The sequence below is a fragment of the Mesorhizobium sp. M0659 genome, assembly GCF_040320605.1.
Taxonomy (GTDB): domain Bacteria; phylum Pseudomonadota; class Alphaproteobacteria; order Rhizobiales; family Rhizobiaceae; genus Mesorhizobium.
On sequence record NZ_JAMYPY010000006.1, the window covers coordinates 112610 to 318731 of the forward strand.

Annotated in this window: 177 protein-coding genes, 3 tRNA genes and 7 pseudogenes (1 of these 187 only partly in view); 76 read left to right on the top strand and 111 right to left on the bottom strand. The window is 61.0% G+C overall.

Annotated features, from left to right (window positions below):
* Positions 1-187: the final stretch of an amino acid ABC transporter permease gene (locus tag NKI31_RS12190; RefSeq protein ID WP_352651638.1), read on the top strand. The gene continues 491 nt to the left of window position 1, outside the view; the window shows 187 of its 678 coding nt (coding positions 492-678); its start codon lies off the left edge, out of view; the stop codon is at positions 185-187.
* 515 nt (positions 188-702) lie between these two features.
* Here NKI31_RS12190 and NKI31_RS12195 read toward each other — a convergent pair.
* The 4 genes from NKI31_RS12195 to NKI31_RS12210 form a co-directional block, all read right to left on the bottom strand.
* Positions 703-2517 (bottom strand): ABC transporter ATP-binding protein, encoded by a 1815-nt coding sequence (locus NKI31_RS12195; protein WP_352651639.1) that lies wholly within the window; start codon positions 2515-2517, stop codon positions 703-705.
* An 11-nt stretch (positions 2518-2528) separates the two neighbouring features.
* Positions 2529-3341 (bottom strand): ABC transporter permease, encoded by an 813-nt coding sequence (locus NKI31_RS12200; protein WP_352651640.1) that lies wholly within the window; start codon positions 3339-3341, stop codon positions 2529-2531.
* Between the two features lie 92 nt (positions 3342-3433).
* Positions 3434-4450: an ABC transporter permease gene (locus NKI31_RS12205; RefSeq protein ID WP_352651641.1), complete on the bottom strand. Its 1017-nt coding sequence runs from the start codon at positions 4448-4450 to the stop codon at positions 3434-3436.
* A gap of 28 nt (positions 4451-4478) precedes the next feature.
* On the bottom strand, positions 4479-6002 hold the full coding sequence (locus tag NKI31_RS12210; RefSeq protein ID WP_352651642.1) for an ABC transporter substrate-binding protein: 1524 nt from the start codon (positions 6000-6002) through the stop codon (positions 4479-4481).
* 198 nt (positions 6003-6200) lie between these two features.
* On the opposite strand from NKI31_RS12210, the gene NKI31_RS12215 reads away from it, so the two are divergent.
* Genes NKI31_RS12215 through NKI31_RS12250 form a run of 8 tightly spaced genes read left to right on the top strand, consistent with a single transcriptional unit; the run spans position 6201 to position 11816 of the window.
* Complete coding sequence (locus tag NKI31_RS12215) at positions 6201-6383, top strand: hypothetical protein (protein ID WP_352651643.1); 183 nt, start codon at positions 6201-6203, stop codon at positions 6381-6383.
* Positions 6380-7855, top strand: coding sequence for an amidase (locus NKI31_RS12220; RefSeq protein WP_352651644.1), 1476 nt, complete (start codon positions 6380-6382; stop codon positions 7853-7855). The genes NKI31_RS12215 and NKI31_RS12220 overlap by 4 nt, the downstream gene beginning before the upstream one ends.
* Positions 7852-8025, top strand: coding sequence for a hypothetical protein (locus tag NKI31_RS12225; RefSeq protein ID WP_352651645.1), 174 nt, complete (start codon positions 7852-7854; stop codon positions 8023-8025). The genes NKI31_RS12220 and NKI31_RS12225 overlap by 4 nt, the downstream gene beginning before the upstream one ends.
* Positions 8026-8034: 9 nt before the next feature.
* Positions 8035-8253, top strand: coding sequence for a hypothetical protein (locus NKI31_RS12230; RefSeq protein WP_352651646.1), 219 nt, complete (start codon positions 8035-8037; stop codon positions 8251-8253).
* Entirely contained in the window at positions 8243-8668 is a 426-nt protein-coding gene (locus NKI31_RS12235; protein WP_352651647.1) for an organic hydroperoxide resistance protein, read from the top strand. The genes NKI31_RS12230 and NKI31_RS12235 overlap by 11 nt, the downstream gene beginning before the upstream one ends.
* Before the next feature lie 60 nt (positions 8669-8728).
* Entirely contained in the window at positions 8729-10381 is a 1653-nt protein-coding gene (locus NKI31_RS12240; RefSeq protein WP_352651648.1) for an ATP-dependent acyl-CoA ligase, read from the top strand.
* Complete coding sequence (locus tag NKI31_RS12245; RefSeq protein ID WP_352651649.1) at positions 10378-11523, top strand: thiolase family protein; 1146 nt, start codon at positions 10378-10380, stop codon at positions 11521-11523. Before NKI31_RS12240 ends, NKI31_RS12245 begins: the two co-directional genes overlap by 4 nt.
* Entirely contained in the window at positions 11520-11816 is a 297-nt protein-coding gene (locus NKI31_RS12250) for a hypothetical protein (protein WP_352651650.1), read from the top strand. Before NKI31_RS12245 ends, NKI31_RS12250 begins: the two co-directional genes overlap by 4 nt.
* Before the next feature lie 10 nt (positions 11817-11826).
* On the opposite strand, the gene NKI31_RS12255 is transcribed toward NKI31_RS12250, so the two are convergent.
* Positions 11827-12504, bottom strand: coding sequence for an NAD(P)H-dependent oxidoreductase (locus tag NKI31_RS12255; RefSeq protein WP_352651651.1), 678 nt, complete (start codon positions 12502-12504; stop codon positions 11827-11829).
* Positions 12505-12944: 440 nt separating this feature from the next.
* Between NKI31_RS12255 and NKI31_RS12260 the strand changes: the two genes are divergently transcribed.
* The 4 genes from NKI31_RS12260 to NKI31_RS12275 all read left to right on the top strand — a co-directional run bounded on the left by NKI31_RS12260 (position 12945) and on the right by NKI31_RS12275 (position 16879).
* Positions 12945-13748 carry an aspartate/glutamate racemase family protein gene (locus NKI31_RS12260; protein WP_352651652.1) on the top strand — a complete coding sequence of 268 codons (804 nt, stop codon included), beginning with the start codon at positions 12945-12947 and terminating at the stop codon, positions 13746-13748.
* 377 nt (positions 13749-14125) lie between these two features.
* On the top strand, positions 14126-14878 hold the full coding sequence (locus tag NKI31_RS12265; RefSeq protein WP_352651782.1) for a GntR family transcriptional regulator: 753 nt from the start codon (positions 14126-14128) through the stop codon (positions 14876-14878).
* 425 nt (positions 14879-15303) lie between these two features.
* Positions 15304-15639, top strand: a complete 336-nt coding sequence (locus NKI31_RS12270; RefSeq protein ID WP_352651653.1) for a helix-turn-helix domain-containing protein — start codon at positions 15304-15306, stop codon at positions 15637-15639.
* Entirely contained in the window at positions 15632-16879 is a 1248-nt protein-coding gene (locus NKI31_RS12275; protein WP_352651654.1) for a type II toxin-antitoxin system HipA family toxin, read from the top strand. The genes NKI31_RS12270 and NKI31_RS12275 overlap by 8 nt, the downstream gene beginning before the upstream one ends.
* On the opposite strand, the gene NKI31_RS12280 is transcribed toward NKI31_RS12275, so the two are convergent.
* Both NKI31_RS12280 and NKI31_RS12285 read right to left on the bottom strand, forming a co-directional pair.
* Entirely contained in the window at positions 16857-17816 is a 960-nt protein-coding gene (locus NKI31_RS12280; protein WP_352651655.1) for a LysR family transcriptional regulator, read from the bottom strand. The two genes, NKI31_RS12275 and NKI31_RS12280, sit on opposite strands and share 23 nt — an antisense overlap.
* A gap of 114 nt (positions 17817-17930) precedes the next feature.
* On the bottom strand, positions 17931-18926 hold the full coding sequence (locus NKI31_RS12285; RefSeq protein WP_352651656.1) for a class I SAM-dependent methyltransferase: 996 nt from the start codon (positions 18924-18926) through the stop codon (positions 17931-17933).
* A gap of 279 nt (positions 18927-19205) precedes the next feature.
* Between NKI31_RS12285 and NKI31_RS12290 the strand changes: the two genes are divergently transcribed.
* From NKI31_RS12290 to NKI31_RS12300, 3 genes are all read left to right on the top strand, one after another.
* A complete protein-coding gene (locus tag NKI31_RS12290; RefSeq protein WP_352651657.1) occupies positions 19206-20093 on the top strand; it encodes a helix-turn-helix transcriptional regulator in 888 nt (295 codons plus the stop codon).
* 78 nt (positions 20094-20171) lie between these two features.
* Positions 20172-21401, top strand: a complete 1230-nt coding sequence (locus tag NKI31_RS12295) for an MFS transporter (RefSeq protein ID WP_352651658.1) — start codon at positions 20172-20174, stop codon at positions 21399-21401.
* A gap of 217 nt (positions 21402-21618) precedes the next feature.
* On the top strand, positions 21619-22803 hold the full coding sequence (locus NKI31_RS12300) for a hypothetical protein (protein ID WP_352651659.1): 1185 nt from the start codon (positions 21619-21621) through the stop codon (positions 22801-22803).
* A 149-nt stretch (positions 22804-22952) separates the two neighbouring features.
* Here NKI31_RS12300 and NKI31_RS12305 read toward each other — a convergent pair whose 3' ends face one another.
* Positions 22953-27509, bottom strand: a complete 4557-nt coding sequence (locus tag NKI31_RS12305; RefSeq protein ID WP_352651660.1) for a hypothetical protein — start codon at positions 27507-27509, stop codon at positions 22953-22955.
* Positions 27510-27702: 193 nt separating this feature from the next.
* On the opposite strand from NKI31_RS12305, the gene NKI31_RS12310 reads away from it, so the two are divergent.
* Positions 27703-28959 carry a hypothetical protein gene (locus NKI31_RS12310; RefSeq protein WP_352651661.1) on the top strand — a complete coding sequence of 419 codons (1257 nt, stop codon included), beginning with the start codon at positions 27703-27705 and terminating at the stop codon, positions 28957-28959.
* A gap of 343 nt (positions 28960-29302) precedes the next feature.
* Here NKI31_RS12310 and NKI31_RS12315 read toward each other — a convergent pair whose 3' ends face one another.
* The 11 genes from NKI31_RS12315 to NKI31_RS12365 form a co-directional block, all read right to left on the bottom strand.
* Positions 29303-29557, bottom strand: coding sequence for a hypothetical protein (locus NKI31_RS12315; protein ID WP_352651662.1), 255 nt, complete (start codon positions 29555-29557; stop codon positions 29303-29305).
* Between the two features lie 19 nt (positions 29558-29576).
* Positions 29577-31190, bottom strand: coding sequence for a GMC family oxidoreductase (locus NKI31_RS12320; RefSeq protein ID WP_023692727.1), 1614 nt, complete (start codon positions 31188-31190; stop codon positions 29577-29579).
* A gap of 78 nt (positions 31191-31268) precedes the next feature.
* Positions 31269-32045, bottom strand: a complete 777-nt coding sequence (locus NKI31_RS12325) for an enoyl-CoA hydratase-related protein (protein ID WP_023692726.1) — start codon at positions 32043-32045, stop codon at positions 31269-31271.
* A gap of 3 nt (positions 32046-32048) precedes the next feature.
* Positions 32049-33014: a dihydrodipicolinate synthase family protein gene (locus NKI31_RS12330; RefSeq protein WP_352651663.1), complete on the bottom strand. Its 966-nt coding sequence runs from the start codon at positions 33012-33014 to the stop codon at positions 32049-32051.
* 63 nt (positions 33015-33077) lie between these two features.
* On the bottom strand, positions 33078-34025 hold the full coding sequence (locus tag NKI31_RS12335) for a substrate-binding domain-containing protein (RefSeq protein WP_023692724.1): 948 nt from the start codon (positions 34023-34025) through the stop codon (positions 33078-33080).
* Positions 34026-34108: 83 nt separating this feature from the next.
* Positions 34109-35104, bottom strand: coding sequence for an ABC transporter permease (locus tag NKI31_RS12340; protein ID WP_352651664.1), 996 nt, complete (start codon positions 35102-35104; stop codon positions 34109-34111).
* Entirely contained in the window at positions 35097-35939 is an 843-nt protein-coding gene (locus NKI31_RS12345) for a Cof-type HAD-IIB family hydrolase (protein ID WP_352651665.1), read from the bottom strand. Before NKI31_RS12345 ends, NKI31_RS12340 begins: the two co-directional genes overlap by 8 nt.
* An 8-nt stretch (positions 35940-35947) precedes the next feature.
* A complete protein-coding gene (locus NKI31_RS12350; RefSeq protein WP_352651666.1) occupies positions 35948-37417 on the bottom strand; it encodes an aldehyde dehydrogenase family protein in 1470 nt (489 codons plus the stop codon).
* 8 nt (positions 37418-37425) lie between these two features.
* Entirely contained in the window at positions 37426-38919 is a 1494-nt protein-coding gene (locus NKI31_RS12355) for a sugar ABC transporter ATP-binding protein (RefSeq protein WP_352651667.1), read from the bottom strand.
* Positions 38920-38970: 51 nt separating this feature from the next.
* On the bottom strand, positions 38971-39801 hold the full coding sequence (locus NKI31_RS12360) for a 3-ketoacyl-ACP reductase (protein ID WP_352651668.1): 831 nt from the start codon (positions 39799-39801) through the stop codon (positions 38971-38973).
* The gene (locus NKI31_RS12365; protein WP_023692718.1) at positions 39801-41018 is read right to left on the bottom strand and encodes a CaiB/BaiF CoA transferase family protein; all 1218 of its coding nucleotides are present in this window, start codon (positions 41016-41018) and stop codon (positions 39801-39803) included. Before NKI31_RS12365 ends, NKI31_RS12360 begins: the two co-directional genes overlap by 1 nt.
* Here NKI31_RS12365 and NKI31_RS12370 point away from each other — a divergent pair.
* Positions 41005-42219, top strand: a complete 1215-nt coding sequence (locus NKI31_RS12370; RefSeq protein WP_352651669.1) for a LacI family DNA-binding transcriptional regulator — start codon at positions 41005-41007, stop codon at positions 42217-42219. The two genes, NKI31_RS12365 and NKI31_RS12370, sit on opposite strands and share 14 nt — an antisense overlap.
* A 225-nt stretch (positions 42220-42444) precedes the next feature.
* Here the strand turns inward: NKI31_RS12370 and NKI31_RS12375 are convergent, their stop codons facing one another.
* The 8 genes from NKI31_RS12375 to NKI31_RS12410 all read right to left on the bottom strand — a co-directional run bounded on the left by NKI31_RS12375 (position 42445) and on the right by NKI31_RS12410 (position 49335).
* Entirely contained in the window at positions 42445-44184 is a 1740-nt protein-coding gene (locus tag NKI31_RS12375) for an adenylate/guanylate cyclase domain-containing protein (protein WP_352651670.1), read from the bottom strand.
* Between the two features lie 350 nt (positions 44185-44534).
* Positions 44535-45065 carry a helix-turn-helix domain-containing protein gene (locus NKI31_RS12380; RefSeq protein ID WP_352651671.1) on the bottom strand — a complete coding sequence of 177 codons (531 nt, stop codon included), beginning with the start codon at positions 45063-45065 and terminating at the stop codon, positions 44535-44537.
* A 41-nt stretch (positions 45066-45106) separates the two neighbouring features.
* Positions 45107-46360 (bottom strand): CapA family protein, encoded by a 1254-nt coding sequence (locus NKI31_RS12385; RefSeq protein ID WP_352651672.1) that lies wholly within the window; start codon positions 46358-46360, stop codon positions 45107-45109.
* A 76-nt stretch (positions 46361-46436) separates the two neighbouring features.
* Positions 46437-47243, bottom strand: a complete 807-nt coding sequence (locus NKI31_RS12390; protein WP_352651673.1) for a transporter substrate-binding domain-containing protein — start codon at positions 47241-47243, stop codon at positions 46437-46439.
* 92 nt (positions 47244-47335) lie between these two features.
* Positions 47336-48085: an ABC transporter permease gene (locus tag NKI31_RS12395; RefSeq protein WP_352651674.1), complete on the bottom strand. Its 750-nt coding sequence runs from the start codon at positions 48083-48085 to the stop codon at positions 47336-47338.
* Between the two features lie 10 nt (positions 48086-48095).
* Positions 48096-48335 (bottom strand): ABC transporter permease family protein, encoded by a 240-nt coding sequence (locus tag NKI31_RS12400; RefSeq protein WP_352651675.1) that lies wholly within the window; start codon positions 48333-48335, stop codon positions 48096-48098.
* A 38-nt stretch (positions 48336-48373) separates the two neighbouring features.
* Positions 48374-48754, bottom strand: coding sequence for an ABC transporter permease subunit (locus NKI31_RS12405; protein ID WP_352651676.1), 381 nt, complete (start codon positions 48752-48754; stop codon positions 48374-48376).
* A 359-nt stretch (positions 48755-49113) separates the two neighbouring features.
* The gene (locus tag NKI31_RS12410; RefSeq protein ID WP_352651677.1) at positions 49114-49335 is read right to left on the bottom strand and encodes a helix-turn-helix domain-containing protein; all 222 of its coding nucleotides are present in this window, start codon (positions 49333-49335) and stop codon (positions 49114-49116) included.
* Between the two features lie 183 nt (positions 49336-49518).
* On the opposite strand from NKI31_RS12410, the gene NKI31_RS12415 reads away from it, so the two are divergent.
* Positions 49519-50436 carry a LysR family transcriptional regulator gene (locus NKI31_RS12415; RefSeq protein WP_352651678.1) on the top strand — a complete coding sequence of 306 codons (918 nt, stop codon included), beginning with the start codon at positions 49519-49521 and terminating at the stop codon, positions 50434-50436.
* A gap of 61 nt (positions 50437-50497) precedes the next feature.
* Here the strand turns inward: NKI31_RS12415 and NKI31_RS12420 are convergent, their stop codons facing one another.
* The 11 genes from NKI31_RS12420 to trbB are packed head-to-tail and all read right to left on the bottom strand — an operon-like array spanning position 50498 to position 60016.
* Positions 50498-50722, bottom strand: coding sequence for a DUF2274 domain-containing protein (locus tag NKI31_RS12420; RefSeq protein ID WP_352651679.1), 225 nt, complete (start codon positions 50720-50722; stop codon positions 50498-50500).
* 1 nt (position 50723) lies between these two features.
* The gene (locus tag NKI31_RS12425; RefSeq protein WP_352651680.1) at positions 50724-51878 is read right to left on the bottom strand and encodes a TraB/TrbI/VirB10 family type IV secretion system protein; all 1155 of its coding nucleotides are present in this window, start codon (positions 51876-51878) and stop codon (positions 50724-50726) included.
* The gene (trbG, locus tag NKI31_RS12430; protein WP_502899121.1) at positions 51875-52930 is read right to left on the bottom strand and encodes a P-type conjugative transfer protein TrbG; all 1056 of its coding nucleotides are present in this window, start codon (positions 52928-52930) and stop codon (positions 51875-51877) included. The genes NKI31_RS12425 and trbG overlap by 4 nt, the downstream gene beginning before the upstream one ends.
* Entirely contained in the window at positions 52927-53616 is a 690-nt protein-coding gene (gene trbF, locus NKI31_RS12435; protein ID WP_352651681.1) for a conjugal transfer protein TrbF, read from the bottom strand. Before trbF ends, trbG begins: the two co-directional genes overlap by 4 nt.
* Before the next feature lie 3 nt (positions 53617-53619).
* Entirely contained in the window at positions 53620-54882 is a 1263-nt protein-coding gene (gene trbL / locus NKI31_RS12440) for a P-type conjugative transfer protein TrbL (protein WP_352651682.1), read from the bottom strand.
* Position 54883: 1 nt separating this feature from the next.
* Entirely contained in the window at positions 54884-55195 is a 312-nt protein-coding gene (gene trbK-alt, locus NKI31_RS12445) for a putative entry exclusion protein TrbK-alt (protein ID WP_352651683.1), read from the bottom strand.
* 11 nt (positions 55196-55206) lie between these two features.
* On the bottom strand, positions 55207-55965 hold the full coding sequence (trbJ, locus tag NKI31_RS12450) for a P-type conjugative transfer protein TrbJ (protein ID WP_352651684.1): 759 nt from the start codon (positions 55963-55965) through the stop codon (positions 55207-55209).
* A complete protein-coding gene (trbE, locus tag NKI31_RS12455; protein WP_352651685.1) occupies positions 55962-58409 on the bottom strand; it encodes a conjugal transfer protein TrbE in 2448 nt (815 codons plus the stop codon). The genes trbJ and trbE overlap by 4 nt, the downstream gene beginning before the upstream one ends.
* 10 nt (positions 58410-58419) lie before the next feature.
* Positions 58420-58701 (bottom strand): VirB3 family type IV secretion system protein, encoded by a 282-nt coding sequence (locus tag NKI31_RS12460; protein WP_352651686.1) that lies wholly within the window; start codon positions 58699-58701, stop codon positions 58420-58422.
* Positions 58701-59033, bottom strand: coding sequence for a TrbC/VirB2 family type IV secretion system protein (locus NKI31_RS12465; protein WP_352651687.1), 333 nt, complete (start codon positions 59031-59033; stop codon positions 58701-58703). Before NKI31_RS12465 ends, NKI31_RS12460 begins: the two co-directional genes overlap by 1 nt.
* Complete coding sequence (gene trbB / locus NKI31_RS12470) at positions 59030-60016, bottom strand: P-type conjugative transfer ATPase TrbB (RefSeq protein ID WP_352651688.1); 987 nt, start codon at positions 60014-60016, stop codon at positions 59030-59032. The genes NKI31_RS12465 and trbB overlap by 4 nt, the downstream gene beginning before the upstream one ends.
* 379 nt (positions 60017-60395) lie before the next feature.
* Here trbB and NKI31_RS12475 point away from each other — a divergent pair, with 379 nt between their 5' ends.
* Together NKI31_RS12475 and NKI31_RS12480 are read left to right on the top strand one after the other, a co-directional pair.
* Positions 60396-61127 (top strand): DUF6088 family protein, encoded by a 732-nt coding sequence (locus NKI31_RS12475; protein WP_352651689.1) that lies wholly within the window; start codon positions 60396-60398, stop codon positions 61125-61127.
* Positions 61108-62263 (top strand): annotated as a pseudogene (locus tag NKI31_RS12480) (nucleotidyl transferase AbiEii/AbiGii toxin family protein). Before NKI31_RS12475 ends, NKI31_RS12480 begins: the two are co-directional and overlap by 20 nt.
* A gap of 369 nt (positions 62264-62632) precedes the next feature.
* Here NKI31_RS12480 and NKI31_RS12485 read toward each other — a convergent pair.
* From NKI31_RS12485 to NKI31_RS12540, 12 genes are all read right to left on the bottom strand, one after another.
* The gene (locus NKI31_RS12485) at positions 62633-63076 is read right to left on the bottom strand and encodes a CopG family transcriptional regulator (protein WP_352651690.1); all 444 of its coding nucleotides are present in this window, start codon (positions 63074-63076) and stop codon (positions 62633-62635) included.
* Positions 63077-63081: 5 nt separating this feature from the next.
* Complete coding sequence (locus tag NKI31_RS12490; protein WP_352651691.1) at positions 63082-65070, bottom strand: conjugal transfer protein TraG; 1989 nt, start codon at positions 65068-65070, stop codon at positions 63082-63084.
* A gap of 21 nt (positions 65071-65091) precedes the next feature.
* Positions 65092-66834, bottom strand: a complete 1743-nt coding sequence (locus NKI31_RS12495; RefSeq protein WP_352651692.1) for a relaxase/mobilization nuclease domain-containing protein — start codon at positions 66832-66834, stop codon at positions 65092-65094.
* A gap of 243 nt (positions 66835-67077) precedes the next feature.
* Positions 67078-67824 (bottom strand): lytic transglycosylase domain-containing protein, encoded by a 747-nt coding sequence (locus NKI31_RS12500; RefSeq protein WP_352651693.1) that lies wholly within the window; start codon positions 67822-67824, stop codon positions 67078-67080.
* A 3-nt stretch (positions 67825-67827) separates the two neighbouring features.
* Positions 67828-68163: a DUF736 domain-containing protein gene (locus NKI31_RS12505; protein ID WP_352651694.1), complete on the bottom strand. Its 336-nt coding sequence runs from the start codon at positions 68161-68163 to the stop codon at positions 67828-67830.
* A gap of 68 nt (positions 68164-68231) precedes the next feature.
* Positions 68232-68750 carry a S26 family signal peptidase gene (locus tag NKI31_RS12510; RefSeq protein WP_502899122.1) on the bottom strand — a complete coding sequence of 173 codons (519 nt, stop codon included), beginning with the start codon at positions 68748-68750 and terminating at the stop codon, positions 68232-68234.
* 23 nt (positions 68751-68773) lie between these two features.
* Complete coding sequence (locus tag NKI31_RS12515; RefSeq protein WP_352651696.1) at positions 68774-69289, bottom strand: DUF2840 domain-containing protein; 516 nt, start codon at positions 69287-69289, stop codon at positions 68774-68776.
* Between the two features lie 91 nt (positions 69290-69380).
* Positions 69381-69662 (bottom strand): helix-turn-helix transcriptional regulator, encoded by a 282-nt coding sequence (locus NKI31_RS12520; RefSeq protein WP_352651697.1) that lies wholly within the window; start codon positions 69660-69662, stop codon positions 69381-69383.
* A 124-nt stretch (positions 69663-69786) separates the two neighbouring features.
* Positions 69787-70338 carry a DUF2285 domain-containing protein gene (locus tag NKI31_RS12525; RefSeq protein ID WP_352651698.1) on the bottom strand — a complete coding sequence of 184 codons (552 nt, stop codon included), beginning with the start codon at positions 70336-70338 and terminating at the stop codon, positions 69787-69789.
* Positions 70262-70549, bottom strand: a complete 288-nt coding sequence (locus NKI31_RS12530; RefSeq protein ID WP_352651699.1) for a transcriptional regulator domain-containing protein — start codon at positions 70547-70549, stop codon at positions 70262-70264. Before NKI31_RS12530 ends, NKI31_RS12525 begins: the two co-directional genes overlap by 77 nt.
* 124 nt (positions 70550-70673) lie before the next feature.
* A complete protein-coding gene (locus tag NKI31_RS12535; protein ID WP_352651700.1) occupies positions 70674-70928 on the bottom strand; it encodes a DNA -binding domain-containing protein in 255 nt (84 codons plus the stop codon).
* A gap of 197 nt (positions 70929-71125) precedes the next feature.
* Positions 71126-71452, bottom strand: a complete 327-nt coding sequence (locus NKI31_RS12540; protein WP_352651701.1) for a DUF736 domain-containing protein — start codon at positions 71450-71452, stop codon at positions 71126-71128.
* A 455-nt stretch (positions 71453-71907) separates the two neighbouring features.
* Between NKI31_RS12540 and NKI31_RS12545 the strand changes: the two are divergent.
* Positions 71908-72102, top strand: a pseudogene (locus NKI31_RS12545) (branched-chain amino acid ABC transporter substrate-binding protein); the annotation flags it as partial.
* Between the two features lie 44 nt (positions 72103-72146).
* Here the strand turns inward: NKI31_RS12545 and NKI31_RS12550 are convergent.
* The 5 genes from NKI31_RS12550 to NKI31_RS12570 form a co-directional block, all read right to left on the bottom strand.
* Positions 72147-72392: a cyclic nucleotide-binding protein gene (locus NKI31_RS12550; RefSeq protein ID WP_352651702.1), complete on the bottom strand. Its 246-nt coding sequence runs from the start codon at positions 72390-72392 to the stop codon at positions 72147-72149.
* Between the two features lie 231 nt (positions 72393-72623).
* A complete protein-coding gene (locus NKI31_RS12555) occupies positions 72624-73337 on the bottom strand; it encodes an N-acetylmuramoyl-L-alanine amidase (protein WP_352651703.1) in 714 nt (237 codons plus the stop codon).
* Positions 73338-73418: 81 nt separating this feature from the next.
* The gene (locus NKI31_RS12560) at positions 73419-73655 is read right to left on the bottom strand and encodes a hypothetical protein (RefSeq protein ID WP_352651704.1); all 237 of its coding nucleotides are present in this window, start codon (positions 73653-73655) and stop codon (positions 73419-73421) included.
* A gap of 137 nt (positions 73656-73792) precedes the next feature.
* Entirely contained in the window at positions 73793-75400 is a 1608-nt protein-coding gene (locus NKI31_RS12565; RefSeq protein WP_352651705.1) for a S8 family serine peptidase, read from the bottom strand.
* Between the two features lie 116 nt (positions 75401-75516).
* On the bottom strand, positions 75517-77580 hold the full coding sequence (locus tag NKI31_RS12570) for an N-acetylmuramoyl-L-alanine amidase (RefSeq protein ID WP_352651706.1): 2064 nt from the start codon (positions 77578-77580) through the stop codon (positions 75517-75519).
* Between the two features lie 311 nt (positions 77581-77891).
* Here NKI31_RS12570 and NKI31_RS12575 point away from each other — a divergent pair, with 311 nt between their 5' ends.
* From NKI31_RS12575 to NKI31_RS12590, 4 genes are all read left to right on the top strand, one after another.
* Positions 77892-79511 (top strand): hypothetical protein, encoded by a 1620-nt coding sequence (locus NKI31_RS12575; RefSeq protein ID WP_352651707.1) that lies wholly within the window; start codon positions 77892-77894, stop codon positions 79509-79511.
* Between the two features lie 234 nt (positions 79512-79745).
* Complete coding sequence (locus NKI31_RS12580; RefSeq protein WP_352651708.1) at positions 79746-80963, top strand: DegT/DnrJ/EryC1/StrS family aminotransferase; 1218 nt, start codon at positions 79746-79748, stop codon at positions 80961-80963.
* Positions 80964-80987: 24 nt separating this feature from the next.
* The gene (locus NKI31_RS12585) at positions 80988-82361 is read left to right on the top strand and encodes a hypothetical protein (RefSeq protein ID WP_352651709.1); all 1374 of its coding nucleotides are present in this window, start codon (positions 80988-80990) and stop codon (positions 82359-82361) included.
* A gap of 117 nt (positions 82362-82478) precedes the next feature.
* Complete coding sequence (locus NKI31_RS12590) at positions 82479-82757, top strand: hypothetical protein (protein ID WP_352651710.1); 279 nt, start codon at positions 82479-82481, stop codon at positions 82755-82757.
* Positions 82758-82803: 46 nt separating this feature from the next.
* Here the strand turns inward: NKI31_RS12590 and NKI31_RS12595 are convergent, their stop codons facing one another.
* The 6 genes from NKI31_RS12595 to NKI31_RS12620 all read right to left on the bottom strand — a co-directional run bounded on the left by NKI31_RS12595 (position 82804) and on the right by NKI31_RS12620 (position 89599).
* Positions 82804-82968 (bottom strand): hypothetical protein, encoded by a 165-nt coding sequence (locus NKI31_RS12595; RefSeq protein WP_352651711.1) that lies wholly within the window; start codon positions 82966-82968, stop codon positions 82804-82806.
* Positions 82969-83470: 502 nt separating this feature from the next.
* Positions 83471-84406 (bottom strand): DUF2493 domain-containing protein, encoded by a 936-nt coding sequence (locus NKI31_RS12600; protein WP_352651712.1) that lies wholly within the window; start codon positions 84404-84406, stop codon positions 83471-83473.
* Positions 84407-84724: 318 nt separating this feature from the next.
* Positions 84725-85765: a DUF7146 domain-containing protein gene (locus NKI31_RS12605; protein WP_352651713.1), complete on the bottom strand. Its 1041-nt coding sequence runs from the start codon at positions 85763-85765 to the stop codon at positions 84725-84727.
* 70 nt (positions 85766-85835) lie between these two features.
* Positions 85836-87953: a ParB/RepB/Spo0J family partition protein gene (locus NKI31_RS12610; protein ID WP_352651714.1), complete on the bottom strand. Its 2118-nt coding sequence runs from the start codon at positions 87951-87953 to the stop codon at positions 85836-85838.
* Between the two features lie 147 nt (positions 87954-88100).
* Positions 88101-89297 carry a DUF932 domain-containing protein gene (locus tag NKI31_RS12615; RefSeq protein ID WP_352651715.1) on the bottom strand — a complete coding sequence of 399 codons (1197 nt, stop codon included), beginning with the start codon at positions 89295-89297 and terminating at the stop codon, positions 88101-88103.
* Between the two features lie 44 nt (positions 89298-89341).
* Positions 89342-89599: a hypothetical protein gene (locus NKI31_RS12620; RefSeq protein ID WP_352651716.1), complete on the bottom strand. Its 258-nt coding sequence runs from the start codon at positions 89597-89599 to the stop codon at positions 89342-89344.
* Positions 89600-90456: 857 nt separating this feature from the next.
* Here NKI31_RS12620 and NKI31_RS12625 point away from each other — a divergent pair.
* A complete protein-coding gene (locus tag NKI31_RS12625; protein WP_352651717.1) occupies positions 90457-90903 on the top strand; it encodes a Ros/MucR family transcriptional regulator in 447 nt (148 codons plus the stop codon).
* Between the two features lie 158 nt (positions 90904-91061).
* On the opposite strand, the gene NKI31_RS31855 is transcribed toward NKI31_RS12625, so the two are convergent.
* Positions 91062-91241, bottom strand: a complete 180-nt coding sequence (locus NKI31_RS31855; RefSeq protein WP_502899126.1) for a YdcA family protein — start codon at positions 91239-91241, stop codon at positions 91062-91064.
* Positions 91242-91313: 72 nt separating this feature from the next.
* On the opposite strand from NKI31_RS31855, the gene NKI31_RS12630 reads away from it, so the two are divergent.
* The gene (locus NKI31_RS12630; protein WP_352651718.1) at positions 91314-91802 is read left to right on the top strand and encodes a thermonuclease family protein; all 489 of its coding nucleotides are present in this window, start codon (positions 91314-91316) and stop codon (positions 91800-91802) included.
* A 10-nt stretch (positions 91803-91812) separates the two neighbouring features.
* On the opposite strand, the gene NKI31_RS12635 is transcribed toward NKI31_RS12630, so the two are convergent.
* Positions 91813-92349 carry a hypothetical protein gene (locus tag NKI31_RS12635; RefSeq protein ID WP_352651719.1) on the bottom strand — a complete coding sequence of 179 codons (537 nt, stop codon included), beginning with the start codon at positions 92347-92349 and terminating at the stop codon, positions 91813-91815.
* Positions 92350-92429: 80 nt separating this feature from the next.
* Between NKI31_RS12635 and NKI31_RS12640 the strand changes: the two genes are divergently transcribed.
* From NKI31_RS12640 to NKI31_RS12665, 6 genes and pseudogenes are all read left to right on the top strand, one after another.
* Positions 92430-93083 (top strand): hypothetical protein, encoded by a 654-nt coding sequence (locus NKI31_RS12640; RefSeq protein ID WP_352651720.1) that lies wholly within the window; start codon positions 92430-92432, stop codon positions 93081-93083.
* Between the two features lie 79 nt (positions 93084-93162).
* The gene (locus NKI31_RS12645; RefSeq protein ID WP_352651721.1) at positions 93163-93543 is read left to right on the top strand and encodes a hypothetical protein; all 381 of its coding nucleotides are present in this window, start codon (positions 93163-93165) and stop codon (positions 93541-93543) included.
* 9 nt (positions 93544-93552) lie between these two features.
* Positions 93553-94398 (top strand): annotated as a pseudogene (locus NKI31_RS12650) (SOS response-associated peptidase).
* A gap of 28 nt (positions 94399-94426) precedes the next feature.
* The gene (locus NKI31_RS12655) at positions 94427-94690 is read left to right on the top strand and encodes a hypothetical protein (protein ID WP_352651722.1); all 264 of its coding nucleotides are present in this window, start codon (positions 94427-94429) and stop codon (positions 94688-94690) included.
* Positions 94691-94761: 71 nt separating this feature from the next.
* The gene (locus NKI31_RS12660; RefSeq protein ID WP_352651723.1) at positions 94762-94896 is read left to right on the top strand and encodes a YHYH domain-containing protein; all 135 of its coding nucleotides are present in this window, start codon (positions 94762-94764) and stop codon (positions 94894-94896) included.
* Positions 94897-95000: 104 nt separating this feature from the next.
* On the top strand, positions 95001-95402 hold the full coding sequence (locus tag NKI31_RS12665; protein WP_352651724.1) for a sunset domain-containing protein: 402 nt from the start codon (positions 95001-95003) through the stop codon (positions 95400-95402).
* Positions 95403-96284: 882 nt separating this feature from the next.
* On the opposite strand, the gene NKI31_RS12670 is transcribed toward NKI31_RS12665, so the two are convergent.
* The 3 genes from NKI31_RS12670 to NKI31_RS12680 are packed head-to-tail and all read right to left on the bottom strand — an operon-like array spanning position 96285 to position 98785.
* On the bottom strand, positions 96285-96476 hold the full coding sequence (locus tag NKI31_RS12670) for a hypothetical protein (RefSeq protein ID WP_352651725.1): 192 nt from the start codon (positions 96474-96476) through the stop codon (positions 96285-96287).
* On the bottom strand, positions 96473-97249 hold the full coding sequence (locus NKI31_RS12675; RefSeq protein ID WP_352651726.1) for a hypothetical protein: 777 nt from the start codon (positions 97247-97249) through the stop codon (positions 96473-96475). The genes NKI31_RS12670 and NKI31_RS12675 overlap by 4 nt, the downstream gene beginning before the upstream one ends.
* A 57-nt stretch (positions 97250-97306) precedes the next feature.
* Positions 97307-98785 (bottom strand): hypothetical protein, encoded by a 1479-nt coding sequence (locus NKI31_RS12680; protein WP_352651727.1) that lies wholly within the window; start codon positions 98783-98785, stop codon positions 97307-97309.
* A gap of 711 nt (positions 98786-99496) precedes the next feature.
* Here NKI31_RS12680 and NKI31_RS12685 point away from each other — a divergent pair.
* Positions 99497-100447: a S1/P1 nuclease gene (locus tag NKI31_RS12685; RefSeq protein WP_352651784.1), complete on the top strand. Its 951-nt coding sequence runs from the start codon at positions 99497-99499 to the stop codon at positions 100445-100447.
* Positions 100448-100767: 320 nt separating this feature from the next.
* Here NKI31_RS12685 and NKI31_RS12690 read toward each other — a convergent pair whose 3' ends face one another.
* Genes NKI31_RS12690 through NKI31_RS12705 form a run of 4 tightly spaced genes read right to left on the bottom strand, consistent with a single transcriptional unit; the run spans position 100768 to position 105582 of the window.
* Complete coding sequence (locus NKI31_RS12690) at positions 100768-102393, bottom strand: ankyrin repeat domain-containing protein (protein WP_352651728.1); 1626 nt, start codon at positions 102391-102393, stop codon at positions 100768-100770.
* Complete coding sequence (locus tag NKI31_RS12695; RefSeq protein ID WP_352651729.1) at positions 102390-103778, bottom strand: Lcl C-terminal domain-containing protein; 1389 nt, start codon at positions 103776-103778, stop codon at positions 102390-102392. The genes NKI31_RS12690 and NKI31_RS12695 overlap by 4 nt, the downstream gene beginning before the upstream one ends.
* 9 nt (positions 103779-103787) lie before the next feature.
* Positions 103788-104774 (bottom strand): hypothetical protein, encoded by a 987-nt coding sequence (locus NKI31_RS12700; protein ID WP_352651730.1) that lies wholly within the window; start codon positions 104772-104774, stop codon positions 103788-103790.
* A 28-nt stretch (positions 104775-104802) separates the two neighbouring features.
* Positions 104803-105582, bottom strand: a complete 780-nt coding sequence (locus NKI31_RS12705; RefSeq protein ID WP_352651731.1) for a hypothetical protein — start codon at positions 105580-105582, stop codon at positions 104803-104805.
* A 338-nt stretch (positions 105583-105920) separates the two neighbouring features.
* On the opposite strand from NKI31_RS12705, the gene NKI31_RS12710 reads away from it, so the two are divergent.
* The 3 genes from NKI31_RS12710 to NKI31_RS12720 all read left to right on the top strand — a co-directional run bounded on the left by NKI31_RS12710 (position 105921) and on the right by NKI31_RS12720 (position 107479).
* A complete protein-coding gene (locus tag NKI31_RS12710) occupies positions 105921-106157 on the top strand; it encodes a helix-turn-helix domain-containing protein (protein ID WP_352651732.1) in 237 nt (78 codons plus the stop codon).
* Between the two features lie 282 nt (positions 106158-106439).
* The gene (locus NKI31_RS12715) at positions 106440-107030 is read left to right on the top strand and encodes a DUF433 domain-containing protein (protein ID WP_352651733.1); all 591 of its coding nucleotides are present in this window, start codon (positions 106440-106442) and stop codon (positions 107028-107030) included.
* Positions 107031-107032: 2 nt separating this feature from the next.
* The gene (locus NKI31_RS12720; RefSeq protein WP_352651734.1) at positions 107033-107479 is read left to right on the top strand and encodes a type II toxin-antitoxin system VapC family toxin; all 447 of its coding nucleotides are present in this window, start codon (positions 107033-107035) and stop codon (positions 107477-107479) included.
* A 31-nt stretch (positions 107480-107510) separates the two neighbouring features.
* Here the strand turns inward: NKI31_RS12720 and NKI31_RS12725 are convergent, their stop codons facing one another.
* Positions 107511-110489 carry a CHAT domain-containing protein gene (locus NKI31_RS12725; RefSeq protein ID WP_352651735.1) on the bottom strand — a complete coding sequence of 993 codons (2979 nt, stop codon included), beginning with the start codon at positions 110487-110489 and terminating at the stop codon, positions 107511-107513.
* A gap of 147 nt (positions 110490-110636) precedes the next feature.
* Positions 110637-111110, bottom strand: coding sequence for a hypothetical protein (locus NKI31_RS12730; protein ID WP_352651736.1), 474 nt, complete (start codon positions 111108-111110; stop codon positions 110637-110639).
* Between the two features lie 118 nt (positions 111111-111228).
* Here NKI31_RS12730 and NKI31_RS12735 point away from each other — a divergent pair.
* From NKI31_RS12735 to NKI31_RS12745, 3 genes and pseudogenes are all read left to right on the top strand, one after another.
* Positions 111229-111471: pseudogene (locus NKI31_RS12735) on the top strand (conjugal transfer protein TraD); the annotation flags it as partial.
* Position 111472: 1 nt separating this feature from the next.
* On the top strand, positions 111473-111775 hold the full coding sequence (locus NKI31_RS12740) for a conjugal transfer protein TraD (protein ID WP_352651737.1): 303 nt from the start codon (positions 111473-111475) through the stop codon (positions 111773-111775).
* A gap of 139 nt (positions 111776-111914) precedes the next feature.
* Positions 111915-112314 (top strand): annotated as a pseudogene (locus tag NKI31_RS12745) (Ros/MucR family transcriptional regulator); the annotation flags it as partial.
* Between the two features lie 404 nt (positions 112315-112718).
* Here NKI31_RS12745 and NKI31_RS12750 read toward each other — a convergent pair.
* A pseudogene (locus tag NKI31_RS12750) lies at positions 112719-112959 on the bottom strand (chromosome partitioning protein ParB); the annotation flags it as partial.
* Positions 112960-113071: 112 nt separating this feature from the next.
* Here NKI31_RS12750 and NKI31_RS12755 point away from each other — a divergent pair.
* The gene (locus tag NKI31_RS12755) at positions 113072-114472 is read left to right on the top strand and encodes a DUF6035 family protein (RefSeq protein WP_352651738.1); all 1401 of its coding nucleotides are present in this window, start codon (positions 113072-113074) and stop codon (positions 114470-114472) included.
* Positions 114473-114832: 360 nt separating this feature from the next.
* Here NKI31_RS12755 and NKI31_RS12760 read toward each other — a convergent pair whose 3' ends face one another.
* Positions 114833-114958, bottom strand: coding sequence for a hypothetical protein (locus NKI31_RS12760; RefSeq protein WP_352651739.1), 126 nt, complete (start codon positions 114956-114958; stop codon positions 114833-114835).
* Between the two features lie 368 nt (positions 114959-115326).
* On the opposite strand from NKI31_RS12760, the gene NKI31_RS12765 reads away from it, so the two are divergent.
* The 5 genes from NKI31_RS12765 to NKI31_RS12785 all read left to right on the top strand — a co-directional run bounded on the left by NKI31_RS12765 (position 115327) and on the right by NKI31_RS12785 (position 120452).
* Positions 115327-116475, top strand: a complete 1149-nt coding sequence (locus tag NKI31_RS12765; RefSeq protein WP_352651740.1) for a DNA-methyltransferase — start codon at positions 115327-115329, stop codon at positions 116473-116475.
* Positions 116450-117085, top strand: coding sequence for a hypothetical protein (locus NKI31_RS12770; RefSeq protein WP_352651741.1), 636 nt, complete (start codon positions 116450-116452; stop codon positions 117083-117085). Before NKI31_RS12765 ends, NKI31_RS12770 begins: the two co-directional genes overlap by 26 nt.
* Before the next feature lie 5 nt (positions 117086-117090).
* On the top strand, positions 117091-118119 hold the full coding sequence (locus NKI31_RS12775; RefSeq protein WP_352651742.1) for an McrB family protein: 1029 nt from the start codon (positions 117091-117093) through the stop codon (positions 118117-118119).
* Between the two features lie 5 nt (positions 118120-118124).
* Positions 118125-119492: a 5-methylcytosine restriction system specificity protein McrC gene (locus tag NKI31_RS12780; RefSeq protein WP_352651743.1), complete on the top strand. Its 1368-nt coding sequence runs from the start codon at positions 118125-118127 to the stop codon at positions 119490-119492.
* 195 nt (positions 119493-119687) lie between these two features.
* Positions 119688-120452, top strand: coding sequence for a hypothetical protein (locus NKI31_RS12785; protein ID WP_352651787.1), 765 nt, complete (start codon positions 119688-119690; stop codon positions 120450-120452).
* Here the strand turns inward: NKI31_RS12785 and NKI31_RS12790 are convergent.
* Positions 120370-120819, bottom strand: a complete 450-nt coding sequence (locus NKI31_RS12790; protein ID WP_352651744.1) for a DUF1937 family protein — start codon at positions 120817-120819, stop codon at positions 120370-120372. The two genes, NKI31_RS12785 and NKI31_RS12790, sit on opposite strands and share 83 nt — an antisense overlap.
* A 388-nt stretch (positions 120820-121207) precedes the next feature.
* On the opposite strand from NKI31_RS12790, the gene NKI31_RS12795 reads away from it, so the two are divergent.
* The 3 genes from NKI31_RS12795 (at position 121208) to NKI31_RS12805 (ending at position 128986) form a co-directional block, all read left to right on the top strand.
* Positions 121208-125428, top strand: coding sequence for a protein NO VEIN domain-containing protein (locus NKI31_RS12795; protein ID WP_352651745.1), 4221 nt, complete (start codon positions 121208-121210; stop codon positions 125426-125428).
* A gap of 346 nt (positions 125429-125774) precedes the next feature.
* Complete coding sequence (locus NKI31_RS12800) at positions 125775-127439, top strand: DUF262 domain-containing protein (protein ID WP_352651746.1); 1665 nt, start codon at positions 125775-125777, stop codon at positions 127437-127439.
* A gap of 407 nt (positions 127440-127846) precedes the next feature.
* The gene (locus tag NKI31_RS12805) at positions 127847-128986 is read left to right on the top strand and encodes a hypothetical protein (RefSeq protein ID WP_352651747.1); all 1140 of its coding nucleotides are present in this window, start codon (positions 127847-127849) and stop codon (positions 128984-128986) included.
* Positions 128987-129794: 808 nt separating this feature from the next.
* Here the strand turns inward: NKI31_RS12805 and NKI31_RS12810 are convergent.
* The 10 genes from NKI31_RS12810 to NKI31_RS12855 all read right to left on the bottom strand — a co-directional run bounded on the left by NKI31_RS12810 (position 129795) and on the right by NKI31_RS12855 (position 143102).
* On the bottom strand, positions 129795-132155 hold the full coding sequence (locus NKI31_RS12810) for a hypothetical protein (RefSeq protein WP_352651748.1): 2361 nt from the start codon (positions 132153-132155) through the stop codon (positions 129795-129797).
* A gap of 500 nt (positions 132156-132655) precedes the next feature.
* Positions 132656-133123 carry a ubiquitination-like system serine protease family protein gene (locus tag NKI31_RS12815; RefSeq protein ID WP_352651749.1) on the bottom strand — a complete coding sequence of 156 codons (468 nt, stop codon included), beginning with the start codon at positions 133121-133123 and terminating at the stop codon, positions 132656-132658.
* Positions 133120-134304, bottom strand: coding sequence for a ThiF family adenylyltransferase (locus NKI31_RS12820; RefSeq protein ID WP_352651750.1), 1185 nt, complete (start codon positions 134302-134304; stop codon positions 133120-133122). Before NKI31_RS12820 ends, NKI31_RS12815 begins: the two co-directional genes overlap by 4 nt.
* The gene (locus tag NKI31_RS12825) at positions 134279-135025 is read right to left on the bottom strand and encodes a multiubiquitin domain-containing protein (RefSeq protein ID WP_352651751.1); all 747 of its coding nucleotides are present in this window, start codon (positions 135023-135025) and stop codon (positions 134279-134281) included. Before NKI31_RS12825 ends, NKI31_RS12820 begins: the two co-directional genes overlap by 26 nt.
* 60 nt (positions 135026-135085) lie before the next feature.
* Positions 135086-138499, bottom strand: coding sequence for a UvrD-helicase domain-containing protein (locus NKI31_RS12830; protein WP_352651752.1), 3414 nt, complete (start codon positions 138497-138499; stop codon positions 135086-135088).
* Position 138500: 1 nt separating this feature from the next.
* Positions 138501-139088, bottom strand: coding sequence for a hypothetical protein (locus NKI31_RS12835; RefSeq protein WP_352651753.1), 588 nt, complete (start codon positions 139086-139088; stop codon positions 138501-138503).
* Positions 139085-139864, bottom strand: coding sequence for a DNA-binding response regulator (locus NKI31_RS12840; RefSeq protein WP_352651754.1), 780 nt, complete (start codon positions 139862-139864; stop codon positions 139085-139087). Before NKI31_RS12840 ends, NKI31_RS12835 begins: the two co-directional genes overlap by 4 nt.
* Before the next feature lie 865 nt (positions 139865-140729).
* The gene (locus NKI31_RS12845; protein WP_352651755.1) at positions 140730-142091 is read right to left on the bottom strand and encodes an integrase; all 1362 of its coding nucleotides are present in this window, start codon (positions 142089-142091) and stop codon (positions 140730-140732) included.
* Positions 142092-142220: 129 nt separating this feature from the next.
* Positions 142221-142297: transfer RNA gene (locus tag NKI31_RS12850), tRNA-His, on the bottom strand.
* A gap of 346 nt (positions 142298-142643) precedes the next feature.
* The gene (locus tag NKI31_RS12855) at positions 142644-143102 is read right to left on the bottom strand and encodes a phasin (RefSeq protein ID WP_023669330.1); all 459 of its coding nucleotides are present in this window, start codon (positions 143100-143102) and stop codon (positions 142644-142646) included.
* Positions 143103-143426: 324 nt separating this feature from the next.
* On the opposite strand from NKI31_RS12855, the gene NKI31_RS12860 reads away from it, so the two are divergent.
* Entirely contained in the window at positions 143427-147431 is a 4005-nt protein-coding gene (locus NKI31_RS12860; RefSeq protein ID WP_352651756.1) for a PAS domain S-box protein, read from the top strand.
* Positions 147432-147695: 264 nt separating this feature from the next.
* Here NKI31_RS12860 and NKI31_RS12865 read toward each other — a convergent pair whose 3' ends face one another.
* The gene (locus tag NKI31_RS12865; protein WP_352651757.1) at positions 147696-149666 is read right to left on the bottom strand and encodes an acetoacetate--CoA ligase; all 1971 of its coding nucleotides are present in this window, start codon (positions 149664-149666) and stop codon (positions 147696-147698) included.
* 366 nt (positions 149667-150032) lie between these two features.
* Between NKI31_RS12865 and NKI31_RS12870 the strand changes: the two genes are divergently transcribed.
* Complete coding sequence (locus NKI31_RS12870) at positions 150033-151886, top strand: AsmA family protein (protein ID WP_352651758.1); 1854 nt, start codon at positions 150033-150035, stop codon at positions 151884-151886.
* A 42-nt stretch (positions 151887-151928) separates the two neighbouring features.
* Here the strand turns inward: NKI31_RS12870 and NKI31_RS12875 are convergent, their stop codons facing one another.
* The 7 genes from NKI31_RS12875 to NKI31_RS12905 all read right to left on the bottom strand — a co-directional run bounded on the left by NKI31_RS12875 (position 151929) and on the right by NKI31_RS12905 (position 160055).
* Complete coding sequence (locus NKI31_RS12875; RefSeq protein WP_023669326.1) at positions 151929-152747, bottom strand: ABC transporter permease; 819 nt, start codon at positions 152745-152747, stop codon at positions 151929-151931.
* Complete coding sequence (locus tag NKI31_RS12880) at positions 152744-153709, bottom strand: ABC transporter permease subunit (RefSeq protein WP_027049422.1); 966 nt, start codon at positions 153707-153709, stop codon at positions 152744-152746. The genes NKI31_RS12875 and NKI31_RS12880 overlap by 4 nt, the downstream gene beginning before the upstream one ends.
* A gap of 9 nt (positions 153710-153718) precedes the next feature.
* Positions 153719-154858, bottom strand: coding sequence for an ABC transporter ATP-binding protein (locus NKI31_RS12885; protein ID WP_023689322.1), 1140 nt, complete (start codon positions 154856-154858; stop codon positions 153719-153721).
* A gap of 83 nt (positions 154859-154941) precedes the next feature.
* Complete coding sequence (locus tag NKI31_RS12890) at positions 154942-156039, bottom strand: polyamine ABC transporter substrate-binding protein (RefSeq protein ID WP_023669323.1); 1098 nt, start codon at positions 156037-156039, stop codon at positions 154942-154944.
* Between the two features lie 425 nt (positions 156040-156464).
* Positions 156465-157418: a DMT family transporter gene (locus NKI31_RS12895; protein WP_023689324.1), complete on the bottom strand. Its 954-nt coding sequence runs from the start codon at positions 157416-157418 to the stop codon at positions 156465-156467.
* A gap of 161 nt (positions 157419-157579) precedes the next feature.
* The gene (locus tag NKI31_RS12900) at positions 157580-158479 is read right to left on the bottom strand and encodes a DUF2167 domain-containing protein (RefSeq protein WP_031193251.1); all 900 of its coding nucleotides are present in this window, start codon (positions 158477-158479) and stop codon (positions 157580-157582) included.
* A gap of 148 nt (positions 158480-158627) precedes the next feature.
* Positions 158628-160055 carry a helix-turn-helix domain-containing protein gene (locus NKI31_RS12905; RefSeq protein ID WP_023727761.1) on the bottom strand — a complete coding sequence of 476 codons (1428 nt, stop codon included), beginning with the start codon at positions 160053-160055 and terminating at the stop codon, positions 158628-158630.
* Between the two features lie 249 nt (positions 160056-160304).
* On the opposite strand from NKI31_RS12905, the gene aceA reads away from it, so the two are divergent.
* The 3 genes from aceA to NKI31_RS12920 all read left to right on the top strand — a co-directional run bounded on the left by aceA (position 160305) and on the right by NKI31_RS12920 (position 162626).
* Entirely contained in the window at positions 160305-161594 is a 1290-nt protein-coding gene (gene aceA / locus NKI31_RS12910) for an isocitrate lyase (protein ID WP_023751978.1), read from the top strand.
* A 51-nt stretch (positions 161595-161645) separates the two neighbouring features.
* Complete coding sequence (locus tag NKI31_RS12915; RefSeq protein ID WP_023669318.1) at positions 161646-161888, top strand: SMc00767 family acetate metabolism repressor; 243 nt, start codon at positions 161646-161648, stop codon at positions 161886-161888.
* Between the two features lie 276 nt (positions 161889-162164).
* The gene (locus NKI31_RS12920; RefSeq protein ID WP_023751977.1) at positions 162165-162626 is read left to right on the top strand and encodes a response regulator; all 462 of its coding nucleotides are present in this window, start codon (positions 162165-162167) and stop codon (positions 162624-162626) included.
* Positions 162627-162655: 29 nt separating this feature from the next.
* Here NKI31_RS12920 and NKI31_RS12925 read toward each other — a convergent pair whose 3' ends face one another.
* Positions 162656-163363 (bottom strand): HAD family hydrolase, encoded by a 708-nt coding sequence (locus NKI31_RS12925; RefSeq protein ID WP_023729066.1) that lies wholly within the window; start codon positions 163361-163363, stop codon positions 162656-162658.
* 147 nt (positions 163364-163510) lie between these two features.
* On the opposite strand from NKI31_RS12925, the gene NKI31_RS12930 reads away from it, so the two are divergent.
* The 3 genes from NKI31_RS12930 to NKI31_RS12940 all read left to right on the top strand — a co-directional run bounded on the left by NKI31_RS12930 (position 163511) and on the right by NKI31_RS12940 (position 167482).
* Entirely contained in the window at positions 163511-164947 is a 1437-nt protein-coding gene (locus NKI31_RS12930) for a glutamine synthetase family protein (RefSeq protein WP_023669313.1), read from the top strand.
* A 127-nt stretch (positions 164948-165074) separates the two neighbouring features.
* Positions 165075-166361, top strand: coding sequence for an NAD(P)/FAD-dependent oxidoreductase (locus NKI31_RS12935; RefSeq protein WP_352651759.1), 1287 nt, complete (start codon positions 165075-165077; stop codon positions 166359-166361).
* A 275-nt stretch (positions 166362-166636) separates the two neighbouring features.
* The gene (locus tag NKI31_RS12940) at positions 166637-167482 is read left to right on the top strand and encodes an SH3 domain-containing protein (protein WP_352651760.1); all 846 of its coding nucleotides are present in this window, start codon (positions 166637-166639) and stop codon (positions 167480-167482) included.
* 26 nt (positions 167483-167508) lie between these two features.
* Here the strand turns inward: NKI31_RS12940 and NKI31_RS12945 are convergent, their stop codons facing one another.
* Together NKI31_RS12945 and NKI31_RS12950 are read right to left on the bottom strand one after the other, a co-directional pair.
* Positions 167509-168804 carry a Mur ligase family protein gene (locus NKI31_RS12945; protein ID WP_031193252.1) on the bottom strand — a complete coding sequence of 432 codons (1296 nt, stop codon included), beginning with the start codon at positions 168802-168804 and terminating at the stop codon, positions 167509-167511.
* A gap of 180 nt (positions 168805-168984) precedes the next feature.
* Positions 168985-169731 carry an SDR family oxidoreductase gene (locus tag NKI31_RS12950; RefSeq protein ID WP_027049416.1) on the bottom strand — a complete coding sequence of 249 codons (747 nt, stop codon included), beginning with the start codon at positions 169729-169731 and terminating at the stop codon, positions 168985-168987.
* Between the two features lie 322 nt (positions 169732-170053).
* Here NKI31_RS12950 and zwf point away from each other — a divergent pair, with 322 nt between their 5' ends.
* The 3 genes from zwf to edd all read left to right on the top strand — a co-directional run bounded on the left by zwf (position 170054) and on the right by edd (position 174109).
* On the top strand, positions 170054-171523 hold the full coding sequence (gene zwf / locus NKI31_RS12955) for a glucose-6-phosphate dehydrogenase (protein WP_023701815.1): 1470 nt from the start codon (positions 170054-170056) through the stop codon (positions 171521-171523).
* Positions 171505-172221, top strand: coding sequence for a 6-phosphogluconolactonase (gene pgl / locus NKI31_RS12960; RefSeq protein ID WP_023669306.1), 717 nt, complete (start codon positions 171505-171507; stop codon positions 172219-172221). Before zwf ends, pgl begins: the two co-directional genes overlap by 19 nt.
* Before the next feature lie 64 nt (positions 172222-172285).
* Positions 172286-174109: a phosphogluconate dehydratase gene (edd, locus tag NKI31_RS12965; protein ID WP_352651761.1), complete on the top strand. Its 1824-nt coding sequence runs from the start codon at positions 172286-172288 to the stop codon at positions 174107-174109.
* Positions 174110-174176: 67 nt separating this feature from the next.
* Here edd and NKI31_RS12970 read toward each other — a convergent pair whose 3' ends face one another.
* The 4 genes from NKI31_RS12970 to NKI31_RS12985 form a co-directional block, all read right to left on the bottom strand.
* Positions 174177-175835 (bottom strand): vWA domain-containing protein, encoded by a 1659-nt coding sequence (locus tag NKI31_RS12970; protein WP_352651762.1) that lies wholly within the window; start codon positions 175833-175835, stop codon positions 174177-174179.
* 149 nt (positions 175836-175984) lie between these two features.
* Complete coding sequence (locus NKI31_RS12975; RefSeq protein ID WP_032888631.1) at positions 175985-176983, bottom strand: GlxA family transcriptional regulator; 999 nt, start codon at positions 176981-176983, stop codon at positions 175985-175987.
* A 17-nt stretch (positions 176984-177000) separates the two neighbouring features.
* A complete protein-coding gene (folD, locus tag NKI31_RS12980; protein WP_023669302.1) occupies positions 177001-177900 on the bottom strand; it encodes a bifunctional methylenetetrahydrofolate dehydrogenase/methenyltetrahydrofolate cyclohydrolase FolD in 900 nt (299 codons plus the stop codon).
* A gap of 355 nt (positions 177901-178255) precedes the next feature.
* Positions 178256-180544, bottom strand: a complete 2289-nt coding sequence (locus tag NKI31_RS12985; protein WP_352651763.1) for a GumC family protein — start codon at positions 180542-180544, stop codon at positions 178256-178258.
* Positions 180545-180742: 198 nt separating this feature from the next.
* On the opposite strand from NKI31_RS12985, the gene NKI31_RS12990 reads away from it, so the two are divergent.
* Complete coding sequence (locus NKI31_RS12990; RefSeq protein ID WP_352651764.1) at positions 180743-182038, top strand: lipopolysaccharide biosynthesis protein; 1296 nt, start codon at positions 180743-180745, stop codon at positions 182036-182038.
* On the opposite strand, the gene NKI31_RS12995 is transcribed toward NKI31_RS12990, so the two are convergent.
* The 3 genes from NKI31_RS12995 to NKI31_RS13005 are packed head-to-tail and all read right to left on the bottom strand — an operon-like array spanning position 182035 to position 184918.
* Positions 182035-182958: a DUF6492 family protein gene (locus NKI31_RS12995; RefSeq protein WP_352651765.1), complete on the bottom strand. Its 924-nt coding sequence runs from the start codon at positions 182956-182958 to the stop codon at positions 182035-182037. The genes NKI31_RS12990 and NKI31_RS12995 overlap by 4 nt on opposite strands.
* A complete protein-coding gene (locus NKI31_RS13000) occupies positions 182955-183749 on the bottom strand; it encodes a WecB/TagA/CpsF family glycosyltransferase (RefSeq protein ID WP_023669298.1) in 795 nt (264 codons plus the stop codon). The genes NKI31_RS12995 and NKI31_RS13000 overlap by 4 nt, the downstream gene beginning before the upstream one ends.
* Entirely contained in the window at positions 183746-184918 is a 1173-nt protein-coding gene (locus tag NKI31_RS13005) for a glycosyltransferase (protein ID WP_352651766.1), read from the bottom strand. Before NKI31_RS13005 ends, NKI31_RS13000 begins: the two co-directional genes overlap by 4 nt.
* A gap of 172 nt (positions 184919-185090) precedes the next feature.
* On the opposite strand from NKI31_RS13005, the gene NKI31_RS13010 reads away from it, so the two are divergent.
* The 3 genes from NKI31_RS13010 (at position 185091) to proC (ending at position 188280) form a co-directional block, all read left to right on the top strand.
* Positions 185091-186089: a glycosyltransferase family 2 protein gene (locus NKI31_RS13010; protein ID WP_023692395.1), complete on the top strand. Its 999-nt coding sequence runs from the start codon at positions 185091-185093 to the stop codon at positions 186087-186089.
* Positions 186058-187377: an O-antigen ligase family protein gene (locus NKI31_RS13015; RefSeq protein WP_352651767.1), complete on the top strand. Its 1320-nt coding sequence runs from the start codon at positions 186058-186060 to the stop codon at positions 187375-187377. The genes NKI31_RS13010 and NKI31_RS13015 overlap by 32 nt, the downstream gene beginning before the upstream one ends.
* 87 nt (positions 187378-187464) lie before the next feature.
* Positions 187465-188280, top strand: coding sequence for a pyrroline-5-carboxylate reductase (gene proC / locus NKI31_RS13020; RefSeq protein ID WP_023669294.1), 816 nt, complete (start codon positions 187465-187467; stop codon positions 188278-188280).
* A 22-nt stretch (positions 188281-188302) separates the two neighbouring features.
* Here proC and NKI31_RS13025 read toward each other — a convergent pair whose 3' ends face one another.
* From NKI31_RS13025 to NKI31_RS13055, 7 genes are all read right to left on the bottom strand, one after another.
* Positions 188303-189205 (bottom strand): MBL fold metallo-hydrolase, encoded by a 903-nt coding sequence (locus NKI31_RS13025; protein ID WP_352651785.1) that lies wholly within the window; start codon positions 189203-189205, stop codon positions 188303-188305.
* Between the two features lie 272 nt (positions 189206-189477).
* A complete protein-coding gene (locus NKI31_RS13030) occupies positions 189478-189870 on the bottom strand; it encodes a type II toxin-antitoxin system VapC family toxin (RefSeq protein ID WP_352651768.1) in 393 nt (130 codons plus the stop codon).
* Positions 189870-190112: a type II toxin-antitoxin system VapB family antitoxin gene (locus tag NKI31_RS13035; RefSeq protein ID WP_352651769.1), complete on the bottom strand. Its 243-nt coding sequence runs from the start codon at positions 190110-190112 to the stop codon at positions 189870-189872. Before NKI31_RS13035 ends, NKI31_RS13030 begins: the two co-directional genes overlap by 1 nt.
* Before the next feature lie 71 nt (positions 190113-190183).
* Positions 190184-191506 (bottom strand): NAD(P)H-dependent oxidoreductase, encoded by a 1323-nt coding sequence (locus NKI31_RS13040; RefSeq protein ID WP_352651770.1) that lies wholly within the window; start codon positions 191504-191506, stop codon positions 190184-190186.
* 152 nt (positions 191507-191658) lie between these two features.
* Complete coding sequence (locus NKI31_RS13045) at positions 191659-193053, bottom strand: multicopper oxidase family protein (RefSeq protein WP_352651771.1); 1395 nt, start codon at positions 193051-193053, stop codon at positions 191659-191661.
* Positions 193054-193235: 182 nt separating this feature from the next.
* A complete protein-coding gene (locus NKI31_RS13050; protein ID WP_352651772.1) occupies positions 193236-197069 on the bottom strand; it encodes a caspase family protein in 3834 nt (1277 codons plus the stop codon).
* 401 nt (positions 197070-197470) lie between these two features.
* Positions 197471-197545: transfer RNA gene (locus NKI31_RS13055), tRNA-Thr, on the bottom strand.
* A gap of 150 nt (positions 197546-197695) precedes the next feature.
* On the opposite strand from NKI31_RS13055, the gene NKI31_RS13060 reads away from it, so the two are divergent.
* The 11 genes from NKI31_RS13060 to NKI31_RS13110 all read left to right on the top strand — a co-directional run bounded on the left by NKI31_RS13060 (position 197696) and on the right by NKI31_RS13110 (position 205347).
* Complete coding sequence (locus NKI31_RS13060; protein WP_023669287.1) at positions 197696-197890, top strand: hypothetical protein; 195 nt, start codon at positions 197696-197698, stop codon at positions 197888-197890.
* Between the two features lie 142 nt (positions 197891-198032).
* On the top strand, positions 198033-199325 hold the full coding sequence (gene murA / locus NKI31_RS13065; protein ID WP_352651773.1) for a UDP-N-acetylglucosamine 1-carboxyvinyltransferase: 1293 nt from the start codon (positions 198033-198035) through the stop codon (positions 199323-199325).
* Between the two features lie 167 nt (positions 199326-199492).
* Positions 199493-199927 (top strand): DUF2948 family protein, encoded by a 435-nt coding sequence (locus tag NKI31_RS13070; RefSeq protein WP_352651774.1) that lies wholly within the window; start codon positions 199493-199495, stop codon positions 199925-199927.
* Positions 199928-200061: 134 nt separating this feature from the next.
* Positions 200062-201354, top strand: a complete 1293-nt coding sequence (hisD, locus tag NKI31_RS13075) for a histidinol dehydrogenase (RefSeq protein WP_023740451.1) — start codon at positions 200062-200064, stop codon at positions 201352-201354.
* Between the two features lie 6 nt (positions 201355-201360).
* Positions 201361-201846 carry a UPF0262 family protein gene (locus NKI31_RS13080; protein ID WP_023669283.1) on the top strand — a complete coding sequence of 162 codons (486 nt, stop codon included), beginning with the start codon at positions 201361-201363 and terminating at the stop codon, positions 201844-201846.
* On the top strand, positions 201834-202298 hold the full coding sequence (locus tag NKI31_RS13085) for an arsenate-mycothiol transferase ArsC (RefSeq protein WP_081725519.1): 465 nt from the start codon (positions 201834-201836) through the stop codon (positions 202296-202298). Before NKI31_RS13080 ends, NKI31_RS13085 begins: the two co-directional genes overlap by 13 nt.
* 183 nt (positions 202299-202481) lie before the next feature.
* Positions 202482-202700, top strand: a complete 219-nt coding sequence (gene infA / locus NKI31_RS13090) for a translation initiation factor IF-1 (RefSeq protein WP_006200926.1) — start codon at positions 202482-202484, stop codon at positions 202698-202700.
* A gap of 19 nt (positions 202701-202719) precedes the next feature.
* A complete protein-coding gene (locus NKI31_RS13095) occupies positions 202720-203346 on the top strand; it encodes a Maf-like protein (RefSeq protein ID WP_023681911.1) in 627 nt (208 codons plus the stop codon).
* Positions 203343-203534, top strand: coding sequence for a DNA gyrase inhibitor YacG (gene yacG / locus NKI31_RS13100; protein WP_023669280.1), 192 nt, complete (start codon positions 203343-203345; stop codon positions 203532-203534). Before NKI31_RS13095 ends, yacG begins: the two co-directional genes overlap by 4 nt.
* 214 nt (positions 203535-203748) lie before the next feature.
* A tRNA-Phe gene (locus NKI31_RS13105) sits at positions 203749-203824 on the top strand.
* A gap of 212 nt (positions 203825-204036) precedes the next feature.
* Positions 204037-205347: a tyrosine-type recombinase/integrase gene (locus NKI31_RS13110; RefSeq protein WP_352651775.1), complete on the top strand. Its 1311-nt coding sequence runs from the start codon at positions 204037-204039 to the stop codon at positions 205345-205347.
* Positions 205348-205933: 586 nt separating this feature from the next.
* Here NKI31_RS13110 and NKI31_RS13115 read toward each other — a convergent pair.
* Positions 205934-206122 (bottom strand): annotated as a pseudogene (locus tag NKI31_RS13115) (IS481 family transposase); the annotation flags it as partial.

The window sequence follows — 206122 nt, forward strand, 5'->3', positions numbered from 1 at the left end:
GGAAACCTCCATTGCCTCGGTGGTGGCGACCCCTGACCTGTTAAAGATGGCGCTCGATACCCAAGCGCAGAACGCAAACCCTACGCCTTTGATGAGCGCGGCACTGATCTATCTGATCGTGCTCTGGCCGCTGGTCAAATTCGGCAGTCGCATTGAGCTTGCCTCCAAACGCATGAAGACGAGCTGACACAGGCGACAATTACCATGTCGCGCCACAACCTTGCATTTCCGGGCAAAGGCGGGTGACAAGACCATGGCCATGTCGGGAATTGACGTCCTTCGCATCGAGGCCGGCAAAATCCGGGAGGTGTGGCTGTTCTCGGAAGATCAAGCTCAAGAAGACGCCTTCTGGGGCTGACATCTCGGCCCAGCAGGTCGCTCCAAGCTGAAATATGCGCGGCCGAACCAGCCTGGCGATAGCCAACTCCCACGGAGGGCTCTATCGACAGGCTGTGTCGGCCACATGGCACTTTTCCTGGCTTTGTCCAGGCTAAGTGGCTTCGGTGCCGCGCGGTATGGAACATCGGCCCGGCGCGCTTGCGCGGGCAGGGCTGCTGCGACCGCCCGGTTCTCACCGCGCTTATACCTGGGCACCATCGGGACGCACTGAACTCGTCTTGTTTGCTTCTGCCTGCAGATGCCGTGGAGGTGCGGCCGGTTCGAACGCCGGTCGATAGCCTTCAGACCGCAGGCCCCTTGGGTTCATCTTGCCCGCGCCGAACGTCCAAGGCTTCGAGGGACCGAGGCCGCGACCAAAGCTTGCGTGTATTCGTGCGACGGCGCATTTAGCACGTCCTCGATGTTGCCCTGCTCGACGATGCGGCCTTCCTTCATCACCAGAACGTTTTCGCACAGGTACCGAGCCGCAAGCAGGTCATGCGAGATGAAGATGATCGTCGTCCCCCACCGAGCATTCAATTCCAGCAGCAGGTTGAGAATATTGGCCTGGACCGAAACGTCCAGTCCCGACACGATCTCGTCAGCGACGAGAATCGAGGGGCGCAGCGCCAGGGCGCGCCCTATGTTGACACGTTGCCTTTGCCCGCCCGAAAGCTGATGCGGGTATCGGTCAAGCAATGTTGGCGCCAGGTTGACATCGCGCGCCGCCTCCGCCGCCGTCGCTGGCGGCGAGGCGTTGGTCTGCGGCCTGACCTCCAGACCTTGCGTGAGCAGGCTGGCGACGGTGCGCCTGGGATTGAGCGCGGAATGCGGATCCTGGAAGATCATCTGGATTTCGCGGGCTTTTTCCCGGGACCAGCCCGCAATGATTTCTCCGTTGCCAAGAGCGATGCTGCCGTCCGTCGGCGCGCGCAATCCAACCAGAAGCTGCGCGATGCTGCTCTTGCCGCTACCGCTTTCGCCAATGATCGCCAGCCGCTCGGCACGCCTGACCGTGAACGAGACGTCCCGGACTGCGATGGTTGTCCTGCCGCCGAAAACCGGCAAAGGCCCTCCGCGGTAGGCAAGCGTGATCGATTGGCATCGAATCGCATCAGGTGCGTCCACGGGCGATGCCACCGCAGGATGCGGTCGTGCGGCATCCGCGTCGCGCCGCTCGGGATTGATGCAACGCAAGAGGCTGGTGCCGTCAACGTCTTCGACCAAAGGTATGCGCTCGGCGCGACATTGAGGAAGGACATTGGAGCAGCGCTCTGCAAACCGACAGCCGCGAATGGCCGGCAATTCCGGGACTTGCGGCATGCGGCCGTGCAGGCCCTCGACCTTGCACAGTTGGCCGCCGGCGCGCGGCGCCGCGTTCTGAAGGGCGCGCGCATAGGGATGCAGCGGCAGCCGGTCGCGTCCTCCTGCTGGCTGGATCTCGCAGATTTCGCCCGCGTAAAGGACAGCGATCTTGTTACAGATGGCGGCCGCGAGTTCGAGATCGTGTGAGATCAGCAATGCGGCGATACCGCTTCGCTCCTGCATGTCGCGCAGCAGCCCCATGATGTGTGTCTGGGTCACGACGTCAAGCGCCGTCGTCGGCTCATCTGCGATAATGATCTTGGGGCGGCAGCTAAACGCCATCGCGATCAGGACCCGCTGGCACTGCCCGCCGGAGAGCTGATGCGGGTAGCGGTGCTGCAGGCGCCCAACGTCGGGAAGCATCGTCGCGTTGAGGCTGTCTTCAATCATTGCCCTGCGACGCGCGCCCCCCGCAATGCCGCGATGCGAGAGATATTCATCGAACTGATTGTGGATCGTGCGTGCCGGATTGAGAGCACTCAAGGGCTCCTGCGGGACGAAGGCCACGTTTTGCGCCACCCATGCTCGACGCGCCTTGGGGGCAAGATCAAAGAGGTTGGCGCCGGCGACGCGGATGTCGCCGGTGCCAACCCTGAAACCGAGCGGCAGGCGGCCTGAAAGCGCCCGCGTCAACATGCTTTTGCCAGCGCCGGACTCGCCGACCAGGCCGGCCATCTCGCCTTGCGATATCGATAGGTTGATGTCGCGCAGAACGTCCGCGCTTCGGCTGTCGGCGAGATCGCAGACGATCGTCAGTCCATCGAACTGCAGCACCCGAGAATTCGTCATGCGGTTCGAGCCGGCGTGGCGAACCAATCCTTGAGTCCATCGCCCAGCAGATTGAATCCCATCACCGACACGATGATCGCCATGACCGGGAAGATCATCGCGGTCGGAGACTGGTAAAGGTAGGAGCGCGCGTCGGCGATCAAAACGCCCCAGGATGCAGTTCCGGCAGGCACGCTCAAGCCGACGAAGCCGAGGATCGCCTCCACGACGATCGCAGTTCCCATCTCCAATGCCGTCAGGGTCAACACCATTGGAAGAAGCGCCGGCAACACTTCCCTGAAGATGGTTCTGAGGTGGGAAAACCCCAATAGACGCGCCGCGCTGACATAGTCCTGGCTGCGGATCCGGATCACCTCGGCGCGGCCGACGCGACAGAAGCGGGTCCAGTCGACAAGCAGGATTGCCAGTATGACGTTGATCACACCGGTCCCAAGCCCGACCATCAGGGTCAGCGCGAGAACAACCGGCGGGAACGACATCCAGAGATCGACCACCTGGGTGAGAATCCGGTCCGTCCGCCCGCCGAAATAGCCCGACACGACAGCGATCGTGACACCGATCAGGGCGGCGCCAATGGACGCCACCACGGCAACCGTCAAGGCGAGACGCGCGCCATAGATCAGCTGTGACAGGATGCAGCGTCCCAGACTGTCGGTTCCAAGTGGAAAGGCCGGATCCCCGCCAGCCATCCAGCTCGGCGGCAGCAACGTGTTGATCAGGTCCATCGCATTGACGTCATGGGGGGCAATCATCGGCGCGGACAGCGCGACCATGACAAGGCAGGTCACGATCGCCGCGCCGGCGACCAACTTCGCCGGCACGCGTTTGCGGTGCGATCCTGTCCCGGCGGGTGGCGCTCCCGGGTTGGTACCGACTGCCAGACCGTCGACATGTCCAATGCTCATTGCGTCCGGGCCTTCGGATTGAAGATGACAAGCGCGACATCGGCCAGCACGTTGATCACCAACGTGAAGGCGCAGAAGACAATGGCCAGCCCCTGGACCAGTGGCAGATCATTGTTCTTCACCGCCTGCACCATGAGGTTCCCCAGGCCCGGCAATGAGAACAGACTTTCAACCAGGACGGTGGCTCCCAACAGGAAGCCAAACTGGGTGCCGATGATGGCGATCGTGGCTGGGGCCGCGTTGGGAAGCAGATGACGCCAGATCACCCGGCTTTCGGAATACCCCCTTTGGCGTGCCGTCTCGGCAAAGGGCGCGGTATCAACCTCGATGAGCGCACCGCGGATGACGCGCACTACAAGCGGCGTGAAGCCGAGCGCCAGTGCAGAGGCCGGGAGAACCAGATGCGACATTGCATCGCGCAGCCCGGGCCAGTCGGCGTGCACGAGAAAGTCGAGCAGGACCAACCCGGTCGGGCCGGGTGCGGTAAATTCCGAGCCATACCGGCCTGCGGTTGGCAACAGGTTGAAGAAGACACCAAAGATGAGGATCAATGCGATCGCCCAGAGGAAGGCCGGAACCGACATCATGAAATCGAACAGGACGTCCAGGCTCAACGCGATCGCGCGCCATGCGCGGGCCCTGAAATACAAGACAGCCAGCGGCAGACTGATCGCAATCGACAAAACCAGCGCCGTCAGGGCCAGTTCGACTGTCGCGGGCAAGGCGTTCAGGGCAAGCTGCGACACCCCTGCCTTCAAGGCTATCGACTGACCGAGATCGCCATGAAGGGCGGCCTGGAGCCAGGTCAGATACTGCACGGGGATAGGCCGGTTGAAGCCAAGGGCGGTGCGGATGTTTTCCACATCGGCCGCGGTCGCCGTCGGTGGTATCATCATGCTCAGCGGGTCGGACGGCAACAGCCGCAGGACCACGAACACGCACACCGACAAAAGCAGCATCGTGAATGGCAGACCGATCAGCCTGAGGATGAAGGTCCTGATTATTCCTTGCACCGCGCCGACCCTTGGCTGCGTTTTCGTGTCAGGACATTTCCGCCGGCAAAACGTAGCTGGCCGGATGCGGTGTGAACTTGATGTCGGATTTGTAGGCGACGGTCATCACCGCCTGCAGCAGCGGAATGCACCAGTTGTTCTCTGATGCCTTGCGGTTGAGGGCCCGGTAGCCGGCGATGCGCTTGGCCTCGTCCGGTTCGCGCAGCAGCGCCTCGACTTCGGCGGTTACGGCGTCGTCCTTCCATGCCGAGAACGGCAGCCGCGGATCCAGAAGCCGACCCGCATAATTTTCAGGATCCTGTGTCGCATTGCCCCAGCTGTAGAGTGTTACGCCCGGCAGTTTGTGGTTGTGGTTGAGCTCGAAATACTTCGCCACGGTGATTTCATCGATCGTCGCCTCGATGCCAACGGCCCGCCACATCGCGCTGATGGCGCGCGCAACTTCGTAGTCTCCGGGGAATGTGCCGTTTGTTGTCAGCAATCTGATCTTTGCAGGCTTTTCCGGGCTGTAGCCCGATTTTGCGAGCGCTTCGCTGGCGGCGGCCGGATCGTGGGGGACGACGAAATCCGGCACGTCGCCGAGCGTTCCGGGCGGCGACAGCACCGAGATCGCCGGCGCCACCCCGGCGTAGAACGCCTTGGAGAGGGCCTTTTTGTCGATCGCCAGATGCATGGCGCGCCGGACGTTGTCGTCCTTGTAGATGTCGACGTGACTCGGGATCTGCAGGATGTAGAGTTCCGCAATCGGGAAGATATCGACCTTGAATTTCGATCCGCTCTGCAAGCGCGTCGCCTCACGGATGGGCACCTGCAGCGCCATATCGACCTCGCCTGACTCAAGCGCAGCGACGCGCGTGGCAGGCTCGGAGAGAATCTGGAAAAACACTGAAGGAATAGCCGGCGTGCCATCCCAGAACTCGTTCATCGCCTCAAGCAGAAGCCGCGATCCGCGCTGGTAGTCCTTGATCCTGTAAGGTCCGGCTCCGATCGGCTTGGCCAGGAAGCTTTCAAGCCCGTCGCGCTCTATCACCACCTTGGGCAGGATATAGGCACCCAGGAACGCGAAGTATGGCACCACCGTCGGCGCCGGCTTGCGAAAATTCACGATGCAATCGGTGGCGGAAGAGATGTCGACGGTCGTCAGGTCGGGGATCATGCCACGCAGCACGATGGTCTTGTTTTGAGCGAGCCGCGTTTCGAAGGAATATTTGAAATCGGCCGTCGTCAGCGGGGTGTCGTCATGGAACTTGAGACCTTCGCGAAGCTTCACCTTCAACTGGGTCATGTCGTCATTTGCCCATTCCCACGATAGGAACTGACGCGGCGCGATCTTGCCGTCGCGGTCGACGATCATCGGGCTGTCGAAAACGGTCTTGTAGATCGACTGCAACGCGGGGCTGGTGACCGATGTCGGATCCCAGGACTGGACGTCGATCGGATACGCGATGCCCAGGCTCGCGCGCTTGTCCTGGGCCCAAATATTGGTGGTGACGCCGCCAAGCGTCAGGACTGCCACCGAACCCAGCAGAAAATCCCTGCGTTGAACTGACATCGCACGCTCCTGCCAAAAGACCAAATCCCGAAGCCTCTGCTGTGCGGCAGCTCCCATTGCCTGTTTTCCGCATGCCCCACACACGCAAAGGCTCTTGTTGAGCCCAACAAACACCACCGGCTCTTGCTGTGTCAACTAAAATATTACAAAATATATCTCTGTGCGGGCAAGGCGTCTTTTGGGACCAGGAGATGGGTGATGGACGAGCGGTGGCAGGGGGAAGTCGAGCATCTGCTCGCGGCAATCGGAGCCAATCTCGATCCGACGGAGATGGATGCATTCCGACATGCCTTGGCGGACCTCGACCGCATGCGGGCAGACGTGCGGGACGCGTTGCGTCAACTGGATGCAGAGGCGCATTGCGGAGGAAAAAACCCATGAGCAAAGCAACGAGGACACTGTTGAATCAGGCCGCCACGGGGGCGATGCCGGTGCGAGAGATGGCGGCAGCTTTCCGGCGTGGCGACTTCACCGCCCGTGAGTTGACGGCGGCGACCCTGGAGAACATCGCCCGCTCGAACCCCGCAATTCGTGCCTTCACCTGCCTGTCGCCAACGGCGTTGGCTGACGCCGCACGCGCGGACGACGAGCTTGCACGCGGGCTCGACCTCGGTCCTTTCCACGGGATTCCAATCGCCCTGAAGGATATCTACGACGTGAAGGGAATGACCACCACCTGCTCTTCCTTTCACCGCCTCGATCATGTCGCATTGCTCGACAGCACGATCGCCGAACGCCTGCGCGACGGTGGCGCCATCATCGTCGGCAAGCTCGCCACCTATGAGTTCGCGTTTGGCGATCCGCAGAACGACCTGCCTTTCCCGGCGGCACGAAATCCCTGGGATCTGGGCTACGATACGGGTGGCTCCTCCTCCGGATCCGGCGCAGCCGTTGCAGCGGGGCTGTTGCGGGTCGCCTTCGGTACGGATACTGGCGGCTCCATTCGTTGTCCGGCCGCCTGGTGCGGTGTCACAGGCCTCAAGCCTACTGCTGGACGCCTAAGCGCCGCGGGCGTGTTCCCGCTGTCTCCGACGCTCGATACATGCGGACCGCTGGCGAAGAGCGTGGACGACGCGGCGCTCGCATTGTGGGCGGTTCACGGCCTGGATCAACGTGACGGCAAGACGGTCGCAAGGCCAATGCCGATTTTCCGTCACCCGATATCGGGTGACGTTGCGGGCTTGAAGATAGCAGTGGCGGCCAACTACCTCCACGACCCTTCCGTGGAAGAACAGACGCGGCGAGGCATCATGGCCGCGCTTGATGCTCTCGCGCGCGCAGGCGCCGAGATCGCGCATGTCGAGTTGCCCGAATACAGCACCTTTTCCGCTTGCGCTCATCTCATTTTGCTTTCGGAGGCCTTCGCACTCCATCGCGCTCGAATTGCCTCTGACTTCCGGAAATTCGGCGCGACCCTTCGCCAGCGCCTGCCGCTCGGGGCCTTTGTCACACAGGACGATCTGGCCGTCGCCAGGCAATTGCGCGAACGGCTGACGGACAAGCTCAACGACGTGCTTGTCCGCCACGACGCCATCGTGACCACCTGCTCGCTGGGAACGGCTGGCCGACCCTATGCGCCCGATGGGGTCAATCCAGGCGACTGGCCGATGCGCACAATTCCCTTCAACCTCACCGGCCACCCAGCGCTGGCGGTGCCATCGGGCGTGGCGGCCAATGGCCTGCCGATATCGCTCCAGATCGTGGGACGGTTTTTCGACGAGGCGACAATCCTGGGCATCGGCCGCGCCATCGAGGATGTGACCGGTTCCGACAGATGGAGGATATGGCCGACACCCGACAAGACCCTGCAAGCCGCCGGCATTAAAGCGGCTTGGAACCCCTCAATGTTTTGACCGGTTCGGCGTGCCCGGATTCCACCCGCACCGGCATGGCCGAAACCGCCACTGCCGCGGCCATTTGGCTGATGAATGCCGACCGATCGATCATTGGACGGCAGCAATTGGGTATCGGAAGTGCATTGCCAAAGAACCTTGGAAGCGAGACGCGCATTGAAGTCGCCTGAAGTGACGCGATGACGTTCGAAACAGGCCCGGCATTTAACACGGCGAGCGCGATTTCAACTCAAAAAGTTTCAGTTGAAATATCACAATATTTATCTATGGTCGACAAAGGTGCATTGGTGATCGTCGATAGTGGGATGCTGCCGACGGTCTCGGCTTGCGGCCTGAGTTTCGTCGGCATGGCTTCCCGCGGACAGGAGACCGAATCCAGGAGGACAGATGAAGCCTGAGAAGATTCTCTACGAGATCGGCATGACCGCAACCGGCGGCCGCGAAGGATACGTCACTGGCCCTGGCCTTGATGAGCCGATGAAGCTGTCCTTGCCAAAATCCATGGGCGGCTCAGGTGGAGATGGAACCAATCCTGAAAAGCTGTTCGCCTCTGGATATGCGGCTTGCTTTCTCGGTGCGGTCAGGTTCGTCGCCCGCAGCATGAAGACTGCGCTGCCGGAGACTGTATCGGTAACCGCGACGATCGGCATTGGACCCATCGAGATCGGCTATGCCCTCGCCGCCAGGCTTGAAGTTGCCATGCCGGGCGTCGATCGTGACCTCGCGGTGGAGATCGTCGAGGCGGCACATCAACGCTGTCCCTATTCCAACGCGACGCGCGGCAACATCGATGTCGAACTCGTGGTCATGTAGCCAAGCTGCGGCTGGCCAAATGGACCGACGACAAATTTCGACTTGCATGAAGGCTAGAGCATGATTCCTGCCGACCGATTTCCGGAGGGGGCAGAAGCCTATTGCGGCGCCGCGAGGGCGCGCCAGACCTGGCTCGTGGACCATTTTGGCCCCCGGTTGCGCACCCTGCCGGCGCTGCTTGAGCATCAGGCCAAACGGTTCGGAGGCAGGACGCTGTTCATCGCCGACGGGCGCACGATAACCTTTCAGCAGGCCCCTGACCTGGCCGCCTGTTGGGCTGGCATGCTTGCCGCAAACGGGCTCTCAAGGGGCGATCGGCTGGGCGTGCTTTGCGGCAACCGGCCGGAATTCATGGAATTGACGTGGGGCGCAGCCTGGCTTGGCGCCACACTTATCCCCATCAACATCGCGTCGCGCGGCTTCCAGCTCCGGCACATCCTCAGCAATTCGGGCGCCAAGATGCTGTGCATCGAGGCCGAATTGCTCGGGTCGCTGGACACGATCGACAGGCAAGCCCTGGCTTTGGAGCGCGTGTTCGCGATTGGCGCCACAGGCTCCCGCGATTTGCCACCAGGCGTCGATCCGCTGCCGCCAGCGGCCGGACCGATCAAGGCGGCTGACGTGCGCATGTCGGACCTGCTGGCGATCCTCTATACATCTGGAACGACGGGGCTGTCGAAAGGTGTTTGCTGCCCTCATGGCCAGTACTTTTGGTGGGCCATCCATACCGGACGGCAGCTCGGCATCCGCGAAGGCGATGTCCTCCACACCAGTCTGCCGCTTTTTCACACCAACGCCTTAAACTGCTTTTTCCAGGCGCTTCTCAATGGCGCTACCCAGGTCACTGACACCCGGTTTTCGGTGTCGCGGTTCTGGACCAGGCTACGGGCCTCGAACGCCACAGTCACCTATCTGTTGGGCGCAATGGTGCCGATGCTGATGTCCCAGCCGCGTCGCCCGGAGGAACGGGATCACGATGTCCGGGTTGCGCTCACGCCAGGCGTGCCAGGCACTTTTCACACGGAGTTCACGCAACGGACCGGCATCGTACCGCTGGACGGCTTCGGTTCGACGGAAAGCAATGCAGTGATCGGAACCACGCTGGAAACGCTCAGACCAGGGTGCATGGGCCGCTTGTCGGACGGCTTTGAGGCTCGCGTCGTCGACGAGTACGACCACGAGCTTGCCGATGGGATGCCGGGCGAACTCATCCTGCGCGCCGACCAGCCCTATGCGTTCGCGTCCGGCTACTTCGCGATGCCCGACAAGACTCTGGAGGCCTGGCAAAATCTGTGGCTGCACACTGGCGACCGTGTCGTGCGAGAGCCAGATGGCTACTACCGCTTCGTCGATCGCATAAAGGACACCATACGCCGGCGCGGTGAGAATATTTCCTCCTATGAGGTCGAGCAGGCCGTGCTGTCGCATCCCGCCGTATCGATGGTCGCGGCGTTTCCCGTTTCATCGGAACTTGCCGAGGACGAAGTCATGGTGGCTATCATAGCCAGGAGCGGTCTTGTCCTCGATCCGGTGGATCTCATCCGCCACTGCGAGGTCCAGTTGCCTTACTTCGCCGTTCCGCGCTTCATCGACATCGTTGCCGACCTGCCGCGAACCGAAAACGGCAAGGTGCAGAAATTCAAGCTTCGCGAGACAGGGATAACGTCCACCACCTGGGACCGGGAACAGGCCGGTGTGACGGTCAAACGATGAGGCAGAAAGCCGTGATCTCGGGCGCGACCGGACTGCCCTATCAACGTCGCCCCGAGGGCGTGACTACGGGTCTTTTGCTGCGTGATGTCCTTCTGGCGCTTCTGGGGCAGACCGGGCTCATCCGCGACCAGATTGACGGTCTGGCGATCAGTTCGTTCACGCTGCGACCCGACAAGGCAATCGACATAGCCTGGCGGTTTGGTCTGCGGCCGCGCTGGATCATGGACGACCAGAATGGTGGCGCCAGCGGTCTCAACATGCTCCAGCACGCAATTCGTGCAGTGGAGAGCGGCGATGCGAACGCGATCGCAATCCTGGCCGCCGATCACTTCAGTGGCGCGGACTTCGTCGACCTCAACAACAATTACAGCAGGACGGTGCGCGACCATCTCTCGCCGCTCCAGTTCAGTGGCCCCAACAGCCTGTTTGCGATCCTGACGTCGCAGATGATGGATCGCGATGGGCTCGAACGGTCCGATTTCGGTACACTCTGCATCGCGCAACGCCAATGGGCAGCAGGAAATCCCCGTGCTGCCTATCGCCAGCCCCTTGCAATGGATGTCTATCGCTCGGCCAAGCGTGTGGCCGGTCCCTTGAGCGTGTTCGATTGTGTCCCCGTTGTCTCGGGTGCCGAGGCTATCCTAGTCAGCCGCGAAGGCCTGCTGCGTGGTATACCGTCCGTCAAAGTGCGTTCGCTGAAGGCATTGCACAATTTCGATCGGCACGAAGGCAACGGATTGACCACTGGTCTCTCGGTCATAGCGCCTGAACTCTGGGCCGAATCCGGCCTTGAGCCGTCCGACATTGACGTTGTGCAATGCTATGACGACTACCCGGTAATGGTGATGGTGCAGCTGCGCGATCTCGGCTTCGTGCGCGACGTGCCATTGCGCGACTTCATCAAAGATCGGATCGCGACGCACGCATTGCCGGTGAACACGTCAGGTGGCCAACTCTCCGCCGGACAGCCAGGCGCGGCGGGCGGATTACACGGCCTCGTCGAGGCCGTGACCCAACTCGCCGGCCGCGGTGGCGATCGCCAGGTGGCAGGAGCGCGGCGAGCGCTCGTTTCCGGCTACGGCATGATGGAATACCGATACTGTCTTTGCGCCAATGCAGTGATTTTGGAAAGCGGGGCATGAGTGTTCAGATCCAAATCTGCGTCGCCTGCGGCCACGCACACTTTCCCGACATGTTGCTATGTGCCAGTTGCGCGGGGGCCAGCTTCTCACATGCCTGTGTGGAGGGCGGAAAACTCATCGCGGCGACCGACATCTGTTATCGCGTCGGCGGCCGCACTGGTGACGCCAAGCTGCTCGGTTTGCTGGAGACCGATCCCAAGACCCTCGTCCTAGCGCGCATGGAGATCAAGGCGCGGCCCGGTCAGTGGCTTCGCCTGAGCCTTGTCGGCGACGCGGTCTGGGCTTGCGTCTGACGATCGGTAATCAGTCTATCGCGCGAAAGAACTGCTCCTTGGGTGTGCGGACCTTCTTCAAGTCAACAAGCCAGTCGTCATCAGCGTTGCGGTAACCAAGGCACATGACGACAGCCGAACGAAGCCCAAGCGCGGCAAGCCCGAGAATGGTGTCGTACTCGCTCGGGTCAAAGCCCTCAATCGGCGTACTGTCCACCCCCTCCAGTGCTGCCGCCACAAGTCCGAAGCCAAGCGCGACATAGCTTTGCCGTGCGGCATGCTCGAAGTTCACTTGCGGGTTGCGCGGCGGATACCTCTCCAAAAGGCCATTGCGGTAGGCAAGGAACCCTTCGCTAGGCTCCACGGCCCTGACCTTCAGCATATGGTCATAGACTTTGTTGATGCGCTCGGGCGTATACGTATCCCAGGCAGCGAACACCAGAAGATGGGAACATTCCTCGATCTGGCGCTGGTCCCTCGTCGCCGGCCTCAGTTTCGCGCGCAACTCGCGATTGTTGATGATGAGCACCTCGAACTGTTGCAGGCCGCTTGATGAGGGCGCCATCCAGATCGCGTCGAGGATGCACTGTAGTTTGTCGGCCGGAATCTGTCTTTGCGGGTTGTAGGCTTTGGTGGCATAGCGCCATGCGAGAGCGGCGCGCAGGGCGGTCGACGCCTTGAATGATACCTCTGTCGGTTCAAAGAGCATGATGGGCTTCCAGTCGTTGGCGATTGTGCATCCACGCCCTCACGGGGTGGGTCTCGACAGTGACCCGGACGCAGGCACGGTCATCTTGAGTTGAATCACATGATATTTCAGATGATTTTTAAATCAAGTGCGATCGGCTAAGGCACCCGCGACTGTTGCAGGGCTGTTGTCCGGGAAGCCAGCAATGCAAGTGCTTGAATATAGGATCACAAGATATATCATGTGATCGATCAGTTCGTTTGAGCTGCACGCTCAATGCCAGTTAGTTGCGGGGTTGGGAGAGCCCGGCCGGCGCTTCGGCGCGACCCAGGAGGTCGGCAAGAAACTTTGAGGCGCGCAACCCGTGGCATGACGTCAACAGACTCGGCGAGCCGAAGGCAGTCCATTCAGCCAAGCCTCTCGCCAATCATTTCCATGGCTGAGCCTGTTTGGAGCCCGGTGTGCGAATCTTCTGGCAGAGCTTTCTCGACGAGACCACAAGCGCCGCTTATCTCGCCCGGCTCGCGACCTATCTCAATGACATTGCGTCACCGGGGGTGACGGTCGATGTGCAGGGTATCAGTCCACCCGACCGGGATTTTGGCCGGTTGAGTGAGTTTCGTTGCGCCATCATGGCGGTCGACAACGGGCTTGAGGCGGAAGCAGCCGGCTACGACGCCTACGTATTGGGTCATTTCCAGGACCCTGGGCTCTACGAGCTTCGTTCGGCTGTGCGCATTCCTGTCATAGGCGTCGGAGAAGCAACCATGCTGGTTGCGTCACAGCTGGGCAGACGCATCGGCCTCGTTACCTTGCACGCGCATTTCACCAACTGGCACTATGAACAGGCCGAGCGCTATGGGCTTGGGTTACGCATAGCCGATGTTGTCGGAATGGACTGTCGGCCGCAAGATTTTGCCGCGGCGTTCGAGGGCGACGCCGAGGCCAAGGAGCGGATGCTGCGCGATTTCCATGCCTGCGCAAAGCCCATGGTCGAACGCGGCGCCGATGTCATTTTACCCGCAGGCGTTCTGCCCGGACTGCTGCTCAGCAGCGAGCATGGCTACACTGTCGCGAATGCGCCGGTCGTTAACTGCGCAGCGGTGGCACTTAAGAGCGCCGAGATGTGGATTCAGCTTCGGCGACTCAACGGGCTCGAACCGAACCGCGGGCCGAGCTTCGCCTTGGCGACGGAGACTGCCAAGGCCGACTTCCAGTCTTTTGTCGCGAATGGGCGGTCGAAGCCGGCCAAAGCCAGAGTCTGACATCGCCTATCGTTCCCATGTTTGCTGGCAATAGCTCCGGGTATTCTTGGCGGCTTGCACGGCCGCGCGGACTCATCGGAAGCCGCCACCAGACGCCAGCACCGCGGCAGATGGCAAGGGGTGGCCGAGCCGCCAAGGAGCCGACAAGGCTGCGGCAATGTCGATCGGAACATGGCGCGAAGCGTTCCGTAGGCGAGGAATGAAAAGCAGGTGCTCGCGAAAGGGCCGATCTGTTGTCCGGTACAACGTCCCCAACGACTTGCGGAAAGGCAATATGCCAGATATTTCATCAGAGATTTTCGCGAACGAACGCATCGCTGGTGGCGCAAGGTAGCAACAGAGCCTCTGGCGTCCTTTAGGAACGATCAAACTTGGCCATGCCAAAAAAACCCATCCAAAAGAAGAGTCGCGATACGGCGAATTCGTCCAAAATTGCGGCTCCCAAGACAGTGCCTCTCGTCACGCAGGCCTATGAGAGGATCAAAGAAAAGATTATTACACTTCACTTCCTGCCGGGCCAGTATCTGAATGAGGCTGCCATCTGCGGGCAGCTCGCACTGGGTCGCACGCCGGTCCATCAGGCACTGCAGCGCCTCCATCTTGAAGGCATGGTGGAGATATTGCCGCGCAAGGGGATAATTGTTCAGCCCGACAGTTTGAGCGAGATCATCAAGATTCTCGACTCCCGCCTTACGGTTGAACCTGACATCGCGCGCGGGGCTGCCTATCGGGTCAAGGCCGGCGAGGTTGAGGCTTCGGCATTGGAAGAGCTCCGCGCGGTCGCCGTCGCCACCGACCCGAACCAGGTCCCGCCAGACATCGCTGCTTTTACCACCAACGATCGGCGATTTCACCGTCAGCTTGCAGAGCTTTCCGGCAATGATGTGCTCAGCGATTTTGCGCGGCGGTTGCATGAGCGATCGACGCGATTTTGGTACCTCAATCTCTGGCAGACGATAGATGTACCGGCATCAAACAAGCAGCATGCCAGCATTGCCAAGGCCGTCATTGCGGGCGATGGGGACAAAGCTGCCCAGAGGATGCATGAGCACATACTGGCGCTGCGTGAGCGGCTGGAGCATGTCCAGAAGATGTCGCCGGGTGCCTTTCGGGGCACCGTTACTCCCTAGGTGGTTTGCCTTGTTTTTCTCACCGTGCGAAAGGCTCGGGCAGTGTCTGCTTGGTCAGCCTTGGTCAACAAAGTCGAAGTAACCTGCGCGGTCGCTCCCTTGGGCGGCTCGCGCAGCAAACTTTTTCATACCAAGCCCACTCTCGGATCATTGTGTACAAGGGATGGGCCCGGCGCGCCGAGAATCATGCACAGGCGGATGAGCTCCTCGTAGGTCTTCGGCGGTTCGGCAACATTCATATTCAAGCTGCTGGTCATGCCGATCGCGAGGCTGGTCGACCGACCTGGGACGACGGGTGTTCCGGCTGGCGCCGATGACCAAGGCCGTCGTCTGCGTTGCCGCGCGCGCGCGTTATGGCATTCTGTCTAGAACATTTGTCATCTTCGTGCTACATAATGGCTTGATCTGTATCACGAAGGTGACAAATGCCTACTCCTCACAATCCGCCGGCCGCCGTAAGACGCGCCCTGCGCAAGCTCGGCGCCGATATCCATGACGCCCGGCGCCGGCGCCGGCTTCCGATGGCGGTGATGGCCGAGCGCGCCTTCACCTCCCGCTCGACCTTGCAGCGGGTCGAGGCTGGCGACACGAGCGTCAGCATCGGGATATACGCCGCCGTCCTGCAAGCACTTGGCCTGCTCGAAGGGTTGGGACAGATCGCAGATATCGGCAAAGACCATGTTGGACAGACGCTGGCCACCGCCGAATTGCCCAGGCATGTCCACCTCAGGCGGTCGACGCGGACGCCTCGCGATGGCTGACTTCGAGGTCCATATTGATCTTGGTGGCCGCACACGCCTCGTCGGACTGGCGATGAGCAATCGCGTTCGCGGTGCGGAGACAATCCTGTTTGAGTATGACAACGCATGGCTGCAGGATCCGAACCGGTTCTCTCTGGAGCCGGCTCTGGCACTGACGCGAGGCCCCTTTGCTCCTGCTGCCGGGCTCGCCACGTTCGGCTCCATCGGCGACTCCGCGCCTGACACCTGGGGTCGACGCCTCATGCAGCGCTCCGAGCGGCGTCTGGCCGAACGCGAGAAACGCGCGGTTCGCACCTTGGTCGAGAGCGATTACCTTCTCGGCGTGGCGGATCAGACAAGGCTTGGCGCCCTGCGGTTCCGCCTGGTCGGTGGCGAGGTCTATCAGGCGCCGATCCGAGACGGCGTCCCTGCCCTCATCGCGCTCGGCCGGCTGCTGCAGATCACGGAACGCATTCTGCGCGACGAGGAAACGGACGAGGATCTGCAGATGATCTTCGCACCGGGCTCCTCTTTGGGTGGCGCGCGGCCGAAAGCGTCAGTCATTGACCAGCATGGCCAGCTTGCAATCGCCAAGTTCCCCAAGGAGACGGACGAATACAGCATCGAGACCTGGGAGGAGATCGCGTTAAGCCTGGCCGGCCGGGCCGGCATCGCCACGCCGCGGCACGAACTGATCGAAGTCGCCGGCAAGCCGGTGATCCTGTCGACACGTTTCGATCGCGACGGCGCGACCCGCATCCCGTTCCTATCCGCGATGGCGATGATGGGCGCAAGGGACGGTGAGCGCGGCAGCTATCCGGAAATGGTCGACACGCTCACGCAGCACGGCGCGCAGGCAAAGACAGACGCGCACGCGCTTTATCGTCGTGTCGTCTTCAGCGTGCTGATTTCCAATGTCGATGACCACCTGCGCAACCATGGCTTTCTCTGGCTGGGACAGGCAGGATGGTCGCTTTCGCCTGCCTATGACCTTAATCCGGTACCGACCGATCTCAAGCCGCGGGTTCTGACGACCAGCATCGATCTCGATGAAGGCACCTGTTCGCTTGATCTGCTGGAGGCAGCCTCCGAATTCTTTGCGCTGACGCTCGCGCAGGCGCGGGCGATCATCAAGGAGGTCGCCACCGTGACGTCCAGCTGGCGCGACGTTGCCAGAGCGGCAGGCGCCCGGCCGGCCGAGATCGGCCGCATGGCGAGCGCCTTCGAGCATGATGACCTCAACAGGGCGCTGGTGCTCTAAGGAGCCCATCCCTGGCCGCCTTAGCGTGCCCGATCGCTTGGCCTGCGGCCGCCATGTTCTTGGCGAGCCCGACGAGACGCAGGACCGCTCGCTTTGGATTCGATCCGAGCCACAGGCCCCGGATTGAGCTGACGCTGTGCTGACCTTCGAGCGGCTTCCAGATGGCAGATTCGGTGGCGACTGTCCGGGCATAGCTCTCTTCTGCCAGAGCGACACCCTGGCCGAGCTGCACCTTGAAGATGACGGTTGCCTGGTTGGCACAAGACGTTTGAAAGGACGGGCCGCCATCTGCCGCGATCCGTTCGAGCAGCCACAGATCCAATGGCGGCCCATCCAGCCCGACCGGAACGAGCAGGCACATATCCGCAAGGTCGGGCCAACCGAGAGCTGGCTTGTCAACCAGTGCGTGGTTAGCCGGCAGAAGCACGAAAAGACGCTCCTGCCAAAACAGTTCGCTGCTGCAGGTGTTGTCGGCGCCGATGTCGTGCGTGAACACGATGTCGAAACGCCGGCGACGTATGGCAGCCAGGCGCTGTCTGGCTGGAACATCCTCGATGGTCACCCTGACGCCCGGATAGAGTTTATTGAACCGGTCGATGAGACGCTTGAGGAACTCGCCTCCTGTTACCCAGCATAAGCCAATCCTCAGCGTCTTGGCATCCTTGTTGTCGCGCACGTGTTCGGCAAACGCATCCAGCAGGCCTTCGTAATGAGCCCGCACGATTTCGATCCAGACGCGGCCAGTCTCGGTCAGGCAAACGCCGCGCACGCTTCGCTCGAACAACTGCATGTCCAGGAGCTGTTCGAGCTTGACCACATTGCGACTGACCGAGGACTCCTGGACCCTGAGCGCTCTTGCCGCCTGACGCAGGCTGCCGTGATCCATGGCCGCAAAGGCGTAGGTCAGTAACTGGATTGCGTTGCCATTGCGCGTCATGTCGTTTGAGCTTTGGGGCCTTCGTGACGGACACACCCTGCTCCCCACAGTTCGATCGGAGCATCATCGAAAATGAGGCGGCGCCAGGCCGGATCTCTACATTCCATCGAAGCGTCAAACCGGACCTTCTGTCACCGTGCTCGTCGCGCCGGGAGACAGGCCTGGCTCGTAGACATATTCGTGCGGAATGGCCGGCCCCGGCATCTGCGACACGTAGAGCTCGAGATTTTCCCTGCTGTTGCTCGCTGCAAGGCTGCAGAAATTGCCGCTGTTCCAGGTCATGACGCAATGGGTGAAATGCGTGCCTACCGCACGGGCCATGTCTTCCAGCGTCACCTCGTTGATGAACATGGTCCCGAGGACGGCTGCCTTCTTCCTTTCGATCTCGTCGTGCGGGAAGTAGCGCGCCTTGAAGCCGTAGTCCTTCTGTTCCTCGCGACGCTGGTAGTCGTCTTCGTCGACGGCGCGAAATTTTTCGACAAAGACGAAGATACCTCCCTCCTTGAGGTTCTGGGTGACGAACTCGATCTGTTTGGGTCTGTTTGGCGAGTACATCTGGAAGGTCGTATCCTCCAGGATCAGATCGAAACCCTGGGTGAACTTTGCCAGCCGACGATCAGAAGCGAGCACATCCCTGGTCAACCAGTGGAACGGGCCGATAAAGAACTCGGCATGTGTTGGCTCACCGTACGCCATGAACGATTTGTAGTTCTCGGGGTTCGGGCTGCACGACAGCGACAGGATCTGCCCGGCCGAGAATTCCGCCAGAGTCCTGGCCATCGTGCCTTCCGCCGTCCCAAGGCTGTATAGCGATAGCGGCGTGTTGCGCAGCCGGGCATATTTCAGCACTGCGTACGCCATCCGGCACTCCTCTTCCAATCTGTAGGGAATGCTGCCGTGATAGTGCTGGTCGAAAAAGCCCTGCCGGCTGGCGTGAAGGGCAACGAGATCGCGCAGGAGCTCATCGCCCGGCAACAGACGGGCGTCGGCCAAAGGCCGACGGAGCGGCATACCGCTCTTGCCGGCTGCCGTCGCCGCGAAGAAGCCGGCGAGTTCGTTGATGCGCGGGCCATGATTGCATTCGGCCAGAAAATCGTTGAGACCACGCATCGGACTATGCCTCCCGCACCATTGGCTTTTGGTGAGATGCGAAGAGCCCGATGCCGGCACGCCACTGCTTTAGGCGTGTCCAGATTTTCAAGTCGTCTACGAGTCTTCGCGAGGCACTGGTAGGCTGACCCGAGACGGGCGGCTTTCATTCGGTTGCCGTTTTTTTACTAAAGTGACATCTTCTACCAATCATGAGTTATATGTGATTTGTCCAACAACCCATGGTTCTGCACAACACGGGAGGGGCGGGCTGCTTTTGATATAAAGGTTGCTCATTGCGTGGATACTGAATTTCTCGACCCCAAGACGTTGCGCCGCTCACAGCATCAGACGTTTACGCATCAACACGAGAGTTGGGGAAACGTCCGGGCAGACCTGATCAAGAGGACTGGTCTGGCGCGACAGGAAACGGCCATCTCCTTTAGCGGCCATATATTCCTGATGAACCTGCGGGGCGTGGCGAGCCGCGGAGAAGATTTCGTCGACGGGCGCCGCATTTCCTTCTCGCCGCGCAGCGCTGGTTCGGTAATACACATACCCGCTGGCAGCGATTGGACGGGGTGGGATGAGGGAGATCCGACCGCCGCCTACCTTTTGGTATCCATTGAAAAAGCGTTCGCTGAGGAAGCGTTTGGGGGCGTGATGCGCCATCGCTCGGGCGACTTGGCCGCGGCGATCGGATTTCGCGACACAACGGTTGAGATGGCCTTGCGGCGGATCGGCATTGAACTCGAGCAGCCCGACCCGATCAGCGTGACCATGGTTGAGAGCCAGGCCATGCAGATGCTTGCACAAATGATCCGGCTGAGTGACAGCCAAAATGAGCCGGCGAAAGGCGGCCTGTCATCTTTCGATCTCAAACGCGTGGTCGCTATGATCGAATCGTCGCCAGACGAAATGCCCACATTGACAGACCTGGCAAAAGAGGTCGGCGTGAGCCGTTTCCATTTCGGCAGGGCCTTCAAGCAGTCGACGGGCATGACGCCGTATGCATTTATCGCACGACGTCGACTGGAACGTTCAGCCGAAATGCTGCGATCGACCAAACGGTCCGCGACGGAGATCGCGCTCGAATGCGGTTTCGGTAGCTCGAGCCATTTCACGATTGCTTTCAAGCGGGCTTTCGGCGTCAGTCCGACCGAGTTTCGCCGCCGGTGCACGATTTGACGGGCACAGCGGCCCAGTATTTCAGCACGTAAGTGAAAACCCAGGCACGAATGTTAAGACGGAATCCCCAAAGCAGGTATGAAGAGCGGCCATTGGATATGCCCGCCCGTGTCAAACACAATCCGGATTTGTTGCCATAAGAGACCGGCCGCCCAACCGCAATTCTTCCGCTTGTTTCTGGCCAGCACCTTTTCGGCGTCTGTCGGGCGAAATGGCTATTACGTCGGCTGCGCCTGGACGCTTGTCCAAGCAGGTTGTGGCAGCGCTGGCGTGGCGACGTTGCTCGCCCTCGTCAGTGTCGTCGAGTTCATTGCGAGCCCACTGGCCGGCATAGCGGCAGATCGTTTTGATCGACGACAGCTGAACATCGCGGCAGACATCGGTCGCCTTGGCGTCATGCTCGCGACGGCGCTGTCGCTCCTCTATCTGGCGGTATTTCCGACCCTGTGCCTGTCGGCGGTCCTGTTCGCGATCTGCGATCGTGTTGCCCTCACGGCCTCGCAAGCAATGATCCCGCTGGTGGTGCGCGGTGCCGATCCTGCGACGTCAAATTCGAGCGTCTTCTTCGTCATGCAGTTTGGCAGTCTCGCCGCAGCATTGCTTGCCGGACCGTTGCTGAGTGGGCACTCCCCTGCCCTTGCATTCGCCGTGCTCGCGCTGTTCTTCCTGGTCTCAGCGGGTTCGCTCTGCTCGATGCGGCTCGGCCTGGTCCTGCGAAGCGCCGATAGAGCCAACGGCTCGGCGCCCACCTTGGATCGGCACCTTTTTCGCCTCTTTGCCGCATACGCGATGCTCTATGGAAGCGCGGTGCTGGTCACGGTCATGGGGTCAAGTTTTGTCTTCGAGGAACAACAAGGCACGGCGGTGGATTTCGGCCGCCTTGAGGCCGCGTGGTCGGCAGGTTCGCTGATCGGAGCGGTTCTTTTCGTAAGGCTGACACGAAGCGTCAGCGCTCCTACACTTCATCTTATGCTTCTGGGCTCAACTGCGCTCGCGCTGGTGTCATTGATCGCTTTGCGCGCGCCCTGGACGCTGATTGTCTTTGCCGCGCTCGGATGCCTCTATAATCTGGGCCGGGTGAGCATTGAGATCACACTGCAGTCGCGTGTCCGCGATGGTGCGTTGGGCAGGGCCAAAGGCGTCATGCACAGCCTCGCGGTCGCGCTGGGACTGGTCATTTTCAGTCTCACATTCTTTCTGGGCGCCCGTGTCCTCCCGTCAACTGTCTTCTTCTGTTTCGGCATGGTGCTGCTTGCCACCATTCCTCTGTTGAGCCTCGGCAACGCCCAGCGACAGGGTGAGTCGTGAGGTGGGCGCGCTAACGTCAGACGCAGAAGCCAGACAGGCGGTCCTTGGATCGCTGGCGACGCTCTACCCCTGGATGCGGCCCTACTACTCCCGCGCCCTCCGAGACTATGCGTCGCGCCTCTTCGAGGCGCCGGTCCGAACGGCCGAGCCCGAGATTCGCCGTCACGCTCTTACAAAACTGCTTCAGACGATCAGGAACGCGGGAAAACGAAACGGCTTGTCCGTCAAGGACGTTTCACAAATCTGCTCGGAGTTCGAAACGCGCCGTGTGATGCAGACCGGCCCACACCTGTTTCTGCTGTTGGAGCCGGAAGCCTACTATACGCATGTACTGAGCCTGCTCGGCCTTTCGATGCATGGCTGCTCGTCCTACGTCTCCTATGCCGTATCGACAGTGAGCCTTGTTGAAAGGCCACGCAGGGGACCCGGCTGGTTCACGGTTGACGGGAAGCCTGTCAACGTCTTTGGCCTCAGCCGAAGCCGGATGATCGGCTACAGCCTTCTGACCGGGCCGGGATCCTATCGGTTTGAGCTGGTGCCGACAGATCCAGGCGCGGAAGCAGACGCGCTCGCCCTGCTCCGCAGCCTTCTGCCGACGACATCGTTCGATCGGCCGGCGCATGCCATCAAGGCAGCCAATCTCATGCTTTGGCCCAAACTGTTTGGATGCAGCTTTGCCTTCCTGCAGATCGACGATGAGGACATTGCCGACCTGGTTGCCGAGCATCTGTCCGATGATGACTCCTGGCTGCGGACGCGGCTGCTTGGGGACCCGAAGCTCGCCTCCAGGATCGTTGCCGGCCTCGACAGGCTGGCCGATGGCCCCTGGAGCGGCTGGCTCGCCCGCGGCACCGACTTCTTCTGGATGTATGAGAATGGCAGACGCATGCCGCTGCGCTTGATTGCCCGACATCTCGTCCATCCGGTGACCGGCGCAAAGGTAGTCCGCTTCACCGCCAGCGCCATAATCGAGCGCCTGCAAAACCGAAGCCTGATCCCCAACCTGCTTTTGATGTTTCTGGTGCTGTCGATCCTGCCTGGCGTGCGCGCGCTGGGAGGCAGTCATCAGCCGGTCTATTATCCCCTGATGCGGTATGTCGTCTGCCAGGCTCTTGAGACAGCTGGCGTGGATGAGGATCTTCGCCAGGCTTTGGCAACTGACGACATACCGGGTGCGTGGGGACATCGCGTACTCGAGCGTGATGAAGACCCCTACAGGCAATTTCTGGATGGTGGGACCGTTGAGATAAGCGGCCTCGTTGACCGCTTCGGCGATGTTCCTTTCACCGAGGCATGTGGCAGCATGAGAAGCTTCGTGACGGACCCATCGTGGCGGGAACTTCACAGTCGGCTGAGCGAGAGGTTCATCGCCCCGACCGATGGAGAATGGGCCTTTTCCTAAGCAGAAGCATGCTCCGCCCAGGGCGGCAGGCTCTGGCCGCATGCTGACTGCCGGATTTCAGCGCCATCATCATGCGGCCGACACATCTCTACCGCATGACCTAATGTCCGACATGAGGCGCATTGTGGTCCGGCGACCTGGGCGGCGCGTCAACGATCCTTGTCCGCCCTGGACGCCGCGTTCTCCCGGTCCTTGAGAAGTCGCGAACGAAGCTGGCGGGCCTCGACGACAAACTCACACGGGAGCACTTCAAACACGTCCTTGAGGCTGACCGGATCGTTGCGCGCCCAGAGATAATAAGGATCGACGATTTCCATGATTTTTACCAAGCGAGCCCATTGGATCGGCTTCGGCGAATCGAGCAGCCGATCGCGATGCAATAGTGCAGCCGTTTCAAGGCGACGTTGACGGAGCGCCAAACGAGCGGCATCGCATACGGCCGGCAGAGTTTCGGCTGCGAGCTGGTCAAGCCAAGGTACAACCACAGCCGAAGGGACGACCGCGGCTACCTGAGCCGCCAAGGCTCGGTCCTTTGAGCGCTGCGAGCTCGCCAGCGGAGCGAGCAGCGCTGCCAGTCTATCGCCCCCCAGATGCACGCGAAGACGCCGCTCGAGCTGCAGGCGAAGGGAAGGCTTTGCATCTCCGTAGCGGCCGAGAAGTTCCTGGCCGGCGCGATCCGGGTCTATCTCAAGCATCAGATCGGCCGCAGCTGGTACGTTGTGGCGAGTGAGCAAGCGCTGCGCGGCGAAATAGGCTTCCTCCGGATCCTCGTTCCGCAAATAGCGAATGGCCGCGATCGCGTTCCCGCGATCAAAACCCGAGTGGCGGTAGGCCGCGCGCAGCAGCTCGTCTCGAGCCCGGCTGTCGCCCGCCTCGGCGAGCAGTCGCAACAGCCCTCCGTCAACGATCAGGTGCCCGTTGGTCCGCGAGCGCCGCAGGAAGCTGACGACCGCAGCCCTGCCCTCGGGATGGTCGATGAGCGGACGCAGGTAACCTTGGCGCGACCATGATGAACTCCCTATGTCTTGCTCCGAGAGCCAGTCAATAACGGCCCGACGAGCATCTTCATCTCCGTGTTCGCCGAGGTAAACAGCGACGAGGTGCGCTTCCTGGTGGATTTGTCCGGCAATCATCTCGCGCGCCAGCGGAAGCAGTGCGGGCGTGTAGAAGCCCAGCGCGCGAAATGAGGCCAGTATCCTGAGCCTGATTTGGCGGGAGGTCCCTGGTTCCAGGAAGGTCGCGACCAGGCGGGACGCATCCTCTGCGGCTCGGAGGAAGCCCGTCAGAGCTGCGGCAGTGTCGAGAGATTGTGCGTCGCCAGTTGTGAGTAGATCCGTGATACGCAGGCGGAGCGCCGAGGTGTCCCGGCCGTTCGACGAGCGCATCTCGGCAGCGTTCAAATAGATGGGGGAGCCGCTACGAACCATGCTTTCAATGTGCGAGTCGCAACCGTGGACGGCGAGCGCTTCCATATACAGGACCTGGCCAACGGACTGGGCGTTGGGGTCGCCCGAAGCCTCGGACAGCGACCTCACGACCGCGTGGGCCTCAGACCAGCGGGCGGCGACATATCCATCCTGGCGACCAAAGGGATTCGGTCTTGCGAGCTCGGCCACGACCAAGTCATCGAACCCCACTCCGGCGATCATCGCCAGAATGCGTTCGCAATGGCCGCCGGTGACATCGCGCGTCATATCTATGCGGCTGCGGCGCCGTGCAGCGAACGTCAGCAGTTCGACCTCGACCGCCGTGCCAGCACGACTTCTCAGTCTGTCGAATTGCCAAGGTTCGCTGAGGCGAGGAAGGAATTCCAACGGGTGATGCAGCCGACCCTCCTCCCGGCTGGGATTTCCTGTTCCATTGAAAACACGGAGCTGTTCGGCAAAGGCGTCTAGTACCTCGTGGAGCGTTTCGGAATTCATCGCCTCGGGTCTGCTGTGGTAATAGAAGATGAGCTCGGTCGGTGGATCGTCGCTCCTGCTCGCACGGATGCGGATCGCGTCAGCGAGGCCTTTCGGATCGGCCGCCGCCAGTTCGTCGAACCACCAACTGGAGGCTTTCCAGCCGTAGAGGTGGCTCCCCTGCGCTAGCTGCCGGATGGCATCGCCTGGTGCGAGCCGTGCACGGCTTCGCAAGACGCGCTCTGGCATCCACTCCCGCGTGTCGGTCGTCGCAGCGTCGAGCACCGTACTCAAGGATGTCTCCCGGAAATGGCCAATTGCCTCTATGAGCGCGGCGCTCGAGGACGGCACCAGCGCCACCAGCCGATCGCGATGCCTGTTCCAGATCGCCGAAGCCGTGTCACCGTCAACCGATTTCTGATCCTTGAGCCGCCACAACAGCTGATCAAGCGCCGTGATGTCCGTTTCGGCGGCGAGCTTCCTGTCCAGCCACCCTGGGGCCGCTGCAACAGCTATGCCCAGCCCATCGGAACTCAACTCAAGGCGCAAAATCGCCAGGGATCGTGCCTCGACATCAGATGTGGTCGCGGCCTGATCGTAAGCGGCCGTGCGCTCAAGGTGCTCGCCCCAGATAGCGTCAAGCGCCCTCGGAGCGGGCACCACACGGGCCGCGCGCAGTCCAATGTCGACACAGCGCTCGACGCCCGACGTGATCAGGCGCTCGATCAGGTCCTCGACGGGCTGGGCATCCGCGACCGCCATGGCGGCGAGGGCGAATGGAAGATTCCTCAGGATTTCCGTATCACCCTCGTCACCGAGCTCGTGGGCGGCGAGATATTCCAGGGCGGGAAGGATGCGGGGGCCTAGGCTGCCGAAGCCGTTTGTCCACTGATCCTCGGCACGGTCTTCCGGGTGCATCCGCGCGACATGCTCACTGATGAGCATGGCAACGAACTCGGGCTCGCCCTGGCCAGCGAGCAGCCACAATGCGTCGAAGTAGACATAGCTAAGACGCGTGCCAATCGCTTCGCCACTCTTGGTTCGCAGAACGTCGATCGAGGCAAAACGGGTCTCGGCTTCCGTCGGCGACAATCCATCCTCCAGTATTGTGTCGACCAAAGATTCCGCGACTGCCCAGTTGAGCATCCGGTCCGCGGCGAAAGCGACGCGGTCGGGAACCACGCGCCGCAAAAGCCCGACCTGCTCAAGGCGCAGGATTGCGGGATCGTCGAGCCCCGCGGCGCGCATCTCGCCGATACGCCAAGGATAGTGGCTTTGCCCTGTCAGGAGTCGGCCGGCCAGCGACCTCAGGCAGTGTCGGTCGCTGGGATGGTCGAATTGCTCGCGGGCATCCAGGCTCGCGTAGTCCCAATAGGCGTTGAACAGCTGATACTCGGACACGCCCGCCCAGGCATTGCGTTTGGGTAACTGAACGAAAATGCTCGCGTGCACCGGCTTCAAGAGCAGTTCGAAGACATCGTCGGGCGTCGTCTCAAGCGCCGTGTCACGCCCATGTATGGCTAGGAAGCGGCGCAGTTCCGCACTCCGGAAATTGCCGATCTCAATGATCTGCAAATCCTGGCGAACCGAGCGGATCGCCTCGGTAATGCGCGGCTGGGCCGAGATGACGATGCGCACACCATGTTCGTGCCACCTGGCTCGCGCGAGCCGCTCCGCGAAGGTCCGATCCTGCACGTCATCGACATAGAGAGTGAGCCACGTCCCGTCGGCGCGACGGAGCGCCTCGCGCAGGCTTTTGGCCATGACAGCGATTGGCGCGCGATCGGGATGCGCCGGTTGCCAGATCCGCTCCGCGATGAAGTCGAAAGCCTCCTCGATTGTCGCGGGCGCGCGCATGAGGATAGCCAACTCGCCGCGATCGATCTGCTCGAAGGCGAGTTGCGCGAGTGACCAAGTCTTACCCTGTCCGGACTCGCCCGAGAGGACGGCGAGATCGGACAGGACATCGGGCAGAGCTCGATGCACCTGCAGTTCAACGGCGTAGCCGATGAGGCGGGCGTCCTCTTGCAGATGATGGGCGAGCAGCCTCGGCAGGGATTGGATATGGGCGAGCAGCCGATACGCCCGCGGACTAACCAGGGCGAGCAGGTCCGCGGGCTCCAGCTTTGCTCCCGTCGTTGCGAGCATCATCAATTGGCCAATCAACTGGTGGCGCTTGTCACTCACACGCTCGCCGGGTTCGACGAGCGGGGTAAGCACCTTGTCGATCTCGTCCTGGGCAGCCGCTGGATCGAATACGCAGATTTCAAGCCGATCGAGCAGATGGCGCAACTCGGCAGTAACATGGTCTAGGCCAGCAAATCTCGCGAGGCGTTGCTCAAACTCGGCCGTCGTCAGGCGTTCAGAGCCCCATCGATGTGGTTTGCCGGTGGCCCGCCCGCGTGACGCGATGTAGCCCTGAAGTGTGGCAAGGCCGGCCCCGTTGTTGGTGACGAAGCGAAATGTCTGGTCGGCAGCGATATGAACCGCACGCAGCAAGTCGGGAAACACCTTTGAGGCGACCTCACCGCTGGACCATTTGCCCCGGTCGGTGCGCATCTTCACCTGTTCGACGATGTCACGTGGTCCGCCAAGAAGCCTGTGGTCCCCGCCGTCGGCGGGTTCGAGATGCAAAATCATCTGGGCGCTTCCGTCCACAGGCGAAAGCGCGATACTCGTCTCGAGGCCGAGGTGAACGCTCCGCAAGATCTGAACCAGAAAGCCGGCGATCGCGCGCCGACCCGGCGTTCCCGCGTCAAGGTCGATAGCAAGCGAGGCCGCGATCTGAGACGCCGCGTCGTTCATTGTGTTGGCTTCCGCAGGCCCAATCCATGATCGAGCGATGATTCGCTCTCCCGAAGCAGCCTAATCATCGGTGCGGCAAAGGCGAGGCGTAAGAAGGGACCTGGCGGTTGAGGCGGGCGAAAGCATCTGTCTACTTTGCGCAGGCCCTACAGCCAAATTGATGATAGGGTGCCGATGCAAAGAGGGTGCGGGCTTGGATGAAGACCAGAAAAGCTTCCTGACACATTTGCGAAGCACGCACTTTTCGCTTGTCGTGCTTTGTCTCGTCGCCGTTTTCGCCATTTCACAGGTGGCGACGGCCGATATAACAAAAGCCAAGAACCAACTGGTCGGAATTATCGCCGCAACTAACAAACTTCAGTCGAATTCACTATTGAAAAATGACGAAAATTCAAATTTGTTTTCTTTGCTTTGGTACCAGGCGGGAAAGACGAGTGAATTCGACTACCATGGACAATCCCCTGAAAGCTCCCTGAAGGATGAGGATCAAATATACGTAATACTTCCCAGACATAGAATAAAGTCCGATTATTGGAGTTGTAAGGGATCGTTGGTGGAGGATATTAATTCATCCACCAATGACCCGCACCTAGTTTCTGTTGAAGCGAATCTCTCCCTACTCCGATTCAGTCAGATATGGAATGATTTGGGTGACGTCTTGTTGCTGAACGCCAATTCGCTTCCCGATCAGCTGGATCTGCAACCCCGGGACGGGGGAGCGACGGTCACCGGTCACCGACAAAATGGGATGACCTATTTATCCGGCGTTCCAGTTCTCTTGGCCTGCCTCGACGACGCTGGGAAAATCGGCCTTTTCCTGACAGCTGGCGAGGTCGAGCAGAATGGCGCCCAAGGTTGGCATGCCAATGTTCGCGCACCCATCCGACCAGTGAAATTCTCGGGCGAAATCGTATCCACCTCCGTCAACTGGCGTTCAAGACTAGCAGAGGGAATTGAATATCTTCCCCAGAGTGGCGGCCCAGCCTCGTTCAAAGAGTCGTTCCCTGAACTCGAGGAGCTAACAAGGGATTCTCAGTCCGAAACGCTGGATGCAAACTTGAAGATTCTTCAGGTTGTAGAGAAGATCAGTCCCGCGTCATTGAGTCTCTTTGGGCTAGACGTTCCTCTAAAATTTGTGGTTACTTGGGGCGCAGCGGCCATTACAATCATTCAGTTATATTTTTTTATCAGCATCGCGGCCTACTTTAATAGATATCCATTCCCACTTGAAGGAACCTCATTTCCGTGGGCGCCGGCCTTTAGCTCCTGGTTGCCACGCCTTACATCGTGGATGACAATCGTCATCGTACCGGCGGCAATCGTTCTGTATCTGATTTATTTTGGATTCGACAAAATCAGTGTTCTTGAAATTGGCCCACTGTCCATTGCGGCGACAAGTTCGATCATCAGCGTTTGCACCGCTCGCACTATGTTATTTCGAAAGCCTTAGAGGGAACCTGGCAGCTGGTAACAGTTGAGGGGTAGTCTCACGGGTCGGTGTCATTTCTGCGTCACTCGATCGCCAAGCTTGAGCATCAAAGGCTACATTGCTTCCCGCACGTCTCCTGACGATGTCTGGTTTTTGGGTGAAGACATGCGTCACCTCGATGACCAAGCTGAGGCGCATCACAGCCATGTCACCTTTGGGGCCGAAAGCAGACGGTCCGGTTCCAGAATTTACTAGCGGGAAAGGCGCCATTTCGCTGGCAACCCCATCTCAGCCGCAACGACGTTGCTGACGCGTCGCGCCATAATCGGACCTCGGTGCGACTGCATAGGGACAACAGTGGGCCTCATGGCAGATTGAAACCAGCGTAGGGTTTCAGCGGGACGATTTCGAAGTCAAGCATCCCCGCCCTCGCCAGCGGCAACGTCGCCAGCTTCTCGTGAACCTCGATCTCGTCCCTCGCCTCGACGATCTGGCACTGGCGCGTGAAGCCGATGCTATAGAGATGGCGGGCCTGTGCCCCCTCGCTGGGTACCAGCTGTTCGAAATCCGCTTCGCTGAATTGGTCGGTCCGGCGCCGAGACAAGACGAGGAATTGCATCGGTCCGGTCTCCAGAAACTTACGCGACTGCCGCGATCGCTTGTGCGGAGCGACCAGACCGGACGCCCTTCACCAGATCGGCGCCTTTTTCGCCGATCATCATCGTCGGTCCATTGGTGTTGCCGCTGATCAGCACCGGCATGATCGATGAGTCGATCACCCGCAGTCCGTCGACTCCCCGCACACGCAGTTCGGGATCGACGACTGCGGTCTCGTCGACGCCCATCTTGCAGGTGCCAACAGGGTGATAGTCGCAGCAGGCATATTGCCTGATGTAGGCCATCAATTCCTCGTCGGTCTTCGCAGCCGGCCCAGGCAGCCGCTCGACCTTGACGAACTTGCCGATTTCGCTTTGCGCCAGCACGTCCCGGATGATCCGTACTGATTTCAATGCCATGCCGCGATCGTATGGGTCAGAAAGATAGTTGGGGTCAACCAGCGGCTCGTCGGCGGGGTTCGACGAGCGGAGCTTCACCGAGCCGATGCTACGTGGTCGAAGGAATGTCGAGTTGATGGTGAAACCATGCCCATCCAGTCGCGTCTGGCCGCCGCGCACCACCAACGCTGGCGCGATGTGAATCTGAAGGTCGGGCCGCTTAGCTCCCTCACTTTGGAAAAAGCCACCGCCCTCGACAATGACCGAGGCGGCAGGGCCATTGCGATAGAGCAGCCAGCGAATGCCGTGCAGGAGCGCCTTGGGATAGCGATCTTGGCCGTCATAGCTGATCGGGTCCTTGAGCGTCAGATGGACGTTGGTGCAGAGATGGTCCTGGAGATTCCGACCCACACCGCTGAGATCGGCGATCGGCGCGATCCCTAGAGCTTTCAACTCGTCGGCCGGTCCGATACCGGACAGCATCAGCAGGCGCGGCGAGTTGATGGCTCCTGCCGATACGATCACCTCGCTTTCGGCCCGCAGCACCTTCCGCGTTTTGCCCTCGGAAAGCTCGACGCCGACGGCGCGGCCGTTCTCGACAACGATCCTTGTAACCCGGGCATGGGTCCTGACCGTCAAATTGGGCCGTCTGCTGACGGGATGCAGATAGGAGACGGCGGACGAGCGGCGGCGGCCATCGCGACAGGTGACCTGGTAGAAGCCGGCGCCATACATGGTGTCGCCGTTGAAGTCGGGATTGAACGGCAGGCCATATTGTTGCACGGCGCGGATAAAGGCCCGGGTCAATGGGTGCGGGCCGACCTGATCCGAAACTGCGAGCGGACCGCCCTGCCCGTGATAGCGATTGGCGAGCCGATCATTGTCCTCGGATTTACGGAAATAGGGCAAGACATCCTCATAAGCCCAGCCGTCGTTTCCGAGTGCTGCCCAATTGTCGTAGTCCTCCTTTTGGCATCTGATGTAGATCATCGCGTTGATCGAGCTCGAGCCACCAAGCGTCTTGCCTTGCGGATACCAGATGGAGCGGTTGTCGAGGTTCTTCTGCGGCACCGTGTGGAACCGCCAGTTTACGCCTGGCCCGAACAGCTTGCCGATGCCGCCAGGAATATGGATCATCGGATTCCAATCCCGGCTGCCAGCCTCCAGCAGCAGGACCTTGACGTCAGGATCCTCGGACAGGCGGTTTGCAAGCACGCAACCGGCCGAGCCCGCGCCGACAATGATGTAATCCCACATAATTCTGCCTCCACTCGCGCCCGAAGGCACCTTCCCGTCGGCGCGACGAAACCCGGCCGCCGACCTTGCGCCTCAGTCCTATTTGCCCCTGAAGGCCGGCGCCCGTTTCTCGGCAAAGGATCGCAGCCCTTCGATCCGGTCCTCCTTGCCGAACGCCTCGACGGTCAGCCGGTGCTCAATCTCTAGCCCGCTTTGCAGTTCGGTTTCGAATGCCGCCAGAACGGCCTTCTTGGCATAGGGCGTGATGGCAACCGACTTGGCGGCGATCGCAGCGGCGATCTCCAGCGCCCTCGACAGGAGCCTGTCGGCCGCCACGACTTCACTGACCAGTCCTTTGCGCTCGGCGAGCGTCGCATCGACCATGTCGCCGGTCAGAACCATCTGCATGGCAAAGGATTTGCCGACGAGGCGTGGCAGACGCTGCGTGCCGCCATCGCCGGGAAACGAGCCGATCTTGATTTCAGGCGTCGCGAATTGAGCTGCCTGCGAGGCAATGATGATGTCGCACAGCAGCGCAAGCTCCAGCCCGCCGCCCAGCGCATAGCCGTTCACGGCGGCGATAATCGGCTTGGAGAAGCCCTCAATGGCGCGCCAGCATGCCAGCCGCTCTGGATCGGTATAGGAGGCGACGCCGCGTTCCAGCATGTCAGAAATGTCGGCGCCCGCCGCAAAGGCGCGACCGGCACCCGTTAGCACCACGCAGCCGACCTCTGGATCGGCGTCATAGCCAGCCAGCAGTTGGCTCAATTCGGCTAGCAGCGCTTTGGACAAGGCGTTCAACTTGTCCGGCCGGTTGAGCGTCAGCAGTCGGATGCCGGGCGCCGGTTCCACTGCCTGAACTAGGCGGTCCATCATCGATCAGGCGACCTTCCTGTAAAGCGTCTCCGCGCTCAATCCGGCAGCAGCCAGCAGTCCCCGGATCTTCTCGATCTCGGCGGGGTTTGGCTTCATCAATGGAGGCCGGACATGAGCTTCGTCCAGTCGCCCGAGCAGCACCAGCGCCTCTTTCATGCGATTGTGCATATCGAGAAGCGGCGCGTCATAAAAGGCCCGTACCGTGGGATAGATGCGGTCACCGATCGCCTTGGCAGTCTTGAGATCGTTCGCCTGCACGGCGCGAAACAGCGCAACCTGAAGGCTGGCGATGACGCTGCCGGCGCCCGACAAGAGCCCGTCGCAGCCAAGCGCCAGAGAGCCGAGTAGCCAGGCGCTGTGGGTGGTGAGGGTGTTGACCGGACGGTCGAGAGCTTTCAATTCGCGGATCTGTCGTTCATGCAAATTGCCATCGCCGCACTGGTCCTTGATCGCGACGATCGAGGGAGAACGACGGCAGAGGTCGAGCAATGTCTGTAGCGGGTAGGCAAGGTTCGATGCCAGCGGATACTGGAACAGGATGATGGGAAGGTCGGACGCATCGGTGATGCGCTTCAGATGCTCGACGATCATCTCTGGTCGCAGGTGCCCACCGAGCGTCATGAAGTCTGGTGGGAAAACCAGGAGCGCGTCGGCGCCCTCCCGCTGAGCATAAGCAGCGATGCGCGCGGCCTCGAGGCTGGAGTTTGTATACACTCCGACAATGGTCGGAACCTGATCCTGCAACACATCCTTGGTTACCACGATCGCGTGGTATTGCTCGTCGATGGTGAGCGCGTGCACTTCGGCCGCATGACCATTGATGGTGATGCCGGAAATGCCTTCGACCGAGGAGACGTCAGCGAGGTGCTTGCGGTAGGCCCTCTCATCGACAGCCAGATCGGCGGTGAACGGCATCAGGCAGGCGGGAATGACGCCATTGGCAGCAAACGGTTTCTTGTCGCTCATCATCCAGTTCCTATTTGACATTTCGGGACGCCGCGCCAGTGCGGCGTCCCGTTGCGCAGGGAGGACTTAGAAGCCCTTGCCGATCATGTCGGCGATATTGTCCGGGGTCACTGAGACCGTTGGCAAGGTGATCGTCTCCGGGACCTCTTCACCCTTGGCCACCTTGTAGGCGGTCTCGATCCCTTCCGGCGCCACGAACGGATAAACGAAGGTTGCGGCGAGCTTGCCCTGTTTGACTGCCTCGAAAGCAGTCTCCTGGCCGTCGATACCGACCACCGCCACTTCATTGAGCCGGCCGGCGGCCTCCAGCACCTGGATCGCGCCGAGTGCCATCTCGTCATTGTGCGCGTACACCGCCTGGATCTGGCCGGGACCAAACCGCTGCACCATGTCTTCCATGAACTTCACCGCCTTGTCGCGGGTGTAGTCACAGTTCTGCGATGCGACCACCTTCATGTCCGGGTGCTTTGCGATCGCTTCCGCAAACCCCTTGTTGCGATCGATGGTGGCCGATGCCCCCGCCGTCCCCTGCAACTCGATGATGTTGCCTTTGCCATTCAATTTCTTCGCAAGGAACTCGCCCGCGCCGACGCCGAGCGGCAGGTTCTCGCCGCCGACATGGACGGTGACGGGCGTGTTGACCTTGCGGTCGAGAGTCACAACCTTGATCCCGGCGTCCATTGCTTCCTTGACGACTGGCGTCAGTGCCTGCTCCGTCAGCGGCGAGATCATCAGCACTTTGATGCCTTGCGCGATCAGGCTTTCGACGTCTGCCACCTGCTTGGAAGCATCGTTGTTGCCGTCAGTGACGATAAGATCGATATCCGGATAATGCTCGGCCGCGTACTTCTTGTTGCCCTCCACCATGGCGACGCGCCAAGGATGATTCATGGTGCCTTGGCTGAAGCCGATCTTGATCTTGTCCTGAGCCAAGACCGCGCCCGGCATCATGGCGCCCAGTACCAGGGTGGCGGCAAGGGCCGTGGTGCGTAGGAAATGTCTGCGACTGGTCATTTTTTCACTCCTCCATTGTTTTTCATTTCAGGCTCCAAAGCGCGACGGCCAGCCCGTCTGGCAAGTGCCGCCGCGCATGGATGTCAGGACCGTCTTTTGTGACGGTAGACCTCGAACATCACCGCAGCGATGATGATGGCGCCCTTCACGATCTGTTGCGTGAATGGCGATATTCCAAGCAAATTCAATATATTAGCCATGACGGCAATGATTGCGGCGCCGATCACGGTGCCAATGACGCCGCCTTCGCCGCCAAACAGGCTGGTGCCGCCGATGACGACGATCGAGATCGCCTCGAGTTCGAGATTGGTGCCGGCGGTGGGCTCACCAACGGTCAGCCGCGAGACGAAAACCAGGGCGGTCAGCGCCGACAGCACGCCTGAGATGGCATAGACCGACATCAGCACGCGCGGCACGTTGATGCCGGCAAGCCGCGCTGCCTCGGTGTTTGAACCGACCGCGTAGATCTGGCGACCGAAAGGCGTATGTCGCAGGACGACGAAAGCCGCGGCGGCTATGGCAACGAAGATCCAGATCGGTACGGGAATGCCGAAGAGAAAACCGCTGCCCAGATAGGAGAAAGCGTCCGAAGCATCGCCAAGCGTCTTCGGCTCGCCGTTGGCTATAGTCATGGCAATGCCGCGCCCCATCACCAGCGTGCCGAGGGTCATGATGAAGGGCGGCATGCCGAAGAAAACGACGCCAGCTCCATTGATGGCGCCGAACACGGCTCCCATCCCCAGCGCCGCGATCATCGCCAACGGGATTGGAACGCCAGATGAGAGCATCAGCGCGGTTGCAACCGCGACGACGCCGACGATGGAACCCACAGAAAGATCGATGCCGCGGGTCAGAATGACGAAGGTCATGCCGACGCTGACGATGCCAAACAGCGCCATCTGGCGGCCGACATTCAACATGTTGCCGGTCTGGATGAAGCTCGGCGACAGATACACCGCGAAGGCGCACAACACGATCAGGACCCAGAGCAGGCCAAGGCTTTGCGCCCAGCCTCGCAACCGACCCACCGACCCCGGCCGGATCGACGCCAATCCTTGTCCCGTTGTCATCTCAGCCATTCCTTCCTCCCGTTTCGTCTGCCGTTGCGAGGGTCGATTGCCGATGCAGCAGCCAGGCCACCGCATCGGCCAGCCCGCCCTCGTCGCAAGACGGTCCAACGAAATGCGCGACCCGCTTGGCTTCCGGCACAGCGTTGCCGACCGTCACCGCCGTTCCTGCCCAGGCCAGCATGTCGAGATCATTCTCGGCGTCGCCGGCGGCCGCGCAGTCCTGCGCCGCCATTCCGAGCTCGGCCGCAACGGTCGCGATGGCGGTCTTCTTGGAGATACCGGGCGGACCGATCTCGAGCAGACGTGGATGCGATCCCGATACCGAAAGGCACGCGCCGAGTTGCACGCGGAGAGCTCCAAAGGCTTCACGGTCGGAGGGCTGCGCGGCGACACACATGATCTTGCCGGGTTCGCCCGGCAGGTCTTCCAGCGTCTTCGCCACGATCAAAGGCTCTTTGGTCACGCCGGCTTCGCGTGCGATGGTCGGGTCTTGGGCAAGTGCGTGAATGTCGTGGCCGGTGAACCACATCGGTCGAACGCCCGCCGCTTGCGCCGTGGCCATGGTGTGCAGCGCATCGGTGCGACCGATCCGCTGATCGGACAGCGCAACGCCGGTCGAAACGTCGCCGATCCAGCCGCCGTTGAAGCAGATGGCGAGGCCTGCAATCCCAAGCTTCTCCGCATAGGGCTTCACCCCGAGCGGCGAGCGCGCCGTTGCCAGAATGATCGTGATGCCCGCCTCTCGCGCCCCGCGCAGAGCGTCCGCCACACGCTGCGGCAACGCATGGTCGTGCGTCAGCAAGGTGCGGTCGACATCGGTGACGATAAGGCGCGGAATGGTCATCGCCCGCCTCAGACTGGAAAGACCGGAGCGCGCGGCCCGGTCTGGATGAGCAGCGTCTTGAGCTGAGTGAACTCTTCAAAGCCGGCCTGGCCCATCTCGTAGCCGAATCCGGATCCCTTTACGCCGGTGAGAGGTAGCTGCGGGGCGCCGTCGATGATTGTGTTGGCCTGCACCCAGCCGCTTTTCAGGCGCTTGGCGACGGTCAGAACCGTGTCGATATTCTTCGACCAGATGTAGTTCGACAGGCCATAGGCAGTGTCGTTGGCCAATCGCACCGCGTCATCCACCGCATCGAACCGGGTGACGCTGAGCACCGGGCCGAAGATCTCTTCGCGAAAAATGGTCATATGCGGCTCGACCCGGTCGAAAATGGTCGCTTCGTGAAAATGACCGGCCGCCTTTGTCGTGACGCTGCCACCGAGCACCAGTTCGGCGCCGTCCTCGACCCCGCTTTTGACGAAGCCGGCCACCTTGGCCAGATGGTTGTGATCGATCAGCGCGCCGATATCCGTGTCGTCGTCAAACGGATCGCCAACCTTCATCTTGCGGGAGCGCGCGATCACCTTGGCGATGAAATCGTCAGCGATGGACGACTGCACGAACAGCCGCGAACCCGAAACGCAGCACTCGCCATTGTTGAAGAACACGCCCATCAGCGCGCCGTCCGCCGCGGCTTCCAGATCCGCATCGGCAAAGACGATATTGGCCGACTTTCCGCCGAGTTCGACCGAAGATTTGACCAAGTGACGGGACGTGTTGCCGACGACACGGCTGCCGGTGCGCGTCGAACCGGTGAAGGAAACGAAGTCGATGCCCGGATGCCCGGTCAGGTGGTCGCCAGCGGTTGCGCCATAGCCACTGACGACGTTGAAGGCGCCGGCCGGGACGCCGGCTTCCGCCGCAAGCGCGGCGATCTCGAAGGCTGATCCGGAAGTGAACTCCGATGGTTTCAGCACCACAGTGCAGCCGGCGGCGAGCGCAAACGGGACTTTCTGCGACAGGATCAGCGCCGGGAAATTCCATGGTGTGACCAGGGCCACGACGCCCACCGCTTCGCGGCTGATCAGCGCCGTCTTGCCATCGCCAATGTTCGTATAGGTCAGGCCAGCCATCTGCATGGCCAGCGAAGCTGCATAGCGTGTCAGGCCGGCTGCACCATCAATATCGCCGCGCGCAAAACGAATTGGCTTGCCGACCTCCTCGACCTCAATCCTGACCAGCCGGTCGCGGTTGGTGCGGATCAGATCGGCAAGACGGTTCAGGACCTCGGCGCGCTCCATGCCGCTCATACGCGGCCACGGCCCTTCCTCAAATGCGATGCGCGCCGCCTCGACGGCAAGATCGACATCCTCGGGCGTGCCATCGCAATAGCGGGCGACCAGGTCACCTGTGGCCGGCGACCGGCGCTCGATTGAGCCGGAGCCTGAACCGTCGACAAACCGCCCGCCGATGAATTGTTGGTAGCTGCGCGTAGCCATATCGTTCCTCACTGCCAAACCGCATGGGCCATGATCGCTTCCTCGGTCGCGCCCTCGCCATCGAGAATCGCCGAAATGGCGCCCTCGCGCATGACGATAATGCGATTGCAGAGGCCAAGGATTTCCGGCAATTCGGACGAGACCATCACGACGCTTGCGCCGCGCTTTGATGTCAGTTCGGCGAGCAGGTCGTAGATTTCTCGCTTCGCCGCCACGTCGACGCCGCGCGTCGGTTCGTCGACCAGCAGAATTTCCGTCCCCGCATGCAGTTGCCGGGCGATGCCACATTTCTGCTGATTGCCGCCCGACAACGTGCGGACCTTGGTGCTGGGGCTCGGCGTCTTGATGCGCATCTGCTGGATGAACAGGGAGACAGCCTCGTGCTCGCGACGGCCACTGATCAGGCCACTGCGGGTCAACGGCGTCATCTGGGAAACGGTGACGTTAAATGCCACCGACTGGTCGAGGAACAGCCCCTCTGTCTTGCGATCCTCGGGCAGCAGGCCGACGCCATGCGCAAGTGCCCGACGCGGCCCGTCGATAGCGACCACTTGGCCGTCGATCCTGATCTCGCCGCCGTCGATCGGATCGGCGCCGGCGATAGCGCGCAGCACCTCGGACCGGCCCGCTCCGGCAAGACCGCAGATGCCGAGGATTTCGCCGCGCCTGACATTGAAGGAGATATCCTTCAGCACGCCGTTCCGCGATAGGTTGCGTACGTCTAAGCGGATCTCGTCGCCGGGCCGCGAGCGCGGTGGAAATACGTCCTTGAGTTCGCGCCCGACCATATGGCGGATGAGATCGGCCGTGGTCGTCTGGCCAAGCGGCATCGAGGCAACGACCTGTCCATCCCGAAGCACGGTGACCTCGTCGCAAATCTCATAGAGCTCCTTGAGGCGATGGGTGATGTAGATGAACGAGACGCCGTGCTCGCTGCTCAGCCGCCGGATCGTCTTGAAAAGATGTTCAAGCTCGGAGTCGCCGAGAACAGCGGACGGCTCATCGAGCACCACGATGCGAGCCTCGCGGGCAATCGCCTTGGCTATCTCGACCATCTGGCGCTGCGCGACACTGATCGTGTCGATGCGCGCTGCCGGATCGACACGGAAGCCAAGCCTGTCGAGCACATCTTGAGCTGCGCCTTTCGCCCGACGCCAGTCGATCGTACCCAGACGCGTTTTCGGCAGGCGGCCGAGAAAGATGTTTTCAGCCACTGTGAGATGCGGAGCCTGGGCGAGCTCTTGATAGATGACCGCGATTCCGAGCTCAAGCATCCGCTCAGGCGTCGGCGCCGCCACCACATCTCCGTCGATGGTCACTTCACCCTCGTTGGCCAGGAACGCGCCAGACAGGACGCGCATCAATGTCGACTTGCCGGCGCCGTTTTCACCGATGACGCCATGCACGCTTCCCTTGCGCACGGCGAAGCTGACATTGTTCAGCGCATACACACCCGGAAAGCGCTTGTGGATGCCGCGCATTTCGAGAACTGCGTCCTTCATCACGTGGTCTCCCAAACCGAGAAATCGTTTTCACGGTTCCTCAAAAAAAGCTCACAGGCGGTGCATCTGCATGCCGCCGCCGATGTGGTAGATGTCCCCGGTGCTGAATGGCATGCCGCCGACCGCCAGCGTCGCCACCCCGCGGGCAATGTCTTCAGGCTGCCCCCACCGTCTGATTGCCGAGAGTTGTCCGGCTTCGACCTGCGCGGAATATTTCTCATAGACGTCAGCGGTCATGTCGGTCTGGATCAGGCCTGGGCGAATCTCGTGCACCCGGATGCCTGCATCCGCCAGGCGAATGGCAAATTGCTGGGAAGCCATCGACAGTCCGGCCTTGGATATACAGTACGGCCCCTTTTCCGGCGAGACCAAGCCCGCGTTAGCAGAGGTGATCGTCACCACCGACCGTTCGAGCCGGGCCTGCGGCCGGGAAATCATCGCCCGCGCTACGGCCTGGGTGAAGAAGAACGTGCCGCGCAAGTTGATGCCGACCAGCCGGTCGAAGCTCTCCTCGGTAACATCGAGAAGATCACCGCGCACGGAAACCTGGACGCCGGCGTTGTTGACCAGGCAGGTGGTTCCCCCCAGATCGGCTTCAATACGCTCTATGAACGCCGCATTGTCCGAGGTCTCGGATATGTCCTTGCGATAAAAGGCACCATTTCGCCCGTGTGTGCGGACAAGATCGACGGTCTCGCTGGCATTCTCATCGTCCACGATGTCGATGACAGCGACGTCGAAACCTGCCTGCGCGAGTTCACAACAGATGGCTCGGCCGATGCCGCGACGGCCACCCGTCACAATGGCAAGTCCGCGGTTGATGGAGGCTGCGTGCTCGGGCATAGCAACGCCGATTGCAGCCGGGGAAACCTGTTCCAGCATCACGAAGCCTTCCTTGCCACTGCGTCGTCCTTTTCGCGGGATGCGACCACGGCCTTTGACGCCAGCAGGCGCTGGACCTCAACATCGGCATAGCCAAGCTCGTCCAGGATCTCGTGCGTGTGCTCGCCGATCTCCAAAGCGAGGTATCGCAACGCGGGCACCTCGCCGTCGTAGCGGTTGGGATGGTTGACCAGGTGGATCGTTCGGCCACGCACGTTCACCTGCCGAAACACTTGCGCGTGGCTGAGTTGCGCGTCGGCCAGCAGATCGTCATAGTAATTGATGGGCGCCCACCAGATGCCATGGCGGTCAAAGCGCTCGGCGAGGTCGGCCACCGCGAACCGGGCCGTGGCACTGGCCAGCCGGCGAGCATAGTCGTCGCGTTCGACGTAGCGGTCGACACCGACTACCTCGCGCAGACCGTCGCTGTCGAGCGCTTCGGCCAACACGGAAGCATCGCACAGCGACACCACCACATGGCCGTCGGAGGCAGGATAGACACCGTAGGGCGCGGCATGGAACCATGTCGCCAGATTCGCCTCGCGGTTGAGCACCTCGCGGCTGAAGCCGCCGGCGAAGTAATTGACCAGCGCCTCGCCCTGCAGGTCGATTGCCGAGTTGATCAGGCTTGCCTCGACGCGCGTCCCCTTGCCATCCCGCAAGCGGCGCACCAATGCACCCAGAATGCCGATCGCCAGAAGTGCCCCGCCATGTTGGTCGACGATCGCCGCACCGACCGGCGTGGGGCCACGTTCCGGCGTTCCGGTGACAGTCATCAGACCGGAGCGCGCCTGGGCGAGAAGATCCTGGCCGGGTTTCATCGCCATCGGGCCAGTTGCGCCAAAACCGCTCGCTGACGCGAAAATCAAATTGGGATTGATGTCCCGGAGCGCATCATCGTCAAAGCCGAGCTTGGCGAATACGCCGGGCCGGAAATTCTCCATCACCACATCGGCGCCGGCGATCAGGCGCCGGGCGACTTGCTTGCCTTCGGTGCTCTTCAGATCAATGCCGATGGAGCGCTTGTTGCGGTTGGCGCAGAGATAGAAGCCGCTGATCCCTTCCACATAGACGTCCGCCCCCGACCAGCGACGTTCATGAGCTCCGTCGATGGGTTCAACCTTGATGACATCCGCACCCATGTCTGCGAGATATTGGGCGCCTGCAGGACCCTGCAGAAAATGGCAGAAGCTGACGACTTTGATGCCGCTGAGCATTTCTCATCCCTTGGTTCTGCGCTATGAGTTGCGCATTTGTGAAATCGTTTTCACGCCTTTTCTCATAGCTGTCAAGCCCAATTTGAAAGGCTTTCTGAAAGAAGGATGGTGTAGCCTTCAGAAAAGAAATGTGTCATCTGGAAAACGGTTTCTCGAAAACCGTCGGATTCGAGGCTCAATGGATATCGAGGATGGCGGCGCAAAGTTGATTGACGTGGCCAAGCTTGCGAACTGTTCGCCGGCCACCGTCTCCCGCGTGCTCAACGGCAATCCCAACGTGAACGAGGTCGTGCGGGATCGTGTTGTCCGGGCGGCGCGCGATCTCGGCTATGTGCCCAATGGTTCCGCCAGGGCGCTGCGGTCGACCCGGACAAGGTTGGTCGGCGCGATCATCCCCACATTGGACCACGCTATCTATGCCACGATGGTCGATGGACTTCAGGCGCGGCTTTCCGAAAAAGACGTTTCGCTCATCATCAACACCTCGGGCTACGATATCGAACTTGAATACGAGCAGGCACGTCTGCTGGTCGAGCGCGGGGTCGAATCAGTGGTGCTTGTCGGGTCAACGCACCGGCCAGCCACTCTGGCCATGTTCGAACAGAAGCGCATCAACTATGTCTACACCTACACGGCGACGGCGACGGCGGCAGGTGCGGCCGTGGGGTTCGACAACGAAAAGGCAGGGCGAACCGCCGCCCGTTACTTGCTCGACCTCGGGCACACCAAATTCGCAATGATCGCCGGCATCACCCAGGACAATGATCGCGCGGCAGGCCGCCGCGACGGTTTCTTGAACGAACTCGAACGATCCGGCATCGATCAAGGCATGGTTCCGGTCGTCGAGGGAGCCTACAGGCTGGATGACGGCCGCACCTGCATGCGGCGGCTGATGGAAGACCCCCGAAGACCAACCGCGGTATTTTGCGGCAGTGATATCCTTGCCGCCGGCGCCATCAAGTACTGCCACGCCGAAGGCATCGCAGTCCCGCAGGAGGTTTCGGTCGTCGGATTCGACAATCTGGAGATTGCAGAATTGACCTCGCCCGAACTGACCACACTGGAGGTGCCCGCGCGCGACATGGGCCGGATTGCCGCCGACTACATCCTGGCCTCACCATCGCAGCGACTGCATCTCAGACAACGGGAACTGGCCATCAGGCTGATTGTCAGGGGAAGCACGGCTGTCGTGAGACGCTAAAAACATGTCGGTCGCGTGAGCCATACCTATCCTGAGGCGATTGGACCGAATGACCGCTAGGGGGCCGGAAGCGGAAAGTCCACTTTCCGCATGACTGGCACAAAGGCCGACGTTGCCATCCTTCCGGCCAAGCCAGTCGAATAGGGCCAATGATACGGATGTCTGCCTAAAGGCGGGAGTTGGCCGACAGCTGCGACGTCATAAATCCACCCGGGAACAGAGCAGCTACTCCGGTAATCCAGCCTTGGAGAGTCCTTCGAGTAAAAGCTGCTCGTCGGTCGGGCTCTGGAAACCTTCTTTGGCAACAAACCGAATGGATGAAAAATTTGGGGCTTTGCGTAGCACATTTGATGCGCACTCTCGGGCGAGTTCAGGCTTGCCCATAAGGGCGTAGCAAGCAGATCGGTAGGCTTCCACCCAATATGGCATTTGGGGTGATCTGCTGAGATTTGCGATGGCTTCGTCGAACTTATGATGGGAGAAGTAAAAACATCCGAGCTGTGGCCAATACCATGTCGGTTCAAAGTACGGATCCACCACTCGTGCTTCAATGAAGAAACCAATCGCTTCTGCCGGCTTCCCTAGCGCGTGGTGCAAGAACCCAAGGCCGGTCAAGGCAACGGGCCTATTTGGGGCTAATTCGTGCGCCTTTCGGAAGTGATGTCCTGACAAATCGAAAGACTGGCGATACAGATGTGCCCACCCCAAAGCCAGCTGGCAGATGGGATCAGTCGGATCGAGGGCCACGGCCGTCCTGCTCAGTTCAAAAGCTTCAGAGAGCTTTTCATCATCACCCTCTAAGTCCCGCGACCAACGGTTCAAATACAGGTTTGCGAGAAGTCCGTATGCTCGGCCGTAGTGTGGGTCGAGTTCTATGGCTCGTTCATAGAGCTTTACGGCCTCTGTCTCGGTTTCCAAATTGTCGAATGGCAGTGCATCTGCGCGAAGAACACATTCATAAGCCTCTAAGCTCGCTGGCGGTTTTCGAAGTGCCCGCTCAACGCCAACGGCTTTGAGCCGGCCAATCAGCGTCCCGACTATGGTCCTTATGACTTGGTCCTGCACAGCGAAGATTTCGTCCTGATTTCGATCAAAACGCTCAGCCCAGAGATGATTGCCGGAGCTTGTTTCAACAAGCTGAGCGGTAATCCGTATGCGGTCACCCAGCCGGCGGACACTACCCTCAAGAATGTACTGCACGCCAAGTTCGCGGCCGACCCGGACTATGTCGATGTCACCTCCCCGATAACGGAAGGACGAGTTGCGTGCGATCACATGCAGGTCACGGAACCGCGCCAATTCTGTAATGATGTCTTCAGTAAGCCCATCACTGAAATATCGCTGTTCGAGATCGCTGCTCATGTTCGTGAACGGAAGAACTGCGAGCGAGGGGGGCGTGTGCAACGATCGAAGCGTACGCGGTTGCTGCGCAGGTGATGACTGTGGAGGATCCGCGTCCATTAAGCGGAAGGCTCGTACGGGCGTCGAGATGTTCTTCAGTTTCTGCTCGCCCATGTCCTCGAATTGACAGGCGACCTTATTGCGCACCTCGTCATGAATTTTGCCGGAAACGCAGATACCGCCAGGGTCGGCTAAGGCCTCTAGCCGCGCAGCTATGTTGACACCTTCGCCAAAGACGTCAGTTCCCTGGCCAATCACGTCACCAAGATTGATGCCGATCCGCAAATCGATGCGTTGTTTCTCCGACGCCAATGCATTCGCGGCCGCCATTTTTCGCTGCACGTCTACTGCCGCTGCAACGGCGTTTATGGCACTGCCGAACTCGATCAGCATTCCATCGCCCATAAGTTTCACGACACGCCCGCCATGAGCGATGACGGTCGGCGCGAGAATAGAAGCGCGCCGTTCTGTCAATGCAGCAAGCGTCCCAGATTCATCTTCTTCCATGAGCCTGCTGTAACCGACGACGTCAGCCATCAGCAGGGCGGCGAGGCGACGTTCCATGGACCCTTTCCGAGAGAGGGAGCTAGTACCAAATCCTTACACGAATACTGCCTGGCGAGCGAACGCGCTTTCAGTTTGCATCTCCGGTTTCGGCACTGGAGGCTCTTCATCAGTCGTGTTTTCGCGCAGCCGGATCGCATACAGCGTCCCCGTGCTCCAACCACTGATGGCCAGTCGCACGCTCTCTAATCTTGGGAAGGCGCGCCAGTTGCATAGCGCACCCATCACCAAAAGCTCCCCGCAAGTCATGTCCGCTATCGGGCAACAGCGAATTGGCTCCGAATGACCAAGATGAGGCGCGAAGCAGCCGATGCTCTACCTATGAACGCTCACCCTGCCCCGGCTACGGGCTATTGGGAGGTCTGCGGTTCGACCGCCGCAAATTCGCCGGTCATCTGGCCGCGCTTATCCGCGCCCAGGACTGGCAATTCCTCACCTAGGACGGCGACGAGTGCCGAGATTCGGCCGCGAACCAGTGGATGCAGCTGCATCAGCCCCTCAATCAGACGTCGGCCTTCGGCCTTGGCAATGAAATCGATGCACTCATCGACTGGAACCCTTGGAGCGTCAGGCCTGGTCTGATTGCCAGGGATGCCTTCGAAGAATCGGCTGGCGGGAACTCCTAGCGAGCTGGCAATCTCGTGGAGCATGGACGCACTGACGCGGTTCTTCGCGTGCTCGTATTTCTGGAGCTGATGAACGCTGATGCCCACCGATCGGGCAAGCTGGGCCTGCGATACGTTCGACTGCACACGAACCACTGCGATCTGTCGGCCGACGTGAAGGTCGGCGGGATGAGGACCGGTTTCGGCTCCCAGCTTTTCCGATGCTTGGAGGACATGGCCTCGTTTCGGTTCCGACAAGGTATTTCGATGCTGCATTTGCCAGCCCAGGGATAGAGGGGGTTGTGGCGTAGCGCGCGTCAGCCGAATTTCCTGGCGGCGGGGACAGCGATGCGGCCAAAGGACGAGGATATGTCGATTTCGGCGCCGAAGGCACGCGAACGGATCGCGAAGCCCTCCAGGATATCTCGTGCGACATTTCCGGCAGCCGCCACTGGGACCAATCTGCCCGTTACCGATCCAATTGATTGGGCGTGCGCGCCGATGACGACAGGCAAAAGATCTACCCTCTCAAGTCTTCCGCCCCCATCATAGCGGCATGCCGCGACGATACTTTGCCAGACCTCTGGCGGGTTCCATTCGTTTTCGTCTGGATGGACATGGAAAAGGAAGTTTCCGAGGCCGTAGAAGATCGGGGAGCCATTGTAGATTTCGAGCGCCTGAAGCACAGGAGCACCATGGCTGACGAAGAGGTCCGCGCCGGCGTCGATGCACGATCGGGCAAAGCTCTGCACCCAGCGCGGCACGTCCTGCCAACCTGGTTCCCAATGATGGTGATGGAGATAAGCGACGACGAAATCCCCTTGCGATGCCGCCTGGCGGATTGCGGACAACTGCACGCTCGCGCTCTGAGCATCGACCTCGATCGTGCACTCAAAGCTGGGGGCTTGGGAAAACACCGTACCGTAGAAATTGATCTCTCTTCCGCTCGTTACGTGTGGCGGATCTTCCGGTTGCGCATAGTTGGCGAGTTCAAAGGGGGAACTTTGCAAATGGTCGCCAAGCCTCGCCAGCCTGCGGAAATGTCCGTCCGGCACCCCGAGCTTTCGAATGGTCTTCAGCCGGTTGACGCCAGGGCGAGCCGGACGAAATGATGTAGGATTCCCGGCATACATGTTGGCGGGGCCAGGGCCCGCATCGACGGCGACAAGCGCCACGTCGCGCGCCCCGAGCCGGCGACGGCCCGGCCGCGAGGCATCAGCTTCGTCAGCACCTATCCCGGCATGAAGAAAACCGCGAGCTTTCACCTCCTCCAGCGTACTAAGCACACCGTTGGGGCCGAGATCGAAAGCATGGTTGTTTGCCAGCGCAAGCGCGTTGAAGCCAATTGCCTGCAGCGCGTCCAGTACTTCGGCCTTGGAGTAACCGAAGTACTTGCCCTTGGTGGGCCAGCCGCCATGCTTGCCAAGAATCGTAGACTCGAAGTTGGTGAAGACGAGGTCGCCCTGCCCCAGGAAGTGGACAATTTCGGCGAACCGTTCGTCCTGGACATTGCGGATGTCGTGCGTGATCAGGGATTGGCCGGTTACGACCGCGCAGAAATGGTCTTTCATGGAGCTTGCCTCTTTGTAGGGATGTCGGGCGCCGGCATGCGGCCAACGCCACGCGATGTCGAAGCCTGTGGCGCGGCTATTTCGATGCCGCCGGTGCGATGTCCGTCTTGAACCATTTGATGCTCAGCGCCTTGAGCGTCCCATCCTTGGTGGCCGCGTCGATGGCCGCGTTGAACTTGGCAAGCAACTCGGTGTCGGCTTTGCGCACGCCGGCGCCGACGCCCGGACCCCATAAGCCGCCCTTCAGTTCCGGTCCGAAAAACTCCGCGATCGACCCAGCCGGCGTCTCCAGAAAGTCCCGCCACGTGAAGAAGTCTGCAAGCCCGCCGTCGACGCGGCCTGCGGCAAGGTCGAGCTTCAGATTGTCTAGGCTGTCATAGCTGCGGATGGTCACGACATCGCCGAAGAGATCCTTCAGAACAGCCTCCGAATTTGACGAACGCAAGACCCCGATGGCCTTGCCGCTCAGCGTGGTTCTGACGTGCTCGATGGCCGCCTTTTCCTTCTCCCCGACCGTCGAAAGGTTGATCCGCTGCTTGATGTCTCCGGCGTCGAGTCTCAGTTCCTTGCGCATGACGAACTGGTTGAAACCGCCGGCATAGGGGACCGTGAACGCAATCGACTGCTTGCGCTTCTCGGTGATCGCCATGCCCGACATGATGACGTCGAACTTGCCGACAACCAGGGCGGGAATGATCCCATCCCAGTCCTGGGCGACAAAGGTGCATTTGATGTCGATGCGACGGCACAGCTCGCGTCCGACATCGACGTCGTAGCCGTAGAGTTCGCCATTTGCATCGGTGCCGTCCCAAGGCGGCGACGCGCCTTCGGTCGCGATCGACAACGCGCGCTCGTTCTCAGCACGGCCAGGAACGACAGACATGAATAATGCGACCAAAACGGCCATGGCAAAGGGTATGCGCATAAGGCACCTCGTTCGTTGGGTTGGTGGGAATGCAGCCTGAGGCTGCTGCATCACGGCGCGGGTGTCGTGATCTCGGTTTCGCACAGCACTGGTTTTGGTCGCAGCCTTCGTCGTGCGCGGGGAGGACCGTCGGTCGAAAGACGCCGTTCCAGGACCTGAGTTGCTTTCACGGCAACCGAGGTGAGCGCTAGGTAGATCGCGCCGGCGACGATGAAGATTTCGAAAGGGGCGAAGGTGGCCGACACCATCTGCCTTGCCATGCCGGTAATCTCGAGAAGCGTCACGGTGCTTGCCAGGGACGAGCCCTTGATCATCCCCACGACTTCATTCCCGTAGGCCGGAAGGGAAATTCTGAACGCGATCGGAAAGGTGACAAGGCGAGCAGTTTGCAGGCGTTTCAGACCGAGAGCAGCTGCGGCTTCGGTGAGGCCTTTCGGCACCGACTGCAGGCCGCGACACAGGATCTCGGTCGTGTGCGCGGCGCTGTTCAGCGAGAATGTCAGCAATGCGCACCAGAAAGGGTCCCGCAGGATCGGCCAAAAGACGCTCGCCCGCACAGCCTCGATCTGGCTTAGGCCGTAATAGAGGAGGAAGAGTTGCACGAGCATTGGTGTGCCGCGAAAGACATAGGTGTAGCCCAACACCGCATGGGAAAAACTGGCGCGCGCGAAGGCGCGAACAAACGCCAGCGGCACGGACAGAAGAAATCCCGCGATCAGCGACAGCGCGGTCAGCGTCAAGGTGAGCCCCACGCCTGAGGCGAGCACCACCACCGCATCGAGCATCAACTGGAGGTTCACATCAGTTCTCCTATCGATCGAAAGCGGGGTAACGGCGCTCCGCGAACCGGATCGACACCAGAGTCACTGTTGTGAGGGTGAGATAGAGTGCTGACGCCGCGAGATAGAAGGTCAGTGGCGCACGCAGCGATCCAGCGCCGACAAAGGCAACGCGCATGATGTCGGTCAGACCGACGATCGACACCAGAGCGGTATCCTTGAAGAGCGAAATCCAGAGATTGCCATAGGCCGGCAGCGCCAGCCGCAGCATCTGCGGACCGATGATGAACGCCCAACGCTGCCAGCCGTTCAGCCAAGCGACTTCGCCGCTTCCGTTTGCCCCGCGGGCACGGCCGCAATCGCACCCCGGAACACTTCGGTCGCATATCCGCTGAACACGACCGAGAGCGCGATCACCCCTGCGGTGAACGCATTCACCTCCACATAGCGGCCGGCGACCATGCTGGCGAACGTGGTGCCTCCGAAGTAGATGAGCAGGATAATGACAAGTTCTGGCACACCGCGAACCAAAGTCGTGTAGGCCGTCAAAACCCCGCTTAGCCGCGATGCCGTCGCGCCTTTGGCAATGGCCAGCAGCAACCCGATTACTGTACCGATTGACCCGCTGACAAGTCCAAGGCTCAGCGTAATTATGAAGGCGGCAAGAAACTGAGCAACAAAACCGTTCATGGCACACCTTTTGGGCCGCAACTCCAGTGGCGCACGGCTTAGGCAGCGTTGCCAACTTGAATATCGAACTAGGTATTCGCACTATTTTCTCAGAGGCTTTCAAACCATTTGCGATGTTGACCAGGTTAAACTTCATAGATCGCTGATCAATCTATAACTTTTATGATTTTCGCTATAACCAGTCGTTATACGATCAAGTTTGCGTTCGAAGCTGTGGCCGGCAGGCGACGCGTGAACGTTCCGGCACAAGCGGATTGACACCAAGGCGGGCGTCACAACGCGAGGGTGGCCGGATGGTGGGCAGAAATGGCTGCTCCTCCGCCTAGTGACCAATTCGCCACGCTAGAGCTAATGGCAGGCTACGTGACTGACGAAGTTGAGCTGAACAACGTCACTGGATCGCTGTCCAACGCCTTTGCGATCCTCTCGGCCACATCGAGGCTCGGGTTCCGTTGTCCCCGCTCTATGCCGCCCATATAACTGTAAGCGAGGCCTGCTTCGGTAGCCAAAGATTCCAGGGTCATTCCGCGTCTCAAGCGGACCCTGCGAACGTTCGCTCCAAAAATCTCCGCCAGTCGCATGGGCGCATAGCGATAAGCAAACGTTCAGCTTTACCAGTCACTATAGTGACTATATTATGGTAGATTCAGACCTTGCGTGTTGAGCGGGATTTAAGAGCGCGCATGGACGCGGCTCCCCGCTCCATCCGCCGAGACAGTCGTCTCCAGTTGCCTCGGGACGTATTCGGAAAGGAATGCAAAAGAATGGAGTTGCTGCAAAGCGGCTTGAAGCTCCGACAACTGCAGGTTTTTCGCGAGGTGCTGCGAACCGGCTCCACGAGGAAGGCAGCGCGGGCGCTGGGGATCAGTCAACCGGCGATCAGCCAAACTGTAAAGCAGCTCGAGGCAACGCTTGGCATCACACTCTTCAAAAGGTCATCGAACCGCATCGTTCCGTTGCAGGAAGCCTGGGAGCTGCTGCGAAACGTCGAGCTCGCCATAACGTCGCTGGATCGGCTGGAATCGTCGATCTTCGCGATGAAGAACGAAGAAAAGCAAAGGGTCGGCATTGCCGCGCCTTCAGTCTTCGGCTTCGTGACTTTGCCCAGGGTTGTGGCGATCATCCATTCAAAAACTGCCTCGAATGTTCGATCGATTTCAGGAAGCTACGACCATATCGGAGAACACATCCTGGCCGGGCGGGCGGATCTGGGGATCTCAAGGCTGCCTCTTGATCCCCAGTTGTTTGAATGGGCGCCGCTGGGTACGGCACGCAATGTATGCATCTTTCATCCTGATCATCGCTTCTCAAAACAATCGTGCATCGAGGCTCATGATCTCGCGGGCGAAACGATTGTCGACATTGATCCTCAATTCGCCGCCCACCAAATGAATTTTAACGCCCTGCGATTCGGGGGCGTTGAGCCAAATATACTTGTGGAATTCGACTGTAACGGTCATGAGGCGGGTTACGTTTCGGCTGGGCTTGGCATCTCGATCACGAACGAGATTATAGCGCGTGAATATGCGGTGTTTCACCTCGGGATAAGACCCGTGGAACCCTCGGCACTCTATCACTACGTGGCGATCTGGCAGAAGGGCAGAACCTTTACCAACGCCTTGAATGTCTCGCTCGAAGCTATCGTGACCGCCTTCGCTCCGACCATCTCTGCGGCTGCGTAACGTTCAAAGAACGCCTGCGGCGCAACGGCATTGGTCGTCGTTGCTTCGCAGCCTCGAAATCTCAGGACTTCCGCTCCTGCTTGGCCTTGGCAAAGCCGCGATCCGTCGCAATGAAGCGCTCCAGCATCGGCACGATCAGGCGAAGCGGATCGGTGGACGGCTGACCCGCGTCGCGTCCGAGGATCTCAGCATATCTGGACAGATCGCGGTGCAGTGCAGCCGGCAGTTCCACCGTGACCTTTACAGGCTTGTCGTCTGCAATCGGACCGAGTTTCAGCTTGGCCATTTCAGGCTCCGTAGGGTTCGAACACGAGGTCGCGCGTAACGACGACGCGCACGCTGAAGCCCGGCCGTATCGTCAGCGTCGGCGCGATGTTCAGTTGGCGCTGGACGATCTGCTGGCCGACCTGGCTGGCGCTTTCGGAGGCGCCGGCACGCAATGCACGCATGACGTCACTCTCCTCGCCCGACGAGCCGGCCTCCGCGCCGATGCTTAGAATGGTGGTGAGTGCTGCCGCCTTGAACAACTCGGCCCAGTGATAGTCGACGCCATCCTCGAGGCCGGCATAACCTTGGGCATCGGCGCCAGGCTGGCGCTCAAGAACAATGGAACGGCCGTTGGGAAAGACCAGCCTGCTCCAGACCAGCAGCACGCGCCGCTGGCCGAAGCCAATCCCGTTATCGTACTGACCGATGACCCTTGTCCCTTGCGGGATCAACAGCGAGCGACCTGTCGGACTGTCATAGACATTTTCGGTGACCTGCGCGGTGATCTGGCCCGGCAGATCGGAACGGATGCCGGTGATGAGTGCTGCCGGAATGACGGCTCCGGCCTGGAGGACGTAGGGCGACGCCGGCGGCGTGACGCGATCCGGCGCCACGGTGCGCCGATCAGCGGCCGCGTTCAGGAAGCCCAGCTGGCGGTCTTGCGTGCCCGACTGACCGGCCTGCCCGCCTTGTTCAGCGGCGGCGAGGTTGAATGGAAGCCTTCCTTCGGGCTCGTCGGCCCTCGCCGCGCTTGCCTGCTCCGTCTGAAAGAAAACACGCGAGGTTCGCGCCGCCTCCACTTCGGCTCGCCTGCGCTGTTCAGCCTCATCAACCGTTGGTGTCGCGATCACTGGCGCCACAACGGGCTGCCCCCTGTTCTGGGCGTCAAGAATGGGCCGGCCAAGATCGCCAGGCAGCGGCGGTCCAAGAACTGGGCCGGCATAGTCGCGCGGCAGGCCCGCCAGCCCATCCGCGGGCTGCCTGTTGGACGTCGAGTAGAGCTCGTCGCCATGCGGGCCTGTTTCACTCGTCTGAAGTGCGTAGATGAGCGCGCCCCCAACGCCGAGCGCTGCAACCAGGCTAACGCCGGCGAGCACCTTGCGCGACAGGCGGGTGACACGCGGCGGCTCGGGGCGAAGCTGCATCGGGGCAGCAGCGATTTCATTTTCGTTCATAACTCCTCCCCTCCTCGTTGATGGGGTGCGTTCGTGAAATTCGGCGCCGCACCGAAGCCTGCCCCACGAGCGGCGCTCCGCGTCCCGTCGGTTCGCACGATCCTGACGCTCTTCTGCCGCTTGCCGTTGCCAAGACGTAATTCGGCCGCGCCGAACAGGCGGTCGACGATCAGTATGTTCAGGTAGACGCGGCTGTTGGCGATCTCAGTCTCGCCGTCGGGGCCGATGACGAAGAGGGGCGGCATTTCGCCTTGCACGATTCCGAGCGGGAACTCGACATAGACGCGCCTGCCGTCGTCATAGACACTGACAGGCCTCCAGGGCGGGGTGTCCCCGATCAGACCATAGCGGTAGTTGCGTGCGGTGAGCGCGGGCAACGCCGGCGTCGCGGGCATGCTGCGCGCCTGTCTAGTCGGGGGCGCGGGGTAGGCCCACGCCACGGCGGGCATATACGGCTTTTCGCCAGACTGCAGCTCGATCATGTAGCTGCGCCGGTCGGTGGTGATGACGAGATTTGTGGTGATGTCGGCGCGCGAAGGCTTGACCAGCACGTGGACGCGCCGGGTGACGCCAGACCCACTTTCGGTGTCGCCGATGATCCAGCGCGCGGTGTCGCCAGCCGCGATCGGACCTTCGCCGGTCAGGCTTTCGCCAGGCTCAAGCGCGATGTCCGTTATCTGACCGGGGGCGGCATAGACCTGATAGAGCGCCCCTTCACTCCAGGGATATATCTGAATGGCATTGTAATAGCCCTCACGACGCGGCTGGACACGCGCGGCGGCGTTGGCGTTTTCAACGCGTGTCGCCGGCGTGTCCCCAACCGCGCCGCCGCGGGCCACCACCCACCCTGGCGGACGATGCAACGGTTTTGGCCTCTCATCGGCAGCGGCTACCGGCGAGACTGGCAGAGGCGGCACGTAGGCATCGTAGGCAATCTGCGGCGGTTTGCGGGGCGTGGCGCAGCCGGCGAGCACGGAACCTGACAGCATCACCGCTGCAAAGGCGGACCAGCCCAAACGAGAAGCTGCCTCCCTGTGCGAAAGCATTTTCATTGGTTCATCTCCCGCGACCAGTTGAGGGCGTTGACGTAGATGCCAAGCGGATTGGCCCGAAGCCGGTCGGCGTCACGCGGCGGCTGGATCACGGTTGTCAGGATGGCGGTCCATCGCTCGGTGGTAGAGAGCTGGCCGTTTTCGTAGTGACGCTCGGTCCAGGCGATGCGAAAGGAATCGGCAGAGGCGCGAATGACAGACGAGACGTCCACCGAGACCTGCTGCTTGCCGACCTTCGAGAAGGGGTCATTGACGCGAGCATAGTCGTTGAGCGCCGCGGCGCCCTCGTCGGTGGTCCACTCATAGGCGCGCAGCCAGTTCTGACGCACGACGATCGGATCGGCTGGGATTGATCGGACCTGTTCGATGAAGCGGGCGAGATGCCAGGCAATTTGTGGATCGGTCGGCTTGTAGTCCGTTGTCGCGGGCGCCAGCGCCTGCGGCTGTCCGAGTGTGTCGACCTGCACCACCCAAGGGACCACGGTTCCCTGCGCCGTCTGCGACACAAGCGCGGCAACCAGGCCTGCCGAGAGGATCAGAGATCCGAAGGCCATGTAGCGCCAGTTCCTGGCCTGCACGCGCGCAGAGCCAATGCGATCGTCCCAGACCTGCGCGGCCTTCTGGTACGGGGTCTCGGGCTGCGGGGTCTTGCCGTAGTGGACAGCGGGTCGTCGAAAAATGTTCATGTGTCAGTTGCCTTCGGAGAGAGAAACGGAACTGCCGCTGCCATGGGCATCGCCGGCTCGCACCGCATGCGCAGCTGTCTGGACGCCGTGTGACAGGCGCTGGGAGCGCTGCATGCGTTTGGCCCAGTCGGGGGTATTTTGTGCCGCCGGCGCGGTTTCACCGATCCCCGCAGGCACGGACGCCGGACCAGCGGCCGACGTCGATTTCACGGATTCAGCGGCTGGTGCAGCGGCGCGCCGGAGCGGCGAGGCATTCTGCGAACCGCCGGTGTCTGCAACGCCGCCAAGGCCGGAAGCACCAGCCTGGCCAGACGAGCCTGCAGGTGTGCCGCCACGCGCAAGGGAGTTGCCTGCGGAAAAAGCCGCCGACCCGCCACGCGCTGCGAGGCCTGCGACGCCACCTGCCGCAAGCACCATGCCGCCTGCGGCGAGGCCTGCGCCGACGGCGGCGCCCGCACCCAACTGCGGCCCGCCGGAGACGATGCCGTTGGCAATGCCCGGGCCGAAGATGCCGAGACCGAGGAGCGACAGCGCTGCCAGCACGATCGCCATGGCCTGATCGATACTGGGGTTCTCGCCGCCGAATCCAGCAGTGAAGTCGCCGAACAGCGTCGAGCCGATGCCGATGACAACGGCAAGCACCAGCACCTTGATGCCCGATGAGATGACGTTGCCAAGCACACGTTCGGCCATGAAGGCCGTTTTGCCGAAGAGGCCGAAGGGGATCAGCACAAAACCGGCGAGCGTCGACAGCTTGAATTCGATCAGCGTGACGAACAGCTGCACGGCAAGAATGAAGAAGGCGAGCAGAACCAGCGCCCAGGCGAACAGCAGGCAGACGATCTGGATGAAATTTTCGAAGAAGGACACCCAACCCATCAGGCCGGAGATGGATTCGAGCAGCGGTCGTCCGGCATCGAGGCCGGTTTGCGCCACCTTTCCGGGGCGCAGCAGGTCTTGCGCCGAAAACCCTGTGCCGCTGGCTTTCAGGCCGAGGCCTGAAAAGCTTTCAAAGACGATACGGGACAGACTGTTCCAGTTGGAGATCAGATAGGCGAAGACGCCAACGAACAGGGTCTTCCTGACGAGGCGCGCCAGGATGTCGTCATCGGCGCCCCAACTCCAGAACAGCGCGGCGAGCGTCACGTCGATAACGATCAGTGTGGTGGCGATGAAGGCGACCTCGCCGCCAAGCAGGCCGAAGCCGCTGTCGATATAGCGGGTGAAGGTGCCAAGGAATTGGTCGATGACGCCGGTGCCGCCCATACTATCGGACCTCCGGCCTGGCCGGGTCTGGCGACTGCGGCGCGAGCGGCTCGGATAACGCCTTGATGCCGAGGAAGCGATCACGCTCGTCTGCCCACAAGCGCAAACAACCGCGATCACGCAACGCAGCCTCGCCGAGCTCCTGGCAGCGGCGAAGGCTCTCGCGGCGTGGATCGCGCGGCGACGGTGCCGACACTGAAGCTGCCGTTTCGGCCGGCAATTCTTGCTTGCGCGTCATCTCGATCGCGGCCGCCGTGACGGCGACCGCGATGAAGGTGACGGCAGCGATGCGGGCGAAGGTCTTGGCGTCCATTGTCTCAAGCCTCAGCGGTTGAACATCCGGGCGTTGCCAGCCTGGTAGCCGGAGCCCGGAGTGAGGAAGCGGCGGCGCTGCTCGCGCCCCTGTTCGGCGGCCGCCGAACGTTCCGCTTCGGTCAATGCCTGGGCGCGGCCGTTGGCGGCGACGACGGCCGTGAGGTCGGCGAGCTGCTGGGCCTGCAGCGCCAGAAGCTGGTTGCCAGCTTGCGTCGCCTGGAGCCCGCCCGTCGCGGACTGGCTAGAACTGACCAACGCCGACATTTGGGAGCGGTTGGTCTCGATGTTGCCGACGACGCCGGCCTGCACGCGCATGGCGTCCTGCAGGCCGCCAACCGTGTTGCGCCAGCGCAAGCGCGCGTCGGCAACGAGCGCCTCATCCGATGCGGAGAGCGAGACGTTGCCATATGTCTGCTGGAACATCTGGTCGACCTGCTCGACATCGAAGGCGATGTTCTGCGCCTGGCTGAGCAACTGTTGTGTCCGTTGCACTGACTGCTGCAATTGCTGGAGCGAGGAGAAAGGCAAACTCGCCAGATTGCGCGCCTGGTTGATCAGCATCTGCGCCTGGTTCTGCAACGAGGTGATCTGGTTGGTGATCTGCTGGAGGGATCGCGCGGCCGTCAGCACATTTTGGGTATAGTTCGATGGATCAAACACGATGAAGGCGTGCGCCGGCGTTGCCACCATCGGCGAGACCATGAGCGGCGGCGCAAGCATGGCTGCGGCGAGCAAGAGAGCACGCGAGGGGATCCGACGAGTGTTCATGATTGAGGCTCCTTTTCGACTTGGGGGGTGAGGCTGGGGATGAGGTCGGCGGCCCAGCCAACGCCGCGCGCGCGCAGCCAGGCAGCAAGGAAGCCGTCGCGGCCGTGCTCGGCCACGACGCTGGCGATCATCGCCTGGTCCGTCCTGGAGGATGCGGCGCAGAGCGCCAGGCCGACTTCCGACAGGCCAAGCTCAAAGAGCCGATTGCCACGCCGGGACTGGCAATAGTAGTCGCGCTTGGGTGTTGCGCGCGCCACGATCTCTATCTGGCGATCATTGAGACCGAAGCGGCGATAGATAGCCGTGATCTGCGGCTCGATCGCGCGCTCGTTGGGCAAAAGCAGCCGCGTCGGGCAGCTTTCGATGATCGCTGGTGCGATCTTGGAGCCGTCAATGTCGGACAGGGACTGGGTGGCGAAGATGACACTGGCGTTCTTCTTGCGCAGCGTCTTCAGCCATTCGCGCAATTGGCCCGCGAAGCCGTCATCGTCGAGCGCAAGCCAGCCTTCGTCGATTATCAGCAGCGTCGGTCGTCCGTCGAGCCGGTCACCGAGGCGATGGAACAGGTAGGACAGGACAGCTGGTGCGGCCCCGGTGCCAACAAGGCCCTCGATTTCGAACGCCTGGATGGGTGCCGAGCCAAGGTGTTCGGTCTCGGCATCAAGCAGTCGACCATGCGCGCCGCCGATACAGTAAGACCGCAGAGCCTGCTTTAACGCGTTCGCCTGCAACAGCACGCTCAGGCCGGTGATGGTGCGCTCCGCAACGGGTGCCGAGGCCAGCGATGTCAGCGCGGTCCAGATATGCTCCTTGACGTCAGGGCTGATGTGGATGCCCTCGCGGGCAAGGATCGCTACGATCCAGTCCGCTGCCCAGGCACGCTCAAAGGTGTTGTGGACGCGGGCAAGCGGCTGGAGGGACACGGAGGCGAGCGCACCTTCGGTGAGTTCGCCGCCGAGATCGTGCCAGTCACCGCCCATGGAAAGCGTTGCAGCGCGTATCGAGCCGCCGAAGTCGAAGGCGAAGACCTGCGCGCGCGGGTAGCGACGGAACTGCAAGGCCATCAGAGCCAGCAGCACCGACTTGCCCGCCCCGGTGGGGCCAACGACGAGGGTGTGGCCGACGTCGCCGACATGCAGAGACAACCGGAACGGGGTCGAGCCTTCGGACTTGCCGTAAAGCAAGGGGGGGCTACCGAAATGCTCGTCCCGTTCCGGCCCCGCCCACATGGCAGAGAGGGGAATCATGTGGGCGAGATTGAGCGTCGACAGCGGCGGTTGGCGGACATTGGCGTAGGCGTGTCCAGGCAATGACCCTAACCAGGCATCCACGGCGTTGACGGTTTCGACCATGGCCGTGAAGTCGCGACCCTGGATGACTTTTTCGGCAAGGCGCAGTTTCTCGTCTGCGAGCCGCGGATCGGCATCCCAGACCGCGATCGTCGCGGTGACATAGGCCATGCCCGACATGTCGGCGCCGAGTTCCTGCAAGGCCATGTCGGCGTCGGCCGCCTTGTTGGAGGCGTCCGTGTCCATCAGCACGGACGCCTCGTTGGTCATGACCTCCTTCAGGATCACTGCGAGGCTCTTGCGCTTGGCAAACCACTGACGCCGGATCTTCGTCAACAGCTTCGTGGCGTCGACCTTGTCGAGCAGGATCGCACGCGTCGACCAACGGTAAGGGAAGGCAAGCCGGTTCAGTTCGTCGAGCAGACCCGGCGTCGTCGTGGTCGGAAAGCCGATTATGGTGAGCACACGCAGATGCCGGTTGCCCAGGCGTGGCGCGAGCCCACCGATCAGCGGCTCGTCAGCCACCAGCGCATCGAGATAAACCGGCGTCTCAGGAACGCGTACGCGATGACGCTTCGTCGATACAGTGGAATGCAGGTAGGTCAGCGTCTCGCCATCATCGAGCCAACGGCATTCCGGCATGAAGCCGTCAAGCAGAGAGAGCACGCGCTCGGTGCGGTCGATAAATGCGCGCAGAATTTGATGCGGATCGACGCCGGATCGCTCGCGCCCCTCGTAGAGCCACCCTTCCGTGCGCCTCGTCTCCTCTGGTGGCGGCAGACAGAGGAAGGTGAGGAAGTAACTCGACACAAAATGGGCACCTTCCTGCTCGAAGTCGGCTTTGCGTTCGGCGTCGATGAGACTGGAGGCCGCATCGGGAAACTGGCTGTCGGGATAGGTCGACGCCTCGTGGCGCTGTGCCTCGACGAAGATGCTCCAGCCCGACCCTAGACGACGGAAGGCGTTGTTGATGCGTGAGGCGACCGCGACGAGCTCGGCCGCGACGGCTGAATCGAGATCAGGACCGCGAAACCTGGCGGTGCGCTGCAGGCTGCCATCCTTGTTCAAAACCACACCTGGCGCGACCAGAGCAGCCCAGGGCAGGTAGTCGGCAAGGCAGCTGGCGGTGCGGCGGAATTCGGCAAGCTTCATCATGGCCACGTCCTCAAACCGATAGATGCCCGGGGAGGCGCAGATGCCTGCGACCCACCTCGAAAAAGAGCGGATCGCGTCTCGCCGCCCATACCGCGCAAGCATGTCCAAGCGCCCAGATGATGAGACCGACCAGCCAAAGCCGCAGGCCAAGGCCGACCGCGCCGGCAAGAGTGCCGTTCAGGATTGCGATGGAGCGCGGCGCGCCGCCCAGCAGGATGTGCTCGGTCAGCGCCTTGTGAACGGGGACAGCCCAGCCCGGCACCGCATCGAGCTGTTCGAGAGCGGTTGCCATCAGATGAGCGCTCCGCCGCCGAACGAGAAGAATGACAGGAAGAAGCTGGACGCTGCGAAGGCGATCGACAGGCCAAAGACGATCTGTATCAAGCGCCGGAAGCCGCCCGACGTATCGCCAAAGGCAAGCGTGAGGCCTGTCACAATGATGATGATGACGGCAATGATCTTGGAGACGGGCCCCTCGATTGACTGCAGGACCCTTTCGAGTGGCTGTTCCCACGGCATCGATGAGCCGGCCGCGTGCGCGGCTGGGACAATGGCGAGGCTGACGACAAAGGTCGTGGCCGCGGCAACGGCGGTGCGGTAGCGGCGTAAAAGGACGGCGATCATGAGTTCTCTCCTGTGTCGACGGGTTTTGCCTGGATGATGCGATAGTCGCCGTCCGGACCGAGCCCTTCGACGCGCGAGAGTTCGGCAAGCCGCCGCGCTGAGCCGCGCCCGGCGAGCACCGCGACGAGGTCGATAGTCTCTGCAATCAGCGCGCGCGGAACGGTGACGACCGCTTCCTGGATGAGCTGCTCGAGCCGGCGCAGCGCGCCGATACCGGAGCCGGCATGAATGGTACCGATCCCACCGGGATGTCCCGTCCCCCATGCTTTGAGCAGGTCTAGAGCCTCCGGGCCGCGAACCTCGCCGATCGGGATGCGATCGGGCCGCAGGCGCAGCGACGAGCGAACCAGGTCCGAGAGCGTCGCGACGCCGTCCTTGGTCCGCATGGCAACAAGGTTTGGCGCCGCGCATTGCAGTTCGCGTATGTCCTCGATGATGACCACGCGATCAGATGCTCTGGCGACTTCCGCCAGCAGCGCGTTGGTCAGCGTCGTCTTGCCGGTGGATGTGCCGCCGGCCACGAGTATGTTGGCGCGGGTGGCGACGGCGGCGCGCAAGATCGCGGCCTGTTGTGGGGTCATGGTGCCTGCCGCGACGTAGTCTTTGAGCGTGAAGACGGCGACCGCAGGTTTTCGGATTGCGAAGGCTGGCGCCGCAACGATAGGCGGCAGCAGACCTTCGAAACGTTCTCCGGTGTCTGGCAGCTCCGCCGAAACGCGCGGCGAGCGGCCATGCACTTCGGCGCCGACATGATGAGCGACCAGACGCACGATGCGCTCACCGTCGGCGGCTGAGATCAGCTCGTCCGTCCCGGACAGGCCTTCAGCAAGCCGGTCGACCCAAATTCGGCCATCCGGGTTCAGCATCACTTCGGCGATGGTCGGGTCGTCGAGGAACCGGCTGATGGCGGGCCCGAGGGCCGTGCGCAGCATGCGTGAGCTGCGCGCTCGTCCTTCTTCGGCATTGTCGTGCGAAGCAACCATTTTGTCCCCTGTTTCGGTCGGGGACAGCCATCCGGTCCCCGGTTGGGGATGATCAAAAGAGCCAGAAAGCAGGACGATTCAACAAGTTTCAGTCGTCGTCGTAGCGTAGCGTACAAATACAGGATGACGGCGGCGCGCCGATGACCTCAGCTTTGCAGCGCCGGGGCTTCAAATCGTGACAGCATCAATGGCGATGTTGACCCCGCCGCTTGATTCTTGCTGTGGTGACCTTGAAGTCGACGCGAAGCAGTCGGCCATCCTTGCCGGTCTGCGGCGCAGATGGCTCGCCATATGTGCCAGCTGAGCCATCTCCCCATTCGTCGACACCGCTTTCTGACCAGAATTTACATATAATCTTCGGACAACAAATGGTGACCTGATGCCAGATCCGACGTCCGACACTCTTGATCGCATCCATGACAGAATTGCCAAGGCCGCGCCTTCAGGTGTCTGGTCGCGCGCCGATTTTCTCGACATTGGAACGCCGTACGCCGTCGAGAAAGCGCTGCAGAGACTGACCCGACGAGGCGACATCCGCCGGCCTTGTCGCGGTTTCTATGACAAGCCGAGCATCAGCAAGTTGACAGGCAAGATGGTGTTTCCTCCACGTGCGTCTTTCATTGACGCAATTGCCCGGCGCGACAAGCTGCGCGTGCTGGTCGACGGAATGACGGCCGCGAACGACCTCGGCCTGACCACAGCCGTCCCGGCTCGTTCGACGATCTATGCCGATACTTATCCGCGGACAATCGAGATCGAGGCCAGCGTCGGCGATCCAAAGGCGACGAAGCCGGTCATCTACAAACTCGACTTCAAGCGCATTTCAGCCAAGACGGCGTTCTGGGCCGGCCGGCCTGCCATGCGCGTGATTCAGGCTTTGACTTGGTTTCGCGACGAGCGATCCAGCCTCGATGCGGCCGTGAACGGTATCATGCGACATCTGTCGCGTGATCCGAAACGGCAGATCGTCGCGCAAGATCTGCGCGACAACATTCATGCCGTTCCCGCATGGATGTACCCACTGATCGAGACGATCGCCGCAAAGCTCCTTACCGAAAGCGAAACAGACATCAGGCGAGCGAAAGAGGAGCATGCAACAGACGTTCATTGAAATCCTTCGCTCCAGTGCCGACGACCGCCGAGCGCTCTTCTCGACGGTGGCCGGCTATGGAGACACGAGCGGAAAACATCGAGAAGGATCTCTACGTCTGCTGGGTGCTCGACTTCCTGTTCAACCGGCGCCCGAACGATCCGATCGGTCTCTATTTCAAAGGCGGCACCAGCCTGAGCAAAGCCTACGGGCTGATCCGCCGCTTTTCCGAGGACATCGACATCGGAATCTACAAGGCCGATCTGCACTTCCCTCTGGAGGCAGACATCGCCGCTCTCCCCTCCGTCAATCAGCAACAGCGTGCTCTCGCCGAGAGGGTTGACGAGGCAGCACGGCAGTATATTTCGGGTCCGCTCAAGGAGCTGCTGGCTAAGGGGATCGCGGCCGTCGAAGAAGCGGCCGGGCAGCTTGGACATTTCTCGCTCAGCTTCGGTTTCGACGCCTATCGGAACAGGGATGCGCTCGATGTTCTGGTGGTCGGCTACAAGAGCGTGTTCGACACCGGCGCCGGATACGTCCAGGCGGCGGTCCGCATCGAAGGCGGCGCGCGTCCTAATCCCGAGCCGGCCGAGCCTCGCGAGATTGTGCCGTACATCGCCTCGGAAATGCCGGCGGGAACCGACCTCGCGGTTCGCAATGTGACGACGGTCAGACCGGAGCGGACCTTTTGGGAAAAGGTGCTGATCCTTCATGCGATGACCGAAACGACTGAGAAGCGAAGTGCGGAAGGTAACCCTGACCGTCCAGTGCCTGACCTCAATCGCTATTCGCGTCACTACTACGATGTTCATCAGATTTGGACGCATCCGGACTACGGGGTCGCTACGGCATCGATGCGCGAACTCGCCGAAGCATGCCGGCGACATAAGGAACTCATGTATCGAGCGCCGGATCATCGGTATGATCGTGCACAGCCAGGGAGCTATCGCCTTGTCCCGACTGCCGACATGCAAACCAGGCTTGCGGCCGATTTCGAGCGCATGTCGGCGATGATCTTTGGGACGCCCCCTGCCTTTGCCGATGTCATGGCCAGCATCGAAGCGCTCGAGCACCATCTCAACGCCGCGCCGGTCGACGCGCCTGGCGCCGGCGGCAATCCATCGGAGACAGAAAAGGACCAGAAGGCGCCGAACTGACAGCATTGTTCGATGGCGGTGATGTCCGCGAATGCTCCCAGTGAAGGCTCCTACAAGGCGGATACGAGCTACGGGCCCAGGCCCTTCCACCTGGACAGGGCCGGGTCCGCTGGTAGGCGGCCGCCGGCACAAGACTCCAGATCCGATCTCGCTACGGCCGAGGTCAACGCATACTGATCGCGTATCCATCGTTCTAGCGCGACCTGATCCTCCCTATGCTGCTGCTGATCATCATCGGCATCATCGTTTTCATGGGCCGCCATCGTCATCGTGGCGTCAACGACAGCAGTTCCGATCATCGCCATCATCAAGATGACGATGGCTAACCTCTTCTACAAACCAGGTTCTGCTTGTCGACCTGCAGCCCTGCTAAGATGCCATTCCATCGCCTCCGGCCGGATTGATGTCCTCGGAAATCTCCTGCCGCAGTTTCGGCCCCTTCGCCAGGCGCCTGCCCAAGGCGGTGACAAAGGCCTCGTAGCGTTCTGCCGCCTTGGCGCGCGCGGCTTGGGCCGCGGGCTCAGGCAAGGCCGGCGTGGTCGCAAGCCAAAAGCGGACAAACACCGCCAGGGTCTCGACGGCGATACCGATATCGCGCTCCTGCCGGGCCAGGCGCCGATCGATCTGATCGAGACGCTTGACGATTGCCGCCTCGCGACGTTCTTCCGCGTCCGGCGACAGGAACGAAGCTATCGCGGCTTCAGCAATCATGGATTGGGATCGATCGCGCCGAGCCGCGTAGTCCGAAAGCATCATCATGATGGTCTGATCGAGATAGACGGAAATCTGCACCTTCTTTTTACGGCCGGTCATAGCGACTACAACCCCATGCCGTCATCCGGATCCAGCGAAACCTGCCGTGCCACGCCCTGCACGAGGCGAGCCATGCGACGACCGCGAATGGCCTCGTCGTCATCGCCATCATCGGCCCGATCCATCTCGAACTCGTTTTCGATCGGGGTAGCTTTCTCAACCAGTTGCGCGCGACTGAGTTCGGGTTGCAGGCGTCGCTCCGATTCTGTCGGGTCGCCATGGTCTCCCGGGATCGCTGCTGCAGCACCGGGCACCTCAGGTCGAGCCACGAATGGCAGACTGTGCCAATCGTCAGGATTTGCCGCCTCCGATTGCACCAACAAAGGCGGCGGTAGGACACGCTCCCGGAAGCGGACATCCTCGTAGTAGCGTGCCTTCTTCGCCCTGATCGGTGATGTCCCCGACACCATGACGATCTCGTCGGTCGGTGGAAGCTGCATGATCTCGCCAGGGGTCAGCAGTTGGCGGGCTGTTTCCTGCCGCGACACCATGAGATGCCCAAGCCAGGGGGAGAGCCGATGGCCGGCATAATTCTTCATCGCCCGCATCTCGGTGGCGGTGCCCAGCGCATCAGATACGCGTTTGGCGGTCCTTTCGTCGTTGGTCGCGAAGCTGACACGAACGTGGCAGTTGTCGAGGATCGAGTTGTTGGGGCCGTAAGCCTTCTCGATCTGATTGAGCGACTGCGCAATGAGAAAACTCTTCAGCCCATAGCCGGCCATGAAGGCAAGCGCACTTTCGAAAAAGTCGAGGCGACCGAGAGCCGGAAACTCGTCCAGCATCAGCAGCAGCCGGTGGCGGCTGGTCTTGGCATGCAGATCCTCGGTGAGGCGGCGTCCGATCTGATTGAGGATAAGCCGAATGAGCGGTTTGGTCCGATTGATGTCTGAGGGCGGTACAACAAGATAGAGGGTTGCCGGTCGTTTCCCACCAACGATGTCGGTGATCCGCCAGTCGCAATACCGGGTCACCTCGGCGACAACGGGATCGCGGTAGAGACCGAGGAAGGACATCGCGGTGGAGAGCACGCCTGAGCGTTCGTTGTCGGATTTGTTGAGCAGCTCGCGCGCCGCACTGGCGATGACCGGATGGGGGCCAGCGTCGCCGAGATGCGCGGTCCTCATCATTGCGGCCAGCGTCGACTCGATCGGGCGCTTCGGATCGGAGAGAAAGGCGGCGACGCCGGCCAGCGTCTTGTCCCGCTCTGCATAAAGAACATGCAGGATCGCGCCGACCAGCAGCGCATGGCTGGTCTTCTCCCAATGATTGCGCTTCTCCAGGCTCCCTTCCGGGTCGACCAGAATGTCGGCGATGTTCTGGACGTCGCGCACCTCCCATTCGCCGCGGCGGACTTCCAGCAGGGGATTGTAGGCGGACGATCTCGAATTGGTCGGATCAAAGAGCAGAACGCGACCGTGCAGAGCGCGGAAGCCGGCCGTGAGTTGCCAGTTTTCGCCCTTGATATCGTGGACGATCGCGGAGCCCGGCCAGGTAAGCAGCGAAGGCACCACCAGGCCGACGCCCTTGCCTGATCGCGTCGGGGCGAAGCACAAAACATGCTCGGGGCCGTTGTGGCGGAGATAATGGCGATCATAGCGCCCCAGCACCACACCGTCGGCGCCGAGAAGTCCAGCGGCCTCGACCTCCCTCCTCTCGGCCCAGCGCGCTGAACCGTAGGTGTGGACGTTCTTGACTTCGCGCGCCCGCCACACCGACATGCCGATCGCGACAATGATAGAGAGGAAACCACCGGACACAGCGATCAATCCGCCTTCCACAAAGATAGCGGGGGCGTATGCGTCGTAGAAGTACCACCACCAGAACAGTGCGGGTGGATAGTAGACGGGCAACCCGGCAACCTCGAACCACGGATGACCCAGGCCGACCTGGAAACCGAGCCTCCATGCGGTCCATTGTGTCGCCCCCCAGGTCGTCAACAGGACGATCAGGAAGACGGTGAGGATCTGACCCCAGAGGATTTTCGTGGCGGACATCGCAGGCTCCTGTCTTGCGTTTCAGAGGCCGAGCCCTCTCTTGCGGCCAAAGCTCCAATCGACACCTCCACCATCACCCCGAGAGACACCGGAGATGTGCTGGCCGAGATGTTTTTCGAGAGAGGGCGTCCAGGGAACGAGCTGGAAACCGAGGCCGTCGTCGATCATGGCGAAGCGGCCGGATGCCAGCGCCAAGCGCTGACGATAGATGCCAGCGACATAGCCTCCGCTAGCGACGCGGTTGAAGGGCCGTTCGGTGTCGCCCGCAAGCTTGTCGCCAATCATCTCCAGTTCTCGGCGGCGCAGCGTATCGAGAAGGTTGCGGGCGAAGACGACCCGCCTTCCCTGCCGCTCTGCGAGTCCCTGATTGACAAGGTGTTCGGCCCGCCCGTTCAAGGCATCGCGGACCTCGGCGCCGAACCCACCTTCGGAGAGGGCGGCAGGCTCGCGAGCAATCGCCTGGCGGTCGAGCCAGGTCGCACCCGAGGCCGCAACCTGTTCATCGACACCAAGATCGGAGCGCACTGCCAGCGCTACGCGGCGTTGGCCGCGCGCATCATCGAATGCGCGCAGCTCCACGATCGATCCCGGTACGCTGTCGCCAGCCGCCTCCAGATCGGGAAACTTGATGTGATGGATGCGTCCGTCGACGCCGTCGACCATGGCATAGGCCGCGCCGCTCAGCTCGTCGTCGAGCCCGCGTTCGATCAGCCTCCCGATAATGTGCGCATCGAGGCTTTCCGCCGCCAGAACAAAACTGGCTGAACCGCGATCGATGCCTTGCTCCGTCAGCGCGCGGTGCATGCGCTTGATGATGTCGCCACGCTCGCCGAGCTCGCGCAGTGTCGTCTCGGCCTTGTCGTCAATCACCCATTGGCCGGACCCAATCTGATTGGCAAGACCAAGGGCTTCGAGCTTGCGCAAGCGGCCGACCTTAAGCGCATGATACTCATCCGGTTGCCTATCAGGATATGGAGCGAGATCGACGATGCCGGAGTTCCGACTGTCGCGAAGCAGCTGGCGATCAAGCTGCGTCCAACGTTCGGACCGGATCTGCCTGTCGAGCCAGCGGCGGATGTCGAGATCGCTGCGTGGCCCCAGTTCCCGGGTGATCAGGTCGCGGGCTCGGTCGCGCATACCCTCCTTGATGTAGTCGCGCGAGATGACCAAATCCTGGCCGTCGTCCCGAACCCCACGGACGATCAGATGGATATGCGGATGCTCGGTGTTCCAGTGTTCTACCGCCACCCAGTCGAGCCGAGTTCCGAGATCCTTCTCCATCTGCTCGGCCATATCTCGGGTGAAGGATTTCAGGTCCGCAATTTCGAGGGCGTCATCGGGCGAGACGATAAAGCGGAAGTGATGCCGATCGTCCTGGGTACGTGCGGCGAAGGCCTTGACATCGGCGTTCTCCGTTCCCGACCCGAATAGACGTGCCTTCTCTCCGTCCCGGGTCACACCGTCGCGCCGCAGGTACATCAGATGCGCACCAAGCGGGGTCGCGCGCACAGAATGACGAACGACGCGGGCCTTGATGACGGCGCCGCGCGAGCGTGAGGTGATGAAGCGGTTGGCCTGGATGCTGGCGCTCTGGCCGTGTCCAAAGCGGGAGCGATTGCCAGCAACAGTCCGGCCCGAGCGCGCGATCCCCCCGCCAGCTTTTTTCGCTGCGGCCAGCGCCTGGGCGATGAAGGGGCGAGCCTGCTGGGCGCGGGTCGATCGGATGCGGCCGGGCCGAATGCGAAACTCGTGCTCATCGGCCATGGCGCGTTCCAGCAATGTGGAAAAGGCGATGCAAATACAAAGGCCTGGGCGTTCCACGTACATTGCGCCGGTGTCTTGCAATGTGCGGAAGGCGCCAGAAAATCGAGCAAGAACAAGCACACAACCGACGCGCAATGTGCGCCCTTTTATCCTGCCATCCCTCGGTGGTGTTTACTGCCTCCGCCTCTTGCACCCGCCATCGCGCGCAAGAGCCAGCGTTGGTACGAAAAGCACCGAACCGGCTCATGGCTCGGTCCTGTCGTGCGCTTTGGCCACGAACAGCCCGGCCGACTGAGGTGCGAGGTTGTACAGTTCGCGCACAGCCTGCGCCTCCACCTGCGAGGAATCGACCGCGGGCTTGCCTTCCGATGGTGTGACGAACAGCGGCGCCTTCCTCAATCCGCATGACGCGGGGCGTGCCTGGCTGGGAGCTTTGGTCTCTGCGCCACTGCCAATGGCGGACGCAATGGCGGCGACATAGGCGCGCGTTTCCCGAGGCAGCCGCCGCCCCTGCAACGAGGCCTCGTAGCGCCCTGGGCCTGCATTGTAGGCTGCAATCCAGCCGGGCGATCCGTAGCGATCCAGCAGTTCGCGAATATAGGCCGAGCCCGCGATGATGTTGTCGCGCGGATCGTAGGGGTCGCTGCCGAGCCGGTATCGGGCACGCAGTTCGGCCCAGGTTTCCGGCACGATCTGCATCAGGCCCATGGCGCCTTTTGTCGAGGTGGCGCTTCGGTCGCCGGCACTTTCCGAGACAAGGACGGCACGGATCCAGGCGAGCGGAAGCCGGAACCGCTTCGCGGCTTCCGCGATATGGACCTCGTAGTTGCACGCCGACGGTGCGTCGATGATCGGGTTCTGCGCCGGCGCAATGGCGGGAATGGCGCATACGAGGCAGAGCCCGGCGAACAGAACGAGGCGCTTGCTCCGGCCCACGCGAAGCAACGCGGGCGGAGCCAGATGGTTCGTCGGCCGGCGGCGCGCGAACATCACTCAACCTTTCTCGGCGCGGTCGCGTGGACGCGACCACTGCAGCGACCAGGACGTCTTGTCGTCGCCGTTCTGGAACAGATTGGCGCGGATGGGCCGCGCGAAGGTCGGGTCGTCTATCTGAAGCGATACGAACTCGCCGGCCTTCTCACCGGAGCGTTTCCATCCAGCCCCTATCTCGGGCCCGTCTTCGCTGCTGGCGTGCACGCGAAAGTCGGGGGCGTTTTCGGTGCTGCCCGCATCGGCCAGGACGATTGCGATGTCGAGGTCGAGGCTGAGTGTCCTGATGCGCCCGAAATAGCCGGTTTGATTGCGGTTGAATTGTCCAATATGTGGCATGTCCTGTCTCCTTTCGCGGATGGTCGGCGGTGATGGTGGGACGGCATGAGCGGCCGCCGATGGCACGCTCACCGCGCTCGCGCGTGCCATTGAAAGCGGCCGTCGCCATGCTCGTCGGTCCACAGCGGGACGGCGCGGCCGATGATGTGATCGGTTGAGACGATGCCGAAGTAGCGGCCATCGAGGCTGTCCCGGGCCAGCCTGTTCATGAGGAAAACGGCCCCGACAGGAACACGTCGACAGCCCTGCCAGCTCGGCAGATCGCGGCCGGCGCGATCTCGCTCAAGCGCAGCGCCAACGTCCTGGCCATCGACCGAGATGGAGAGCTCGTTGCGGCATACCGTCTGACCTGAAACCGCAATGATGCGCTTGAGCAGCAACACGCCTTTCGGCAGATAGGCCCGCTGGGCAAGAAATGTTGCCAGCGGTGCGGGCGACCGAATGGCGACAAGGTCGCCCGCCGAAAACGTGCCGTCGCCGTCGATCCCGTAGAAGCCGATCGCAACACTGGCCGAAGCGTTCCAGACCAACTTCGGCGGCAGGGCCGTGAGACCTGGAAGGAGCACACCCGTGCTGGCCAGTGCCATTAACAGGACGATTGCCGACCGCTTCATGGCTGCACCCGCCGCCGCAACAGGTAGGCGCAATGCAGATCAAGGGTATAGGCGCGTGGCTCCTGATTAGCCTTCATCCAGTGGTGGACGTGCCGCCAGTGGTCGGGCGAGACTGCCTCGGGATCAATTCCGAGACGTTCGATGGCGTCGATTGTCTGCAAAACACGCTCGACGCTCTGCCAACCTTGCACTGTCAGCAGGATCTCGCCACCGGGCCGCACGAAAGGCAACGTCTGATAGGGTTGTGGCGAGGCGACGGCGAGCACGACATCAAGGCGCGACATGATCGTGCCGAAGTCGTTCGCGGCCCAGCGCACGAAGGCAAAGACGGCGCCCGGCCGAAACCAAAGGACACGTCGGCGTCGATCGAGAATCTCCTCTCGATGGAACGAGCCGAAGCGAATCCAGAACTCGATCTTCTTCGCCAGCCATGTCAGGTCGACACGGGTGAGGCCGTTGCTCTGCCACGCGCGCGCAGATCCAGTTGAACCCAATGCAGCGGTATCGGTCATTATCTGTTTCCTGATCCTGTCAGCATTCAGCCGGATCGAAGGGCAAGAGGCGGCCATTGCGCGACCGGCCCTCAGCGCTGGGCGTCGCGGCTCAGCGTCCATGCCTGCCGGCCTGGATCGGAGGCCCCGGCAGCTGACGCTTGGCGGGAAGGACGGAACCTCGAGGATCCGACGTTGAGGTCACTGCTCCGCGCTCGGCCCAGGCCTGCAGATCATCGATGGCGTAGACGACACGGCCGCCGAGTTTGCGATAGGCGGGACCGGTGCCATAGGTGCGATGCTTCTCGAGCGTACGCGATGACAGGCTCAGGAAATGGGCGGCCTCCTTGGTGCGAAGGAAGCGCGGTGGCAAAACGGCAAGATCTGGTCTCATGGATCGGGCCTCCGAGTGGCTGCGGGGACCGCTGGGGATCAGCGGCGGACGGCGATCACGGTGGCGGAAAGCTGGCGTCGAGGGGGATGGGAAAGATTGGGGGGCGTGATATTTCCACCCCGAGCTAGGATCGTGTGCGGTGGCGAAGGAGGCCCAGATAGCCGCCGCCGATCATGGCGCCGCCGCCCCTGACGAGGCCAATCACCGTGTCGCGAAGCGACGACGTTTTCCACGGCGTGGCGCCAACACGCTCTATCCCGTAACAGACGGTCGCGATGTCGCGGTAGGTCGCGCCGTTCATGCGCCCGTCGGCAGCCCGGAGCATCAGGCGCAGGCGGCGGCGCTGCTGGACCGTCATTCGGGTGTCCGGCGGTACAGGACGCTTGCTTTGCCCACGCCAGAAACGGACGAGAGCCTCGACACGTCCGAGCATCTGGGAATCCAGCGGGATCACAGCGGCAATCGAGCTGCTTCCTTCGCTGCCGGGAAGGAAGAGAAGCTGCGTTGCGGTCCCGTTGTCATGAATGGCGTGAGATCCTTGCGGACTCCCGCGAAGCTCGCTTACGCCACCGAGCGGCGCGGGTTCTTGAGACAGGTAGTCAGGTGACGCGGTGAGAGCCAGCACAGCCGGATCGGCAAAAGGCGACCACAAAACGTTTTGCGTCAGGGCGGACATGTCCGGTCGGGCCGGGAAATCGTAACCCCCAGCGCCGCTGATCTTCGACCGGCAGTGGTTCGTTTTCAAGTCCGGCAAGGACAAGGCGTTGAAAGCGCCGACCATAGGACTGTGAGCGACGCAAGCACTCCCAGGCGAGACCTTCGATTGGCAAGCGATCGAAGAAGTCGTAGCTGTTGTTGTCCCGCCAGCCCGACGTGTTCGGCTTCATCGTGCATCTCCTCGCGAAAACGGCAGAGTCGTGCTCGAATCGATTCCGGACTGCGCCAATCGGCGAAACGTCCGGAGGAGGCATCGCGTGATGCGTTTTGCGCATCACCTGCCGGCGATGGCCGCTATGTGTCGCGCAGCAGCTGGCGGTATCCTGTGCGTGTCATCCAGCGCGCCCGGGCGAGATGGCTATCGTGGACGGCTCTAGCGCGCTTTGGCTCCCTGGTCGGATCGATCCCAAACAGGATCCTGACCACCTCGCGCCAATCGGCGCCGTCCGCGTCAGCGTCAAACAAACGCATGTAGAGCTTGACGTGGCTACGATCATAGTCGGTCAGTTCGTCCCCGGTAGGCGCGGTTTCGTCAAACGGTTCAATCATGGCGGCCTTCCACCCATTGCCGGGCGAGACGTAAGGCAGGGAGTTTACGGGTCTAGCGTTGCCGACGCAGCCGGCTCGAAGAGCATCACGCGATGCGGTGCCGGCATCGCCCCGACGGTCGGATCGGCCCTGAGGTACCATTGAACGCATTGACGAAAGAAGCTCGCCCGACGGGTCGGGCGAGCTTCTCCGGTGCCTTATTCGGCGCTGCGGCGGCTCGGGCGGGACCAGATCAGCGAGAAGCCATCGCCTTCTTCGTCGTTGAAGAGGTTGGCGTAGATCGGAGCGTTGAAGCTCGGATCATCAAGCTTGAGACCCAGATAATCGCGGCCCTCATTGGAGCGCTTGGACCAGGCGGCGCCAATCTCGGCGCGGCCGACCACGACCCGGTGGCTGGGAGCGTTGTCGCCGGTGGCGCGGGTGTCTGGGACGATGCGCACGTTCTTGGCCTGGACGCTGAGGGTGACGATTTCGCCGGTGAATTCGTTCGAGGCGGTCTTCTTGAAGGTGCCGATGGTAGCCATTGTAAGTCTCCGTTCTCTGTTCCCGAGCCCGCACCATGCGGTCTCGATGGCGATCAATTGGCCGGAGGCGACCGACGACGCATCGCTTGCGACCGCAGCAGCGCGGAGGACGACGCAGGAACGGATTTCTTGTTTCGCGAGGAATGGCGGCGCTCGGGGTCCTCGTGCGGCTTGCCGCATGGGGTGGGCGTCGCAGGGGAAGAAAGCCGGGACGCGGCGTTGCGGCTTAGGCGGTCGAGGTGTCAGCCGCCCTTCGGGCAGATCAGGCCATTCAAGAGGCCGTTTGGAGCGCTCCTGGGACAGATCGGTCCGGAGACGGTGGTACCCATAGGCACGCCAGCACACCGCCAAGAGCTTCAACGGCGACGCGCCAAGCCACTCGGTCATCAGATTTGCCCGCAGCTCCCACGCCACGTCTTCGGCGGCAACGTTGCCGCCCGGCCGACCAGTTGGAACTGAAGGCGACGATGAATGCCGGAGCCTCAAGGAAGTCGACTGCGAAGGCATCAATGCCGGTGAGAAGGACAATTCGGCGCTCGTCACCAAGCTGAAGGACCTCAAGGCCGACGTCGTTCTATTTCGGCGGCTATAACCCTGAAGCCGGGCTGATCCTGCGCCAGTTGGCCGAGCAGCGCGTCAAGTTCCAGCTCAAGCGGAACCGATATCCGTCGAACAGATCCTGAAATGGCCGCGGTCACAAACTGTCCAGTCCACCGGGTTCTCGTGGAACGCTTATCAGTTCGAGCAAGCGGTATCCGTTGATCGGCAGAAGGATCATCTCCATGACGATCAGAGGGCCAGCGCCGGTAAAGCTGGCATAGGTGAGAAGGGCCACGCTGCTTGACACCGCCGCGATGTGAAGCGGCAGCATGCGGCGCATGGAATAAGACAGGACGGTAAGGCCGGTCCCGGCGTAGCCGATGACATCGATACAGTCCATGCTGCCTCCTTGGAATTGCCCCAAGCAAATCACAACCAACCAGTCGCCCGCGCAGAGTCTAAGTACCTGTTTTATGGAGTTATTTTAGCTTTTCACGGATGAGTGATTGTTGTTGTCTCGGTGAAAGTCGAAAACAACGGGCACGCAGCAATGCCAACCCCCCGCTGACATCGCCACGTGCCGCCGGCGCCTTGGCGCGTTGAGCCGAAGTCGTGACGCGCCGATGGCGCATCACGCGACGCCGAGTTGGGCGGCCGCTGTGCGTGCGATAGCCTCCGCCAGGTCATCCTTGTTGTTGTGGCCCTTCTGAGCATCGACTGGGTTGTCGCCAAAGAACGGCTCGATCAACGCCGAAGGAATATTCAATGCCGAGACGCTTCCATACCCGCGATCGCCGGGATCACATTCCTTCAGGCCACGGTCTTGCGTGCCCAAAGTCGCCAGCATCGCCTCCTGCAAGCGCGTGGCCCAGGCGGCCGATCCCGCGTGCCTGTCCTTGTCATACAGCGTTTCGGTGCCACGGGCCGATCCGTTGAACGCGTTGAAATGCAACTCGACAACGCAGGACGCCCCCCACGCGGAAACCTGCTGATAGGCGCCGCTGATGCCGATGCCGTCACGGTAGAATATTTTGGCTGGAACACCGAGCCCTGCGCATATGGTTTTGATCTTCGAAGCCAGATCCTTGTTCCAGGGATATTCGCTCTGGTTGATCGGCGGCCCTCCATATGCGCCGGCACTGGTCTGGGTATGGCCGACCACGATGGCGAAGCCGCCTGCCGATCGTGGGACCAATCTGTCGGCGTGGGCAGTGTTGGCGTTTCCCCGCATCATTTCCAAAAGGTCGTCCAGCTGTTCTTGCTGGGCAAGAATTCGCTGGTACTCATCGTAGGAGAGTTCGCCGCCCTGTCTCAAACGGCCCTGAAGTTCCCGCAGTTCGCTCATGCCGGTCTACCTCCTGTTTCATTGAGAGTGACGGCAGATCCCGGCGCCAGTCGACGGGATCTGCCTGACAATCGCCGATGGTCAGTGACAAATCTCCTGGGCGATCTTGTCGCCAACGACGATCAGGCCCTTCAAGACGGCGCCTGCCGTCGCCCCCACCCCCGGAATCAGGATGGCGATGCCGGCAAGCAGTTCCAATATCGGCTTTGCTTTGGTCCATATGGAGCAGAAATCGTCTCCTGCTCCGGCACTCCTGACCGCGCCGGGCGCCTGGTTCACTTCCCGCATGATCAGGTCAGATGCTTCCTGGGTATTCATGATGTTCTTCCTTATGCTTTGGTCAAACGATGCCAGCCTCCGCCGTTATGGCCGAGCGCCTGGTTGTCTAGTTCCTGAAGTCCATCGCCTCGCTAGGCGTAGAATGACCAGTCCGTCATACTCATGCCGGGCTCGTCTTACGCTACAGGACGGCTTGCGGCTTTCGTGCCGGTGTCCGTCTTCTTCTTGTTCTTGCGCGGGCCTGGCGCAGCACCCGCGTATGCGACCTGAGGTATCGCCGCCCGAACGGCCGCGAGAACGTTGAGCCGGCCGTGGCCGAAATAGTCGTTTCGTCCGCTCGCGCCGTAGGGAAATGTGCCGATCTTGTCGGCGGCCTGCTGGATGATCGTTCGAACCTCATCCTCGCGCAGGTCGGGGTTGACAGACAGCACAAGCCCGCACGCACCCGCGACAATGGGCGTTGCCGATGACGTTCCGTTAAATGTCGGAAAGTAGTCGCCGCCGGCGTAGCCGGAAGTGCCTGAGATGTCGGTTGTCAGATTGTGCACGCCTGGCGCTGCAACGCCAATCTCCGGACCGAAACAGGTGCCCCACCAGCTCTCCCCGTCCATGCTGGTCGTTGTCTTCAGTTCGTCGAACTCATTCGTCGCAGAAACGGTCAGCACATTCGGCAAAGTGCCGGGGAACTGTACCGCAGTCGAATAGTTGCCGGCAGCGATGACGACCACGCAGCCCAGCCCCGCACGACCTCTCGTGCGCGCTTTTTCAAATTCCTCCGCAATGGCGCTGGAAGGAAGGCCGCCGCCCCAGCTGTTGCTGAGCACGTCGGCGCCGTTTTTCCAACTCCATTCGATGGCGTTTGCGATCTTGGAGTTGCTGGTGATCCATGGACCGTCCTTGAAGGCCGAGTAGGCGATCCTCACTCCTAGCAGCGAGCACCCGGTGCCCGCTCCTTGAACTCCAATACCCGCCGCGCCGGCAGCGGCCGCAAGTCCAGCGCAAGCCGTTCCGTGACCGTCCCAGGGATTGGGATCTTGATAGGTATCGTCGTCACCAGCATCGAATGTGCCCGCGATCGCACCAGCAAAATCCGGGTGCCTGGTGTCGACACCTTCGTCCAGAATAGCGATACGGATGCTCGGATTCCCTATGGATATGGCCCAAGCTTCATTGGCGCGCGTGATACGCATTGCGTACTGATCCGTTACGATCGGGTTCAGCAGCGGCTGCGCCTGGCCGACCGGTCGCTTGGGGATGTGCCTGCCTATGGTCACAAGGTCAGGCTCAGCGAAGCGGACGGCGGCCTCGTCATCGAGTTGAGCCGTTACCGCAAAGACGTCCGCGTCTTTGGATACCCGCGCAAGGATGCGGTCGTCCGTGGTGCTCACCTCGACAAGTTTGTACTTCTTCAAGATCGCCTGTTTCATGGCAGGCTTGTCGAGACCAATCAGGATTCGATCGCTTGCGACGACCTGATTGCCGTTCACTCGAAAGACCGGGGCGGCCCGCATCACACTTGGCTGCTCGTTGAACGCATTTATTGCGCCTTCGGATTGGGCCCTCGTCACCGGGTCGGCGACGTTCGGCCCTGTCGAATCAACCGGTATTATCGTCAGGTCCTCGCCTGGGATGTCGAAGCGGTTCGAAAACGGACCCGCTCCCGAGGCCACCGTGGCGGTCATGCGAACGCTGTTGGGTTGCGTCGGATGAAATTGGACGGCGACCGCGCTGGGATCAACGTCGAGGCGCACGGTCTGTCCCATTACCTTGTATTCGTATGCCATGATTTTCTCCTCTCAAGAGAAGTGTCGTATTGGATGACGTCGAACGATCTGATCCTTGCCCGCTCACTTGTTGTCCAAAGTGGTTTCTGTGACGCCGGACGATGACGAGCAGCCTGTTAGTGGACTCCGATCTCGATCAGATAGGCGCAGGCATCGCCGTACCATTTGGCCGCGCGGTCGAGATGGTCGCCATAGGTGCGTAAGCCCCAAGGGCTGTGCGGGCTCTCGTAGAGTCCACCTGCGTTGAAGGCAGCCGCCACGAAGATTGGATCGAGGCCGCTTTTGCTCAGGCGAATGCGTATCTCGGCCGCACCCAGATCCAGATTCGCCGCATATGCGTAGAGTGGATGATCGGCGGGTCTGGGATCGGGCTTTGCCGGGTAGACCGGCGCGATTTCGAAGGGCGCGTAGTGAAGGCCGTATTCGGCTCCCTTCGAGCGGATAACCCAGCGCGCCGTCGTGCCGAGCGATTGCATCGGACCGGCCGAATAGTCTCCCAGCGTCGGCGGTTTTACATCGTCGTTCGGTACATGGGCCTCCCACCGAAACGTCTTGGGGCCGGTGAACTTCTGTGACTTGTATATGTGTGTTTCGGTTGCGACCGTCATCATCAGCAGCGCGGGCGGTATGCTGTGCTTGGCGCTCGCGGCCAGCAACTCGTCGCCCATGTACTCCATGATCTTGCGCATGGTGTCGAGGCTTTCCTCCCAGCGCTGCTTCGTGATCACGCCCTGTTCCCTGGTGTCGAGACCGCGCTCGTCATAGCGCCACTCCCGCACGCCATTGCCAAAGGAGTGCCAGTCCTTCTGATCCATCGGAGGGATGGCCGCTGGCGCAAAGGCAATGGCGGGCGCGCTGAGGGTCTTGACGCGTTCCGGCGCCACGATGCTGACGCGCGATACCGATTGATCGGTGTCGAGGCGTTCGGCCGAGGCCGCGAGATTCAAGAGAAGTTGACTGGGATTGCGAAGGCGGCTGGGGCGCGGACTGGATTGAGGCCAGGAGTAGTTTCTGGTTGTGCCGCTGGCATAGGTTTCGAAATGCAGCATGTTGAGGCGGCCGATCGTGCCGATCCGTTGCCCCGCCCGCACCCGGTCGCCGATGTGAAGGCCCAGAGCAGTCAGAGAGTTAGGCGCCACCTCGCCGTAATTGACGACATAGCCCGCATGCTGAACCAGCAGCGCGTAGGTGTTCTGGTAAAAGTGGTAGAAATTGACGATCCGTCCATCCTCGACGGCGACGACGGCGTCGCCTTGCGAACAGTAGAGATCGATCGCGCAATGATAGCGCGCACCGCCACTACGGTCGGCCATGAAGCGCCGGGAAGCATTGCTGCCGGAAGTGCCGCCGCCGGCGAGTCGCGTGTTTACCTCCATCGCGCGCGGATGGCGCGTCACCACGGGCCAGTAGGTCTCGGCGGCGGTGGAGACGGCAAACGCAATAGGATCGCCTGCAGGGATTGGAAGGGCTTGCGCGGGCGTATCCTCGGCATGTTCGGCAAAGTGCTGATCGATGGCGGTGAGCACATTCTCGCCGTCCGCCCCTGCCTCAAATGCTTCAGCAGACGACGTCGACGCCGAGAGGAAGGTGACATCCGGAACTGTGCTGGCGCGGGCTCCCCGCCTCAGGGCTGCCACCCGGTCCAGGAATCCCTGCCAGCCGCCCGGCCGGCCGCGCAGCACGCGCGGGCAATTCTTGCCTGTCCAGTCGTGATGCTGGCGCAGACCCTGCGGCATCGCGATGCCCAGCTGCGTGCCCAGAAACACACAGAGTTTGGCTGCGCGATCGTAGGCGGCGGCCTCGTTCATGCCGCGATACATGCAGATCTCGATGCCTATGCTTGTGGCGTTGGCCGGGCCTGCGTGCCAGCCTTTTTCGTTGATGGGCAAGTGCTGGTAGATCGTGCGGTCATCCACCGTGAAATGCCAGGAGACCTTGCGGGCGATGGCATCGGCACCGCGAATGTAGCGGTTATGTGCCGCCGCGTCGGCCCCCGGCGAGGCATTGTCGGTGTTGTGGATGGTCAGGGTGGTCGACCGGATCTGTGTCCCGGGACGCGTGGGGAATCCCGGTGGCAGCAGGTCAACAATAATGCCGAGGGGAGCGCCTGCTGCGGCATTGACCTGGCCGCCCTTGCGGTTCGATTTTTTGTTGCGGGGTGTTGGTACGGAATTGTCCAAGGCGTCCTCCTTTGGCGCAAAAGTCCCCAAGCCAGGCGGCAACGATGGACCGGCGTGTCCCAAAGACTTTGTTTGACTTTCGCTTCGAGCGAGAATGTTGGCGATCCTAGTTCATGCCCGCAATTTGCGGCGTGAATTGCTCGTGAAAAAATCTCAGCGCATGAACAGTAGCCTTTGCGACTTTGGGTTCATCTGCGAGATGCCGGCCTGTATTATTTTTACAGGAATGATTTTCGTACTGGCCGGCAGGTAGCCAAGTACAAGAGAGTGGGATATTGAATCCTGGGTTGGAATGTGCGGCGCAGGGCGACATGCTGAAGCTGAATGCTCTTGGCAAGCTAAGCCTGATTGACGAGGAAGGCCGGGATTTTGCTCCGCACGGCAGCAAGGCGCGCGGGCTGATCGTGCTTCTGGCCACCGCACCAGGTCATTCGCGCTCGCGAGGGTGGCTGCAGCAGCGTCTGTGGAGCGACCGCGGGCCCGAACAGGCGGCCGGGAGTCTGCGCGCCGCCTTGAGCGAAATACGCCGGACGCTCGGAGCGCATCGGGCTCTGCTGATGACGTCGCGCCATGCCGTCACGTTGGATCCCTCGGCTTTCGAATTGGTTTGTGAAGCACCGCCTGATACCGGGCTCGGCGGCGGCATCGAAGCCTTTGAGGGCGTCGAAGTGCGGGATCGCGCTTTCGAGACGCTTATCGGCGACCTGCGCGGCCGGGCGCTGGCGCAGTGGGCGCAGCGACGCAAAGCCGGACCGAAATCGAAGCGGATGGTGATGGTGCGCAGTGACGCGCGCGGATCGCCCGCGGCCGATGTCGGCGCGCGGTTGTTGCAGAACCGTATCCTGGGCGCACTTCGGCAGATCGACGATATCGAGATTATGGATGCGGGCGGTGCCGGCGATGGGCAAGGCGAAGCCTCGCCTGACGGATCCCCACAGTCGATACTGCTGATCCGGCTCTTGTCCGTCGCGCTGAGCGATGGGGTGTTTCTTTCGTGCGAGATTCACAATGGACGCAAGCTGTGGTCCGACAATGCCAGCGTTCCCGCTACGATGGCTGCGATGCACGACTCTGCCAGTCTGGACAAGCTCGCACTGAGCGCGGTGGAACACGTCATGGGCGCATTCGCCGAGCGCGCCGCGATCGAGGGAGCCGGCGCGTGTGCCTTTGTGCTCGAGCGCCAGGCAAAGGACCTGTTCTTTCGCCTCGACAAGGCGAGCCTGATCAATGCGGACCGGCTTTTCAGGCGTGCCTTCGAGATCGAGGCCCGTGGCCGCTACCTGGTTTGGCGCGGTTTTCTGCGCAATGCGGCGCTGTTTCAGCACCGCTCGATGTCGTTCCTTGACGAAGCGCCATCCGTGACGGAGCTCGCGGTCGAAGCGCTGCGACACGCACCGGACGATGCTATCGTGCAGACGATCAGCTCGCAGATTGAGTATGTGCATCAGGGCAATCTGCGCACGCCCTTGCGAATGGCGCAGCAAGGTGTCGAGCGCGATCCCACCGATCCGCTTGGCTGGGCTCTGCTCTCGAACGCGCTGACCACCAATGCCAGGTTCGAGGAAGGCTACCGCACGGCCGGCCACGCCCTGACCCTTGCCCGCCACGGCCCCTACGCGTTTTACTTTGAGCACTTTGCCTGCATGGCGGCAGTGGCTCTGTCGGAGTACGAACAGGCGCTTGTGCATGCGGAAGCGGCGTTGCGGGTCCGGCCGGATTTCGTGTCGACACGCCGCTATGAAGTCGCGCTCAACCTGCTGGGCGGCGACACGCCCAGCCTTGCCCGCTCGGTCAGCGCGCTGCGGCGACAGGAGCCAGACTTTACCCCCGCCACGCTGCTCGACCCGGCATACCCGGTCAATACGCTGCGGCGGTTGCCACTCATGGAGACAATAGCCAAGAGCGCGGTCGCGTCGGTGGGCGGGTCGTGAGCAGGTCTTGCCCTTCAGCGGCAGCAGTGTTTCATCTGGATAGTCGCAGAACTTGCGTGATTCCGTGACGCCCAAAGCCGAGCTTTACCGCAGGCTTGCCGGCAGCGAGACACAGCGTGAAATCATCGTGAATTCGCATCTATACTCACTCTGACGGCCCGCGCATGACTAGCCATCCATCAGCGGCGCTGCTTTACTTTACGTCAACGCCGTTGCCTGACGCGGAGGTCTGCCTTGCCTGTTCCCACAAAACCGATACCGAAACGCTCCGTCCGCTTCGACGCGGCTGAGCGCGCCGCGCTGGACGCCGCGCTGCAGAAGAATACGCTGTGGTATCTCGGTGCGGGCAAACCCGACGATGCACCGGTCGCGCTCACGATGCAGCGATATGCCGATCGGTTCGGCGCGCATCGGGCGGTCGCAACCTCGTCTGGTACCGCAAGCCTGCATGTGGCGATCGCCGCGTCGCAGATGCCAACCGGCTCCGAGGTGATTGTCACGCCGATCACTGACATCGGCACGATCAACGCGATCCTCTATCAAAACCTCATTCCCGTGTTTGCGGATGTTGATCCCGACACGGCGATGCCGCAGGCGAAACATATCGAGGCCGCGATCACCGAACGCACGCGTGGCGTGGTAGCGGTGCATCTTACGGGTCGTCCGGCAGAGATCAGTGACATCGCGGCCCTGTGCGACGCAAAGGGACTCGTGCTGATCGAGGATTGCGCGCAAGCGCTGGGTGCGACGCACAAAGGAAAGCCTCTCGGACAATTCGGGCGTTTTGGCTGCTACAGTCTCAACGATCAAAAGCACATCACCTGCGGTGAGGGCGGCTTCGTGTTGACCCGCAATGACGCTGACTATTTTCTGTGCCACAATTACGCGGACAAGTTCTTCGATCGCCACAGCCGGGGCGTGCGCCTGCATGCGCTCGCGCCCAACTACCGGATGAGTGACCTTGATGGCGCGATGGCCGAAGTCCAGCTGGCCAAGCTCGATCAAATGGTTCTGCCGCGGCGCCGGCTTGGAGATCGGCTCAACGACGAACTGGCCAAGATCCCTGGGATCATCCCGCAGGGCAGGCCGCTCGACGGTGAAAGCAGCTACTTCTTCTTTCTCTTCCGCATCGACAGTCCTGGCGTGATCAAGTGCTCACGCCAGGAGTTTCGCGATCAGATGTTGGACTTGGCCGGGATCAGTTCGTCGGGTGCCTACGTGCCGGAGCCCATCTACCGAAGCCACTACTTCCTGAACAAGTCCTTCTTTCCCGGCAAATGGCCAGCCGAAGTCGTGGCGGGGCGCACCTACGACTACAACACGGTAAGCTTGCCCGGTGCTGAGAAGGCGGTCGAGACCGGCATACGCTTCATCTTGCATGAAGGTTTCAAGGATTCGGATATCGACGATTACGTTGCGGCGGTCAGGATGGTCGCCGAGCGCAATTCCTGATGCAGTGTTCCTCTGAGGTCGGTGATGGGCAACCGCGCACTTTTTCTCTCCCTGACCAGCATCTTCTTTGCATGCTTGTTGTCGACAAGTCCGGCGCAATTGCCGGGCAACAAGCGGTGTGACACGGAAGGTATGCCGTTTGGCGAAGCCGCGCGCGTTAAGTACGAATGCGCCAGCACGCACCCGCTTGAGGCCGGGTCGGGCGAGCGGGAGTTTTCGCTCAAACTGGGATCGCTCGCGGCCTATCCGGCCCAGACATATCCCTGGAAGGACATCGATCCCACCAAAGAGCCCGAGCGCTATCTACGCACGTTGCTCGCGTATGGGCTGAAAGACAACGTCGCGCTCGACTGGCGCATCGAAGACGACAAGGAGAACCGCTGGTGTCTCGCGCCGTGGTTCCAGGATCTACGCGAGCGGCTTCGCGGCATGACCAAGGAGCGCGGCTCGCGGCCGTTCGAGTTGCATGCGCTTCAAAAGCAATCCAGCGAGAACTGGGCGGTCGGATTTTACAATGCGCCCGGTTGTGCCCGGCTGGCGCTGCTCTGGAAAGATCCGGCCTTTCCCAAGACCAAGGACTTCGCCTTTGTTGACGGCAGCTTCGCGATCAAGCTGCTCTTCACCACCGCGACGCCGGCCGACGTGCCGTATCTGGCCGGCTCGCTCGAATGGAAGGCCGCGATCGGCAAGGAGGGGCAGATCGCAACCATGCGCCTCCTGCAAGTCGATGTCGCGGTAAAGGACGACCGTCGCAACGGTCTGTCGGGCTGGGTGTTCGGAACCTTCCTCTACGATGCCGCCACGCCGGGCGTCACACCTTATGAGCGGCTCACGCCCGTTGGACTGAGTTGGGGCAACGATCCGACTTTGACGGCGTTCCAGTATGAGCAGGCAGGCCAACGCGTCAGCCAATCGTGGGTCAACCCGCGGGTCTCGGAGAAATTCTTTGCCCTGCCGCGCCACAATCTTGGACTGTTCGGACGCCTGAACGGTCCGGTGGACAATCCACGATCGACCTGTATCGCCTGTCACGGCCAGGCGCTCGATTGGGGCCGCGCCATACTGAAGGACACGCTGGCCGAACAGACAGTCGGCCTTCTTAAACCCGGCCCGCCCGATCCCGACAATGACAGTGCTGTCCAGAAGTATTTCGCCAATCTCGGCAAGGCGTCTTTTGTCGGTGGCACCCAGGCCCTTGACTATTCTTTGCAGGTGGCAATTGGCGTCCAGAATTTTCGGGCCTGGGTTATCCGAAGTTACCCGGGGATGGCGGATCAAACCACGGATGTGCCAAAACTCGTCTTCCCGTCGGACCCTTCAGATCTGGGGCCGCTTGATGCGCTCCGTAACAGTGGCGGGGATCTCGCCGGGCCATCGGAGATCCTTTTCGCCCGCTGACGGGCAGGCCCCGAAAGCCTGCTGTTTCTCCCGTCAGCCAGCAGATGTAGAGCGGCAATCTGCAGGAGACCGCTCCTGTCCAAACACAATGATCGACACAGAAAGCAAAGGTGACTTATGAAAGACACGATTGCGACATGGGCGCTCTACTTCTCAATCGCTTCATTCGCCCTCTATCTGGTGACGGCCGTCGCGCAGCTCATCGCGCAACTTAGGGCGATTCGCCAAGACGCTCCCTCACCACAGGCGCTCCCCAACGTCTCCGGTTTCTTTACGGTGATCAAGGACCTCGTAGAGGCATTGTCCAAAGCCAGTCCTTCGCTCGTCGCCTTGATCGCTTCGATCGCCTATCTGGCCCTGGCCGGAATGGCCGTCGGCATGTTCGGCACCGGTTGAGCATCTCGTGTTCGGCACGAGAGATTTCTGGACGGAATGACGCCAGTCAAGGAGCGAAGGGATCGATTTCCGCCACGACCTCGGCATCACCATCAAACTCGTTGATTGGGCTGACGGAATGGGTGCCATCGCCGGCCTTGAAGATGATGATCGTGATCATGAGGGTGGTGGCGAGGCTGTTGGCGAAGGCGACTGCATCGTTGAGGGACATCTTTCCAGCTCCTGTCTTGGAGGCGGGAGACCATCCCCCGCGCGACAGGCGCCCGATGCGTCCGCTCGAGAGCCGCGATCAGCGCGCAGGCAAAGCCGAAGCGGCGGCATGCTTGCATAGCCGACCCTTTACGGGTTGATGGCGCCAGGCACTCGGACGGACCAAGGATGAGCGCAATGGAAGCGGGGGATGGTCTCCGCTTAAGCCAGGTGCTGGAAATGTCTTTCAACGGTGTCACTGCGTAGGATTCGAGCCGTCCAGGTCGTCCACGTCGGAAGGCAAGAGTTGGCTGCGAGATTCCACCTACCGTAACGCAAACGAGGCTTTCGAGGCGTCGTAGCGGGAGTGATGGACTCATCGAGCGAACGCCACTGGATGAATTCGGAGATCTCCCAGCGATCGCCGGCATTGGCGCCGGACGCTGCCCAATCGCCCGCTCTACGACGCGAGTTGATGGCGCAGCAGCCTGACATTCTTGGCGATCGATATGGGATGACGACGCTCACGCGCCGCCTCCTTTCGGGCGGAAGTCAAAAACCGGTATCCCGAGCTTTTTGGCTTTGTCTGCGAGATTGTCCTGGATGCCCGTACCCGGAAAGACGATGACCCCGATCGGAAGCACATCCAGCATGGCGTCGTTACGCTTGAACGGGGCGGCTTTGGCGTATTTCGTCCAGTCGGGTGCGAAACCGATCTGCGGGACTTTGCGATGATCCGCCCAGCGGGAGGCGATTTTCTCGGCGCCTTTCGGCGACTTGCCGTGCAGCAACACCATGTCGGGGTGTTTGGCGAGAACCTGATCGAGCTTTGCCCAGATCAGGCTATGATCATTGAAGTCGAGCCCACCGGTGAAGGCGATCTTCGGGCCGGGTGGCAGGAGCACATCCTGCGAGGCACGTTTTTGCGCAGCCAGAAAATCACGACTGTCGATCATGGCCGAGGTCATTGCCTTGCGGTTGATCATCGATCCGCTGCGCGGTTTCCAGCTTGACCCGGTATGGCGCTCATAGTGCTCAGCGGCTTGGTCGCGCATCAGCTCGAACGCGTTCTGGCGTTCGATCAGCGTCTGGCCTTCGGCCGTCAGGCGTTCCAACTCGACCGACTTGACCTCGCTGCCGTCCTGCTCACGCTGGCTGCGGCGCTGGGCCTGCTCATTGTCGTCCAGTTCACGGCCGATGCGGTCGGTAGCGCGGTGGAAGACATTGACGGTCGACCAGAGGAGATCCTCGAGGTCGGGCTGAAGGCGTGTGTCGTCCAAGGTCGCGATCAGTGCGTCGAAGATATCGGCGATGGCATCGGCCACTCTGTGGCCATCAGGAAGTGGTCTGGGGTCCGGTTCGTCCACGAAGTGACGGTGCCCATAGAGTTGCAGTTCGGTGAGGAGATGGTCCGTGGGAGAAGAGGCGTGATGGGGTTCGGTGTCGTCATGCTCATCCATGGGATGCTCCGTCGGATTGACCGCGACCCACGCGGCCTTCATGGCGACGAAAGCCGGTGAGCGGGCCGGACCTGCACCCGCGGCGAAGCGAAGGGCCGGAGTACAGCGGAGGATGGCGCAGGCCGGCTATTTTGCCTCGCGATGGAAAGCGCTCGCCCACGAGCGCGCCGGAAAATAGTCGGCCGTAGACATTGCCGGTCCGGACCGTTTGCCGGCCGATCGCCCTCTGGAGGGCCGGAGCGCGGCTCTCTCCCGAATTTGGGGCATCTGAGCGATGGCCAACGAGAGCCGACCGACACCCCACTTGCCTGTTCCGGATCATGCTGCCGGCGATATGAAGCGGACCACATCCTGCGGGGCGAGTTGAACCCGGAGGTTTGCCTGAAGAGCTTCGACGCCGAACACGCGGAGATCCTCGTTGAAGTCCCCGAGTATCGGCGACAACACGATCACCTCGATCCCGTCGGCATTCGCCCGTTCGATCAAGGTGTCGCACGCGCCATCACCGGCCGGATCGTTGTCACGCACGATGTAGAGTCTCCTCACCGAGGTCGGAAACAGGAATGCCGACAGATGGGCTGCCGAGAGTGCGGCAGCCATGGCCATGGTGGGCATGGCGCATCGCGCCGACAGAACCGTCTCGATGCCCTCGCCGGCGGCCATGACATCGCTCGGCCGCCCAAAGGAGACCGCGTGTCCAAGAAGGTCGCCCATAGCGCGCCTCGGCGTATCGATCGGCGCCTTATCCGTACCCGAAGGGTTGAGCCAGGTGCGGTGCGCGCCCGTCTGACGGCCATTGCGATCGGTGACGGACGCAATCATCGCGGGCCAGGCCTCGGTCGGCGAATGCATGTCGGGGCGATAGTAGCAATACGGATGAAATCGCAGGCTGTCGGTTCCGTCCAAAGCCGTGATCCCGCGATTGCGAAGATAGATCTCTACGATGGTGCCCGAAATGGGCTGCGCCATCGCCACCAGTCGACGCGCTGCCTCTGGTGATCCCAATGGTGCGGGGGTCGATTTCGGGCGGAGCGAAATCCTTTTCGGCTCGGGATGCGTCACGCCGAGGAATGTCCGTGCTTCGTCGACAACGTCCTTGAAGTCGATGAGGCCGTAGCTCTCGCGGATGACGTCGAGAAGATCGCCATGCTCGCCGGTGGCGGCATCGGTCCATTTGCCGGCCGCACCTTTGCCAGATTCGCTGCCGTACAGCCGCACGAACATCGACCGGCCGGGTGCGTTGCGGACATCGCCAACAAGCCAGTAGCGACCCGCGCGGTGGCCATTCGAAAGATAGTGGCGGCACACCGCCTCGGCCTGGGCAGCCAGCCGTCGCGCAAGTTCCGTGACTGGGTGCATTGCGGACTCCCAAACAAAAACGGGCCCGCCGTTGCCGACGGGCCCTCGGGTCTATGGGTTGCTCCTTTGGCTATTCAGCCGCGACCGCATCCGTCTGGATCTCGGCTGCATCAGCTTCGGTCCGCAGCTCGGTTTCCGCCATAGCCGGTTCGTCGCCGCCCACCGCCATGTCCGCGACCTGCTCGTCGATGGAGCGGTCGCTCGCGATCGACGCGGTTTCATCAACCGCCTCGACTGAGCGACCTGGCGTGCGAAGCGGCTCCGGCAACCATCCGGAATCCGCGAGCAACTCCTGCGCCTTCTCAGCCATGTCGCCCTTCTTCAGATGCTCGATCCGGTCGCCGGCACGAGTGCCCTTTGCTTCGCGAACGCAGGCGAGGATACGAGCCTTGGTGACGCGCCCGAGATAGGTGTCGACCGTCGGTGCCCAGCCGGCCGCCACCATGTCGAGATCGACGGCCTGCGCGAGCTGGTCGGCATTGGTAAGTGCACGCGGTCGACGATTGTACGCCTCGTAAATCGCGTTCACCGACAGCGACACGCAATGCGCAAACAGGGTCTGGCGACTGTCGCTGTCGAAGGCCTGCAAGGCATTCCACAGATCTCCAGGCTCCTTTGGAAGTGCCGCCACCCAGGCCTGGTGACGATCATCGACTGCCGTCGCCAGGCCGCTGCCGTTCAACCCCGGGGCCTGTGCCCCGAAGCTGACGATTTTCAGATCGAGCTCGAGGCACGTATCGGAGCCATAGCTATAGAAGGCACGAAGCGTGAGGGCATGGAGTGCTGCGAGAAAGGCGACTTCAGGCCGCTCACCGAGCGCCTGGCGCAAGGCAAGTGTCCGATGGGCAGTCAGTTCGGTCATTAAGCGGTCCGGGATCGGCTTCAGGCCATCTTCCTCTTCGGCGTCGACCGCAGCGTCGATCTCTGAATTCGAACGCTCTGCATCGTGTTCCGTATGTGCCTCGATAGCACCAGCCTCGTTTGCGCCATGGGCACTCGTTTCAACTGGACGCTCGTCTTCTGGGCGAACATATCCACGCTCGACCTTCAGGGTGCCCGTTGGGTCGATGCTGACGAAGGCGCCGGCGCGTTCGATTTCCTCGGGATCGAAAACCTCCGGCCTGTCGTCAAGCGCGCTGATCGCGGTTTCGATCTCGCCGAGCCGTGCGTCGACCTCTTCGGGCAGGTCATCGGCGTCGGTGAAGGCCTGTTCCAGGTCCTCCAACTCTGCCTGGAGAGCGGCGCGCGTGACCTGGTCCTGCTCGGTGAGCGTGGGCTGCTCGCCACGGAGACGGCGCAGGCCATAGGTATGGCCGTAGGGAAAATCCGGAGCGACCTCGATCCATTTCCAGCCTTCGGGGGAGATTGCCTCTGACTGCAGCCGGAGCTTTTCCGCAACCAGCGTCTCCAGGAGACCGACATCCTGCAGCCAACCGCCGTCGTCGCTCTGGAACAGGTCACGCATGATGGCGCCACCAGCCTCGGCATAGGCGTCGAGGCCGATGAATTGTGCACGCTTGTCAGCAACGCGGACGGCGGTTTCAGTCAGCATGCGGCGGATGACGTGCGGTTCCTTGTTGTAGCTTTGCGTGAGACGTTCGAAGACCTGCTCCTGCCGTTCATGGTCACCATTGACCGTGAACGCCATGAGTTGATCGAGGGTCATGCCATCGTCAGCATAAACATCGAGCAATTTGGGCGAGACCGTAGCCAGGCGGAGCCGTTGCTTCACCACCGTCACCGAGACGAATTGGTTGGCGGCGATTTCCTCTTCAGACATGCCCTTCTCGCGGAAAGTCATGAAGGCTCGAAACTGGTCGAGCGGATGAAGCGGCGCGCGCTGGATGTTTTCAGCAAGCGAGTCTTCCTCAGCCAAACCGCCTTCGCGAATGACGCAGGGCACGGGCGCATTCTTGGCAAGGCGCTTCTGCTTTACAAGGAGTTCGAGAGCGCGATAGCGGCGCCCGCCGGCCGGGATTTCGAACATGCCGGTCTCGTTGCCGTCGGCATCGCGCACGGGCCTGACGGTAATGCTCTGTAGAAGCGTTCGCCGGGCAATGTCCTCCGCCAAATCCTCGATCGATACGCCGGCCTTGATCCGCCGAACGTTTGCCTGAGAGATGACGAGTTGATTGAAAGGGATGTCGCGCGACGACGACAGGGTGATTTTCTTCGCAGCAGTAGCCATTGCGGTGCACTCCGCGACGGGCGGCCGAAAGCCTCTCTCTCGACCTCCAACCCGTCATGAAGCTACGGGCCCACCTCTCACTCTGAGAGGCGAGCCACAGAACCAGACAGCAGGAAAGGTCCAGAACCGGAACGGCGTTAATCGCTTTCAGGCCGTGCGATCGAGCAGTTTCTTTGCCTTGGCTTCGAGGTCGAGGCGTGCATCCTGATGTGTCTTGTCGCGCGCGACCGCGGTGATGCCTTGGACGAAGTCGAAAACGCTCTCCGGCTTGCGCCCTTCCTCGCCAAGCACCGTGTCAATGATCTTCGTGCTTTCAGCCTTGCCGAAACCGCGCTTGCGCAGGAATTCGGTGCGCTCGTCGTCCGAACGGGCGACGATGCGCTCCCGAGCCGCCCTGATGCCGTTGACGAACGGCGCTGCGCTCGAGTCCGCGAACCGTTTCAGCGCCGGAGCCGCCTCATGGGCGAAACGCGAGGCCGCATATTTCGAGTGGCGGATCGTAATCTCCTCGAAATCTTCGACGCCCCACAGATTGCGGTTCTGGCAAACAGCCCGGAGATAGAAGGAGGCCATGCCGAGGGTTTTGGCGCCGACCTCAGAGTTCCAGCAGTAGAAACCGCGGAAGTAGAGATCCGGCGAACCGTCGGACAATCGGCCTGCCTCGATTGGATTGAGGTCATCGACGAGGAACAGAAAGACATCACGGTCGCTAGCGTAAAGAGTGGTTGTGTTCTTGGTCATATCGACACGCGGATTGTAGATGCCGGTCGACCAATCCAGCACGCCAGGCACTTTCCATCGTGTGTCGCCGGTGCCGTTGCCCGCAATCCGCTGGACCGCTGCGACCAACTCGTGGTCGTATATCCGGCCGTAGTCTGGACCAGTAACGGCGCGCAGTTCCACGCGTCCATTGTCTGTCTCAAGCGTCTTGATCTGCTCGGCGCGGTGCGAGGCCAGGCCGTATTGCAGGTTGATGCCGGCAAGCGGTGCGGGCAGTTGGCGAAGGTACGTCGCTGGCGCACCAACTAGGCCTGCAAGTTGCCCAAAGCTCCAGTGGGTCGGTGAGAGCGGGTCGGCCTTGCCGGGCAGAACAAGCGACAGGCGCTTGGCGTTATCGCGGCTGGCTTCGACACGAACCGCAGCACTCTCCACTGTCCGTGTCGTGCTGTGTTCGCTGCGAGTCTGCACCGACGTAAACAGATCCGACAAGGAAAGGAACTTCTCGTCGTCGGGGCGGGAAAACCATTCCGACGACACCCGGCCAATCCTCTGTCCCCGACCGATATCGACTTTGTAGCCGCCGCGTTCGTCACGCACCGCGTCCAGAACTTCAACACTGCTCATGGCTGATCTCCACGACGGATCGCCGAGAGCCTCTCTCTCGACTTTCAATCCGTCACGGCGAAGGCCGCAGCCCTCTCACTCTGGCGTCGCAAAGCGATGACCTCGACGAGCGCGCCCGGCCAATGAGAGCGCTTCCAGTTGCCCATCTCGTTGCAGTCGTCCAACTGTGCGGCCCAGCGATCAGCTCTCGCCAAGTCAAAAGCGACATCGAGTAAATCGAAGCAAAAAGTCCCGTCGACGAAAATTGCGCCGTACAAGCCAGATGACGAGGTCCGATGTACACCAAAGCGGGCAGTGCTCATTTCTCCGGATCAGCCCATCGGCCCCGGGCCGACAAGAGGGGGTCGGCGTCTAGTGATCATTAGCTCGCGGGATTGATCTCATCGTTCTTGGGGGGCATTGTTGGTCTGACCGGTCGAAGCGCACCCTCTAGCAACCCGCCATCCCAGCGGGTTTTTGCTGTTTGGGCCAACCTGTCGCGGATAAGGACTCACGATGTCAGGCGTGTCGTGGCGGAAGGCGTCTTTGACTGTTGGTCTGAGCGCTGGCCACCGCCAGCGCCCTAGAAGGAAAAACGGCGTATAAACCGTAGTCCTGTACGCGTCCGCGGAGTGGACATTGTCGCGCGCAGGACGAAGGAAATTCGCCTCCGGCGTGGGCGGTTAACAGGACAGCCGTAGGAACGTCAGCATAGCGCCGGCCGAAGGACGGGACGCGGGACCGACTGTCCCCGTCTGCGGTGGCCCGCTTGTTACAGCGGCCATGGATGCGGTTTCGGCTAGGCAGTGAACAATGTCGCATGCTTTGAGGCTGCGACCGCTGGCGTGCAGCAAGCCAATCCAGATGTCGCCGGCCTATGCGTTGGCTGGGAGGTTCCGACGGCCGGCACACTCGCGGAAATCCGCGATGCGGGAAAGACAGTGCCGGTGGCCACCGTCGAGACGAAAGAGATGGCCATGCCCCTAGCTGTCGCGTCGGGTGCCGATTTTTCATCGCGTGCACATTTCCAAGACGCTGAGTACTAGTTGCATCGTCGAATTCAATCACCTAATGCGAAGCAATATTATCCTTGGTTGGAAGACCTTCGCTCCTTGCGGCTGGAAGTTCCACAAAGGCCGGTCATGAAATTTTATATTGTCACAGGAAAAGGAGTTTGTGCATGCCGGAAGAGATTGAGAGCAGCCGAGACTATCTGATCGAACTCACCGCAGATATCGTGTCTGCCTATGTCAGCAAAAACGCAGTCCCGGTTGCATCACTCCCGGAACTCATCGCGATCGTGAATTCGTCGCTTTCGAAGATCGGGCAGCCAGCTGTTTCGGAAGAGCCGGTTCAGCTTCCAGCGGTAAATCCGAAGCGATCGGTCTTCCCCGACCACATCATCTGCCTTGAGGATGGGAAAAAGTTCAAATCGCTGAAGCGCCATCTCGCCGTGCACTACGGGCTGACGCCCGATGAATACCGGACCAAGTGGAGGCTGGCCAGCGACTACCCGATGGTGGCGCCCAACTATGCGGCCCAGCGATCGGCTCTCGCGAAGTCAAGCGGGCTCGGCCGGAAGGCGCCGGTGAAGCCTTCAAAACCGGCATCGAGAAAGTCGCGCTAGCTCAGTTTTTCAGGTAGCTCTTACGCGCGCTGGCCGTGATGCAGTAATGGCCTCCGCGGGGCCCGGTGCAGAAGTGCCGGCGCCGGCAGTTGCGTTGGCCCAATTCACTGGCCGGCGACATGTCCGCAGACCCACCGTCAAGCAGTCCGAGCGGCTGATCAGATGACCCGCCCATATAGGCCGAGCAGTTCTTTTTTGCTGGCGCTGACTGAACCGTCGTTGCAAATGAAGGTGCTGTCCTGGCAGGGGGAGATTCCCCTTTGTGTCCACGGCAAGGAGTATTTGCAGCAAAAGTCGATTGAATGCCGATCAACGCTAAAATCGCTGCAAAAAGACACACTCTGAATAGCTGCAAGAACTCCTCACCGAACCCCATTCGAAGGTGTAACAATGCCGCCGGAAATAGGATAGTGCGCGCCCTGGCAGTCTCATTTGCCCTCATACTTTTCTCGAGCGCAATCCCTGCCGCTGCCCAACCGCTGGTCGGCGTGGCTTCCGTAATCGATGGTGACACCCTCGAGATTCACGGCACCCGCATTCGCCTCAATGGCATAGACGCGCCGGAAAGCGATCAGCTTTGCCGAGACGCCGTCGGCAACAAATACCGTTGCGGGCAGAAGGCTGCGCTCGCCCTGGATGACTTCCTGAAGGCGCGCCGTTTGGCTTCATGCATCGAAGTTGACCGCGACCGCTACAAGCGCATGGTGGCTGTCTGCACGGCCGCCGGCGTCGATATCGGCGAATGGATGGTCAGGCAGGGTTGGGCGCTGGACTGGAAACGATACAGCGCTGGCTTCTATGCCCGCGCGCAGCGGGAGGCCATGGCGGCTCGGCGCGGCATATGGTCAGGGTCATTCACGGCGCCTTGGGAATGGCGCAAGCAGGCCAAGGCTCAATAGGACATGACAACTAGTTCCGCGGCAACTTGTGGATCTCCAGTCGCACCGGACCACCTCGATCGCAACTCGTGCAAAAGAGCGCTCTCTCGACTGAGCTGAAAAGCGCGCCCTTGCCGTAGCGCCGGATGAGCGCGGCGGGCTTCACCTGGGCATGATGCGAGCAGTTCTTGCACCAGGCACGCAGCGTGTGCCATTCGCGCAGATCGCTGAGGGCGACATCGAGGCCGGCGTGCACGCTGCCGTCTACGATTGTCTGAGGGTCAATCTTGACGTCGCCAGGTGTCAGCATCTTCTCCATCACATGCCGTGCATTGTAGTGGATCAGCAGCATTCCCGGCCGGCGCCGGATAGCGACGTGCCAGGCGGTTTGGCTGATAAGGAAATCCGGTGACCGGCATATCGTCTCGATGAGCTGGGTTTCTTCCTGATCCCAAACTTCGATCCGAAAATTGTCCTCTGCCGTTTTTCCCATAGCTTCGCCGGCCGGCGCGGTGACGCCTCGCCATGGTCCCTTCTTGCCTAGATCGAGGATGGAAATAAGGAACATATTCCTCGCCAGTCAAGATCATCTTGACTCTTGTGTTCTCTTTTTGTTCACTGTCGGCAGGCTTGCCACAGGAGGAAGTCATGGAACTTCGCTTAGCCATCGAGGGCGCCAAGCCCGAAGGAATCGCGCGCGGGGTCGACGCGGCCCAGGTTGTTTTTGATCGCGAGGGGATTGCCGCCGAAGTCGCGGCGAGCGGCGCTTTTGCGGTCTACATCCGGGATATCAAAGGATTTCTAGGAAGCGAAGCGCCGAGCGAGAGCCAAAGGTCTGCAGCCAATATCTGGCAAAAAGCCGAGCGCGTCGCTTACGAAGCCTGTTGCGCCGGATGGCGTGAACAACCGGTTGTCAGTCGCTGGGCGCTATGTCTGGGGCCAACGGAACCAAGGGTGAAGACCGCCAACCCGGCAACCTGGCCCGAAGACAGCAGCTATACCCCAAGCTCATTGAACATCGAAGCAGCTACCGGTCCAGATCGGCAACTCGACATCGACATCTGCTATGTGATGGGCTGGGTAAATGAGCGGGGGACGCCGGAAGAGGCCGCTGAATTGGGGTGCCATATCTCACGGGCAAATTGGCAGAGGTTGCGGCAATCACGCAGAAGTCTCTTCAGGGCTGGACGATCGAGATCGACCAAGCCCCTTGCGATGCTCGCATCATCGCGCCGGAGCGCGACGAAGATGACGATAGGAGCGTGGCTGCATGGCGCACCTTCGATGGCCGATTTTATATGAAAAAGCCACCGGCGAACCCCGCGATTGCTTTGACACTGGCGGCGCTGCGCCTTCAGGCTGACAGTTTTTTCGAGCCAGCATGGTAAGGCGCAGCAGAAGCATTCCAGCGCCATCGACCATCGACCAGAATTGGCCACACCAGGTCGCGCTGCCGGACGATATCTGCACCGACCGGAACCTGACTGCGATCAGCAAGTTCTGTCAGGATCGCGGAATGAAGTTCCAGACCAGGCATGTCCAGGCGATTTGGCCGAGTGGCGAGTATGTAGACTGGAGACTGCACTGCTTCGCTGACGCCGCGACCGCCCAGGCATTTCTTGACCACTTTGGCGGGGTGCTGTTCGATCCGAAGCGTGACCGGGAGAACGGCAAGGTGCGTGGTGTCTGGCGTCGGATTGGCCGCTATGAACGAATTCTGGAGCTTGGGCCACTCAGCGTGCCGCAGATCCTTCGCAACTAAGGCTGAACCATGTGCGGACGCTACACGAGATATCTGTCGTGGTCGGAAATCCACCGGCTCTATCGTCCGACGGCGCCAGCTGAGATCGGGCGCAATGATGCGCCCCGCTACAACATCGCGCCCACTGACGAAGTTCCGTTCATCACCGCCGGCGATGACGGCAATCACAGGCTTCAGAGCGGCCGCTGGTGGCTGGTGCCGTTCTAGGCGAAGGAAATGCCCAAGGCGGCGATGTTCAATGCTCGGATAGAAGGTGTCGACACGACCCCGGCCTTTCGAGACGCCTTCAAATCGAAGCGCTGCCTCATTCCAGCCGACGGCTACTATGAATGGACGATATCGCCTGCAGACGGCAAGAAGGACCCCTGGTTCATATTCCAGCCCGGCCACGCACCGTTCTCATTCGCCGGCCTCTGGGCCCACAATTCGAACCTTGAAATCACGAGTTGCACGATCATTACCGAGCCTTCGGCGGCGCCCGTCAATCAGATCCATGACCGCCAACCGCTCATTCTGGATCCCGCTTACTACGACGCCTGGCTCGATCCCAAGACGGCGGCGGGGGACCTGAAAGACATCTTGCGCCACGACATCGACGGGAGCCTGCAATTCTATCGGGTCGGACGGGAGGTCAATGCGGCCGCGATCGATAGGCAGCCCAATGATCATGGGGGCTCATCGAACCCATCAAGCTGCTATGAGCGACGAAATTCGACTTGCCATGCCGGAACACTTCACTCCGCCGGGAATCCAGCACCACGTCTGCGAGCACGCCGGATGCATCAAGGATGCCGGTTGGGGATTCGCCAAGCACCGACAGGCGCCGCACTGGTTCTGCTTCGAACACCGCGCTGAAGGTGAACGGTTTCTGTAGGAGGTTTGAATGCCGAATAACGTGCTGCCCACTCAGGCTAAGCCGAAGCTGATTGTGGTTGTTGCGTTTGATCGAGGCGACGACGGCGAGCTATTCACAGCCTACGGTCCAACGAACCAGCAAAGCGAAGATCGCGCGATCCGCACGGCCAAGGGCCTTTCGGCCGGTCATGTCGGCGTCATTGCGTGGAGCCGTGACGCAGACCCTGCGCTTGGTGACTACGGGCCGCCCACGACGCTCTTTGTCAGTGGCGAAGTTCCAGATATGGAATGAACTCGCTTGCGTGCGCTTGTGCCAGTGCCGCAACAATGCTTCTTAGGCGAAATACTTGGGGAGGCAATATTATGAAAACAACATTTCTCACTGCTTTCGTGGTTGCAATAGTGACCTTCACGGCAGGGGCATATGCTCACGGCGGCGGCACAGATGCCAATGGCTGCCACACCAATCACAAGACCGGCGAATATCACTGCCACTGATATGCTGAAAGATTATACTGTCGATCTTGGCCGGAATGGTCCGGGTGCCGCCTCATCTGGACTCCAAGCCCTAGGCGTCGCATTCTCCCATCGGGAGAAGGGGCGTGGGCAAAGTCCATCGTCATGAGGGTGCCAACCAAGCCGACCGCTGGCGCAAACGTGCCGAGAAGCGGCGGCGGAGTTTTTGGCGACCCCAATATCTGTTCGCGCTTGTCATGGTGCCGCTTGCTGCTTTTCTGACTGTAAGCCCGAGCAGCCTTGAGGTGGTCGCGAAGTTCATACCCGCCGAATGGCTTGAGAGGCTAAACGTTCCGGCTCCGTCATCACTGCTTGCCGGTGGTTGCAACATCAAAGGCAACATCTCGATAAACACTGGCGAGCACATCTACCATGTCCCCGGCCAAGAGCATTACTGGGAGACGAGGATTAGCCCTCAGTATGGAGAACGGTGGTTTTGCTCGGAAGTGGAAGCGCGGGCGGCTGGCTGGCGGAAAGCCCGACGCTAAGCAGCATGCCAGCCTGTACCACCTTACGCCGGATCGACATGGCCGGTTCACCGACCGCCAAGGGCCTTGGCGCACATATCCGTGATCCTGCCGGTCGCACATGAACGATTACCGCGAGCCTGCGTGCTGCTGCTCTGACACGTCGCTCTTTGCCGCCGTAGGGTAGATGGCGTCTCTGATGTCGATGGAGGTCGAAACCTCGGACCGTGCGGCGCGCATGTTCCGCAGGCTCAAGGTCGCATCCGCTCCGCCATCTCAAGACCGGACAGGGCTGTCTAGTCAGTGGCTTCGACGGCTTCTATATACTCCAAGGATGACAAGAACACCCGCGATCGGTATCGCCAAAAGTAGGAATTCAAGCGAGCCGGAGCCGCCATCAGGTGAAATTCCAAAAATACGTTCTATGAAATCCATGATAACTCCGTTTCGGACATTGGGAAGCTGAGGATTTTTCATAGTTGGAGGCTATTCGAAATAGATTACTCCTGTTGTGTTTACACAGCAAGTCCGACCTGGCACACATTATTATAATGTCGGCATTATGAAACAACATAGGCTGGAAACGATAGAGCTTCTCTTTGCTCGGCCTCACACCACCTGGCATCAGTCTGGGTGGGATCGCCCGTGGCTCGATGTGAGCAGGGAGGCAACCGCCGGGCGTGAGGGACTTTCCATTCACCCGTGGCGCGAGCCGTCGACTTTCGTCTGTTCGCTGTGGTCTCGCAGGTGCCGACGCTCAAACAGGCTGACCGCCGGTCCAACGAGGCGGGGCAAGCGAAAATCGTCGGCAGCCACGTCAAGGTCTTCCAACACTTCCGCCAGTCGCTGGCGAGAAGTCACAGAAATCGAGAACCTCCGGGACGCGGAATAGGCGACAAAATGTCAAGACTCCTCGGGTTTGTCATAGGCATCGCGTTCGCGGGTCCTGATGACCTTGTAGCGCGCACCCTTTGGCGATCGCAACTCGCGCTCGCTGACGACGTTAGCCGGATCGGGCAAACCGGTCCGGCGCCGTTGCGTGGCGTCGTCGAGGGTGGGTGAGATCCGATTCTTCTTGGAAGGTTTGTCGCTCACGGCTCAAACGCAATCCTCGCGATGGGGTGAATCTCCCAAACAACGGGCATGTCACCACGCAACGACTGCGGACCCGGACGCGACCCCGTTGCGTGGCTCATGTCGAAGAACAGCGAGCCCTCCACCTCGATCGGGATAGGAGGATCGTAGAAATCGTACGAGGTGCCGGGCAGATCGCCGCCGAAGAAGCTCGAGTACGAATGTCGCGCCTCGTCAAGGCGAGCAAAATGCTCACTCGTCGCTGGCGGCAACCCAGACAACTCCATGGTCATGTAGACCGGATCGCGTGCCGGATCGCGGCCCACAATCAGGTGGTAGTCGTTGTCGTTCTCGTGGCTCGCCGCATACAGGAAGGCGGTAATGCGAATGTTGCGATCCTCGCTGTCGACGCGCCCCGAGTTCGCCGCGGTGGTAATCTCCGGTTCATGGCCGACCATCGACTGGTGGTCAGGCAGTGTATCGATCAGTGCGGCAACGTCGTCGAACGCCTCCACTGCGGAGTCCGATATCGATAGTTTGGCCGCCTTGCGCGACGTGCCCGTGAAATTCTGGTTCGCTTCGGGCTGCGCCTCGCCGAAAGGCTGGACGTCGGCGGCGCTTACCGGTGGGTCATATTCGTCGACTTCGACGGTCCGCAGGATGCGGTAGGTAGGGCCTGGACCGGCGGTCGGGCTATCAGTCATCGGACGGTTAGGAGCGAACGACTTCTCCGCAACGACAGATTCGCTCGACGGAACTCCGGCACGCCCACTGCGTTCGCCATTGTCACTCATGTGATGCACTCCATTCCTCGTGCTTGACCAGCCCAGTGAAACACCGGTCGCGCAGCGTTATCGCTCGAATATCGTGATGTTGGGCGTCGCATCATTGTTTCCCGCGCCGTTCATCAGCGTGTAGCCCGCCGCGATGAAGCGCGCGTTGTCGGGATGACAGCGCCGAACACACAAATAGTCGCCCCACTTGCGGTCATTTGGGCCGCGCTGGCCGGCAAAGGTCAATTTGTAGATCGCGGGGTTGGTCAGGATGCCGACGACATGCGAAGGAAAGCGGCCGGGTCCGCCGATCGAATAAGACACGCCGACTTCATTCTGGCCGTTGGTGCCGAGTGCTGCACAGGCAATTGCGTCGACCGGATCCCAGAGATTGATGCTGTCGACGAGCGTTCGTGTCGCTACATCGACACAGGCGATCTGAACGTAAGGGTTGGGTCTCGCGTTGACGCCGCCTGCCCCGGCTGTCCAGGCGAAAAACAATTGCTGCCCGGCCTGTGTCCCGCCCGTCATGCGGCGATCAACCCGTTCGAGCCATTCTTTGTTGTCCGGGGTCGTCGATCTGTAAGGCTGATCAGAGTTGAAAGTAGGGACATCGACGCCGAACGACGTCGCGGTCGCCGACGCATCCGGCCAAGCGAATATCTGAATGCGGCTGTTTGTGACGTGCGAGGCCCAATAGACCGTTCCCTCGGGTTGTTGCGCAACCCGGAAATTGAATAGCTTTTTCGATATCACCTTCTCGGCGGCGATCGAACCGCTGACAATGCTGGCAAGCGAGACACGTGCGATGGCCGTGCCTGTCCACTGCTGACCTTGAAACGCGTTGGTCGTCATGTAGAGAAAGGTGCTGCTCACCGCGAGGTCGGGATAATCAAGCCACGCGCCCTTGAATCCCAATGCCTTCGACGAAATGTCGAAGAAGCTCCAGTTACCATTGACCACCTCGGCCGTCGACGCATAAGCAATACGTTGGACGTTTTCACCGTTGGCATCCGCTGAATATTGAAGTAGCCAGAAAAATAGGTCGGCTTGGCTGCTGTATATTGCTATTTGGTCACAGCAGAACCGGGAACCGACGGGGTCCGGAAACGATCGGTAGGGATCGACATAGACGTAGTTTTGGCCACCGTCGGTAGACACGCACGCGAACCAATTGCCCGTGGCGAAGATAACATCGCCGTTTTGCGCCACCGTCGGCTCGCAGACGTGGCTTGCCGTATCGGAGGTTCCCACGTCACTGATCTGGGCGTTGTAGCGGAAAGCAAGCTGCGGCACCGGCGCCTCGGCCAGCGCCATGGGGACCGCCTGCCCCCCATCCAGCGCTAACGGGCGGGTCGGCTGGGCATCGCCTATAACCTCACCAGAAGCCAGTTCGGGAATAATCTTACGGCGATGGATTGCCTTGTTGCGGTTGAAGCGTTTGGCTTGGTCCAGATAAGTGAGCGCATATGGGTTGACGCTCCGGACGATGCGAAGCGCGCTGGCTTTGACCGAGGTGGGGCCCTTGGACGATGCCGCTTGTGCTGCAATTGCCATATCACGCCCCCAAAATCGATTTGCACGTCAGGTTTTCGATCCGTCGTCCACTGATACGGGCCCTGTGGGGCACGAGTCAGGAACATCCTCGCCCTCCGGCAATCGCGGCGGCGGACGTCGTTCATGTATTTGTTGCGGCCGCGGGGGCATTGGCGGCTTCTCGTTATTCCACACCCGCACCCTTTGAGTCTTTGTGATTGGCACGGAGGATGATGGGACAGGCTTGTCGTCGTCGGACTTGGCCATAACATTACACCACGTTGGAACTATCATCTACCTAGACCGGCTGAGCATCAAGTAACTTCTTTGCGCGATCTCGACAGAATTTGTTGCGAACGTGCAAACCCAACGAAAGTTCCCAGGCTATCCCTCGATCGGATGATGCTCGACTCTGAAGCGTTTGCATCCGCTCTCGTAGCTTTTGAGGTGATCCCGCCGCTACTCGCCAGTCGAGATCTTGCAAATTTCGGCGGTGAGCATCTTCAACCTCCAACACAAATGGCAATTTTTTTAAGAAAACCAGATGAATAGGAAATAAAATAGCCGACTAAATTCGTGCACTTCTCGCGCCTTTGGCGACCCTTTAAAGACCGCTAGCTCGAAGCTGCGATTTCTGGCAAAGTTTCGATGACGTTCACACTTGGTCGGGAGAGAACAATGCGGCGACTCGCATTTGCAGTTGTTGGGCTTTGCTGTTGGTCGTCTTGCGCAATGGCATGGTGGGACGAAGGCCATATGCGCGTCGCCGCAATGGCGTGGGATCAGATGTCGCCCGCCGCGAGAGCGGAGGCCAGCCGGTTGATCCGGAAGAATCCCCAATACAATGCGTGGGTGGCTGCGGTGCCGCAGCCCAACGACGGATCGTTAAGGGACCTGGACCGATATACTTTCATACGAGCTTCCGTTTGGGCGGACGACATCAAGGACATGCCCGATTACATCAGCAAAGGGGACAACGCCAAAACAAGCGATGCCGGCAGAAACATCGGTTACGTCGATAAACTGGTCCACGGCTACTGGCATTTCAAAGACCTCCCCTACACTCGCGATGGGAGCGTTCCCCCTCCCGCGGATCCGGTGGACGCGGCTACACAGATAAAGGCCTTCCGGACAGCTCTTCCGAAAGCGGCGGGGATGTCCGACGACATCAGATCCTACGATCTCGTCTGGCTTCTCCACTTGGTTGGCGACGTCCATCAACCGCTCCACTCTACAGCCCTCTTCACAAAGGAGTTCACGGCCAAGTGGGAGGCCCAGGGCAAACCAGACCAGGGCGATCGTGGAGGCAACGAAATCATGGTGAAGCCGGCCAATGGTGAGCCGGTCAAGCTCCACGCCTATTTTGACGGCATCTTTGGTGGGTACTCGTCCGTATACGGCGCGATATTCGATAACTACGATCCCTTTACCCACAAGCCTTATTTGCCTGCCGCCGATGCCACCGAGGCCGCGATCACAGACGTCGACACATGGATAACCGAGAGCAACAAACTGGCTGTCGACACCGCGTACGCTGCACCTGTCCTCGACGCCAACGGGAATGTCGTCCAAAACGCCGAACTCACTCGTGAATACGAGACCAAGGCGCGTGACGTGGCCAAGCTGCAGTTGTCTCTCGCCGCTGCGCGCCTGGCCAAACTGCTCAACGACGCGTTGCTGTAGCAGTGAACGCATCGCATGCGGTCGGGGGCCTCATGCCGACCCATGGCTGGCTGTTGCACACCCCGCACTCGCACGCCGATCCGATAGCGCAGGCTCACCCGGTGCTGATGCCCGATGTGAAAGCCAAGTTGCAACTCGGGTTCATATCCATCGGGCGATAGCAAGTGTCCGAGTAGTGGGTCCCCTTCCAGACATTCTCGTCGTAACGCTGGCCTCCGCTGATGTTGTAGAGCTCGGACTCGGACATGCAGGTTTGCGCCGACGCCGGTTCCGGTACAACCCACGCCGAGGCGGTGGCCATGAAGGCCACAGCAAGTCGCCTACTTATCCCAACTGTCACGGCAGGACTCGCCTCTTAGGGTCAGAACCATGCAATCCCGACACCGCTTATCGCCTGGCGTAAAGACGTCGCGTGCCTCCGCCAGCTGGATCGCGGATTGTCCGTTGGTGTCCTTCAGTGATCGATTGGCCCCGTGCCGCAGGAGCACGCCTGCCCTGATGGACAACCCATCTTCCCCATTCCAGCAGTATCGAGCGTCGCCCTCACGTTGAAGGAAGTTGTCAGGGTGCTCGGCGGCCACGTCCATTAGGGGCGTGCGTCCCGTCGAGCTAATCGGATCGACCGTTGCACCCGACGACAGCAGCAGATCGAGCGTCGATGACAGGCCGTCGGTCGCCGCAATGGAGATAAGGCTTCGCTGATCACCAATCCAGTCAATCGTCACGTTTGGATCTGCGCCGGCCTTAAGAAGCGCCCTGGCTATTTCTGTCCGGGCTGGGCCATCGCGCTCACTCACCACGGCAGTAGCGAGAGGGCTCCATCCGAGAGTGCTCAAGGAGTCGACGCCCAGCCCGGCCGCGACCAGGTCGGCAATGATTCCTGGTCGCAGCTCGGTGTTGCCGGTCCCGCTTGCGGCCGCATGAAGGCCAGTAGCACCGCTATCGTCGACAAGGAGTGGATCCGCGCCCATTCCGAGGAGCGCTTCGACCAGAGCCTTGCTTCCATAGCTGGAGGCTGCGATTAGCGCTGTCATTTCAGAGGCCCCTCGTGCATTCACATCGAAGTCGCGGCACTTGCTGAGTTCGCGCACAACGTCGAGGTAACCGCGCTCTGCCGCAAGCAGGAGGGGGACGCCTGACGATGTTCCTCTGGCGCTCGCACCCGCCCGGCAAAGCACGGCAGCGCGCTCCGGTGCTCCGAGTATCGAGGCTTCGACAAGCTGATTGTCGTAGTTCGCGATGAGGTTAGTATTAATCGATTGTGCCTGCAGACTCGCTATCAGCCGGTCTGCCCAGGTCCCCGCCCCGATTTCCTGAACCATCCCGACCCAGCTTCCGTCGATCGAAAACAATGGCCCGCCCGAGAAACCTTCTACAACGCACGGCTTGGCTGGATCGAAGTCGGGTGGGCAACTCGTCGTGACAGATACTAAACTAAATTCGGGGCCATCGGACGCGGGGCTGTCAACGCGCACCTCTAGATCCGAAAAATACATCGGCCCGCCAAACGGGTTTCCTACCGGCCGCAAGATGGTGTTGTCAGCCGGTACGCCCAACCGGACGCTGCGCAGGTTTGCTCGGTCCAGTTCCGCGCGCGGGACGGCGATGAGGACTGCCAGAACGTCGTTCAGCGCAGCAACCTTGATGGCCCTGATGACGGGATAAAACAAATACGGCTTGGCGCGCAGGGCCACCCTCGCACTATCCGGCATCGTGACCACGTGCTCCGCGGTCAGGACCGTGACCTCGATCTTGCCGGCGGCCGCGTCTGGTCCGACACCCACGACGATGCCGGCACCGAGCCGACCGGAGGTGTCAGTTCCCGGATCGATCGTCACGACTGGCGCGAGCGTATCCGCCGACAGTTCAGCGGCATGCACCAGTGCCATGCCCCAGGCCATCGACGCGAGCATCAATGCGACCGCCAGCGGGCTAAATTGTCTCATGGCGAAGAGCCCTCAAGCCCAGCGCTGCGAACGGCCATGAACCGACCCTTTTTTGCCAACGGGTCAAACACCGTCGGCCCGGACAAGGTAAAGGGGAGGTCGTTGGAGTCCGACTTGAAGCCCTCAACCCAAAACAGCAATCTATCGCCAGCCACCTCGACCATATCGATGGACCAGTAGAACCCACCACCGGGCATTAACCGGCTATCCATGAAGTAGGGCTCCCCTGCCTCTCCCAACCCGATTGCGCGTTCTTCGGCGAGCGACGCCAGCTCCTCCATGGTTGGTAACCGCCAAGTGTCTGCGCCCAAAAGCTTCTTGTCATTGAGGGCGTCGATGCAGAGCAAGGTCGCAAGCAAAGTGCCGTCTCCCTCCCAGTCGATATCCCGACAGTTCTCCTCGACCGCTTCTTCGAACGGCAGCCAGACAAGTGAGCTAGCGCCATCACGCACTGCCCGGGCGCCTTCGCGCTCTTCAATTGAATATTGATGCCAGAGCGCGCCTCGATAGGGCATTGATTTTCCGAGAACATCCTGGGTTCTTGCAGCGTCTCGCAGCTTCAGGAAGAACGCTTCGTCGAACCGCGCGAACATGGCCGGGTCGTTCAAAAGGCTCAGATCGGGAAATGGCATCTGATCATCCGGCCCGGATACCCGTCCGGAGGGGTTGTTGAAGCCGTTGCTCTTAATCAGGTCCTCGACTTCCGAAGCCGTTAGGATTGAGGGCGTTGAGCGATAGGCGCGCGTCACCAACAGCTTGTTGAGCGGCACATTCCAACCCTTCAACAGGGCGTCGCGGATACCGGCGGAGGACGTTACGCGCGCCTGTCCGTCGAGGGTCTCGGTCACGATGCCGGCAACGCGACCGGCGCTGTCGGTGACCGCAGAACCCGGCATCACATCGGGAGCGGCGACTAAAAACTGGTCCAGCGGACAATCTCCGCATTTGATAGTCAGCGTGGACGCAGACTGTCCGGCTCCACTTGCAAGCCGGAGCGGAACGTTCCCGTTTCTGAGCTCGACCTCAGCCGGGACGGCAACAAGTGGCCGGACCTCCAATCCTGCCAGTGTTTTTGCATCCAGACTCGCGGGGCCGAACTCCAGAAATGCCAGGCCCCGGTCTTCGTCTATCGCCGGAAACTGTCGCGCGGTGAAGGTTCGCCCGTCTTGCAGCGTGATCCCGAACTCGCGCGGGACTTTGGAGCGCCCTATGCCTGGGGCGCTGACCAGCACGAACCCGACGCTGTCCTCTACGTGGACAATGAGCCCCGCAGTATCTGGTCCTTCGCTCGAATGCACGATGACGCCGCCACCGATCTCGGCGGCGACGCTTGGGGCTGCGAGCAGGGCGCCGACTACGACGGCCAACAAACGAGCGTCAAGCAATTGACTCTCCTAAGTGTCAGTCTCCACGATCTTCAGGCGGTTCAATATCGAAAGAATTGCCGACCCGATGACCAACACGACACCGAAGTAGCTGACAAGAAATCCGACTGACTGAATTCTTTCAAGCAGCGTAGGCAGGATGTCGGGACCACCCAGCCAGCCGACCTTCACGGATTTTGCTGAGCCCGCGAATGACATGTCGATCCCAGTACCATCGTTCAATTGCAGGCCGATCATCACGAACGGATCAGCAGCTTCGGCGCTCACCGACATCCCCGGCAATATGTTGATTTTCTTGCCGGTATCCTGGATGACGACCGATCCTGCCCCTACGATGCTCGTATCGGAGTCGACATCGCTGAACGCAAGGTGGCCCGAGATAGGATATTTACCTGCGAGGTGCTCGCCCGGACGCGCCGTAACCGAGAGCCCTCCCTTTGGAACGGCGATTTGAACGAGAGCCGCATCGTCGACATTCACCGTGGGTGGCAGGGGCTGCAAAGCTCCAGTTTGGTCATTACCGACGAGGTTCTGGCTCTCCATCGTCAAGCCCGACGTGCCCAGATTGAGGGTGACCGAGCCACCATCCGGAAGGGCAACGTCCAGGGCACGGTCGGAACCGCTGCGGCTGACGACAAATGCTTTGCCCACCACTGCATTCAGGTTGCTAACTACAAATCGCGATCCGCCCGGCGCCCGAAACCAGATGATCGTTTCGGTCGCGGCATCCTTGGCCTTGATCTTGGAAAACGTCGTTGTACCTACAAGCACCTTGAAATCCGGTGGGAAGGCGAACTCGTCCGTGAACCTGAGGTTGAGCGCCGATGTCGAAACGTCGCCCAGGATAGCCACGGTGCCTAGGTAGTCGGCCGGAGGCTTTGCGGCCGTTGCCGTTACCCTTGTCGCGGTGACCTTGAGCTCCACCGTTGCGTCGGGGCGTAGGTTGAGCGGAAGCAACACCACGGCGGGTGTCACATAGCAGGCCGCGATGACCATCGCGGTCACCCTATTGTCACGCCACCACCTACGGAGCGTCGGCATTTGCAGTCCCGGTGTGAAAGAAGAGAAAGGTTCGCCGCGAGGGAGGGCCGACGAAATTTTTCCGATCGCCTTCAATCGTAACCTCGATCATTCCTTCGGGCAAGGATGCGGCAGGTATGTTGACCGTCATCGGCGCTCCCCCTTTCCGGTCGATGTCGGTAAACTCCCGGCTGACCTCGGTCCTCGTATTGCCGTCCACTGCGGTGACCACGACCGTCCGGTTCGTTAGGGTTGCAGCAGGGCGGACGATGAGCCTGTATATCTTCGCAGCCGTCGGCTTGGTCTTGGAGAAGACGAACGCCGGTGCCAGAACGTCGTCCTTGCCATCGATGAGCACGAGCACCCCAAGGTTGTCGGACGCGACCGCCGGGGTTGCCGCTGCAAGTTCGGTATTCCATGGGCCAAACACATGCCAATGCCCGGCCTCGCCCAAAACCTTGTCAGATATCATCCCATAGTCCGCCAGCGGCTCGATCTCACGGGCCCTGATTACAGCGGAGGATTCTGTCGGCGCGAGAAAAAAGGCGACTCGCAGGTTGACCGTCCGGCCAGCCTCGTATCCTTCCACGTTCCCCACGAAGGAGACCAGGTCGAGCCCCTCTCCGATCACCGGACGGCGAAGCGTGCCCTTGGTGCCACCCACGAATTCGACTTTGTTGCACCAGACGTCGCCGATTTTCGTCTCGCAACGGTTGTCGGCCAGCGAGTCTGTCACCAGAAAGGCCGAAATAAAACCACCGAATATCGCCCCAGGTATCCTCATCGTTGCAACTTTTTGCTCGAAACGATGCTATAGACTGCCATAACGTCCGGGCGTCTTCAATCATCGGCAAGTGGATAATAACAAGCATCGCCATGATGATATCACATGCTAGCATGGCGAACTACGTGAGTTTCCGCGCACGAAAACGACTGGCGAGTTCTTATGCCCCGCGCGCACTGCATCCCACATCAGGACGAGACGTTTCGGGTCAATGATCAGCTTTCGATAGCGCCAGGCGCGGGAGATCCGTTGCCGGGACGGCGACGAGAAGCGCTACAATTGCCCGTTCGAAATAGGGCAAGATACCCTGAGGGTCCGCTACATAATATGGTGAAATCGTGACGCCAGTGCAGTGCCGGATGGCCCGGGCCGCACTAGGTTGGGGTGTTCTGGTTCTCGCTAGAGAAGCAGGCGTTTCAACACAGACGATCGTGCGCTTGGAACGAGGCGACGCGCTAAAGCAACCGACTCTCGATCGAATACGCGAGACGTTCGAAAGGGCGGGAGTAGAATTCATCCCAGAGAACGGTGGCGGCCCCGGGGTGCGATTGGCACGACGATCTGACACCGCATAGCATGCCCACTGCAGTAGGCGTCTGGTTTGCGTTTGCAGTGGTCGGAATCGCTCGCTGGATGACCGATTTTGGGCCGGGTAGCTGACCGTCTGCTTCCAGGCCGGACCACAAAAGCCGCCTAGCCAAAAGCACGCCTGCACAGCTACGGGCAATGACGGGACACGGGAGCTACCGAGCCTGGGGTATTGTCTGAAACACCCTGCCACGGTGAAATCAAACGACGGGCCTTGCACTATTTCTAATTCGACCCTATTTTGCGGGGTGAATTAGAGAGGCGATCGGATGGAACATCTGACAACGGCACAGGCGGCTTTTGTGGTTGGCGCGCCGCTGGACATCTTCAAGAAGGTTGTCGAGCGCGCGCCGATCAAGCCGCAACTCGTGAAGCGAGGTGGTCGAAGCATTCGACAGTTCGGTCAAGCCGAGCTGGTGTTTCTCCATGCCTATGACGAACTCAAACTGGCGCTGACGCCCAAGAGCCAATCCGAGTTCTATGAGGCGTTGCGGACCTCTCTGAAGCGCGGTCTGGCGAAGGAAGTCGTGTTCGGCAAACAGCGCTATGACATCGGTCAGCACCTGGTCTTCGTCGAGCGCAAGCTGAAAGAACTCGAGAAGCTCACAGCTCAGCTCGACCTATCCGGGAAGGAGCCGGTCATCCGAGGCACGCACATCGAGGCGCATCGGATCGCTGCTCTTCTCGACGCCGGCGCCACGGTCGAAGAGGTCCTTCGCGACTATCCCTCGTTGAAGGACCAACAGGTCGTCGCGGCGCGAGTTTATGCGGAGGCGCATCCGAAGGCGGGACGGCCGTACCCAAAGCAAACAGCAAAAGCCGCCATGCGCGCAGCCGATCTTAGCGCGCTGGATGACTGAGCTTGAAATACCTGCTCGATACAAATGTCCTGAAAGAGATTGGTCGACCCGAACCGCACGAGAATGTCGCGGCTTGGCTCGATACGATCGATGATATCGATCTCGCCATCAGCGTGATCTCGGTTCGAGAGATTTCGAAAGGCATCGAGAAGAAGCGAAAAACCGATGATGCCATAGCCAACACAATCGCCAAGGCTGCCGACGCCATCTTCGCCGCCTATCAAGGTCGTGTCCTCCCCGTCGACGAGGCTGTCGCACGCCGTTGGGGGCAAATGCTCGGTCACTCTGACAAGAATACTGACGATACCGGATTGGCCGCGACGGCGCAGGTGAACGACCTTGTCATCGTGACCCGCAACGTCGCGGATTTTCAGGGCCGGTGCGTCACGACCCTTGATCCGTTCAAGAAGCCTGCAAAGATTATGCCCTCCCAAGATTTGGCACGATGAACGTCGACTGGATCGGGTAAGGATATCTATCTCAACCATCCACAATTGTGCGGAATGGATCACCAAACACGTGCAGGGCGAGGAAGCGTGCCGGGTCGTATCCCGTTGCCTTTCCTACGTCCTGATTGGCTTTGAAGACCGCGTCTATCACCTGATCTCCGGCATCCCAACGTTCCAGAAAGGTCGGAAACCACCTCGGTGTAATCGAGGAAGCGAGAGGCCACGGTGAGGCCACAACAGTGGAGCACCCTCGATCCAGCAACTGGCGCGCAAGCCCAATTGTCATGTTTGCCGCAGGGTGCTTGTCGTTACGACCGCCACTGCAAACAAATAAAACCACGACCCCTACATTGCGAAGCGAGTCTGCCAAGTCAGACGCAAGAATGCGCAGATTGCCTTCATCAGAAACCTGGTGAAAAAACGGTTCTCCATCCGCTACGCTGCCGTGGGCGGCTATCACCACAAGCTGCGAGCCGGCGAGGTCCTCCGGGAGCGCAGCAGCGGTATTGAGGGATATATTGCTCGCCTCGAAAGTTGGCTGTAGCCAACGCCCAATGCTGCTCAGCGTGCCTTCTTGATCCAGATCCGCGGAAATCCATGCCTTTCTGTTTCCATTCGATTGCAGCGGCTGTGTCCGGGCGCTTTCCAACCAGGAGAGGGATGGCGCAGAAGCGATGGCCCGGCTTCGCCCCGCGAAGTCGTTGTCAACCCAGAGCAAATTAAAGGCCAGCTGCTGGAGCTTGCTATCGGTGACAAAGACCACCTTGTCCGGCAGTGGTGCCGATAGGCCAAGCCTTTCCGTCGACGTATAAAATAGGTTCGCTGTTTCCTCATCTGCACCATAACGATACGGGAACTCTTTGGTCCAATGGCGGTAATCTGACACGGAAAACGTGCCCGAGGGTTCGACAATTGGTGTGGATGCGGCCCCATTCTCGGCATCGAGGCGGATCAACCGGGATCTCGAATCGATACCAATCATGATAAAACCAGCTCCCGCGGAATGTCTTTCCAGCATCGAAAGCGGTTCCTCTGGCCCTCTGAGCGCCGAGACAGGTTCGGACGTGGCCTGCCAGCCAGGTTTAGGCAACGCCCTGTCGGAAAGGAGTTCAATTGCGAGCGAAACACCGAGACTTGCCAAAGCGTCCGCTTCGTGGCCAAGAAGCTTTTTGACCACAGGCACCATTTTGTTGGAATCGAAGCCGGAATCTTCCGAATGTCGGGATAGTTCTATGCTCTCGTGAACCGCAAAAATCTGGTCGGGCGTCGGTCTTGCGGAAGCTGCCGCACGCGTTAAATGTTCGATCGGACCCTTAAGCCGCACGACAAGGGTTTCAAATAGCGCCTCGTCGTTAGGATCGAGGCTTATCCCGGCCTCGCGCACCCACGCCAAAATCTGACCGAGTATCAATGTTACAGGTGCACGGTCACCGCCGTACGATGCCGCACGTCTCCCGAGGTCTGCGGCTTCCTGCAGCAGGGTCGGCAAACTCGCACGAAACTCGTTCCCGTCCCGGAATCCGCGCTTCAGTTTCAGCTGGAGCGCAAGCAAATCGAGTTGAATGTCGTTTCCATCAGAAAGCCCGAGTTCATCGAGAACCATGCGGGCATGTTCGGACATATGCTCTGCTGCCTTGACAAGCCCAACGTCGCGGAACGTGCCGGCAAGGCCATACATCTCAATCCAAAGCTGGTGCAGCGAAACCGGTCCGGCAAGCTTGGCCGCACACGCAAACGCGACTAAAGCTTCGATAGCATTACCGGAGCGCCGATAGACGTCTGCGAACAGACCCCATGCAATACGTTGGCGTACCGGGTCAGAGCCTGAGCAGAGAAGAGCGTGCTCGGCATAATCTCGCGCCTCCTGCACTTTGCCCCGCCGTGAAAGCTGGACGGCGCCGATACCCATAAGTTCCAGGTCAGCTGGACCTAGTGATTCCGATATGGCGATGCTGACACCGATGCTTAACCAGGCTTTGAACTCCGCCAAACCGTCATCGGTTGCTGCATCCTCCGCCAGCTGAGGTAGCATGGCCTTGAACCTAGCCACCAATCGGTCGCCACCGCAGGGGAGAACTTCGCTCGGAAACCTCGTTTTGCCAAGAGTAATGGGCGCTTCCCGATCGAGCCAAGCGAAAGCGGCGCGGTGAAACGCCTCAAACGTCTTGAACTCTTCAGGGCTGATTGCGTCGGCGTCGCCGGCCTGCTCGAAGTCTATCTGGCCGGCATAAGATGACAGAATGATGCTGGCGATCAGCGCAATTCCGCCTTGCCCAGCGACTTGCAGATCGAGAAGCCGGGCTATCCTTAATCTCAATCTGCCTTCAGCAGGGTGTGTCGCGGCGTAACGAAGGGGAATCTCGACCGCTTCGGTCAATCGTTCTGAATCGACGAGCGCTCCGATGTTCCCCCGTGATTGCAGCAGTATTTGTTCGACTACGTCGACGGTAAGAAACGCCCTCCAACGCGGCGGCGATGGATTTTTGTACGCCGTAACGAGGTCGAATGCATGGAGGATCAGTCCCCGTCTGAGTGCGTCTTGCACCAATGTCTGCTCGATCGTCTCCGCACGTTGCGGATAGGCATGCGTCAGACGTCGCCAAACGGTCGGGTAGTCGGGGGGAGTTGGCGAACCCAACTCCCCGGCAAATGCATCATAGAGCGCGGTCAGTTCGGGTTCTGCTTTACGGAATGCGAGGAGAGCCGACGCTTCGGCAAATCTTCCCGCCGATTTGTGTTCGGCGAATATGCGGTCGGCGAGGATAGGTGCATTTGGGTGGTGTTGCCTGAGCCTTGCCTCGATCGTTTGTTCCAAATCCGCTGCGTCTAGACGGCTTGCCGTGCGAAGAGCGGTCTGTAGATTCTCCATGGTTGAAAGGTTTGGTGCGCAAAGCCGCAGCAGCCGCACAGCAAGGGCGCTCGCGCCAGCCTCCTCGGCGATCTTCGCCATCGCGAGTACGACCGGAGGATTCGATTTCTCATCAAGAGGCAGGTTTTCCAGCTCATGCAATGTCTGGCCGGTGAGGCAGTAAACAACATCGGGAATTCGATGTCTGCCAAAAGGTAATCATGGCCGCCGCCCTTATCGTACTCACTATCTACGCTTGCACGTGGGTAGGTGAAAACATCCGATTTGAAGAAATAACGAGAAAGAGGATCACTGATCAGGCGCAACCGGTCTCACAAGAGGAGAGCGGAAAAGAGCTGCATCCAGTATGATCGCCGCACTATGCGATTGCAGAGTTGATATGCTCTCCACAAGGCCAAGGGTATCGTGGCTTTCGAGTTCGATGATCTGACTTTCATTGGGATCGACGCGTCCGGGATATCTCGCTATTGCTGTTCTCATAGCCCTGTCGAGGGTAGCCTTCCCGCCAGCCTGATTGCACGACACTGCCGGAACCAGTACGAGAAATCCGGAGAACGAGTGTTCAGGGTCGGAAGTCAGCCAAGGCAGAATCCCATCGATGTATAGATATAGGCGAGACGGAAGATCGTCGTTGCCCAGGCACATTATATCGCTACCGGTGCTCGACGTCCGATGTCCGAATATTGGTCGCAGATCGCCATAAACCGGTCGCACCGCGGCCGCCTTTGTATTTTCAGACGACACCTGGTCGTTGGCATCCATGTGGTAACTCCGGCGATCAGCTTCCAAGGGTCGAGCCAACCAGATTGGATGGACGAGCAGAATGGCCCAATTCCGACGCTCGAATAGAGGCGTCAGGAGCCAATTGCACGATCACTGCCTTGGCGAGCTGGTGATCGCCACAGGCGCTGATCAGCTCAGCACCGACGAACTGGCCGGCGCGCTGGTCGCAATCGCTGAGACGAAAGACACCTCAAAGCGTGAGGCATGGGCCAAGCGTGGAGTGATGTTTTTCGAGAGCCGGTCCCGGCGAGCTGCTCCGGCATCTCAGCGCAACCTGCGCGGCGCTCCAGCGCAACCGGGCAGCCCACAATCGCCGGCAGGCGGCACGGGCTCGGCATGATATGCGCACGTGGCAGGTCGAGCGTCGAAAGCGCACCCGACATCTGATTGAACTCGGCGGGCTCGTCGTCAAGGCAGGCATCGTTGATCTGACCAACGACGATCGCGCTACGATCTACGGCGCGATGCTCTGGATCGCCGCGAAGCTACAGAGTCATGAAGGCGAGCATGCGCGCGACCTATGGACTGCGAAGGGTAGGCAGGCGTTCCTCCAGCCCTGCTCCGTACAGACGGCAAATGGTGGGAAAGTGATGTCAAGTCGCTCGGTTCCGGGCGGATCGGCAAGGTCGTCCGCAGTCGATTAGAACGATGAAAGCGAGGCTTATATTTACAATATTGGCCAGAGATATGGATTGTAGAAAGGAAACGGACTATTTGCCTGATCGGGGGAAATGGGTAACTCAAACGAAATCGCTGCATCCGATCAGAAAAGAGGAAAACTCTATGACCATTTCTCCCGAACAAGACGGCCCAACGGATATCGTGTCGATCGCCGCCGACATTGTCGCCGCCTATGTGTCGAACAATCCGCTGCCGGTCGGCGAACTACCGAAGCTGATCGGCGATATCCATTCCGCTCTGCAAGGGGTTGGCACGCCGGCAAACAGAACCAGTGGTCAAACAGGAACCGGCGGTCTCGATCAGGAAGTCGGTGACGCCGGACTATCATCTGCCTGGAAGACGGAAAGAAGTTCAAATCCCTGAAGCGACATCTTCAGCATTTCAACCTCTCTCCGGATGATACCGGCAGAAGTGGAACCTGCCGACTGACTATCCGATGGTGGCACCAAACTACGCAGCCACCCGCTCGGCTCTGGCGAAATCAATAGGGCTAGGTCGCAAGGTAGTGGTGCCGATAACGGCCGCGGCAGAAAAGACAAAGCGAACTGCACGCGCGGCAGCAGCGACAACGGCTTCAACGGCAGTCAAGTCGCCGGTGAAGAAGGCACGCAAGGCACCGATCAAAGCGTAGGGCTCCCTCCCTAGCGAAAAATAGCGGACGAATGGCTAACATAACCAAGCTTAAGCCCTGTCCGGCGGACGGGACTTGCTTGATTTGGCCGGCTCTTACTCGGCGGCGCGGCGCGATCAGATGAGAGAGAACTCGCCGTCGGTGTCGGTCTCGACTAGGCTTGCATAGAGCGGAATGCGGAAGCTCGGACCGTCGAGCGTGGCGAGGCGCCGAACTCGGTGACGCCGGCCAAGATGCGGTAGTTCAGATCCTTTTCATTGTCGCCTCTGCGAGACAATGAAGCCCCACAGGTCGGCTACGTCGCGCGGCATGCCGCCGCCCATTCCGCATGACCATCCTTCAGCGCCTTGGCCCTTGCCGTGTCCTCGATGCCATCGCGTGACTGGCGAGGTAAGTACTGGTCAGGCGGATCTCGAGGCAATGGGCTTCCGCGCCTTTATAGAAGGCCAGCGCGGCGAGCGTGTGAGTGACAGCGATAAGGGGAACGTCCGGCAGCTCGCCGAGCGCAAGGCGAAGGGCTGGCCGGTCGATCGCTGCAACATGCGTCCGCGCCTTCTTCGAGGGATCGCGCCAACTATTGGGTGATACCATCCCGATTCTCTAACCTTCTCTGGAGAGTGTGATCGCCATGGTCCAAGGCAACGTTACAATCGACCCACTATCCCCTGCACTGCCTGTGGAAAATCCCGAGATCAGGGAAATTTTGGACCTTACAACGGGGGAATATCTTTCGGTCAAAAAGCTGATTGGATCTTTCCGATACGATCGCTTGATAGCTGAGCGGGTGAAGGTACGCTCCGCCCTCAATTCCTCGCCAATCTACAAATGCGCAACCTGCCCCTCGGCAGTCTATCTCGTCTCGACCCCTGAAAAGCGATTCTTCTTCCGGCACCGGCACGAAGACGGTGCGTGCCCTTCACAAACGCGGGGCGCGCTAAACCAAGACGATATCAGGGCGCGTAAATATCACGGTCTGCGCGAGAGTGAGCCTCACAAACGCATCAAGCGCTTGATTGAGCGAAGCCTTTTGGCAGACCCCGCATTTCAGACCGACTCCATCCTCCAGGAGAAGCGCTGGTATGTCTCGGACGATCGGACCCAGTGGCGTCAGCCGGACGTCCAGGCGCTACGCGGCGATCGACGGATCGCTTTTGAGGCACAGCTTTCCACCACATTCTTAGATGTCGTAGTCGGGCGGCGTGATGATTACAGCAAGGGCGGCGCACAACTCATCTGGATCATGGCTGGCTTTGATCCGGCTTATCGCCGCCTGACGACCGACGACATTCTGTTTTCAAACAATTCCAACGTGTTCGTCGTAGATGACGAAACATGCCGCCTCTCGGAAGCGAAGCGAGAATTCCATCTGCGCTGTTTCTACCGGGAGCCATACCGTGATGGGGACGCGCTCAAAGAGCGATGGGCCGAACAGATCACGGCATTTTCTAGGTTGACGATGGAGCCGGAAGCTCAGCGCACTTTTTTGTTTGATTTCGAGAAGGCCGAGAAAGAGCTAAGGGTCGCTGCAGACGCCGAACTACGTACCGCGTTTTTCGCCTTTTGGACTGCGGACAGGACACGTGACAGTTTGCAGCCGTGGACAAGCCTGCGCCAAAAGTTGACCGCTCGCGGCGTGCCTATCCCCGAGCGGTCCGACGGCAACAGTAGTTTCTCTACAATGGTTCATGGATTGCTGAGCGCGTTCAAGGGCGAACCCGTGGGTTGGCAATTCCACAAACTGGTGCAGGTCGCGCACCATATCGCCGAGATGTACCCCCAACATGTTCTAGCCTTCGGGCACGCTCTTGCAGTTGCGGAGCAACAGGACAAGATCGACAGTCAGGACTCCAAAGGTCGATGGCAGCGCAGGAGTCAGAAATTGAGGGAGTCGTTGCAGCAAAGGGACCCGCGCGTCATGCCCGACTTGGAGTGGCTGGCGGCGCTCTGCTTCCTTTTTCCTGAGGTAGGTTCGCGGGTCACCCGGTTTTTGGAAATGGTCCCAGAACAGCACCATGTCGCGCATGGTTGAACGACGTCCTTTTTTGTCACGAAGGGGCATTGTTCAAGAAGTGCAACCCCATGATCAGGGTCTAGCAGACCAGCGTGGTGGGGCTAGGGGCACTGAATGACAGGCCCTAAACTTAACAAGCGTCTACGTGCGCATTTCAAGGAATGGGCACGGCCGATCAACGCGCGAGATCGGGCGGCGCGTCGATATGGACAGCCCCAGAACACAATCGGCGAGCACAATCGGCGAGATTGAACGCGCGCTGGCTGACGCATTCTTGCTCGGACGCTGTGCTGGTGATTTGGCGTACTGGACAAGACTGTCGTTCAAGACTTGATTGAATGGATCGAAATACCGCCCCGCGCGCGCAACACGCTCTTCTCAACCAGTGGGCGTTTCAGCGGTAAGCGTGGACAGCAAAGCATTTCGCAGGTCGCGCTCGAACGCATTTTCGTCAACGGCCGTCATCGCTAGCGCGTCATCAGTGATGATGACAACAATGCTCACACCTTTTTCCGACGGCGGCGTCCTCCCGCTCCTTAAGCTGGCGTTGCTGGAGAGCACAGCTGAGTCGGACACGCTATGCTTGACCGCGCTTGGCATTGCGACATGCCGCGAATTTTGGCGCCGTTGGAATAATCGAGACCCGACACTACCGCTCATGGGAATGCGAGGTTGAGCACACCCCATGTGCGGGCACCACGCGAACAAACAGACGATTGACAATACGTTCTATCTATGTTCCTATTTTGTTCACGCATCGACGAATCTGACGGAATGAGTCACAGTGTGTGGCGTGTATGTCACCAACTGGGTTGCACATCCATGTATTGAGTTTCAGTCATCGTCAGAACGAACTTGGAGGGATAGCCAAGATGCACAGACCGGCAACCAATTTGCGGGTCGTGACGCCGCGCGAATCCGAGGAACGGGTCTCCGAGAATTCCGATGGAAACGACCGAAAACTTCTTCCCATTTTCACCAAGAAAGTCCACGGCGACGCCCGGCATGTTCCACTGAAAGCCGGTGAAGCGGATGTGGTAGTCACGTCACCGCCTTACTGGTTGAAGCGCGATTACGGCGTCGATGGTCAGATAGGGCAGGAAGCGACCGCAGAAGGGTATGTTGGCAGCCTGCTCGATTGCATGGAGAACTGGAAAACCATCCTGCCAAAGTGGGGTTCAGTCTTCATCAATATCGGCGACACCTATCACAATGGCTCACTAGCCAACACGCCAGGGCGCCTGGAATTTGCCGCACATAATGCAGGCTGGACAGTTAGAAATCGCATCATTTGGGTTAAAGATGCCGGCATGCCCGACCCGGCCAAAGACCGCTTAAAGAGCCGGCATGAGTACATCATCCATTTCTCGATGCAGCGGCGAGATTACTATTACGATCAGTATGGATATGCCGAAAAATACGGGAATGGCACGGGACCGACCGATGTATGGCAAATAGGCTTACGTAGGGACGTAAGCGACCACCTTGCACCGTACCCGGTCGAACTGGTCGACCGTATACTGACGCTCGCCTGTCCTGAGCAAGTGTGCGTTTGCTGCGGCAAGCCCCGTCGCCGCTTGGTAGAGCGAACATCGGACCTCGATCCCGCGCGTCCCCAGGCCAAGCGCGCGATGGAACTTGCGAAAATGCATGGGCTCTCCGATGCCCATATCGCAGCGATCCAAGCGACCGGGATTTCCGATGCGGGTAAGGCCATGAAAACTCAGACCGGGACAGGCCGGAATTCGGAGTCCGTCAAAAAACTTGCTGCCGAAGCCAAGCTGGTGCTCGGCGGATATTTTCGAGAATTCACCTTTGCGAAGAGGCGGGCAGTCGGCTGGAGTGATTGCGGTTGCGAGGGTCCGTTCAGGCCAGGAATCGTCCTCGATCCCTTTATGGGAACGGGAACGACTTTGCGTGCAGCAAAAGATGCAAGACGAAGTGCAATCGGTGTAGATTTGGCGCAACCGACTGATTCTCAAGGACGAGAGCGCCGTGGCGGAAGAGGCAGAAAAGCCTGAAATCTATGTCTTTAGCGCCAATGCTGTGCGCAGATCGATCGATTCCTTACTCAAGAATAAGAATCATGAGCACGTTCCAGGCTATCTCGCACTCTTGCGTTCACAAAACACGAGAGTTGGGACGCCGTCCCAACTTAGCGATATAGTCGAAGTCCACGATCGTTATCTCAAGGTTTTGGATGCTGCGGAAAACCGTCCATATTTGCGGCCGTTTGTATCACGCGGAAAGAACATCTGGTTCAACGACAATATCTCCGGGTCATATGCGCCAAGCAATGTGAAGGCCGATCCTGGACCCATCTTTCGCGTAGTTCAGATCAGCGGAAGTGGGTTGAATACAAAGTACTCGCTCCCACCAGATCACGCAGCTCGTGCCTCTGAGCATCTTCTCAAAGGCCATAAGCTACCGATCAACGCGCTTGCGGCATTCATGTATCGCGATTACGGCATGCAGCTGGATGAGCCTTCAATCGCTGCGGCTACCAATCTTTTTCGCGCCGAGTTCTGCCTTCGCGCGGACGATGCGGATCAGCAAAGGACTTTCGAAACGCTGTTCTACGATGACGCTGGCGACTTTTCAGCTAGTGATATCGAACTGATGCAGGAATAGATCAAGTGGATAGTGTCACCCAGGAACGCGTCAGGCCCCTGTCGATCGGGCAATTGGGGTTGAGCACTTCCAAGACGATGGTAGGCGCTTTAGGGGCAAACCCTGAACCTAGAGACGTAGAGCCTTTGCCGGAAACCGACTCCGTGCTGATCGACGTTCGCGCCGCGCTAGACATGGGTTTTGCCGGAGTTATCCTTTCAGGGCCACCGGGCACGGGCAAGAGCTACTATGCTGAGAGGATCGCTCATACGATAGCTGACAACCCAGACGCCGTTCGCGTTGTTCAATTCCATGCCAGCTACCAATATGAAGACTTCATGCAGGGGTTTGCGCCGGCCATAGACGGCAGCGGATTTGAACTCCAGAACAAGATATTCCCGATTGTCTGCAAGGCAGCCGAGGAAGGTCCCGACGAAGCAATCCATGTCATCCTCATTGACGAGATAAGCCGATGTGATGTCGCACGGGTGTTCGGGGAAGCGCTGACCTATTTGGAACCGGACAAGCGCGGACGAATCTTTCATCTCGCGTCTGGCAAGGAGCTGAGTGTTCCGAAGAACCTCATCATTCTCGCAACGATGAACCCTTGGGACAAAGGCGTCGATGAACTCGACGTCGCTCTCGAACGCCGCTTTGCGCAAATCGACATGCTGCCAAGCTCGAAAGCGCTCCGCGAGATTTTGACGGCCAAGAAAACAGACCCTACCTTTGTCGAGCGGATCGTTACCTTCTTTGAGGCCATCCAGGCACTCGATGACGAGATGGTCCATTTGGGCCATGCATATTTCAACAATTGCGTTGATGAAGAAAGCGCTCGGCGCGCTTGGGCATTTAGGCTGTTGCCCTTTTTTACGAAGGCATGTCGGCTCGAGCGCGAGATGCTGAACACCATCAAGCGGCACTGGCTGAAGGTAGTGCCGTTACAACCAGCGGCAGCCGCGCAACCGGCACCTGAGGCGGTCAACGATGGTGCGACCCCGGCGGTCGAACCTGCCGCGGCCGACCAAGCTGCTCAGTTGCAGCCAAACGCATAGCATCGATGGCCGGCGTTATCGAACTCAGCGAGGCGCTCAGCGGGCGTGGCCAAGCGGTGTCACGTCAGATTTCTCGAACGCCAATCAGAGGCGTCGAACATGAGATTAAGGTACTGCCCCCGGCATTGATCAGGCCCGATGGAAGTCTTGATCTCTACGAGGATGTCCGGAAGCTCTTCAAGCCTGTCTTTAGTAATGGCAAGCCGGCGATTCAGTGCGGCGGATGGGTCGGCTATATCCCGCTGAACGATCAATATGCGCTGGAAGTCGCTCCAAGAGTCCCAATCGGCAATCTTGAGCGCCTGATTGGTATGGCCGCAGGCTACACCCCACGCGTTCTGCAAAAATACACACGGCAGTTCGCGCTGAGTCACGAGCGGCCAGATTCCCTGTTCGACGTGCTGACCGATCAAATGCTGCATTCCTTCGATCGCGTCTGGGAGAGTGGTCTCATTAAGACCTACGAACGTCGGCGACGCATCGGCACGTCGCCTGTTGGTCGGATCGATGCGTTCGAGAGTGCGTGGCGGACAGCGAAGGCCGGCCAGCCTGTGGCCGCGTCCTCTGCTTTTCACAGGACAGTCGATTTTGGACCCAACCGCCTGTTGCGCCTGGCATTTGAAAAGTTGCTGTCCCGCTATCTTGGGACGCAAAACCAAAGCCAACGCGCGCGGCTGTTACGAATCCGACGTGTGCTCGCCCGTCTCGAAGATGTTGCCTTGCCGTCGCGCTCGGAGATGACACCGCAAGCCGTTACGGACATGGTGAAACATCTTCCCGTGCAGCATGAGAACTACGCTGATGCATTGATGCTCGCGCAGCTCGTGATTTCGGACTCGGGGCTGTCCATCCGGGGCAATAATGGAATGGCCATCTTGCCATCAATCGTCATCGACATGGCCACGATCTTTGAAGCTTATGTCCGGCGGGTTCTGGCCGACCGATTACAAGACAACCCGCGAATCGTAGTCAAAGATGGGAACAATGCGCCACCAGGAGGTGCCAGCAAGCTGCTGCTGGACCCAGTCGAACCTGGCGTCAAAAATGTCGACGTAACACCGGATATTGTGATCGAGATCGACGGTACAGTGCGGCTGGTCATTGACGCAAAATATAAGCCAGCTACGAGCAAACCGGTGCGGGATGATGTCAACCAGGTCGTGCTTTATGGCGCCAAGTACGCAGCCCGCCATGTGATGCTGCTTCATGCCGGGCGCGCCCCAGCCCAAGCACCCGTTACACTGCTAGGCGGGATTGGCTCCTTTAGCCTCTACAACGGCCTGATCAGTCTCGATGCAGATCCCATCGAGGCGGAAGAAGACAGCCTCGCCCAGGAGGTAGCTGCAATCCTGACTAACGATCTTAAATCTTAGTGGCCTAATGCATGTCGCCGAGAAGTGTGTAGCCGTTTTAGACAACGACATGCATCAAAACGAACGCTTAAGCGAGTCACCTGCACCGTCTTCGACGCGCTTTAGTCAAAAAACTCGGGGTTCCGCCCGGTCCCAAAGGACTGTTTTGCCGAGCCAGATTCTGTCGTAAGAGTAATACTAGGATGGGGGAAAATCGTGGCTGTAGATGATCCAGTTGTCGCTCGCGCCAAAATTCGAGACGACTTCATGCGCAGGCTTTTCGCCGTCGCTATCAGTGTCGGCGTCGGTTTTGCTATGTCCAGGATGGAATGGGTTCGATTGGGGCAAGCACCGCTTCCCGATGAGTGGAAGCAAATCCTTATCCTATTGACGGCGCTTATTGCAACCGTCTCTAGCTGGGATGGGTACCTGATGTCGATACAATCCAAACCCCTTAACGGCACAAGTCGTTTTGCGATAGATATATTGCTTGTACTTATATATCTATTTATGCTTCTGACTTCTAGTCACTCAAATTTTTTTCTGCCGATACTTTGTGCTATCTTCATCCTGTATACGGTTTGGGATTTCCTGACTGTTAGGGAACACTACGGCAAATACAGACTTGATGACACGACGCCGCGTAAGGCCTTTATTAGCGAAGCGTTGTACGTCTATGCGGGTGGCATATTGGGCGACAAAAACGTCAGTAAAGGCCCCATAATCACAATGTGTTGGACCTTGTTCATTTTGGGGATGACAGCCATCACGCGTATGACGCCATTGTACAATACATACGCAGCGTGCATTCTAACGATGGCCGGCCTGCTCCTTTACAGAAAGGATAAGATGACAACAGGAGGGTGGCACGACAGAGGTTTTTCTATGGGAATACGACTTATACTAATTGCCGCACTTCTCGCAGGAGCTGCCGCAACTCCATTGGCAATAAGGGCTTTTGAATGTGCGTTTCAGTCATGATGGAGATCGGCTTTTGCCTGCGGTAGAAATGGTCAATCTCGCGTGCGATTCCTTTGCTTTCTCTCCACCCGCCGATTTGTAGCAAGACAATCTCGCTACACGCATTCATAAATGCTTCGTCGAACGAAACCCAAAAATCCGACCCAAGCGTACCGGCTTCTTTACTTAAAACTACATCGATTGGATGCGTCATCGTGATTGGGCTGAAGACAATGCGGCCCTGCGATATCAAGGCAGCAGCTGCTTCTGTAGCAGATCGAAACCTTAGTTCCCTTACCTGCCGATCAGGGTCCGTGTATGGACAGGCGAGGTAGACTATTCCCTTATCCGTTTCGCTCACCAGATCCTCACCCTTCTTAGGTAGCATGCTCGATGATTAGCTGACCGCAGCCAGTTTGTCCAAAGTAACCCCGATCACAGCTGGGTTCACGCTATCTACCGGATTTGGGATCGCTTTATCCACTGTGTCCGCCGCGTCACCCAGGCTGCCAATCCTTACGATCGGCGGGATACCCATGAACGCGCTATTTGACAGTTGTATGACGCTGCTAAGCAGCGGTCCGCCATACAATTCTCACGTGCTCCTGCGCACGCAGGGCTATCTGACATCAGACACCTGTTTCGCCAAGATTCTGTGCCTAGAGAAGTGTTAGGTCGAGGTGCTAGGGTGGGCAACACGGGAAACTTCTTCTGAACGGCGTTGCGACCCCGCTTGCAGAACTCTCGTACGAAGATACTGCGGCCGGAGGATTTGCATGGAAGCGACGTTCGCGAAGGCGCGGAGAAGGCGCACGACCACACCAGATGCCGGAGAGTCGATCGAGGCGCCATGGACGCCGCCCGATTTCCAGGCGAGCGATTTCAACCAGTCAATTGGGGCATCGTTCGTCGAACAGTTCGTCCTCGGCCACGATCCGATAGACGTGCTGCGGGAGCTTGTGCAGAACGAGTTCGACGCTGGCGGCGAGACGATGGTCGTTGCGTTCGGCAAAGAGGGGCTCACCATTAAGGGAAGTGGCCGTCAGATCGACCAGCGGGGTTGGAGCCGGCTCAGCGTCATCGTCGGAGTCGGACGGGTAGTCGGCGACACCAGCGCGGGCGTCTTAGAGGTGGCGCCTAAGGAGCATGGGATCGGCTCCAAGAATTTCGGCCTGAGATCACTTTTCCTGTTTGGCGATCGCATCCACGTGAGGTCGAACGGCGCCATGGCCGTCATGGATCTGCCAACTCTCGGCACGAAGCGCGTGCCCGATCCGACAAGCGAAGGAAATGCAGGTGTCACGATCTACGTGCCTTTCCGGGACCGGGATTCGGGCAAGCTGACCGCGTTTAACGTCGAACGCGAGGCCGCCGCGGTTGAAGGCATGGCCGCCGAGCTTTTCAATACGCTTGGGAAGCTGTCGTTGGTAGGCAAGGCCCGCGGTATCAGGCGGCTCGAATTGGTTTCGGTTCGTACCGGGAAAAACCTGCTCTGGGTGCAGACGTCGGCTAAAGAACAGTGTTCCGTCAAGGGCGTGGACGCTATCCGTCGCGTCGGCAAGCTGGAGAGGTGGGTGTCCGCGGCTCCCGACCAAAGCGAGACCTCGACATTCGAAGAGATCGAATATGGCAGATACGTCGAGCGCTCCTCCGAGGTATCTGCCCCGCCGTTTCCCGGCTACTACGACGGGCCTCGGAAAAGGGTTAGAGTGGCCGTGTCTCTGCCGGTCAAGCGCAAGCGGATCCAGCTGCAGCAGCAAGGCCATTTCCACTATCCCCTGAAAGCGCCAGGGGCGCTCACCGGCGTGGTCGCCAGTGTTAGTGGGCCGTTCGAACTCAATGTTGATCGCTCGGAAGTCGTGGCTAACGATTGGAACGAGTGGCTTGCCGGGCAAGCCGCGGCGCTGTCAGCGGATCTCCTCACCAAGGATTGGGTGGAGTCGTTCGGGGCCGACGCATACCTTGCCCTAGCGCCCTCGGTACCACCCAAACGGCCGTGGTTTATGGATGGCATCGCGTCCGAACTGGCCTCGCGGGAGTGCTGGGCGACGGAGAAGGCGGGAGTGTTCGCTTCGGCCAGAGAACTTGTAATCCCGAGCCATCCCTTGCTGAGAGGTTTCTTAGGCAGCGTACGGGACGTGCGATCTGACCTTTCCGCTTCGCCAAAGGTACTCGAGATGGCAGCAGCCGCGGGCGCAAAGCCGTTCACGCCGAACGCGCTCGTCAGACTCCGCTGCAGCACCGACCCGAACGGAACCGCTCTCGTATCAAAAGCAAAGGAGGGCGAGGCGCACTTCCACTATCCAGATCACTCCGGCAGCATGGGCCAGGTCGCCCTTCAGGCGTCTTTCGGCAAGGCTTTGGATGCGATCTCTAAGAACCTGTCTGCAAATAACCGGACGGACATCGCGAAATCCCCATCGACGCTCGCCGCCGACGGCTCGATGCACGGAGCGGCCGACTTGGTCGTAGTCCCGGAGGAGATATGGGACGCTTGTCCCGTTCCGACGGGACTCAGGCTCCATCCCGCGCTGTTCGGCAGCCGCGTCGTCCGCAGTTTGGCGAAGCAGTTCGACATAAACGACTGGGCCGTCGACATTGCGCAACGTGCCGCGGTCGGCACCGTGGATGAAAGCGAGGTCGGGGCGCTCTATCGGCACCTTCTAGCCGGCGCAGAAGGCCTCAACAGGCGTTCGATCAGTCAGATCAGGCGAAGTCCTGTGTTGAAGGCCAAAGGAGGCAGCTGGCATGCGCCCGACGATTTGGTCCAGCTTCCAGCGGAACTAATGAAGGCCCTAGGGGAGGCGGTTAAGGCGCCGGCTGCCGCCGTCTCCAGGAATTCGGGCCTGATGACAAAGCTTTCCATTCGGCGGAGGCTCTCCTCGAAGGACCTTGTGTCGTACGCCGAACTGGTCGCCGGTGGTGGCGCTGATCCAAACGTTTGCGACGCCCTGTTGGTCCGTCACCTCAAGCTGTTCACTCCCGGTGAGCTTTCGAGGCTGGGGAAGGTGGCTTTCATGCGGAACGCGGCGGGCGGGCTTTCCGAGCCGCGGTCGCTGCATGCGGACACCGATCTGAACCGCGTAATCCTGGACGACGAAACCAAGATCGTCGGTCCGGTTTCCGCCGTTTTGACAAAGGCGACCAAGGTCCATCGCCTGCCGCCATACGCGACGCTGCTCGCCATACTGCAACAATGGAGATCCGCGGGGACGGGCCCCAAGAACCCGGTGGTCTTCTACAGCGCGTTCGTCGCGATCATGGCCGATGAGAGGAAGGCGGTTTCGTCGTTGAAGTTGGACCCGATCCTCTGGGCGGACGGTGCATACCATTCTCCCGAGAACACACTCGTCGGCTCGACGATCCCTCGCTGTTTCGACCTAGTGTTCCCCGTCATACACGGAGCCGAGCTGCAGAAGGCTTACGCTTCTCTCGGCGCCCAGCGCGTGATCGCCGAGAGGCACTGGTCTATCCTGTTCACCGGAATTGGCTCCAAAGCCGAGACGGGGTGGCGCCCAGACGCCTTCGAGTGCGCTGCGCTGCGGCAGTGCTACTCGCGGCGAGGCAATCTCGGGCTCCCGGACGGCATCGGGAATGACGCCAGGGTGTTCCTGTCAACCGCCAGCACCCTGCACTCGCGGGGCGACTTAGCTAACGGCACCCTGCTTGAGAATGACTTTCCGGAACTCGCCATCGCAGTATCCCAGGGGGACGACGCGATCTCTTTCGCGGATATCGCGGATGGCGGGGTCGCTTTCTTCGGCAAATCCGGGCTGAGGCGGCTGAGCGAGGTGTGTGGCAGTCCTTCGGTATCGACGGGCGGTGAGCAGAAGCGGCCGTCCTGGTATCAGCCTGCGCACGAGGCCGAGCTTCTCGGCATGCTGCACGATCCGGACTTCGCGATCGCTCTCCGCGAGCTGCGGTGGGCGACCAACCGGAACATCTCGTACCTAAACGACCGGACCCTGGGCGAAATGCAGGGACGCCTCTCGGCGGTGACGAAGGTCCAGTTCTACAGCGTCATCCAAAAGACCTTCACAATCGGCGGGACGTCCGCGACTGTGCTGTCTACGCACGCGGCGTCGAACGGCGAGATCGCTTTGCAGCCCCCGCGGAACCTTTTCGAGTACAGGTTGGCCGTGGCAGCCGTGCTCGCCGAGCTGGCTGGTGCGGAACGGCTGGACGACATCCGCGCGTTGGCTTCCGCTATCCTGCCATTGCTGGCGGCGCAGAGCGTTGCCGATATTCGCAGCTATCTGACGAGCCGCGGGCTGACCCCGAAGTGGACCAGAAACCAGACCGAGGAGCAGCTCTTCGAGGAGATGCGCCCCGCCGCGCAGGCGGAGGCTGTGGTGAACGATCTGCTGGGCCAGTTGATGACGGACGTCGCGGCCCGGACACCTTCTGTCGGGTCGGTGCTCGGCAAAACCTCCAACGCGGCCGTAGCTGCACAGCCGATCCTCAGGCAGCTGCCTCCGATCGCTTCTGTGCATGCGACGGTGGCGCCGGTCAGCGGCGCGCCGATCGCCCAAACCGGCGGCCAAGGCGGAGGCTACGGCGGCGGCTTCAGCTACCGCAGCCCCGCTGAAATGGAACGGGATCGCCTACACGGTCTTCGGGGCGAGGAGCTGGCGTACAACGAAGAACTAGATCGAGTAAAGGCGACAGGGCTCGCCGACGCAGAGAAGCATGTGGTCTGGATCTCGAAAACCAATCCCGGCGCCGACCATGACGTGCGGTCGATCTCGCCGGTTGGACGCACGATCTATATCGAGGTGAAATCGACGACGGGAGACGACGGGCGTTTCGAGTGGTCGGCAGCCGAATTCGCATTGGCGCTGAAATACGGCGACGACTACGAGCTGTGGCGTATCTACGGGGTGGATGAAACCAACCCGACGATCAAGAAGTTCCGGAACCCCGCGGCCATGATCCCGCAGGCAACCCTGCGGCTGCAACTGTCGGGCCTTCGGGCCGTGGTCGAGGCTCGCGGCTAGAGCGACAGGCGTTTGGGACAGACTCCGAATCCCGCAGCGTCGAAATCTTTGTCGGAACGTTTCTGAGACGCGATGTCTGCTGCGTGCGCGCATTCACTGTTGTTCTAAGTTGCCGACTGCTGCGGACAGCGCTATGGAGCCTGCCATCTTGTGGTGCCAACCAACGTCGCAGAGGCGCCAGAAGCGAACTTTGCAGAGCAAATGTTCGGATGTCGACTTTGGGGTCGTCAGCAGACTGACCGCTCCTGCGCTCTGCATCAGGACAGTGGACTGATCTTTCCCGTAGAACCGACGTCTCTGGATAGCTTAAAGTGGCTCTCCCGTGACGTTCCGATGTAGGAAGCATATGCAACTCCAGCCACAACTTTTTAATCTGAACAATCTCCTGAATGGACGGCTATTTCGTATCCCCGAGTACCAACGGGCTTATGCTTGGGGCAAAAAGCAAAGGGACGACTTGTTCGGCGACATCAGGCGGGTTGGAAATTCCAACGAAGACCACTTCATGGCGACGATCGTTGGCCTCTCGAGAGAGCGAAAGCAGATCGTTGCCGACCAATTTACTGTCGTCGAAATCGTCGATGGGCAACAGCGTATCACCACGCTTGTGATCCTGCTTAAAGCGATTCAGAAAGCTCTTAATACAAACGACAAGACGGAAAATAAGTTGTCAGGCGAGTTGTCGGAATTGCTGGTGAAGGGCGACGACCTCAGTCTGTTGCTCCTTCAAACGAACCACGATTCAAGCCATATTTTTGCAGATTACATTCGCGATGGCACCATTCCTAACCCTATGGCCCTCACATCCGCGGATCAAAACATCACCGATGCGATAGCTGAAAGCGAGGAATTCGTTATCCAATGGCAGTCAAATGGCGAGACGCTGACGAAACTTATTGGCGTCATTCGGAACCGTCTTTGGGCAATTTTCCACTCGGTCGAGGACGAAGGCCTCGTCTATAGAGTCTTTGAGGTTCTCAACAGTCGTGGACTCGATGTCAGCTGGATCGACAAATTCAAAACTCAGCTTATGGGCTTAATCTTCGAGCAGGGGGCAAATGCCGGACGCGCCGACGCGATAAAAGAACTCCACCTTATCTGGCAGGATATCTATCGCACGATTGGCAAGCGGAAGTACCTAACCGCTGAAACCGTTCGATTTGCGGGGACTCTAAGAGCGGGATCGGCGCCGTCGCGACCTCTCAGTGAGGCCGTTTCAGTGCAGCGGTTGGTTGAGTTAGCAGGGACCAAGCCCAAGAAAATTGTCGACTGCGCAAAATGGGTACAGGCCGTGGTCAAGGCCGAAGAGCGACTTCTTGCGAATCATCGCTGGCACGCCGTCACACAAATTCTGCAGGCCCGGCTAGTCGCCGTCGCCGTGTTGCTTCGCAAGTTTCCGTCTGCCGAGCAAGCGAGTATTCTTGGCCGGTGGGAGCGCATCTCGTTCAGAATCTATGGCCTGAAATGGGCGGATGCGCGAACTAAGGTGGGAGACTACACACGCCTAGCTTGGAGCATTGCGAACGAGAATCTATCTTGCTCCGATATCATGCGCTGCTTAAGCGACCTCGGAAAGGACTATGCGATATCAGATGTGATGAAAGAGTTTGACCCCTCAAATTGCTATGAGGGTTGGACGCAGGAGTTGCGATATCTTTTTTATAGGTATGATGAGCATCTTGCGGCCAAAGCGGGCCAAAAATTAAACGAGTATCAATGGAACAAGATCTGGGCGGAAGAGCCCGCCAGATCTGTCGAACACATCAAACCTCAAAGCTCTGGCGTTAGCTATATTCATCATCTCGGAAATCTAATGATGCTCCCGCCAGGAGTGAATTCAAGCTTAAAGGACAAAGACCCGTCCTTGAAAGCAGAGACGTATTCATCGTGCGGCCTCTTATCCTCCATTGAGGTCGCGAAACTGATCGAGAAAGGAAAGTGGAACAAGGCTGCGGTGGAGGCTCGCGCGAAGAGAATCTTGGCGTGGTCGCGATCTCAATGGAAGGACTGAGCAACCTGACATATCCTCCCCTGCGTCCTTTCGGCGACCCGACGACCAGCTGCACGATGACTGGCGAATATTCCCTAGGCCCTTGGATCCAGCGCTGGCCAACTAGCGCGGCCGCAATGTGCGAACCCCCTGCTTAAGGATCGAATAAGTCTGTGATCAATGGCCGGCCGGAGGAGCAAAGCGATCATTGGATGAAGATATAGTGAAGTCTTAAAGGGAGCCGTCTCAGGACGGTCCGATACGAGGAACGTCGAGTGGCCAGCAAGATTTGGATGGGACGGAAAGTTACTGCAACGATCCGCGCTCGACCATCGACGCCGAATTCCAGTCTGGACATCCAAGTGCAGAACGCGTGATGCTAATCGGGTTGGCCCAACTGCACTGGGTCCGAACGCAACGGAGGACCAATGCCGGCGCAATCTGGGGTATTCGTGTTGCAGGCCGACCAGGCTCTCGTTCCGATGCAGCCAGCCCATTTCGCGGCGGAGCTCGATTTCCAGAAGCTGCTCTCGAAGTTTCCTTCACTACTGGTCGGCGACCAAATCGACCCCGATAGTCCTAGGCGCTTCGTGCTGGTTCGGCAGGAGTTGTCCATCGGACATGAAGAAGAGGCATCGCGATGGTCCCTCGACCACCTTTTTCTGGATCAGGACGGCGTCCCGACGCTGGTGGAGGTCAAGCGGCAATCCGATAGTCGACTGCGTCGCGAGGTGGTTGGGCAGATGCTCGACTACGCCGCGAACTTCCAGTCTTTTTGGAGCGCCGAACGGATTGCGGCCGCTTTCGAGACAACGTGTGTGCAGGCCGGAACTGACGTAGATGCGGCGCTGACTGAGTTCCTTGGTCCGCAGGTCACTGCTGAATGGTTCTGGAGCGCGGTCGGCACGAATATACACGCAGGGAAGTTGCGGCTCCTATTCGTGGCGGACCACATACCCACAGAGCTCCGCCGTATTGTTGAGTTCCTCAACGTACAAATGAACCCGGCGGAAGTGCTCGCGCTGGAACTTAGGCAGTTCGCCGGCGAAGGCCTTCGTACCATAGTGCCCATGGTGTTCGGGCAGACCAGAGAAGCTGCCGGCAGGAAGGAAGCCGTGAAGGGTACTCGCTGGACCGAGGATCGCCTGATCGCCGCGTTCGAGGACAAATACCCGGTCGAGGAAGTTGCTGTTGCGAAGGCCTTGCTCGAATGGATGAAAGGAACGGGCCTGCCGCTTGTCTTCGGTACGGGCCGGGAGAATGGCTCAGTCTATCCGCTCCTGAAACCTCAAGGAGTGGCTATCAATCCAGCTTACCTCTCCACGGAGGGTAAGGTGTGGCTGCAGTTCAAGTCATTGGAAGGCAAGCCGGTTTTCGGCGACATAGAACAGCGTCGGGAGATGATGCTTCGCTTCGCTGAGGTGGATGGGGTGACCCTCGACGAGTCGTCGTTGAACCGCTGGGCTTCGGTATCACTGACGCAAGCGGCCAAAGATCCAACTGGAGCCACAAAGTTGATCTCCGCGTTTGACTGGATCGTTCGGCAGGTGAAGGCGGTCGAAGGATAGGCGTGCCCCAGTCACCTAGCGTCTCGACGCAAACTGACCGGACGCTCGTTGCCTAATCCGCTGTTTGTGTAACGGGAGAAGCGGACAACGGACCGCGCGACGCTGCAGTCCGATGTCCGCTCTTGAGAAAGCCATGTAACTGCTCCTGGCAGCCGGTGTGGGGAAGCCGGTCGGCTTTCGAGTCAGATTGCCCTCGCCCACTGGTCTTTGCAACACCGATACAGGTCATCACGCCCAACAGCGTAGGAAGTATCGCGGGGTTTCCGAGTGGGGGGAAAGGCGGTAGCGCTCTTCCGAGGAACGCCCCCGCACAGCGTGTCGACCAAGTCAGCAACGCCGCAGAATCGATTCCGCAATTGCCTCATGATCTCGCGCGACGCTACTTCGATTCGGCCCTCAACGGTGGAACTGGTCGGCATCCGCTCGGGGCCGAAAGCAGACTGTCCGCCAAGGTCGAGTTCTGTCCACAGCCTGCCGTTTAGGATGCGCGAAGGTCGCTTGCAACCCGCACTCCTGCGCAAATAAGCCTGAGAAGTGGCACTACATCTCCTGGCGAGCGTGGAGACTTACCTTACTGAGACGCGCGCTGTGCGACTGAAGGTGATCGCAAGCGCCCAAGTACCAAAATATACCTCGCTAATAGGATTCAAACATAAATGAGATCGCCGGCTTGAGATCTTGTTCGGAGGCCAATCGATTGCGGCCGTTCACGCGCGGCGCTGAAGCGCAAATGGCCTCCGCCTGGGGCTGGCAACACTGACGGAGGCCAGACGGTCTTCTTCGTGCGAGATCAGCCTCTCACTACTCTTTAAGCCGCCTGCCAGACTTGGTTCAATATCCGTGCAGCAAGTGCAGCTTTGTCTTGCGGCAAAAAACGACCGTAGTGGTGCGCCACCATATCGGGTGTATCCTGGATCGCGTAACTTGCCTGCTCATATGAGCCAGTCTGCTTCAGTATGTGCGTCGCCAGCACGTCACGAACATTGTGCGGCCCATGCGGGAGGAGACCGGGGATCGCGCCGCGCTGAGTATACGGGTTGTAGATGCCATATCGCTGGATGGTCAGGCGCCATGCCTCATAAAACGTGTTTCGATCGTACGCGGCGTCCTTGCTGGTCGCTTTCACCGTTTTGATGAAGAAGGTGCCGGGGTCTTCCGTCCCTCCAAGGAGCACTTGGCGATGGCGATCAATATACGCTTCGATGTGCTCGTATAAACCACCCAGGTTCGGCAGGACGAGCCTAAATGGCTTACTCCCGAAAAAGGACGAGTTCGCGTTCTTGAAAGCGACTGAAGGGATGAGCACCTCCCAGCCCTTTTCGCGCTCGCTCCAGCGGAGTTCACCGCGCTTCATGTCTGCAAGCTGACGCTCAGATCGCGGCAGCCTGCCGCGTTCGCTGACCATCAGCTGACGAAGGTTCTTCTGTCGCAACCCAAGATGCAGCCCGAACCTAAGCATCAGGAACGAGCGCACTGCTTCGGCGGCAGGACGGCGATGGATGCGCTCATCAGGCATGAGCCGAAGAATCTCTTCCGTGATCTTTCGATACTCACCCACTGGGCTATCGGCCTCCAGCACAGGCATGATTGGTTCAAAAGGATCACGATGCACACGTGCGATCCGCTGAATCTCCTTCACGCGGGAGGAGGCATGCTTGAAGTAGACATCGCAGGCGTCCTCCCAATCGCCGCGGGCGCGATCAATGTCGGTCTGTGAAACCAGTCCATTGATGGGGCGGACCCGCGACGCTAGGTGGGGTTGCTGCCTCAGCCAGCCAGTCTCCTTGCGGGCGAGCGCGAGCGAAATTCGCAGCATGTCCACCTCCCAGGCAGTGTAGAACCCGCGCCGTCTCTCGCGCCATTGGACATACCAATCCCAGACCGAGGGGAAGACGAGCAGGCCGAAAGACAAATGCTGCGTCGGCACGCCGTAGCCGCGTACCGGGCCGCGTGGATGCGCTGCCAAAGCGCCGAACATCAAACCGAGATGCTCAACCTTCTGCGATGCCGTTTCCTCGCCCCAGACACCGTTGCGCTGTAGACCGAACGCAGTGAGTGTCGCGGTCTTGAAGCGGATCAGATCCGCCATTTCCATCGCAAGCACAGGCGGGGCGTCTATGACGCCGGACATCAAGTCGGGGTCAGTTAAAAGAGCACCATCATCGTCATGGTGCTCGCGCCGAACTCGATAGCCGTCACTTGCGGCATCCGACTGACCATAGGCGATACCCGGGAAACGGATGGCGTAACGCTGCTTCAACGCGGCCGCCTGGAATTTCCGGTAATCAGTTGACCCGCTGATAATCACGCGCCGAACCCATTCCAGAATCTCTTCCTGCTCCTCGGAACGACGCGTGTTGAAATCGTCAGGCAAGTGCCACGCAAGCCGACGGCGTTCCGCCGGGCCGATATCATCGAGAATGTGGCCGGAAGCGGAGCGCGTCTGAAGCGGGAGTTTCGCTTTAAAATACCCTGCCGAAAGACGATAACGGCGCTCGATCCGAGCCAGTACTTCCATGCTCGCCACGCTGCGCGGCGATTTTGATCCCTGGAGCCAGTGACGAATTGTCGAGCGGTCGAGACTCTCGTCGTCTTGGACAACAGCACGATGTAGATGCCAATAGCTGTCGCCATGGCGGCGCATCTGGAATTCCAGCGCCGCCTGGAAGCTCGGGTGATCAAGCGCTTCCTCGAAAAGAGGTTTTGGGAACTCCTCGATAGCGCGCGGTTTTATGCCGGTCTTTTGCCGGTCTACTGTAGCCTCCTGCTCCGACCGCTCGAGCTTCTTATGACGACTTGAAACTGGCGCCTTCCCTGCCGGCGGCTGCGGACGCTCCCGCTCATGGCGCTGCGGCTCAGTGTTGCGGCGACCCGCGATGGTCGCCCGCTTCGGCGCAGTTTTCGTATTTCGAGCGATCGCGTCCAATGCTGGTTCGATTGCGGTCCGGGCAGATCGGATCGTTTTATCGTCGAGACTGCAAAGATTGCCGATCTCTTGCCAATCATAACCGCGGATTTTTCGTGGCGGCGTTTCAGCCCGAGCGATGAGGTTGAGCAGAAACGCCCTTATGCGCGCGCTTTCTTGAGGGGGGAAAAGGGGGTCGAGCCGAATACGGCAGTAATCAGAGATTTTGCGGGAGAGCAGTCTGGTATGCGAAGTTGTAGTCATGCGGGCAAGCGATGCGGTTTGTCAGCGATGGTGGGTGAAGCAGCGCGCTCACATACCCGATTCTCTTCCCCTGGGATGGCTAAAGCCCAGGGGCTCGACGCAAAAGTTAAACAAGCTGGACCCAATACGCCATGGCGGACCTCCTCAACCTAAGCAACGAAGTCCCACTAAACTCGCTCTAGCCCGGCCGGAATGGGGCTTCAACCGGACGATCCGCTTTGGGCCTCATCGCAGAAGAGCCTCCTCCTAGCCCTGACGGCCGTCCGAATGGGGTCTTGCCAGTCGACGATCAACGGATCCTATGCTCCCGTCTGGTTGCCCGTCGCTCGACTAATCCTCAACCATGCCGAATCCGCCCGCCCGTAGCCATCCACTAGGCAGAATGGGAAACAGCGCCGAGGATTGGTTGGTCGTTGGGGAATTTCGCAGCCGTCAACGAAGTTTCTCTCACAGCACCTAGCTCGAGCTTCCGGACCAATTGCACGATGAATCTTGCGGGTTTATCGGAAAATCTCCGTCCAAAACTTGCGAAATCGCGCCTTCCAGCCGATATCGCCGCGTAACAAATTCTGCGGGGCATCTCGCTCGGGCGTAGCGGCGGTACCCAAAACGCTCGAAGACGCCGTCCCGAAGTACGCGGCCTTCGCCTGGCCGTCTCGCCGACGCTCTGCTGCGACCTGCCGATCCGACCAAGCCGGCGCCTCTATAACCTCTCCTTTGCGGATTACATAGTGTGACCGGCACGCCAACGTCCAGTTGCCGACCGACGGGTGTAGGGTGATAGTCTCGCCGTCGTAGACGATATGCCAGTCGGTCGGTGTCAGCGGCGTGACGATCTCCTCGCCACACCCGCAGCAGCAGCTGTGAGCGACACTCCCGTATTCGACGGAGACATAGAGCTTTCCCGGTTTGAGCCTGCTCGGAAAGCTGTCGACGAAGACGTGCTGGAGGCTCTTATGCTTGATCATGACTGATCCTCGTTGAGCAGCAGGTTTCCGTCGACCGTGTAGGTGGAATGGTGTTCACCCTCGAGGTCACAGTAGAAACCCAACAACTTCTTCCACTTGATGACGGCCTGGATCGCGTTGAAGGCGTTGAGCTCTGCCACCTGGATGTTCGAGGCATAGATGTCGTCCGCCCCGCCGCCTGCGAGCGGAATGCGCGGATTGACGGCGACCTCGGTGCGGCTCTCCGGCGTGCTGGTCGTAACGCGCAGGATCCCCGTCAGACCACGGTCACCGAGCTCCAATCCCATCCCGATATCGATGAACGGGACGGAGTGCTCGTGCAGCCACGTAGTAATCGCTGCCTTTGCTTCGCCGGCATCTAGGCTGAGGAACACGAAGTCCAGATCTTCAAGCAGGTGCAGCGTTTCCGGTTTAACGGCTGCCGACACGGCAGTGATACCACGGTGCATGCGGCCGTAGATCGCCTTGAAGTAATCGACCTTCAGCGGCGCCTCGCGAAGCTCAGCCAATGTGGGAGCGCCGGGCGCGCGGAAAGCGTTGTGCTGAAGGTATTCGTCAGGATCGAAGATCCGGATTTCGGAGACAGGGGTCTTCGCAACCATATCCAGAATGTAGCTTCCTGTCCCGCCGAGACCGACGATTCCGACCCGGTGACCGGCGAGTCGGGCCGTCAGCGCCCCGATGCCGGCGCGCGCCGAGGCTGTCTCCACGTAGTTGAAGACGCTATCGGCATCCTCCTCCTCATCCAGCGCCTGATACGGCCGCGGCGTGGCGGACTTGTCCAGGACTGCGGCCGGTCCCGAAAGGATCGACGCGTAGGTGGTCATTTTGTGATGATAGTCACGGTACCCGCCATCAGGCTTGCTTGAGAAGGCATGCTCGGCAGTCAGCCCGTTACCCAGTTCGAAATGCTGGGTCTGGTGCGAGATCGCCATGATCGGTTTCCCGTCCGGTCCGCACGGGTAGTCGCCGTCGAAATGCATGACGTGCGTATCCGGCGGTCGGGTCGTGTCGCCTGCGAGGGCAAGCGTGGAGATGAGGGTTCCCTTGCGGACTTTGCGGTCCGTGTCGACGTAGGGAACCTCCCGCATGACAAGATAGCTGCCGACGAGCTGGATGAAATAGCCTTCCTCGCGCAGCTGCGCGAGGTCAGGGCTACGACTGAACAGTGCGTGTGACATTGAAGACCGTCCCCTGCTTGATGGTGATCGAACCGTTCTGGCCCAGTTCGCCAGAATGCGGAGTAGACGCCGCCTTGCGGTAGGTCATCGAGAACACGACGTTAGAATCATGGGGACCCGGAAACGCCAGCGCGACGATGTCCTCGAACGTGATCGTCGGACCGCGGACAAGCTTCTTGCGGGTGTTGACGATGATCTCGATGGGCGGGCGCGGCGCCGTGACGAAGCGTTCGATACCGGGTGCGCTCAGTTCGATCAGATCGAACGGCTCGATCATGCGGTCGGTCCCGTCGCGGACATCGAGGAAGACCGCTTCGTCCGGACCAGGTTTCGCCAGCTTGGCGAGTTCGCGGCCACTGATCACAGGCTTTCCCCACCGCATCTCGCGGCCGTTCATCTCGAACTTGTAGTCGCGATCGGTGAGGAAGGCGACGAAGCGCTCGGCGCCGTTGCCACGAAGATCGAACGCTTCGTCCAGACGCACGTCTTCGAAGTCGCCGGATGCGATAATGGCGAAGAGGCTATAGCCCTTGCGGGGATCGAGCCCGGCAGCTTCGATGACCTGGCGACCGAGAGGTACGGGATCGGAAACAAGGAGCTGCGTGAAATCGAGGCCGTCCTGTGCGAAGCGGATGCGGTAAGCGCGTGCCGGGCGAAGGGCACGGCCTTCGGCGATCGCGTCGCCGACATCGTCGTAGTCGTTAAGTTCAGGGGAGTTCATTTGATTTTCCTTGTTCTGCCGGGTTAGTCCGGCTACGGATGGAAAATCGGTGGAGGATTGTCAGACCGGAATCGGCGCGCCAAGATTTTTGGTCAGGGTGCCGGTTGGGACCGATCCGCATACGAAAAACGCCGGACACCGCGGACAGACGCGCTGGCTTGGCGCGGAAGGAAATAAACCTCCCCGGATATCCGACATGGCTTCGACGAGAGAAGCGCGACGATTCCGCTGAACCTGCGGCGTGAATGACAGAGTATTAGTGGTGTCGCCGGTCAGATGGATCACCTGAGCTTCTGACCCCGCGGCCTTGTCGTTGATCGCCAGTACAGCCAAAGCGGCACTGAGGTTAGTCATGTCGGTCTTTCGGAAGACGCCCGTTTGAACACGTCGATAAAGGCGCTTCCCCGCAGCGGTGATCACGACGTCATCGGGCCTGAATGTGACCTCGTCACCTCCGACTGACAGTACCAGATCGTCGGGAACCTCATGTCGATGAAGGCTTCGACCTTGCCTGAACGCCCTCACGAGACGGACAGCGATGGCACAGAGCGCCTGTTGGCCTTCGTCGAGCCCCTGTTCGTTGCAAGCCCACCGCACGGCAGAATTGAGATCCTCGTCGCGGTCAATATCGAGGCGATCACGGACGACGGCACGGATCACGGTCCTAGTCGCTTCGTGCATCCTCATGAAATCGGACTCCGTGCGCCGCCCGCCGATGCCGAGGACGTGGGTGTAGAGGAACCGCCGCCTGCACTTGTCCTTGTCCAGCATCGTTATCTGCGAGTCTTTCAGCCGCATCGGTCCGGTTACCGTTAGCGCGACCGGAACTATCTCCGGAGCCAATGGAAGCGATAGTTTCGGTGATGGCCTGCTGGTAACGATGCCGCTTCCCAGTCTGGACAGGAAAGGCGAAGCGGGCCTGCTGGCTCCATCAGCCCTTTGGGTAACAGCGTACAGCAAGAGCCGATCGCGTGCGCGAGACGCCGCCACATAGAAGAGACACTCGCGCTCCTCCGCATCTCCCTGCCGAAGCGCCTCCTCGACGGTTCCGGCAATATCGCCGATCATGCCGTCCGGCGGGATGCATTGAGGGACCTTGATGTTGCCAGGAAGCGTATCCCTGCTGAGCCCGGGAAGATGCACACAGTCGAACTCCAGTCCCTTGGAACCGTGGATCGTCATCAGGCGCACGGCGTCGAGCCCTTGCGCCGCGGCTGGCAGTTGCCGCAGATCGCGATCGTCGCCGATCGCCATCAGGACCCTTATCCGATCCAACAGACGGGGAACCGCCTGGCCCTTCCCGCTTTGCTGGACCCGTAAGAAATTCAGTAGTTGCCATATGGCGACCCCCTTAGCCCGTTCGACTACGGAGGTCGCGTCGGCAATCCTCGCCGCAATCCTCGTGCGGTCCAGCAGGATCGTTGCCAGCACATGCCACGGCGAGCTTTTGGCATCGAATCCTTCGAGAGCGTCTTTCAAGAGCTTTAAGGACTCGCGCGAGGTCGGCGACATCGTGGCGACGGCTCTTGTCTGGAGCCAGGACATGGGAGCCGGATTGTCATCACGCAACTCCTCGAAGAGCGCGCCGACGTCCTCGAGCGACATCGGGAACTCGGGAGTGCAGCCGATCCGGAGCAGCCCCATAGCGCGTCGGTCGGTCAACAATGAAAGGAACGAAAGCAGGTCCTTGACCTCGGGACGCTCGAACAAGTTGCCAAGGAACAGGACAGGAATGCCCATCCGCTCGAGGTCACGTGCGATTTCGCCGAGCCGCTCGTTACCGGTGCAGAGGACCGCCTGATCCCGGAACTGAACCCCGGCCTCGTTCCTCTCGGTGATCGCATCTGCGATGGCAGCGGAGAGCCTGTCTTTAGTGTCCAGCAGATGGAGTTCTATGGGTTCTCCGCTGGCGCCGCGGTGCGCAAGCAGGGACGCGTCCGTCCTACTGGCGGTCATCTCCTTCGCAAAAGAGGAGTACGCGGTGACTATCTCTTCGGTAGAGCGATAGTTGACCCGCAGCCGGGACGACCGTCCGCCCGGAAAGTCGGCAGTGCCAAACCTCGATGTGCTTGCCGGAGACGATCCGCGAAACCTGTAAATCGACTGCCGGGCGTCGCCTACCACCCAAAGATTGTGTCCGCCCGGGCACAAGGCCCTCAGCAGCCGAACGCTGGCACGGTTCACGTCCTGGTATTCGTCGACGAGGATATGATCGTACAGGCCCTGAAGTTGCGCGGCGATCTCCGGACGTGCTTCTAGCAGCTGGACGGGAAACGCGACCAAATCTCCGAAATCGACCGCATCGCGGTCTTTCTTCAAAGTCTCGTAGAGCTCGTAGATACGGGCGACCTCCATCGCCTTTTCGGCTGCCTCATCCTTCTGGCCTGCGGCTGCGGAGGCCGCCAGCATGTCCCGAGCCAGTTTCTCGTAGCGCTTCGGACCTACGACCTCGTCCTTCGCCCTGGATATGACCGCAAGGATGTCTCCTATCATGCGGGTGGGGTCATAAAGGTCGACGTAATGCTCGAGCGAAAGCTTCGGAAACTCTGCTTCGAGAAGTTCGACGGCTTCGACGCGGTCCATCATCCTGGGATTGTCCGACACGCCGAACTCAGTGTTGAAGCGGCGGATCAGGTCTAGTCCGAAGGCGTGGAACGTGCCCATCCACATCGCGGCGGCTTTGTCCGGCCGCTTGGCTGCGACACGGTCGGACATCTCGCCTGCAGCCTTGTTCGAGTAGGTGAGCACGAGGATCCGACGCGGGTCCACACCCTCGTCGATCAATTGTACCACGCGCTCGGTAAGCGTCTGCGTCTTGCCCGTTCCCGGACCCGCCTCTAGGAGATAGGCCTTCCCACGGTGTTTCGCGGCGGTCGCCTGTTCAGCATTCAGGTCGGCCGCCGGCCGCACTTTTTCTTGCAGTTCGATCACAGGCAGCAGAAGCGCGTCGACCAGCTGCTGCGCGACCACGTCGAAGGGAGCCTTCATGCGGTCGGCGATTTGCGAAGCGGTCAAGCCATCTTGAAGGTGCATCCGACGCATCAGAGGTCGCGGCAGAAGAAGCTCTCTGGCAAACAGGTCCATCTGGACCTCACGCCGCTGTCGGCGACCGTAGTCGACAACGCGGTCTATACCGACCGGAGACGGTTCCGCGGCTCTTGTCGGCTCGACTTCATTCGCGGTCGCAACGGTCCTGTCGCCGAGTACCGCATGGCCGATTTCGTGAGCGACCAGGAACGCGCGGTCAAAGGCGGAACCCTTGTCTTCGTGGATGATGAGGTCGTCTTCCGGGATATAGGTCGCACGGCCCTCGTTCAGGCTCGCCGATCCAGGAGCCGCGTGCTCCACACTCAGGCCACGCTCCCTTGCCGCGCCCTTTGCAAATTCGTATGGATCGGTGGGATCGAGTCCCCTCGAGACCGCGAAGCCGTGCAGGTCGGCGGCCGTCCTTCGAGCGATCTCGACCGAATCCATTTCACTCTCCCCTGGACAGAAGCCTTGATCGATCGGCTTCGGAAACCCCGGCATCTATGAGGACTTGCTCAAAGCTGACCTGTTCTCCGGCTGACGGCTTGCCGTCGGCCTTGAACTGCCTCCCTCCGAAGCCTGAGAATGACTGGTTCATTGCCGCAATCACGTAGGCCATCGGGATCTGGAGCTCGTCCGCGAACACCTGGAGAACGTCATCCGGAACACTCGTTGCGATTACCTTGTGTTCCCTGAAACAAGTCACGACCTGACGTGGAACGCCGAGAGTATGCGCGACGGACCTTCCCTTTTCTCCAGTTAGCTTTGCGAGTGGATCGGAGACTGGGGTGTCGTTCGTGTCGATCGCCGAGAACGCGATCCAAGCCGCGTCGATCCTCGACCTATCGATATCGGAAAGTTCGCACTGGTCGTCGCTATCGTCGCTGGCCGCGAGTATCGAGAAGTCGACAAGCTGCGCTGCGAATTGTGGATACTCGCGTACATACCGGGCGAGCACCTCGGATCCGTGATCGTCTTCCATCATGAATGCATCGAGTACGTCCTGAAGGCCCAGGGGCGGATTGTTGGCCGTCATTGATCATCCCCTTGATTGAACAGAGCCGTGAGCGTCTTGAGCGCCCGCTCTTTATAGTTGCGAACAGAACGATCCGAACAGTTCAGTGCCTTGGCGATGGTCATGATTTCGGGATCGCTCGAGTGAGTAAGCCAACCTTGGAGAAGCAAATGCATGGTCCTGCTTTGTTCCGGTGGCAGGGTACCAATCGCCGCATAAAGCTTTCGGCGGAAAAGCGGATCGGAAGAAAAATCCTCGGCCAGCCGGTCGACCACGACGGTGCCGGAGTCGTTTTCCATGGCAGTGTCGACGTCGTCGAGGCCGACGCTGCGGTTCTCGTCGCGCCACGCCTGCTCCTGGGCATCCAGACGGAGTCGCTTTATGCCGAGGTCGAACCGCACTTCGAAGAAATCCATATGGTCACCGGGCGACTTGCGGTCTTGGGAGACGAGTTCGATGAAGCGGTCGATCGCCTTCTCGCGTATGCGCGCGCGGGTGAGCGAGGTCGTGTTTCCAGGCCTGTCAGAACCGGGAATGGCACGCGAAACCCGGTCGAGCAGGGTCTTATACAACCGTTCGAACCAAGCCTCCGAGTTGTCGCAGCGAGAGGCACGCAAGAAATGCACGAGACACTCGGAGGGAACATGCAGAGGATTGGAGCGATCACGTATCAGCGAACGCTCGAACAACTGGTCACGCGGGAGTCCTTGTAGGTCCCTTAGCAGTCGCTCGATATGCTCAGGACGCTCGTAGACCGTTCCGTCCTTCTTCTTGCGCTTCGTGAGCGGAGCGATCAATTTATTCTCCCTTCGCGGCTAGCCGGCTTCACGACGCCAATCGGAGAGACGCACTGCATCCGGAATCAAAAAACAACAGGGTCGGAAAACTTTCTATATGCCCCTCGTATGCCGTCACCACCTTCGGTAACTCGATACCCGCCCAGGCCATGAATAGCTTCGTTAGCCACGGTGACTATTGCTCGATCTCAGGAGAGTCGATCAACAGCCACAAAGTGCTCGATAGTATCCGTTGCTGATAGAGTAAATACGTCTCCACCGGCGACCCAAGGTTGCTTTTCCACAATTTGGTGTGTGGAGGCCGCGAGATATGATCGCTTTCGGTGGGCACGTCCGGACGTGCAAATTGAACGACACGAGGCGCAAAGCTGCTGTTCGCGTCATAGAAACGGGCGTCGGCTTCGAGTCAGATTAGCCTCTGCCCACTGGTACAGGTCATTACGCCCAACACCGTAGGAAATATCGCGGGGTTTCCGAGTGGGGGGAAAGGCGGTAGCGCTCTTTCGCTACCAACCCCCGACGGCCGGCGCCTGAAACAGCAGGACAATACCGCCTATTTGTACGTCGGGGCCGCCATTTCCCGCTTGGACTGAGGTTACCCCTTCCTCTGCGCTGAAGGCCGGATTACGGCCGAGGCATGCTGAGGTCATCGACTTACAGGATTCCAAAGCCGTGAAGCGGTGTTCGCTCACGTCGCGACCGGTCACCGCGGAGCGCATCGAGCGGGCACTCGATCGCGTCGCGGAGATCATTGTGGTGCGAGGGGACCAAGGTGAGGTATGGCTGCCGTTATATGAGTATCTGGAACGTGCTCTGCGAGACCACATGGCGAAGGAGGAGCGTATGGCGGCTGTGCGCGAACGCGTCACACGATCGAAGGGTCGAACGGAAGCACGATCCTCATAAGCTCTTCGCGCCACATCCTCATGTCGCCACCCTCGCCATATTTCGGACGGTCTATCCTGTGGCCCATCAGCATGCGCCGAAGCTCTTCGTCCAGCCTGCCGTTCTTCATACGGTCTTCGAACGAATGGCGCAGCGAATAGACGGTGTGATCGTCGGTGGGAAACAATCCTTGGCTCTTGAAGTGCTTGTTAAGCAGGCCCGACAGCGAAGCTTCGCGATCTTTGTATCGTGGGAAGCCATTTGGATGTCTCTTGAACACCTCTAGCGCCACACCAACCAGTGGCACTTTGCGCACTGACGAGGCGGTTTTGATCTCTCGCGGATCATCAGGGTCGTCGCGAGGTTCGACCGAGATGTGCGGCACATCGTGATCGAGATTGATAACCCCGGCATGCAAGTTGGCAAGTTCGCTTGGTCTCGCGCCTGTCTCCGCAAAGGCAAGTACGATTCCGCGCGCCTGCTCGTTAAGCGTTGCGAGCGCACCAGGCGCAAAAATCTTGTCCCGAATCCAGTCCGTCGGGAATGGCGGTCGGCTGCGCTTAGACTTGTCGCTAAATGAGAGATCGGCGAAGGGGTTTTTCTGTTCGGGGAAACCGAGATGGCGGTAGTAATCGGCATAGAGAGTTCTCAGGTTCCCCATGTTTCGGTTGCCGGTCGACGCCGACCTGTCTGCCCTGCCAGTTTGGGGAGCGATTCGATCCAGCCAGTATTTGTGCACAACTCGTGCGTCGTCGCGTGTGATCTCACCTATTGGCTTGTCGTCGACCAGGCTGATAAACACATCGACGCTCATCTGACGCTTTGCCTTCCAGCGCTTTTTCTGGTCGGGGCTTTTGGAACGGATTTCGTCGCGGGCAATTTCGTCGAAATAGAGCTTTAGAGCGTCTGATATCCTGTCGTCAGGGCGAGCAACTGCACCGCCGGCCGCGTCGACCGACGTTGATTTGGCGGGTTCTCCGATCGTGCTTTCGATCCTTTGCAGGATCGTATCGAGCGGCTCGGCGACCAGAATCTCGGCAAGCGGCCGATAGACGAATCCCAGTGATTCGGCGCGCTTGATCGCCTGGCTATATCGGGCCCGCGCCGCCTTTGGGTTTTCACCCAGCATCAGCGAAGCCCACAAGGCATTGTCGGCTGCCTCGTGAATGTCGCGGGCCGTGCGCGCTTTTACGCGCTCAGTGGCATCGAGGGCGCGGCGGACAAACTCACCCCGTTCGTCAAGATGCCTGACCTCTTTTGGCACCCGACGTCGGTAGTGGAAGTGATCGCCCCTGAGTTGTAGGAAGCGGTCGGGATCATGCTCCTCGCGTCGCCTGCCCATGCGCTCAACACAGCTTTTGTGTCACAATATGTATCACATTATGTATCACAAAACGCCGCTGACGCGCAAGCGCAACAGGTGATTCGGCAAAATTCTTTAATTGGTTCAGATACTTAGTGGGAAGATTGATGGTACCGTTGGCTGGGATCGAACCAGCGACCTCCGGATCCACAATCCGGCGCTCTAACCATCTGAGCTACAACGGCACGTTCGCCTGAGCCAGATCGTGGTGAAAATTCTTTCTCCGAGATCCGCTCTGTCGTTCGGCGATGCGTCCAATACGGTCTATCAGAGACTAATTCAAGGCCTTTGATAAGGCAAAGCCGGTTCCGCCAACAGGCGCCGGTTTCTTCGGCAAAAGAAAAAGGCCGGCGGGAGGAGGTGCCGGCCTTTTCCTGTTACGAGCCAGCGGGAGGAGGTGCTGGCTGGTCACCCCGGAGAGCAGAGGGAGGAGGTTCCACTCGCCGGGTATTCATTTGGACAACTCTATCGCACACCTATTTGTCTGACGAAATGCGACGTTTTGATGCATCGCAGAGTTGTGCGCAATTATTAGGCGGCTTTGATGTCCTTCAGGGCCTTCTCGAAAGCGGTCTTGACCGGCTTGGAGACGTCTTCGGCAGCCTTCGAAGCAACAGCCTGGAAGTCCTTGGCCTGCTCGACCGTGGTCTCGACGCGCTTGCGCAGGAAGGCGGTCTGCAGTTCGACCACTTCCGACAGCGACTTGGCGCCGATGAGGGCCTCGAGATGCGAGAAGCCGGCTTCGGCATTGGCGCGCAGAGCGGCGATGGTCTTGAGCGACAGGTCGCTGGAAACGGTCTTGGCAGTCTCGAAGGTCGATTCCAGGACTTTCTGGGTCTCTTCGGCGCCGGTCTTCAGCTTGGAGTAGGCTTCCTTCGACTGCTCGACGCCCTTTTCGGCGAAAGCGCGGATCTGATCGGTTGCCTTGGAAGCGTCGAAGCTCGGGAATTCGACGTTTTCGATGGTCTCAGCGGTCTTGGCCTTGGTCATTTTCCATCCTTTCGGGGTAGCGGCTTTGACAAAAAGCCGTCTCGTTCATGTATGATGGCAATATAGCGGTTTTTTTGTGCGATGCAATATCTTTGTTGCAGTGCACCATAAATTTCTTCCCATGCGTCACCCAAGAGGTTATCCAGGGACATTCCGAGAGGCTGTTAACCAAGTGGCCAGAGATTCCACCTGCTTCCCGCCATGGCTTGTGGACCTTCGCCGCGCGGGCTTTTATTAACAAAGCGTTAACTGCAAATTGCCCGCCTTGTAGGTTCGCCAAGAGGGGTTCGCCAAGAGGTTTCACCGAAAGGGTCCGCCAAGCGCATGCCTTCCGAGAACTACTCTTTCCTCGATGTCGCCGTGCTTGATGCGGTTCGCCAGCGCTTCGCCGCCGGCGACGCGATCGCGATTCTGTCGGCCGACCTCGAACAGGTGATCTGGGCCAACGGCCCGGGCGCTGCGGTGTTCGGCTATCCCGACATCGAGGCCATCATCGGCGCCTCGGCACAGCTGCCGCTGATCGCCAGGCGTCAGATCATGGCGACCGCGGGCTTCCCGCAGATCGGCAGCGACCGCGCCATTACGGTACGGCTGGCGACCGGCATCACCAGCCGCGCCGTCGGCTTCCTGGCCAGTGCGGTGACTATGCCGGACGGCGAAAGCGCCATCATGCTGGTGGTGCCGGCAGCGCAGGCCGGCTCGCGCAGTGCTGCCGACATTGCGGCCCGCGCGATCAGCGGCTTTACCGAAGACGGCCATTTCATCGCCTTTGTCGACGCCGCCGGCACTGTCGAGGCGGCTTCGGATGGCTTTGGCGCGCTCGCCATCCGGCCTGAGACGCTGGCCGCGCTTGTCGCCGACGTGGCGAGCCAGGACGACCGCATCGTCAAGCGGCTGGTCCCCGGCGGCGCCACGTCCTATCCGGCCGGCTTCGCGCGCCTGACCGAGTCCAGGCATCTGCTGGTGGTCATCGACGAGGATCAGCTCGGTGAGGAAAATCCTGTCGGCGAGCTGGATGCCGAACCTGCTGCAGCGCAGGTCGACGATGGCCCGGCGCAAGCCGCCGCGGAGAACGCGGTAACGGTGGATGCGGTGGCTGACCACCCCCCCGCAAGCGGGAATCAGGGCGCCCCACTCGCGGCCGCGCCTGATGTCGGGGAGACAGGTCCGGCTGCCACCGAGCATGATGCTTCGGCGTCAACCGATACAAAGGCGGACCATCGCGAGCAGACGACCGGCCGCGAGCAGGCGGCGAATGACAGCGCGCCGGCGCAACATGATCATTGGTACTTCCATGCCGGCGAAGAGCCGCAGGCCGGCGAGCCGGACAGCCCGGCGCAGGCCGAGCCGGACTCTGTTTCCCCGGCCGAGAGTGCGCAGTTGGACAGCAGTGCCGCTGCGCCCGCCCTGCCGTCTGACGCAGCCCCACCGGCTACGCCTCCCGCCAAACGTGAGGTCGACCGCTCGGCGCCGCCGCTGCGCTTCGTCTGGCGCACCGACGCCGACGGCAAGTTCAGCGCGCTGTCGCCGGAATTCGGCGACATTGTCGGCAAAGCCGCCGCCGACGTGATCGGCCGCCGCTTCAAGGACGTCGCGACAACTTTCGGCCTCGACGCCTCGGGCGAGATCGCGGGCCTGCTTGAACGGCGCGACACCTGGTCGGGCCGCTCGGTACTGTGGCCGGTTGCCGGCTCCGACCTGAAGATACCGGTCGATCTGGCAGCACTGCCTGTCTATGGCCGCAGCCGCGCCTTCGAAGGTTTTCGTGGTTTCGGCGTCGCCCGCGCCGGCGATGCGGTGGTCGATCCGGAAGCAATCGGCATGGCGCTGGTCCCCAATGGCGCGCCAGCGGCAGCAGCTGAGCCGGCCCCGGAACAGCCCGTGGCGGAAGCTCCCAAGGCGGCCGATCCGTTCGAGGGCGAAGTGCCGGCGCTGACCATCGTGCCGAAGCAGGAACGTCGTTTTGCCGACAAGGTCATCCGGCTGGCCGAGCATCGGCAGCCCGCCAACGACAAGCAGCCGACAAGCGAGAGGGGCCTGTCGACGCTGGAGCGCAGCGCTTTCCGCGAAATCGGCGAGCGGCTGAAGAGGGACAATCCCCCGCCGGAGCAGCCGGAGACTGCCAAGCAGGCCGAACCGGCCAATCCGGATCAGGTAACGCCAGACCAGGCCAAGGCAGATGAGCTCAAGCCGGATCGTGTCGAGGCGAACCAGGCTGAAACAGCCGCGCCAGCCCGGCGGCCCGCCGAGTTCTCGAGTCCGGGCGAAGCCGGCCCGGCTGCCCTGGCTGAACCATCGGCAACCGCACCCGAAAATGAAACGGCTGAGGCCGAACCGCCGGAAAGCGATGCCGAGGACGAAAAGGATCTCGCGCGGCTTGACGGCGAGCAGCCGGACGACGGCCTTGCGGACGGCGAAGCAGGCGAGGCGAAGGCGCCGACAGTGTCGCGCTCCCTGCTCGACTATGCCGATCCCGAACCAGGCTCCGTCACCGAAAACAGTACGGAAGCAACGTCGTCCAACGACGAACCTGCGCCGGCTTCCGAACCGGATGATACGCAAGCCCAAGAGATCGTGGAGGCCTCAGAGCCACAGCCGGTTGTTGCCGAGACGCCGGCCAATGCCGGTGAAGACGACAGCATGACGTCGGCCGATTTCCGCGATGCCGAGGACAATGAGGATTGGGCGCCGTCCGACGAGGCGACTGACTCGGCCGTGGAAGACGGGGACAAGGCCGGCGATGCGGACACAGTGCCGGCAGAACCACAGCGCCTGAAAGTGCCGCCGCTCAAGCTTGAGGGGTTCATGCCTTCGGCATTCTCGGCCGGAGATGAACACAAGGCCCCTGACACGTCGATCCTCGGCAAGCTGCCGGTGCCGCTGCTCATCCATTCGGGCGACGAGCTTCATTACGCCAATGAGGAATTCCTCGGCCTGACCGGCTATGACACGCTTGAGGACCTGAGCGACGCCGGCGGGCTCGACGCGCTGTTTGCCGATCCCTATTCAGAAATGGCCGGCGAAAGCGACCACACACTCAAACTGAAGACGCGCGAGGGCCAGGAATTTCCGATCGAAGCCATTTTGCGTTCGGTGCCGTGGCGCGCCGGCAAGGCGCTGATGCTGGTGGTGCGACGTACCGGCGATAACGAGCCGCCGATGGTTGCGCATCTCGCAGCCGAGGAGCAGACGCAGCCCGATGTCTCCGAACTCAAAGCGCGCATTGCCGAGATGCGCACCATCATCGACACCGCGACCGATGGTGTGGTGTTGATCGGCCGCGACGGCGACATCCGCTCGATCAGCCGGCCGGCCGAGGCGCTGTTCGGCTTCGACAGCGACGACGTCACCGGTAAACCGTTCGCCTCGCTGTTTGCCATCGAAAGCCAGCGCGCGGCGCGCGACTATCTGAACGGCCTGTCCGAGCCCGGCGTGGCGAGTGTGATGAACGATGGCCGCGAGGTGATCGGGCGCGAGGCGCAAGGGCGCTTCATCCCGCTGTTCATGACCATCGGCAGGCTGCCCAATGACAGCGGCTTCTGCGCCGTGGTGCGCGACATCACGCAGTGGAAGCGGGCCGAAGAGGATCTGACCCAGGCGCGCGCGGTGGCCGAGCGCGCCTCCTCGCAGAAGACCGATTTCCTCGCCCGCATCAGCCACGAGATCCGCACGCCGCTCAACGCCATTATCGGCTTTTCCGAGCTGATGGTGGACGAGAAGTTCGGCCCGGTAGCCAATGACCGCTACCGCGACTATCTCAGAGACATCAACCGCTCGGGCAACCATGTGCTCGATCTCGTCAATGACCTCCTCGACATTTCGAAGATCGAGGCCGGCCAGCAGGAAATGGACTACGAGGCGGTGTCGCTCAACGATACGCTGGCCGAGACGGTGGCGATGATGCAGCCGCAGGCCAACCGCGAGCGTGTCATCATTCGCTCCAGCTTCGCCTCGCGACTGCCAGAAGTCGTCGCCGACCTCAGAAGCGTGCGCCAGATCGCGCTCAACATCCTGTCCAACGCCATTCGCTATACGCAAGCCGGCGGACAGGTGATCGTGTCGACCGCCTATGAAACCTCCGGCGACGTTGTCATGCGGGTGCGCGATACCGGCATTGGCATGAGCCATGCCGAGATCGAGCAGGCGCTGAAGCCATTCAAGCAGATCAATGCGCTGAAGCGCGGGCGTGGCGACGGCACCGGTCTCGGCCTGCCGCTGACCAAGGCGATGGTGGAAGCCAACCGCGCCCGCTTCACCATCACCTCGACGCCGGGCGAAGGGACGCTGGTCGAGGTCGCCTTCCCGTCGACGCGGGTGCTGGCCGAATAGGCCGGCCATTCCCGGGCGAGAATCCCGGACAAAGAAAAGGCGTCCAACAGGACGCCTTAAATGGGATTTGCTGTCACAACGGGGGCTTGAGCGAATCTGATCCTCAGGGGACGAGGAACGGGATTTCTCCCTCAAGTTACGTGCGACTATCGACGCCGGGCCTTAACAACTCCTTACCGGCCGTCCAAAAAATTTACGAATGTGTACCACTCATGAAATCTAGGTAAATTCGACCGACATATCTGGTTAACCATCCCGGCCGCGTCACTCAGCCAGCTGCGGCAGGTTCCTGAACAGCTCCAGCGCCTCTGGATTGGCCAACGCTTCCTTGTTCTTGATGGCGCGGCCATGCACCACGTCGCGCACTGCAAGCTCGGTGATCTTGCCCGATTTGGTGCGCGGAATGTCGCTGACGGCGACGATCCTTGCCGGCACGTGGCGCGGGCTGGCGCCGCTGCGGATCTTGGAACGAATGCGCTTTTCCAGATCCTCGTCCAGCGTCACGCCGGCGGCCAGCCGCACGAACAGCACGACGCGGACGTCATTGTCGAAATCCTGACCGATGCACAGCGCCTCAAGGATCTCCGGCATCTGTTCGACCTGATTGTAGATCTCCGCCGTGCCGATGCGCACACCGCCCGGATTGAGCGTCGCGTCGGAACGGCCGTGGATGATCATGCCGCCATGCGCGGTCCATTCGGCGAAGTCGCCGTGGCACCAAACATTGTCGAAGCGCTCGAAATAGGCGGCCTGGTATTTCTTGCCCTCAGGATCGTTCCAGAAGCCGATCGGCATCGACGGGAACGCTTTTGTGCAGACCAGCTCACCCTTTTGCTCGCGGATCGGCTTGCCGTCATCGTCCCATACATCGACGGCAAGGCCGAGGCCGGGACCCTGGATCTCGCCGGTCCAGACCGGTTGCGTCGGTACGCCGAGCACGAAACAGGAGACGATGTCGGTGCCGCCGGAAACCGAGGCGAGATGTACGTCCTTCTTGATGCCGTCATAGACGAAGCGGAAATCCTCCGGCGACAACGGTGAGCCGGTGGAGGAAATAGCCCGCACACTCGACAGATCATGGCTGCGGATCGGCTTGAGCCCGGCCTTGCGTACGGAATCGATGAATTTGGCCGAGGTGCCGAAAAAGGTCATCTTCTCGGCATCTGCGAAGCTGAACAGCACATTGCCGTCGGGGTGGAAGGGCGAGCCGTCATAGAGCAGCAGCGTGGCGCCCGAGGCCAGGCCCGACACCAGCCAGTTCCACATCATCCAGCCGCAGGTGGTGAAGTAGAAGAAGCGGTCGCCTTCGATGAGTCCGGCATGCAGCCGGTGTTCCTTGACATGCTGGACCAGCGTGCCGCCGGCCGAATGGACGATGCATTTGGGAATGCCGGTGGTACCTGACGAGAACAGGATGTAGAGCGGATGCGCGAACGGCAGCCGCTCGAACGTGACCGCTTTGGCGGTAAAGGGTAACAGCGCCTCTTCGAGCGCCACGGCCTTGTCGATGATCGCTGCGATATCGCGCGAGGTACCGAGATAGTCGACGATCAGGACCTTGCGGACGGTTTCGAGCTTCGCCGCAACGGCAGCGATCTTGTCGGCTACCTCGATTGCCTTGCCATTGTACCAATAGCCGTCCGGCGCAATGAATATGACCGGCTCGATCTGGCCGAAACGGTCGAGCACGCCCTGCTCGCCGAAATCGGGGGAACAGGACGACCAGACCGCGCCGATGGAGGCGGCCGCCAGCATGGCGGCGACGGTTTCCGGCATGTTGGGCATCATCGCCGCGATGCGGTCGCCCTTTTTCACCTTGAGCGACAGGAAAAGCTGCTGAAAGCGCGAGGTCAGCTGGTGCAGTTCGCTCCACGACAGCCGCCGCTCGATCTTGTCCTCGCCGCGAAAGACGATCGCGTCACCGGAACCGGTCTTCTTCAGCAGGTTCTCGGCGAAGTTCAGTGTCGCTTCGGGAAAGAACGATGCGCCGGGCATCTTGTCGCCATCGACGAGCACGGGCTCGCCCGCATCGGTCCCTTTGTCGCCGACAATGCCGCAAAAGTCCCACAGCAGGCTCCAGAAGCCCTCGCGATCCTCGACCGACCAGCGGTGCAGTTCGGCGTAGGAGGCGAAGGATGTGCCGCTTTTGGCCGCTGCTGCCTTCATGAACGCGGTCAGTGGTGCTGCGTCGATCTGGTCTTGCGTCGGGGTCCAGAGCGGTGCTTCGGCAGCCATTATCGATCCTCCTTGAAGCCCGTCGCGTCGCAAGATAGATATGCTTTTGTTTTGATGCACGTCGTTGTCCCGGAACCGCTGCACTCTTCCGGGCGACATGCACTAGCCTCAGCTTTACAGGCGCGCTGTCCCAAAAACGCCGCGCCTCGTAGCAGGCTGAAGCTGCATCGCTTATGCCTACCACCGTGCGGCAGAGCAAGATTTTGTTCCGCTAAACTCGGCCATGTGTGCGCAATTGCCATCGCCGGGCCATAAAGACTTGAAATGCCTCAGCCCTAAGTCGTAGTGACGACTGGAAGGCGTGGTGACAACTGGCGGTTACACCCGTCAGGCGATTTTTATCGGAATGAAAGCAACCGGCGCAATATGCCATCACCTTTGATCCGGCGCGGAATATGGGCGATCGGCGTTGCCGTGCTCGTCATCGCGCTGGTCGTCGCCGCTCTGCCGCTGATTGCCTCGACCCGGATCGTGCGCGATCGCATTGCCTGGGAGATGAGCGCGTGGAGCGGATTCAGGGTCACCATCGCCGGTTCGCCGCGCATCGAGGTGTGGCCGAAGTTCCGCGCCATATTGAGCGACGTCACGCTGTCGCAGTGGACCGAGACCGACGCGCCGCCGGTGATCGAGGCCGAACGGGTCGAGGTCGACCTTTCGGCCATGGCGGCGCTGCAGGGCGATGTGGTGTTTTCGACGGCGCGGCTGGTGCGGCCGACGATCCGGGTCCAGCGCGCCGCAAACGGCATATTCCTGCCCGCCATACCAACGGGCGGACGCATCACCCGCTCCATCGACACGGCGCGCGGCGTGGTCAACGCCGATCCGACGAAGCCGGATCTGAGCAAGCTGCCCGCCGATCCGTTCGGCACCGTGGAATTCAGGGACGGCCGCATGGTCGCCTCCGTCGGCGGCAAGGACGTCGAATTGCTGACCAGCCTGTCCGGCCAGGCGAGCTGGGCAGCGATGAACAGCAACGCGACCTTGTCGGCGACCGGAATCTGGCGCGGCGAGAGCGTCACCGTCGATGCCGCCTCGCCCAAGCCGCTGGTGCTGTTTGCCGGCGGCCCCGCACCGGTCACGTTTTCGTTCAAGGCAGCGCCGGCCAGCTTCTCGTTCGACGGCACGGCCAGCATGTCGCAAAACGCCTATTTCGATGGCCAGGCGAAATTCGCCGCGCCCTCGCTGCGGCGCGTGCTGGAATGGTCGCAGGCCGGCATTGCTCCTGGTACGGCGATCGGTTCGGTCTCGATTTCGAGCAAGATCACGGCGACCGCCGGCCGCGTCAAATTCGAAAACACCGCGGTGACGCTCGACAACAACCCGGGAATGGGGGCGCTGGATTTTTCGTTCGGCGACGCCTTGCCGGTGATATCAGGCACACTCGCCTTTGATACGCTCGACCTCAGGTCGCTGTTTTCGGCCTTCACGCCGCTGGCGCCGACCGGCGAGACCGGTCCCGGCGAAATCGACACCAGCTTCGCCGACCGGATCAATCTCGATCTGAGGCTGTCAGCGGCGCATGCCTCGGCCGGCGCAATCCAGCTTGCCGACGTCGCCGCCACGGCGCAGGTGAAGAACGGGCTTGCCGTCTTCGATATCTCCGATGCGTCGGCCTTTGGCGGCAACGTGCAAAGTAGCCTGCGTTTCGACCGCAAACCGGAGGGCTCGCAGGTCGAGATCCGGCTGCTCGCCTCCGACATTGACGGCGCCGCTTTCGGCACCGCGGCCGGAATGACGCGGCTGGTGCCGGCCAGCACCGGCACTGTCTCGGTCATTCTCAAAGGGCCGGGCAAATCCTGGGACTCGATCTTCGAGAACGCGGACGGCTCGGTCTCTGCGACGTTCGGGCCTGGCGCGCTGAGCGGGCTCAATTTGCCGGCATTTCTGAAGCACACGGAACAGGGCGGCTTCTTCGCGCTCGACGACGTCTCGGACGGGACACTGCCGATGGACGGCGCCGAGCTCAAGGCCACCATCTCGAAGGGTGTGGCAAGGCTGGACAAGGCCGAGGCCAATTCGGCGAAATACAAGGTCTGGCTGTCCGGCATCGCCTCTTACGGCGGACGCGGGCTGGCGCTTTCGGGGGGTGTCACCCAGGCCGACCCGGCAGCGGCACCGGTCAATGGCCAGCAGGGATCCAACCAGTCGTCATTCTTCGTCGGCGGCACCTGGAGCACGCCGTTCATCTCGCCGATCAGCCGCGGCGTCTCAGGCGAATAGGCGGACCCTTACCGGGATCGCCCTATCCCTCGTTTGACGCAATCAACCGCGCTGCGCGGCCTGTTCGTCGAGCTGGCGTTGCACCTCACGCCGCTTGTTGGCGACCGAAGCGATGATGACGCCTACCGCCACGACGGCGATCAGGATGGTGCAGGCGGCGTTGATTTCCGGCGTCACGCCGAGACGCACCTGGCTGTAGATCTTCATCGGCAGCGTGGTGGCGCCAGGCCCGGAGGTGAAGGAGGCGATGACCAGGTCGTCAAGCGACAGGGTGAAGGCCAGCATCCAGCCGGAGACGATGGCCGGCATGATGACCGGCAGCGTGATCTGAAAGAAGGTCTTTACCGGCGTTGCGCCGAGGTCCAAGGCAGCTTCTTCCAGCGAACGATCGAACGACACCAGGCGCGACTGCACGACGACAGCCACGAAGCACATGGTCAAGGTGATGTGAGCAAGCGTCACGGTCAGGAAGCCACGGTCGAGACCGACGGCAACGAACAGCAGCAACAGCGACAGGCCGGTGATGACTTCCGGCATGACCAGCGGCGCAAACACCATGCCGGAAAACAGGATGCGGCCGCGGAAGCGGGTGTAGCGGGTCAAGGTCAGTGCTGCCAGCGTGCCGAGCACGGTTGCCACAGTGGCGGAGATGACACCCACACGCGCGGTCACCCAGGTGGCGTCCATCAGCCCCTGATTGTGGAACAGCGAGGCATACCATTTGGTCGAGAAGCCGCCCCAGACGGTGACCAGCTTCGACTCGTTGAAGGAGAAGACGATGAGCAGCACGATCGGCAGATAGAGAAAGGCAAAGCCCAGCACGACCGAGGTGACGTTGAAGCGGCTCCAGGTGGCGTTCATTTGTCCTGCTCCTGGGCGCGTGCCTGGGCCTGCTGGAAGAGCATGATCGGCACGATCAGGAGCAGCAGCAGGATGACGGCGACGGCCGACGACACCGGCCAGTCACGGTTGGCGAAGAATTCATTCCACAAGGTCTTGCCGATCATCAGCGTCTGCGAGCCGCCGAGCAGATCGGGAATGACGAACTCGCCAACCGCTGGAATGAACACCAGCAGGCAGCCGGCGATGACCCCGGGCAGCGACAGCGGGAACGTGATCTTCCAGAAGGCTGATGTCGGCGGACAGCCGAGATCCTTTGCCGCCTCGATCAGCGAGTAATCCATCTTTTCCAGCGACGAATAGAGCGGCAGCACCATGAATGGCAGGTAGGAATAGACGATGCCGATGAAGATCGCCGTGTAAGTGTTGAGGATGATCAGTGGCTGATTGATGATGTGCAGCGACAACAGCAGCTGATTGAGCAGACCCTCGGGCTTGAGGATGCCGATCCAGGCATAGACGCGGATCAGGAACGACGTCCAGAACGGCAGGATAACCAGCATCAGCAAGGTCGGACGGATCGTCGCCGGCGCGCGGGCCATGCCGTAGGCGATCGGGAAGCCGACGAGCAAGGTCAGGATCGTCGAGACAGCAGCGATGATAACACTGGTCACGTAGGCTTTGAAGTAAAGCGCGTCCTGCGTTAGCCAGACATAATTGTCGACGCTGAGTTCGCGGAAGCGGACAAAGAACCCGGACATGCCATCCCTGAAATCGAGCGCCGGCGTGTAGGGCGGCATGGCGATCGCCGACTGCGACAGCGAAATCTTGAAGACGATGATGAACGGGATGAAGAAGAAGAACAGCAGCCAGAGATAAGGCACGATGATGACGAGCCGGCTGACAAAGCCGGCACCGAGCCGCATCAGGAACGGTTTGGCCGCGGCCGATGGACCGGCGTCGGTGAGTGCAATGTTGGACATGGCCGCCCCCTACCGTGTCAGCACGACGCCGGCATCCGGCCGGAAGGAGACCCAGGCGCGGTCGTTCCAGGTCAGCGGGTCCTCGGTGACTCGCGCCGCGTTGAGCGCGCTTGCCCTGATGATCTGCCCGTCATCCAGCCGGATGTGGTAGACGGTCATGTCGCCGAGATAGGCAACGTCGTAGACCTCGCCCTCAAGCGCATTGACGGCGTCGGCCGGTTTCGTCGAGGACACCTTGATCTTCTCCGGCCTGATGGCGAAGACGATGTCGGAACCGGCCTTTGTATCGGTGCTGTTTTCGACCACGATCTGGGCCCCTGTCGCGCCGGTGATGCGCGTGGTGTTTGCCGCACGCTCGGCGACCTTGCCCTCGAACATGTTCACATTGCCGACGAAGTGGGCAACGAAGCGCGAACTGGGGGCTTCATAGACTTCCGCCGGCGTCGCCACCTGCATCACCTCGCCCTTGTCGATGATGGCGATGCGGTCGGCCATGGTCATCGCCTCTTCCTGGTCGTGGGTGACGACGACGAAGGTAAGGCCGAGATTTTGCTGTAGGTCCATCAGCTCGAACTGCGTTTCCTCGCGCAGCTTCTTGTCGAGCGCGCCGAGCGGCTCATCGAGCAGCAAGACTTTTGGCCGCTTGGCAACCGAGCGGGCGAGCGCGACGCGCTGGCGCTGGCCGCCCGACAATTGGTGCGGCTTGCGCTTGGCGAACTGCTCTAGCTTCACCAGCTTCAGCATCTCGGCGACGCGCTTTTCGATATCCGGTCCCGGCATGCCTTCCTGCTTGAGGCCGAAGGCAATGTTCTTTTCCACGCTCATATGCGGGAACAGCGCATAGGACTGGAACATCATGTTGACCGGGCGGCGGTAGGGCGGGATGCCGCGCAAATCCTGGCCGTCGAGAAGGATACGGCCGGCGGTGGGCTCCTCGAAGCCGGCAAGCATCCGCAGCAAAGTCGACTTTCCGCAGCCCGACGCGCCGAGCAGGGCGAAGAACTCGCGCTCGAAAATGGTCAGCGACAGATTGTTGACGGCGGTGAAGTCACCGAACTTCTTGGTGACGTTCTCGAATTGGATATATGGCTTGGCGTTCGGGTCGTTCCATGGCGCGAAATCCCTGCGGATGCTGCCAAGCGATTTCATGTCCCACTCCGTCCTATTTTTTTGCTTCTTGCCCCAGAGAAGAATGGTCCCGGCAGGTGGCTGCCGGGACCATGTCGCATTGCTTACTGGCCGGTGACGATCTTGGTCCAGCTGCGCGTGATCAGGCGCTGGGTCTTGGGATCGTAGGGCTGGACCGTATAGAGCTTTTTCAAGGTCTCGGCGTCCGGATAGACCGCCGGATCATCCAGCAGCGCCTTGTCGACGAACTGCTGCGAAGCCTTGTTGCCGTTGGCGTACAGCACATAGTTGGACGACTTGGCGATCACTTCCGGCTTCATCATGTAGTTGAGAAATTCGAGTGCCTCGGCGGCATGCGGCGCATCGGCGGGAATCGCCATCTGGTCGAACCACATCTGGGCGCCTTCCTTGGGCACGGAATAGCCGATCTCGACGCCTTGCTTGGCCTCGACCGCGCGGTTGCGCGCCTGGAAGACGTCACCCGACCAGCCGACCGCCAGGCAGATGTCGCCGTTGGCGAGCGCGTTGATGTATTCGGACGAATGGAATTTGCGGATATACGGACGCACCTTCAGCAACGTCTCCTCGGCCTTGGCGATGTCGTCAGGTGAGGTGCTGTTCGGATCGAGGCCGAGGTATTTGAGCGCCGCCGGGATGATGTCGGCCGGCGAGTCCAGCACATAGACGCCGCAGTCCTTCAGCTTGGCCAGGCTGTCGGGATTGAAGAACACATCCCAGCTGTCGATCTTGTCGGTGCCGAGTGCTGCCTGCACCTTCTTGATGTTGTAGCCGATGCCGACGGTGCCCCACATGTAATTGATCGAGTATTCATTGCCGGGATCGTATTTGGCGGTCCGCTCCGAAACCGTGTCCCACATGTTGGAAATGTTGGGCAGCTTCGACTTGTCGAGCTTCTGGAACACGCCGGCCTGGATCTGGCGCGCCAGGAAGTTGCCGCTGGGCACGACGACGTCATAGCCGCTGCCGCCGGCAAGCAGCTTGGTCTCGAGGATTTCATTGGAATCGAAGGTGTCGTAGACGACCTTGATGCCGGTCTCCTTAGTGAAGTCGTCAATGATCGAACTGTCGATGTAATCCGACCAGTTGAAGACGTTGACGACGCGATCCTCGGCATGGCCGCCAACGGCGAAAAGCGTCAGAAATGCCGAGGTTGCCGAAAGCCAGAGCGCTTTGCGGATCATGCTGTTCTCCTTTGATGAGTGTTCCTTCGCCAAGTCGTCGCTGTTCGAGCGCGATTGGGCATTTGCTTCAGAGTATTGAGCTTTCCGGGCAGCCACAAGCATGAACTGCCAGCGCCGTCCGGGCGGTTCGACGAGCGGCAGATGATGGCTCTGTGTGCCCGCATGGCGGGCGCGCTGACGCCGTCAGAGGCTTTCGCCGCGGCGCTGGCAGGGATACGACGCTGTGGTCCGGTCTTGGTCCGACCGGCGGGGACACTTGGCAAGATAAGCCTGTCTTGTTGTTGCCGTGCCCCAGCCTGCCCGTGCCGCAGCAAGGTTGTCAATGGGCCGCGCGGGGAAGCTCGGTCAATAGGGCGTGCGGCTTCGCTAATTGGGGAAAGACGGGCGTAATTAGGGAAGACGGGCTCAACCAAGGGAAAGGCGGGTCAATTAGGGGATGGCAGGCCGGTGGTCCCCGGCCGTGCAGGTCTCGCCTGGCGCTTGAATTCAAGCGCGATATGGACGAGCAGCGCGGCGACCACCACCGCGCCGCCGATGATGGTGCGCACCGAGGGCACCTCGCCATGAACGAGCCAGACCCAGATCGGTCCGAGGATCGGCTCGAACGTGCCGAGGAGTGCTGCGATCGCCGCCGGAACCAGCCTCGCGCCGGTGGCGAAGAAGGCAAGGCCCAGGCCGAGATTGATGACGCCGAAGGCAAACAGGAAAGCCATGTCGTGGGCCGACGTGGCAAACTGCGTGGCTTGCGATGCGGCGAAAGCCGCTGCCAGCATCGTGCCGAGGCACGTCGCCGGCGTCATGCGCACATGGGCGAAGCGCCGGGTGATGACGGTGGCAATCGAGAACATGACGGCGATCAGCAGCGACAGCCCGTCGCCGATGGGCGATACGGCGCCGTCGAGCGATTCCGACACCATGATGGCGACGCCGGCGATGACGGCGGCGATCGCCACCCAGGTCGCGACGGCGACGCGTTCGCGAAACAGCACCCAGGCAAGCAATGCCGCCAGCAGCGGCACACCGGCCTGCATCAACAGGATATTGGCAACGGTGGTGTAGGCGAGCGCGACAACGAAGCACGTCGACGCCGTGGCGAAACAGACGGCCACGGCAAGGCCGGGCAGGCCCATGTCGCGAAACAGCCGCAACATGCCGCGCCAGCCGTCGCGCCAGGCCATGAAGCAAATCAGGAACACAGCCGCCCACAGCGAGCGCCAGAACACCACCGTCCAACTGTCAGCGGTGTCGATGAAGCGGGCGATGGTGCCGCCAAAGCTCCACATCAGCGCCGACAGGAACACCAGCAGCAAGCCGACCCGCTCTTCGCGCGGCGAGACGATCGGCGATGCGGCGATTGGAGAAGATGCGGTATCGGTCATGGGGTGCGACTGTCGGCTATCTCGGGGCGGCATGATGCACAATGGACGACAGAAACGTGCCGCATTCGCCTAGCGCATAGGCTACCGCCGGAGGTGATCCAGCCCGGCATTCCCTTTGGCGCACCGCCAACCGGCAGCCATACGGGCAAACACCGCCGTTTCTAGGACGTGCCCTTGTTGCCGCGGATAAAGCGCCAAAGACCAGCCAAGGGTACCAGCAGCAGAATGCCGAACTTTTTCAGGGCGATGAGCGCGACCGCAATCAGGCCGGCCTTTGCCGCGAGTTTTCCAGCGATGAGGCCGCCAATGCCAACCGCGGCGACCGTGTCGGTGCCTGGCAGAAAATCGGTGTATTTCTTGCCGGTGTTGAAGTCCGCCACGCCCAGCACTTCGTCCAGGCTCTGCTTGATCTCCGGCAATTGTTCAACCGTAGCGATGTAGCTCATCACGAAGACGCCTTCCCGGCCGAGGAAACGGACGTCGTAATTGAGCGTGTGGACGGTATCGTCTCCGAACTGCAGTTCCTTGGCCCAGTGCAGCCGCTTGTGGACGAAATCATAGACCGGCGGCGAGGCCCAGCCGATCAGCTTGATCGGGGGAAAGCCGTCCTTCACCCGCTGATCGTTGGCCGACAATGTGTCCGCCTGCATGCTGCTCAGCAATTCGGTGTAGTCGATGGATGCGGCGTCGGCGTCATCGACATGGCCGATCTTTTCATAGCGCAATTCGATGCCCCAACCGTTGCCGGCGATGGGCTCGTACTTGGCCGGGAAGATCATGCCGATTGCTTCGGACGCGGTATCAGCCGGATTGCCCCAGGCCTCGGTCAGGACGGACGTCGCGTCCTTCTTGCCCAGAAAATAGAACTTGTCCTTGAGATCGAGATGGATGCCTTCGGGAAGGTCGACCGCGCCGGTCTTTGGATCGATCTTGTCCAGGAATGCCTTGCCGTCGTCACTATACTGTTGATAGTCCTTGAAGAATTCCGAGGATTTTTCTGCCAGAACAGGCCCCGCCAAAAGGGCAAGCGCCACGCCAAGCCACAAAGCTTTCCTGTTCATAAGCCGTCCCCCTTGGCTGCCCTGCAGCTCACCTTCGATAGCGCAGCGCCGATGCTTAATCAATATTTGGTTCGGCGATGGTTCGGGCCGCGCTCTATTGCTTAGCGCAAACAGCTGCGGTCTTCCGCGACCTCCTGCCCGAGAAGCATCACTGGAAATCGAAGGCGCTCAGGCCCGTCGCCATCTCGTCCAGGCCCAGCGGACGGGTCACCGGCGGCTCGGCGCGGGCGAGGCAGCCGATGCGTTCGCACAGCCGACAAGCGGGACCGACCGGCGTGGCGGCGCCCTGTCCGGCCTTTGCCGGCAGCCCGGCGCCATAGACGATCTCGTCGCGAAAGCCGATATCGCAGCCCAACAGCAGCGCGGTGCGGCGCGGGCGCTCGGAGAACGAACCCTGCGGCCCCTCGAGCGTGCGTGCGATGCAGAGGAACTCGGCGCCGTCGGGCATTTCCACCGCCTCGACCAGGATCTGGCCAGGCGAAGCGAAAGCGGCATGGACCGGCAGTTTCGGGCAGCCGCCGCCAAAGCGGCTTTGCGGAAAGCCCTGGCCGCCGGCCTTGCGGAAGCGGTTGCCGGCATTGTCGACCTCGAGCATGAAGAACGGCACTCCGGACAAGCCAGGACGCTGCAGCATGGTCAGGCGGTTCGCCGCCTGTTCGAAGGAGACGCCGAAACGCGAGCGCAGCACATCGATGTCGTAACGAGCCCGCACGGCGGCGGCATGAAAGGCCTGATAGGGCATCATCAAGGCATGGGCGGCGTAGCGGCCGAACTCGAAGCGGGCGAGCCGGCGGGCTTCGTCCGTACCGAGCTTCAGCGCCTGAATTTCGCCGGCGATCGCGACCGTCATGCGGATCAGGCAGGCCTCCATGGCGACTTCGCGCAACTGGTCGAACGGCGACAGCCGCTCCGATAGAAAAAGACGCTGCGAATGACGGTCATAACGGCGGCGCCAGTTCGGCATGGTGGCGACCGGCAGAACCTTGACGACGATGCCATACTCGCGCTTCAGCCACGCCTTCAGCGCGCCGAACAGATCGTCGCCGGGGTCGAGCATCGAGGTGAAGGCCTCGGCCTCTTCCTCCAGTGCTGCAAAATGGTTCGGCCGGCGCTCGAAAATCTCGTGCACTTCGTCGATCGGCAGCCGCGCACCGGACAGCGCCGTGGCGCGGCCCTCGCGCGCCAGAAGCTCGTTGAGATCGGACAGCCGCTCGGCCTGCTCGCGGTAAGCGCGAAACAGTTTTATCATCGCAGCCGATGCGTTGGGGGCTGCCTCGGCCAGTTCGATCAGTTCCTGGTCGCCCGGCAGCTCACCGGCAAGCAGCGGGTCGCCGAACACTTCCTTCAAGGCCGAGATCGACCCTCTCGCCTCACCCTGCAATTCATGCGGGTCGACCTTGTAGACAGAGGCCAGCTTCAGGATCAGTTGCACCGTCAGCGGCCGCTGGTTGCGCTCGATCAGGTTGAGATAGGACGGCGAGATGCCGAGCCCCTCGGCCATCGCCGTCTGGGTCAGGCCTTTGGCGATGCGGATGCGGCGGATGCGCGGCCCGGCGAATATCTTCTGGTCGGCCACCGGCTTTCCTTGACAGGAATTTACACGACTTGCGAGCGATGAACGGCGCACTATCTTTTTACAATCATGACAGGTTTACAGCGGCGAGCAGTCAAACACAACACAGGTTTTCTCTTATTTTCTACCGGAAATGGCGGTTTTCCTCGCTCTCGTCACGGCGCAATGTAAATGATGTCACACACAGACGACGCACACCATCCCAGGGGCGCGGCGTTTCAAGACACGGCATCGATTGATCTGGAGTGACCAATGACTGATTTTTACAATCTTGTCCCATCCGCGCCCGAAGGCCGCTTCGACGGCATCGAACGAGCCTATTCGCCGGACGATGTGAAGCGGCTGCGCGGGTCGGTCCAGATACGCCAGAGTCTTGCCGAAATGGGCGCCAACCGGCTGTGGAAGCTCATCCACGAGGAAGACTTCGTCAATGCACTCGGCGCCATGTCGGGCAACCAGGCGATGCAGCAGGTGCGTGCCGGGCTGAAGGCAATCTATCTCTCGGGCTGGCAGGTCGCCGCCGACGCCAACACCGCGTCGGCCATGTATCCGGACCAGTCGCTCTATCCCGCCAATGCGGCGCCCGAACTGGTCAAGCGCATCAACCGCACGCTGCAGCGCGCCGATCAGATCGAGACCTCGGAAGGCAACGGCCTGTCGGTCGAAACCTGGTTCGCGCCGATCGTCGCCGATGCCGAGGCCGGCTTCGGCGGACCGCTCAACGCCTTCGAGATCATGAAGGCGTTCATCGAGGCGGGCGCTGCCGGCGTCCACTATGAGGACCAGCTGGCCTCTGAGAAGAAGTGCGGCCATCTCGGCGGCAAAGTGCTGATCCCGACCGCCGCGCATATCCGCAACCTCAACGCGGCGCGTCTGGCGGCCGACGTGATGGGCACGCCGACGCTAGTCGTGGCACGCACCGATGCGGAAGCGGCAAAGCTTCTGACCTCCGACATTGACGAGCGCGACCAGCCTTTCGTCGACTACGATGCCGGCCGCACGGTTGAAGGCTTCTACCAGGTCAGGAACGGCATCGAACCGTGCATCGCGCGCGCCATTGCCTATGCGCCGCATGCCGACCTGATCTGGTGCGAAACATCCAAGCCCGATCTGGCGCAGGCCAAGAAATTCGCCGAAGGCGTGCGCAGGCATCATCCGGGCAAGCTGCTCGCCTATAATTGCTCGCCGTCGTTCAACTGGAAGAAGAACCTCGACGACGCGACGATCGCCAAGTTCCAGCGCGAGCTCGGCGCCATGGGCTACAAGTTCCAGTTCATCACATTGGCCGGGTTCCACCAGCTCAATTTCGGCATGTTCGAGCTGGCCCGCGGCTACAAGGCGCGGCAGATGGCGGCCTATTCCGAGTTGCAGGAAGCCGAGTTCGCGGCCGAAGTCCACGGCTACACCGCGACCAAGCACCAGCGCGAGGTCGGCACCGGCTATTTCGACGCCGTGTCGATGGCAATCAGCGGCGGCCAGTCGTCGACCACCGCCATGCATGAATCGACCGAGCACGTCCAGTTCAAGCCGGCAGCGGAATGAACTGATCGACATACCAACAGAGGAAACGCCCGAAGGGCAAGGGAGAAGAAAATGGCATCCATAAGCCGCGTCAAGGAACGTGCAGAAGAGCAGTCCACCACGATGAGTGTCGACCAACAGGCGACCATCCGCATGCTGGCCAACGACCTGCACCGGCTCAATCAATCGGTGATGAAGGCAGTCGAGGCCGGCGTCTCGGTGGAACTGGTGCGCTCGGCCCGGCATCATGGCGGCGACGGCAATTGGGGCGACCTGCTGATCCCGGTGATCGTCACGCAGAAGAGTCACGGCTGATCTTCCCTTACGGAAGCTTTGTGCTTGTGGAACCTATAGGCCCCGCCGCTCACTGGCCGATTTCAACGTCACCCGCGGGTTTTCAGCGCGGGTGACTTTCGCTTTTGAGCGTAAACTTAACTACAGTTCGAAAACAGACCTTGTCTCCGGGGTTTAATATTTCCGGCTATATTTCGCAGGCCCGTCATTTCAGCTTGACATGGCGGGCGATCTCACGCCAATTGGCTCTCGGATTTCAACCCTGCATTGAAGCAGCGCCGAGTGCCCGCCCCGCCCATGTGCCCTGTGAACCGCGAGACCGACACCGCCAAACATCTGAATTCGTCAAGCAGGGACGCGAACTCCGAGATATCAACGGATTTCTCCCACGTGCTGGTCGTTGGAAAATCGCCGATCAACCGGGTGGTGGTGTCGAAGATCGTCGAGAAGTCCGGACTGAAGCCGATCTCCGAGTCGCCCGAAATGGCGGCCAAGACATTGCGAACCCTCATTCCGGGCGCCGTCGTTCTCGATGGCGGCCCCGACAACGAGGACTGCCGCGCGCTGATTGCGGCCATCGACGCCTTGCGGCGGACATCTGGGCGGTCGCTCCCCAAGGTGATCCTGCTTTCAACCAAGACCGGCACGCCCGACAGCCTGGGTCTGTCGAGCGTGGTCGATGTGGTGGTAACCAAGCCGATCACCACCGAAAGGCTGCAGCCGGTGGTCGACCGGCTGATCAGTCTCGGGCGCGGCTGATCGCAATCCGCCCGAACGCGTGCGGGCGGTCAGCCTTCCTTGCCGATGCTCTCGATCAAAGCCGGCAGTTCGCCAAGATCTACAAGCTGACGAAAACGCGGTGCCTCGACCGGCGGCTCGACGTGTTCGAGCACCCAGGTCAGCTCGTGCGGCACATACACACCCCAGCTGCCGGCCTCGATGGCCGGCACCACGTCCGACTTGAGCGAATTGCCGACCATCATGCTGGTCTGCGGGCTGCCGTGACGGCCAAAGATCCTGGCATAGGTGGCGGCGCTCTTGTCGCTGACGATCTCGACGGCATCGAACAGGTCGCCAAGGCCGGACGCCGCCAGCTTGCGCTCCTGGTCGAACAGATCGCCCTTGGTGATCAGCACCAGATGGTAGGCGCCGGCGAGCTTTTCGACTGTCTCGCGCGCATGCGGCAGCGCCTCGACAGGATGGCCGAGCATGTCGCGGCCGGCGGCAAGGATTTCGGCGATCGTCGAGGCCGGCACGCGGCCCTCGGTCACTTCGATGGCCGTCTCGATCATCGACAAGGTAAAGCCCTTGATGCCGAAGCCGTAGACGGCAAGGTTGCGCTTCTCGGCCTCCAGCAGCCGTGCCGAGATGTGCTCGGCCTCGCCATGGTCGGCGAGCAGGGTTGCAAAATGCTTCTCGGTCAGGCGGAAGAACTGTTCGTTCTGCCATAGGGTATCATCGGCGTCGAAGCCGATCGTGGTCAATTTGCCTGGCATACCGTGTCTTCTGCTGCTCGATCTGCGGGAGGTTGACCCTAATCTGCGTGGCGCGGTTTTCAACCAGGAAGGCGAAGACAGGCAGTTCCCCTTCCCTTCCATCACCGGCAGCAGCTATACTGTGAAAATTGCAACCCAAACTGGTGAATGATGCCGCCTGCGAAAAAGGAAGTCCGTCCGTCGACCCGCGGAGGACGCGTCCGAACGCCTGCCTTCGTGAAAAATCAACGCGGCGTGAAGAACTGGAAGGAAGTCAGCGCTTGGCTGGAATGGCGCGGCATCGAAGACATAGAATGCATCACGCCTGATCAGGCTGGCGTCGCGCGCGGCAAGATGATGCCGTCGAAGAAATTCACTTCCAACACCTCGCTGGCGCTGCCATCGGCAGTGTTCATGACGACGATTTCGGGCGGCTATCCCGAGGATGGCAACGGTTTCCACTATCCGGAGGATGATGGCGACCTGAAGCTGATGCCGGATCTGTCGACGTTGACCGTCGTGCCGTGGGAAGAAGACCCGACGGCCGCCGTCATCTGCGACCTCGTCCATCAGGATGGCCGTTCGGTCGAGTTCACGCCGCGCAACGTCCTGAAGCGCGTGGTAGCAGCCTATGACAAGCGCGGGCTGAAGCCGGTGGTGGCGCCCGAGATCGAATTCTATCTGGTGCGCAAGAACCCCGACCCGGATTATCCGCTGACCCCACCCGTCGGGCGTTCCGGACGGGCAATCGGCGGCGGCGCCGGCTATTCGATCGCCGGCGTCAACGAGTTCGACGAACTGATCGACGACATCTACCATTTCTCCGAAAGCCAGGGCCTGGAGATCGACACGCTGATCCACGAGGAAGGCGCCGGCCAGCTCGAGATCAATCTGCGTCACGGCGATCCGGTCGAGCTCGCCGACCAGGTGTTCATGTTCAAACGCACCATCCGCGAGGCAGCGCTGAAGCATGAGATCTATGCCACCTTCATGGCCAAGCCGATCCAGGGCCAGCCAGGTTCTGCCATGCACATCCACCAGTCGATCATCGACAAGAAGACCGGGCTGAATATCTTTTCGGCGAAGGACGGCTCGGAAACCGACGACTTCTTCCATTTCATCGGCGGCATGCAGAAGCATGTGCCGAACGCGCTGGTGATGTTTGCCCCTTACGTCAATTCCTACCGCCGGCTGACGCAGTCGGCCTCGGCGCCGGTCAACAACAAATGGGGCTATGACAACCGCACCACGGCGTTCCGCGTGCCGCGCTCGGATCCGGCGGCGCGGCGTGTCGAAAACCGCATCCCGTCTTCCGACGCCAACCCTTATCTGGCGCTGGCGGCCTCACTTGCCTGCGGGCTGATCGGCATCACCAACAAGATCAAGGCCGAGCCTCCGGTGCTGACCACCGCAAACGCCGATGAGATCGACCTGCCGCGCGGCCTGCTCGAAGCCGTCGACCTGTTTGAGGGCGACGAGGAGCTGTGCGCCCTTTTGGGCAAGTCCTTTGCCGCAACCTATGCAGCGATCAAGCGGGCGGAGTTCGAGACCTTCATGGAAGTGATCAGCCCGTGGGAGCGGGAGTATCTGTTGCTCAACGTGTAAGCGGCGACTTCGTCGTGTGAATGGTGAATAGTGAATGCTGAGTAGTCTCATATTGGATGGATGAGAGCAGACGACGTGCGTCTCGCAGCCATTCACCATTCACCATTCACCATTGGCTGGTGTCCCCATGCCTTACCAATCACCTATCTCCCCTGGTCGCTCCTGGTACGAAGACACAGCCGGACCACGCCCTGAGTACCCTGCCCTGGACGGCGACCGCAGCTGCGACGTCGTCGTCGTCGGCGGTGGCTTCACCGGGCTGTCGGCGGCCGCTCATTTGGCCAAGGCGGGAGCCGACGTCGTTCTGATCGAGGCGCATCGCTTCGGCGACGGCGCTTCAGGGCGCAATGGCGGCCAGCTCAGCACGGGTCAGCGCGCCTGGGCCGAAGAGATGGAGGCCGAATACGGCTTCTCCCGCGCCAAGGCGCTGTTCGACCTTGCCGAGGAGGCGAAAGCGCACCTGCTCGAATTCGCCGCCGTCAACCAGATCGACATCGACTATATGCCCGGCCAGTTGTCCGTGGCGCACAAGCCGCGTTATCTCGACGACTACAAGGCGCATGCCGAGATCATGGCGGGCCGCTTCAATTATCCGCACATCGCCTTCATGGATGCCAGGGAAACGGCCGAACGGCTGGGCTCCACACGCTACTTCGGCGGCACCCGCGACACCGGCACCGGACACATCCACCCGATGAAGCTGGTGATCGGCACGGCAAAGGTCGCGGCAGCGGCCGGCGCGCACCTGTTCGAGCAGACACTATCGACCGGTGTTACCTCCAGCGGCGGCAAGGTCAGGGTGACGACTTCGAGAGGAACCATCACCGCCCAGAAATGCCTGATCGGTGTAAATGCCTATGGCGGCACGCTCGAGCCGGTGAGTGCCGCGCACATCATGCCCATCGGTTCCTTCATCGGCGCGACGGTGCCGCTGGGCGTCGATTCGAAAGTGCTGCCGGGCGGCGAGGCGGTCGACGATTCGCGTTTCGTCGTGCGTTATTTCCGCAAATCCAGGGATGGAAGGCTGCTGTTCGGCGGGCGCGAGGTCTATGGCGTCAACGATCCGAAGGACATCCATGTCCATATCCGCCGGCAGATAGCCGAGCTTTATCCGGAACTGAGCGATGTCGAGATCACCCATGGCTGGGGCGGCTATGTCGGCATCACCATGCCCAGGAAACCGTTCGTGCGCGAGGTGATGCCCAATGTGATCTCGGCCGGAGGCTATTCCGGCCACGGCGTGATGCTGTCGAACTTCTTCGGCAAGCTCTATGCCCAGACCGTCGCCGGCAACCGCGACAGACTGAAGCTGATCGAGGACCTGAACATCCCGGCTTTTCCCGGCGGCCGGCGATTTAGAACGCCATTATTGTTCTTGGCACTGAACTGGTTTGCCCTGAGGGACCGAATATAGGGAAAGTATCTCACATCAGCCGTGGCTGGTACTGAGCTGATTCTATTGAGCTGTTGGTTGCCGCAGCGAGACGTTGCAGAATCCTTAACAAGAGCGCACAATTCCCCTGAAGGCGCACTGATGCCACAATCAAGGGCAAAGGATGCCGGTTCTGGGCGATTGAACGGGGATTTCTGCGGGCCTGCCCGCTTTGTTGTTGGGACCGATGCCGATCGAACGCCGGGCTGCCGGCGCCGATCGAAAGAACACCGGCTCATCTTTTGGAGGTGGCAAGAGTGAACGAGCCCTTCAGTTTCGGCGCGCCGGAACGTCGGCGCTTCGCCATGCAATTCGGTTATGACATGCGGCCCTCCTTCTGGCAGGGGGTGCGCACGAATTCGCATCTGGTGATCGCCGCGGTCGGCACCGCAGCGCTGCTTGGCGTGGCAGGCATAGCGCTTTGGCTGGCGTTGCCGGCCAACGACCGGCAAGCAGTCGCCAGCACACAGCAGAACGTTCCGACTTTTCCGGTCAAGACGACCAAGATTGCCCCGGTCGCGGCCACGGCTGCCGCGGTAGCGGCGCCACAAGCCGCGCGCAAGGGCGATGCGGTTTCATCGACGGTCGCTGCCGGTGGGGCTGCCATGCCGCCGCTGTCGGCCAACGATCCGCGCTGGACTGCGGCGCAATCCAACAGGGACCCTGCTGCGAAGCCGCCCGATCAGGCGCCTACCGAGCAGGCTGCCGCCAAACCGTCCGATGCCGCGGCATTCGAAGAACCGGCGGCGCAGGGCGACGCCACGACGCAGCTGTCAAAGGTCGCTGCTGCCGCCAATGACGACGACGCGGAAACCGCCGCCATACCGACGCCAAAACCGCAACTTCCAGACGAGCAATCTTCCGCCGCAACGAACGATACCCAGACCAAGGCCAAGCCACAGAAGGTGGCTGCTGCAGCCGGCACCGGACGCATCCTCAGGACAGTGACAATGCGCAGCGGTCCGCAGAAAAACGCCGCCGCCATCGGCACCGTGCCCGCCAAGTCATCGGTGCAGGTGATGAGTTGCAAGAAATGGTGCCAGATCGTCTACAACGGCAAGCGCGGCTGGATCTACAAGAGCTACATCAAGACCGGAGCTTGAGACACAGACGAAGCCGCCAGATCTGGTCAGCCGCCGAGCAGCCATCTGAAACGGTGTCTTCTGCGAGCAAGTTGGCGCTTCACCAGGAAATCCCGGTGTTCCTCGAACGGCACCTCATAGAGGCCGCACATTTGGCAGCTTTCGGACTTGCCGCATAGCGGGGTCCAGCATTTCACATCGTGCGTCCAGGCGAGCGCGATCCTTTCCAGATGAAGGTTAGACGAACTTTTCAGCAGAATCAGTTCTCCTGGGACCGCCGTCTGTTTGATGTGATCCGAAACTTCCTTGGGACTGCGAAGCTCAATGAACCGGCCGCTGTCGCGGTCGGCCTGGCTGGCGCGCGAGCGATGCGCATTGTCGCCCGTGTAGATGACCTCATCGGCGATTTCGCGCGCGATCTTGTATGCACTGCCGTATTTCCTCGGCGAGCCGGCGAAGTCGGATATCTGCCCAAGCACAATGCGCTTGCGAGCGACCTTGGCCTTTGCGATCATCTCCAGGGCAATGTTGAGCGAATGCCAGGGCGCTTTGGCCGTATCGACCAGGAATTTCGGACCCGCTGATACCTCTTGCACCGTAGAGCGGTTGGGCAGTGGTGCAAACGATGCCGTTCTCGCTACGACTTGCTCTGGCGGGACGCCAAGTTCCAAGGCGGCGGCAACAGCCGCTGCAGTCGGCAGCCAGAATTGCTCGCCGGGAAAAGGCGCTTGAATATTCAGGCTGCCACTGCGCCAATGAAGGGTGAACCGCAGCAATTCCGGATACGCGGCATGCACGTCACTCACGCGGTAGTCTGCCTCGCCGGACTGGCCGAAGGTCGCAATCCGGCATTTCGCGCCAGACGCCATGCCGATCACCAGTGGGTCATCGCAATTGAGAACCGCAAGTCCATCGGGTTGGAGTGCCTCGACCAGCGCCCGCTTCTCTCCCGCCACAGCTTCCAGAGTCCTGAACTTGCCGAAATGCTCCAGACGGATCATCGTAACCACCGCCACACTCGGCTTCAGCATCTGCGCCATGGCGCTGATCGTGCCGAAGTCGGAAGCGCCGGCTTCGAAAACGACGTAATCGACTTTGCCGGCCTTCCTCAGGCGCTTGTAAAGCGTTCGAACCAACACCTTCATAGTGTTGGCCAGAACCTGTGTGTGGACCGAACCGTGGCCAGCCAGGATGTGTCCAAGCAGGCTTCCCGCCGTCGTCTTGCCGGAGCTTCCGGTAACGCCGATGAAAATTGCCTTGCTTCGCGCCCGCGCACGCGTGGCCAGGTAAAGCCGCAGCCGCCATCCCAGATCATAGCGACTTTTCTGCTGCCTGATCTTCATCACCCGCCAACACTATCCACGATCCCGTTATGCCTTTCGGGTGATCGAGAAGTCAAACTGGGGTCCGGCGTGACGACGTCAACTGTTCGTTCCTCGGCCGGCCGGCGCACCGATGCGAACTTTTGCCGACGTTGCTCTGTCTGCCGTGCATTGCGAACAGCGAGGTACTTCCCGAATTGCTCAAATGCAGCGGCCGCCGTCGACCTCCAGCGCCACGCCGGTGATGAAGGCGGCTTCGTCCGACGCAAGCCAAAGCGCAGCGTTGGCGATATCGAGCGGCGTCGACAGACGGCCGAGCGGTATCGAGGCACGGAATTTCTCGCGGATCTCGGGCGTGTCAGTGCCCATGAATTTCTCCAGCATGCCGGTCTCGCCGGCGACCGGGCAAAGGCAGTTCACGCGGATGTTCTTGGGCGCGAGTTCGACCGCCATCGACTTGGTCGCGGTGATCGCCCAGCCCTTCGAGGCATTGTACCAGGTGAGCCCCGGACGCGGCCGCAGACCGGCGGTCGAAGCCGTGGTCAGGATGACGCCGCCGCCCTGCCGCTCCATGATCGGCACCACGGCAAGTGCGGCGTGGTAGATCGCCTTCATGTTGACTGAAGTGATCAGGTCGAAGGTCGCCTCGTCGACGTCGAGCATGTCGCCATTGCGATGGGTGTAGCCGGCATTGTTGACCATGATATCGATGCGGCCGAAGGCGCTTTTTGCGGCATAGACCATCTCGTCGAATTCGGAACGCTGCGAAACGTCGGTCTGGGTCCAGATCGCGGCCTGGCCGATCTCTGCTGCAACGCGCTCCGCGCCCTTGGCGTTGAGGTCGGCGACGACGACCTTGGCGCCCTCTTCGGCAAAGCGCCTGGCCATGCCTTCGCCGAAACCTGACGCAGCACCCGTGATGACGGCAACCTTGTTTTCCAGACGCATGCTTTTTCCGCTCATTGAAGACCCACCTCGCAAGCGCATTTTTCCTTTTTGTTTGATGCGTGTCTGTCTCCCAGAACCGCTTCGCACTTCTGGGCGACACGCATTAGCTTTCGTCACATTCCCGCTTTATGTTGCAGGCGCGAAAGCCCCGGGACCATCGCTTGACGAAAAGCCTCCGGGTGGCAGCCAGTGTCAAGGCACATTTGGAGCGAATCAATATGCAGTGATTTGGCCTTGATGTGACACCATGGCACTGGATAGTTTAAATCGATTAGATTATATCCTGCCGCGTCACAGCGAGCGGCGTCAAAGCGGACAGACCATGACCAGCCAGATCATTCCCGTCGAGCCTTTCGACTTCATCATTTTCGGCGGCACCGGCGACCTGTCGGAACGCAAGCTGCTGCCCTCGCTCTACCACCGCCAGCGCGACCACCAGTTTTCCGAGCCGACCCGCATCATCGGCACCTCGCGCTCCAAGATGAGCGACGAGGAATTCCAGGCTTTCGCCAAGCAGGCGATTTCCCAGCATGTGAAGCCGGCCGACATCGACGCCGAGGAACTCAAGACATTTCTTGCCCGGCTGTCCTACGTATCGGCCGACGCGACGACGGGTGCCGGCTTCGACAAGCTGAAAAAGGCGATCGGCGAAAGCGACCGCATCCGCGCTTTCTATCTGGCGGTGGCGCCGGCGCTGTTCGGCGACATCTCGCACCAGCTGAAAGCCCACAATCTCATCACGCCGAATTCACGCATCGTGCTGGAGAAGCCGATCGGCCGCGACCTCGATTCGGCGCGCAAGCTCAACGACGTGGTTGGAGACGACTTCCACGAAAGCCAGATCTTCCGCATCGACCACTATCTCGGAAAGGAGACGGTGCAGAATCTGATGGCGCTGCGCTTTGCCAACGCGCTCTATGAGCCGCTTTGGAATTCTGCCCATATCGACCATGTGCAGATCACGGTAGCCGAGACCGTCGGTCTTGAAGACCGCGTCACCTACTACGACAAGGCCGGCGCGCTGCGCGACATGGTGCAGAACCACATGCTGCAGCTGCTCTGTCTGGTTGCCATGGAAGCGCCATCGTCGATGGATGCCGATGCCGTGCGCGACGAGAAGCTGAAGGTGCTGCGGGCGCTGAAGCGCATCAACGGCAATGAGGCACCCAAGCACACCGTGCGCGGCCAATACCGCGCCGGCGCCTCTGCAGGCGGCGCGGTGAAAGGCTATGTCGAGGAACTTGGCAAAGACAGCTCCACCGAGACTTTCGTCGCCATCAAGGCTGAGATCGGCAATTGGCGCTGGGCCGGCGTGCCATTCTATCTCAGGACCGGCAAAAGGCTGGCGACCCGCGTTTCGGAAATCGTCATCGAGTTCAAGCCGATCCCGCATTCGATCTTCGGCGACAGCGCCGGGCCGATCTCAGCCAACCAACTGGTGATCCGGCTGCAGCCCGACGAAGGCGTCAAGCAGTTCATCATGATCAAGGATCCAGGCCCGGGCGGCATGCGGCTGCGCCAGATTCCGCTCGACATGAGCTTTGCAACATCTTTCGACGGCCGCGCGCCGGACGCCTATGAACGGCTAATCATGGATGTTATCCGCGGCAACCAGACGCTGTTCATGCGCCGCGACGAGGTCGAGGCGGCATGGAAGTGGATCGACCCGATCCAGAACGCCTGGGAAAGCGCCAGGCAGGAGGCGCAAGGCTATACGGCCGGCACATGGGGTCCCTCGGCCTCGATTGCGCTGATCGAACGCGACGGGCGGACATGGCACGAAAGCAGTTGAGCGAGCCCGTCTATAACTGGAACGGCTTTGCCGGGCGCCAGGACCTGGCGGCAGCCCTTGCCGGCAATGTCGCGGCGCGCCTGACCAAGGCCATCGACGAGCGCGGCACGGCCCTGCTTGCCGTTTCCGGCGGCACCACGCCGGCAAAGTTCTTTGCAGCACTTTCGGCCATTCCGATCGCCTGGAACAAGGTGACGGTGACGCTGGTCGACGAACGGTTCGTGCCGGCCTCCTCGCCGCGCTCGAATGCGGGGCTGGTCGCGGCCAACCTGCTGCAGAACAAGGCGGCTGCCGCGCACTTCGTGCCGCTCTACCATGAGGCGGCAAGCATCGAGACCGCCGCGGCGGCCGACGATGCGGCGCTGAAGGCTCTGCCCTGGCCCCTCGATGTCGTCGTGCTCGGCATGGGCGGCGACGGCCACACCGCCTCGTTCTTTCCCGACGCCGAGAATCTCGGCGATTTGCTCGACCCGGCCTCATCAAGGATCGTGCTGCCCGTTCACGCGGCAAGCGCCGGCGAGCCCCGGTTGACGCTGCCGCTGGCGCGGATCGTCGACGCCGGCTTCATCGCGCTGCATATAGAAGGCGAGGACAAGCGCACCGCCTTCGACGGTGCGATGGGACCGGGTGCGAAAAAGCCCATCCGCAAAGTGCTCGAAGCGGCACCCACCCCGGTAGAGGTGTTCTGGGCACCCTAATTTCACGCAAAGCAGTCCCGGCAGACGGTGGAGGACGTTCTTCCGGGGCTCGAAAGGACCGACCATGACAGCCAGACGCGACATCGAAGCCATCACGGAACGCATCCGCCAACGCTCGAAAGCCGGCCGCGAGCGCTATCTCGGCCGCATCGCCGAGACCTCCAGCCGCGCCGCCAACCGGGGGGTTCTGTCTTGCGGCAACCTCGCGCATGGCTTTGCCGTCTGCAGCCCGTCTGAAAAGCTGGCGCTCGGCGCCGACAAGGTGCCGAACCTCGGCATCATCACCTCCTACAATGACATGCTGTCGGCGCATCAGCCCTTCGAAACCTTCCCGGCGCTGATCAAGGAAGCCGCGAAGGAAGTTGGCGGAATCGCGCAAGTGGCCGGCGGCGTGCCCGCCATGTGCGACGGCGTGACCCAGGGACAGCCCGGCATGGAGCTGTCGCTGTTTTCGCGCGACGTCATCGCCATGTCGGCGGCGATCGGCCTGTCGCACAACATGTTCGACGCCGCCGTCTATCTCGGCGTCTGCGACAAGATCGTGCCCGGGCTGGTGATTGCAGCCCTCACCTTTGGCCATCTGCCGGCGGTGTTCGTGCCGGCAGGGCCGATGACGACGGGCCTCCCCAATGACGAGAAGGCCAAGGTTCGCCAGCTCTATGCCGAGGGCAAGGCTGGGCGCGCAGAACTGCTCGAAGCGGAGTCCAAATCCTATCACGGGCCGGGCACCTGCACCTTCTACGGCACCGCCAACTCCAACCAGATGCTGATGGAGATCATGGGCCTGCATACGCCCGGCGCCTCGTTCGTCAATCCGGGCACGCCGCTGCGCGACGCGCTGACGCGTGAGGCGACGAAGCGGGCGCTCGCCATCACCGCGCTCGGCAACGCCTACACGCCGGTCGGCCGCATGATCGACGAGCGCTCTTTCGTCAATGGCGTCGTCGGCCTGCACGCCACCGGCGGCTCTACCAACCACACCATCCACCTCATCGCCATGGCGGCGGCCGCCGGCATCACGCTTACCTGGCAGGACATTTCCGACCTGTCGGAAGCGGTGCCGCTTCTCGCGCGCGTCTATCCGAACGGGCTTGCCGACGTGAACCATTTCCATGCCGCCGGCGGGCTCGGCTTCCTGATCCGCGAATTGCTTGACGAAGGCATCCTGCATGAGGATGTGCAGACGGTATGGGGCGAAGGTCTCAGGCCCTATGCGGTCGAAGCCCGGCTCGGCGAAGACGGCAGCGTCGTGCGTGAAGCCTCGCCGCTGCAGAGCGGCGACGAGAAGGTGCTGGCGCCGTTCAAGAAGGCCTTCCAGCCGACCGGCGGCCTGAAAGTGCTCGCCGGCAATCTTGGCCACGCCGTCATCAAGACGTCCGCCGTGAAGCCGGAACGCCGCGTCATCGAGGCGCCGGCCAAGGTGTTCGACAGCCAGCAGGGACTGAACGAAGCCTTCAAGGCCGGCACGCTGACCGGCGACTTCATCGCCGTCATCCGCTTCCAGGGCCCGAAGGCAAACGGCATGCCGGAACTGCACAAGCTGACCACCGTGCTCGGCATCCTGCAGGATCGTGGCCAGCGCGTCGCGCTGGTCACGGACGGGCGCATGTCTGGCGCTTCCGGCAAGGTGCCGGCGGCGATCCATGTAACGCCGGAAGCGGTCGAGGAAGGGCCGATCGCCAGGATCCATGACGGCGACATCATCCGGCTCGACGCCGATGCCGGCACGCTGGAAGTGCTGGTGCCGGGGCCAGAGCTCGCGCTGCGCCGCACGGCCGACATCGATCTCATCGGCAACGAGTTCGGTTTGGGCCGCGAGCTGTTCGCCGGTTTCCGCCAGCTGGTCGGCCGCGCCGACCATGGCGCCAGTGCTTTCGCCACTGCCTGACCAGATTGCCTTATCCATGAAAAAGGGCGACTCGTGGCCGCCCTTTTTTGCGTTCGTCCATACGATCCTATTGCACCGTGAGCTCGGCTCGCTCGCCGGCCTTGACCGTTACGGTGCCTTCCTTCGAGCTGTTGTCCGACTTCTCCGAAACGACCACATAATCGCCGGTCGCTATCGCCGCCTGATACTTCTGGTCGTAAGCGTAGCCAAGCGACTTGCGATTGCCGTTGATGTCTTTCTTAGCCTCGAAAATCTCGATCTTTGAAGCGCCGGGCGCGGTGATTGCCAGCACGCCGGCGTTCATGGCGACCTTCACATCCTGGAATTCGCCGACCTTGACGGTGAACGGCCGCTCGACGACCGCGAGGTCGACCGTCGCAATCAACACATAGTCATCGGCCGGCAGATCGAACTTGCTGTCAGGGCCATAGGAGTAGGTCACCTCTTCCCTGGTCCCGTCGATCTTCTTTTTCGCCTTGAAGACCTTGAAGCCGATGCCTGAACCATCGGCCTTGTCGCCGCCGGCGACATAGTAGGCGTTGGCCACGACATGCCCGACGCCGACGATGATGTCCTTTTCGACCGTCTTGCCGGCAGCGAGCGGAATCGTCTCGGTAGCCACGACCTGGCCGATGGTGACAGTCACTTTCTCGTCGCCGGCCGGCAACACCACCTTGGTGGTGCCATAGTAGGTCGCGGGGTTATCGGCGCCCGGATAGTCGATCACGACAGCCGCGCCATCGACAACATCCGCCCCCACGCTTGGTCGCGGATGAATGATGAGCGTGCCGGCATTCAGGGTGAAGAGCGGCTTGTAGATCTGGCTTGCCTCGACCTTGAGCTTTTGTTCGGTCTTGGCCTCCCCGTCGCGCGCGACGATGATGTAGTCGCCCGGCTCCAGATTGCCCTTGTAGGCGCCGTATTCGGTGGTGACGTTGTCGCCACGCGTGCCATCAGGCTTGGCCTTGTAGACCTCCCAGGCATTGCCGTCGGTGATCGGATCGCCGCCTTCCGCCATGACCACGCTCGGGATGAAATTGAATTCGGGCTTTGCCGGTTCAGGGGCAGGCGCCGGAGCGGGTTCGGGTGCCGGCGCCGGAGCCGGCGCGGCGACGGTTTCGACCAGTGCTTCCTGCAGCGCCTTCTCGTCCGAGGCCTGGATATATTTGCCGCCGGTGTTGTCGGCAAGGCAGGCGATCTGCTTGCCCTCGTCAGCGGTCAGGCCGAAGCCGACGACGTCGACGGTGAAATCGACGCCTGAGGCCTCCAGTTCCTTGCCCAGCGCGCACGGGTCACCTTCGCAGGTTTCAAGCCCATCGGTGATGAGAACCACGGTCGCCTTGTCCTCGGTGTATTTCAGAGCTTCGGCCGCCTGCTTGACGGCTGCGGTCAGCGGCGTCTTGCCGAGGAATTTCAGGCTGTCGGCAGCGGCCGAAATGGCGCTAGCCGAGCCGGCTTGCGGCGGCACGATCAGCTCGATGTCGTCGCAGCTGCCCTTTTCGCGGTGGCCATAGGCCATGAAGCCGATCTCGTCGTCGCCCGGGACCGACTGCAGCACGGTCCTCAGCGATTCGCGCGCGATCTCGAGCTTCGGCTTGCCGTCAATCTGGGCCCACATCGAGCCCGAAGCGTCAAGAATGATGATGACCTTGTTGGCGGCAAAGCCGAGCGAAGTCATCGACAAAAGGAGCAGCGCCGCAGCGACGCTCCGCAAAAGTCCCGCCATGGAAATCTCCTTGAGACCGCCCTCTGATCCGCGCCGGAAGCTATTTGACGGCGCGTCCGGGCACAAGCCCCGGAGCGGGTTACGAACGGTTGCCGTGTAACAGGATCGGCGCCGGCCGAGGCCTGTTCCGAGGCCGGCTCAGCACCGCGTCAGTACGTGGTGCGCCGCTCTTCGGAAGGCGGACGGCCGAACTGCAGCCGATAGCTCTGCGCGAAATAGGAGTGCGAGGTAAAGCCGGTGGCAATGGCCACGTCGAGGATCGGCATGTTGGTCTGGCGCAGCAGTTCGCGCGCCCGCTCAAGCCTGAGCCGCATGTAGTAACGACCGGGCGTGACGCTCAAATGGCGCAGGAACAAGCGCTCGACCTGGCGCACCGACAGGCCCGCCGATTTGGCAAGCTGCACGGCTGATAGCGGCTCGTCGAGATGGTCGGCCATCAGTTCGACGATGCGCCTTAGCTTCTCCGACTTGCCGGTCAGGTCGCGCTCCGGCCCGACGCGCTGGCGGTCGCCGGCGGAGCGGATGCGCTCATGCTGGAACTGGTTGGCAACGCCGTTGGCGAGGTTCGAGCCGAAGTCGCCACGCACGATCTCCAGCATCAGGTCGATCGAGGTGGTGCCGCCGGCGCATGTGTAGCGCTTGCGGTCGATCTCGAAGACGTTGCCGGTGCAATTGATGTCGGGAAAGCGCTCGACGAAGCCGGCGCGGTTTTCCCAATGGATGGTGCAGCGATAACCTTCGAGCTGACCGGCTTCGGCCAGGAGGTAAGAGCCCACCGACAGCGCGCCCAGCGCATTGCCGCGCCGGCCCCAGCTGCGCAGCGCCGCCAGCACCTTGCTCTTGCCGGGGAACTCGACCGACAGGCCCACCGACACGAACAGGATATCGACCGGCGGCAAATCGGCGACGGCATAGTCGATCTTGAGCGGCAGGCCGTTGGAGGCCATGACGGGATCGCCGTCGGCCGAGACCGTCGTCCAGCCATAGAAATCGCGGCCGAGCAGGCGGTTGGCCGAGCGGAAGGTATCGATCGCCGCTGCCAACGAAAACATCGAAAACTTGTCGACCAGCAGGAACGCGAATTGCCGGCCCCCTTGAACGGGATCATCCACGACCGGCCGTTCAGAGGGAATGGTAAGGTTCGGCAAAGAAGCTGCTTTCTGGGTCAGAAGGAAGGCCGCTTCAAGCCGGCCGCAAGGTAGGCTGAGGCTAACGTATTGGCCATCAGCATGGCAATGGTCATCGGTCCGACACCGCCGGGCACGGGGGTGATGGCGCCGGCGGCCTTGGCCGCTTCGGCATAGGCTACATCGCCGACGAGGCGGGTTTTGCCTTCGCCTTTCTCGGGTGCGGCAATGCGGTTAATCCCGACATCGATCACGGTGGCGCCGGGTTTGACCCAGTCGCCCTTGATCATTTCGGGCCGGCCGACGGCGGCAACCAGAATGTCGGCTGTGCGGGCCAGCGCCGGCAGATCCTTGGTGCGGCTGTGGGCAATGGTGACGGTGCAGTTGGCGGCAAGCAACAGATTTGCCATCGGCTTGCCGACGATGTTGGAGCGGCCGACGACGACCGCGTTGAGGCCGGAAAGATCCTTGCCGCGCACGCGTTCGATCAAAAGCATGGAGCCAGCCGGCGTGCAGGGCACGAAGGCTGTTTCGAGTTCGCCGGTGCCGAGCTTGCCGACATTGATGAAATGAAAGCCGTCGACATCCTTTTGTGGCGCGATGGCCTGGATGATCTTGCCGGCATCGATATGGGCGGGAAGCGGCAGCTGCACCAGAATGCCGTTGATGGCCGGATCGGCGTTGAGTTCGCCGATGATCTTCAGCAGTGCCGCTTCGGACGTGTCGGCCGGCAGTGTATGCTGCAGCGAATGAAAGCCGCATTCCTTGGCGGTGCGCGACTTCGACGCGACATAGACCTGGCTTGCCGGATCCTCGCCGACGATGACCACCGCCAAGCCGGGCTGGGCCTTTCCCTTGGCGACCAGGTCCTCGGTCAAGGCCTTGACCTTCTGAACCACGTCTGCGGCGACGATCTTTCCGTCAATCACTTCGGCCATGAACCATCCTCGACATCATTCCAGCCAAGGCGCGGCGCGCGCCTTGAACGTTGCTTCGTGCATGTCGTTGTTCCAAACGTTCCGCCCATTCGGGTAAAGCCCGACGGCAGCGTTTTTTGGGCGCCATGCTGCGCGGCATTGTCACGAAATTTGGCCTAAGCAATCCCGTCAAAGCGCCGTCACATGCCGTAAACTCGAAACCGGCAGCTTTTATTCTGTGCTGACGGGCTCAGAGCGACTCATCCTTTCACGGAAAGGCTGAACCGCTCTATTTCTTGTTTTGACGCAATTCCCAAGGGAAAGCGCGCTACGCGCTTTTCCCGGGAAAACCGTTTCACACTTTTCCTGGAATTGCTCAGAAATAGCGGCGGTGCGAACGGCTTTCGGTGAGTTCGCGCACCGCTTCGCGAAATTCGCGCAGGCTGGCGCGGATATCGTCGATTTGCGCCTGCTGGTCTTCCGGCGCCGCCCCAGCGGGCTGCGGAGAAGACCACGGCCCGGACGCCGCGGGCATCGGCTGAGCCTGCGAATAGGCATAGTCAGCCGGCTGACGAGGCTGCGCGTAGCCAGGCTGCTGCGCAGGGGAATTGGCGTGCGGAACCTCGTTCCGGAAGTCCGGCTGGCGATAGCCCACAGGCTCCTGCACCGGCCTTGTATATTCGGCGGCTGGTTGGGCGCGGTAGCTCTCGACGGGTTCGCCTGACGTCCCGCTACCCGGCGCGGCTTTGCGCACCGCCGAGAACAGTCCGTCGAACAGACCTGGGCTCCGGGCGGGAGCGGCCGCGGTCGGCAACACCGGAGGTGCTGCCGGTGGCGGCGCCACAGGCAGCGGCGCGCGATAGACCTTGTCCTCGACCGGAGGGGGGCGCTCGTCCATTCTGCCGCGCGAACGCGAATTGGCAGCGCCGCGCAGGCTGGCAAAGGCGCCGCGCATGGCGCCGACACCGATGCCCGAAGCAAGCCCGAGCAGCAGGCCGGCCATCGCTATTACAGCCCGCGACGGTCCGTTGGGTTCGAGCGGCGGTTGCGCGGGGGTCATCAGATTGATGTTGGTGGTGTTGATGTTTTGCTGTTCGCCGGTCTCCTTGGCGCGCAGAAGGTACTGTTCGTAGACGGAGCGTTTGGCCGTGGCGTCACGCTCCAGTTCGCGCAGGCTGACCAGATCGCTGTTGACGTCGCCGCTCTGGACCTTTGCCTGAGCCAGGCGGGAAGCGAGATCCTGCTCAAGCTGAACCGAGCGCTTCAAATCGACCTGCAGCGACGAGGCGATGCGGCGCAGTTCGCCTGCGATGCGCTCGCGCGAGCCGTCGAGCTGGGCGTTGAGCGCCTGGTATTCGGGATGACGCGGTCCCAGACGCACGGCGGCGCGGTCGGCCTCCTGCTTCAAAACTGCATATTGCGCGCGCAGTTCGCTCATCGTGTTGGAATTGATTTCTTCCGGCAAGGTGCCGTTGATGACCGAATTGACGTCCAGCGAACGCGCCGACGCGGCCCGGGCATTGAGTTCCAGCGTACGGGCCCGGGTGACTGAGAGCTGCTCGTTGAGCTTCAGCATCTGGTCGTCGCTGATCAGATGGCCCTGCGCGTCGACGAGATCATGCGTGGCCCTGAAATCCTCGACCTTGCGCTCCGCTGTCTCGACATTCTTGCGCAGGTCATCGAGCTTGGCCGTCAGCTGGTCCGTCGCGCGCCCGGCCATCCCGAACTGGTATTGGGCCGCCTCCTGCTGGAAAACGTCCCTGGTCGTATTGGCTATCTTCGCCGATTTGTCGGCGCTTTGAGTGGTGGCGCTGATGGAAACGACAAAGCTCTTGCCGCTGCGCTCAACCGACAGGCTCTTGGCCAGATTGCCGACCGCCAGCGCCTGGCGGCGCACTTCACCGCCGCCGCCAGGGCCATCCTGGCGCGACAGTATCGAGCGAATGAGCGACAGGACGCCAAGGCCGCCAGAGCCCTGTCCGTTGAATTCCGGATCGTCGACGAGATTGAGATCGGCCACGACCTTGTCGAGGACCTTGCCGGATGTCACCATCTTGATGCGGGTTTCGACAACAGCCAGCGCCGCATCGGGCTGCCCGACCGGTTGGGTGAGATCGTTGTCGGAAAGCTTCAGGTCGCCTGGCTCGATGACCATCTGTGTGGTGGCTTCGTATTTCTTCGGTGTCGAAACGGCGACGGCGACGCCGAGCACCGTGCCCAATATCGTAGTCGAGACGATCAGCAACTTGGAACGACTAATGCCGCGGACGACCTGGAGCGGATCGATCAGCGGTTTCCATTCCTGCCCGTCATCGTCGTCGCGGTCCGGTCGCTGCTCGTGGAAAGAGCGGGGCTCATAGGCGGCGTGCTGCTGACGCCGGCCGGAAATAGGCTCCTCACGCGCGCTGCCGGCCGAAACGGGTTCGCCGTCGGCCTGGAACTGCGGCGGCTCGGGCGGTGACGTTGGCGCCGGATTCGACCGCGCCTCGCGTTGCGAGCGGGCTATGCGGTGACGCGTGGCGGCATCCTCGCGCCATGACGGATCCACCCGGTCACCGATCGAGACCGCCGACGCATCCGCCGCCTCATCGCCGCGCACGGCTTTGCCGAGCGCCAGGAGGGAACGCTCGCGCCTCCAGTCTTCACGGTTTTCCCTGTCGACCATTGTCTCGAAACTTTACCTTCGACGGCGCGGGAGCGGCGGTCGGCCAATCGTTAAGTCACGCTAAACAGGCATGGGAAACAAAAGGTTAATTTCCGAAGTCTGCAAGTGAAAGTTTCTCGCTTCGCCACGCATTGCCGGGATCTGTAAAATGGCGTCAGAACCGCACGTTAAGCTTTCCGGCTTACGGCTTTCCTCGATATGACGCAGGCCAGCGACATACCGCAAAGGCGGACATTCGCCCGCATCGGCACCTTCCTTGCCGAAAGACGGGGGCTGGTTCGCGACTATCTTTCAGCCATCAGCGGCGCCGGCGGGCGGCTGGTGTTCTCGCTTGCCTATTTCATCGCACTTGCCAACACGCTGTCGATTGCCGAGTTCGGCATGTTCGCCACCGCCTCGGCGGCCGGCGTCATGCTGTCGCGCATCCTCGCTTTCGGCTTCATCTCGGCGCTTTACCGCACAGCCACCATCCGCCCCAATCTGATCGGCACCTTCACCGCCGGCTTCCTTTTGCTTGGCGCCGTGTCCTTACCACTGCTGGCGGCCGCCTCGTGGGGCGTCTACCTGATCTTCTTCGCCAGCACCGTGCCTCTGGCCGTCTTTGCCGCAATCGTCTTTGCCGAAGCGCTTTTGTGGCGGCCGGTCGAGGTGGTGCTGATCGTCAACAACGGGCTCGGCAAATTCGGCCGCGCCGCGGTGCTGTCGATCGTGACCACGGCGTTCCGTGCGCTGGGCGCCGTGCTGTTCATGCTGTCGGGGCAGCACAGCGTCTGGATCTGGTCATTGTTCTACATCGGCGCCAACGCCGCCTCGCTGCTGCTGGCCTTCGGCTTCTATTATCCACGCCAGCGGCTGAGGCTGCGCACCGAGCTCTATCTCAGGCGGCTTGCCGATTCGATCTATGTTGCCGGCGCCGAAGTGCTGTTCTACCTGCAGTCGGAATTCGACAAGCTGCTCGTCCTGGCGATCGGCGGGCCGCGTCTGGCCGGCATCTATGCCATCATCATGCGGCTGGTCGACCTGACGGCAATACCGATCCGCACCTTCTCGATGATGCTGGTGCAGAAGATGATGCGGTCGCCGGAGCTGTTGTCGCGACTGCGGGTCAAGAGCGGTATCGAAGCCGGCGTGTTCCTGGTATCGACATTGGCGCTGGCCGCACTCGGCATCGTGCTGCATTTCGTCCCCAATGCACTTGGCCGGAATGTCGCCGAGGCGGCGCCCTTGGTGGCATTGGCAATCGGCGTGCCGGGACTGCGCAACCTGGTCGAATACCAGGCCGAGCTGCTGTTCGCGCGCGGCCAGACCGCGCTCAGGGCGCTCAACCTCGGCCTGCTGGCGGGGCTGAAGGCGGTGCTGTTGACCTATGTGCTGACCACGATTGCCGACACGCCCACGCTTGTCGTATCGCTCAATGTCGTCTTCCTGCTGCTCTATCTCGCCTCGGCGCTGCTGACCTATTCGGCGCTGCGCAAGCCCGCCAAGGCAATCTAAGCCAATCCGATCAGGCGGCGGATGCGGCCGATATCGGTGCCGATGAAGGATTGCATGCCGATCGCCACCTGCCCCGGTGCCATAGCGGCGACGAAGCTGCGGAATTCGTCATCCGACAGCGCCTCCCCGGTCCAATGCACGCGGCAGAATTCCTCCGAGCCGTGGAAATGGCCGGCGCCCCCCAGCACATCGTCGACATAGCGGCCATAGATCATGCATTCGGAGAACCGGCGCACTGAAGCGATGACCTCGACCCAGCCGCGCGCGTGCACCTTCTCGATCTCGGCGCACATCGCCGTCACGGTCTGACGGCGCCAGGGGATCAGCGTCGAAATATAGTCGTGGTTCGAAACCTCGGATGCATCGATACCAATCGCCGAGGCCGCATTGCGCGACCAGATGCGATGCTCGTCGTGACCGTCGCTCGACAGCACGCCGTCGCGCCGGAACAGCCGCACCTTGCCGTCGCGCCAGAAGGCGCTCAGATCGAATGGCTTGAGGAAGGCGACGTCGGAATCGCAGAAGACCAGCACGTCTTCTCCAGCATGCGCAGCGATGGCGATGCGGCGCAGCTGCTGCACATGCCAGCCGCGCAGCGGCTGGGTCTTGAAACTGAGCCAGATGCGACGGCGAAAGAGGCTCATCGGATCGTCGAACACACGCAGCCAGCGCGGCAGCAGGTCGCGCTCGTCGACAACGCTGCGGCGGTCGTTTTCCAACTGGCGAAACAGCGCCACGTCGCGGTGCTCGACCAGAATGTAATGATGCGCCACGCCGGAGACATGGCGGTCGAGGGTCTCGCACAACAGGCGGCAGCGTTCGAAATCCGGCGCATAGCTGGCGGTCACCACCGCCGCCGTCGGCGTTTGCGGCAGGGCACCGGTCTCGGCTGCAGGGCTCGGCACGACGCGGCTGTTCACCGCAACTCTCCGGCGGGCTCGGGCCGACGCGAGAATTTCTGCCTGACGACACGCAGCAGGAACACCGGATTGCCGACGACGTAGCGGCGCCACAGCCGGCCGGGCTCGATGCACAGACGGAACAACCATTCGAGCCTCAGCTGGCGCATCCACAGAGGCGCCCGCGGCACCGTGCCGGAGAGAAAATCGAGCAGCGCGCCGACGGCGATCGGCAGCGTGCAGTGGCGGGCATCGATATGACGGGCGATCCACAATTCCTGGCGCGGCACGCCCATGGCCACAAGCAGCACGTCGGGCCGCAATGCCTCGATGCGATCGACGATCGCCTGCTCTTCGGCGGGGGAGAAATAGCCGTCATGGATGACGACGAATTCGTGCTGCACCGCCAGAGCGGCTAGCCTGACCGACGCCGCCTCGGCGTTGGCGCGGGTGGCGCCAAGCAACCCGACGGTCAGCGGCCTCGCCGATGCCTGCAGAAAGGCCGGAATGAGATCAGTGCCGTTGAGATTGTCCGGGAACGGCGCGCCGTAGAGCAGCTTTGCCGCCAGATCGACGCCAACGCCGTCAGGCAGGATGAGGAAATCGTCGAGCGCCTCGGCAAAAACCGGATCGGTAGAGGCGATGTTGGCGTTGTGAGCGTTGAGAAAACTGACCTTGGTGAAGCGCCGCTCGGCAATCAGACGAGCGAGCAGCGCGATCGCGTCATCCCAGCCGATGGCAAGGACCGAAATGCCAAGGATCGTCTTCAGCGTATCGAGCCCGAAGGCGGCGCGGGCGGTGTGCATGTTCATGCAAACACCTCCTCCCCCACCGACCCGAGCTTTTCCAGGCCGAGCCTGATGGCGGCATCCAGTGCCTTGATCTGCCGGCGGTGAAAGGCGCTGCCATCGACATCCTTGACATCGGCCGCCGCTGCCTCCAGCGCGCCGGCGAAGGCGGCCGGATCGTCGGTGACGAAGCAATTTGCCGGGCGATGATCGATGCCGCGCAGCGAACGGCTGGTGGCGACCGACGGCAGGCCGAGCTCGAAGGTTTCGATGGTCTTGAGCTGAACGCCGCTGCCCGCGGTGCTGATCAGTGGAATGACGGCGGCGCCGCGCACGAAATTCTGGGCGTCGGACACGCGGCCGACAAATTCGACACCGGGATGGGCAGAGGTGATATCCGACGGCATGTTGCCGGCGACCCTGATGCGAAAGCTCCGGCGAAGATGCGGCACGACTTTTTCCAGGAACCAGTCGAGGCCGATGCGGTTCGGCTGCCAGGTCCAAGTGCCGATCAGCGCCGCGTCGCAATCGATGCGGCGCGGCTTGACCGGCTTTGGCGCCGTGGCTGTGGTCACCAGCGGCAGCACCGCCGAGCGGTCGTCGCTGGCAACGCCGAGTGCGGCGCGGTCTTCCTCGGCCAGCGTGAAGACGAAGCGAGCCCGGCGGCAGAGCCGCTCCTCCATGGTCTTGAGCAGCCTGGCCTCGCGGGCAAACAGCAGGCGCTGGAAGCGACTGTTTGATGATGCCGCATTCTCTTTGGCCGAACCATGTTCGACATTGTGGGCGACGAAAATCGAGGGACGGTCGGCGAACAGTTTTTCAAAGGCGCCGGCGAACTGCACCGAATTCAGGACATAGCCGTCGAAGGGACCGGCGCGCTCGATCGCGGCACGGACTTCGCTGTCGGAAACCGCGCGCAGCTTCACGGAAGCGAAGGTGAGCCCTGACAGCACCGCCTTGCCAAGCCAGGCGAGCTTCTGCCGCGCCGAGGCGCTTTCCGTGCGCACGTCGACGGCGCCGAGCACGATGGTGTTTTCGGGGTCGCTGGGCGCCTTGCCCGGCCAGATGAAGCCGATGACGGTGACGCGCACGCCGGCGCGCCGCAAGGCGGCGATGATCGCAGCATTGGCGATCTCATAGCCCGAAGCGAGAGCGCCGTCGGGCACGATCGATGTGGCGAACAGCAGATGCATCTCACCTATCCAGGCGTCAGCCACTAGCAAAGCTGGGTGAACCCTTGATTAAATCACGCAACGCAACGGCTGAAAGGCGCGGACCGGCAGGCGCCGCTGCGAAAGGTGATTAACGAAACGTTATCGTCGCGGTGTTATCGAAAGCCAGATTCAAAACATGCGGCTGGAGCGGATGATCCCTTTGCCATCGGACGGTTCGGTATCGATTGCGGGACGCTCTCCGGGGCTCGCCGCAGAGACGATGGAAGCCGTCGTCACGCTGCCGACCTTCAAGCGGCCGCAACTGCTGCTCGAAACGCTGGCGTCGCTCAAGGCACAGCAAACCAGCCGGCGCTTCGCCGTCATCGTCATCGAAAACGAGGCCGAGGCGCGTGAGGGCGCCCAGGCGGCCGTGCCGCTGTTCGAACGCGACGATATGAAGGGCATGGTCATCATCGCGCATGAGCGGGGCAATTGCAGTGCCTACAATGCTGGCTGGCAGACGGCGATCCTGCATTTTCCGGATTTCCGCCACCTGCTGGTCATCGACGATGACGAGATCGCCGACGCGGACTGGCTGGAGCGCATGTGCAGGACGGCGGAGACGCTTGGCGCCGACATTGTCGGTGGCCCGCAAGTGCCGGTGTTTACCGATCCTGCTCACGCCAAATGGGCCGAGCACCCGGTGTTTGCGCCGCCCTATCGCCAGACCGGGCGCGTGGCCGCACTCTATTCCTCGGGCAACCTTCTGGTCGGGCGCAATGTGCTCACCATCATGGGGCCACCCTTCCTCGACCTGCGGTTCAACTTCATGGGCGGCGGCGATTCCGACTTCCTCAGCCGCTCGGCGCAGAAAGGTTTCGTGCTTGGCTGGTGCGCCGAGGCAAAGGTGCGCGAAGGCGTTCCGGCCCGGCGCGTCGAGGCTGACTGGATCCGCGCCCGATCCTTACGCAACGGTGTAATCTCGACGCTGGTCGAAAAGAAGAAGCGCGCCGGCACGCCATTCGCCGGCGCCAAGGTGTTTGCAAAAAGCCTGGCGCTGCTGATAGCCTCGCCCGTGCGCGGCGCAATCAAATTGGCGCGGACAGGATCGCTGTCGACGGCGCTTTACCCCGTCTATGTCTCGCTCGGCCGCGTGCTTGCCGAATTCGGATACGCCAATGAGCAATACAGGCAGCCTGAGAAGAACTGACGAGCTGCTGCTGGGCGGCATCGTCACCCGCGACGGCGTGGCGACGGCGATTGCCGCGCTGTTATTTGCCGTCGTCATCGTGTCGTTCCGGCCGTTTCAGCCGGCAGGCGCGGAACTGATCGGCGACGGCGGCGACATCGTCAACCAGCTCGGCTTCAGTTCGCTCGGCGCCATTTCGATCTTCTCACTGCTGACGTTCGCCGACCCCAAGGTGGTGCGCTCGCTGCTCAGCCCGTCCTGGATTCTGATGCTCGGCTTTTTCATGCTTTCGGTCATCAACGCGACCGACCCGTCCTCGGCCATGCGCGCGGCCTTCTTCACGCTGCTTGGCGTTCTGACGATAGCGACGGTCCTGGTGCTGCCGCGCGATGCCGACAGTTTTTCGAAAGTCATCATATTCTGCGCGATCGTCGTTATCGGCCTGTCCTATATCGGCCTCATCGTCTTTCCGCATGAGGCCCTGCATACGGCCGATTCGCAGGAGCCCGAACATGCCGGCCTGTGGCGTGGTGTGTTCGCCCACAAGAACATTGCCGGACCAATCATGGCCTGCTTCAGCTTCGCCGGCCTCTATCTCTTCCGGCGCGGCCAGAAATTCTGGGGCGTGGCGATCTTCGGCGCGGCGATGATCTTCATGCTGCACACCGGATCCAAGACGACGGCCGGCCTGGTGCCGTTCTCGATCCTGATCGTCGTGCTGCCGGGCCTGATCGGCATGCGGTTCGGCACGCCGATCCTGTTTGCACTGGCGATCATTGCGACGGCCATCGGTACCTTAGGCATCGTCTTCATCCCGCCGGTGAAAGAGCTGGCGGCCACCTATTTCCCCGACCTCACCTATACCGGGCGCGCGACGCTGTGGGAGTTCTCCGGCGAGATGCTGGCGAAGAAGCCCTGGACCGGCTACGGCTATGAAAGCTTCTGGGGCACGCCGCTGCTGCTGAGCCAGGACCAGCCTTTCGACCGGGCCTGGGACATCCGGACCATCGTGCATGGCCATGACGGCTATCTCGACATTGCGGTGCTGATGGGCATCCCGGCGCTGTGCGTTGCCGTCTACACTTTCCTGATCGCGCCGCTGCGCGACTACATGCGCATCCCGCCGCGCAAGGAGAACATCTATCTGGGTGACTTCTTCATGATGGTGGTGCTGTTCACGGCGCTGAACGCGTTCCTGGAAAGCTTCTTCTTCCATCGCGGCGACCCGGTGTGGCTGTTCTTCGTGCTCGGCGTGCTTGGCTTGCGGCAAGTGTCGCTGCGGCCGATCGCGGTGCGCCGGCGACCTTGACCGGCTGGCCTGATCCAGCACCCCTTGAGGGGCTTTCCCGTCTGCCCGCTAGCGTCTAAGGAGAACCCTTGTCTCGGAGGGCTCTCAATGACGATCAGGCTTGTTCTCGCCGGTTGCGGCAATATGGGTTACGCCATGCTTGCGGGCTGGCTGAAATCCGGCAAGCTTGCCCCGCAAGCCGTGTTCGTGGTCGAGCCCAATGCCGAATTGCGCAAGCGCGCCGAGCACCTCGGTTGCAGTGTCGCCGCGGACGCGAACGGGATCCCCGCCGACGCAGAGCCCGACCTCGTCGTCATCGCCGTCAAGCCGCAGGTGATCCGCGACGTCACCGCCGCCTATAAGCGCTTCGGCGACGGCAGGACTACCTTCGTCAGCATCGCCGCGGGCACGCCGGTCGCCACCTTCGAGCACATACTCGGCCATCTCGCGCCTGTTATCCGCTGCATGCCCAACACGCCGGCCGCGATCGGCAAGGGCATGATGGTGGTCTATTCCAACCCGCTGGTGACCGACGACATCAGGCGTTTCGTTGCCGAGCTGCTGTCGGCGAGCGGTGTGGTGACGACGATCGACGACGAAGGCCTGATGGACGCGGTGACGGCGGTTTCGGGGTCCGGTCCGGCCTACATCTTCCATTTCATCGAGGCGCTTACGGTTGCAGCCGAGAAGGCCGGGCTGCCGACCGAGACCGCCAGGCTGCTTGCCATGCAGACCGTCTATGGCGCTGCTGCACTCGCTGCCGAAAGCGGCGAGGAGCCCGGCGTCCTGCGCCAGCAGGTGACCAGCCCCAACGGAACCACGGCAGCCGCCCTTGCCGTGCTGATGGGCGAAGACCGGCTGACGAAGCTGCTGACCGAGGCGGTGGAAGCCGCGCGGCTGCGGTCGGTGGAATTGGGGAAGTAGCCGAGACGCTCGCGGGGCCGTATCAGCCCCACTTCATCTCACCCTTGGCGACCTTTGCGCCCAGTTCCAGGGACGAGACGTCAAGAAGATCGGGATAGCGCCGCTTCATCGCTGCAATCAGCTCGACGCTGGATTTCGCTTTTTCGGCTTCCTTATTGAAAGCTTCGAGGTAGGCGCGGGTGAATTCCACGGCCGCCAGACCGTCCGGTGCACCGGCTACCTGATGGGACGGCACCACGATGTTGGGTTTGCGGGACGCGATTTCGCTGAGCGCGGCAATCCATTTCTTGCGGTCGTCTACGGTTGGCTCGTCGGCAACCCAGACATGTACGCCGGACGAGATCAGCACGCCGCCGAACACCGCTTCAAGGCTGGGCACCCAGAGATACCGCCGGTCTTTCAGATCGGCGACGGTGACGATCTCGATCTTGTTTCCTTCGATTTCAAGTGAGGTGATATCGGATGCCTCGGGAATGACGACATCCGCCAGGACCTTCGGTCCATTGTCCTTGAGCTGCGGGCCCCAGACATCCAGCTTGGCTTGCACATTGGCTTTGATGGCAGCCACCGTCGCAGCGGCCGCGATGATCTTGGCGCCGGGGAATTCATCCGCGACGGGACGCAGGCCGAAATAATAGTCAGGGTCGCTGCAGCTGACGTAGATCGTGGTCAGAGTCTTGCCCGTCGCCTTGATTATCGCATCCGCGACCGCACGGCCATCCGACAGCGTAAATCCGCCATCGAGGAGGATGGCTTCCTTCTCACCGGTCAGCAGCACCGGCGTGCGGCGGAAACCCTTCTCGTCAGCCTGAAAATAGGTCCATTCCAGCTTGGCGACGGCCTTGGCTGCAAAAGCCAGAGGCTGAAGCATGGCAACCATGCCCGTTGCCAGAAGGGTTTTCATTGTTTCGCGTCTTGTCCAAATGGTTTGCAAGATTTCAACCTCAATGGGGTTCAACTGATCGTTCGGAGATTGGCATCTCGGCATCGTTTGAAAAACCCGGATCAAAAAGACAGACTATATGAATGGATCATACAATGGCAGCCGATGGTCTGCGTCGTCAGCACGAGCGCAATGATCAGGCGTGTTGCGCGAGCAGGTCAACAGCCCATGGCGCGAGCGCGGCAGCATTTGGCCTGCTGGGCGGGAGCGGCTGACGAAGCTGCTGGCCGAATCGTGGAACTGGGGCAGTAGGATCAGGCCAGATCGGTGTGGGAAAAGTCTTTCCCTTTGTAGAGCAAGGGCATCCCACAGCTTTTTGCCGAGGTATATGACAGGCAGTCAGCGAGATTGAGCTGAGCCGGGTGGCCGCGACCTTTTCCATAGTTCGAAAAAGCCTGGATCGCGAGCTTGGCATCACCGATTTCGATCGGAACCACCTCGATCTCGGCCTCACGCAGGAAGTCCTCTATCGCCTTTTCGGCGAAGAGCGGCTCCACCACCAACTTCGATGAAAGCCGCATCGCCGCTTCGAGCACGACCAGCGGAGATGTGATCCGTATCGAGGCCTGCCCGATCCGGCGGCTCCAATCGGCGGCGTCTTCCTCTCCGGCGAGGACAGCGATCACCACCGAGGTGTCGATGAACATCAGGAATGTCCCCACATCTCGTCGATCTCATCCCTAGTCAAATCCCTGCCGCCGCCTCCCGCCTTGGCCTTCAGATCGTTCGATATGGCGGCCAGCCGCTCAGCCAGCGGAACCTGTTCACGTTCGCGCTGAAGTTCGGATTCGAGCGCTTCGATCACCGCTTCGGTCAATGAAATCTTTGGCTTTTCGGCAAGCTGCCGGGCGAGGTCACGGGCGCGCGGGTCTCTGATCTGGAGATTCATTCTGGAAGCCTCCGTTCGCTGTCACTACAATATAGTGATCTTGTCATGACAAAGCCAGAGAGCTGGCCTGTTCATGCCATCTCAGCCCCGTAGAGCATATCATCCTGCAGCTTACGCAAAGCGAACAGCCTGGTAGTGCGGTCGGGCGTAGCATTGTCGGCGGTGAGCAGTTCGCCCTTCCTCACCGGTTTCAGCACCTTGCCGCCTTCGAGCAGGCCGACCGGCACTGCCAGATTGGCGCGCGCCTCTTCGACGGTCATGGTCCAGGAGCGGTAGCAAGTCTCGCCGATGGCATCGAAGGTCTCGCCCGTGGCGAGATCGCGCTTGGCCACCGCGCAGACTTCGGCCACCGGCTTCGGCAGCGGCACCATGTCGGGGCGGCCGTAGAGCATGATACGGGCCGCCGTCAGCGGCACTTCCAGCGAGGTCAGATGATACGGCCGGAAGAAGCTGTAGTAGGGGCCGTGGCCTATGTGCAGGTCGTCCATGCGCTCGACGATGCGCGGATGCGTCGCCTCGACGATGACGAACACGCCGGGCGCCACGCCCTTGCCGATGGTGTAGTCGACAACGCCCTTCTTCGACAGGATGCCGCCATCCGCCTTCGGGATGAGCACCTTGGCCAGCTGATCGCGGTCGGCCTTTGGGCCGTGCATGCCGGGAACGTCTGGGACCAGCCCGGTGGCGTTGGCGATGGCGCACATCTCGACCATGGTTTTCGAGCCGTCGACGAACTCGACCAGCATGCGCGGGTTCATGTTGCGGCGAAGGGCTTCCTCGCGATAGTCATCCGGAACGGCATCGTGGTTGAGCGGGTTGTTCTTGCCCTTGCCAGCCGAGACGATGGTGTAGCCGAGCGCGGAGGCAAACTCGATCAGCTCCATGCAGCTCGACGGCTCGTCGCCGGCGCCGACCGAATAGACGACGCCGAGCCGGTCTGCCTGCTGCTTGAGGTAGCAGCCGATCGTGACGTCGGCCTCGACATTCATCATCACCAGGTGCTTGCCGTGCTCCATCGCCTTCAAGTCGAAATCGGCGGCGACACCAGGCTTGCCGGTGGCGTCGATCACGACGTCGATCAGCGGATTGGTGACCAGCATCTCGTTCGAGGTGATGGCGATTTTCCCGGCCTCGATCGCCGCGGTTACTTTCGAACCCATGTCGGCCTCGACCGCCATCGCCTCGTCGCCATAGGCGATGCGGATGGCGTCACGCGCCGTGTGCGGACGCCGCGTCGAGATGGCGCAGATCTCGATACCGGGCATCAGCATGCCTTGCGTGACCAGGTCGGTGCCCATTTCGCCGGAGCCGATGACGCCAATGCGCACCGGGCGGCCCTCGGCGGCGCGCCTGGCGAGATCGCGGGCCAGTCCGGTCAGGGCGACATTGGTCATGCAAGCGTGTCCACGGCTTCTTGATTGCAGGCGGGAATAGCAGGGAACGGCCCCGCTTCGCCAACGAAACCAGCGGACGGCGGCAATTTCTCCGACAACAGGCCCGGCAGGTGAGGCCAACCCCGGTAGAGGCTGATTGACCCGCCTCGGCGTCAAACCACCCTGATATAGCTCGTCATGCCGGTTTTCTGATGTTCGATGATGTGGCAGTGCAGCAGCCAGTCGCCGGGATTGTCAGCGACGAAACCAAGCTGAACCTTCTCGTTGGGCTGCATGAGATAGGTGTCGGAGATGACCGGCTGAACCTGGCGCGTCGAAGACGACAGCACCTTGAAGCTCATGCCGTGCAGATGCATGGGATGCGATTGCGGCGTCAGGTTTTCCAGGTCGATGACATAGCTTTGGCCGAGCTTCAGCTCGGCCAAAGGCGCGGTCGGGTCCGGCGTGTCGCCGGGCCACGGCACCTTGTTGATGGCCCAGAAGGAGTAGCCGAGCGTGCCACATATGCTGTCGCTCGGCACGTTTTCCGCGGTGGCGCTGAGCGAGAGCGCGATGTGTTTCGCGCTGGCGAGATCCACCTCCGGCACCGGGTTCGCTTCCAGCGGTGCGAGGTCGCGCAGGTCGCGCTTAAGCGAGCTTCCGGTAGCGCGCAAGGTGGCGAGGACCTTGGGTTTGGTGCCCCTGATGTCGCCCAGGCTGACGATCGCGCCCTCCTGGTCAGGCATGCGGATGGCGAGCTCCATGCGCTGCCCCGGTCCGAGCAGCAAGGCATCGGGCGCAAAACGCTGCGGCACCGGATTGCCGTCGAGCGCGATGACCGCGGCCTCCGCACCCTCGACGCGAAAGGCGTAGATGCGGGTGACATCGGTGATGGCGACCCGCATCCGCACCAACCCGCCGGCCGGCGCGTCGAATTGCGGCTGGTCGAGCCAGTTGGCGGTGCGCACCGTGCCATAGGTTCCGGTTTTTGCGGCATCGCGCGGCCGGAATTGCTGGATGAACTGCGCGTCGTCGCCGAGGCGCCAGTCGCGCAGATTGACGATTGCCTCGGCGTCGAATTTGGGATCGTTGGGGTGTTCGACCACGATCACGCCGGTGAGGCCATGGCCCATCTGCTCCAGCGTGTTGCAATGCGGGTGATACCAGAACGTGCCGGCGTCGGGCGGCGTGAAGGCGTAGTCGAAATGATCGCCGGTGTAGACGTAGGGCTGAACCAGGAAGGGGACGCCGTCCATCTTGTTTGGAACGCGAATGCCGTGCCAATGGATGGTCGTCGGGTCGTCGATGGCGTTGACGAGACGCGCGGCAAAGGGCTCGCCCTTTTTCATCCTGAGCACCGGCGGCATGCCTGATTCACCATACGTCAGGACATCCCGGGTCTCGCCCGCATCCATGAACCTGGCCTGGATCTTTGCCGTCTTGAGCACCACCGGCTCAGGTGTGACAGCTGCCCAACCGCTGAGCCTGGTCATTGCTGCCAGCCCGACGCCGCCACCGCCGGCAACCGCAGCCGTTTTCAGAAGCCCGCGGCGGGTGAATAGGGTCATCTGGCGCTCCAACGGAATATGATTACCTGTCGTCCTGAATGACGGGTGGCGACCGGCGCACAAGCCGATACTGCCACATCGCATCTCTGTCATGCCATGGCGAGCCGGTGACATCTGCTTGCGCAACAGCGTGAACGCTGGCGTGCCCACCATTCGCCCGCATCCGGGAGCGCGGGCTCGGATTAATGCAACTCGGCCAGCAACGCCTGTGCCTCGGCGAGGTTCTTTTCGGAACCGGCGGCGAGATCGTCCATCTTCTTGTCACGGAAGATGACGAGCGCGTCCTGGCAGGCGGCGATCGCTTCCTGTGCCATCGCCTTGTCCTTGCGGGCGGCGCCCAGGTCGGCCAGCACGTCGCACAGGCTGTCCTGCGTGAAGGCGACAGCCGGCACCGAATTGATCTTCTTTTGCACCACGATCGCCTCGCGCAGGACCAACACCGCCTCCTCGAAATGCGCGACATTGTTTTCGGCGCGGCCGGCCATGGTCAAGGCATAGCCCATCTCGTTGCGCGCATTGGCCCAACGTTCGGGATCGCGGTCGCGACCGAGCTGCTCGGCAAGCGCCCGGTTGACGACAATCGCCTCCTCGTACAATTCAGCCGAAGGCTCGCGGGCCGCGATCATGCTCAGCGTCTGCGCGAGACTGGTCTGGTTGGTGATCCAGAGATCGGGATCGCGGGCGATCGTTCGCACCGTGGCGAGGTCGCGGTAGATCTGAGCGGCTCGTTTCAGCTTGCCGACATCGTTCGCCCAGTAACCAAGACTCGACAGCCCGCCGGCGAGATTGTTCTGATTGTTCTCCCAGACAGCCAGCGCATTCTCGCGCGTTACCACGCTGAGCGCTGCGTCATAGGCGGCAATCGCGCGGGTGAGCAACTCGACGTCCTTGCCGTCCGCGGCCATCAACAAGGCATTGCCGATATCGCCCTTGGTGCGCGCCCATTGCATGCGGTTGGGAAAACCGTCGTAGATCCGCGCTGCCGTCTCGAAGCTCTGCACGGCCTTGGCGTAGAACGTGGCGTCGCCACCAATCCGGCCCTGGCTGTAGACGGCAAAGCCGAGGTCGTAATTGATATTGGCCCACTCCTCCGGGTCGGCGTCCTTGGAGTAGGCGGGGAGCGCGGCTTCCAGCATGTCGGCTGCTTGCGCCAGCAAGTCCAGGTTGGATGTATCGTCGCCCAGGATCGACAGGGTCTGGCCGAGCACGCGCCGCGTCTGGCCGATCTCCGTGACATCACCGCCTTTCGTCTGCCCGTCGAGCGCCGCCCGCAGCGCGTCGACCGATTGCTGCAGCAGTTGATCGTCAGAGGCCAGCTTGCCTGACATCATCAACGCGCAGCCGAGGCGGAATTCCGTCTTGGCCCAATTGGCTGGGTCCTTGTCGCGGGTGCGAACCCTGAGCACCTGACCGTAGACATCGATCGCCTGCCGCAGGGTCGAGATGTCCCCCGCGCGTTCGCCCCAGTTCGATAGCGTGCCTGCAAGGCTGTAACCAATCGAAGCGAACTCGCCCGGCGCGGCGGTTGCGGTATAGACCTCCCATGCCTGACGATACGCGGTCACCGCCTGAATGTAGTAATCGGTTCCCGTATCGAGATCGCCGAGCGTGTCGTTGACCGATCCCAGATTCTGCTGCAGCGAAGCCCAGTCAAGCGGCAGTTTCTCACGCGGATATTCGGACAGAGCGGCCTGGTACGCGGTGGCTGCCTGCAGCAGCAGTTCCTTGTTCTTCTGCTTGGCGCCGAGGCGCTGCAAGGCGTTGCCCAGCGTCAGCTGGCCGTTCGCCCAGCTCGCCGCGGCGTGCTCGCGCGTCCGAACCGAAAGCGCTGCCTCCGCCGCCTCCCGCGCGCGCTGCAACGCGGCGATATCGCCGTTGATCTCGCCGATCGACTCGAATGCGGTGCTCAAATTGTTCTGGATCGTCGCCCATTGCGCCGGCGCGCGTTCCCTGGTCATCTCCTCAGCCGCCGCCTGGAAGGCCGCGACCGATTGCTCAAGCGTCGGTACATCCTTTTCGCGCGCGCCGAGGCTCGCCAGAACGACACCCAGATTGATCTGGCTCAATGCCCAGTCGAGCGGTACGCGATCCCGGCGATATTCTGTCAGCGCGGCGCGATGCGCCGATATCGCTGCGCGAAAGCTGTCGCTCGTCGGCTCGCGCTCGCCCAGTTCGGACAGCACAACGCCGAGATTGTTCTCGGTCGCCGCCCATTCGAGTGGTAGTTTTTTCGACCCCTGAACCTCAAGCACCGAGCGGAAGGCGGCGACCGCCTTTTCGAGCAGCGCGGTGCCGTTCTCGCGCCGGCCGAGCTGCCAGTAGACCGCGCCTAGATTGCCGAAAGTCCTGGCCCAGTCGTCCGGATAGCCGTCGCGCGTGTAGACGCTCAGCGCTTGCTCAAAGGCGGCTGCCGACTTGTCGAGATTGTCGCGGCCGGCCTCGCGCTCGCCCAGTGTCGACAGAGTGATTGCGATATTGTTTTCGGTGGCCGACCAGCGGATCGGCGCGTTTTCGCGCGTCACATAAGTCAGGCTCTTTTCATAGGCCGCGACGGCCTGGAGCAGAAAGGCGTTGTCGCCCGAAAAAGAGCCGTGCGCGGAGAGCGCCTCGGCTTCCGCTGACTTGTAGGTCCAGGCGTCCTCGTCGCTCCATTTTTCTACCTCGTCATAGGCCTTGGCGTAATCTTGAGCCGCCTTCAGATAGTCAAAGGACAGTTCATAGGTTTGCGCACTGCTGGCGAAAACCTCCGCAAACTCCTGCCGCCGTGCCTTGATGTCGGCCTCCGCCTGATCGACAGTCGTTGACAGTTCGCCGACGCGCGCCTTGGCCTGCTCGTGGAATTTTTTGGCGGCCTCGAGCGCGCCCTCCCGTACCGCCTGTTCGGCGAGCCCGGTCAGCCTGACGATCTCCGGGTCCTGGCTCTTCAGCGCGGCCTGCTCGGCCAGCACCTGTTTCAGCCGCTCGGTCTGGCCGCGCAGCAATTTGTCGAGTTCGGCCGGATCCTTGGGTATGTCGACCCCGAGCGCCTTCAGCATGGCGTAGAGCCCATCCATCGGCACCTTGCCGTCACGCGCTATGGTTTCGATCTGGCGGCGCTCCGGATCGGGTAGCGTCGAGATGGTCAGCAGGAGCTGGCGCCGCTCCCTTAGGATTTCCCCCTCGTCGCCTTTCGGCGCCTCGGCGGGGGTACCGAAATAGAGCAGCCGGCGCAGGCTCTCATTGACCCAGGGCCGCTGCTGGCCATTGGTCTTGAGATAGACCTCCTCGCCGATCATGCGCAGAACGGTGCCGAATTCCTCGCCGCCCATCGTGTCGATGTGGCGCAGGATCGCTGCCGCATAGGGGCTGTTGCCATCGGCCGGACCGTCCAGCGCAACCTTGCCGGGCTCGGCGGCAAAGGCCATGACCTGGCCGAGGCTGTCGTCGACCGAGCCCTTGGCCTCGGCGCCGCCTTTCAGGGAAACCACGCCCCGCGTTTCGCCGAGACCGCCGGCGCCGATCGGCTTGCCTTCGTCGCCCGGCGCCAGCTTCAAGAGCGTGCCCGGCGGGAACGGATCGTTGCGGCAGGCGTCCAGCAGAACGATGGTGACCGGCACCTTGGCCTTCAGTTCGGCGACGATGGACGACAGCGGCACCAACTTTTCGCCGGCATTGTCGAGTGCCGAAATAACGGCATCGACAGGGACCAGATAATTCTCGCCGCCGGCTTCGATGCCGTGGCCGGAATAGTAGATGATGGCGACATCGGCGCCCTCGGCATCGTCGACGAAGCCTTCGAGATCGCGCCGCAATTTGCGTGCGTCGCGATTGGTGGCGACATTTGTCTCGAAGCCGAGCTTGTCGAACATCTCCTCGATGGCGCGGGCGTCGTTTTCCGGATTGGGCAGTTTGCCGACATGCTGGTAGTCGGACTGACCGATGATGAGCGCGACGCCTTTCAGCGCCTTCGGCTCTTCAGCCAAAGCGGGGCCAAACGCGCATAGGCACACCAGTGCCGCGGCAAGTGCCGCGCACATGCGCCCTGTCGCACCTGCTGTTCGCCCAAAGAGCATTCTCTACCCCAAAACCCGACGCTATCTTCCGCAAGCGAGATGGCATCATGATGGCCGGCCGATGGCAAGTCCTTGGGCGAGCTGTGTTCTTGTCATGGATATGCGTACGAGGCGGCTGGCTTTCAGCGTGCGAGCGGTAGTGTTCAGCATGCCGGATACGGCCAGTCCGGCCTGTTCATGAGTTGACAGGTCCGGACTTGTTGAGCAGTCGTCCGGCCCCGTAGAGCCTCTTTCTCTCAATGTTTCCGGGCGAGGTGGCCACGGTTGGATGCGCGGGATTGGCACTTTTGCGTCAGCCGGCTTTTTTGGTCCGCAACGAGACCCCGACTTCGCGACTGCATCTTTTTAAAATCAAAGGAATGATCTGGTGCTGCGAGAGAGGATTGAACTCTCGACCTCTCCCTTACCAAGGGAGTGCTCTACCACTGAGCTACCGCAGCCGCTGATGGCGGGGCTTCTGCCATATAGAACCGGCAAGCGCAAGGCGTCTGTGAAAGGCTTTGCCAGACAAGTTTCGCTGACATGGCGGCGCCACAATGCTAGCTATCCCTTGAACGGCAGGCCCTGCCAGTTGCGGGCGGGACGGAACGATGGACGAGAAGACAATTCCACCGAAAAAGGCTGATCCGGAAAAAAAGGACGGGACTGACCGCAAGGACCGTCTGGCCGAGCAGCTGCGCGCCAATCTCATGAAGCGCAAGACGCAAGCGCGCTCGCGGCGCACCGGTGATCCTGACCAGCGGCCCGAAGGACTGCCGGCTGCTGAAAAAATGCACAAGGACTGACCGATATCAGCCACACTGGCCGGTCACCTTGGCCAAAGGGGCTCAGAAATCCTATTTCTTGAACCAAGCCGGCCAATGGTCTAGACGGGCCGATACGCAAACTGACGAAAACCGGCCTTTCGGGCCGAGGGGACATTCTCTCATGGATCGCATCAGAATTGTCGGCGGCAACAAGCTCGCCGGAAGCATTCCGATTTCGGGCGCGAAAAACGCCGCTTTGCCGCTGATGATCGCCTCGCTGCTCACCGACGACACGCTGACGCTGGAAAACGTGCCGCATCTGGCCGATGTAGAGCAGCTGATCCGCATTCTCGGCAATCACGGCGTCGACTATTCGGTCAACGGCCGCCGCGAGAAGCAGAATGAGGGCTATTCGCGCACCATCAATTTCTCGGCCCGCAACATCGTCGACACCACCGCGCCTTACGAGCTGGTGTCGAAGATGCGGGCATCGTTCTGGGTGATCGGCCCGCTGCTGGCCCGCATGGGCGAGGCGAAAGTGTCGCTTCCCGGCGGTTGCGCCATCGGCACGCGGCCGGTCGACCTGTTCCTTGAAGGCCTGCAGGCGCTGGGCGCCGACATCGATGTCGACACTGGTTATGTGCTGGCCAAGACCAGGAACGGCCGCCTCGTCGGCAATCGCTATGTGTTCCCGAAAGTCTCCGTCGGCGCCACCCATGTGCTGATGATGGCGGCGGCGCTCGCCAAGGGCGAGACGGTGCTGGAAAACGGCGCCTGCGAGCCCGAAATCGTCAACCTCGCCGAATGCCTCAACGCCATGGGCGCAAAAATTTCCGGCGCCGGCACTCCAACCATCACCATCGATGGCGTCGAATCGCTGTCGGGCGCGCGCGTGCGCGTCATCCCCGACCGCATCGAGACCGGGACCTATGCCATGGCTGTGGCCATGACCGGCGGCGATGTCGTGCTCGAAGGCGCCCGCCCCGAGCTGCTACAGACCGCGTTGGATGTGATTGCCCAGACCGGTACCGAGATCACGCCGACCAACTCCGGCATTCGCGTTAAGCGCAACGGCGCCGGCATTTCGCCGGTCGACGTCACGACGGCGCCCTTTCCGGCCTTCCCGACCGATCTGCAGGCGCAGTTCATGGGCCTGATGACCATGGCCAAGGGCAAGTCGCGCATCACCGAGACCATCTTTGAAAACCGCTTCATGCATGTGCAGGAACTGGCCCGGCTCGGCGCCCACATCACGCTGTCCGGCCAAACGGCGATCGTCGACGGCGTCGCCAAGCTGAAGGGCGCACCCGTCATGGCGACCGATCTGCGCGCCTCGGTGTCGCTGGTCATCGCCGGTCTGGCGGCCGAAGGCGAAACGACGGTCAACCGCGTCTACCACCTCGACCGCGGTTTTGAGCGGCTGGAAGAAAAGCTCTCCAATTGCGGCGCGGTGATCGAGCGGATTTCGGCTTGACCGCACGGCAGTTGCTTCAGACAGACAGGCGTCTGGTGCTGCCTCCATTCACCGCCAACACTTCAAACCCGAGGCGCTAGCCTCGGGGTGAATTTGTGTCGCGGTTGCACCGACCGGAAAGACCGCCTAACAGAAGGCTGAAACCAACTTTCAGGTGTGCATTCGGCATGGCAGCCCTCAAACTCATTGCGCTCGACGATCAGGATCTGAGCATCGTCTCGGCTCACGTCCAGGACGCCGTGATGAAGGTCTCGGATCTCGAATACCTGCCTTCGGCCAAGCGTTTCATATTGACCATGAACCGCTTCGTCTGGGAGGCGAAGTCCGGGCTGTTCAGCCAGCACAATGAGCGGCGCCAGGCGGTGTTGCATTTCGACCGCGTGCTCGGCGCCAAGACCAGCGGCATTGCCCGCGATCGGCCGGCCGAGGTGCTGTCGCTTCTGGCAATCAGCTTTATCGAAATCAGCAAGCCGGCCGGCATCGTCGAATTGGTCTTTTCCGGCGGCGGCGCGATCATGCTCGACGTCGAATGCGTCGAGGCGCGGCTTGCCGACATAGGCGGCGCCTGGGAAGCGACCTCGCGTCCGGTGCACAGGGTGTAGAGCATGATCCCAAAAAGTGGGTGCCGGTTTTTGTTGGACAAAACGGGAATCGTTTGTCCAGAGATCATGCTCCAACAAAGGGTTAGATCGTGATGAGATTTCAACCAAGTCTCATCACGATCTAGACGCAGCCGATGGCCATTACGCTTATCCAGTCCGATGCCGGTTTCGAGCAGCGTTTCGCCGCCTTCCTGACCACCAAGCGGGAGGTATCGGAGGACGTCGACACTGCCGTGCGCGCCATCATTGCGCGGGTTCGTGCCGAGGGCGACGCTGCCCTGGTCGACTACACGCTGAAATTCGACAAGGCCGACCTCAATAGTCTCGGCATCGCCGTGTCGAAGGACGACATCGCGCAGGCCTACAAAGACGCCGATCCGCAGACGGTCGATGCGCTCAAGTTCGCGCGCGACCGCATCCGATCCCATCACGAGCGACAAATGCCCAAGGACGATCGCTATACCGATGCCGCCGGGGTCGAGTTGGGTTCGCGCTGGACGGCGATCGAGGCGGTCGGGCTCTATGTGCCGGGCGGCACGGCGAGCTATCCAAGCTCGGTGCTGATGAACGCCGTGCCGGCCAGGGTGGCAGGCGTCGAGCGCATCGTCATCGTCGTGCCGGCGCCGGGCGGCATCATCAATCCGCTGGTGCTGGTGGCCGCCGATATATCAGGCGTTTCGGAGATCTACCGCGTCGGCGGCGCGCAGGCGATTGCCGCCCTTGCCTATGGCACGCAGACGATCCGGCCGGTCGCCAAGATCGTCGGGCCCGGCAATGCCTATGTCGCCGCCGCCAAGCGCCAGGTGTTCGGCACGGTCGGCATCGACATGATCGCCGGACCGTCTGAAGTGCTGGTCGTGGCCGACGGCAGCAACGATCCCGACTGGATTGCCGCTGATCTTCTCGCTCAGGCCGAGCATGACGTGTCGGCGCAATCGATCCTGATCACCAACGATCCGGCCTTCGGCAAGGCCGTCGAACAGGCGGTCGAGCGCCAATTGCTGAGCCTGCCGCGCGCCGAGACGGCGGCTGCCAGCTGGCGCGATTTCGGCGCGGTGATCCTGGTGGAGACCATCGAAGCCGCGCTGCCGCTGGTCGACCGCATCGCCGCCGAACATGTGGAACTCGCCATCGACGATGCCGAAGGCTTCCTGGCCAGGATGCGCAATGCGGGTGCTGTGTTTCTGGGACGCCATACGCCCGAAGTCATCGGCGACTATGTCGGCGGCTCCAACCACGTGCTGCCGACGGCGCGTTCGGCGCGCTTCTCTTCGGGCCTGTCGGTGCTCGATTTCGTCAAGCGCACCTCGATCCTGAAGCTCGGGCCGGAGCAGCTGAGAGCACTTGCGCCGGCGGCGATTGCGCTGGCCAAGGCGGAAGGCCTCGACGCGCATGGCCGCTCCGTCGCCATCCGGCTGAACATGTAGGCGGCGATGGCGGACGGCGATCAAACCCGCGCAAGGCTGATCGATGTCGAGCTCGACGAGTCGATCGGCCGTTCGACGCCCGATGTCGAACATGAGCGCGCGGTAGCGATCTTCGACCTGATCGAAGAAAACAGCTTTCAGCCGGTCAATGATGACGGCGCCGGGCCTTATCGGCTGAAGCTCTCGCTGGCCGAATCCCGGCTGGTGTTTGCGGTCGCCCGCGAGGATGGTGCTGATGTCGTCACCCATATCCTGTCGCTGACGCCGCTCAGGCGCATCGTCAAGGACTACTACCTGATCTGCGAAAGCTATTACGACGCCATCCGCTCCTCGACGCCGAGCCATATCGAGGCGATCGACATGGGCCGGCGCGGCCTGCACAATGAAGGCTCGCAGACGTTGATGGACCGGCTGGCCGGCAAGATCGACATCGACTTCGACACGGCGCGGCGGCTGTTCACGCTGGTCTGCGTGCTGCACTGGCGGGGTTAGACCTGACTGGGGCGCCCCGCTCGATCCTGTTTTTGTGCGGCATGAACGCCGTGCGCTCACCGATGGCCGAGCAGCTGGCGCGGCGCATGCTGCCGCCGGCCACTTTCGTCGCCTCTGCCGGCGTGCACAGGGGCGAGCGCGATCCGTTCGTCGACGCGGTGCTGGCCGAAGAGGGCCTGACGCTGGGCGAGCGCCAGCCGCGCTCGATGGACGATCTCGAGGACGATTATTTCGACCTGATCGTCACCCTGGCGCCCGAAGCCCACCACGCCGCGCTCGAGCTCACCCGCTCGCTTGCCGTCGACGTCGAATACTGGCCGATGCCGGATCCGACCGATGTCGGCGGCAGGCGCGAGCAGATCATGGCCAGCTATCGCGACGTGAGGGAACGGCTGAAAGCGCGCATCAGCCGACGTTTTCTGCTTCCGGAGGTAAAAAACGCGGCGGATTGATGCATGTCGCTCAAAGCGGTCCCGGTTTTGAGATAACGACATGCATAAACGAAAGCTTGGAGCGCGTCGCTTATGACGCGATCTAAGCGTGTTCACAAGCGCACGATTATCATATAGGTTCCGCCGAAATTCCGGCCTGGGCGCTCCAGGGCGCCGGAACTGCAATCCAAGCAAAGGTATCGAATGCCGAAGGAAGAAGTCCTCGAGTTTCCGGGTGTCGTGACGGAATTGTTGCCCAACGCGATGTTCCGGGTGAAGCTCGAAAACGAACACGAGATCATCGCCCATACGGCTGGCCGCATGCGCAAGAACCGCATCCGTGTGCTGACCGGCGACAAGGTCCTGGTCGAGATGACGCCCTATGACCTGACCAAGGGCCGCATCACCTACCGTTTCAAGTAACAGTCCGGCGCGAACCGCGATGAGCATCCTGCAGAAGCTCGTGCTTGCCTCTGGTTCGCCGCGCCGGATCGAACTGTTGCAACAGGCCGGCATCGAGCCGGACCGCGTGCTGCCAGCCGATGTCGACGAAACGCCGCTGCGCGCCGAACATCCGCGCTCGCTGGCCAAGCGGCTGTCGAAGGAAAAGGCCGAGAAGGCGCTGGCCTCGCTGAAAAGCGAGGAAGACTATGCGCCAAGTTTCGTGCTGGCCGCCGATACGGTGGTCGCGGTCGGACGCCGCATCCTGCCCAAGGCCGAGACGCTGGACGACGCCGCCAATTGCCTTGGACTGCTTTCGGGCCGTTCGCACCGGGTCTATTCCGGCATCTGCCTGATTACGCCGGGCGGCAAGCTGCGCCAAAGGCTGGTTGAATCCAGGGTACGCTTCAAGCGGCTTCCACGCGAGGAGATCGACGCCTATGTCGCCTCCGGCGAATGGCGCGGCAAGGCCGGCGGCTATGCCGTCCAGGGTCTCGCCGGTTCGTTCGTCGTCAAGCTGGTCGGCTCCTACACCAACATTGTCGGCCTGCCGCTCTACGAGACGGTGGCGCTGCTTTCGGGCGAAGGCTTCAAGGTCCACACCAGCTGGCATACCGCGCGGCCATGAGCCTGGACGATAAGGTCACACCACTGCGCCCGAAGCGCCCCTGCCCCGAATGCGGCAAGCCGTCGGCGCGCGAGACCTATCCGTTCTGCTCTAAGCGCTGCAAGGACATCGACCTCAACCGCTGGCTGAAGGGCGCCTATGTCATCACCGCGCGGGATGACGAGGACGAGAGCGACGAGCCGAAGTAGGGTTTGGGCGGTGCCGGCCGCGCAATTCCACTTCGCCGACCTTACGCAATTGCTGCTTTGCCGGCGTCGGTATTGTCTGCGACAATTGCCCCGGAAAATCAGCGCTTAGGCGCTGGACAGGCCGGATTCCCGTGCTATAACCCACGCGCTTTCAAGGGGTGCCCCACGGCGCTTTCCTGAAATCCGGTCAGGCGATGTCTCGTTTGCCGGCGAGGCCCAGATAGCTCAGTTGGTAGAGCAGCGGACTGAAAATCCGCGTGTCGGTGGTTCGAATCCGCCTCTGGGCACCATCCCCCCTTCTCCCGGCACTCCTTTTCACCGAACCTTCTACGCTGCAGCTTTTGCAACCGCTTGGAATTGTTGGTCTTATGCAGTCGCATTGCGCGGTTAAGCGGGACACGGAGCGCTTCAGGAGCATTTGGTCCAACGAGGCGGGGGGATGGTATTTCCGTTGGTATTCGACATCCTGATGGTATCGAAACAGCCAAGGGAGACCTGACGAATGCCCCTCTCCGACGTGAAATGTCGAAATGCCCGCCCTGCTTCCAAGCTCGTGAAATTATCTGATGGGGGCGGGCTGCAGCTATGGGTACAGCCCACGGGCTCTCGCCTCTGGCGGCTCGCCTACCGCTTTGACGGCAAGCAGAAACTGCTCGCGCTGGGCAGCTATCCCCTTATCTCTCTCGCCGAGGCACGGGAGGCGCGCGATGACGCTAAAAGGCTTCTGCTAGCTGGCGTCGACCCTGGAAAGGAACGCAGCTTGCGGAAGGCCGATTCGGCAAAGGACTCCTTTCGCTCAATCGCGGACGAATATGTTGACAAACTAAAGAAGGAGGGACGTGCCGACCGGACGATCAGCAAGGTCAAATGGCTGCTCGACTTTGCCTATCCGATAATTGGCGACAAATGCATTCGGGAGATCGACCCGGCCACCATCCTTACTGCCCTCCGCCGCGTGGAGGTTCGCGGTCGATACGAGTCGGCCAGGCGACTGCGCTCCACGATCGGCAGCGTGTTTCGATACGCAATCGCGACCGCACGCGCCGAGACAGATCCGACCTTCGCCCTCAGAGGCGCACTCATCAGTCCGACGGTAACGTCTCGCGCCGCGATTACCGATCCGAAGGCCTTGGGCGGTTTGTTGAGGGCGATCGATGCATTTGAAGGACAGCCTACAACCCGGGCCGGCCTGATGCTGATTGCGCTGCTGTTTCCCCGCCCCGGGGAGCTTCGCGTCGCTGAATGGGAAGAGTTCGATTTTGAAAGCTCGGTGTGGACCATCCCTGAAGCACGCATGAAAATGCGACGGCCGCACCGCATACCCCTATCAAAGCAGGCGATCAGCGTCCTGACTTCACTCAGGGAAATTTCTGGTGGTGGATCGCTGCTGTTTCCTAGTGTTCGATCGGCTTCGCGTCCGATTTCCGACAATACGCTAAACGCCGCACTGCGTCGTATGGGTTACGGCAAGGAAGAAGCTACCGCGCACGGCTTTCGAGCAACGGCATCAACTTTGCTGAACGAATGCGGCGAGTGGCATCCGGACGCGATAGAGCGGCAGCTGGCCCACATTGAGAACAACGACGTTCGGCGCGCCTATGCCCGGGCAGAGCACTGGGAGGAGCGCATCAACATGATGCAGTGGTGGGCCGATTATCTGGATGAACTCAAGAGCAAAAACCCGCGGGTGAACTCAACCGAGGGACGCCGCAAGCCTGCTGTCCATACAATAACGAGACCATCCACTTTGAACCCAACAGCGGCCCTTCATCAAAGGCCGATACAAATCTCCAACCCCCGGAAATCATACTGACCGTCGAAAAACGCCGAAACTCGTCGCCAAGTCGGATGATTGGTTTGGGCCGGGAGGGGACTGTCCCATTTGCCTGGAAATGCAGGAAAGCGGCCGGCCAACCCAGCGTGGGATGTGACGAGAGACCAGGCCGATCTGCGCAACTGATAGGTAGTCCGAAGGGCAATCATGCCTCCCATTCCTCGTCCTCCCAACCCGACCTTTTCAGCTTGGCTGAGAGGGCTCGGGGCAAATCTCCATCCTCTGTCCATCCGTCATCCACATCGATGCCATCGAGAAGCGTCCTTACGATTTTCGCGCGGCGAAGAGCCTGAGCTCTCCAAGCGAGTTCTTCGAAGAAGGACCTTTCGAATTCATTGGCTACTCGAGGCTCCAGCCACGCGTCGAACATTGGGGCGAAGGTCACAAGTCGCGAGTGGCGCTCCACATATCCGGCGTTCGTGAGGTTGCGTGTTCGCCAGCAAGGAAGCGAGCGAATGATCCATCTCGGTCCTTGATGGGTTTCGGCTTGATGTCGAGTTCCCCGAGGTAGCGGTCCATGGAACTAACGTAGTTTTGGAATCCCTCCATCGCGTTTTGCTTTACCTTAGATGTTTAGTCCCAAGGTTTGATGGGTTGGATCGAGCCTGAATCGTTCGGGCTCTTTTGTCCAGATTTTGCAGATGTATTCAAAGGGCGTGGGCCCTTGAGGGTCTTCAGTCGACGGCCGAAATTATAGGCTAAGACGAAATCGGCGAGATGCTGGCGCAGTTGGTCATGGCTCTCGTAGTAGAAG

Coding starts and splice junctions, on each gene's coding strand:
- NKI31_RS12210 (WP_352651642.1), bottom strand. CDS start 6,002: ATGTCAGTTCAACGCAGGGATTTTCTGCTGGGTTCGGTGGCAGTCCTG.
- NKI31_RS12215 (WP_352651643.1), top strand. CDS start 6,201: ATGGACGAGCGGTGGCAGGGGGAAGTCGAGCATCTGCTCGCGGCAATC.
- NKI31_RS12220 (WP_352651644.1), top strand. CDS start 6,380: ATGAGCAAAGCAACGAGGACACTGTTGAATCAGGCCGCCACGGGGGCG.
- NKI31_RS12230 (WP_352651646.1), top strand. CDS start 8,035: ATGACGTTCGAAACAGGCCCGGCATTTAACACGGCGAGCGCGATTTCA.
- NKI31_RS12235 (WP_352651647.1), top strand. CDS start 8,243: ATGAAGCCTGAGAAGATTCTCTACGAGATCGGCATGACCGCAACCGGC.
- NKI31_RS12240 (WP_352651648.1), top strand. CDS start 8,729: ATGATTCCTGCCGACCGATTTCCGGAGGGGGCAGAAGCCTATTGCGGC.
- NKI31_RS12245 (WP_352651649.1), top strand. CDS start 10,378: ATGAGGCAGAAAGCCGTGATCTCGGGCGCGACCGGACTGCCCTATCAA.
- NKI31_RS12250 (WP_352651650.1), top strand. CDS start 11,520: ATGAGTGTTCAGATCCAAATCTGCGTCGCCTGCGGCCACGCACACTTT.
- NKI31_RS12255 (WP_352651651.1), bottom strand. CDS start 12,504: ATGCTCTTTGAACCGACAGAGGTATCATTCAAGGCGTCGACCGCCCTG.
- NKI31_RS12265 (WP_352651782.1), top strand. CDS start 14,126: ATGCCAAAAAAACCCATCCAAAAGAAGAGTCGCGATACGGCGAATTCG.
- NKI31_RS12270 (WP_352651653.1), top strand. CDS start 15,304: ATGCCTACTCCTCACAATCCGCCGGCCGCCGTAAGACGCGCCCTGCGC.
- NKI31_RS12275 (WP_352651654.1), top strand. CDS start 15,632: ATGGCTGACTTCGAGGTCCATATTGATCTTGGTGGCCGCACACGCCTC.
- NKI31_RS12280 (WP_352651655.1), bottom strand. CDS start 17,816: ATGACGCGCAATGGCAACGCAATCCAGTTACTGACCTACGCCTTTGCG.
- NKI31_RS12285 (WP_352651656.1), bottom strand. CDS start 18,926: ATGCGTGGTCTCAACGATTTTCTGGCCGAATGCAATCATGGCCCGCGC.
- NKI31_RS12295 (WP_352651658.1), top strand. CDS start 20,172: ATGAAGAGCGGCCATTGGATATGCCCGCCCGTGTCAAACACAATCCGG.
- NKI31_RS12305 (WP_352651660.1), bottom strand. CDS start 27,509: ATGAACGACGCGGCGTCTCAGATCGCGGCCTCGCTTGCTATCGACCTT.
- NKI31_RS12315 (WP_352651662.1), bottom strand. CDS start 29,557: ATGCAATTCCTCGTCTTGTCTCGGCGCCGGACCGACCAATTCAGCGAA.
- NKI31_RS12320 (WP_023692727.1), bottom strand. CDS start 31,190: ATGTGGGATTACATCATTGTCGGCGCGGGCTCGGCCGGTTGCGTGCTT.
- NKI31_RS12325 (WP_023692726.1), bottom strand. CDS start 32,045: ATGATGGACCGCCTAGTTCAGGCAGTGGAACCGGCGCCCGGCATCCGA.
- NKI31_RS12330 (WP_352651663.1), bottom strand. CDS start 33,014: ATGATGAGCGACAAGAAACCGTTTGCTGCCAATGGCGTCATTCCCGCC.
- NKI31_RS12335 (WP_023692724.1), bottom strand. CDS start 34,025: ATGACCAGTCGCAGACATTTCCTACGCACCACGGCCCTTGCCGCCACC.
- NKI31_RS12340 (WP_352651664.1), bottom strand. CDS start 35,104: ATGGCTGAGATGACAACGGGACAAGGATTGGCGTCGATCCGGCCGGGG.
- NKI31_RS12345 (WP_352651665.1), bottom strand. CDS start 35,939: ATGACCATTCCGCGCCTTATCGTCACCGATGTCGACCGCACCTTGCTG.
- NKI31_RS12350 (WP_352651666.1), bottom strand. CDS start 37,417: ATGGCTACGCGCAGCTACCAACAATTCATCGGCGGGCGGTTTGTCGAC.
- NKI31_RS12355 (WP_352651667.1), bottom strand. CDS start 38,919: ATGAAGGACGCAGTTCTCGAAATGCGCGGCATCCACAAGCGCTTTCCG.
- NKI31_RS12360 (WP_352651668.1), bottom strand. CDS start 39,801: ATGCTGGAACAGGTTTCCCCGGCTGCAATCGGCGTTGCTATGCCCGAG.
- NKI31_RS12370 (WP_352651669.1), top strand. CDS start 41,005: ATGCCGCTGAGCATTTCTCATCCCTTGGTTCTGCGCTATGAGTTGCGC.
- NKI31_RS12365 (WP_023692718.1), bottom strand. CDS start 41,018: ATGCTCAGCGGCATCAAAGTCGTCAGCTTCTGCCATTTTCTGCAGGGT.
- NKI31_RS12375 (WP_352651670.1), bottom strand. CDS start 44,184: ATGGAACGTCGCCTCGCCGCCCTGCTGATGGCTGACGTCGTCGGTTAC.
- NKI31_RS12380 (WP_352651671.1), bottom strand. CDS start 45,065: ATGCAGCATCGAAATACCTTGTCGGAACCGAAACGAGGCCATGTCCTC.
- NKI31_RS12385 (WP_352651672.1), bottom strand. CDS start 46,360: ATGAAAGACCATTTCTGCGCGGTCGTAACCGGCCAATCCCTGATCACG.
- NKI31_RS12390 (WP_352651673.1), bottom strand. CDS start 47,243: ATGTCTGTCGTTCCTGGCCGTGCTGAGAACGAGCGCGCGTTGTCGATC.
- NKI31_RS12400 (WP_352651675.1), bottom strand. CDS start 48,335: ATGCTGCGGCTGGCGCTGCCGGCCTATGGCAATCTCTGGATTTCGCTC.
- NKI31_RS12405 (WP_352651676.1), bottom strand. CDS start 48,754: ATGAACGGTTTTGTTGCTCAGTTTCTTGCCGCCTTCATAATTACGCTG.
- NKI31_RS12410 (WP_352651677.1), bottom strand. CDS start 49,335: ATGCGACTGGCGGAGATTTTTGGAGCGAACGTTCGCAGGGTCCGCTTG.
- NKI31_RS12415 (WP_352651678.1), top strand. CDS start 49,519: ATGGAGTTGCTGCAAAGCGGCTTGAAGCTCCGACAACTGCAGGTTTTT.
- NKI31_RS12420 (WP_352651679.1), bottom strand. CDS start 50,722: ATGGCCAAGCTGAAACTCGGTCCGATTGCAGACGACAAGCCTGTAAAG.
- NKI31_RS12425 (WP_352651680.1), bottom strand. CDS start 51,878: ATGAACGAAAATGAAATCGCTGCTGCCCCGATGCAGCTTCGCCCCGAG.
- trbG (WP_502899121.1), bottom strand. CDS start 52,930: ATGAAAATGCTTTCGCACAGGGAGGCAGCTTCTCGTTTGGGCTGGTCC.
- trbF (WP_352651681.1), bottom strand. CDS start 53,616: ATGAACATTTTTCGACGACCCGCTGTCCACTACGGCAAGACCCCGCAG.
- trbL (WP_352651682.1), bottom strand. CDS start 54,882: ATGGGCGGCACCGGCGTCATCGACCAATTCCTTGGCACCTTCACCCGC.
- trbK-alt (WP_352651683.1), bottom strand. CDS start 55,195: ATGGACGCCAAGACCTTCGCCCGCATCGCTGCCGTCACCTTCATCGCG.
- trbJ (WP_352651684.1), bottom strand. CDS start 55,965: ATGAACACTCGTCGGATCCCCTCGCGTGCTCTCTTGCTCGCCGCAGCC.
- trbE (WP_352651685.1), bottom strand. CDS start 58,409: ATGATGAAGCTTGCCGAATTCCGCCGCACCGCCAGCTGCCTTGCCGAC.
- NKI31_RS12460 (WP_352651686.1), bottom strand. CDS start 58,701: ATGGCAACCGCTCTCGAACAGCTCGATGCGGTGCCGGGCTGGGCTGTC.
- NKI31_RS12465 (WP_352651687.1), bottom strand. CDS start 59,033: ATGATCGCCGTCCTTTTACGCCGCTACCGCACCGCCGTTGCCGCGGCC.
- trbB (WP_352651688.1), bottom strand. CDS start 60,016: ATGGTTGCTTCGCACGACAATGCCGAAGAAGGACGAGCGCGCAGCTCA.
- NKI31_RS12475 (WP_352651689.1), top strand. CDS start 60,396: ATGCCAGATCCGACGTCCGACACTCTTGATCGCATCCATGACAGAATT.
- NKI31_RS12485 (WP_352651690.1), bottom strand. CDS start 63,076: ATGACCGGCCGTAAAAAGAAGGTGCAGATTTCCGTCTATCTCGATCAG.
- NKI31_RS12490 (WP_352651691.1), bottom strand. CDS start 65,070: ATGTCCGCCACGAAAATCCTCTGGGGTCAGATCCTCACCGTCTTCCTG.
- NKI31_RS12495 (WP_352651692.1), bottom strand. CDS start 66,834: ATGGCCGATGAGCACGAGTTTCGCATTCGGCCCGGCCGCATCCGATCG.
- NKI31_RS12500 (WP_352651693.1), bottom strand. CDS start 67,824: ATGTTCGCGCGCCGCCGGCCGACGAACCATCTGGCTCCGCCCGCGTTG.
- NKI31_RS12505 (WP_352651694.1), bottom strand. CDS start 68,163: ATGCCACATATTGGACAATTCAACCGCAATCAAACCGGCTATTTCGGG.
- NKI31_RS12510 (WP_502899122.1), bottom strand. CDS start 68,750: ATGGCACTGGCCAGCACGGGTGTGCTCCTTCCAGGTCTCACGGCCCTG.
- NKI31_RS12515 (WP_352651696.1), bottom strand. CDS start 69,289: ATGACCGATACCGCTGCATTGGGTTCAACTGGATCTGCGCGCGCGTGG.
- NKI31_RS12520 (WP_352651697.1), bottom strand. CDS start 69,662: ATGAGACCAGATCTTGCCGTTTTGCCACCGCGCTTCCTTCGCACCAAG.
- NKI31_RS12525 (WP_352651698.1), bottom strand. CDS start 70,338: ATGTCCGCCCTGACGCAAAACGTTTTGTGGTCGCCTTTTGCCGATCCG.
- NKI31_RS12530 (WP_352651699.1), bottom strand. CDS start 70,549: ATGAAGCCGAACACGTCGGGCTGGCGGGACAACAACAGCTACGACTTC.
- NKI31_RS12535 (WP_352651700.1), bottom strand. CDS start 70,928: ATGATTGAACCGTTTGACGAAACCGCGCCTACCGGGGACGAACTGACC.
- NKI31_RS12540 (WP_352651701.1), bottom strand. CDS start 71,452: ATGGCTACCATCGGCACCTTCAAGAAGACCGCCTCGAACGAATTCACC.
- NKI31_RS12550 (WP_352651702.1), bottom strand. CDS start 72,392: ATGGACTGTATCGATGTCATCGGCTACGCCGGGACCGGCCTTACCGTC.
- NKI31_RS12555 (WP_352651703.1), bottom strand. CDS start 73,337: ATGAGCGAACTGCGGGAACTTCAGGGCCGTTTGAGACAGGGCGGCGAA.
- NKI31_RS12560 (WP_352651704.1), bottom strand. CDS start 73,655: ATGAATACCCAGGAAGCATCTGACCTGATCATGCGGGAAGTGAACCAG.
- NKI31_RS12565 (WP_352651705.1), bottom strand. CDS start 75,400: ATGGCATACGAATACAAGGTAATGGGACAGACCGTGCGCCTCGACGTT.
- NKI31_RS12575 (WP_352651707.1), top strand. CDS start 77,892: ATGCTGAAGCTGAATGCTCTTGGCAAGCTAAGCCTGATTGACGAGGAA.
- NKI31_RS12585 (WP_352651709.1), top strand. CDS start 80,988: ATGGGCAACCGCGCACTTTTTCTCTCCCTGACCAGCATCTTCTTTGCA.
- NKI31_RS12590 (WP_352651710.1), top strand. CDS start 82,479: ATGAAAGACACGATTGCGACATGGGCGCTCTACTTCTCAATCGCTTCA.
- NKI31_RS12595 (WP_352651711.1), bottom strand. CDS start 82,968: ATGTCCCTCAACGATGCAGTCGCCTTCGCCAACAGCCTCGCCACCACC.
- NKI31_RS12600 (WP_352651712.1), bottom strand. CDS start 84,406: ATGGATGAGCATGACGACACCGAACCCCATCACGCCTCTTCTCCCACG.
- NKI31_RS12605 (WP_352651713.1), bottom strand. CDS start 85,765: ATGCACCCAGTCACGGAACTTGCGCGACGGCTGGCTGCCCAGGCCGAG.
- NKI31_RS12610 (WP_352651714.1), bottom strand. CDS start 87,953: ATGGCTACTGCTGCGAAGAAAATCACCCTGTCGTCGTCGCGCGACATC.
- NKI31_RS12615 (WP_352651715.1), bottom strand. CDS start 89,297: ATGAGCAGTGTTGAAGTTCTGGACGCGGTGCGTGACGAACGCGGCGGC.
- NKI31_RS12620 (WP_352651716.1), bottom strand. CDS start 89,599: ATGAGCACTGCCCGCTTTGGTGTACATCGGACCTCGTCATCTGGCTTG.
- NKI31_RS12625 (WP_352651717.1), top strand. CDS start 90,457: ATGCCGGAAGAGATTGAGAGCAGCCGAGACTATCTGATCGAACTCACC.
- NKI31_RS12635 (WP_352651719.1), bottom strand. CDS start 92,349: ATGTTCCTTATTTCCATCCTCGATCTAGGCAAGAAGGGACCATGGCGA.
- NKI31_RS12640 (WP_352651720.1), top strand. CDS start 92,430: ATGGAACTTCGCTTAGCCATCGAGGGCGCCAAGCCCGAAGGAATCGCG.
- NKI31_RS12645 (WP_352651721.1), top strand. CDS start 93,163: ATGGTAAGGCGCAGCAGAAGCATTCCAGCGCCATCGACCATCGACCAG.
- NKI31_RS12655 (WP_352651722.1), top strand. CDS start 94,427: ATGCCGAATAACGTGCTGCCCACTCAGGCTAAGCCGAAGCTGATTGTG.
- NKI31_RS12660 (WP_352651723.1), top strand. CDS start 94,762: ATGAAAACAACATTTCTCACTGCTTTCGTGGTTGCAATAGTGACCTTC.
- NKI31_RS12675 (WP_352651726.1), bottom strand. CDS start 97,249: ATGAGTGACAATGGCGAACGCAGTGGGCGTGCCGGAGTTCCGTCGAGC.
- NKI31_RS12680 (WP_352651727.1), bottom strand. CDS start 98,785: ATGGCAATTGCAGCACAAGCGGCATCGTCCAAGGGCCCCACCTCGGTC.
- NKI31_RS12685 (WP_352651784.1), top strand. CDS start 99,497: ATGGCATGGTGGGACGAAGGCCATATGCGCGTCGCCGCAATGGCGTGG.
- NKI31_RS12690 (WP_352651728.1), bottom strand. CDS start 102,393: ATGAGACAATTTAGCCCGCTGGCGGTCGCATTGATGCTCGCGTCGATG.
- NKI31_RS12700 (WP_352651730.1), bottom strand. CDS start 104,774: ATGGTCATCGCGGCCTGCTATGTGACACCCGCCGTGGTGTTGCTTCCG.
- NKI31_RS12705 (WP_352651731.1), bottom strand. CDS start 105,582: ATGAGGATACCTGGGGCGATATTCGGTGGTTTTATTTCGGCCTTTCTG.
- NKI31_RS12715 (WP_352651733.1), top strand. CDS start 106,440: ATGGAACATCTGACAACGGCACAGGCGGCTTTTGTGGTTGGCGCGCCG.
- NKI31_RS12730 (WP_352651736.1), bottom strand. CDS start 111,110: ATGGATGCCAACGACCAGGTGTCGTCTGAAAATACAAAGGCGGCCGCG.
- NKI31_RS12740 (WP_352651737.1), top strand. CDS start 111,473: ATGCGCACGTGGCAGGTCGAGCGTCGAAAGCGCACCCGACATCTGATT.
- NKI31_RS12755 (WP_352651738.1), top strand. CDS start 113,072: ATGGTCCAAGGCAACGTTACAATCGACCCACTATCCCCTGCACTGCCT.
- NKI31_RS12765 (WP_352651740.1), top strand. CDS start 115,327: ATGCACAGACCGGCAACCAATTTGCGGGTCGTGACGCCGCGCGAATCC.
- NKI31_RS12780 (WP_352651743.1), top strand. CDS start 118,125: ATGGCCGGCGTTATCGAACTCAGCGAGGCGCTCAGCGGGCGTGGCCAA.
- NKI31_RS12790 (WP_352651744.1), bottom strand. CDS start 120,819: ATGCTACCTAAGAAGGGTGAGGATCTGGTGAGCGAAACGGATAAGGGA.
- NKI31_RS12795 (WP_352651745.1), top strand. CDS start 121,208: ATGGAAGCGACGTTCGCGAAGGCGCGGAGAAGGCGCACGACCACACCA.
- NKI31_RS12800 (WP_352651746.1), top strand. CDS start 125,775: ATGCAACTCCAGCCACAACTTTTTAATCTGAACAATCTCCTGAATGGA.
- NKI31_RS12805 (WP_352651747.1), top strand. CDS start 127,847: ATGCCGGCGCAATCTGGGGTATTCGTGTTGCAGGCCGACCAGGCTCTC.
- NKI31_RS12810 (WP_352651748.1), bottom strand. CDS start 132,155: ATGACTACAACTTCGCATACCAGACTGCTCTCCCGCAAAATCTCTGAT.
- NKI31_RS12815 (WP_352651749.1), bottom strand. CDS start 133,123: ATGATCAAGCATAAGAGCCTCCAGCACGTCTTCGTCGACAGCTTTCCG.
- NKI31_RS12820 (WP_352651750.1), bottom strand. CDS start 134,304: ATGTCACACGCACTGTTCAGTCGTAGCCCTGACCTCGCGCAGCTGCGC.
- NKI31_RS12825 (WP_352651751.1), bottom strand. CDS start 135,025: ATGAACTCCCCTGAACTTAACGACTACGACGATGTCGGCGACGCGATC.
- NKI31_RS12830 (WP_352651752.1), bottom strand. CDS start 138,499: ATGGATTCGGTCGAGATCGCTCGAAGGACGGCCGCCGACCTGCACGGC.
- NKI31_RS12835 (WP_352651753.1), bottom strand. CDS start 139,088: ATGACGGCCAACAATCCGCCCCTGGGCCTTCAGGACGTACTCGATGCA.
- NKI31_RS12845 (WP_352651755.1), bottom strand. CDS start 142,091: ATGGGCAGGCGACGCGAGGAGCATGATCCCGACCGCTTCCTACAACTC.
- NKI31_RS12855 (WP_023669330.1), bottom strand. CDS start 143,102: ATGACCAAGGCCAAGACCGCTGAGACCATCGAAAACGTCGAATTCCCG.
- NKI31_RS12860 (WP_352651756.1), top strand. CDS start 143,427: ATGCCTTCCGAGAACTACTCTTTCCTCGATGTCGCCGTGCTTGATGCG.
- NKI31_RS12865 (WP_352651757.1), bottom strand. CDS start 149,666: ATGGCTGCCGAAGCACCGCTCTGGACCCCGACGCAAGACCAGATCGAC.
- NKI31_RS12870 (WP_352651758.1), top strand. CDS start 150,033: ATGCCATCACCTTTGATCCGGCGCGGAATATGGGCGATCGGCGTTGCC.
- NKI31_RS12875 (WP_023669326.1), bottom strand. CDS start 152,747: ATGAACGCCACCTGGAGCCGCTTCAACGTCACCTCGGTCGTGCTGGGC.
- NKI31_RS12880 (WP_027049422.1), bottom strand. CDS start 153,709: ATGTCCAACATTGCACTCACCGACGCCGGTCCATCGGCCGCGGCCAAA.
- NKI31_RS12885 (WP_023689322.1), bottom strand. CDS start 154,858: ATGAAATCGCTTGGCAGCATCCGCAGGGATTTCGCGCCATGGAACGAC.
- NKI31_RS12890 (WP_023669323.1), bottom strand. CDS start 156,039: ATGATCCGCAAAGCGCTCTGGCTTTCGGCAACCTCGGCATTTCTGACG.
- NKI31_RS12895 (WP_023689324.1), bottom strand. CDS start 157,418: ATGACCGATACCGCATCTTCTCCAATCGCCGCATCGCCGATCGTCTCG.
- NKI31_RS12900 (WP_031193251.1), bottom strand. CDS start 158,479: ATGAACAGGAAAGCTTTGTGGCTTGGCGTGGCGCTTGCCCTTTTGGCG.
- aceA (WP_023751978.1), top strand. CDS start 160,305: ATGACTGATTTTTACAATCTTGTCCCATCCGCGCCCGAAGGCCGCTTC.
- NKI31_RS12915 (WP_023669318.1), top strand. CDS start 161,646: ATGGCATCCATAAGCCGCGTCAAGGAACGTGCAGAAGAGCAGTCCACC.
- NKI31_RS12920 (WP_023751977.1), top strand. CDS start 162,165: ATGTGCCCTGTGAACCGCGAGACCGACACCGCCAAACATCTGAATTCG.
- NKI31_RS12925 (WP_023729066.1), bottom strand. CDS start 163,363: ATGCCAGGCAAATTGACCACGATCGGCTTCGACGCCGATGATACCCTA.
- NKI31_RS12930 (WP_023669313.1), top strand. CDS start 163,511: ATGATGCCGCCTGCGAAAAAGGAAGTCCGTCCGTCGACCCGCGGAGGA.
- NKI31_RS12935 (WP_352651759.1), top strand. CDS start 165,075: ATGCCTTACCAATCACCTATCTCCCCTGGTCGCTCCTGGTACGAAGAC.
- NKI31_RS12945 (WP_031193252.1), bottom strand. CDS start 168,804: ATGAAGATCAGGCAGCAGAAAAGTCGCTATGATCTGGGATGGCGGCTG.
- NKI31_RS12950 (WP_027049416.1), bottom strand. CDS start 169,731: ATGCGTCTGGAAAACAAGGTTGCCGTCATCACGGGTGCTGCGTCAGGT.
- zwf (WP_023701815.1), top strand. CDS start 170,054: ATGACCAGCCAGATCATTCCCGTCGAGCCTTTCGACTTCATCATTTTC.
- pgl (WP_023669306.1), top strand. CDS start 171,505: ATGGCACGAAAGCAGTTGAGCGAGCCCGTCTATAACTGGAACGGCTTT.
- edd (WP_352651761.1), top strand. CDS start 172,286: ATGACAGCCAGACGCGACATCGAAGCCATCACGGAACGCATCCGCCAA.
- NKI31_RS12970 (WP_352651762.1), bottom strand. CDS start 175,835: ATGGCGGGACTTTTGCGGAGCGTCGCTGCGGCGCTGCTCCTTTTGTCG.
- folD (WP_023669302.1), bottom strand. CDS start 177,900: ATGGCCGAAGTGATTGACGGAAAGATCGTCGCCGCAGACGTGGTTCAG.
- NKI31_RS12985 (WP_352651763.1), bottom strand. CDS start 180,544: ATGGTCGACAGGGAAAACCGTGAAGACTGGAGGCGCGAGCGTTCCCTC.
- NKI31_RS12990 (WP_352651764.1), top strand. CDS start 180,743: ATGACGCAGGCCAGCGACATACCGCAAAGGCGGACATTCGCCCGCATC.
- NKI31_RS13000 (WP_023669298.1), bottom strand. CDS start 183,749: ATGAACATGCACACCGCCCGCGCCGCCTTCGGGCTCGATACGCTGAAG.
- NKI31_RS13005 (WP_352651766.1), bottom strand. CDS start 184,918: ATGCATCTGCTGTTCGCCACATCGATCGTGCCCGACGGCGCTCTCGCT.
- NKI31_RS13010 (WP_023692395.1), top strand. CDS start 185,091: ATGATCCCTTTGCCATCGGACGGTTCGGTATCGATTGCGGGACGCTCT.
- NKI31_RS13015 (WP_352651767.1), top strand. CDS start 186,058: ATGAGCAATACAGGCAGCCTGAGAAGAACTGACGAGCTGCTGCTGGGC.
- proC (WP_023669294.1), top strand. CDS start 187,465: ATGACGATCAGGCTTGTTCTCGCCGGTTGCGGCAATATGGGTTACGCC.
- NKI31_RS13030 (WP_352651768.1), bottom strand. CDS start 189,870: ATGTTCATCGACACCTCGGTGGTGATCGCTGTCCTCGCCGGAGAGGAA.
- NKI31_RS13035 (WP_352651769.1), bottom strand. CDS start 190,112: ATGAATCTCCAGATCAGAGACCCGCGCGCCCGTGACCTCGCCCGGCAG.
- NKI31_RS13040 (WP_352651770.1), bottom strand. CDS start 191,506: ATGACCAATGTCGCCCTGACCGGACTGGCCCGCGATCTCGCCAGGCGC.
- NKI31_RS13045 (WP_352651771.1), bottom strand. CDS start 193,053: ATGACCCTATTCACCCGCCGCGGGCTTCTGAAAACGGCTGCGGTTGCC.
- NKI31_RS13050 (WP_352651772.1), bottom strand. CDS start 197,069: ATGTGCGCGGCACTTGCCGCGGCACTGGTGTGCCTATGCGCGTTTGGC.
- NKI31_RS13060 (WP_023669287.1), top strand. CDS start 197,696: ATGGACGAGAAGACAATTCCACCGAAAAAGGCTGATCCGGAAAAAAAG.
- murA (WP_352651773.1), top strand. CDS start 198,033: ATGGATCGCATCAGAATTGTCGGCGGCAACAAGCTCGCCGGAAGCATT.
- NKI31_RS13070 (WP_352651774.1), top strand. CDS start 199,493: ATGGCAGCCCTCAAACTCATTGCGCTCGACGATCAGGATCTGAGCATC.
- hisD (WP_023740451.1), top strand. CDS start 200,062: ATGGCCATTACGCTTATCCAGTCCGATGCCGGTTTCGAGCAGCGTTTC.
- NKI31_RS13080 (WP_023669283.1), top strand. CDS start 201,361: ATGGCGGACGGCGATCAAACCCGCGCAAGGCTGATCGATGTCGAGCTC.
- infA (WP_006200926.1), top strand. CDS start 202,482: ATGCCGAAGGAAGAAGTCCTCGAGTTTCCGGGTGTCGTGACGGAATTG.
- NKI31_RS13095 (WP_023681911.1), top strand. CDS start 202,720: ATGAGCATCCTGCAGAAGCTCGTGCTTGCCTCTGGTTCGCCGCGCCGG.
- yacG (WP_023669280.1), top strand. CDS start 203,343: ATGAGCCTGGACGATAAGGTCACACCACTGCGCCCGAAGCGCCCCTGC.
- NKI31_RS13110 (WP_352651775.1), top strand. CDS start 204,037: ATGCCCCTCTCCGACGTGAAATGTCGAAATGCCCGCCCTGCTTCCAAG.